This is a genomic window from Natrialba sp. PRR66 (genome assembly GCF_034808065.1).
Taxonomy (GTDB): domain Archaea; phylum Halobacteriota; class Halobacteria; order Halobacteriales; family Natrialbaceae; genus Natrialba; species Natrialba aegyptia.
This window is the reverse complement of the sequence record NZ_JAXHGN010000002.1, coordinates 1-225,401: the sequence shown is the minus strand read 5'-3', so window position 1 is coordinate 225,401 and position 225,401 is coordinate 1. Positions and strand designations below refer to the sequence as shown.

Below are 225,401 nucleotides of genomic sequence, written 5' to 3'. Positions count from 1 at the left end.
GCCAAGGGCCGCAAAGACCCAGACAAGGACGTGTGCGCCGGCAACGGGAACGAGCGTCCGCCGACGGAGGTAAACGACGGTAAGAACAGCGGCAACCAGTGCGGTCTGAAGGAGGCTCCCAAGTGGCCAATTCAGAGCGTGTGCGACCGTGAACGCGATCCACGTGATCCCGCCGGCGACAAGCGAACTCTCCGTGTACGCAAGCAGTCGCTCGATAGGGTATCCTCGGTACAGAATCTCCTCGACGATCCCGACTGTCACAGACTGAGCGAGCGCCATGCCGATCCCGACACCAGCACCCATCGTGCCAGCACCCTCACTCACCGGGAGGCCCACCGCCTCGATGAGCGGTGGCGTCACGATGTATACGAACAGAATGCTGACGCTCGTCACGAGGATATATCCGAGATCGACGAGGGCTGGTCACCGAAATCCGAGGTCGGGCAACGAGAGGTCCTCGCCGCCCACGGCGATCCCGATAACGGTGAGAGCCAGCACCCAGTAGATTCCGATCGTAACGACCGGCGTGATCTCTGTATTAGTCACTCGTAGCAGGATAACAACTAGCGGTAATCCAAAGAGGGCGAGGGCCAGATTCCCGATTGTGAGCGGCGGGAGGCGAGTCACGGCGACCACAGACCGGTATCTGTTTTCCTCCATATTCGAATATTGACAACACGGTTGATTAAATTTTTGATATATTGAGGATCTACCGTTGTACCGTTGTACCGTTGTACTGAACACGAGTTCACGGCCCGCTTGCAACCGAAGTTCGGTCTCAATGCCGGTACCGATACCGCAGGCGCGCATCCTTTTTACGGTCGAGCCGAAAGCAGCCAGCTATGGACGCTACCGGTCTGGTTCGACGCTACTACGACGCGCTCGACGCCCACGACTACGACGAACTCGAGGCGGTGCTCGCTCCCGAGTTCACCCAGCGCCGCCCGGATCGGCGCTTCGAGAGCCGGGCGGCGTTCATCGCGTTCATGCGCGAGGAGCGGCCGAATCCGGATACGACGCACGAACTGGAGTTAGTGTTTGCAGGTCAGAAAGCACGGGACGGTGAACCGAACACGGGAGACGACAGTGTTGCAGTCGCGGTTCGCGGACGCGTATGTGACGAGTCTGGAGAACTGTTCGAGTTCGCGGATTTCTTCACGGTCGACCGCGAGGCGGAGCGACTGGTGCGTCTGGAGACGTACTCCCGGTAGTTGCAGTATCGGTCTGTCCGTCGTCTGCTGTCCGGTATTCTTGTCCCTCGTCGATATGTGGTGGCCGCCGTTCGTCAGTCGTCGACAGTGCTCGTGTCCGTCAGGCGAACACAGCTCTAAGCGCGCTCGGCACCGAGGCCGACCGCGCTGACGGCGACCGATGCGAGGAGAAAGAGGCCGGCGACCCGTCCAGCCTCGACGAGTGTAACATCCGACGCGAGCAGGGGAGCAGTGATCACCGAACCCATGAAGATGAACGGCAGCGCGAACCTGCGCACCGCGGGGTGATCGTCGAGGAACGGTCGAACCGGGTGAACGCGGTCGGACCACGCCTGTGGGGTCATGTCTCTTCAGCCTACATTCCGGTACAAATATTTTATTTTTCGCACATACTGGCACTCAGTATGGTAACGGAGATCGTCTTCAGCTACACGACGCTGGTCGCGCTGGTGTCTCTCGTCGCCATCGGACTCGCGTCCTACATCGGGGCGAGCGCTGTGATCACGCGCCACCTCGACTCGCACCAGTCGAGTGCCGGCGAGTCGTAGCGTCGAGCATCGTCAGAGCCCCGCCGAACAGCTCGGACACAACCAACCCGCTCGCTCTCGGTGCGAGCAGTCACTCCCCACTCGCATCACGCCGAACAGTTGTTCGGACCGAGTTCGAGTTCGACTCTATCCTCGGGAGCCAGGTCGAGTTCGCCGCGGTTGCGGTCGATGATCTCCTCGTAGTTCGAGGGCTCCTCGCCGGCGTCGGCCATCCGCTCGACGAACGCCTCCTCGTCCATCGCGAGCAGATCGATGCCGGTCCGGGCGTCGCGGACGGTCGTCGCGATCGGGTCGCCGGGCGCGCCGTGTTCGAACTCACCCTCCGGCGTGACCGTGACGTGGCCCGGCAGGACGACGATACTCTCGGGTTCCGCGAGGATCGTTCGATGGAGGGTTTCGTAGAGCATCCGTGCACCTTCCTCGCCCTCGTCTTGATTGAACTCGAGTTCGGTTCGCCCCGTCGAGTCGACGTGTAACGTGTCGGCGGTCAACAGCGCGGCGTCGTCGACGAGGAGGTTGATCATCTCGCTCGTGTGGCCGGGCGCGGCGAGGGCCTTGAGTTCCCGCTCGCCGACGGGAAGCACCTCGTTGCGCTCGAGTCCCGTGAAGTCAAACGCGACATCGCGTTCGTCGGCTTGCGCGCCAAGATAGTAGGGTACGTCGAGGCTGTCCGCGAGGTCGCGGCCGCCCGAAACGTGGTCCGCGTGGACGTGCGTGTCGATCACGCCGACGATGGAGAGGTCGGCCTCTTCGGCTGCGACCTCGAACTCGTCGACGTCCGCGGTTGGATCGACAACCACGGCCTCGCCGGTCTCCGCACACCCGACGAGGTAGCCGAGACAGCCCTTCGCGCGGCGCTGCAGTTGGACGATCGTCAATTCGCGCTCGTCGAGTCCGAATTCGAGTTCAGCGCCGAGGTCGACGTGATCGTAGACGCCGCTCCAGCCCTTCATACCGCCGTCGACCGTCTGGACGTCGTATTCGTCGGTGGCCGACTCGAGTTCGGTCGCGAAGTTCCCCGAGGAGAGCCCCTTCGCGCAGATGGTGATCACCCGCTCGGCGTCGCCGACCGTTTCCTCGAACTCCGAGAGCCGGCCGTCGAGTGCTTCGTCGAGCCCGAACGGGAAGTTGATCGCGCCGGGGGCGTGCCAGGCCTCGTAGCTGTCCTCGGGTCGCGTATCGACGAGGGTGAACTCGGCACCTTCGTCCTGGAGTTCTGCGAGCCGGTCGGCGGAGAGTGTGGTGACCATGGCTCGGTTTACGGTCGCGAGTGACGTAAGTTTCGCCGCGCAGTTGCCACGACACCGGGATCCGACCGAGCGGATCCGGTCGATGACATTGTCCGTGCGGGCAAGAAGCCGAAAAAGAGGCTCCGTGCTGTCGATAGGTTCATTTAACTGATACTGGTTCGAAGGCGGAGTATGTCCCTTTCCGATGCCGTCGGTGCAGTCGTGTCGGTGTTCCGGCGTCGTCCGTCGGATCTCCTCCCGCTGTACCTGCTCGGGGCCGCGGCTCCGGCCGTCGTCCGCGTCGTCCCGATGGCCGCACTCCTGATCGGGGTGCTCTACCTCGCGGGAACCAGCCGACTCGACTCGCTGTTGACTAGCCTGCAGGAGATGAACCTCGGACCGCCGCCGAGCGACCCGGAATCCGCGGCGTTCGAGGCCTGGGCGAGCCAGTTCGAGCCGCTCGTCGACCTCCTCGTGACGCCGGCGACGGTCGCTCTCCTCATCGCGGCTGTTTTCGTGAGTCTGCTCGTCGTGGCGCTGTTGTACGCCATTACCTCGGCGGCACAGCTCGGAGCCTGTTACGGTCGCGTTCGCGACGAACGCGGACTCATCGCCGGTATCGCCGGCGCGCGCCGCTACTGGCTGCGCATTCTCGGGCTGTTCATCCTCGAGTTCATCCTGTGGATGGTCGTGGCGCTCGCCGTCGGAATCGGAACCGTCGTCGCGACGGGCGCGGTTGCGGCGGCGACGGATGCGACGGCGCTTGGCATTCCCGTCGTCCTCCTGGGCGGGCTGGTCATGATCGCGCTGTTCGCACTCGTCCGAGCGCTGTTCGCGTTCGCGCCGGTCGCCGTCGTCGTCGACGACGCGGGCGTTTTCGGCTCGCTTTCGAAGACGGCGGGATTCATCCGGTCGGAACCGATCGGCGCGCTGTTCTACTACGCCCTCGCCGTCGGCTCGCTCCTCGCGCTGTCGGCCGTTTCGGGTGTCCTGTTTCTCGTCGATGTGGTCACGTTCCCCTCGCTGCTGACGATGCTCGTCCTGCTACCGGCGTTCGACTTGCTGAAGACCGCACTCTACGTCGGCTATCGGGGCCGGCTCACGCCGCCGGCCGCGCCGGAGCGCTCCGTACTGTCCCAGTTTCGGGCCGGTCTGGGCCGCGGCTGGCACGAGATGACCGCGTACGTTCGCCACACGCCGCTGCTCCAACTCACGGTCGTCGCACTCGCCGTCGCGAGCTTCTGGGTCGGCTGGCGGGCCGGTGCCCCCCTCGCCGATCTCGGCGTCGAAACCTCGATCGCCGCCCGTCTCCAGGGCCACTTCCCGCCGGCCGCGGCCCTCGAGTTCTTCGCCAACAACTGGCTGGTCGCGATCACGACCGCCTTCGGCGGCCTCGCGCTGGTGCTCCCGGCGATCGCCTCGCTCGTGTTCAACGGCGTCTACATGGGATTCTACGCCCAGACCGAGGCCGAACTCGCCGATCTCGTTGCGTTCGTCCTCCCGCACGGCATCTTCGAGATTCCGGCGATCTTCATCGCCTCCGCGGTCGGCATCTCGCTCGGACTGACCGGCTGGCGCGCGTTCCGCGGGCGGACCGGCCGCGTCGCGTTCGCCGACGAACTCGAGCGAGCGTTCTGGGTGCTCATCGGCGTGGGACTCCTCCTCGCGATTGCGGCCGTGATCGAGGGCTTCGTGAGTCCGTACTACTACGACGTGCTCCTGTAGGCTCGGCTCTCGATCCCCGGACTACCGGCTCTCGGCTCTCGGTCCAACCGAGCGTTCTCACCGCTACACGGCCGTTTTCGAGGGAACTACTATGTGACACGAGCACAATAGGTTCACCCATGGTCCTCGCACTCGGAGCCCTGGTCGAAACCCGATCCGACCTCATCACGACGCTCGGCGTCCTCGTCGCCCTCGTCGCCGTCGTCGGCACGCAAGTCCTCGGCTGGGAGTGGGGTTCGACCGAACTCGTGCCGACGGTGCTCGGCGTCGCTGCGGCGGTGGTCGCGATCTCGTACGCCGTGTATCGTCGCTCGCGCTAAGTCTGTCGGGAACGGCGAGGCGGCGAACGGGCCGCTGTCGCTCTCAATCAGGCGCGATTTGGCCGGTACGCGTCGAACTCCTCGCCGAACACGAGGAAATACGCGGTGCCGATCAGTCCGATAACCGTCGCGATGGTGAACGCGAGCACCGGGTCGCCGGTGAGGACCGCGTCGCCGGTCAGCGGGTTATCGAAACCATCCCAGAGGAGTCCGCCGAGCGCGGCGCTCGGAATGACGATCAGATTCCGCAACAGGTAGTATGCACCGGTTACCCGGCCGCCGGCACCCGTTTCGGCCGGACCGACGATGAGCGCTTTGTGGGCGGGCAGTCCGGCAAAGCGAAGCCCCGAGAACGCAAAGAGAACCGCGAGAACGGCGGCGTCTGGCGGCGCGCTGATGAGCAATACCGGAAAGACGGCGTACACCGCGAAGCCGAGCGCGACGACCGGCTTGAGTCCGACTCGTTCGGCCGCCTTGGCCGCCGGCACCATCACCAGCAACGCGACGAGCATCTCGATCCCGAGCAGGATGCCGAAGTACGACTGCGGCGAGAGTTCGAGCGTCCCGGCCGCAGGCAGCGAGAGCGTGAGCCCGACCTCGCGAAATCGGGTGACGACGATGACGAAGAAGACGTAGACCATGCCGTTGGCGAAGCGGACGAGCGTATCCCCGATCAGCAGCGGCCGGAGTTCGGCGGGCATTTCTCGCAGATCGGTGATGAGTTGGGAGACGCCCTCGAATTTCTCGCCGAAACCGTCCTCGTCGGCCTCGTAGAGGAGGTGCTGGACGATCGTGCCGAGGACGCCGAAGACGACGGCGACGACGAGGATGAACTGGAACGCGAGTCGTACCTCGCCGTCGGTCGAGCCGAACGGAAAGAACAGCGCGGCGGCGAGCAGCGGGCCGACGAGGAAGGCCGTTCGGCGGAACGTCTCGGTGCTCGCGAAGCCGGCCGCGAGTCGCGAGGGTGTGACGGCCTGTTTGACGATCGCGAAGGAAGCTCCGAGGCCGAAGGATTTCCAGGCCTGCGAGAAGATCAGCCCGACGAAGACGGCGAGGATTCCGAGCGAGGTCGGCCCGACGGCGACATCCATTACCAGCGGCGCGGCGAGCCAGATCGCAAAACCGAGCGTCGAGCAGAGCCCGAACGCGGTGAGGGCGTACCGCGAGCCGATCCGGTCCGAAATCGCGCCGCCGGGATAGGGGTAGACGGCGCTGATGATATTGCCGAACGTCCCGAACAGGCCGACGACGAACGCGGTCCCGCCGAGGGCGTACATGTACTCGCCCATGTACCGACTCGTCATCTGAAAGCCGAGACTGAACGCGAACATCGCGATCGAGAGCACGAGCACGTCCCGTTCGAGCGCGAAGAACTGTCGAAAGGCGTCGAACGGGTCGGCCTCGTCCGTCTCGGAACGATCCTGTTCGAGACTCATACCCGGACGTGTCCGATGCAATGACTTCTGTGTTTACATCATATTAGTGTCACGATAGCCCACGACATCCCGGGGTGACTATCGAACGGTCGGTCTCGCGGGCGGTTCCGACCGATCATTTCGCGCTCGACCCGCGAACCGGACGGAAATTCGATGTCAAAGGACAGTATAAAGACGAACCGGTCCGTCGTCGGGAATATGACGACGACGCTCGGAACGGCGAGTGCAGGCCCCGGTGAGATCGACACGGGCCGTCTCGAGGTGGGTGAAACTCGTGATGGCAGCCCGTTCGGTCTCCCTGTCGCCGTCATCAACGGCGAGCAACCGGGACAGACGCTCTACATGCAGGCGGTGAGTGACGGCGACGAACTCAACGGCGTCGGGGTGCTCCAGCGGGTCGTCCCCCAGCTCGATCCGACGACGCTGTCCGGGACGATCCTGATCGTCGGCATCGTCAACTACCACGCGTTCCAGATCGCCGAACACCGGAACCCGATCGACGACACGAAGATGAACCGGGCCTACCCCGGCACCGAAACCGGCACCTCGAGCGAACGCATCGCCGCCGCCACCTTCGATATCGCGACCCAGGCCGACCTCATTCTCGACCTTCACCAGGGCTCGACCAGTCGCATGCTCGACGAGGTCCGCGTCCGCTGTGGAAAACGCCACCGCCTCCACGACGACTGTCTCGAACTCGCGAAAGCCTTCGGCTGCGGCTACGTCCTGGACCAGAAAGGCCCGGACGGCCAACTCGCCCGCGCCGCTCCCGACGACGGGATTCCGACCATCGACCCCGAACTCGGCGGCTGCGTCGGCTGGGACGAAACGAGCATTCAGAAGGGCGTCGAGGGCGTCTTCAACGTCCTCTCCTACTACGACTTCATCGACGGCACGACCGAACTCGAGCGCCAGACCCGCGCCAATGGCTTCGAACAGTACGGCTCGCCGAACGGCGGCCTCGTCAGCTTCGAGAAAGACCTCGGCGAGCAAGTCACATCTGGCGACGTGCTCTTCGAGATCACAACCCCCTTCGGCGAACCCAAGGCGACCGTTACCGCCGACAGCGACGGCATCCTCTGGCGAACTCGTCGCCTTCCGCAGGTCGCGACCGGCGAATACGTCTGCTCCGTCGGAACCGACATCGACTCCTACTGAAACCGCTCCAAACACGATCTCCGATACTGATACCGACTGATACTACACTATACTACCACCGCCACGAACACTACTAATCCACTACTAACACACTACTACCAACCCACTACCCCACCACTGACACAGACTATGCCAACCGACCTCATCTGCCCCGCATGCGAGACGACGTATCAAGCCGGTCCGAACGAACCCTGGCGCTGTCAGTGCGGTCGCGCACTCGAGTTCAGCGAGCGTCCCCACCCCGAAGGCGACCCGCTTTCGCTGTCCCAACTCGACACGAGCGACGGCCTCTGGACGTTCTTCGAGTTCATTCCGATCGAACCGCACGTGACCTTCCACGAGGGCTTTACGCCGCTGGTCGACGCCGACGAGTGGAACGCCCAGTTCAAACTCGAGTACGTCTTTCCGACCGGGTCGTTCAAGGACCGCGGCGCGACGACGACGCTTTCGCGCGCAGTTGAACTCGGCGTCGACAAAATCGTCGAAGACTCGTCGGGAAACGCCGGGGCTGCGATCGCGACCTACGCGGCGCGAGCCGGCATCGAGGCGGATATCTACGTGCCGGCGGGGGTCAAGCAGTCGAAGCTGATGACGATTCAGCGGGCCGACGCCCGCCCCGTCCGCGTCGAGGGGAGCAGGCAGGACGTGACCGATGCCTGTATCGACGCGGTCGAATCCGGCGACGGCTGGTATGCGAGCCACGCCTGGAACCCGGCCTTTTACGCGGGCACGATGACTTTCGCGTTCGAGGTTGCGGCCCAGCGCGAGTGGACCGTGCCCGACGCGGTCGTCCTCCCGGTCGGTCACGGGACGCTCCTGCTCGGGGCCTACCGGGGCTTTTCGTTGCTGAACGAAGCCGGTATCGTCGACGAGATGCCCCGATTGCTCGGCGCGCAGGCGGCGGGCCACGCCCCCATCGTCGAGGCGCTCGGCGGCGATCCGGCCGGCGAGGACGACGAGGGAGCGGGCGACACCGACATCGCCGACGGCATCCAGATCGAACTCCCGGCGCGCAAGAACCAGATTATCGAGGCGATCACGGAAACGGGGGGCGAGGTCATCGCGCTCGGCGACGATCCGATCGAGGCCGCGCTCGACCGCCTCCATCGCAACGGCTTCTACGTCGAACCGACGAGCGCCGTCGCCCCCGCCGCCCTCCAGCAGTACCGCGAGGACGGCACGCTCGCGCCGGACGACGACGTCGTCGTTCCGCTGACCGGCAGCGGGTTGAAGACGCTTTGAGCGGCCCCTGCAGCGTGGCGTTTTCGGGTCCAGACCCGTTGGTGAAATCGTTTCTGCCGCCCCAGACCAGGGTCAGGGTCTTCGTTTCCGCCAGCAGCGCTCTTTGCGAGTGCCGTTTCGCTCTTCGACCGCACCACCGGCGCGACCGCCCGCCAGAGACACGACGGAGAGACACGACGAGTGCAGATCATCGGATTAATGTCGCCAACCGACCTGGATCGGACGATGAGTATTCCGTCGTTCGCCATCGGCATCGCCGGCGGCACGGGTGCCGGCAAGACCACCGTCTCGCGGACGGTCGCCGAAACCGTCGGCGAGGCAGTCACCCGAATCCCGCTCGACAACTACTACGAGGACCTTTCCCACCTCGACTACGAGGAGCGCGCGGACGTCAACTACGACCACCCGAACGCCTTCGAGTGGGAACTGCTTCGGGACCAACTGAACTCGTTGCTCATGGGCCAGCCCATCGAGATGCCCCAGTACGACTTCGAGCGCCACATCCGGTTGGACGAGTTCGTCCACGTCGAGCCCACCGACGTGATCGTTCTCGAAGGCATCCTCTCGCTGCACGACGATGTCATCCTCGAGATGCTCGACCTCTGTGTCTACGTGATGACCGACGCGGACGTGCGTATCCTTCGACGCATCGAGCGCGACGTGGTCGAGCGCGACCGCGATCTGGAGGGCGTCATCGACCAGTACCTGGGGACGGTCAAACCGATGCACGAGCAGTTCGTGGAACCGACGAAGAAAGACGCGGACGTGATCATCCCTGAGGGCGCGAATCGGATGGCCGTCGACCTGCTGATCGAGAAAGTACAGGCCGAACTGAGCGGCGAGCGTGTCGGACCCGAGGACGAACCGGGTCGCGACGAGGCTGGTGAACTCGAGATGCCCCTGTCGGTTGCCGACTCGTCGGAGTAGAGTTCTATCGGCTGCCGTCTTCAGTTTCCGTTCTCTCGCTCTCGTTTCGCCGTTCCTCACGCAATCGCCGATCTGTGCGCCGATTCGATCCGACCATGACAACGACGAGTATCGAGGACTCAATTACGTGCTGTCCGTCGAATTTGCTACAGCAGTCGCTGAAGCGAACACCAGTTTGCCCTATCGCACAATCGTCGAACTCGGGCGGTCCGAACCGGCGACGAAACCCGACATTCCTTTACTTGCCCCCTGAATACGGGCGGGTATGTTCCTTGCCCTACGCGAAGAGGTCGAGGGCGCACTCGAGGCCGCGCTCGCCGAACTCGAGTTCCCCACGGACGACCTCGGGATCGAAGAACCGCCGGAAGACGTCGAGAGCGTGCTCGCTTCGAGCGTCGCGTTCCGACTCGCCGGCGAGGCCGGCGCGGCCCCGCCGCAGGTCGCCGCCCAACTCGCCGCGGAGATCGACACCGACGAACTGACCTACGTCGCCGCAGTGCAGACCCAGGGGCCGTACCTGAACTTCCTGCCGAGCGACGCCTACCTCGCCGAAACTCTCGAGACCGCGACCGAGGCCGAGTACGGTCACCTCGCGGACCGCGAGGAGTCCGTCGTCGTCGAGCACACGAGCGCCAACCCGACCGGCCCCGTCCACGTCGGGCGCGCGCGAAACCCGATCATCGGCGACGCCGTCGCCAACCTGCTTGATGCCGCCGGCTACGATGTCGACCGCCACTACTACGTCAACGACGCCGGCCGCCAGATCGCGACGTTCACCTGGGCCTACGAAACGTTCGACGAAGACGACTTCGATACCGAACCCGAACGCGACCGCATCGAGTACGACCTCGTGCGCTACTACCGCGTCGGGAACGCGTTCCTCGAAGACGGCCCCGAGGACGAAGTCGAAGCAGCGGAAGCCGAAATCGAGGCCATCATGCAGGGCCTCGAGGAAGGCGACGAAGAGGCCTACGACCGCGTCAGCGAGGTCGTCGATCAGGTCCTTGGCGGCATGACAGACTGTCTCGAACGCCTACCCGCCGAGTTCGACGAGTTCGTCAAGGAGACGCGGTTCATGCGCAACGGCGACACCGACGAACTCGTCGACCGCCTGCAGGAACTGGACGAAGCGGTCTACGAGGACGACGCCTGGCAGCTTGAACTCGACGAGCACGGCATCGACAAGAATCTCGTCTTCCTGCGCTCCGATGGCACCACCCTCTACACGACCCGCGACCTCGCCCATCACGAGTGGAAGTTCGACAACTACGATCGCGCCGTGACCGTCCTCGGCGAGGACCACAAGCTGCAGGCCGACCAACTCCGACAGACCCTCGAACTGCTTGGCAACGATACCGACCAGCTGGAGAACGTCATCTTCTCGTGGGTCAATCTCCCCGGCGGACTCGGGATGTCTACCCGCGAGGGTACCGGCGTCGACTTGGACGACCTGCTCGACGAGGCGATCGACCGCGCCCGCCAGGAAGTCGAGGACCGCCTCGACGACCGCATTCGCGACGACGAACTGACCGCTGACGATGTCGAGCGAATCGCCCACCAGGTCGGAATCGGTGCCGTGCGCTACGACATCGTCTCGAAGCAGGCAACGAAGGCGATCACCTTCGAATGGGACCAAGCACTCGATTTCGAGGCCCAATCCGCACCCTACGTCCAGTACGTCCACGCCCGCTGCTGTGGGATCCTGGCGGAAGCCGGCTTCGACCCCGCGGAACCGCTCGCCGCCTCCGGCCAGCCCGCTGAACTCGATCTCGATGCGCTCGATGCCGACCTACTCGACACGCCCGCAGAACGGGCGCTGCTCGAGACGATTGCGCGCTTCCCGGCCGTCATCGACGAGGCAGCAGCGGACCTCGAACCCCACCAGATCGCGACCTACACGCGCGAGTTCGCCGATCGGTTCAACGCCTTCTATCGGGAGTGCCCGGTGCTCGCGGACGATGTCGATCCCGCGGTTCGCGAGACGCGGCTGGCGCTCGTCGCGGCGTCGAAGCACACGATGGCGAACGCGCTGTCGATCCTGGGCGTCGCTGCGCCGCGGTCGATGTAGCGCGGCGTCATAGTTTCAGTTCCGCGTTGTGGGTCGCACTCGGTCGTGTCAGCCGCGCCGGTCAGCATCGCTCACGGTCGAGCCGAGTCGAGTTGCGGTGTGGGAGGTCTCTCGTCGCCCCACATGCACGTCCGACAGAATAGCGCGGGTGTCCGCGGTCAGTCCGCCGACGCGCGGATCTTGTCGGCCAGTTCTTCGCGCGAAATCTCGTCTTCGAGGTAGTCGAAGACCCACTGGACATCGACGTACAGCCCGACAACTCGACTGCCCTCGTATTCGAGGATCCACTCGACGGTATCGATCTCGTCTTTGAACCTTTCGGGGTCGACGATCGCGGTCACGAGGTCTTCGGCCACGCTCTCGATTTCCGCGTAGAGTTCTTCGGTCTCGGTGACCTGCGTGCTCACGAGGATGTCGACCGTCCCGCCACTTCGGTTGATCTCCATGACAGACAGCTTGTCGCTGCTGAGATCGAACCCGTCCTTGTCGAAGCCGGGGACATCGTCGGAACTCGAGTCCGAGTCCGGATCGGAATCCGACGATCCGTTGCCGCCAGTTCCGGAACCGCCGTCGTCGGAACTGCCGTCGTCGTTCGGTTCGTCTGTTTCGCTACTCGAACAGCCTGCGAGTACGGTTGCGAGTGCGGCGCCACTTCCGAGGAGGATCTTTCGTCGCTCCATGGACGAGCCATCGAGAACGGGTAGAATTAGTAATTAGCTCGTACCGTTTCTCTGAGTGAAGAATCGATTGTGTGGGGATTTGGATTCGGAGATCGATGGATAGAGCCGTGTATCTGTCCGGACAGGGGCGAATTCCGGCGTTCACGAAACCGAATCAGTCAGTTCCAAACACAGTCGTAAAACGACAACAGTCCTGTCGCGGCTGTAGTCATCGAAACCAACAGAACGACGGTGTTGGGTGCGATTTCGGGGGGTCAGGCAGTGCCTACCGACCGAGATCACCGGGATGGCTGTGTCGACGGGAGCGGCGCGTGATGAGCGACGTGCTTCGGCCGTTCGTTAGTGGTCCGATTCAGCTTCTGTGATCGCACTCGAGACGTCATCGGTAGCGGATGTCTCGTCGGCGCTTTCGGGGCTGTTCCCGTCCTCGGTTTCTGATCCAGCCGCGTCTTCAGCGGTGGTTGTGTCGGTATTGTCGTTGTCGTCGGTGTTGTCGTCGGCGTCGGGATCGTCTGCAGTGCCGTCGAGTTCGATGCCGGCGAGTTCAGCGGCGAGGTGTCGGTAGGCCGTTGCGGCGGGACCGTTCGGTTCGTAGGCGACGAGGGGGGTGCCGGCGTAGACACTCTCGCGGGCGGCGCTGTCCTCGGGGATGGTTTCGAGCAGCTGGAGGTCGAGCCGGTCGGCGAGGTCGGGGTGGGAGATGTCGCTGCCCGGGTGGGTGCGAGTGAGGACGAGTCCGGCGACGGTGCCGCCGGCGCGGGCGGTGAGTTCGATTGTTTTCCGAGAGTCCTGAATAGCGGCGGGTTCGGGCGTGGAGACGAGCACGACGGCGTCTGCGAGCCCGAGCGGGAGAACGGTTTCGTGGCTGATGCCAGCGCCGACATCGAGGAGGACGTAGTCGTACGTCGACCGGAGTTCGGAGACGACTTCGCGCAAGCCCTCCGGAGAAGTCTCTGCGTACTCGTCCAAGCCGATGCCGCTCGGGACGGCGACGATGTTCTCCGCCAGTCGATAGGTTGCGTCCTCGACTGATGCGTTGCCGGCCAGTACGTCGTGGAGTGTCGTCGAGTCGGGTGTGAGGCTGACGAATCCGGCCAGATTCGCCATGCCGAGGTCGACGTCGACGATGGCGACGCGCTTGCCCGCCTGTGCGAGCGCGGTTCCCAGATTAACCGTCGTCGTCGTTTTCCCGACACCGCCTTTCCCGCTCGCGATGGAATATACCGTCTCGTGAGACATATTCGATTACTGTCCGGACAGTGGAACGGGAACACCTTAAATCGTCACCACAGCGGACCGCCCGTGACTCCCGTCGAATTCACAGCGATCCGTCTCGGCCACCGTCGAATTCACAGCGCCCCATCACGACCCGCCAGCGAATCAGCTCGTATAGCGCGTGTCTCCCGATACTGTCCCGCATACGGCCGGGTGCGTGTCAAAGAATACTTACCCGCAGCTCCGCTTTGTATGGACAATGAGCCAGGAGGGAGAACTGGAGCAATCCGACCGGAAGAAATACGAGTTCCGGAAGGTCATCGAAGATCTCAAGGATTACGATGGCTCCGGAACACAACTCGTCACGATATATATCCCCGACGATAGACAGATCAGTGACGTCGTTCAGCACGTCACACAGGAACACAGCGAGGCGGCAAACATCAAGTCCAAGCAGACTCGAACGGCCGTCCAGGACGCGCTGACGAGCATCAAGGACCGCCTTCGGTACTTCGATACGTTCCCGCCGGAAAACGGCGTCGTCTTGTTCTCCGGGGCGGTCGACTCCGGTGGCGGGCAGACCGAGATGGTCACTCGCGTCCTCGAGAGTCCGCCACAACCGATCGAGTCGTTCCGCTATCACTGCGACTCTGATTTCCTCACGGAGCCGCTAGAGGAGATGCTCGCGGACAAGGGTCTCTACGGCCTGATCGTCTTAGACCGGCGCGAGGCGAACGTCGGCTGGCTGCGCGGCAAGCGCGTCGAACCGGTCAAGTCCGCCTCCTCGCTCGTCCCCGGCAAGCAGCGAAAGGGTGGCCAGTCAGCCCAGCGATTCGCCCGCCTGCGCCTCGAAGCGATCGACAACTTCTATCAGGAAGTCGCCGGGATGGCAAACGACCTGTTCGTTCCCAAGCGCCACGAACTCGACGGCATCCTCGTCGGCGGACCCTCACCGACGAAAGACGAGTTCTTGGACGGCGATTACCTCCACCACGAGATCCAGGACAACGTGATCGGCAAGTTCGACGTGGCCTACACCGACGAGTCGGGGCTGTACGACCTCGTCGACAACGCGGAGGACGCGCTGGCCGACGCCGAGGTGATGAAGGACAAAAAGCAGATGGAGGAGTTCTTCGAGGAACTCAACGCGGGCGACCTCGCTACCTACGGGTTCGACCAGACCCGGCAGAATCTGATGATGGGGGCGGTCGACCGGCTGCTGATCAGCGAGGATCTGCGAAAGGACGTCATCACCTACGAGTGCGGGGAGTGTGGTAACACCGACCGCGAGGTGATCGACCGGCGCAAGGCCACCCCCGAGCACACCTGCAGCGAGTGCGGAACCGATATCGAGGCGACCGAAGAGGACCGCGAAGACGCGATCGACCACCTTATCGAAATCGCCGAGCAGCGCGGCACCGAGACCAAGTTCATCTCGACCGACTTCGAGAAGGGCGAGCAGTTGTACAACGCGTTCGGCGGCTTCGCCGGCATACTCCGATACTCGACCGGCGTGTAAATCTCTCCTTTCTCCCTCACCTCGTCCTTCCGTTTGCGACTGCGTTTGTCTCTTCGGTCGCCTCCGGAGACGAACCCTCGTGGACGAACCTTTGTGGACGAACCGGCACACGTTTGTCGCACTGGCAACGTTCGTAACGGCCAGTACGCTCTTGGCTCCCGAGCGGGAGAACGCAAACGTCGTTTTCGATGCACCAGTCGAACCCGACCGACGATGTCGTTCGGACGGTCATTCGCCGAACGGAGTTACTCGCGGCGCTTACCGACCAGCCACAGTACAAACGCGACCTCGTCGAAGCGCTCGCGTGCTCCCGTTCAACGATCGACCGTGCGATTCGTGAACTCGAGTCCCTCGAGTTCATCGCGCGGACGGAGGTGGGGTATCAGTTGACGGCGGGGGGACGACTGGCACTGTCGGAGTATCGACGGGTGGAGCAGGCGTTTACGGCGATCGAAGAGAGCGGGAGTCTACTGCGACACGTGCCGGCAGAAGCACCGCTGTCGACGACGTTGTTGGACGATGCACGGACGTACGAGGTGAAGCCACATGCGCCGATCGAACCGCTTCAGGAACTCGTTTCGCGCTTCGAGACGGCGACTCGGGTTCGAGGGTTTGCTGCGGCGGAGCGGATTCCGGCGACGCGGATGCGCTTGTACGAGCGAACTGTCGAAGAGGACCTCACTGTTGAGGCGATTTTCACCGAGGATCTCGCGGAGTTTCTTTTCGCGGAGTATCCAGAGCAGGTGCGCAGTTCTGCGACGGAGGGGGCGTTCGACATGTACGCGATCGAGTCGATACCGTACGAATTGACGCTTATCGAGCAATCGGATGCGCAGTACGTGTTCGTCTTCGTGTTGAACGAACGGACGGAGATACAGGGGGTGATCAGCAACGATACGCGGGCGGCGTTCGAGTGGGGGGAGTCCGTCTTTCGGGAGGTGCGTTCGGCTGCGAGATCGGTGTCACCGCCGGAGTAACGGCGGCCGACTGATGGCGGTCAGTAGTCGACAGCACACGCTTACAGCGTCCCGCGAAGTCGAACGGCGTCGTCGGTGATCTCCTCGATGCTTCCCTCGTCAAGCGGGTGGGCGCTCTCGGTTATATCGCCCCAGCCGAGTTTCGACTTGATCGTTTTCGTGATCGTTGGTTCGGGATCGACGTAGCCGCGCCCGTCCTCGACGGCGACGATCCGACCGACTTCCGTCCCGTCGATATTCAACACACGTTTTCCCTTGTCGGCGGCCGTGAGCGTGTGAGCGTCCTGAGTCATAGCAGTGAGCAGTGGAGTGCCGGGTTGGGTGTCAGTAGCTATACGGCAAGTGCTAGCGCACTGTCGCCCCGGCGTTCGCAGCCCATCACCACGGAGGAAAACGAGGACAATAAATCGCACAAACCGTCATGCTGGCCCACTGAACCGTTATACTGCAACGCGACAGTAAGGTGTAGTTACTGGACAAGGGTCGGCATGTACCCACCTCCTACGCTCGCTTGCCATCGAGCGAATCGTTCGGTTGCAACGGTAACCAGGTCCTTCTATCGTCGGTGTGAACACAACGGAAGCGTTATGACGCTAGTCCCGTATTACTATTCGATCGATGGACGAGTCCCCGTTTCGCCCCGAATCGGTCGACGACCCGCGGATCACCGGGCGATTCTGCCAGCGCATCTCCGGGCCGGCCGGCGACTGCTACCTCCTCGGCGTCGTTCACGACCACCCCGCGAGTATCAACCGCGTCATGCGCGTTGCCGACGCGGTCGATCCCGCCGTGCTCGCACTCGAACTTCCACCGGCAGCCCTCCCGCTGTACCGCGTCTACGCCCGCGACGGCGACTCGAGCGACTCGGGCGACTCGAGTACGTCCGCGACGCATACCTCGCCCGCGACGGATACCGACCCCGATCGCTCGACCGACACGCCGCATACGACGCACCCGACGTACACCCCACCAGCACACGGCGGCGAAATGAGCGCCGCAATCTCCGCCACCGACGCTGAACTCGTCGGAATCGACGCCCCGAACTGGTCGTTCTTGCGGCGACTCGTGACGCGTCTCGTCGCTGACCGCGTCTCGGCTGGAACGGCGCGTCGCCTCCTTTCGAGCCTCGGCGGGGCGACGCGAGATGCACTGCGCTGTCGCGTCGCAGCAACGCTGACACACGCCACCTCGATGACGATCACGCGAGGCGACCCGATCGAGTACGACTGCGACTTCGATGACCCACCGGAAGCGCAGGCTGCTCACGAGCGCGCTCACGTCGCGAGCGTCCAGGCACTCCTCGGAAGCGTCCAGACGGACGATAGCGCGCTCGCCTACCGAGACGAGACCCGCGAGCGCTGTATGATCGACCGACTGACGGAAATCCGCGCGGAGAACGACGGCACTGTCCTCGCTATCGTCGGTATCGACCACCTCGAAACGGTGGCTACTGCGCTCTCGGCCGGCGAGACGGCGACTACCGGGACGAGCGACCACACCGACTCGTCAACGACATCACCGTAATCACGCTCGCTTCTGACCGTAATCACGCTCGCTTCTGACCGTAATCACGCTCATCTCTAACCGAGTCCGGCATCTCGACGACAGTCCGTGTCCGCAACGTCCACGCGTTACCGCCGTAACGTCGTCACACAGTTCCAGCAGTACGTATACGTCTGATCGGCTACGTTCTGTGCCCCGCAGTGGGGACACCGCATCGTCTCCCCGTCGAGTTCGCGATCCGTGTTGCGAGCCGATGGGTCACCGGCATCACTGGCATCCCCGGATTCGTCAGTGTTCCCGGGATACCGATCGGCGTGGCGCGAGGCGTGTGAGGGGCCGCGATTGGGGTCGGCGAGCGAGGGTGATCTCGCCTCGTCACCGTCTGCACGGCGCACGTAGACGTAGTACAATAGCAGATGGAGAAGGGCAAACACGATCACGTATCCGATGAGCCAGCCCCAGCGTTCCATCACTATGACATAGGTTCTCAAGGCACTTGGATATTCCCCGATTCACCAGTAGCTGACGGTCCTGTCGAACGGACGGTCCCGGTTCGGTACCGGTCACGAGTCAGTTCTGGGGCCGCAGGTCGCGGCGGAACTCGTCGAAGACCTCGAGTTCGTCGGGGACCGAGTAGGGAAGGTGGCGCTCGTCCTGACGGTTGACGCCGGCCTCGTCGATGGGGGTGGCGGTCGACTCCCAACCGGGTTTGATTTTGACGCTCGTCGCGGGCATGCCAACGGCGATGTGGTGGGCGGGCACGTCGTGTTGGACGACGCCACGTGCGCCGACGATGGCGTTTTCACCGACTTTGTTGCCGGCACGGACCATCGAGTCATAGGTGAGACGCACGTCGTCTTCGACGATCGTGTGGTAGTTTCGGACCTCGGTCTGGTCGACGACATCGTGATCGTGGCTGTAGATGTGAACGCCGTCGGAGATCGAGACGCGGTCGCCGATGGTCAACTTCCCGCGGTCGTCCAGATGGACGTCGTCGTGAACGATCGTATTGTCGCCGATGGTGATGTTGTGGCCGTAGGTAAACGAGATACCCTTGAAGAACCGGCAGTTCTCCCCACACTCTTCGAAGAGGTGGTCCGCGAGCATCCGTCGAAACCGCAGCGCGAACTCGACGTTGTCCGCGATCGGCAGGCTATCAAACTGCCGCCAGAGCCACTGGAGGTGCTTCGACCGCCGAAACAGGTCTTCGTCTTTCTCGGCGTAGTACTCGCTCTCCAGGGTCGTGTTACAGGGATCGTAACTCTGGAGTCGAACCCGTTCTGCCGCCGAAACCGATTCGCCTGCTTGCCAGCGATCGTAGGCCTCGCGATCACCGGACAGATCGATCAGTACGTCCTCGACGACCGAACACGTGCTCTCGTCGCTTGCAAGCCGTCGGTCGACCTCGTCGATGAACTCGCGCATGCCCGCCTCCGCCTCGTCGGGGAGCGAGACGTACCGCTTTGTCATACACCGGGATATTGTCCGCGGAGTTGATAGGGGTTCGGTTGTGCCGCCGAATCTGCCGAGACTGCTTCGCTACTGGTACTTTCCATTGGATATCGTATCTCGGAGATCGCCGGTTCGGTTCCACGAAACGCGACTACTCGTCGGTACCGTGCCACTCCGCAAACAGTAGCGCCGGGAGCGAGATCGTCCCGATCAGCAGCAACGCTGTGACGACGACCGTTCCCAGCGTGACTCGATGCGGACTGATCTCGAACTGGGTCAGCGCAAGCGGCAGGAGCACGACGACGGCGAGGACGACGCCGAGCAGCCATCGCCCGGTTGTCGTCCGACAGATACCGACCATACGCAAACGTCTCAGTGACGATACAAGAGCGATTCGACTCATCGCTCAGATAGCGCAGACGGTTCGATCAGTTGTTCGCCGTCACGCCGAGTCACCCCAGAACCCACCAGCACGGCAGCAACCCCGAACGAGTTCGGAGTCCGCACTCGCCCGTTCCGTACCCCATAAGGTTCCTCGCTACGAAGGCCCGAACATGCAGCACAGTGAACTCGGTAACTCCGGTGTCGAGGTGAGCGAAGTCGGGTTCGGCGCGTGGACCGTCGGCACCGACTGGTGGGGCGACCGCTCCGAGGAGGAGGCTATCGAGATGCTCCGGTACGCCGTCGATCAGGGCATCACCTACTTCGATACGGGCGACGTCTACGGCCACGGCCGCAGCGAGGAACTGGTCGGGCAGGCGCTGTCCGACGTCCGCGACGACGTGACGATCGCGACCAAAGTCGGCTACGACTTCTACAACAATCCCCAGGCCGGACACGGCGAGATTCCCAAGCAGATGACTCCCGAGTACCTCCGAGACGCCGTCGAGCAGAGCCTCGACCGCCTCGGACTGAACTCGATCGACGTCCTCCAACTCCACAACGCCAACGTCGACGAGATCACGCCCGACGTGCTCGAACTGCTCGACGAACTCGAAGAAGAGGGGAAGATCGACGCCACGGGACTGGCGCTTGGCCCCTCGATCGGCTGGCTCGCCGAGGGTGACTTCGCCATCGAAAACGAGTTCGACTCCGTCCAGTTGGTGTGGAACGTGCTCGAACAGGAGGTCGGCACTCACTTCCTCGAGACGGTCGAGCGTACCGGCTCCCAGACGAGTCTCATCCCGCGAGTCCCACACTCCTCCGGCATCCTCAACGAGCAGGTCACGCCCGAAACCGAACTCGGCGAGGGCGATCACCGCGGCTTCCGTCCCGACGAGTGGTACGAAACCGGCTGGGAGAAACTCGAGAAACTGCGCTTCCTCGAACGCGCGGAGCCCCACTCCGCGAGCGAAGCGAGCGACGGAAGCGACCGCGAGCGGACGATGGGCCAGGCATCGATCGCGTGGCTCCTCTCACACGACGCCGTTGCGACCGTCACGCCGACGTTCCGGACGACCGATGATATCGACGAATGGGCGGCGGCGAGTGACGTTCCGAAACTCACCGCCGAGGAACTGGACCGCGTCGCTGAACTCTACGAGAACGACTTCGGAATCGACCGCGACGACGGGATGGACTCCCTCCGTACATCGGTCGACGGTGCTGACATCGAGTCGGCCGGACTGGACAAGCTTGCGGCTGACTGACGTGCGATAGCGGTTGTGGCTGCGTACTGGTTTGACCGGCCAGCGCTTGGATTTTGCTGGGATTCCGGCTTGGTATCGATTCATTTATCGTCACGCGCACATCCATGGGTGGTTGTGACTATCGAGGCGAGGTCGATCCGATGAACGTGCTGCGACTGGGAGAGCGTATCGGCGAGTTCACGAGCACGTACTTCGTCGTCTGGATCCTGCTCGGGTCGGCCGTTGCGCTGTACTCGCCGGCGACGGTCACGCCGCTCGGTGACCACATCGCCCTGTTCCTCGGCGTCATCATGCTCGGGATGGGGCTCACGCTGACGCCGGCGGACTTCCGGCGAATCCTCGATCGACCACGGGACGTTCTTATCGGTGCACTGACCCAGTGGGTCTGCATGCCGGTGTTCGCGTATCTGCTCGTTACGCTCCTCGATCTCCCGTGGGAACTCGGCATCGGACTCCTCCTGCTCGGGGCCGCACCGGGTGGGACGGCCTCGAACGTGATGACCTACCTCGGTCGGGGCGACGTTGCCCTCTCGGTGACGATCACGTCGGTGACGACGCTCGCCGCTCCGCTCGTCATGCCGGCGTGGATCGTGGTGCTCGCAGGCGAAGAGATCACGGTCACCTTCAGCGCGATGGCCGAAGAGATCCTGCTGATCGTCCTGATTCCGGTCGTCGCCGGACTGGCCCTCCGAGTGCTTCTTGATAGGTATGCGCCGACGGTAGCGAAGGCAGGGCTCTCTATCTTCCCGGCGATCAGCGTGCTGACGATCGTCCTCATCGTCGCGGCAATCGTCGGTCTCAACGTCGATGAGATCTACAGCGCGAGCGCCGTCGTCTTCCTCGCCGTCATCGTCCACAACGCACTCGGCCTCGGGGCCGGTTACGGCGTCGGACATCTGACCGGAATGAGCGAGGAGCGAGCGCGGACCTGCGCGTTCGAGGTCGGGCTGCAAAACAGCGGCCTGGCAGTCGCGCTGGCCGTGGCGTTTTTCGATCCCGTTACCGCCCTCATTCCGGCGCTGTTCAGCGTCTGGCACAACGTCACCGGTCCGGCACTGGCAACGGCGTTCGCGCGTACTGATGGAACGTCAGTTCCGACAGCTGATGGAGCGTCAACAGCGGATTGATACTGTGGCAATGAATTCCAAAAAATAGCACATGCACCCAATTATGGGACCAGTACTAGGGATCCTCCACAACCCTATGCGCGAATTTCCTTAACCTCACTTAATCCCCTTAGAGATATGCTTTTCACGCCGGGCGTTGTGAGACGCGGTAGCATGGCAGACCCCACGTACGTACAGAAGGCGTGCGCCTACATTACTCGCGGATCCGGCGAGTTATTGGTGTTCGAGGGACCGGAACACGACGGCCTTCAGATCCCGAAAGGGACACTCGAACCGGGTGAAACCCCACGAGAAGCACTGTTCAGGGAAGTTATCGAGGAGAGCGGCCTCGGAACGCTCAACGCAACCCGACACCTCTCGACCGATGTCTGGACTCGACGACACTCCCCGCCGAAGTGGTACGTCCGCCACTTCTTCCATGCAACCGTCTACGAACCGCGCGATCGATGGACCCACACCGTCACCGACGGCGGTGACGAACACGGCGCCGAGTTCGAACTCTACTGGATTCACCCGTCGACCGCCCGCGAGTTCGCACTCGATCTCGACGATTACGTGGAGTTGCTCCCACTGCCCGACCGGGCCGGCGACCGCAACGCTGAACTCGCGGCGGCCTCGGATTGACGCGCCTCGCTCGTTGCTATGGGCCCTGTGCTAAACACTACGTCGAAAGCGCCCGCTTGACGGCTGCCGCGACGGTTTTGGCCTTCTCTTCGAGTTCGGGAGAGACGTGACCGTCGTCGACCGCGGCCTCGAGTTCGGCTTCATCGACGATGTCAACGGTGCCGTCAGGGGTACGGATCACGTCGACGTAGAGGTCGACGTACCGGACCGTTTCGGGGAAGAGTTCGACCGGTGTGCAGACGTTGACGTAGGTGCCTTTCGTCGAGCCGTCGGCCGCCGTGTAGGTCGTCGGATACCACCAGCGGCCCTCGCGGAACTTCGTGACGGCGGTGTCGCCCGCTTCCTTCGGCGTGCCGAGGGCGTCGTAGGTGCCGCCGCCGCTCATCGTGCGCTCGAGCGTGAGTTTTCCCTCGGGGTCCCAGTCGGTCACGTCGCCGTACCCGAGCGAGATGCGCCTCCCGTCGGGTTTGCCGTGGCCGATTTCGAGCCGGTCGCCAGAGACGGGACCGAACTGGCGAGCGACGGCGTCGAAGGGGAACGCGCCGTCCGCGGCTGTGTCCAAGTCACCCGCGACCGAGCCACAGATCGCTTCCGCGAAGTCCACGGCTGAACTCGCCGCCCTGTCGGCGGCCTTGGTCCGGTGGTGGCCCGGCATCGTCGTTTCGATGGCGCGGCGGGCGTCGTCCAGGGCGAACCGGGATTGCCGGCCGAACCAGAGCCACGCGGTCGTTCGAGGGGCGGCGAGCAGTCCTGGTTCGCCGGGTTCGGCCGGTGCGTCGGCGAGTTCAGTTTCGAGGGCGCGGGCGCGTTCGACGAGGCGTTCGAGGCCGGCTTCCATCGCTTCGAGATCCGCGTCGGCGGCGGCGTGATGCCAGCGGAGTCCCCAGCCGTCCGGAACGTCCGCGGAGAGCAGGTCGGTCATGCCGACGAGTTCGTCGGCGCGCTCGCCACGAAGTGCGGCTGAAACGCCGGTTCGATCCCGCGAGATGGTTCCGAGGCCGCTGCGAACGGCGAGGGTCGGGGTGACCCGCGGCTCGTCGTCGGCCCACGGCGGAGCGGGTTCCGTGACCTGCACCCGGTATCGGTTTCCGGTGTCGACGTAGCCATCGACGTCGTCGTAATTCAGGTAGCCGCGGCGACCGTCGCCGAGGTCGACGACGGCACCGCTGCCGCCAGCGGCGTCGATCACTTCGGCGTCGAAGACAGCGCCGCGGGGAACGGTCGCAGTCCACCGGAAGGTATCGATCCCGACTGTGAGCGTGTCAGCAACGGGGTCGACGGCATCGCCGTCGCCCGACACCGACAGCCCCTGTCTGTCTCGAGTCGTCTCGATCGCCACGTCCGCCGGCGCGGCGTCGAACGACTGTGCGAAGCGCTCGCGGATCGGCTCGGATGCCTGGACGACCCTGCACTCGTTCTCGGAGTCGTTTCCACCCGCGTCCTCGAGCAGATGCGTTACTGCCGTGGTGTAGATGCCGCGAACGCGAACCGCCGTCTCGGTCATCGAAGGCGAGCCCCCGCCGTCGCGTCGGTCACAATACGGGCAACCGCAGTCGTGGTAGCGGTGGATGGCACAGTTGCGATCACGACGATCACCGCAGCGTCTCGCGGTCCGCCGCGAACCGAACGCGGTCGTTGATCGTCGGCCCGAGCGTCAACTCGACGTACTCGCTCTCCGCGTCGAGTACACGCCCATCCTCGACGTAGACGCCCCACGTATCGAACCGGAGCCAGCCGCGCATCTCGGCTGCATGCGTCGTGATGTCGATGAACTCGACCGTATGTTCGGGGTAGTCAGAGGCCGAGTGAGCCATGTCTATGTCGGAGTAGACGGTGTCGTGCTCGTCGAAAAACGCTTCCAGTGTCCCCGCATCCTCCTCGACGGCCTCGACGACGGCGTCGGACGCCGCCCGGAGGTCGTCGGTGTCGAGACCGACTGCCCGCAGTGCCTGCTGCGTTCGCTGGTCGAAGTGCATACCGGCCCGTTCGGACGGCAGGCCTTTGTGGATTCCGAGTCCGTCTCGTGTGACAGACTACTGAAGGTTTCACTCAGTCGGCGGGCAGTAGCTGTCGATCGTCAGTCGTCGGCAGGAGCCGACTCCGGCGTGTCGGCGGTGTCCGACCGAGACCGATCGGCAGTGGCAGGGTCCGTCCGCTCGCGACCGACGGTGGCTGTCGTGTCGTCGTCATCGCGTTCCCCGTCCGGATCCGGCGGGGCAGTGTAGTGGATGCCGCGGCGTGCATTGTACATGGTATCGGTCATGGCCGATGAACCAGCATAAACATCGCCCTTATACGAACATGAGACTCAATATCATACTAGGATCTCTGACGCCGAACGCTTACCGGACCGGCCGTTGTATCCCCGTTCATGCAACGGAGGCGTGACCCAGTCGAACGAGCAGCCGACGAGTCGGAGGATCTGTACGATATCTCGACGTGGGAGCCGCGGTCAGTCACCGACCGGCTCGCTTACTCGGTCTACAACGGGCTTAACTACGGCCTCCGCGCGATCGTCCTCATCGTCGCCACTGCGATCACCCTGTTCGTCCTCGTCCAACCGGCCGTTCTCGTCAGCGAAGACCCGTCGATAGCCGTCTTCTTCGGCCTCTCGATCATCCCCGCAGCCATCCTCGCGGCGTTCATCTGGTACTCGGATATCACGACCAACGAACCGCTCGGCGTCCTTGTCGCCACGTTCGTCCTCGCCGTCCTCTTTACCGCGTTCGCCGCTCTCGTGAACTCGACCGTCGGGCTTTGGGTCCGGGCGATTCCGGGAATCGGAACGATCCTCTTTTTCTACCTGATCGTCGGTCCGGTCGAAGAAACCGTCAAACTCCTCGCCGTCCGCGTCTTCGCCTATCGCCGGGACACCTTCGACGCCGTCATCGTCGGCGCGGTCTACGGCGCGGTCGCCGGTCTCGGCTTCGCGGCGATCGAAAACGCGACCTACATCGCCAGCACGGTCGCCGAAATTCAGGCCCAACCCCAGACCGGACTCGGCCCGACCGCCGCGGCGACCAGCATCACGGCCCTCCGCGCACTCGTCGGTCCCGGACACGTCATCTACTCCGCCATCGCCGGCTACTACCTCGGTCTCGCGAAATTCAACCCCAAATACGCCGGGCCACTCGTCGTCAAGGGTCTCCTTATCGCGGCGTTCATCCACGCCACCTACAACGTCACCGTCGGCATCGTGCCCGACCTCATCGCCGCCGTCCTCCCCGTCGGCTTCGGCCTGGCGTTTCTCGGCTACGTCATCGCGTACAACCTCGGTGCCGGCTACTTCCTCTACCGGAAACTCTCCCGCTACCGCCGGCACTATCGGGACGTCAGGGACGACATGGCACCTGCGCCGCGGTCCGAACTGACCGAGTTCGAGCCACCACAGCGATAGTCCCGCCGCCCCTCGACGCGACAACCGTTCTTTTACACCGCGGCCCGATGACTCGCGCATGAGCGAAGACACGGTCCGGACGGCATTCCCCGAACTCGATACTATCGAAGACGACGACCTGCGGGCCCGGGTCGTCGATGCCTGGACGACAGCTATCGCGGAAAACGAGATCGACGACCTCACCACAATCCCCTGGCTGCCACCGACACAGCGCGAACTGGGTCTCCGGAACGAGTTCCTGGTCGACCACGTGCGAGACGTGACCGCCTGCGCCGTCGCGCTCGCAGAGACCCTCCTGGAGCGGCGAGCACTTCCCCTCTCGCTGGATACGGTCATCGCGGGCGCACTCGTCCACGACGTGAGCAAACTCGCCGAGTTCAACGGCATGGACGAGACGGCCGTCTACGGCCTCCTCGGACACCCCTACTACGGCGTCCACGTCGTCACTCGGGCGGACTTGCCGATCGAACTCGCCCACATCGTCCTCGCGCACACGAGTCGAACCGCGGTCGAACCGGCGACGATCGAAGCCGAGCTCGTCAGGCGGGCCGACGAGGTCGCGGCGGCCGCCATCCGCTCTCGAGCGACTGACGACCTCCGAACCGTCTGAGAGAACAGACCGGCGCGACGCAACCCGCCACCGCATCACCACACGCCAGCAACGTCACTCGAATCGCGACTCGAGCAACCGCTCGACGTACTTCGCGAGCACATCGACCTCCAGGTGTACCGGGTCGCCGACCGCCTTCTCCGACAGCGTCGTGAACTCGTAGGTCGTCGGAATGATCGCGACCGTCACCCGCGCACGGCCGTCCTCGTCGCGCTCCAAGTCGGCGACGGTCAGGCTGATTCCGTCGAGCGTGATCGATCCCTTCTCGACGACGTACCGGCCGTAGCCCTCGGGAAGTTCGAACTCGAAGAACCAGTCACCGCCCGGGTCGTCAGCGGTCGGTTCGTCCGAAGCGCGTGGTGCTTCGCTTTCCGCTACTGATTCGATCTCCGAAATCGTCGCGACCGCATCGACGTGACCCTGCACGACGTGGCCGTCGAACCGCCCGTCCGCCGGCATCGCTCGCTCCAGATTAACCGCGTCACCCTCCGCGAGTTCACCGAGATAGGATCGATCGACGGTCTCGGTCGCGAGAAAGACCTCGAACCACGCGCCCGCCTCGTAGCGTTCGACCGTGAGACAGACGCCACTGACGCTGATACTCTGTCCGTGTTCGAGGCCGGTAGCGACCTCGTCGGCGGCGATCCGAAGCCGGAGCCCGTCGGCAGTTTGCTCCCGTCCGACGATCGTCCCGGTCTCTTCGACGATTCCCGTGAACATACTCGAAGGTACCAGTCGACTCCTAAATCCGTTCCGATAGCGTCATCCATCCCACTTCTGTGATAGGGCGCAGTCGTCGACCTTTTGATGACACCCACCGTAGTTCGGCGCAATGGCCGGCATTCTCGATACGATCAAGCTCGCGGGCGTCCTCGTCCTGGCGATTCCCGCCGCACTCGCCGGACTCGAGTTCGCCCTCGTCCGCGGCGACCCGACTACGGGCGTGATCTTGCTCGGGTTGGCCGCCGGACTCGTGGTCGTCGAACGATGGATAACGATGCCGTCAGACATTCCTGAACTCGTTGCCAGCCGCGTCGTCGGATCGGTTGTTACAGATCCGGAGTCGACAGACGATGAGAGCGAAACGGAGACGACTGATACCGCGAACGGGCGCTAGTCGGACGGTTCGTTGCCGATTCCGGATCGATCGACCCGCCGAGTGCTTACGAGTTCGGTTCTCGAACGGCGTTCGGATCGAGCGATCGTGACGGTGCGGCGAGCCAGTCGGTGGGGGTGGATTCGCTGTGTTCGCTGTATTCGCCGTGTTCGTCGGCATCGTCAGCCACCTCGGATACCTCACCGACCGCGAGTAGATCCGCGATCCGGAGCCAGGCTCCGTCCGCGACGTGAACCGCCGATTCGAGCCGGACGACGTGGCCGGGTTCGATATCGTCGCCGACGGCTCGCGGGAACTCGGTCGGTTCGAGCCCGACGCCGGAGACGCGGGTCGTGACCGCGTCGGCCTCTTCGAAGCCGAACGCGCGGACCTCGGCCTCGAGATCGGCTTCGACAGCACCGACAGGTTCGGTAGCTGCGGTCAGCATGGCTCGCGCCGAGCGAAACGACTGCGTGACGCCGACGTGTGCCCTGCGCTCGCGGCCCCCGTCGCTGTCGACGACGAACGTGCGGACGAGCCCACCGTGGTACCCGGACGGGCCGCGGGGTGCGGCCTCGATGACGATGAGGTCGTCGGAGGTAAACGCGGTTTCACCGTCCGTGGCAGTTGTGGACGTGTGATCCCGTTCGAGAGAGACGACCGTATTGCCGGCGGGGAACGCGCCCGCTGCGACGATGGCCTCGTCGACCGCCGTTCGAAGCCGATTGGCGGTCAGTGGGCTGTCGTCGGCGACGAGTTCACCGTCGCGTACCGTCGCCGCCGCGAGCAGGGTTGCTGCTCGGCGGATGCCGGCGCTTGCGGCAGCCTGCGCGGCCGCAATTTCCTGGCGGTCGGCCGATGTCTTCTTCGCACGGGCGTGCTCGAGAGCCGCCGTTGAGGCGAGTGCGAGCCCGGCGTTCTCGAGGTAGAGCGCGGCATCGTGTGGAATCGAGGGTGGCGTCAGCACCGTCGCAGAGCCGAGGCGCTCCGCCAGCGTCGTGGCGAGTTCGGAAGCGGGATGTGGCGACGAGTCGTCGGTCGGTGCCCGAGTGCGGACGAGCCACCGGTCGGCCGATTCGGCGGCGGACCCGCTCTCTGCCGGCCGAACGAAGGCGACTGCAACGAGCGTCGACGGTTCCGGGGCGGACGGTGACTGGAGTCTCGGTTTCGATTGTGATTTCGAGTCCGAGACGAACTCGGGCTCGGCTTTAACGCCGACTCCACTGTGCGCCACACAGTAGCGAATCGCCGGTTCTCGAAGTGCTCCGACGTGGACGAACGCCGCGGCCTCGCGGCGCTCGACGGCGTCGCTGAGGAGTGCCCCGCTCCCGTCGTTCGGATCGAATTCGTCCACGGTCACGGTGTGGACTTACGGCGCTTCGGCTTCGAGTTCGTCCTCGCTCGTCGCGTCTGCATCGGCCGGTTGCTGGGCCGTTTCGATCAGCTCCTCGAGCGGCGTCTCGGTGAGCCGGTTGTGGAGCAACACGTCGATCGGCAGCGTCGGCGCGCCGTCGACCAGGTTTTCGAGGATGACGAGCCGTTCGCGGGCGCGGGACATGCCGACGTAGAAGACGCGACGTTCGTTGTCCGTCAGGACGGGGACGGGCGAGGTCGTCTTGGTGAACTCCTCGCAGCCGGGGACGTCCGTGGGGTCGTCGACGGTTGCGACCATCTGTTCGACGACCTTCTCGGTGAGGTCGGTGCCGACGATGACGTGATCCGCCTCACGGCCCTTCGCGGAGTGGATCGTGCCGACGCGGACGCGGTCGGTGTCCATGCCGGTGTACTCCCCGATACCGAAGTACGAGCGGATGCTCTTCTTCTGGAAGTTCGTCACCTTGCGCACCATGTCGCCGGCCGAGGAGGGGCCGGGCATGAACGGCGCGTGGTCCTCGATGACTTTGGCGGGGATCATGAGTTCCTGCAAGTCGTCGATCCCTGCCTCTTCCTGGCGCTCGTCGATCGTATCGAACAGCTCGTCGCGCTCGTTGGTCCCGAAAGCCGACTCCTGAAGCATATCCGCCAGGCGACGCGCCTGCAGGCCCGTTACGTCGTCGCCCGCGTCGATCGCCTCCACGGCGCGAACGTACTGGGTGAGCCGATCGGTCCACATCCGCTGGTCCGTCAGCGAGGTAAACGGCACTCCCTCGGTGATGAACTCGTCGATGAACTGGAACATCTGGTAGCGCGCCCGAAAGAGGATCATGATCGTCCCGGCGTCCGCGGCGAGGGTGCGCCGGACCATTCGGACCACGTCGAGCATCGATGCGTTCCGTCGCGCCTCGACTGCGCCGCCTTCCTTGCGCGGCTTGAGGTCTTTGTCTTGCCGGTGATCGATGTGGCGAATCTCCTGGTTGACCGCGTTGAGCACGTTCGACGGCAGCCGGTAGGAGTTCGGCAAAATCACGTCGTCGTCGACCGATTCTTCGAGCAAGAGTGCGGGGTCTGCGCCCTGCCAGGAGTAGACGACCTGGTCGTCGTCGCCGGCGATCAGGACCTGTTCCATGTGGGATTTCCACTCGTCGTACACGTCGTACTGGAGCGTGGTGATGTCCTGAAATTCGTCGATAACGAGGTAGTCGACGCTCGGGAGCAGCGATCGCTGTCGGACCCGCTCCAGCATGTCCGCAAAGCCGATCTTGCCCTGCTCACCTTTGTACGAGCGCCAGGCGCGAATCGCTTCCGGAACGTCGATTCGGTCGTCGTCGCTCGGCCAGGTCGGCGTGTACTTGTTACCCTCCTGTGCGTTCGGGTCGATCTCCGGCGGCAGTCGGACCTCCTCGTCGTCCCACTGGAACGGCACGTCGTACCAGTCGGAGACGTCCCGTCGCGTTCGCTGGAGCCACTGGCTCGTCGCGATAACCTTGTTTCCGATCGTCGTCGACCGGGCGGTTCGGCGACCGGCACCGCTGTACTCGTCCTCGAACTCGAGGCCGTAGTCCTCGCAGAACTCCTCTTTGTCCGACTCGCCGATAACGTCGCTCCGAGAGAGATCGAGAAGATCGTAGGCCTTGGCGTGCATCGTACAGACGTTGCCCTGCAGTGCACGCGGACTCTCGCCGAGTCGGTCGGCCAATCGTTCGCGAACCTCCTGTGCTGCTGCTCGCGTATAGGAAACGACGAGGATGTCCCGAAACGTCACACCGTCCTGCTCTAGAATATCTTCGACGTGGTCGAGAAGCGCCGTCGTCTTCCCGCTTCCCGGACCACCGAACAACCGGGTCACCTTCGTCTCCGTGGTAGCCATTATCCCTGTTCAGGGGCGCGACACCCATAAGTGACGTGGGTTTTCCCCGAGCGCTAGATGGCCTGTACACGCTTCTCACGGCCGGACACCGGACGACAATCGCCAGCACCCAGATAGACTGCTGTCAAACAGTTCCGGCGCAGCCGCGACCCGTCCTGCAGTTACGCAAAGAAATCGGCACAACAGACCGCCTCACCGCCGATACTGACAGAACGGATCGCAGATCGTTCCGTAGTGCTGTACCAGTAGCGATGGCAGCGACAGTCCCACGGTTAGTATCGAGCCGCCGTCTCGAAGCTGCTCCCAGAGTCTTCTATAGCGTCAGCACCGATACCCACAGCCACAACTCACGTATTCCGTGATGAGCGAGCGGTTCGAACGTCCGCTCCGTCGCGAATCTTATCCTCACACTCCGGACAGACGCGGGGCTCATCGACGTTACGAGGCGTAAAAACGCGGGCGTACGCATCCGTCACGAACGACCCGCAGTTCTGGCATTCCGGCATAGGTCCTCTTCGGTGACCTATTGGTGATCTATCCATTATAATTGTATCGTCACCGACTGGCGGAAATTACCGGCGTCGGCCGTCGTCAGCCAGCCCTATACCGATGGCTCCCACCCACAGACTGTACACGAACTCGCAGAAAGATCGTGCAGCCCGCTACACTCGGGGCACTGTTTCTTGTTATACTCGCGTTCCCAGCCGACTTCATCGACAGCGTGCCCGCGGTCAGTAAGGAACTGGTCGAAAACGTCACCGGCATCATCGGGTGCGGATGCCATAAGTGTGTGAACGACAGGCACAGTCTTAAATTGTGGGGTCACTGAAGACGCTGCCGATATCTTGGGGCTATAACCCACACAGACATAGATGCACATGCACACACTTCTGCTCGAACCACTTCCGGAACCGCACCGACGGACACCACTACGAGAACGAGACAGCGACACCGCACTCTCACTCTGTCCGACCCGCGAACTTTTCCACCTCTCGCCCGAACACTCGATCATGAGCGACCTGCGTCTGGATGCCACCCAACTCGATCGCTACTCGCGACACGTGATCATGGACGAAATCGGTCCCGAGGGCCAACAGCGCCTCCTCGAAGGCAGTATCCTCGTCGTCGGTGCAGGCGGCCTCGGTGCCCCGGCGATCCAGTACCTCGCAGCCGCAGGCGTCGGCCGCCTCGGCATCGTCGACGACGACGTCGTCGAACGGTCGAACCTCCAGCGACAGATCGTCCACCGCGACGACGATGTCGGCTGCCCGAAAGTCGACAGCGCCGCCGACTACGTCGCCGCGCTCAACCCCGACATCGACATCGAAACCCACGAAACGCGTCTGACCGCGACAAACGTGGCTGAACTCGTCGCCAACTACGATCTCGTCCTCGACGCGAGCGATAACTTCGCGACGCGCTATCTGCTTAACGACCACTGCGTCCTCACCGAAACACCGCTCTGTCACGGTGCGATCTACCGGTTCGAAGGACAAGTAACGACGTTCACGAACGAGCGCAGCGGCGACGACGATCCGCCGTGTTACCGGTGTATCTTCCCCGAGGCACCCGAACCCGGAACCGTTCCCGACTGTGCGACCACCGGCGTCCTCGGGGTACTCCCCGGCACCGTCGGCTGCATCCAGGCGACCGAAGCCGTCAAGTACCTGCTCGGGAAGGGAGACCTCCTCGAAGGCCGTCTCCTCCTCTACGATGCGATGGACATGACCTTCGAGACCGTCGACGTACTATCGAATCCGTCCTGTCCCGTCTGCGGCGACGATCCAGAGATCGAATCCGTCGAAGACGTCTCCTACGACGGAACCTGTACGATCTCGGCCGACTAAGCGCTCGCTCGCCGAACGCTCGCAGCCGCCGTTGTGATTTCTTACCGGTTATTCGCCCGAGACGGCCACAGCATCACGCACTTCTTCGAGACCGACGAGGGCGATACAGGAGACGAACGCAGTCGTCCCGAGTTTGCCGCCCGCACCGGCGACCGCTGGCGTCACCGCGAGATAGACGAGTCCGCACAGCCCGCCGGCAACCCCAACGTGACCCGCCGTCGTCAGCCGCTCCGTACTCGACATCCCGACGAAAGAGGCACAGAACGCGACGGTCGCAAGCGTCGTCCCGAGTTCAGCGAGCGCGAGCGGGAACGCGATTCCGGCGACGGTGCCCACGAGCGCGGAGCCGACGACGGCCCCCAGTTCGAGGCGGAGACCCAGGAGGACGGTCGCGACGGCGGCGACAGCCGCGACCGGAACGACGATCGGAACGAGATCCCACGCGGGCGCGCTCGTCGCGCCGTATTCGAGACCCAGACACGCGACTGTTATGATGCAGCCGAATAGGGCGATCGTCCCGAGTTTGCCGCCGAAGCCCCCGAAGGACTCGGCCGTCGCCACGAACGCGAGGCCGGCGAGCAGGCCGGCGACCGCGACGAACTCGGGGCCGGGAAACACCGCCGGCGAGGCCATGCCGACGAACGACCCGCAGTAGAGCGGGACCGCGACCCGCGGGAGGGCGAGGCCGGCAGCCAGTCCGACCGCCGCGGATGCAAGCACCGGCCCGAGTTCAGCACCGACGCTCGCACCGTAGGTGACGAGAGCGCCGACGGTGACCGCGATCGCGTCGCGGCCGTCCGCTCGGTCGAAGCCGGCGGCATCGAGAGCGAACTCGTCGACGACGCGGTTGCGTTCCGCGGCGGCCGCGGCAGTTCCGGTGAGGGTGAGTGCAATCCCCGTTTGTACGCCGAGGCTTCCCGCAGAGAAAGCAGGGAGAGCAGAGAGACCGGCGACGGCGCTGATGAGCAACGCGGCGGGTGTCAGCAAAAGCGCGACGTAGCCTGCGAACTGGACCGGCCGATACACAGACGCGAAAGCGGGCGCGGGCACGGACTCTGACACACCCCCACTCCCAGGAGGGCGACCGAGTACGTTACGATCCGTGACGCTTAACCGAACAACAACTAGCTGCGTAACAACCCCCCGTCGACCGGCACTGCAGCCCCGGTAACGAAACTCGCGCGCGAACTCGCGAGGAACGCGACCACGTCGCCGAGTTCAGTTGGGTCGCCGAGTCGCTCCATCGGTACGTCGCGGTCGAGTGCAGTGGTGTCTCCCTCGGTGTCGGTATCGGTATCAGTATCAGTGCCGGCGTCCGCATCGACCTCGGCCTCAACCTCGGTATCACCCCCACCGCTGACGGCACCACCGGGGACGCCCTCACGAGACGTTTCGAACCGCCCCGGCAGAACCGCGTTCGCACGGATCTCCGGCGCGAACTCGCGAGCGAGCGTCTTCACGAGACCGAGAACGGCCCGTCGGACCGAGTTCGACAGTACCAGTCCATCGCCGACCTCGCGAACGGTGTGTGCGGTGAGACAGGTGATCGAACTGTTCGCCCCATCGAGCAGGTGCGAATGCGCCGCTTCGACCGTCCAGACGACGCTCATCACGAGCAGGTCGTAGGCCCGGTACCAGTCCTGTTCGTCCGTTTCGAGAAACGACGTCCGCGGCGGCCAGCCGGCATCGGTGACGAGGTGGTCTAGCGAGCCGAACTCGTCGGCGGTCCGACTCACGAGTCGCGAGATCGCGTCGGGGTCCGTGAGGTCGGCGTCGAGTGCGAGGACGTCGCCGGCCCCGGTGGCATCGAGTTCATCGCGTGCTTCCGCAAGACGATCCGCGTCTGGGCCACAGATGGTGACGTTCGCACCCTCCCCGACCAGTGACCGGGCGCTCGCGAAGCCGAGATCGCTGGCGGCAGTGACCATTGCCGTGTCATCGGCCAAATCGAGGTCCATAGCCAAGCGACGACGCGGAGAACCAAATTGATCGGGGGCTGTTGGCGTCGAATCTCGCGTTTCCGTTCCCGCCGTTCGTCCTCATTCCCCCCATTCGCCTCATTCCCGCCGTTCAGCCCCGCTCGTCGCGGCACTTACTCGCCGTCCTGGTGGCGAACGCGGACCATCCCCTCCGAGGTCACACCGATGATCAGCGGCGTCGAAATCTGTCGTCCGGTGACTGCCGGCCCCGCCGCGTCACTGACGACCTTCATCAGATCCGGTGCGGTGTGATCGACTTTGACGCCAGCGTCGTCGCAGGCGTCGTAGACTCGGTTCGGGACATCGTACAGGTCGGTACCGGCCGGAACGCGAACGCGTACCGGCGCGCGAAGCGCCTCCGCAAAGGCGACCGTCTCGCGGGCTTTTTCGACGTTCTCGCGGGCGCTCGCCTCGATCGAAGAGACGTTCGCCCGCGAGGTCCCGAGTGCGGCCGCAATATCGGCCTGGGAAGTCCCCCGCTCGCGCAACGCGAGCACCTGGGCCTGCCGATCGGTCAGCACGCTCGTCTCGGCCTCGAAACCGATCTCCGCGAGCAACTCGTCGACCTCGTCGATCATGGATATCGTGACCGCCTCCGTGCACCGGCACCACTACCGGCGGGACGGCTCTTCTCGTCCTGAACTCGCGTGCTCATATGGCGTATTCGAACTAAACGGAGGCGGGATCAAAGCTTTCCCGGTCGCTCCCTCAGACTGACGCTCTCGGGAACGAACCGGTCGCCAACGGATCGCAAAATCGAGTTCATCGACCGCATGACTGTCCAATTGTGGGTTGTGTGCGGATGGTCCGGATGGCCGTCGACGATGATGGGGAATCGGTGTCCCGTGTTCCGTGTCCGGTGACCGACGGTCGACTGTCCACTCGAAACGTGTGGTCCCGGACTCGACAGGCCGATCAGGAGCCCCAGAAGTTCTCGCGGCTGCCGAGGCGTTCACGAGTCTGGCTGCTGTCGGTGTCAGTGTCGGTGTCGGTCTCAGTCTCAGTACCACCGTCGTCATTCTCGTCCGCTGTGTCGTCCGAATCCGCGTCTGCGGTCGTTTCGTCGATGTCGGGTTCGTCCCCGTCCGATTCGTCGAGTTCACCGTCCATCGGAAGCAGTTCCAACTCCTCTGCACGCGCGTGATTGCTGTGTACCCGCGTAATCTCCACGCGAGCGCGTGCCTCCGGGAGCACGCCGTCGACCATGACGATGAACCCGTCCTCGGTTCGCCCGACGCCGGCACCGCTTTCGTGCATGTCGACGACATCGATGACGACTTCCTCGCCGGCTTTGACCGGCTGTGTCTTCAGGTCCTCGATCGGCTGGCTGTAGTGGTTACACCACTCTTTCCCGCCACGGTCACCGTAGTGTTGACAGCCCATTCCCGAGATCCGTTCGGAGAAACTCGGACAGTCGTCGGCCAGTGGACAGTCTGCCATACGGTGTACTACCGGTGGCGGCGTTAAACCGTTTCCGTCTTGTGTGCGCGCGGTGGCCGTCGAGCCGCCGATCCTCGGTGCTCGTGTGTCCGCTGGCCGATGCCGGTCGCACGGATTCGCCTCTCGGCCACGAACGCGGACGGGACGGACCGAGATCGACGTGTCAAGTGAACGCCGACTCCAATACTGTGCGTTTCGAAAACGTTTACGGGGGTGACGTGCGAGTGATAAACGATGAAGATCCTCGTTACGGTCAAGGAAGTTGCGACCGTCGAAGACGAGTTCGAAATCGAGGGAACGGAGATTGCGGACCAGTACCTCGGTGCCGACCTCAACGAGTGGGACGATTACGCCGTCGAAGAGGCCGTGCAGCTCCAGGAAGCTGGCGTCGCCGACGAAGTCGTGACGGTAACCATCGGCCCCGAAGACTGCGAACAGACCATCCGCCAAGCACTCGCCAAGGGTGCGGATCGCGCGGTTCGCGTCTGGGACGATTCCCTCGACGGTGTCGACCTGCTCGATGTCGGTGCCAAGACCGAAATCCTGCGCGCCGTCGTCGAAGAAGAGGACCCCGATCTCGTGCTAACCGGCGTCCAGGCCGGCGACGACAGTTTCGGTGCGACGGGCGTCTCCCTCGCCGCGGACATCGGCTACGAGTGGGGCGCTGTCGTCAACCACCTCGAACACGAGTTCGACGGCGACGCCGCCTCGGTCCGACGAGAACTCGAGGGGGGTGTCGAGGAACTTACCGAAATCGAACTGCCTGCCGTCTTGACGATTCAGACGGGGATCAACGAACCACGCTACGCGAGTCTGCGCGGTATTCGCCAGGCTCAGCGCAAGGAACTCGACGTGCAGACGCTCGCCGATCTCGGCGTCGACGAGAGCGCTGTCGAGTCCGCCCTCGAACTCACCGATATGTACGAACCCGAGAGCGAGAGCGACGTCACAATCTGGGAGGGCAGCGCCGACGAGACGGCCGCGGAGTTAGGTGAACTGCTCCGCGACAAGGGGGTGGCCCCATGACGGACGTCCTCGCAGTCACTGACCACCGCCGCGGCGAACTGCGTGACTCCAGCTACGAACTCATTACCGCCGGGCGCGAACTCGCCGACGAGACCGGCGGCGACCTCCATCTGGCCGTCATCAGCGGCACCGTCGACGAGTTCGCCGAGAAGGTAAACCGTGAGGGCGTCGACGCAATCCACACCGTTTCCCACGGCGAGGAGTTCAACCACGACGTCTACACGCAGGCGATCACGCAACTCTACGACGAACTCGCACCGCAGTACGTTCTCACGCCCAACAGCGTCAACGGCCTCGACTACGCGCCCGCCGTCGCAAACCGACTCGGACTGCCGGTCGTCACCGACACGGTCGACCTCGAGACCAGCGGCGAGACGCTGACCGCGACCCGCGAGATGTACGGGGGCAAGGTCGAGACGACGAACGAACTCGACGGCGAGGCCGTCGTCACGATCCGCGAGGCAGAGTGGCCCGCTGCGGAAGGAACCGGCGATGCGTCCGTCGAAGCGTTCGACGCCGATATCGACGAGGACGCGGTCGGCTCCACCGTCAACGGCTTCGAGGAAGTCGGCGGCGGCGACGTCGACATCAGCGAGGCGGACGTGCTCGTCTCCGTCGGCCGCGGGATCGAGGAAGAGGAGAACCTCGACATCATCCGCGATCTCGCGGACGCACTCGGCGCGACGGTCTCCTCGTCGCGCCCGATCGTCGACAACGGCTGGCTGCCGAAGAACCGGCAGGTCGGCCAGTCCGGGAAAGTCGTCACGCCCGATGTCTACATCGCGATCGGTATTTCCGGTGCGGTCCAGCACGTCGCTGGCATGAAAGGTTCCGATACGATCGTCGCGATCAACACGGACCCCAACGCGCCGATCATGGACATCGCCGACTACGCGATCCACGACGACCTCTTCGACGTTGTCCCGGCGCTGACCGAGGAATTCCAGTAACGAACTCTCCTCACTGCGGCTTTGTGGCGGTTAGTAGTCATAAACGAGGATTATAGAGGGGAATTTCTGCAGGAGGCTGTCTATAGAATATCAGTTCCGCACCGCTGGTTCCGTCTCTCGAACAGCCACGTGTATAGTTAACACCGACCAATAATTAATCATTTGAAGAGAGTGTCAGATATATTTATACAGTTTTCGGTGACTGTACAGCACAATTATAAACCAGTAATCTGATAGCACGGATATGACGTTCCGACCGAATCGCCGGGAACTCTTGGTGGGGGCCGGTACCGCATCACTTGGCGGGCTTGCCGGATGCCTTTCTGACGTTCCCGTGCTTGGCACGGATGAACAAGCCGACGACAGTGTCGGTGGTACAGACAGAACACTCAAACTCGGGATACTGAGCCCGCTCAGCGGCGGCCTCGAGGGGATCGGTGCAGCGACTCGAGATGCTGCGTTGTTACCGATCGAACGATTTGAGGATGAAACGGACTTATCGATAGACTATCAGGTCGGCGACACGGAGACCTCGCCCAGCGCGGGCGTCCAAAGCGCGAACGACCTCGTCAATGCGGGCTACCCGATGGTCAATGGGCCGCTGGCCTCCGACGTGACGCTGCAGGCGACCCAACAGGTACTGATTCCGTACCGGGTCGTCAACTGCTCGGCCGGCGCGACCTCGCCGACGATCACCTCGGTGAACGACGCCGGACTGAGCTTTCGCACCGCGCTGTCGGACTCGTTGCAGGCCGTCGCGCTCGCCGAACAGGCTGTTGCGGACTTCGGTGCCGAAAGCGCGGCGTCCCTGTACGTCGACAACGACTACGGCTGGCAGCTCACACAGTCGTTCTCGCAGGCGTTCGAATCCGAACAGGACGGCACGGTCACTGCTAAAGTGGCCGTCACGGAGGGTGCAGACTCCTACGACGATGCGCTCGATACCGCATTGGCGGACGACCCCGACCTCCTGGTCGTTATCGGCTACCCCGATACCGGGGCGCAGCTGTTCGACGACCTGGCCGACCGCGGTGCGCGCGACGATGTCGACGTCCTCGTCACCGAAGGGATGCAAGAGAGCACGCTCCACGAACGCACCGAGCACTCGCTCGACGGAATCCGCGGGACGGCCCCGCTCGCAAGCGGACCGGGCTACGACGAGTTCAGCGAGCAGTACGTCGACGCCTACGACGAGGAACCAGGGCTTTTTACGGCCCACTCCTACGACGCGTCGGCGGTCCTGTTGCTCGCGAACGCCTACGCCGGGCAAAACGACGGGACGGCGATCAGAAACGCGATGCGGTCCGTGACGTATACGCCGGGGGAGACGATCACGCCGGCGTCGCTCGCCGAGGGACTCGAACGCGCAGCGCAGGGTGAGAACGTCGCTTACGAGGGCGCCTCGAGTTCGGTTACGTTCGACGAGAACGGCGACGTGATGGGAGCGAACTTCTCGTACTGGGAGTTCGACGAACAGGCAGATGGCGGTATTACGGAACTCGAGCGGGTGAGCGCCTGATGTCGACGCTTTCGAAACTGGTGCCGTCGTTCATCAGACGACGCTACCTGTTCAAGTTCGTAATTTCGATCCTGGCGGTCGTGCTCGTGATCGGTGCCATCGGCGCGGTCAGCTACGCCCAGATCGACCAGACGGTGCGGGACGATTCGAGCGACCAGCTCCAGTCGACGGCCGAGTTGCAGGCCGACGCGATCGGCGACTGGATCGAAACCATGAACGTCCAGACGCGGACCGCGTCCGCAACGCCGGCCGTCCAGGACGGCGACGTGCAGGCGATCCAGGGCGCGATCGTCGAAGAACAGGCGCGGATGGGCGTCGACGTGCGGGCGATCCACTACGTCGATACCAGCGAGGGTGAAGTCCTCACGAGTACGGACGCCCAACTTCGCGGCACCGAACTCGACGCCGTCGAGGACCCGTGGTCCGAGACCGATTTCCAAGATGAACTCACGCTCGACGAGGACGTCTGGAACTCGGAGCAGGCCTACGAATCCGCGGCCCTGAACGATCAGGTGATGGCCTTCGCGAGCCCGGTCCCCGAGCGGGACGACCACGTGATGGTCGTTATCGGAACGCTCGAGTACCGCGTCGATCAGCTTCAGCAGGACGGGGCAGCCGGATCGACGGCGATCGTCGACCAGCGCGGTGACGCCGTGCTCCAGACCGGTTCGAGCGAGTTCACGAATCAGACCGACGAGGACGCGATTGAAGGCGCTCTCGGCGGTCGGTCGAGCCAGATCGAAGACGAGGATGTCGTTCAGGCGTACGTCCCCGTCGGGGACACCGAGTGGGTCGCGGTCACGACCGTTCCCACGGAGCAGGCCTACGGCGTCGCGAGCGACGTCGGCACGAACGTCATCGTGATGGTCCTCGTGAGCCTGGTTGCGCTCGGACTCGTCGGCGTCGTGCTCGGACGACAGACCGTCGTCCCGCTCACCGAACTTCGCGACCGGGCGGCGGCGATGGAAGGCGGCGATCTCGAGGTCGACCTCGAAACGTCCCGTATCGACGAGATCGGGCGTCTCTACGACGGCTTCGACAGCATGCGCACGTCGCTGCGAGACCAGATTCAGGAGGCCGAATCCGCCCGCGCGGACGCCGAGAAAGCACGCGCCGAGACCGAGGCGATGAACCACCACCTCGAATCGAAGGCCGACGAGTACCGCGACGTGATGGAACTGTGCGCCGAAGGCGATCTCACGCAGCGACTCGATCCCGAAAGCGATAACGAGGCGATGACTGACATCGCCGTCGCGTTCAACGAAATGGTCGACGAACTCGAGGAGACGACGGCACACGTCAAGTCCTTCGCGGACGAGGTGGCCGCGGCGAGCGAGGAAGTCACGGCGAGCGCCGAGGAGGTTCGCTCCGCGTCCGGGCAGGTCAGTCACTCCATTCAGGAGATTTCCGACGGCGCGGACCGACAGAACAAGAACCTGCAGGCGGTCTCCGACGAGATGAGCGGCCTCTCGGCGACCACCGAACAGATCGCCGCCTCGTCAAACCAGGTTGCCGACATCGCCGAACAGACGGCCGAAACAGGCCGATACGGTCGCGAAGCGGCCCGCGAGGCGATCGAAGGCATGCACGAAATCGAAGCCGAATCGACCGAGACCGTCGAGGCCATCGAGGACCTCACCGCCGAGATGGAACAGATCGACGAACTGATCGAGTTCATCACGGAGGTCGCCCGCGAGACGAACATGCTCGCGCTGAACGCGAACATCGAGGCTTCCCGGAGCGGCAGCGGGGACAAGAAAGGCGAAGGGTTCGCCGTCGTCGCCGCCGAGGTCAAGGAACTGGCCGCCGACACGAAGGAGACGGCCGAGGACATCGAGACGCGTCTCGAGCGGATCAACGACCGCACCGAACGGACGGCGACGGAGGTCGAGAAGACGGCGGACAAGATCTCCTCGCACGTCGACGCGGTCGAGAACGCCGCGGAGGCGCTCGACGAGATCGCCGACTATGCACAGGAGACCAACGACGGCGTCCAAGAGATTTCCGCGACGACCGAACAGCAGGCCGCCTCGACCCAGGAGGTCGTCGCCATGGTCTCGACAGCGACCGACATCTCCGAATCGACGGCGACCGAATCCCAGCGCGTCGCCGCCGCTGCTGAGGAACAGACTTCCGCCCTCTCGGAAGTCACGAAAAGCGCCGGCTCGCTCGCCAACCAGGCCTCACACCTGAACGAGATGCTCGACCGCTTCGACACCGATTCCGCGGTCGAGTCAGCGGGCGTCTCGCCCGGCGAACTCGTCGACGGCGACTACGAGCCAACGCTCGAGTTCGACGAGACCGATCTCGAAACCGACGCCGGTACCGACGACGCGTCGGCTGAACTCGCGGCGACCGGTGCGACCGGTGGCTCGGGCACGATCCTGGACGAATCGACGAGCGACGACACGGCCGATACCGAGGCGGCGAGTGGGGCGAAACCTGACTCAGAATCCGACTCAGATGCTAACTCCGAAACTGAGTCCGCGTCTGAATCCGATTCCGACTCGAACGACGTCGAAACCGAATCCAGCGACGATGCCGATACTGAGACGGATACAGACGACGAGACAGCCGAAACGGACGACGAACCCGTCGATCCGTTCACCTACGACGAAGTCGACGATGGGAGCAACTGACGGCTCGAACCGCGCGAACGGGGCGAACTAAGACACGCACTCACGAACCGTCGACCGAACCGTCACGTACTTTTTCCCACCTTCCCAAACGCTGCCAATGGAACTTCTGGAGCGCAGACGGGCGCTAATCGAGGAACGTCTCCACGACGTGGTCGAGGGTATCGACCCCGAGGCGCTCTCCGAGGAAGTGCGCCACGTCACGCTCTCCGGAGGCAAACGCGTCCGGCCGATGGTCACCATTCTCGCCTGCGAGACCGTCGGCGGCACCGCCGAGGACGCAGTCGAGTTCGGCGTCGGCATCGAACTCGTCCACACCGCCTCCCTCGTCGTCGACGACATCATCGATCGCTCGGAACTGCGCCGCGGCACCGAAAGCGCCTGGGCCGCCTTCGGCCACGGCCCCGCGATCATCACCAGCGACGGCCTCCTCGGCGAAGCCTTCGACCTCTTCGCCGCCGATCCCGACGCGATGCGCGCCGTCAGCGATGCCATGGTCGAACTCGGCGTCGGCGAAGCGACCGAACTCTCCGCCCAGCCCGCCTCCGAAGCGGAGTACATGACGCTCGCGAGACGAAAGACCGGCGCGCTCTTCCGAGCCGCGGCTGAACTCGGGGCGATCGCCGCCGATTCGGAGCCGGAGACGGTCGAGGCGCTCGGCGAGTACGCCGAACGAGTCGGCGTCGCCTTCCAGATCAGAGACGACGTGCTGGACGCGGTTGCCGATGCCGAGGAGTTAGGAAAGCCGACCGGCCACGATGCCGCCATGGAGCGCCCATCGGTCATCCAGGTAACCGACCTCTCTCCCGAGGAGGCAAATGCCCGTGCGCAATCGGAAGCCGACCGAGCGTTAGCCGCCCTGGATCGAGTCGAGGCCGCCGATCCGGATGCCAGCGCGTATCTGCAACAGTTGGCAGAGTTCGTCGTCGAACGGGAGCGATAGCGGTCGATATGAACGCGAGTGGGGATGGAGGTGGGAGAGGATGGGATGCAACCGCAACGTGCACCCGGTGTGACGACGGTGGATTATCGATGGGTATCGAGAATCGTCGAGGATTAGGGAGGGTTGTCCGTCGCATGTCGCTCCTCCGATTCCGCCTCAGCTTCCGACTCCGTATTCGTCGCCGATCTTGCGTTCAGGTGTGCGTTTGCGTTTGAACTCGGCTCCGGCCCCGGACCCGGACCAAGATCCGAGTCCGACCGGGAGCCCGCACCAGTTTCGGTTCCTCTCTCCGATCCCGCGTTCGAGTCGGCAAATTTCGACTCCGCGACTGCAAAGAGCAGGGTGCTTCCGATACCAAGGAGCGTGCCGGCTGTCAGCGCCGTTGCGAGATACGTGATCGTAACGATACCGAGGAAAAAGGCGCTCACGGCGTGGAGGACGATCGCAATCGAGAGCACGTAGAACGGTGCGTTGAGGTAGCGCCACTCGAAGGTCCCCGCGATGTACTCGTCGGTGATTTGGCCGAGACTCGTCGTAATCCCGGCCGCTGCGAGCCACTGGATCGACCCGTAGACGAGCGCGGCGACCATTACCGGCGCGCTCACGCGGCCAGTGGTCTCACGCTGCACTCGTTCCAAGGTGTTCAGTCCGTTCATCCCACCGAGGGTGAACAGCGCGGCGGCGACGACGTACGCGAGCAGTGTCGTCCGACCGGCGTACAGCGAGCGGCGAGCGCGTTCGACCGCCGCGTCGAGTCGCTCGCCGAGACCCAACCCGCGCGAGATGAGATAGAGACCGAGGAGTGCCGACGTCGTTCCAAGCACCAAGCCGGGCATCTCGAGCGCGCTCCCGAGCAGTGCGAGCGGGTAGATGAGGAGGAGAATTCCGAGCGGGATCAACACCGTTCCCCGCGTTTCGGGATCGTCGAGCACCTGCTTGATGGTGTAGTACATCGACTCCAGATTCTGAGCTTGCCTAACCACGACCCGACGGACGCCGTCGATCGGCACTCGCGAGCGGATGATCGGGATCACGGATTCGTCCTGTGCGCCGTCGGTGACGACGAGCGTGGTGACGTCTTCCGCGGTCGAGAGGCTTGCAAGCACGGTATCGACCTCGTCACCGACCTCTCGGTTGGCCTTGACATCGCCCTCGTCGTTCCCGGTGACGACGGCGACCTCGACGCTCTCGTCGCGCTCGTCTAAGTCGTCGTAGATGTGCAACCCCTGGAAGATGACGTTGACATCCGAGTCCTCCGGATCTGCGGTCGCGAGCGCGACGGCTGCCTCTTCGACGGGCTCGCGGCCGATAACCGGCGTCGAAAAGCCCGTCTTGCGACCGAGGTCATCGTCGAGATCAACACACAGGACCAGCAGCATCGATCGGATGTTTGTCGGCGCAGTATATGCCTTTTCTGGGCTGGCCGAGCGTACAGGGATGCCACGATGGCCCAAACAGGCCACGGTCCGATCCGTGCAGTTTTTGAACGCGGCCCGACAACCTGGTATACTGAATGATATCGAAGGGCTGTGAGCAGTGCGCGAAGGGTGGCAAGATGGTGCTGTTCGTCTACGGCTACTGCGATCAGCGCGACTGCTTTTACTGCCCACTCGGCGAGAACCGCAAGAACGTCACCGACGTCTACGCGAACGAGCGACTCGTCGAGTCGGACGAGGACGTCCTCGAGCAAGCCCACCGAATGGACGCGCTCGGAACCTCGATTACGGGCGGCGAACCCCAGGAAGCGCTCGATCGGACCTGCCACTACCTCGAATTGCTCACGGACGAGTTCGGCGAGGAACACCACACCCACCTCTATACGGGCATCCCCGGCGGCCGCGAGAACATGCGCCGCCTCTCCGAGGCCGGCTTAGACGAGATTCGCTTCCACCCGCCGTACGAGCAGTGGGGCGACCTCCACGGAACCGAGTGGGAAGAGATCCTCTACATCGCTCGCGACGAAGGCCTCACCCCGGCCTTCGAAATTCCCGGTATCCGCGCCGAAACGGAGTTCCTCGACTTTCTCGACGAGGGTGCTGCCGACTTTTGCAACGTCAACGAGTTCGAGATGTCCCAGGGGAACTACCGCCGGATGCAAGAGCAAGGCTTCGAACTCAAAGAGGGCCACATGAGTGCCGTCGACGGCTCCCGGGAGGACATTCTCGACGTGATGGGCGACCACGAGCGCGTCTACTTCTGTACCTCGGTGTTCAAGGACGCCGCCCAGCACCGCCGCCGACTCAAGCGCATGGCCCGAAACGTCTGCCGCGAGTTCGACGACGTGACCGACGACGGGACGCTGGTCTACGGCAAGACCTACGCCGAACCGGAGCGCTTCGCTGAACTCGGGGTGCCGGAGGAGTTCTACACCGTCAAATCGGAGCACGTGGAGGTCGCCTGGTGGCTGTTAGAGGAGATGATCGAGGAGGGAGACCTGGAAGGCGGTGAAATCGTCGAGCAGTATCCGAGTTACGACGGACAGGTCGTCGAACGAACGCCGCTGGCCTGACCGCGACCGAGACGACAGCAAACTGTTGTGCCCTTTTGTGCGTGTGAAATACCAGTAGCGACCGGCATAGAGTGGTGTCCGTCGGCAGCCCTGTGAGTCCGTCGGCCGGGGTTGAAATCGGGTCCAACGGACAACGGACCGACCGTTCCACAGCGGCCAACACTTCGGAATCGGCCGGTTCGAGTCGGAACGACTCCGACAATCGGCAATCGAGCCAGTGTCGCTTATCCACGTCGTAATAATGGGCCGTCGGCGTGACCGATCGGTTACGATGCAGTTCAGGAAACTCGCCGTCGTTGCGGTCGCACTACTCGTGGTCCTCTCAGGGTGTAGCGCCTTCGGTGGATCACAGCCGGACGCGTCGAACGAGTCGACGGCAGATGACACTGAGAACGGTGCAGATGCAGATGGGGGCACAGGTGACAACGGAACCGAGAATACCACCGACACGACTCACTCGAACGGGAGCGCGGATACAGGGTCCGAAACGGGCGACAATAGTGGTGATACAGCCGACGACGGCAATGAAGCCGACGACGACGAAGACGAAACGGCCACCGAGGACTGGTCGGCCCCTCAAGAGCCGAACCGGCCACTGGAGGACAAAAGTGAGGATCGTATCGAGAGCGTCGAGTTCGTCGACACGGAACCCGCAGCAGACGGGGAGGGCTACTCGAACTTCAACCTCGAAGTCGTCGCCAATACCAGCATGGAGAACGTGGACCCGCCGGAACACGGCGACGTGATCGGCGAGCCGTACTTCTTCGTCAAGATCAACGAGGGTCCGGGTGAGCGAAAACTCATCGAACGAACCGGTCAGGTCCAGATGGAGGACAACGGCACGTACCACATCGACGTACGACCGGCCGGAATCGAGGAGTTCGCTGACAGAGACCTGTCTCTCGAAGTCTTCTTGATGGACGAGGACAAGGACTGGGACGACATCTACGACGCCGTCGGCACGAGCATTCAGTTCAACCCGGAGACGGAAACCGAGACAGAGGGTGAGACCGAGACGACAACTGACTCAGCGTCGAACGACCAGTAATCCGCCGTAACTGAAGAGCGATTCCGTCCAGATCAGTCGACCTCTGTCGGGTCCACTTCCGGCAGCGTAATCAGGTTCTCGCGCCCGATCCGCAACTTCTCGATCTGATCGTCCTCATCCATCTGTGAGAGTAACTGCGAAACCTTGGCGTTCGACCACCCCGTCTCCGAAACGATCGCAGCCTGCTTCATCCGCCCACCGTTCCTGGTGAGCATCCGTTGCACCCGCTCTTCGTCGCTCAGCAACTCCGGATCAATATCCTCGTTTACCGGCTCGCTGAACTCGAACTGCGCCCCCTGACCTTCCGACGGCGCATCTGCAGCCGGTTCCCGTGGGGGCTCGGTGCTCTCAGTGCCACCCCGGACAGCGTTTGAATCGGCTGTGACACCCGGTTGTTCGCCATCAGGACCCCCATCCCGTTCAAACGAAAGTATCGCTTCGAGCGACGAACGAACCTCGTCCCACGTCTTTCCGCTCCGGGACGCCACCGCCCAACCCAGGACAATGATCGCGATAATACCCACCAATGCAATTACCGCCAGTACCGGTCCATCGGTAATCAGACCCCAAATGCCGGTACTCGGCTGGGCACCGCGGAGGAAGACAATTTCGAGTTCGTTCTCACTGAACTCGTGGGGACCGTTCCAAGTGAGCTGCGTTGGTGTATCGAGGCCGTAGTTGTCCGGCGATTCGATGACGAGCCGCTGGCCGCTAGAGAGCGTCGATATTACGTAGTCGTTCGAATCCGTCTGCAGCGCATCGCCGAAGTAGATACGATCTCCCTCGATTGTTGCAAAGTTCGTCCAGGTGAAGGTGTAGGAGATGACACCGACTTTAGCGCTCTCGTAGGCAGTGTCCGTATCGTCTGTCTCGATGGCATCCTCGTACGGTTTCACGTCGTACTCGTTCCAGCCTGCATCGGTGATCGACATGTCTTGGTTAGTCGAGTCACTGGCTTCGCTCGCCTGTTGACGGAACTCTTGGATCGGAAAGTCGGTGTCTGCATCTCGTTGGCCATCGGTGACCGCCGTTGCATAATCAGTGAAGGCGTCGACTTCATCCTCCTCTTCCAAGATGACGCGATGTTCTATGGACCAGTGTGTGTCGCCGTTATCAGTAACGTTGATGCGTATGATCTGGTCGAGTTGTTCGCCATAGCTCGCATACGCAAAGCGTTTCTCCGTGTTTCCATAGCTATCGGCTAGCGTGGCGGCTTCGGTCGTAGATGCAGTAGGTGACTGCTCAACTGTTGTCTGTGGCTGACCGGTTCCAGCAGAAGGAGTGCCAGCGTGGGCTGACGACGCCGCAGCCACCGAACCGAATGAGGCGGTGGCAAGGAGAGCAATGAGGGCAAGTGTTCCGGCGGTGGACAACCGCATATCTATCAACTGGTGGTTTCCCGGGGGAAAAAACGCTTTCCATCGACAATTAAAGCGTTATCACGACTTGCAAACGGTATCTTCGTCCAACAGCAGTTCGTAGTTTGATGGTTGCATACTATAGAATTCTCACGTGAAACGTCTTCTTCTGTACTATCAGCCGTCTAAAGTCACATGAAAGGTCACTCATAAGACATGGATTCCGATGACGAACTGACCGCTTCACACCGGCAACGAGAACGAAACGTCTCCGGTCACCCGACCGATGATATTTTTGTATTGTATTGGGTACCGGTGATTTCGCAAGTGCGACTCGTTTTTATATCATGAATTCATAACCCCACACAATGAACAACGCGGCTCCTGCTCTCCTCGCGTTGCTTCTCGTCTGTTCGCTGCCTGCGATGACCGTCGTCGCAGCGTCACCCGAACAGGAAGCGAGTACTGACAGTAGCGCGAACCAGCACTATCGTCTGCAAGAAGAGACTCAAACAACGCCGGTAGTAATCGAGAATACGACGAACCAACTTCCGCTATCGGGCGGTATACAAGGATCACACGCGGAAACGGGAGCGGACCTCGGTACCTCACTCGCAAGCAGCAGCATTCAAATGCAGGTCGACTACGAACAGTATGCGCTCGTCGACCAAGAGTTCGCCCAGGCAACTAACGACGAGCAGGTAGCGATGATCCAGGCGGCATACAACCGCACCCAGGAACGAATCGAATCACTTGACGAACGTGAACGCACCGCTGTCAGAGCCCATGCAGACGGCGATTTAAGCGATACAGAATTAATTCAGGTCTATTTAGAGACCTACCACGAGGCAGTTGCGCTTTCTGACTTGCTCACAGACCTAAAGGTCCGGGCCGACCAGGTATCTGATTACTCACTTCCCGCTCAGCAGCCACGTACTGACCAAAAGACCCTCGATTTCTATACATCGACGATACGGACGAATATCGCCGATGCATCACAATCAATTAGGTCCGGTAACACGTATGAATACCGAATCCAGACGTCACAGGACGGATATAGACTCTCGACACTAAGCGGTGATTCGTATCTCATCGAGACGGCACGCTTCGACAACCGCGATACTACTGAACAAAATCAGTACCGGTCTCAAGATGAGGCACAAGAACGCCTCAAAGAACTCTACCCCTGGACGCTCAGCCATCGGGGCTCTCATACGCAGGACAATAGCGTAGAGAATTTCTATTGGCTTTCTCTCGATCATCCACACGGTGAACTCAGTACGTATCTTGATGGCGGGACGGGTGATATTTACCAAGAGATACAAGTAGTCTCAGCCGACTCCTTGCCGACAGTAGAATCCAAGACGAAGTCCTGGAACTCGAGTTTCGAGGTGACGCTGAACAAGACGCCAGCGCATGGTCCAGTCGAATTAACGGCCACCGATGTAGATACGGGTGAGCCAATACAGGCAACGATTATGATTGACGGCGTCGAGATCGGTGAAACCGATGAGAACGGACAACTCGAATATCTGCCACCCACCGAAGCGTATGATCTCGCCATCAACGGTGAATCGAGCCGTGTGAGTACGGGGATCCCGTGGTAGTTGTGGCGAGACTCGGTTCGTGATAACGGAGCGTTGATCCGATACTTTATATCAGAAACCGAATCCAGTCTGGCACGTGAGTATCGGTCCCGCTGTGTCAGCAGCATCAGTACGGGATGGTGCAAGCGCTGACCGTTCGCGTACCCGTGCAATTAGCCCCGTTATTGGGGTCGTCTTACTCCTTGCCGTTACTATCTGTCTTGTTGCAGTTGTCACCGCCGGTATCGCGACGTGGTCGATCGATACGCCGGCGCCAACTGCGGCATTCGAACTCCAGGCCGACGGTGACGATTCGACGATCACCCTCGAACACATCGCTGGCGATTCAGTCACCGTCGACCAACTCTCACTGACGGTCCGTATTGACGACACTGAACTCAAAAAACAGCCACCAATCCCGTTCGTCGGAGCGGAGGGATTTCGTGGAACGCCGGACGGACCGTTCAACGCTCAAGCGGATTCAACGTGGCAAACCGGTGAGCAAACCACCATTACACTCGCTGGGAACAATACGCCATCACTGGAGAGTGGCGACACAGTGGCCGTCACACTCATGTTTGATGACCAACTGCTAGCAGAAGTAGAAACGACCGCAACGTAAGACCGGTCTGACTGCGGGCGATTGGTCTCAAGTATCAAACAACTTCTCGGGACACGCGTTATTTCGGCGCGCGTCCAATCGTTGTAATCGCAACGTCCGGATTGTACGACGGTCCGAGGAACGCGTGTTTCACGTTTTCAAAGCCGGCTCGTTTGAACATCCGGTCGGCCTCGTACTCGTCGTAAAACAGCATGATCGAATCGGCCAGTCGCTGTGCCAGTATGTTATCAGGATAGTTTGGCCCGACAATGAGCACCTGGCCGCCGGGTTTGAGCACGCGGCGAATTTCCCTGAGCGCGAGGATCGGATTCGGCCAGTACTCGATCGATCCGGAGGACCAGACGACATCAAACGTGTCGCTCGCGAACGGGAGGCGTTCGGCGTCGCCACGGTGGAAGTGGATCGGGGGTGCGCGTTTCCCGAACTTCGCGTAGGCCTGTTCGAGCTGATGGTTGCTTTGATCGAGCGCATACACTTCCTCGACGTGGTCGAGAAGGCCTTCGGTCGCGAAACCGGTTCCACAGCCGAGGTCGAGTACCGTCATCTCCGCGTCGAACTCGAGCAAGGAAAGCGCGTCCTCACGCATCTCCTCGTTCCAGATGAACGGATTCACCTGATCGTAGACCGTCGAGAGGTACTTATAGAACAGCCGTGCCCTGGCTTTGTTCTCGAGGATTCCCATTGAGAGTTCGGTTTTCGTCCGATCGGGATATGTCTGCTGTTCCGTCTCGCGGTGTCTGATCAGTGGACCGGCTGGTGTTCGTCGAAATGCTCGTACGTGACACAGAGATCGAATTTCGAGGCCAGTGAATCCGAGACGCTTTCGCAACTACCATATACGCGCTGTCGCAAACGTTCCCTTGCTTAGAGTATGCCGAGGCCACAGGTTCTCGAACGAATTACGTCGGCGGAGGAAGAGGCCGACGAGATCGTCGCATTGGCAGAAAACGACCGCGACGAGCGAATTACCGAGGCCCGGGAACGTGCCGAGGAGATTCGCACGGAAGCGGAACAAGAGGCGCAAGATCTCAAAGAACGCCGTCTGGAGGAGGCGCGTGACGAGATCGACGCAGAGTGTGAACGCGTCCTCGAAGAGGGCGAACAGGAGCGCGAGGCGCTCGCCGAGCGTGCCCAAGACCGGGTCGACGAAGTAACAGACCACGTCGTCTCCCTGTTCCAGGAGGACGTCCATGCTCAGACCTGAGCGGATGAGCAAGGTCTCGGTGACCGGTGCAAAGGGCGTCATGCCCACGGTCATCGAGACGATTCACGAACTGAATCTGGTCCATCTCTCGGACTACGACGGGTCCTGGGAGGGCTTCGACAACGGCAACCCCATCGAGGGTGCCGACGACGCCTCCGAAAAACTCGTCACCGTCCGAGCACTCGAGAGCACGCTGGACCTTGCGGACGCGGAGACCCCCGCTCCTCAGGGCACGCTTGCGGACAACTGGGAACAGCGACTTGAGGAAGTGCGCACCCGAGTCAACGAACTCGACGACCAGCGCACAGAGGTCCGCGAAGAACTACGCCAGGTCGAAGACCGAATCGACCGCGTATCCCCCTTCGCCGAACTCGGAATCGATCTCGACTTGCTCTCGGGATACGAAACGGTTGACGTCCTCGTTGGCGAGGGTTCACCCGGCGAAATCGAAGCCGAACTCGATGCCGCCGAGGACATCCGCGCCTACGAAACGTTCATCAGCGGCGATGTCATCGCGATCGTCGCCGCACCGACCGACGCCGTCGAGGCGGCTGTCGACGAAAGCGAAAGCGAAACCGGAAGCGAAGACGACGGCAACGTTATCGACGATGCCCTCGTCGGTATCGAGTTCACTCGCTACGACGTTCCAGATACCGACCAGAGCCCGTCGAGCTACGTCGCCGAACTCGAAGAGCGAAAAGCCGACCTCGAGTCGCGTCTCACCGAGATCGACGATGAACTCGAGCGCATCGAACGCGAGGACGGTCAGTTCCTGCTTCAACTCGAAGAGGAACTGACGATCGAGGTCCAGCGCGCGGAAGCCCCGCTGCAGTTTGCGACCAGCAACCGAGCGTTCATCGCGGAAGGCTGGGTGCCATCCGACGAGTTCGATCGGCTCACCACGGCGCTGCGGAACGCCGTCGGTGACAGCCTCGAGATCGAAGAACTCGAACGTGCGAGCTATGACCGTCACGGTGCACACTCGCACACGGAAGAGATCCAGAAAGGGACGCCGGAGGGTGACGCGGATGCGCCGGCACAGGCTGACGCAGACGCCACTGCCGACGACGAGGCCGCCGACGGCGAGAAACAGACGGCCGTCACGGACGGCGGATCGGCGGTTACGATGGGCGATGAGCCCCCGACGATCCAGGAAAATCCCTCCGCGGCCAAACCGTTCGAGGTGCTGGTTCAGGCGGTCAATCGTCCGAAGTACAGTGAACTCGATCCGACGATATTCCTGTTCCTGACGTTCCCGGCGTTCTTCGGGTTCATGATCGGGGACGTGGGATACGGGCTCCTGTACGTGGCCATCGGTGCGTACATGGCCACCCAGTTCGACAGTAAGGGGATTACGAGTCTCGGCGGCGTCGCCATCTGGGCGGGGCTGTTCACGATCCTGTTCGGGTTCATCTACGGCGAGATCTTCGGATTACACGTGCTCGGCGAGGTGCTCTGGCACGACACGCTGCACGTCGACTTGCTCCCGCTGAACAAGGGACTCGAGCCGGCGGCCGCCGACTTCGCGCTCGGCTGGATGGTCGTGAGCGTGATCGCCGGCATCGTCCACCTGAACATCGGGTACATCCTCGACTTCTACGAGAATCTGAGCCACGGCGTCAAAGACGCCGTCATGCACAGCGGCTCGTGGCTCCTGATGCTAAACGGGATCTGGATCTGGATCTTCTCGGCGCAGGCCAGGGGATCGAAACCGGACTTCCTGTTCAACACGTTCGCGAGCGACGGCCCGTTCCCGATCGGATTCACCGGGTTCCCGGAGTGGGGACTCGTGACGATTCCGCTGGGAGTCACCGACTTCCTGCTTACGGCACCGTTGCTCGTCTTCCTGATCGGCTTCGGTATGCTCCTCGTCACTGACACCGTCGAGGCAGTCGAGGCGCTCGATGTCATCGTCAACGTGTTCTCCTACACGCGGATGGGCGCAGTGTTGCTCGCGAAGGCCGGCATGGCGTTCGTGGTCAACCTGCTGTTCTTCGGTGCGTATCGGGATCCAGATGGCGCGTTCCACTTCCTTCGAACTCACGAACCGAGCTACGTCGCCGAACACTACGGCGACGGTGCCGAGGTCATCTTCAACGGCCTCATGCACTCGGGGACCGCAGCGCTTGTCGGCGGGCTCGTCATTCTCGTCGTCGGTCACCTCGTCGTGCTAGCGCTTGGCGTAACAAGCGCCGGCTTACAGGCTGTACGCCTCGAGTACGTCGAGTTCTTTAACAAGTTTTATGAAGGCGGTGGAGCGAACTACGAACCGTTCGGACACGATCGAAACGAGACTGAGGACCACTAACAATAATGATTGAAAACGCAGCAGACTTCGCAAATATCGTCCTGCAGAATGGTACCGTCGAAGAAAGTCCGTTCCTGACCGACGCCGGGGCCGCCGCACTGGCCGTCGGTCTCGCCGCGCTCGCATCGGGATACGCCGAGCGCGGGATCGGCGCAGCTGCAGTTGGCGCGCTCGCGGAAGACGACGACCTGTTCGTGCCGGGACTGATCATGACAGTCCTGCCGGAGACGCTCGTGATCCTGGCGCTGGTCGTCGTCTTCATCGTCGGCGCGTAACCACACCCCTTCTCTCACCAATGAGTTTGGACACAGTTGTCGAAGACATTCGAGAAGAGGCTCACGCGCGTGCGGAGGACATCCGTGAAACTGCCGAGACACGCGCTGAGGAGATCGAATCGGCAGCCGAGGCCGACGCCGAAGAGATCGTCGCCGAGGCCGAAGCCGAGGCCGACCGCGAGATTGAGCAGCTTCGCGAACAGCGACTCTCCAGTGCAAAGCTGGAGGCGAAACAAAAGCGCCTGGAGGCCCGCCGTGACGTTCTCGGCGATGTCCGCGAGGAAGTCGAAACCGAACTCGCCTCCCTCGAGGGAGACACCCGCGAAGAACTCACCCGCGATCTCCTCGACGCTGCGAGTTCGGAGTTCGACGAGGACGACGATGTCAGCGTCTACGGTCGAAGCGACGACCAGGAACTGATCGAGTCGATCCTCACGGACTACGACGGCTACGAGTTCGCCGGCGAGTACGACTGTCTCGGCGGCGTCGTTGTCGAGAGCGAACAGTCCCGCGTTCGAGTCAACAACACGTTCGACTCGGTGCTCGAGGACGTCTGGGAAGACAACCTCCGGGAGATCAGCACCCAACTCTTCGATCAATGAGCACGGTCGTTACCACTCGCATGGCTCGTGAGCCACTCCCTGCAAACACTCACCACACGTGGTGGTTCGCGTGAGTGTCGGTGCCTCGAATCCGGAATACGTGAACGCTCGCGTTCGGTCCCGCCGAGCCTCGCTGTTCGCAGACGAAGACTATCGGAAGCTGATCCGGATGGGGCCAAGCGAAATCGCGCGGTTCATGGAGGAAACGGAGTACGAACGCGAGATCAACGCGCTCGGAACGCGTTTTTCGGGGGTCGATCTGATCGAGTACGCCCTCAACCAGAATCTCGCCAAGCACTTCGACGATCTGCTGGAGTGGTCGGACGGACGACTGTACGACCTCATCTCCCGGTACCTCCGGAAATTTGACGTCTGGAACCTCAAAACGATCATCCGCGGTATCTACACCGACACCGATTCCGAGGAGATCGAGACGGACCTCATCCGTGCCGGTGAGCTCGACGACCGAACGCTCGACCGCCTTCTCGAAGTCGATACGATCGAGGACGCGATCGAGATTCTGTCGGGAACGCTCTTCTACGAGCCGCTTTCGGGAGCGTACGCGGAGTTCGAGGAAACCGACACCCTCGTCGCACTCGAGAACGCGTTAGATCGCGAGTTCTACGAGCACTTACTCGAGGACGTTGGACAATCGCCGGGACAGCTCCAACCCCAAACGCTGCCTCAGGAGGGGCCGATGGGGCGCTACGTCGAGTTCCTGCAGGCCGAGATCGACTTCCGAAACGCGCGGAACGCGTTGCGGCTCGCCCGCAGCGGTTCGGATCTCGACCCGGCGGCCTACTACATCGACGGCGGCGTCCTGTTCGACGAGTCCGATTTGAACCGACTCGTCGCAGACTACGATGAACTCGTCGACCATATCGCAGAGAACAAGCGGTACGGCGATCGGTTGACGGGCGCGCTGGATCGACTGCGCGATGCTGACAGCCTTATCCAGTTCGAGCACGCACTAGACGCTGCGTTGCTCGAGTACGCCGATACGCTCTCGAGCATCTACCCGGTCTCGATTTCGGCCGTGCTGTCGTACATCCTCGCGAAAGAACGCGAGGTCGAGAATATCCGTGCGATTGCGCGGGGTCGGGAAGTCGGGCTGACGGAGAGCGAGATCGAAGAGGAACTGGTGATTCTATGAGTCAGGAAATCGCAGTCGTCGGCAGTCCGGAGTTTACGACCGGGTTCCGACTCGCAGGCGTCCGTCGATTCGAGAACGTCCCGGACGACGAGAAGGACGCTGTACTCGATGACGCCGTCACGACGGTGCTCGACGACGACGAGGTCGGGATTGTCGTGATGCACGATGACGATCTCGAGTTCCTCTCGCGCAACGTCCGTCAGAACGTCGAAACGAGCGTCGAACCGGTCGTCGTCACGATCGGCAGCGGAACCGGTGGTGGCGGGCTACGCGACCAGATCAAGCGAGCGATCGGGATCGACCTAATGGACGAGAGCGAGGGCGAAACCGAGGAGTCAGCACAGGCGAACGCAGACAGTGAGTAAACTATGAGCCAGGCAACAGACACCGAAGCCGTCGAGCAAGACGGTGTAATCGAAAGCGTGAGCGGTCCGGTCGTGACCGCCACGGACCTCGACGCCCGGATGAACGACGTCGTCTACGTCGGCGACGAAGGGCTGATGGGCGAGGTCATCGAGATTGAAGGGAACCTGACCACGATTCAGGTCTACGAGGAAACCTCCGGCGTCGGCCCGGGAGAACCCGTCGAGAACACGGGCGAACCCCTGAGTGTCGACCTCGGCCCGGGCATGATGGACTCCATCTACGACGGCGTCCAGCGCCCGCTTGACGTCCTCGAAGACAAGATGGGGACCGCGTTCTTGGACCGCGGGGTCGACGCACCCGGCATCGACTTGGAGAAGGAGTGGGAGTTCACTCCGGAAGTCGACGAAGGTGATGCGGTCGAACCCGGCGATGTCGTCGGGACCGTTCCGGAAACCGTCACCATCGAGCACAAGGTGATGGTGCCGCCGGACTACGAGGGCGGCGAAATCACGACGATCAAGAGCGGCGAGTTCAACGTCGAAGAGACGGTCGCTGAACTCGACAGCGGCGAGGAGATCCAGATGCACCAGGAGTGGCCGGTCCGACAGGCCCGACCCGCCGGTGACAAGGAAACGCCGACCGAGCCGCTCGTGACTGGACAGCGCGTTCAGGACGGTCTGTTCCCGCTTGCGAAGGGTGGAACGGCGGCGATTCCCGGTCCGTTCGGGTCCGGAAAGACCGTCACCCAGCAGCAACTCGCCAAGTGGTCCGACGCGGACATCGTCGTCTACATCGGCTGTGGCGAGCGCGGCAACGAGATGACCGAAGTCATCGAGGACTTCCCGGAGCTGCCGGACCCACAGACTGGGAACCCGCTGATGGCCCGGACCTGCCTCATCGCAAATACGTCGAACATGCCCGTCGCGGCGCGTGAGTCCTGTATCTACACGGGGATCACGATCGCTGAGTACTACCGCGATATGGGCTACGACGTGGCGCTGATGGCCGACTCCACCTCGCGGTGGGCAGAGGCCATGCGTGAAATCTCGAGCCGACTCGAGGAGATGCCCGGCGAAGAAGGGTATCCTGCCTACCTGGCCGCGTCGCTGTCGGAGTTCTACGAGCGCGCCGGCAAGTTCGAACTCATCAACGGCGGCGAGGGATCGATTTCGGTCGTCGGGGCTGTCTCGCCGCCAGGCGGGGACTTCTCCGAACCGGTCACCCAGAACACGCTGCGTATCGTCAAGACCTTCTGGGCGCTCGACGCAGACCTCGCGGAACGACGACACTTCCCGTCGATCGACTGGAACGAGTCTTACTCGCTGTACAAGGACCAGCTCGATCCCTGGTGGGAGAGCAACGTCGCCGGCGACTGGTCTGAAGTCCGTCAGTGGGCGGTTGACGTGTTAGACGAGGAGGACGAACTCCAGGAGATCGTTCAGCTCGTCGGCAAAGACGCACTGCCGGAGGACCAGCAGCTCACGCTCGAAGTCGCTCGCTACCTGCGTGAGGCCTGGCTCCAGCAGAACGCGCTCCACGACGTCGACACCTACTGCGAACCTGAAAAGACCTACCGGATGCTCCGGGCGATCAAGACGTTCAACGACGAGGCCTTCGAGGCGCTCGACGCGAGCGTTCCGGTCGAGGAGATCCAGAACGTCGACGCCGCCCCGCGGCTCAACCGAATGGGGACCGCCGAGGAGTGGAACGAGTTCATCGACGAGATCGAGAGCGACCTCGAGGAACAACTGCGAGCTCTGTACTAACGATGAAAGAATACCAGACTATCACGGAGATCAGCGGTCCGCTGGTGTTCGCCGAGGTCGACGAGCCCGTCGGGTACGACGAAATCGTCGAGATCGAGACACCACAGGGAGAGACCCTGCGCGGACAGGTACTGGAATCGAGTGAGGGAATCGTCTCGATCCAGGTGTTCGAGGGGACTGGCGGCATCGACCGCAACGCCTCCGTTCGCTTCCTGGGCGAGACGATGAAGATGCCCGTCACCGAGGATCTACTCGGGCGGGTCCTGGACGGGTCCGGGAACCCCATCGACGGAGGGCCGGAGATCATTCCCGACCAGCGCCAGGATATCGTCGGCGAGGCGATCAATCCCTTCTCCCGGGAGTACCCAGAAGAGTTCATCCAGACCGGCGTGTCCGCCATCGACGGCATGAACACGCTGGTTCGCGGACAGAAGCTGCCGATCTTCTCCGGTTCCGGACTGCCGCACAACGAACTCGCGCTGCAGATTGCGCGACAGGCGACCGTGCCGGAAGAGAGTGACGAAGAGGGCGACGAGGACGGCTCCGAGTTCGCTGTCATCTTCGGTGCAATGGGTATCACCGCCGAGGAGGCGAACGAGTTCATGGACGACTTCGAGCGCACGGGTGCGCTCGAGCGCTCGGTCGTCTTCATGAACCTCGCGGACGACCCAGCCGTCGAGCGGCAGGTCACGCCGCGACTCGCACTGACGACGGCGGAGTATCTCGCCTTCGAGAAGGACTATCACGTGCTGGTCATCCTGACAGACATGACCAACTACTGTGAGGCGCTGCGCGAGATCGGTGCCGCACGCGAGGAGGTTCCGGGTCGGCGTGGCTACCCCGGATACATGTACACCGACCTGGCACAGCTCTACGAGCGTGCGGGTCGGATCGAGGGCAAGGACGGATCGGTCACGCAGATTCCAATCCTGACGATGCCCGGTGACGACGACACGCACCCGATTCCGGACCTGACCGGCTACATTACGGAGGGTCAGATCGTGATGGACCGGAACCTGAACAGTCAGGGTATCGAGCCGCCGGTCAACGTCCTGCCGTCGCTGTCCCGACTGATGGACGACGGGATCGGCGAGGGGCTTACTCGCGAGGACCACGGCGACGTCTCCGACCAGATGTACGCCGCATACGCGGAAGGTGAGGACCTGCGCGACCTCGTGAACATCGTCGGTCGCGAAGCGCTGTCCGAGCGGGACAACAAGTTCCTCGACTTCGCTGACCGCTTCGAGGCGGAGTTCGTCCAGCAAGGGTACGATACCAACCGATCCATCGAGGAGACGCTCGAACTCGGCTGGGATCTGCTCTCTGACCTGCCGAAAACGGAACTCAACCGGATCGACGAAGAACTCATCGAAGAGCACTACCGCGAAGACGAGCAGGAAGCCGCCGAAGTCGAGGCCTAAGCGCCTTCAGTCGCTGTTTGCGTTCTTTCGTTCGGTTTGCTATAGGTATCTGGCTCGATAACACACGGCCCCGCGAGCCACAGTGGCGGCTAAGTACCACCTGAAACGGTTTATGCACTCACACGACAATTGCGTGAGCAGGTGCGCACTGACTTGCAGTGGCCCTAGGGTACCGATCCGTGAGCCCAGTACTGCCTCAACCACAACAACCATAATTATTGTTGATCCTGGTTGAGGTGTATGCACAAACCACTGCTCGTGACGGATTTTCTCGACCGGGCACGGCGGCACTACGGGGACGAGGAGGCCGTCGTCGCGACAACGGGGGAACAGTTCACCTACGCTGAACTCGGAGCGCGTGCGGATCGGTTCGCGTCGATGCTCCAGGACCGCGGCGTCGAGAAGGGAGATCGCGTTGCGGTGCTCGATCCGAACACGCACTACCAGCTCGAGGCGGCCTACGGGACGATGCAACTCGGAGCGGTCCATACGCCACTTAACTATCGGTTGACGCCGGAGGACTACGCGTACATTCTCGAAGACGCGGGCGTGGACGTGATCTACGCCGACTACGAGTTCGCCGACAAGGTTGAGGCCATTCGTGAGGAGGTGCCAACGGAGACGTTCATTACGAACGACGTCGACGCCATCGGGGCAGAGGCTAGCGATACCGGGGCCTCCGAGCCGGACGGATCGGACGGATCAGACGCAACCGACGAGGTGTGGGAGTCGTTTGACGATCTACTCGCGGACGCGACCGCCGAGTATGACCGCCCGACGATGGCAGAGGACGACATCATCACGATCAATTACACCTCGGGAACGACCGGCGACCCGAAGGGCGTCTGTCGAACCCACCGAACCGAGACGCTCCATGCGTACCTGATCTCCATCCATCAGGACATCACGGACGACGACACGTACCTCTGGACGCTGCCGATGTTTCACGTCAACGGCTGGGGTCACATTTATGCCGTGACGGGAATGGGGGCGAAACACGTCTGTACGCGCGGGGTCGATGCTGAGTGGATTCTCGAGACGATCCGCGAGGAGGACGTTTCCTACCTGTGTGGCGCACCGACGGTGCTGAACATGCTGATCGACCATTACGAGGACGCGTCCTCGCCCCCGGAAACGAGCGGGGAGAGCGACGTGCGAATTGCAACGGCCGGGAGCGCGCCGCCGGAGGCGACCATCCGTACCGTCGAAGACGAGTTCGGCTGGCAACTGAAACACGTCTACGGTGCGACCGAGACCGGGCCGCTAATTACGACTTCGGATGCCCGGCGACACCTTGATGCCGATAGCGACGGCCGGTTTGCCATCAAAAAGCGCCAGGGACTCGGCTTTCTCGGGACCGAGGTCCGCGTCGTTGACGAAGACGGCAACGACGTCCCCCGCGACAAAACGACTATCGGCGAGGTCGTCGTCCGCGGGAATCAGGTCATGGAAGAGTACTGGAACAAGCCTGAGGTGACTGCGGAGGCCTTTTCCGAGCGCCTTGAGGGATACTTCCACACGGGCGATCTCGCAACTATCGACGAACGCGGCATGATCGCGATTCAGGACCGCAAGAAAGACATCATCATCTCCGGCGGCGAGAACATTTCGAGTATCGAACTCGAGGACACGCTGTTCGACCATCCCCAGGTTGCCGACGTTGCGGTGATCCCGTCACCGAGCGACCAGTGGGGAGAGACGCCGAAGGCATTCGTCGTGCCCACCAGCGGGGACGTGAACGACCCCGGCGTATCGGCGGACGAACTGGTCGAGTTCACCCGCGAGAATCTCGCGGGGTACAAGGCGGTCCAGCGGATCGAGTTCGTCACGCAGTTGCCGACGACGGCGACGGGGAAGGTACAGAAGTACGAACTGCGCGAACGGGAGTGGGAGGACGAAGAGGGGATGGTCGGGCAGGGATAGCAACCAAGTGTGTCGTCGGCCGGATGTTACTCGCGGTCGAATTCCCAGCCGGTTTGTGATTCGGCCGACGGCTCCGTTTTGGAATCCTGTTTTGTCTCGCCGCCGGTAGCAGCACTCTCCCGAGTGGTCTCCCACGTCGGACGGTCGGTGTCAGTCTCGTGTTCCCGATCGAGTCCGCCCTGTTTCTTTGCTGCCTGCTCGGCCTGATCTCGGTCCATAACGGTCGGATTCGACGTTTCGCTCTCGACCAGGAGGTACATGCCAGCCATGAACGCGAACCCGATACAGAGGACGATAATGATTGTGACAGCCATGGGCGATCTTCCATTCTCTGTTCTCACGTAGAACACAAAACATTTGCTGACGCTCTTCGTAGGCTGTCGTATGATCGATTCCGGTGACGGACCCGAACACGGCGACGGAAGCGAGACTGACAGCGGCTGTCCCAAGTGCGGCCACACGGAAACCGAAGTCGACGATATCTCGACAACAGGAACCGGGTTCTCGAAGTTCTTCGACATTCAGAACCGCCGCTTTCGCGTGGTTTCCTGTACGAACTGCGGCTACGCTGAACTCTATAAAGGCGGAAAGACGAGCGACCTGGCCGACCTCTTTCTTGGATAAGCTGGATAGCAGACCGGAGAACAGAACCCGTTCGCGAGTGCTACTGTCCGGACGACCGAACCAACTGTAAACAGTTATCCGACTGGGGGCGCAATCTCGCCACAAGATGGCCAACGATGTCAAGCCCACCCGCAAGAACTTGATGGCGATCGAGGATCGCATCGAGCTTTCCGAACGCGGGCACGGGACACTCGAGAAGAAACGGGACGGGCTGATCATGGAGTTCATGGACATCCTGGACAAGGCCCAGGACGTCCGCGGGGATCTGGCCAACGACTACGAACAAGCCCAGCGAAAGATCAACATGGCGCGGGCGATGGACGGCGACGTTGCCGTTCGCGGTGCCGCTGCTGCACTGCAGGAACACCCCGAGATCACGACCGAATCGAAGAACATCATGGGCGTCGTCGTCCCGCAGATCGAGTCCTCGCGCGTCTCGAAGGACCTTGGCGAGCGCGGCTACGGGATCATGGGGACGTCGGCCCGCATCGACGAGGCCGCCGAAGCCTACGAAGACCTCCTCGAGAGCATCATCCTCGCCGCGGAAGTCGAGACGGCGATGAAGAAGATGCTTCGGGAAATCGAGACGACCAAGCGCCGCGTCAACGCACTCGAGTTCAAAGTTCTCCCCGACCTCTACGAAAATCAGGAGTACATCGAACAGAAACTCGAAGAGCAAGAGCGCGAGGAAACCTTCCGACTGAAGAAGATCAAGGAAAAGAAAGAACAGGAAGAAAAGGAAGCGGCAGCCGAGGACGAATCCGACGATTCCGAAGCCGAGGGCGTCGAGAAAGAGGATATGGAACCGCCGGCGACGGGTGGCGTTCCCGGGAACGACGACTAACTCGGCATGGCCTGTCCGGTGTGTGGTTCGCCGACGGTCGCGTTTGCTGTTCCGGCTGACTACCGATTTGCTTGCTCGTCAGCCGACTCTTCTGTGACGACTCAGTCGACGGGTGCTGACGCTGCTAGTGCTGATACCAACACCGACACCGACGACACTACTGAACTCGTGGCCGAATTCTGCACGCACTGTCTGCGACTCGAGTGTCCCGCTGACGGTACTGGTACGGGCGACGCCGACACTGACACCGGCACCGAACCCGGGTTCGCCGCCGTCAGCGAGGCGTTTCCCACGCGTCGAGCACAGGCGATCCCGCTCGCGCTCGCGATCGGACTCGCGAGTTCACTGGCGACGAATCGGTCGGCGATCGAGACGCTTCTCGAAGATGTCGAACGCGCCGGGACGGACCCCCTACTGGTACTGGATCGATTACAGCGCGATCCGTCGGTGGAGCCGGCGATCGATCTCAAGCGCCGACAGCACCAACTCGAGCAGTTGCTGTACTGAGAAGCAATGGAGATTCCAGTTCGGAGACCGTTACTTCGCCGTCGGCGTCACCGCATCGCTGACCGCCCGTTTCACCTGCAGTGCCGCGCTTGCAGCCAGGCCGCGAGCGACCTCGTCACGCTCGTCTGCCGTGATGATCTCCTCGGAGATATCCTCCATCTCCGGCGTAAACCCAGCACTAACAGCGTGACCGACGGGCGGCCGAACGGCAACCGTTACCTGCGGGCCGGTCGCACCTGTCGAGACATCGGCGTCGACGACGTACTCGTTCGGGAGGAACTCGCGAGTTCGGGCGGCGATCCGCGAGACGTCGCGATGAAGGACCCGCTTTTGTGAACTCGAGAGATCGGGGATGTCCGCCGCAGCGCGCTGACCAGCAGCTGTTTCCCCCGGAAGCCCTGCATACGGCGTATTTCCGTTCATGAGAAGCCTGTCTGCTATCAGGGGCCGGCGGGTCAAAAGGGTTCGCCTTCGGACACTCTTTGATGTGGTGGGTGTGGTGGGGTACTGGTGATGCGATAGTGAGACGGACTGCTACCGGCAGCGAGACTGGTGTAGTAGTGGTAATGAGAACGGTAGTGGTAGTGATAGTAGTAACGCCGGCGACAGTGTCAGTAGTCGCAGTGACGGGAGTGGTTCTCAACAGATCGGCTCACTCTCACCGTAGACGGCGAGGACGAGCGACGTGATGTAGACGCCCGGTTCGGCCTGGCTGTGTTCGACGGCGACGCGTGGCTCGCCGAACGACCACTCACGGAGGTCCTGACCGGCGGCTAAACCCTTTCGAACGCGGTTCTCGACGTCCTCTGGATCGGTTTCGCCGGCGACTTCGTAGAACAGACCGGGACCGGAGTCGTCGGCACGGGACCAGGCGAGTGCGGCGCTGACCTGACCGGGACCGGCAGTGGTTGCACAGGCCTCGACGACGGTGAGCCGTTCTCCGGCGGGGCCGAGCTCCGGTGCGGTTCCGACGTCTTCGACGGGAACGTCGGCGGGAATCACGGAGGAGACGGAGACGAGATTGTAGTTTTCGACCCCGGCAGCCGCGAGTGCAGCGTCGTAGGCAGCCATCGCTGTCGGGGCTTCCCCGGTGCCCTGAACGATTCGAATCGTACTCATGCTATCGTAGAATCAGCGACGAGCGGCGTAAGGACTTGCGATCCAGCGTCGATGCCGGTGTTACTGGTAGAAGTAGCCCGCAGAGGAGATAACGTCGCTCGAATCGTCCGTCTCGATCTTATCGAAGGCGTCGACGAAGTCCTCGTGGTGGACCTCATCGCGGTCGTGTCGGATAGCAAACATTCCGGCCTCGGTGGCGAGGCTTTCGATTTCGGCACCGGAGTAGCCCCCAGTCTCGTCGGCCAGATCGGCGAAGTCGACCCCGTCAGCGACGTTCATGCCGCGCGTGTGAATCTTGAGAATCTGCTCGCGGCCGTCGCGGTCCGGTTCCGGCACTTCGATCAGGCGGTCGAAGCGGCCGGGACGAAGGATCGCCCGATCGAGCATATCGAAGCGGTTGGTTGCGGCGATGATGCGGATTTCCCCGCGGGCCTCGAAGCCGTCCATCTCGGAGAGGAGTTGCATCATAGTCCGCTGGACTTCCGCGTCACCGGAGGTCTTGGATTCGGTTCGCGTGGTCGCAACCGCGTCGATTTCGTCGATGAAGATGATTGCCGGTTGGCGCTCGCGAGCGAGTTCGAAGAGGTCGCGGACGAGCCGCGAGCCCTCGCCGATGAACTTTCGCACGAGTTCGGAGCCGGCCATCTTGATGAAGGTGGCGTCGGTCTGGTTGGCGACGGCCTTGGCGAGCATGGTCTTCCCGGTGCCCGGCGGGCCGTGGAGCAGGACGCCGCTCGGCGGGTCGATACCGACTTCCTCGAAGCGTTCGGGTTGGGTCAGGGGCTGTTCGACGGCTTCCCGGACTTCCCGAATCTGGTCGTCGATGCCGCCGATGTCCTCGTAGCTGACGGCGGGGCGGTCGGTGATCTCCATCGCCTGTGCGCGCGCGTCGGTCTCGGTATCGAGGATCGACTGGATGGAAAAGGAATCGTTGACGGCGACGCGGTCGCCGGCTTCGACACGCTCTGCGATGCGCGGGGAGACCTCGGTGAGCACCTCCTGGTTGTTGCCGTGTTGCTTGACGATGACCTCGCCGTCGCCGACGACATCCTCGACGCTCGCGATGTACAGCGACGAACTCTTGAGCGTCTCGTTTTCGCGTTCGACGCGGTCGACGCGCTCGCGAAGGTCCTCGCGGCGCTCGTCGGTGTCTTCGAGTTGCTCTTCGAGTTGTGCGTTGACATCAACGAGTTCCGTGTAGTGTCCACGAAGCGCCTCGAGCCGCTCGTCGTCGGGGAGATCGGGGTCGATATCGCGGTGAGGTCGTTCGGGGAGAGACGGGCTTCGAGACATCTTGACGTGCACGGATAAGTCCCCGACGATAAATGTGCCTTTGGGTCGCGGACGGTTTTCGAACGCCGCGGCCGCCTACTCACGGTTTGGTAATACCCGAACGAGCTACACGAGCGTGATAACCTGTGGTTCGGATGGCCGACGACGGACCGTTACTCGAGCAGCGCTTCGAGTTCGTCGAGTCGGTCGCCGTAGGTCGAGAGCGCGCGATCGATCGGGTCGGCACTGCTCATGTCGACGCCGGCGACCCGCAGGAGGTCGAGCGGATACTCGCGCGAGCCCTGCCGGAGGAACTCGCGGTAGGACGCGGCGGCGTCGCGATCCGGTTCGCCGCCGGCTCCGTCGGGGAGGATCCCGTCGACGATGGCTAGCGCGGCCGAGATGCCGGTCGCGTACTGGTAGACGTAGAACGCGCGGTAGAAGTGCGGGATGCGCATCCACTCGCGGGCGATGCGGTCGTCGACGACCGCGGGCTCGTAGTACTCGCCTTTGAGTCCGCCGTAGAGTTCGTCCAGTCGGTCCGGGGTGAGCGGTTCGCCCGCCTCCTCGAGTCGGTGGGTTTCGTGTTCGAACTCCGCGAAGAGGGTCTGCCGGTAGAGCGTCGAGCGGACGCGCTCTAAGAACTCGTTCAGGACGTGCGTTCTGAACTCGGGGTCGTCGACGGTCTCGAGGAGGTGGTTCGTGAGTAAGGCCTCGTTGACGGTGCTTGCGACCTCGGCGACGAAGATTTCGTAGCCCGAGTAGACGAACGGCTGTTCGTCCTTCGTGAGCTGGGAGTGCATCGAGTGGCCGAGTTCGTGGGCCAGCGTGTACATCGAGGAGATGTCGTCCTGGTAGTTCATCAGGATGAAGGGCTGGGTGTCGTAGGTGCCGCTGGAGTAGGCACCCGACTGCTTGCCCTCGTTTTCGTAGACGTCGACCCAGCGCGAGTTCAGTCCCTCGTCGACGCGGGACTGGTACGGGTCGCCGAGCGGTTCGAGCGCGTCGACGACGTACTCGGCGGCCTGATCGTACTCGACAGTTGGCCCCTCGTCGCCGGTCAGCGGCATGTAGAGGTCCCACATCTGGAGGTCGTCGACGCCGAGGGCTCGGCGCTTGAGTTCGGCGTGGCGGTGGAGTTTGTCGAGGTTGTCGTTGACGCTCTCGACGAGCGTATCGTAGACCTCGACAGGAACGTTGGGGCCGTCGAGTGCGGCCTCGCGCGCCGTGTCGTAGTTGCGCGCTCGTGCGGTCTTGACGTCCGCCTTGACGCTGTTTTTGTAGGTCGTGGCCACGGTGTTTCGCATCGACTGCCACTCGTCGAAGTAGTTCTCGTACACGCGCCGGCGGAACTCGCGGTCGGGTCGCTTGAGCAGGTTCGTGAAGTTGCTCTGGGTGATCTCGACTTGCTGGCCGTCGGCGTCTTCGGCCGCCGGGAAGGTCATGTCCGCGTTCGAGAGCATATTGTAGACGTCGCTGGTCGCGCCCGTGACCTCGCTCAGATCCGCGAGCAGTTCCTCGACTTCCGCCGAGCGGGTGTGGGGTTTCATCCGAAGCACGTCGTCGACGTAGTGGTCGTAGGTCGCCAGCTCCGGTTCCGCTTCGACCAGTTCGTCGAACGCGTCGCGGGTCAGCTCCTGGAGTTCGGGATCGATAAAGGAGGCCGCGGACTGGGCGTCGGCCGCAAGCGACTGCGCGCGCGCCGCGAGCGCCTGGTACTGCTGATCGGTCGTATCCTCGTCGCGGCGCATGCGGGCGTAAGCCGCGACTGTCGACACCTCGCGCATGATCGAATCGCGCAGTTCGAGGACGGACAGCAACGTCTCGGCGTCGTCGGTCACCTGCCCCTCGTAGTGCTGTAACTCCTCGACGCGCTCGGCGACCGTCTCGTAGGCTTCCTCCCAGTCGTCGTCGCTCGCGTACACGCTCTCTAGGTCCCAGGTGTACTCCTGGTCGATCTCGGACCGCTCTGGAACGGAACTCATAGCCGCGGTTTCGGAACGAAGGTGGTAAAGGGTATCGAACCCCGTATCTGACGACACCGATTCGGCGGTCCCTGCGGCCGCACGTGCGCTTTTGTGCGTTCGAGTGAATGTCCCGGTATGGACGACCGCGACCCGCAATCGCCCGACGAGAGACCGGCCGGTCGGAAACCGACCACCCTGCTCGAATCGGCAGCGATCGAACGGGCGATCGGCCGCGCCTGGACCGACGACCGCCCCTGGAACCTGCTGACGAACCTGACCGAACTCCCGAACCGAACGGGCGGCTCGCCCGGCGAACGCCGCGCCGCCGAGTTCGTCCGCGACGCGCTCGCCGACGCCGGACTCGAGGACGTGCGACTCGACGAGTTCGGGATGCGATACTGGAAGCGGGGGTCCTCGTCGCTCGCGGTCGACACCGAGGGGCCGTCGGGCGAACGAGCGTTCGAGACGGTCGCGCTCCCGTACTCGCCGGCGGGTGAACTCGCGGGACCGCTGGTCGACGTTGGCTACGGCACGCCGGCCGAGATCGAGGCGGCGGATCTGGAAGGTGCGATCGCGGTCGCGAGCACGACGACGCCCGGTTCGCAGCGGTTCGTCCACCGGATGGAGAAGTACGGGCACGCGGTCGAGGCGGGGGCGGCGGGGTTCGTCTTCGCGAATCACGTCCCCGGCCAACTGCCGCCGACGGGAGCCCTGCGGTTCGACGGCGAAGCGGAGATTCCCGCGGTCGGCGTCAGCGCCGAGACCGGCGACTGGCTCGGCGAGTACGCGGGTCGGAATCGGGACGCTCGCCTTCGTGTCGACGCCGAGACGACCGCCGGCACGAGTCAGAACGTCCGCGGGACCCTCGGTCCCGCCACCGACGAGACGGTGCTCGTCCTCGCCCACTACGACGCTCACGACACCGGCGAGGGGGCACTCGATAACGGCTGCGGCATCGCTACCGTCGTCGGCGCAACGGCGATGCTCGCCGCCGTCGCGGACGAACTCGACTGTCAGGTCCGAATCGCCGGCGTCGGCTGCGAGGAGATCGGGCTTCTCGGCGCGGAAGCGCTTGCGGACGACCTGCATCCGACACCGGCGTCGATCCGCGCCGTCGTCAACGTCGACGGTGCCGGTCGGTTCCGCGACCTGCAGGCGTTTTCGCACGGCTCGGGTGAACTCGAGGACCTCGCGGACGCGGTCGCGACCGACGCCGGCCAGCCGATCGTCCACGAACCGGACCCGCACCCGTTCAGCGACCACTGGCCGTTCCTGCGGGCCGGCGTGCCCGCGCTCCAACTCCACAGCGAACCGCCCGCGGGCGGCGAGCGCGGCCGCGGTTGGGGGCACACGGCGGCCGACACCCGCGACAAGGTCGACCCGCGAACGCTGCGCGAACACGCCATCCTGACGGCGTTGCTGGTGCGCGAGTTGACGGCGACGGAGATCGCGCGGATCGACGAGACTGAACTCCGCGAGCGCCTCGAGGCGCAGGCGTACGAACCGGGGATGCGCGCGGCCTCGATCTGGCCGACTGGGTGGGAGTGAGCGGCCACCGGTCACCGCCGACGACGGACGAATCGTTACCCGCGGAGTTCGACGTCGACGGCGGTCCGGACGGCGCGCGCAACGCCTAACATCGCGAGAAAACAGCCGACGAAGACGATCGCGACGAACAGGAGGACCCCGAGTGCAATCGCTGGCGGGTTCGGATAGGAAAGCAGCGGCGCGACGACGGCCTGCGACCCGAGGACGACGATCACGATCCCGGCCGCAACGCGAATCGACGCCCGCCAGTACGCACCGTACTCCTCCGGAGAGAGTTCCATAATCCGACGTGTGAACCGCGGCATAAAAAGGGTCCGTCGTCTCGGCGGTCCCGGCGGCCTCGCCGGCCCCGCGTCCACCGCGGCGTGATACCTCCGGATTACTGGAGGCCGTCCGCGACGGTTCGCGCCACTCGCGAGCCGGTGCGTCGCTCGATCCGTCTCGTCTCGAACACCGCCCGCGCGCTCTCGGCCGCCTGCGAATCCACCTCGAATTCGAGTTCAGGATAGCGCACGTCGGTCAGGACGAGCGGTTCCGGCGGTGCCGGGGCGATGCCCTCGTGCCCGGGCAACGGTTCGGGGCCGAGCACGCGCTCGATCTTCTCAAGCGGTGCGTCGCCGGTGCCGACCGCCCGTGCTAGCGAGACGAGTCGGCGAACGAGTTCGCGAGAGAACCCGCCAGCCGTGACGGTGACGACGATGAACTCGGCGTCCCGCGTTGCGGTGAGCGTCGGGGATCGCTCCGTGTTGTGGTCGTCCGGCGTGAGGTTGTGGAAGTCGTGATCGCCGGAGAGGGCGTGACAGGCGCGCTGGAATCGGTCGTCGTCGACGGCGCGGTCGGGGTCGCCGGTGCTGTCGGCGGTGCCCGGCCGCCGTGGTGCCTCGTCCGCGGGCGGCGCGTACAACTGGTAGGTGTACTCGCGGCGGCGCGCGTGGTGGGTCGCGTGGAACTCGTCGGGAGCGTCGGCGGCCGCCCAAGCGCGGATGTCCGCGGGGAGATCGCTGTTCAACGCCCGCGGGGTGAGCCAGTCGGGCGCGTCGAACGCGACCGTCTGGGCGAGCGCGGAAACGCCCGCGTCGGTTCGCCCGGCGGCGGCGTAGCCGGTCGGTTTGTCGGCGTCGGTGGCGAGGACGGAAAGCGATTCCAGTGCGGCAAAGAGTTCGCCCTCGACGGTGGCCACGTCGGGCTGGCGCTGGAAGCCGTGATAGGCGGTGCCGTCGTAGGCGAGTCGAAACGCGCGCATCGCTGGTAGGTCGAGTGAGCCACTCGAGCGGGTTAGCGTCGTCGACTGCGAGGCGTCGACGACCGGAATACAGTTCAACCAATCTGAATTTTGAACGCGTATGCGCCGTCCATCATCGTCCTCTCGGAGAGCCGAGACCTGCTCGCCGCCGGGGATCGGGGGCTCGAACGCCGTTCGTCGACCACCGACGAGGAACGGCGCTGGGAACTCGCGAACGGGTACGCCCGATATCTGCTCGCGAGAGGGATGCTCGACCGGATTCCAGAGGCGGTCACCCTCCTCGCCGACAGAAGCGTGACCGAGTGAACATCCTGAACTCGTCTCCGGCGGCAGGCGACCGGCGTTTTATCCCTGCCCAGTGCCGACCTCTCCAGTATGTCCCGACCAGTGTTGCTCGATACCGACCCCGGCTGCGACGACGCCGTCGCGATTCTGGCGGCGCTCGCTCGCGACGACCTCGATGTCGTCGGCCTCTCGACCGCCCACGGGAACGCCGCCGTCGACGACACGACGGCCAACGCCCGCGCGATCCTCGAACTCGTCGACCGAACCGACATCCCCGTCGCGAAGGGCGCAACGCGTCCGCTGACCGTCGACCTCCAGACCTCGACTGACATCCACGGCCCCGGCGGCATCCTCGGCGATCTGCCCGAACCAACGGCCGCGACCGCCCCCATCGACACGCACGCCGCCCAGTTCATCGTCGAGCAAGCGCGCGAGCACGCTGGCGAGCTCACCCTCGCCGCGATCGCGCCGCTGACGAACGTCGCCCTCGCGCTCGCGCTCGAACCCGACCTCCCCGACCTGCTCGACGAACTCGTCGTCATGGGCGGCGCTGCGTTCAGCCAGGGGAACGTGACTCCGCTCGCCGAGGCCAACTTCCACACCGACCCCCACGCCGCGGCCCGCGTCGTGCAAGACCTCTCGCCGACGATCGTCGGCCTCGACGTGACCAGAACCGCCACGCTCCCGCCGCACCTGCTCGACTCGCTCCCGCGGGACGACCCGATCGGCCGCTCGATCCGGGAGTGGCTCACTTACTACGACGAGGACCGGTTGGCGAAGTACGGCATCGAATCGGCCGCCATCCACGACGCGCTCGTTATCGCCGCCATCGCCGACCCCGCCGTGCTCGAGACGAACGCCTACCACCTCGAGGTTGCCACCGACAGCGACCTCGCCCGCGGCGCACTGGTCTGTGACGGCCAGGGCCTCACCGACGCACCGCCGAACGGCTCGGTCGCGACCGACGCCGACTACGATCGCTTTCGCGATCTCGTCGTGAACTCGCTCGAGCAGTACCTCCATCCCGCACCGACGGCCGAGTAGAGAACCGGTTCGTGGATTGGAACAGAACGAGTGCAATGTAATGCTATCGGCGGGTCGTGAGTATGCCAGCGCTGCTGTGTTATTGTGACCGGTCATCGACGGCAGCGTCACTGGCATATCCGCGGCGTCGAAATACTGGAACCGGTCGAACGACGCCGAAATAGAGCCGGTTGACGGCGATTCCAGCCGCAAGACCGAGGAGCAGCCACGGGATGGCTTCGAATACGAGCGCGTCGGTGATCGTCAGCCAGACGAGGACGACGATGGCCAGGATGCCGACGGCGCTCAGCAGCCACTGTCCTGCCCGCCTTCGGTCCGCGGCGGCGCTAAGCACGCCCGTGACGAGGGCGGCGGCGACGCCGACAGGCCACCAGTCGAACTCGAACGCGACCACGCCACCTAGCAGCAGACAGACAACGAGATTCGAGAGGGCGAGCATCAGATCGAAGGAGACCACGCGTTTTGCGGGCTCAGGATCCGTCTCCATACGCTATCAGTGCGTTGCTCGTAGTTAAAATACAGTAAAGAGACATGATAGCGTCTCGTTAGCACCGAAACGGCCGTTCCGACCGCCGAACGATGGGTTTTCCATGCGAGCGGACGAACGCAATCCCGGCTATCTTGGACTCGTCGAGTTCGTATCGGTCGACGTCTGCTGAATCGCGGTCCACCCGATAGACCGTCCCGTCGTCGGTCATCGCATCGAGCGCCTCGCGAACTCGAGAGTCGGTGAGATCGCACGCGTCGGCGAGTTCGGTGACGGTCTTCGGCTCGGGGTCGGATTTCAGTTCTCCGGCGACGAGGTAGGCGTGGCTCAGCACGAGCATCCCTCGGTTGTGCTCATGTCTTCGTCCGCAGTCGCGGACGGCGTGTGGTCGGTGGCGGCCGAGTTGCGGGCATTGAGGAGGAACCAAACGCCGATGAGGGCGGTCAGGGCGGGGAACCAGGCGGGCAGCACGGCGGTACCGGTTTTCGCATGGATGCCAAAAATAGGGCTTTTCAACCCCTCGTGTGTATTAGTACCATGGAAGTGAGTGGCACGAAGACACCAATAGACGATATAGCGTACCTCGCACGATCCGAACACCGTGCGCCAACGCTTATCGCGCTCACGGTTCGTCCCCGAAGCCGGTCCGAACTCTGGGAGATGACCGGCGTTTCGGAGTCCACGATCAGACGGACGCTCAGCGAGTTCGAAGATCGCGATTGGGTTTACAGGGATGGATATCAGTACGCGGTGACACAACTGGGTGCCTTCGTTGCGTCAGCGATGGCGGATGTGATCGACCGAGTCGAAACCGAACAGAAGCTACGTAACGTTTGGCGCTTGCTTCCGGGTGAAGAAAGCGGTTTCACCATCGACATGTGCTCGGATGCAACCGTAACGGTCGCTGACCCCGAGGACCCATCCCGGCCGATCACCCGTTTCTGTTCGCTAATCGAGGAGACGGATCGATTGCGGTTTACCGGCCTCGACGTTGCCATGCTCGATTCGTGTAAGAACGAACTCTGCCGGAGAGTTATCGATGGGATGGAAACAGAGCTCATCAACCCGCCGAGGGTGGCCGATTACATTCGCTCGGACTGCCCGGATCTGTTCTCGGAGGCATTAGAGAGCGGCAATCTCGATGTCCGATTGCACGATGGGCTACCGCCGTTTGGAGTCAGCATATGCGACGACCGAATCGCAATAACCGGGTACGACACCGAGGGGGTTACGGTTCGAGTTCTGGTCGACACCGACGCAACAGACGCGCGCGAATGGGCGGAATCAACCTTCGCTTCCCACCGACGAAAGACGCCAACACTCCCTCTCGAAAACGATCTTTGATACGGACTGCTGTAAGTCGTTTCCGGCGCAACCGCAGGACGGGCGCGGTTGCACCGGTAAATCGTTACAGCAGACCGTATGAGGCGGTGATCGGACCGGTTGGTGTTCTTTTCCCTTGCTCCACGGGGCCCACCAGCCGGATGAGAGGCGAGATCAGCGGGCCCCTGGAGGACAGTAGGAGGCCGTTCGTAGCGGAACCAAGAGGTAGCTGTGACGGGTCCCACCGTGTTTCCGGTCACCTCGTTTGCAATGGCGACGTGGTTTTTCAGCACCTGATCGATCGGCAACGACTGCAGAACTCGCAGACTCCACATGAAATGTTACCTGCTACGCAGACGGCATGAGGTAGCTATCTAACCTTGTGGTACGTTACCATGAATGCCGCAAGGCAACTGAGACACAATGGCAGACGCGTACAAACTCGACTGTGAATCGGAAGCGGTCGATTGCCGCTTTATCATCCAGTCGGAGAACGAACTCGAAGCAGTCGAACTGGCCAAGAACCACATGCAGGAGGACCACGGACGGGACTACTCGGACGACGAACTCCGAGAGGAGCATCTCCAGGTGGTCTGATCCATGACATCAGAACGAGAGGTTACCCACGGCGTCGACACCGAGGAGTTCGCTGCGTTCGCGGAACACGCTGCCGAGAATCCCGAGGAAGTCCGGCTCGGGCTACGCGCCCGGTCGACCTACGAGGGAACCTGTGCCCACAGTCTGGCGACGATAGACTCGTACGATCTCGGCGGCGAGACGATCGAGCGCGACACCCGCGCGTACACGATCCCGTACGGGGGGTGGAGGGAAGTGCTAGAGGCCGGCGGCTGGGCCGAGGCGACGGATCGAATGGAGCCGATCGAGGTTGCGCTCTCCGCACTTGCCTCGTGCATCAACGTCGGCATTACCATCAACGCCGTCGCAACCGGCGTCGACATCGATCACCTCGAGACGCGCGTTCGCACCGACTTTGACCCCGGCGTCCTCTTCAGTGTGGAGGATCTCGGGAACGCCGACACGGTGTTCGAAAACTTGATCGCCGAGATCGAGATCGAGAGCCCTGACCTCGACAAGGATGAGGTCGACGAGTGGGCTCGGCGGGCGCCAGTCTACACGCTCATCTCACTCGAACAGGATGTCAACCTCACGGTGAATACGCCTGCTGAGGTGGGTGCCGACGACTGAGGTGGAGACAAATGGCAAACTCACTCGATGTCGACAAACTGGAACAAGCGGTGAAATCAGTCTACGAGGATGTCGCGGAGGACTCCGACGAAGAGTATCACTTCGAGATGGGGCGAGAGCTGGCGGAACGTCTCGGGTATCCGCCGGCGCACCTCGATCAAATTCCCGTGGCGGCGATGGAATCGTTCGCCGGCGTTGGATACTACTTCGATCTCGCTGCTATCGAGGACGGAGACGACGTCCTCGATCTCGGCAGTGGATCGGGCACGGACGCGTTCGTCGCAGCGCTTCACACGGGGAACGCCGGAAGCGTGACCGGCTTAGACATGACGGACCAGCAACTCGAGAAGGCTCGCACGTTGCGCGACGATGCGGGAATGGAGCACGTCTCGTTCGAGCACGGCTACATCGAGGACGTTCCCTTCGACGATGGGACCTTCGATGTCGTCATCTCGAACGGGGTCATCAACCTCTCACCGGACAAGCCACAGGTGTTCGAGGAAGCCCATCGGGTGCTCGCCCCCGGCGGTCGGCTTGCCATCTCCGATATCATTAGCGAGGAGCTACTGCCGGAGAGCATCAAAAACGACGAAGACCTCTGGGCGGCCTGCATCGGCGGGGCTGAGCAGATCGACCGGTATACGACGTCCATCGAAGCGGCTGGCTTCTCGGTGACGGACGTCCGAGAAAACACGCAGTACGAATTCGTCTCGGAGCGGGCGGCGAACGCGTGCCAGAAGTACGGCGTCAAGAGCATCTCACTCGGGGCGACCAAATAATCACCATGACGACGAATCACCCGGTCGCGGACGAACAGGAAGAACAGGTCCAGATTGAGTCGCAACTCCGGAACGGAGCGCTGTTGATGGCACTCGCCGGAATCGCGTTCATCGGTTACGGCGTCGTGTTTCTCGTGATGAATTTCGTGGGAGATGGCTTCGAACTCGGCGTCAGTACGCTGGATGGGATGACGAGCGCTGAACTCGATCCGACGGTGGCATACTACATCAGTCACCTCCACGTCGCCACTGCCGCGTTCATAATCTCGACGGGCATCGCCATCACGGGCCTCTCGTGGTACGGCGTGCGCCAGCGACTCACCTGGGCGTGGACGACTGCGATCGTCACAGCCGTCGTCGGCCTGGCGCTTGCGTTACCGATGCATTGGACGGGAAATGCGTTCTCCCACGATTGGGTGACGCATCTCGGACCGATCTACCTCGCGACGATCGTGTTCATTGTCGGGGTTGTGTTGTCGTACCGAGGAGTTCACACCGCGTAGCTGATCTGACCGATCCATGTTTTGGCTTATCGGTTCACCAGCGTTCGTCGTACTGCATACGGGCCATAGCGTGACCCTTGTAGAGTACCTGTTCCGGGTCTTCGTGTCCCTGCTAGCCTTCGGTGGTATCGGCGTCACCATTTTTTGGGGCGTCCGAACGATCGGAGCCGTCCATTCGAAGGTCAGCAGGCGCGGAGAAATCAACGAGAATGAGCCGTAAATCGCAGTTTAGTTGACCGGCACGGGACGCCATCGTCACGGTCGACTCACCGCCGACAAGTCCTGCTCCCGAGGTCCGGCGGACGGCCCTGCTGGCCTGCCCGGTTGTCTTCGTGTTCGTGCCGTACGCACTCGCCCGCCGCACCTTCGTCTGGGTGGGGCCCGACGCTACTACTGGCAGTCGAAGTTCGACGTGGAAACTATTGATACTGCCGGACAAAAGTCAGTGAACACTCGATCGCGTCTCACGGATCGTCGCTTGTGGCGACGACCGTTCGAGTGCGATCGACGTGTGAATAGTTTTGTCCGGCAGTATGAGTAACGCAGAGTGGGGATACCTGTTACACCGGCCGATACAGAATGGACCGTCTCGTGCTGAATACGCGCGGTGTATCGTTCCATGGCGTCAGGGAAACAGATCATAGTTTATAGATCGCGGCGTTCCACCCTTCCCCTGACGGCTGAAGCTCGAATCCACAGAAACTCTCCCCTTCTGACGACCCGTATAACACCAGCCGAGACGCGGGAAATCTCGCAAGACGGTCGGGCCGAGAAGGTGCACATCGGGCCATCACGATATCGTGAAACACCTGCAAGTTCCGGGCTGGTGACCTTCCCCATGTGAAGCGGAGATACGCTATCCATGGCGGAGCAAACCCAGCGTGAGTCGAACTCGGGTGAATTGGAGTCACATTCTACGGTTCGGAACGTCGTTCTCGTCGTTCTCGATACGGCGCGGGCACGGCGAGTCGCCGGAGACTGGAATCGGACCGATGAGAACGAATGGGACGAGGATAACAGGGCTGCAGCCACCGACGATCGGACGACTCCGGAACTGCATCGGCTCGCCGAAACGGGAACGACGTTCGAGAACGCGTTCGCGACGGCACCGTGGACGCTTCCCTCCCACGCCTCGATGTTTACCGGGCTTTACGCCTCCGAGCACGGCACTCACGGCGACCATACGTATCTCGATTCAGATCTGCGAACGCTCCCCGAGGCGTTCGACGACGCAGGCTTCGAAACGATCGGCGTCTCGAACAATACGTGGATCACCGAAGAGTTCGGCTTCGACCGCGGCTTTGACGACCTGCGCAAGGGGTGGCAGTACATCCAGTCCGAAACCGACATGGGGACCGTCGTCCGCGGCGAGGACCTCCACGAAAAGCTTCGGGCGACCCGTAATCGCCTCTTCGACGGCAACCCGGTCGTCAATGCGGCGAACATCCTCTACAGCGAACTCTTCCAGCCGGCGGGCGACGACGGGGCGTCCCGCTCGGCGGACTGGGTCGAAAACTGGCTCGCCACCCGCGACGACGACCGGCCGTTCTTCCTGTTCTGTAACTTCATCGAACCCCACGTCGAGTACAACCCGCCGCGCGAGTTCGCGGAGCGGTTTCTCCCCGCGGATGCGACCTACGAAGAGGCGACCGCGATCCGACAGGACCCGCGCGCCTACGACTGCGAGGACTACGAGATCACCGACCGCGAGTTCACGCTGCTTCGCGGCCTGTATCGCGCGTCGCTGGCGTACGCCGACGCGCAGGTCGGCCGGCTTCGGGAGGCGCTCGAGACGAACGACGAGTGGGAGGACACGCTCGTCGTCGTCTGCGGCGACCACGGCGAACACGTCGGGGATCACGGATTCTTCGGTCACCAGTATAACCTCTACGACACCCTGCTCAACGTCCCGCTCGTCTGTCACGGCGGCCCCTTCGTCGGTGGCGACCGCCGCAGTGAACTCGTGCAACTGCTCGACGTGCCGTTGACGGTGCTCGAAGCCGCTGGCGTCGACGACCCCGAACTACGCGAGCAAGCGACGGGCTACTCGCTGTATCCCGGCTCGACGCCGGACGCGCCCTCGCCCGGAGCGACATCGGCAGCGACGACCGCCGCGACCGGGACGCCGAAACCGGACGCGACGGCACCCGCGGCGGCACCGAACTCGCGAGACGCCGTCTTCGCCGAGTACGTCGCTCCGCAGCCCTCGATCGATCGGCTCGAGGCGCGGTTCGACGACGTTCCGGACCGCGTCCGCGAGTTCGACCGGCGGCTCCGGGCGATTCGGACGAGCGAGTACAAGTACGTCCGCGGCGACGACGGCTTCGAGCGGCTCCACCACGTCGAAACCGATCCGCACGAACGGACGGACATTTCGGACGCGGAACCGGAGACGGTTCGGCGACTCCGCCAGCGCCTCGAGGACGAGTTCGAGCCGCTCGGAGAGTCGGTTTCGACGGGCGAGGTGGCGATGCGAGAGGGAACGAAGGAACGACTCGCGGATCTCGGCTACCTGTAGCGTGGCCCCGCAAATCGAGCGCGAGTCGGCCGCGAACACCGATCGATCGAACCAGCAGACGGCGAACGACATGTCAGCTACTGAGCCACATTCGGGGTCGGAGCCCGACGCCGACGGATTCGTCGACTTCGTTCGTGCCTACACCAAGACGTGGGTCCACGCGCTCGCCGCTGCGGCGCTGACCGCCTTCGGAACGCTGACGGTCGTCAACCGCTGGTTCGCCGCGCTTGCACTCGCCGCCTATCTCGTCCCGCTCGTCGTCCTCTACGCCCGCTGGCGCAGGACGGGCGGTGAACTCGGAATGGGGCCAGGTGTTGCTAATCAGTCCGCAAGCCGTTCCGAGGCGCAGTCGAGGGACGAGCAGCAGCCCCCGAGCCAGGAGGACGAGCCGGCCGCTGTGTCAGCGTCGGTGAACGAGAATGTGAGTGATGCTGCGACTGCTCCCGATATCGATGAAACTGCGAGTGACAGTACACCTCACAAACCGGCGGTAGACGCCGGTACAGCGCCGGACGAAGAGCAATCGACAGCAGATGCTCCCCATTTCCGACCGGACCGAGACGACGAGTGGACCACCGCCGACGCGCCCACCGATGCACCGCTCTCCGATGTAACCATCACTGACGCCGGGCACAGCTATGCCGTCGGCGGCGGTGGCGTCGTCCTTGCCAGTTTGGATGCCGGCGACTGGCACACCGTCCTCGAAGACGGCCCCGCCGCCGCCGGCAACGATCTTGCCAGTGTCGCCGCAACCGACGACGGCGACGCCGTCTGGATCGCCGGCGACAGCGGGACCGTCGCCCGGATCGATACCGCCACCGACCGCCACACCGACTACACGGCTCCGACCGGAATCACCGACAACTGGCTCGGAATCGCCGTCGGCGGCGACGCCGGAACCGAGACGATCCTGCTCAGCAACGGCTCCGGGGAACTGCTCTGCGGGCGCTACCGACGCGATCCGACCGGTGCGGACGACACCGCAGCAAGCGGGTCCGGTGAACTCGCGTGGGACGAGCCGCTCACCCCCGGCAGCGGCTCCAGTCTGAGCGGCGTCGACCTCGCCGACGACGCGGTGGGTTACTGCTGTGACACCAACAACGGCGTCTTCGAGACGACCGACGGCGGCACGTCGTTCTCCCGAATCGGCCTCGACGATGCGGCTGGGACGTTCACGGACATCGTCGCGGCTACCCCAAGTAGCCAATCATCGGTCCTGGTCAGCGCCGACGACGGCGTCATCCACCGATACGACGGCGCGACCTGGACCCCCGAGCGCGTCACGGATACCGCAGTGACCGGCCTCACAGTCGGCGGCGAGCGACTGCTCGCCTGCACCGACGACGGAGCGGTGTTCGAACGGCAACTGAACTCGACCGAGTTCAGTTCTGCGACCGGGATAGCTGACTCGCTGCAGGCGGTTGCGGTCGGGCCGCCGCGAGCGGTCGCCGTCGGTAGCGACGGTGCGATCGTAGAGCGCCAGCGCTGAACGGGTCTCGAGATCACGGAAGGCCCGGCATACGCCCGAGTACGGGCTGCTTTCTCCCGGTGGCTGACGGCGCTGTACCGGTTCAGCGGTGGGTTCCGCTGTATCGCCTCGTGTCTCCGTGCGGGAGCGGCGACTCCTTGCGAGTGGCGTAGCGACGACATAACATTTCCACCCGAGGTCGACGGCCCACTATGAGATCGAACGCCCCGGGTGAGTGCCAGTCGGTCGTCGTACCAGGGATTACCGCGCCGAGTTCAGTTGCGTGTGTTCGATCGCTCGCTCGGCGCGGGATTCGGACGATCGTCGTCTCGAGCGACGAGCGGACGCCGGCCGCGAAATCGCGGTACTGCGACGAGGCGGTCGTCGTGCCGTCTCCCTACGAGGATCTACTCGCCTATCGGGACGCGCTGCAGGCGCTTGCGATGCGGCCGGACGTGCGGACGATAATTCCGGTCAGAGAGCCCGACGTGTACGTCCTCTCGAAGTACCGCGACGAGTTCAGCGAGCATATCGGAACGCCCTGGCCCGAGATGGATACGCTCGCCAGGGCGCAGGACCGGGTTGAACTCTTCGAGGCGGCGGCGAACGCGGGTGTCGGCGCGCCGGAGACGGTGTTATGTACGGAGCTTCCGGAATCGGGCGAGTGGATCGTCAAGCCGCGGTACTCGGTACTGGGCGACGAGTATCTCGACCGGTACGGCCCGGAGACGTGTATCGCGCCGCCGTCGACGCGGTATCTGGAAACGGAGAGCGACGGGACGGCACCCGGCACGGTGGCGGCCGCGGCTGCGACTGCCGGCGCGACGGCGACGACGAGTACGACCGGGACGACCCGGACGGCTATCGACGTGAACGAAAGCGTCGAGGACGGTTCGTCGAACGCGGATGCGGCCGTCGACTCGACCGGCGAGCGCGTTTCGACGACGAGCAGTACCGTTACGGCGTCGTCCACGGCTACCGAGAGCACGGCCAGTTCCAGTTCTAGTACCAGTACGACCGAGACGAGCGCGAGCGCCACTACCAACACGAACGCCGGTACGAGTACGAATACGAATACGAACACGAACACGAACGCGAACAGCGGAACCGCCGACGCACCCTCCCTCGAAACGCTCCGAACCGAGATGGGACACACGCCGATCCGCCAGGAATACGTCCCAACGACGGACGAGTACGGCTTCTTCGCCCTCTATGACCGCGGCGAGCCGGTCGCCACGTTCCAGCACCGCCAACGCCGGGGCTACAGCTACGCCGGCGGTCCGAGTTCCTACCGCGAATCGGTCTGGATTCCCGAACTCGAACGCGCGGGACGTGCCCTGCTTGATCACCTCGAGTGGCACGGCCTCGCGATGGTCGAGTTCCTTCGCGACGAGGAGACGGGCGAGTTCAAGCTGATGGAGGTGAACCCGCGGTTCTGGTCGTCGCTGCCGTTTTCGGTCCAGACGGGGGCCGACTTTCCCTACTACTACTGGCTGCTCGCGGGCGACGAGCGCGAGCGGATCGACCACGACTACGAGGTCGGGATCGGCGGCCACCTCGTCCGCGGCGAATTGTTACACCTCTACTCGATCCTGACGGCCGACGTGCCGCTGGTCGAGAAACCGCCGTTCCGGACGGCGTTGTGGGACATCTGCCGGTCGATGGCAACCGAGCGACGGTGTGACTATCTCAGTCGTGACGACCCGCGGCCGTTCGTTCGGGATCTCGCGAACGCGGCGACCGAGTTCGATCCGCGGTAGCGATCGCGCGGCCGGTTCCGGGTCGATCAGACGCCGAGAGCGAGCGTCGATCGAGAGCGGAGAGACACCGTTATTTGGCTCGCCGCGCGAGATCCGTTGTGGACGACGATGTCGAACGGTCGACGGCCGGCACCAGCCCCGACCGCTGTCGACTCTGCGGGACGGCACTGACGACCACCGAGAGCGACAGCGACGAGCAACCGGCTCGAAGCGACACTGACGAACGATCGACCCAGCGTCGGAGTGACGCCGCAACCGCGACCGCCTTCTGTTCGACCGGCTGTCGGCAGATCGACGAGACGCTCGATGAGCCAACCCCTGGCGACGAAGCCAGTCAGCCCGCCGCCGGCTCGACTCCCAGCATCGAGACCGCAGACGACTCCGCGGCCACGTCCGCCGACGCCGCAGCACCCGACCGAACCTTCCTCCGCGTCGACGGCATGTACGCCGCCACCTGCGAACGCTACCTGGAATCGGTCGCGAAATCCCAGGACGGCGTCACCGACGCCGCCGCGAGCTACGTCACCGAAACCATCCGCATCGATCACGACCCCGCCCGCAGCTCCGCCGCCGAACTCGAGGCGGCACTGACGACGACCGGCTACACAGCCTACCGCCGTGAAGAGGCCTCGAGCGACGACGAGACCGGCGGCACCCGACGCTCGCGCGAGATGTCTGGGCTGCGAAAGCGACGGACCGACGATATGCTCGAAGTTCGGTACGTCATCGGCATCGTCTTCGGATCGTTCCTGCTCATCCCCTACGCCGCGCTCCTGTATCCGACGTACCTCGCCTCGGTCTTCGACTGGCGAGTCCTCGCCCTCTACGACGAGGCGTTTACCGGATTCGGCGGCCTGCTCTTTTTGCCGCTGTTTTTCACCGTCACCGGTGCCGTCCTCTATCTCACCGGCATGCCGCTCTTACGGGGTGCCTACGTCAGCCTCAAACACCGCCAGCCGAGCACCCAACTGCTCGCGTCGCTCACCGTCGTGAGCGCCTTCTGCTACGGCACTATCGCCTTCGTCTCCGGTCGCAACGACCTCTACTACGACCTGACGATCATCGTCGCCGCCATCGTCATGGCCGCGCTCTTCTACGAAGCGACGGTCAAGCGCCAGGCCATGGACCGGCTCACCGAACTCACGATCTCGCAGGTCGACACGGCCCGCGTGTTCGACAGCGCCGGTTCGGAGACCGGCTCCGACCCCGCCGACCCCACCGCCGCTGCGACGACGGCCGCCGACCCCGATGCATCGACGCAGCACACCCGGACCGTCCCCGTCACCGACCTCTCCGCCGGCGACCGAGTCCTCGTCCGGGCCGGCGAACGCATCCCTGTCGACGGCGAACTCGTCGCGAGTTCGTGTACGGTCGACGAAGCGGTCGTCACCGGCGAGTCGCTCCCGATCTCGAAAACCCCCGGCGACGCGGTCGTCGGCGGCTCCGTCGTCACCGGCGACGCCGCGATCGTCGCCGTCGGCGACCGAACCGACAGCAGCATCGACAGGCTCACTCGAACCGTCTGGAACCTCCAGAGCGCAGCCCACGGCATCCAGCGGCGCGCCGACGAACTCGCGGCGATCTTCCTCCCGATCGTGCTCGGCGCTGGGGCACTCGTGGGCGGCTGGAGCGTCTTTCAGGGGAACGGACTCGCGTCAACAACGACGGTACTGGCCGTGCTCCTGACGATCATGGTGGCGAGTCCGTGGGCGCTCGGCCTCGCAACGCCGTACTCGATCGCGTCGAGTATCCGCGAGGCCATGGACCACGGTATCGTCGTCTTCGACGAAACCGTCTTCGAGCGGTTGCGAGAGATCGACACCGTCGTCTTCGATAAAACCGGGACGCTGACGACGGGCGAGATGACGGTACTCGAGGCCGAGGGGCCACCGGCCCTGCTTCGGGCTGCTGGCCGACTCGAACGACACGCATCCCACCCGGCCGCCGCGGCGATTACGGCGGCGTTTGCGTCGAATGGAGGCCCCCGTTCCTCGGGTTCCCCGGACGCCCCGAACGCGGTCGACGACTCGGCATCCGACGGCGGCACGGTCGACGATTCGACGCGTTCACGAGACGAGAGAGAGTCCACCGACCGTCCCGATCCCACCGACTCCGCCGGCGACGAGTTCGTCCGCGAGTTCACCGACCACGGCAACGGCGTCTCGGGCGTCGTCGACGGCGACCGACTCCTCGTCGGCCACCCCGACCTGTTCGATGACCGCGACTGGGAGCTCGATCCTGAACTCGCAGAGCGCGCGAGCGACGCACGCGAGGCGGGGAATCTCCCGGTCGTGATCGGTCGGAACGGCCGCGCCGAGGGCCTCGTCGTCGTGGGTGACGAACCCCGGGACGACTGGGAAGAAACCGTCACGGCCCTCTCCGAGAGCGGCGTCTCGGTCGTCGTGCTCACCGGCGACGAGGGCCGCTCCGTTGATGCGTTCGCCCGCCATCCGCGGGTTGACCACGTCTTCACCGGCGTCCCGCCGGACGGCAAAACCGAAGCCATTCGCCGGCTCCGGACCGACGGCCGCGTCGCGATGGTCGGCGACGGAACGAACGACGCTCCGGCGCTCGCCGCGGCGGACCTGGGGCTCTCGCTCGGCGGCGGCACGGCACTTGCCTCCGACGCGGCCGACCTCGCCATCGTCGACGACGACCTCACCGGCGTCGAGCGCGCGTTCGCACTCGCGCGGGCCGCCCGCCGCCGCGTCGTCCAGAACCTGGCGCTCGCACTCAGCTACAACGCCATCGTCGTTCCGCTCGCCCTGGCCGGCCTCCTGAATCCGCTGTTTACCGCCGTTGCCGTCGGCGTTTCCGCCGGCCTGATCGTGCTGAACTCGTCGCGGTCGCTGCTTCCGGCGTAGGACGGCTTCCGAACTCGGTGGACTCGGACACGAGATGCGGACGAACGGCCAGCACTGGCCAATTACTCGAGTTCGACCGGCGCGCCGCAGGCGGGACAGACGAGTTCGGCCTCGTCGTCGTCGCCGATTCGCAGGTGGTCGTGGTCGCAGTCGGGACAGGTGACGTTCCGATCCTCGAGTACGGGAATGCGCGTGACCCGCACGTCCTCGCTGTCCCGGGGCGCGCCGAGCGCGATCGCGACGACGCGGTCGTCCGAGTCGTTCCGACCGGACTGGAACTCGCCGGGGGCGAACCGGACGGCCTCGAACTCACCGACGACGAGTTCGTGTTCATCGCCGGCCGTATTCTCGGAGTCCGCATCGGCGGCGCGGTCGCGTTCGATCTCGAACGTCGCTTCGCCGGCGAGCACGACGAAGACCTCCTCCTGATCCATATGCGTGTGCACCGAGCCGCTGAATCGTTCGCCGGGGTCGAGAACGTAGCGCGTGATCGCGAGATGCTCGGTCCCGAGCGGGACCGCGAGTTCGCGTCGATCCGTGTGATAGTCGGTCGAGCGCGGATCGATATCGTCGATCGAGACGTGCTCCATACCGGGCTGTTCACGAGCGCTCGCCATGAACTCGGGGGCGGTCCGGCGAGTCGGTAGCGGCGTCGGGTCCGACTCCGATTTTCGTCGGGTCCCGGAGACGCCCCGCCACCTCTTTGCTCGTCGGCGGATTCAGATCCCCACATGTTCCACGGCGAGGAGTTCTGGCTCGTCCGGCTACTGTTCCAGCGGGGGCTCGCCCTGTTGTATCTGCTCGCCTTTCTCGTGGCCGCCTTCCAGTTCCGCCCGCTGGCCGGCGAGGACGGCCTCCTGCCGATCGAGTGGTACGCCGAGGGCGCGTCGTTCCGCGAACGGCCGAGCCTCTTCTATTTCGTCCCGACCGATCGGGCGATCGGCTTCGCAGCCTGGAGCGGCGTCGGCCTCGCTGCGCTGGCGCTGCTCGCAGTACCCTACTGGGTGCCCGATAGCTACGCCACGCCCGCGTCAATGGCCCTGTGGACCGCGATGTGGCTGCTCTACCTCTCCTTCGTCAACGCCGGCCAGACGTTCTACGGCTACGGCTGGGAGTCGATGCTGCTCGAAACCGGCTTTCTTGCCATCTTCCTCGGTGCCGGCTCCGTCGCGCCGCCGTTTCTCATCATCCTGTTGCTCCAGTGGGTACTCTTCCGAAACATGTTCGGCGCGGGGCTGATCAAACTCCGCGGCGACGACTGCTGGCGGGACCTCTCCTGTATGGACTCCCACTACGAGACCCAGCCGATTCCAAACCCCGTCAGCTGGTTCGCCCACCACCTCTCGAAACGAGTTCACCGCGTGGAGACGTTCGGCAATCACGTCGTCGAACTCGCGGTGCCGTTTCTCTACTTTGCACCGCAGCCCGCTTCGGCGCTGGCCGGGCTCGCCACGATCGGCTTTCAGGGGTGGTTGATGGTCACCGGGAATTTCGCCTGGCTGAACGCGATCACGATCGTCCTGGCGATTCCGACGTTCAGCGACGGCGTGCTCGCGGCCGTCCTCCCGCTTTCCGCGCCGGCGGCTGCCGCGACACCGCTGTACCTCCAGGCGCTCGCCGTCGTCGTCGCGCTCGTCGTGGTCGCGATGAGCATCCGTCCCGTCGAGAACATGCTCTCGGAAAGTCAGACGATGAACACCGCCTTCGATCCGCTACACCTGGTCAACACCTACGGGGCGTTCGGCTCCATCACGCAGACGCGCTACGAAATCGTCATCGAGGGGACGACCGACGAGGCGGTTACCGACGACACGGTGTGGCGCGAGTACCGGTTCAAGGGGAAGCCGACAGATCCCGAGCGCCGGCCGCCCCAGATCGCGCCGTACCACCTGCGCCTGGACTGGCAGCTCTGGTTCGCCGCGATGGCCCCGACGCCGCGTCGCCACCCCTGGTTCCTGCGATTCCTCGGCAAACTCCTCGAGGGCGACGCGGAGACGCTGTCGCTACTCGCCGCGGATCCGTTTGCCGACTCCGAGGGGCCGGCCCACGTCCGTGCAGTCCGGTATCGCTACCGGTACACAACACCCGAAGAACGCGCCGAAACCGGCCGGTGGTGGCACCGCGAGCGCGTCGGCTCGTACGTCCACCCCGTCTCGCTGACTGACGTGCGACGGCGAGCGCCCGGCTGGTCGGCGGACTAACGGCGTCCCGAACCAGGCTCAAACGGACTGCTGTAAGTCATTTCCGGCGAAATCGCAGGGCGGGCGCGGTTGCGCCGGTAAATCGTTACAGCAGGCCGTATCACGCGTCGCTCCCCTCGGCGTCAGGAGTCCCGTCTCGCTGGCGGGGTCTTCGAGACGATTTTGCCGAAGAGGTCGCGGTTGTTCGCCACCACCTGGTAGCCGCGTTCGCGCAGCCGGTCGTACTCCTCGAAGTGCCGGAGGAACTGGACGAACTCGCGCGCCGGACCGTCGATATCGGAGCGAAGGAAAGCCTGCTCGATCGAGGCACCACATGAGTAGACGCCCTCTTCGGTAAGCAGGTGCGAGCAGTCCTCGTAGCTCTCGGGGAGTTCGGCCCGCAGTTCCGGCGTCAGGTCGCTGAACCCGACGAGCCGGATCGATGACCGTTCCGAGAGGTGGTCCGCCCACCAGGTACAGAACCCGCAGTCGTCGTCGTAGACAAGCGTCGGTCGCTTCATACCCGGACGAATGTTCCGTATCCACTAACGTTTACCGCGGCGTCGGTTCGAAGTCGACCGCCTTCGACTCGCCGGGACGCGTCGGTCGAGTTCACCTCGCGTGGACCCCAACATCCATTCCCCTTACCCGCGAATATCGGCCCGAGAGAGCGATGGAACGGTTCGTCACCCTCATCGTCGCCGGCGGGCTCTGTCTCCTCGCCGGCCTCTGGCTCGCCGAACTCGTCGCGGTCGGCTCTCCGCCCTGGATCGCCGGCGCGGCGCTTGCGCTCTGTGGCACCGTCGCCATCCTCGCTGGAATCCGGCGCGAACTCACCGTCTCGCCGTTCGCATGAGTCCGAACTGTCGGCGAGCGCGGTGTGACGGTGACAGTGCACCACCCCATCGTAGCGGTCGACAGCGCTCGGCGGGACTCGCGGCACGGACCGCCAGAACACTCTTTGTGGCCCCCTCCGATGCAGCCTCATGAGCAGCGCGGCTCGCCCGCTCTCGGAACCGCAAGTCCTCGCCCACGCCAAGCAACGGCTCTTTCCCGCGGCGAGCGACCGGTCCTACGTCGTGGCCGACACCCAGTTCGCACGCGAGGAGTGGCTCCCCGGTCAGCCCATCGATCCCGCCGTCCGCGACCGACTCGCCCCGTTTAACCACGTCGAAATCGGCGGCGGCTTCCCTGACCTCGTCGGCGTGCACGAACTCGGCGAACTCGATCCGGAACTGCTGGCCGTCGACCGCCTCGGTGACGACCCGCCGCTGCTCGCCATCGAAGCCAAGGGGTACGCGAGCGGCGGCGTCGACACCCAACGTGGCATCGTCCAGGCCTACGACCGACTCCACGAGGCCAACGCGGCGTACCTCGCCGCCCCGGTAGAGGCGATCACGGACACCGACCGAACGCTCGCGCGCGAGCTGAACGTCGGCGTCCTCGGCGTCGACACCACGGGAGCGGTCGACGTGCTCGAATCCCCGCGCCTCGTCGGGAACCGGACTGCGACCGAGGCCTCGGCGCTACGATTTCAGGCCAGCGCCCAGGGCGTCGCGGAGAACTCCTTCGGGCTGAACCACCCGAAGAACTACCTCGGCTACCCACTCGCCCACTACGCCGACGGCGACACCGCGAGCCTCCTCTCCGAGTTCAACGTCGTCGGAGCGGTCCGAGACGCCAGGCGCGGGGCCGCGTTCCTCGGGCTGATCGAGGACCGCGAACGGGTCGCGCTGACCGCCCTCGGCGAGGAGGTGATCCGCTTCGGGAAAGCCCACTGTGGCTCCGTCGAGGCGGCGCTCGAGACGTTCGCCGACTGGTATCGCTCGCGAAAGCGGTTCGTCGACCTCGCGCCGGCCTGGGGACAGTTGGCCCGCCGCGTTCTCTTCGAATACCCCGCAACGGAACTGCTCGTCAACGAACTCCAGACGATGCACGACGACTGGATTCCCGAGCCGTCGCTGGTCGACCTCGTGATCCACCTCCACGAACTCCACCCGACGTTCGCCGTCGAGTTGTTCGTTCGCGGCGACGAGGCGGTTCGCCGGCGGGTGCTGACCGCCGAGGGCGACCTCCAGCGCGCTGAACTCGAAGATGGCGACATCTACCACTCGCCGACGGTGTTCCAGTTGAAGACGATGCTCTACCACGTCGGCATTCTCACGGCGAACGGGACGGAACCGCACCGACTCGACCCGACCGCTGATATCTGGGCGCTTCGCGAGCCCGTTTGAGCGCTCGTGCGCTCGGATCGGTCCGTACGATCGAGCGGGCACCGAAGCGACAATTGATGCTATCCATAGCTGTTGCGAAGCCGTACTAAACACGGAGAACACATGTAACAATAGTTTCTTGTTCAGAGCATGGAGATAACTCGTCACTTCACGGCCACCGTGTACGTGGTGAACGACGGGGCGACAGCACTGCACGAACACGAGCACGTCGGAAAAACGATCCCGCCGACGGGCCACGTCGACCGGGATGAACTCCCCCACAAAGCCGGCCTTCGAGAAGTTCGGGAGGAAACCGGACTCGATCCGACGCTCCCCGACGACACGCGATCAGTCGATACCCCCGGCGGTCGGGTGCTCCCGCAGCCCCGCCACCAGATGCTATACGATATAAACGTCCACGACGGGACCGTTGGCCATCAGCATATCGACCACGTCTACTACGCTACGGTCCCGGATCGCGACCTCTGTCCCGGACCCGGTGAAGTCGGAGCGGATGCATGGCGATGGTATCGGATACCGGAACTTCGAGCGAGCGAACTCCCGGCGAACGTCGTTCAATTCGGCGTCGAAGCTATTCGAACGGCTACCGATTCGGCTGAGCGGGAGTGAACTCGTCGCTTCCGGATCCCCTTTACTCGGTTCTACCATTAGAACCGTCTCATACGGGCGCTCGTCGGAGGGCTGGCTGCGATACACGAGATGCCAGGACACACGAGTTTCCGGGAGACGTACCGTTATGCCACGCGCCCCACGTCCGTTACGTATGAGCGAACCGACGGGCGAAGCGGCCGACGCGAACGTCTCGGTCCACGAGGGCATCACCTACGCCGACCGCGAGGCCGGCGAGATGGAACTCGACCTGTACCTCCCTGACGAAGAGCGCCCGCCGCTGGTCGTCTACATCCACGGGGGCGGGTGGATCGCCGAAACCCGCGACAACGTCCCCGATCCGGCGCGCTACGCGGCCGAGTGGGGCTGTGCAATCGCCAGCGTGAGTTACCGTCTGGCCGAGGTTCCGGACGACGCCGGGCCGGAGATACAGGGGATGTACGATCCGACCAACCCGACTCCACGAGCGACGTTCCCCGCACACTTCGTCGACGTAAAGGCCGCGATCCGGTGGCTTCGAGCCAATGCTGCGGAATACGGCTACGACGCGGAGCGCATTGCGGCGTGGGGGTCCTCGGCGGGCGGCCACCTGGCCCTGCTCGCGGGCGTCGTCGAGGACGTGATGGATCTGGGAGAGACGTTCGCCGGAGAACTGAAAAAATCCGTCGCACCCGACACCTCGGGGGCTGTACAGGCAGTCGTCAGCTGGTACGGTCTCACCGACTTCACGCTCGCGGCGGACAACGCACCCGGCATTCCCTCGCTGCTACTGGGCGGCCCCGCGTCCGATCTCCCGAAGCGGTTCGAGCAGGCGAGCCCCCTCACCCACGTCTCCGCGGACAGTCCACCGACGCTCCTGATGCACGGGCGAGCGGACGAGGTCGTGGCCGTCGAACACAGCCGGCGATTCTTCGATGCGTTGGACGAAGCAGGTGTGAACGCCGTCTTCTACGAGTTACACGACCGCAACCACGTCTGGGCAGAGCGCATCGAGGACATCGAATCCGAACGGGTGGCGATGGACCTCCTCACGACCGAGCCGACACCCAGCCAATCGGTGTACAGCGCAACTCACGTTGACGAGGGCGAGACGCCGGAGCCGCTTCTCGATACCGCGCTGCCGGCTGGCCCGGCAGCGATCGAACAGTTCCTCGCCCGCACTATCAAATGACGAATGACGAACAGACACGCCCCGCACCTACCGATTCACTGGAGCGACTACAAGCCGGGTCGACCACGGTTCACATCTCTCCGCCGTCGCTGCCGCTCACGAGGAGAGTTCACAGCAAAACGACGGGCGCGGAGGGATTTGAACCCCCGACATCTTGGTCCGGAACCAAGAACTCTGTCCACTGAGCTACGCGCCCTCACGCTTCCCTACTACAACCGCCGCCAAAACGGTTCCCTTTTCGATTCTTCCATCGCTGTCACCGGTCGTGGCTGACCGTCACACCACCTGCAGAATTAAATCGTGGATTCCGTATTGAAAACGTCGCTCGTCCCCTCGGCGACCGTCCCGGGCTCCGCCAGCGAAATCTCGACCGTCTCTTCGGGCTGGGAATCGGCTCGTACAGTGACGTTCCGACCGTGATAGTTGAACTCGAGGCTCGTAAATCCACTACTCGATTCACAGAGCGAATCGAGCATATCTGGGTCGATAACGTTATAAAGCGGCTCGAGTTCAACCGGATCTGTCCCGGATTCGCGAGCGATGAGGTCGACGATAGCCATGCTTGGTCGTTGATCCGTCACCGTGACTTCCATCGAACGTGCACACTGCGAGTTCATAACTGATGCTGTGGGTGCCGGTGATAAAGAAGGTGACCCAATATTTCAGGCGGCGGAGTCAGGAGAGAACGATTGTTCAGAATACCCGACCGAATATCGCCATATAAGCGGCTAAAACCGACGATAATCGAACACGCACAACATGAACTGATGCTGTACAGATAAGATAGACGACACGTATTATCTCAGGAGCGGCTATTACGGAGTGATTTTGAACGGTGGTTCTGAATAGTGAGTAGTAATGGGGCACGGCAGTCAGTGGCTGAACTCGGTGCGGACTGTAGCACCGACTGCAACGAGTGACACGCCGATCGCAGAGCCGTCGTGCGACCGGGTGTGCAGTGACTTGCAGCGGCTACTGGAGTCAGTCGCGCCGGGGGACCTCGTGTCGGCCGAAGCCGTACCGGAGGCGGTTGGCGAGTCGTCGCGAGAAGCGGCCGTCGTCCGCGCGTGAGCCGAACCGTTCGGAGAGTGCGGTATAGATGAGCGGTAGTGGGACCTCCTGTTCGAGGGCTTCCTGAACGGTCCAGGTGCCGGTGGAGCCGCCTTCGATGCGGTCTGCGACGGTTCCGAGGTCGGTGCCTTCCTCGCGGAACGCTTCCTCGCAAAGTTCGAGGAGCCACGAGCGGATCACCGCACCGTTGTTCCAGACGGAGGCGACGGATTCGAGATCGAGGTCGTACCGGCCCTCGTGGAGGAGTTCGAAGCCTTCGCCGTAGGCTTGCATGAGCGCGTACTCGACGCCGTTGTGGATCATCTTGACGTAGTGGCCGGAGCCTGCGGGGCCCATGCGCCCGTGGCCGTCGGGACCGGTTGCGACGGCGTCGAAGACGGGTTCGAGTTCGTCGTAGGCCCAGGTCGGGCCGCCGATCATGAGCGAGAAGCCGAGCTCAGCGCCGGCGGGGCCGCCGGAGGTGCCACAGTCGAGGTAGGCGGCGGAACAGGCGTCGGCTCGTCGGACGGAGTCTTCGAAGTAGGAGTTACCGCCGTCGACGACGATGTCCGTCTCGTCGAGGTGCGGATCGAGTTCGTCGAGCGTTGCGTCGACCGGTTCGCCGGCGGGGACCATGAGCCAGATGCGTTTGTCGGTGCCGAGGCGGTCCGTGAGATCCGAGATAGAATCGGCCGGTTCGGCCCCGGCGTCGGCGGCCGTTGCGACGGCTTCGGGATCGAGGTCGAAGGCGACGATGTCGTGGCCCGCCGCGAGGGCACGTTCGACGACGATCTGTCCCATACGTCCGAGTCCGATGACGCCCAGTTGCATAGCGGACCGTCCGCGACGGAGTGAAGTAGGGGTTGTGGTTTTCGTGGCTTCGGAGGATAGTGAGCGCTGTGAGTGAGTCCGCTCGTGGCAGCAGACTCACAACCGGAGTTCACCGTGCCGAGAATTACGCGCCCGTGATTGCGTCAGGGCCACTCAGGCCGTACTGGTCGGTGCCCCCGCAGACCGTACTGCTACTGCAGTGGCTCCTGAAGATGCGCCCAGCCAATGGCGTCCAAGACGATGAATCGATCGTCGTAGTGGACGTAGACGCCGTTGTATTCGTGTTCCGTTCCCTCGTGGTACGGCAGCGAACTGCGAATCGTATCGACGACGGACCAGGCACCGTCGCGTTCCAGCGTGACGTGTTCCCACTCCTCGCGTGCACGGCGTCGGATCGCACGGTTGATCGCCCGCCGTGCGCCGGGGATTTCGTCGAGTTGGCGCGACGAGGCGTCGACGATGGTGGCATTAGCAGGAACCTCGTCCGGGTCGATGATTCGAGCGCCGAGGTTGGCCTTCGAGCGAGCCGTCGAGTTCTTCGAACGGTTCGAACTGAGCACGTAGCCGGCGAGGGCTGCCGTGCCGACGGCGAGCAGCGAGAGTGCGATTCCTTTGGCACCACTCCTCGCGACGGTTGTGTTCGCGTTCGCGCCCCCGTTTCCAGTTCTGTTCCCAGTCCCCCTGAGCATGGGAGTATCTTACAGTAACCGACTAAGTATCTTTCGCAAGAATGGTAGTTCCACGATCGGTTCCCGAGCCGACGAGTTCGCAAACGCCTACAAAGAGAGGGTTGCCGCCAGGTTCGTCGTGATCGCCCCGCCAACGACGAGCAACGCGATTCCGACGAGCGCAGCCGCCCGATACAGTCCCAATGCATCGGCCGCGGGTTCGCGAAGCTTCTTTCCGTTGAGACCGCTCTCGAGTCGCTTCGAGCCGATTTCGACGAGGGTGGCAAGCAACAGCCAGAGCGCGACCATCAGCAGCACCAGGTGTCCCCTGGTCGAGCCGAACAGACTCTCGGACGTGTACCGCGCCTGTGCGAGATGACCGCCCGTCAGCAACAGGACGAGCGCGCTGACGCGCGAAATCGTCGTCAACTTGCCAGCGATCGCCTCGAGCGGCTTCGTCGTATTGAACTCGCCGTCGCGAGCGAGCGGCAACACGACGAACGCGACGTAGAAGACGCTGCCGGCCCAGAGTGCCCCAAAGACGAGATGGAGGGTCTGCGTAACGAACGTCTCGACCATAGTACTCTCTCGGAGACTGGAGGTATCAGGGTTCCGACTTGCGGCGGGCCGACTGCTTGCCACTGACGCCAGCTACTCGAGCCACTCCCAGTCAGCGGTCCACCGGATCAATCGCCGTCGAAGAAGCGCATAGGCTACCGAGACGCCGAGACCGCCGAGCACGACGGTCTTGATCCAACCGCCGAAGACCACGAGGGCCGGCAGTGCGAGGACGAACGCGAGAACGGCATCCTCCGGTGCACCGTCGTATCGGATCCACCGCTTCGGACGGAGCCATCGACCGCGAACGTGGTCGTAGACGGCGCGTTCGGTGCGGTTTCGCCAGGGGTCCATCTCTGGTCCGCCGCCAAAAACGTCGCTCGCGGCGTGGAGCCAGGCTGCGGCGACGAACGCGGCGATGGTCACCGTCGCCGCTGTCGGCGTGTAGAACGCGAGTCCGACCGCCAGAACGACCCCGACGAGTCCGACGATCGGGAAGTGAAACGTCCGGCGGTGGGCGAGCGGCAGATCGAAGTCGGGTGCGAGACCGCCGGCGAGCGCACCGAGTGCGAGCGGCACAGCGAACTCGGGCGCGAGGTATGCGAGAGGGGACACAACGGTGAGACCGGCGAACGCGTGCGTCGTCGCCATCATCGAGTGAGATCACCGGCCATACCGGTGGTTCGACGGACGGCACCAAAAGTGGACCGTCCGGCGATCATCAGCTGCTTTCGCCGATGTTCTCGCCCTGGTAACTGCCGTCGTAGGTGTCCTCGTGATTCGCCTCGGCGAACACGAGCTGGGCGATCCGCGCGTCGCGTTCGATCTCGACGTCGTGGTGGACCTGCAAGAGCCCCTCGCCGCGACCCTCGTAGCCGGCGTCCCAGACCGCCGTATTGAGCATGCAGGAGTTTCGCATCAGCGACGAGCGGGGATAGACGAATCCGATGTGCCCGTCCGGAATCGCGATTTGCTCGTTGTAGCGCGCGACGTACGCGCCCTCGGGCAGATAGTACGTGTCGGGCGCTTTCTGCTCGAGTTCTTCGAGCGGGCGGGCGGCTCGGTCGCCGATCTGCTTGCCGTCCCGGCCGATCCGGCCAGGTTCGAGCTGGTCGAAGACGACGTCGAGGGTGAGGTCGACGCCGTTGGGTTGGACCTGTTCGGGGGTCGTCGGCGAGACGTGGTCTGCAACGAAGGTACCGGAGCGAAACATGATCGTATAGCCGAGAGATAGCGGTATCGGGAAAAACGTGTCCTTTCGAGCCGACCGACAGGTGACGCGGTTCGAGAGTACCGGTGATGCAGTTCGAGACTGTGTTTCACACGATATCAGGAATTGAGCACGCACGAGTTCCGCGCGCGTGGAACGATTACTGCCGATCTCACCTCCTCCGCGCAGCACTGTCTACGTCTGTAGTTGTAGCGCAATAATTGCTCGAAAACTGCGCGCATGGGCGTATCTAACACGGTCGATCCTCAAGGAAACACGCTGGATTTATCAGGACGGACGGCCGAGATTCGGATGCTATGGGACAGACTCTCACCGAAAAGATTCTCGACGACCATCTCGTCGAGGGCGATCTCGAGACCGGCGAGGAAATCGGTATCGAGATCGATCAGGTACTTACTCAGGACACGACCGGAACGATGGTCTGGCTCCAGTTCGAAGCGATGGGACTGGACGAGGTCCAGACCGAAATCGCAGCCCAGTACTGCGACCACCAGACCTACCAGTTCGACTTTAAGAACACTGACGACCACCGTTTCCTGCGTTCTGCAGCCGGTAAATATGGCGCTTATTTCTCTCGCCCCGGCAACGGTATCTGTCACAACGTTCACCGCGAAAACTTCGCCGCACCCGGCAAGACGCTACTCGGCTCCGACAGCCACACGCCGACCCCCGGCGGCCTCGGCGAACTCGCCATCGGTGCCGGCGGCATCGACGTGACCGTCGCAATGGGCGGCGCACCGTACTACATCGAAATGCCCGAGATCGTCAATGTCCGTCTCGAGGGCGAACTCCCCGAGTGGGCCACGGCAAAGGACGTCATCCTCGAGATGCTCCGTCGCCTCTCCGTGAAAGGCGGCGTCGGCAAGATCCTCGAGTACACCGGCCCCGGCGTCGAGACGCTCACCGCACCCGAGCGGATGACGATCACGAACATGGGCACTGAACTCGGCGCGACCACGTCGATTTTCCCGACCGACCACCAGACCGAGGACTACCTCGAACGCGTCGGTCGCGGCGACGAGTTCACCGAGATCCAGCCCGACGAGGACGCCGAGTACGACGACGAGATCGTCGTCGACCTCTCGGACCTCGAGCCGCTGATCGCCCAGCCGTCGATGCCGGACAAGGTCGTCCCGGTCCGCGAAGTCGCCGGCCAGGACGTCTCCCAGGTCATCGTCGGATCCTGTACGAACGGCGGCTACGAGGACATCCTCCCCGTCGCCAAGATGCTCGAGGGTCGCGAAACCTCGATGGAGACCGAGACGATCGTCGCCCCCGGCTCCAAGCAGGCCTCCGAGATGCTCGCCCGCCAGGGCTGGGTCGCGGAGATGATGGCCGCCGGCGTCAACTTCTCCGAGGCGACCTGTGGTGCCTGTATCGGGATCGGCCACGTGCCCGCCTCCGATTCCATCTCGCTGCGGACCTTCAACCGCAACTTCGAGGGCCGCTCGGGTATCGAAGACGACAACGTCTTCCTCTGTTCGCCGGAGGTCGCCGCCGCCGCGGCGATCAAGGGCGAAATCGTCGACCCGCGCGACCTCGCCGAGGAAGAGGAGGGCCTCGAGGCCCCCGGCGTCGAACTCCCCGACGAATACGACGGCTCCAAGACGGACCTCATCACGCCCGACGAGGCCGTCGACGACGAACTCGTCAAGGGTCCGAACATCGGCGACGTGCCGCTGAAGGACCAGCTCAGCGCCGACGTCGAGGGTGAAGCGCTGCTCAAGATGGAGGACAACATCACGACCGACCACATCATCCCTGCAACGCAGGACATCCTGATGTACCGGTCGAACGTTCCCAAGCTCTCCGAGTTCACGCTCTCGCGCGTCGACGATACGTTCGCAGAGCGTGCGCTCGACGCCGACGGCGGCTTCCTCGTCGCCGGAGAGAACTACGGCCAGGGCTCCTCGCGCGAGCACGCCGCCCTCTGTCCGATGTACCTCGGCATCGAGGGCGTCCTCGCACAGAGTTTCGCACGGATCCACCGCGCGAACCTCTTTAACTTCGGGATCGTCCCGCTCCAGATCGACGAGGACACCTACGAGAACATCGACCAGGGCGACGATGTCGAAATCGTCGACGACGTCTACGACGCCGTCACGAGCGGTCAGGAAGAGTTCACCGTCCGCATCAACGGCGAGGACGAGTACACGGCGGTCCTCGACGCCTCCGAGCGCGAACGCGACATTCTCGCGGCCGGCGGCAAGCTCGCCTGGACGAAAGAACAGGCCGAGGGCGCAAGCGGCGCGGCTCCGGCTGACGACTGATCTGATCAGTCGATTTGCGGATGTTTTTTTGCGCGCAGTATTCGTGACCCGCCGAAGTATCTGTCTCGAAGGGTGAGTGCGCCCAAGTAGTCTGTTCGGACCTCGGTTTACCGCTTCGTGTACGAGTGAATCTAAGACATAAAGAGGCGAGTCGCTAACTAGGTACTATGGACGATCCTTCGCGTGATTTCCTCACCGAATTGCTCGAGACGCCCTCCCCATCGGGCTATGAAACCCGCGGCCAGCAGGTCTGGATCGACTACGTCGACCAGTTTGCTGACGACGTTCGAACGGACGCTTACGGAAATGCCATCGCAGTGCACGAGGGAGCGCCCGATGCATCCGGCGCACCCGAAATCGTACTCACCGGCCACGCTGACGAAATCGGCTTCATCGTCAAATCGATCGACGGCGACGGCTTTGTCAGACTGGGGCGAATCGGCGGCTCTGACCCCTCCGTTTCGAAGGGCCAACACGTCACGATCCACGCCGCCGACGGTCCCGTCGAGGGCGTGATCGGGCAGCACGCGATCCACCTCCGCGAGGACGAGTCAGAGACCGACATCGAGGATCTCTGGATCGACATCGGAGCCGAAAGCGAGGACGAGGCGCGCGACCGCCTCGAAATCGGGGACCCGATCACCGTCTCCTCGACGGTCTCGTGGCTTTCCGAGACGCGTCTCGCCGGCCGCGGCCTCGACAATCGGGTCGGGACGTGGGCCGCGGCTGAGGGGTTCCGGCAGGCTGTCGAAACCGGCACGGATGCGACCGTCTACGCCGTCTCCACCGTCCAGGAGGAAGTCGGGGGCAACGGCGCACGGATGGTCGGATTCGACCTCGAACCCGACGCCGTCGTCGTCGTCGATGTCGGTCACGCCGTCGATTACCCCTCCGCGCCGAGCGAGAAGACGAGCCAGATGGAACTGGGCGGCGGGCCGGCACTCGGTCGCGGCAGCACGAACCACCCTGCCGTGTTCGACGCGCTGCGCTCGGTCGCCGACGAGCGCGAACTCGAGGTACAGATCGAGGCGCTCGGGGTCGGGACCGGGACGGACGCTGACGGCTTCTTCACCGCGGCGGGGGCGATTCCGTCGCAGGTGGTCAGCGTGCCGAACCGCTACATGCACACGCCCGTCGAAGTGATCGACACCGACGACCTCGAGGAAATTGCGACGCTGCTGGGTGTGTTTGCGAGCCGGGCCGACGAGTTCACGCCGTTCGCGGTCGATATCTGATCTGCACCCGGATCGGCGGTCGAACCGATGAGTACCACCGGCGACCTCGCGGATCGAAGCCGTCATCCGCCCGTGACCGATAGCTCGAGCGAATGCCGACTGGACACGAAAACGAGGGGTACCGACGGTTGTTCGAGACGGACGGACTCACGTTCGGCGTTGGATTCCCGCTTACCGGCACGAACCGCTCGACGCCCGACCCCGAGGCGGAGATTCGGCTCGCGAAACGCGCCGAGGCGGTCGGCTTCGACGGCCTCTGGGCGCGCGACGTGCCGACGTACTGGCCGAAATTCGGCGATGCCGGTCAGACGTTCGACCCCTGGCCGTGGCTCTCGCACGTCGCTGCCCACACCGACGAGATCGCGCTCGGCACCTCGAGTATCGTCCTCCCGCTTCGACACCCGATCCACGTCGCGAAATCCGCCGCGACGGTCGACCGACTTTCGGACGGCCGGCTCGTCCTCGGGGTCGCCTCCGGCGACCGCGATCCGGAGTACCCCGCCTTCGGCGTCGACCGCGACGAGCGCGGCGCGCTGTTTCGCGACCACGTCGAAACCCTTCGCACGCTGTGGCGCGACGAGTTCCCCGAGCGCGAGGGACGGTGGGGCAGCCTCGACGGTGCACTCGATGTCGTGCCGAAACCGATGGCGGAGACGATTCCGCTGCTCCCGACCGGGAACGCCCGCCAATCGCGCGAGTGGATCGCCGAGCGCGGCGACGGCTGGCTGTTCTATCACCTCCCCGAGCGCACGCTGACGGACTACCTCGATGCGTGGCGGGAGGCCGCCGGTGAAAAGCCGTTCGCGATGGCCGTCCGCGCTGAACTCGCGGACGATCCGACGGCCGAACCAGAGCAGTTACACCTGGGCTACCGGGCGGGCACCGAGTGGTTTCAGGACTACTTCCGACGGCTCGCCGAACTCGGCGTCGACCACGTTATCGTCTCCATCGAGAACGACGATCCGGAGCGGGGAATAGAGCGGTTTGCAGCGGCGATTATCGACGCGGACTGAGCGAGACGCCTGCTCTATTTGCCGGCAGGTCTCCATCACTGCTCGCTCGATTCGTCGTATTCGAGTTCAACGTCGGGCGACGAGGTGCCGATCCGGAGGTGGTGCTGGTTGGCGTAGTGGCGATGAGCGAGCGCGAAGCCACCGAGGGTGATGACGACGAACGCGGACCAGGCGGCAGCGGGGAGTAGCGAAAACGGGACGATATCGAGTAGCGTTCCGCCGAGAACCACGGTGACGAGTGCTGTCAGCCCGAGGTAGTAATCACTCCAGGAGAGGTTGCGTCCGCGGACGGTGTCCATATAAATTTTGACGTCGTCGAGCACCGGCGTCGGTTCGACGGTTCCTCGGTCGCGGTCGAACTCGAGGACGCCGGCGTTGTCCATCTTCGGCAGGTGGGACTGCTGGAGTGCCGTGTAGACGCGTTTGCGGTCGCTACTCGAAACCTCGTCGAAAGCGAGGTCATCCTCGCTGGCGGCAATCGACTGTGAGAGCGTCCCGATATCGATCCGTTCGTCCCGGTAGATGAGCGTCTGAAGGATGTGCCGTCGACGGCGGTTTGCCAGTAAGTCGAAGAGTTCGTCTTCGGTAAGTTCACCGTGCGCTGACTCCGATTGTGAGACCTGTCTCTCCATCACGAGTGCTACTCCGACCCCCGCATCAGTTAGAGAGTCTACATTTCCCTAGATAAAACTATCTATCGGGAAGAGGGTCTGCAATTTTTTCATGAAGGTCGGAGGCGACTGCGATGGATCAGGAACGCTGTGCTTGCATCGTGTCGTCGAATATCGGAACGGAGTGGTCGTCCCCGTCCATCGAAGCGACCGTTGTGTTCTCGATGGTTTCGAGGTCGTACCGAACGAGAACAACCGGTCGCGACGGGCTCGGTTCCGCACCACGCGACGGTTCGGAGTGGGAACACCCGATCGAGTCGTGTCATCTCGATACTAAGACTGCAGCAGCCGTGGGAATCGCCGGCGTAACCGGTCGGTTCGGAGTCGTCCGTCACGCACGAGTCAGGTGGCTGAAATCGCGGATTAGTCTCAGAGAACGGAAGTCAACGCCAGCAATACTGGGTACCGATGACGGAAGTCTCGCATTTCGACTCGTCGATACCACGGTCAACGGTTGTATTACAATGATCCCACAGCCGTTCGGCGTTCTCGTAGCGCTAACGCACGGAGTGGGCCAACGGTGTGGCACCCCCATCACCGATCACGCAGGCGTCTCGATCCTCGATCGGCCCACCCGTGCGTTCAGCAGCAACGACAATCGATATACTCACTGCTATGCACGAAGACGGACGGAAGTCAACGACGGAAACGGGAACCGGCTCCGATCAAATTTCGCTCTACGTCTACGAGTTCGAGACCGACGAACTCGTGGATGCGATTTACGACGCCGAGTCGATCGTGATCCCTGACGTGGGCGATCGCGTCTCGTTCGTCGAGGCCCGCGCGGACGGGGACCTCGAGACGGAGTCGGTCAGCTACCGGGAGAAGTCCGAAGCGGCGACGTACGTTGTCAGACAGCGGGAGATCACCTACATCTCGGTGGACTACGATATCGACGGCCTGCAACAGAGCGACGCGCTCGTTTCCGAGGTCAAACTGTGGGTGAGCAGCGATGCCGAAGACCGAGGGCCGGGTCGGTCAACCCGGTGAGTAGCGGTCGCAAGCGCTTCGCAAGCGCTCCGCAAGCGCGACTGACCCAGTGCGCCGAGGGTATCAGAACCGATCCAGCCCGAACATACCGATCTCGTGGTCCGTCTCGCCCTCGAGCGCCAGATCGGCCATGATCTCGCCGACGACGCTGGCGAACTTGAATCCGTGACCCGAGAAGCCGGCCGCGACCGACACCTGCGGATGCGCAGGGAGGGTATCGATCACGAAGTGGTCGTCCGGCGTATTCGTGAACAAGCAGGTCTTCAACCGCATCGTCGGCCCCGCGCCGTCCGGGAAGTACTCTTCGGCGAACTCGCGCAACAGTCGCTCGTCGGCTTGCGTCGGTTCGCGCTCGAAGGCGTCGGGATCGACGGTCTCCTCGCGGTGATTGTACCGGCCGAACTTGAACCCGGGAACCCCGTGAACCGGAAAGCCGTAGAACCGCCCCTCGGGAACCTGCAGGTTCCAGACGGGGAACGCCCCGGGGTCGAAGGCGGCGGGCTCCTCGGGTTGGAGCCAGGCGAGCACCTGGCGCTCGGGGACGGCGAGCCCGTCGAGTTCGTCGATGAACTCGGCGGCCCACGCGCCCGCGGTGACGACGAGTTCGTCGGCCTCGTAGGCGCGGTGGTCGGTTTCGACGCGGACGCCGTCGTCGCCGGTCGGCCGCCAATCGACGACGCGTTCGCGGGCGCGGACGGTCGCGCCGTGTCGGTGGGCGCGGTCGACGTATGCGACGATACACTCCTCGGGGACGAGAAAGCCGCCGTCGGGCTGGGAGACGGCCTCGTACGTCTCCGGGAGCTGGTAGCCCGGATAACGGTCGACAAGTTCCGAACTCGAGAGGACCTCGTGATCGAGGTCGTGGTCCTCGCAGGAGCGCTTCGAGCCCTCGACGAGCGGGTCGCCGCGCGGACCGGCGTCGATGGTGCCGGTGCGGTACAACAGCTGGCGGTCGTGGTCGCTCTCGAGTTCGGTCCACAGTTCGTCGGCGCGACGGAGCAGCGGGACGTAGGCCGGGTGTTCGTAGTAGGCGAGACGGAAGATGCGAGTGATACCGTGTGAGGACCCGTAGCCGTGGGGAACGTCGTAGCGTTCGAGGCCGAGAACGTCGACGCCGCGTGCGGCGAGGTGGGCAACCGTCGCGCTTCCCATGCCACCGACGCCGAGCACGATAACGTCGTACCGGTCTGTCATGCGCGGTGATACGACGAGGGTGTCGAAAACACTTCCTCACCGTCTCACCAGTTACCGGGAGTCTCGTGCTCGCTCGCGGAGGTGGTGCTGTTGGCGGCGTTCGCTGACGTGATCGAGGCCGTCGGCCAGTTCGTCACGAACGGCCGTTTCGAACGTGTCGACGTCGGTGAGAAACTCCCCGGAGAACTCTTCGACGAGTTCGTACGACCACTGGTCGTTGATCGCGCCGGCGGGGAGGTGCTCGTCGCGAAGTTGGTTGGCCCACTCGTCGTGGCCGGCGTTTCGAAGTTCGGCTTCGGCGTCCCGCATGCGGTCCATCGCGTGCCCGAGTTGGTGGTGGAACTCGAGGAGTGCGCCGTAGGAGCGATGGAGATTCTCGATGCCGAGTTGGAGATCGTGGAGGGCGTCGAGTTCGTCGTCGGTGAGGTCGAGTTCGAACGCGGGATGAGTGGCGTTCTGAGAGGTGTCTGTGGTCTCGTCCGAGGCAGTGTTCGTGTCCGCGGCTGTGTCGGTGGTGTCAGTTTCGGACGCAGAATCACGCGCGTCGTTCGGTGTCGGCATAGCTAGCCGCCCCACGAATAGAACCAAGAGCGTTGTGGGCGCAAGTGAGGAGAACACCGGTGTACCGTTTGAGAACGGCGGCTGCACTGATTCTCGTGTGATTGCGGACGAGGCTGATCGTCTACGCCGTGAACTCGTACAACTCGTCGCCGACGTGGTGTAGCGAGTCGACGACTTTCCCCTCGTTACCGGCCATCTCCGTGCCCTCGACGCGCGCCCGGCCGACGGCCAGCACCTTGCCGTGAGTCTCCTCTGCGATGACGACCAGATCGTCCGGTGAGATGTCCTCGGTGGCTTCCGTGATTCCCGGACGCATTACGTCGGCACCGTCGCTAACGAACGAGATTGCACCGGTATCGACCGTCACGAGTCGTCGCTCGGGTTCGTAGGCGTTCGCGCCGCGAACCGTCAGGAACGCCTCCTCGTCGAAGAAGGCAACTCGGGGCTCGCCGTCGATCAGGATGACCTCGCGATCCGCATCCTCGAACTCGACGCGCTCGTAGGCGTCGCCGTCGAGGGAGACGCCCAGTTTGTCGGACAGATCCGTTTCGAGTTCGGAAACGTCGTCGCTGCGAAGGTGGTGACGGGATTTAACTTGCATACCCGACCTACCTGCTATACCCATTTAACGGAATAGGTTTAGCGCGGTGATTCGCCGTCTCCGCCCGGGATAGTGGTGGTGCACATATCGTCGGCCATCCTCTCGCAGTTATCGTCGAACTCCCGGAGGGACTCGGGATCGCTATCGTCCGGCCGCACCGCCAGCCCATCCATCGGCGAACAGGGATAGGGACAGAGACAGAGCCAACTCCCCCGAGACGTGCCCGGAGATATCGGGGAAACCACTATCCACCCGTGGCTGGTAGTACGTCGGACTGCGTTCGATGGCCAGCGAATACGTCTTCATCAGCGACCTCCACATGGGCGGCGACGAACAGCTCACGGCGCTCGATTTCGAGGCGGAACTGCTCGACTTTCTCGCCGAACTCGAGGAGCGTGGCGGCGACGTCGAACTGATCATCAACGGCGACGCCTTCGGACTCTGGGAGTACGCCGAAGTGACGGGGACGGCGAAGCTCGACAGGGTGATCGAGGACCACCCGCGCGTCTTCGAGCAGTTCCGCGCGACCGGCGAAGCGATCGACATTACCCTCATCCCGGGCAATCACGACTACGACCTCGCCTGTTACACCTCGTACATCGACCGCCTCGCGGCGTATAACATCGTGCTCGAACCGGTGGTTTCGATCACGCGCGAGGTCGATGTCGACGGGGGTGACGAGGACGAAACGCCGCGAATTTGGATCGAACACGGCCAGCAACACGACGCGAACAACCGGATGCCGGACTGGGGAAATCCCAACGCGCTCCCCGTCGGATACTTCGTGGTCCAGCGGATCGTCGCCGCCGCCGGTCGTTACTCCGGGCGAGCCAAGGGCGACTGGCTTCGCGACATCCAGTCGGTCGCGCCGATGGAGGAGATTCCGCGCTGGCTCCTCTCGAACTACTTCTATCGGGAGATGAGCCCGTATCTTCGAGCCGTCGTCATCCCACTGTTGCTGTTTTTCAACATCACGCTCCTCTACCTGTTCGGGACCGTCCTCGAGGTAATGGGTATCCTTCCGTCGGCGTTTTTCACCGATAATCCCGTCATCCATGCACTCGGTATCGGCGCGGTCGTTCTCGAGTTCATCATCGCAATCAACATCGTCATTATCGCGATTCTCCTGTTGCTCGCGATTCCGCTGTGGCTATTCAGACGGGATCTCAGAAAGACGCTGGATCGCTTCGGGGTTATGCTATCGGGCGTCCGCGTAGGGCAGGGGGACGAACCGTTTTTGCGTGCGGCAAGGGACGTTCTCGAGGCCAATTCTGATGTCGCCGTCTTCGTCTACGGGCACACGCATCGGGCGTCGCTCACTCGGTGGGGTGACCGACTGGTCATCAACACCGGAACCTGGCTGAAAAAGCTCCAGCACGTCGAGACCTGGTTTTCGCGGCTGCCGGGCATCTACTACCCCTCCTTTCGTTTGAACTACTTCCGGATCTTCCCCGAGGGAGACCGGATCGTCGTCGAGTACGAGGAAATCGAGACGGACCAGTCGCTGGATCCCACCCGCTTTCAGCGACTGGTCGCGCGCCGTCCGCCGGCGGCAGAACCGATTCCGGCGCGAACGGTGATCGACCCGAACGGGACGCTTGAGACACCCGATGGCGCGTTCGAACGCGATTCCGACACTGGCGCTGACGCTGACCCCGGTTCCGGAAAGCCATTCGCGACCGTCGACGGAAGCGACGGCGACCGTGCAGACGCCACCGATCGGACGAGCGAGGAACGCGACTAACCCGGTTCATCGAGCGGGGGTCCCGTCCCGCTCCGATCGGTGGGTGGGTGCGGCCGGTCACGGCGGCGGGGATGGCTATTCAGCACCTCGCGTCGAGGGGTACTGGTATGGTCAGGGTACTCGGCGGCGAAGGAACGGACCGAATGGAGGGGATGAGCGACGGCGTCTTCGCGATCGTTCTCACGCTCCTGGTGTTGCAGTTCGAGGTTCCAGACGTTCCTGCGTCGAGGCTTCCGGCGGCAGTCGGCGACCAAGAGACGTTGCTGGTCAGTTATCTCCTGAGTTTCGCCGTCGTCGGTCTCTACTGGATTATCCACCACAACCTCTTTCAGTCGATTACCGGTCACGACCGCGTGCTGCTGTGGCTGAATCTCCTGTTCTTGCTCTCGATTTCGTTTCTCCCGTACCCGACCGAGATCATCGGAAGCTACGGGACGCAGTTCGCCTGGACGGTGTACGCCATCAATTTCGTCCTGGTCGGCGTGCTCATGACGAGCGTCTGGGCCTACGCCGCCCGCGCCGGATTTACGGACAGCCGGATCAACGAACAGGATGCGCGGCTGATCACGATCCGTGGGCTCATTTCGCCGGCCGTGTTCCTGTTCTCGATCGTCGTCGCGACGCAAAGCCTCTCGCTGGCGTTTTTCACGCCGCTTTTGATCATCCCGCTACAGTGGGTGTGGGTCCGGTACTACCAGCGACGAACGGGCGCGTCAAACGTCTTCCAGGACGCCGAATAGTCCCGAGCGAGACCGATTGACTGACCGAACACTCCCGCCCGAGCGAACGTGTGACAATTGCTAAGTAACCACATAGTCTTCGTACACCTATGTGGCCATGGTCCTCTCGCTCCCGTACCGCGACGGTCACGTGTCTCGCCTGCGGCGATAGCGTCTCACGGTCGACCGCCCGCGAGTACGACAAATACGGCGACCGGTGGGACCGCACGGACAAAGCGTTCGAACACCTCTGTCCCGACTGCCACACCGACCTCTGTCACCACCCGCGCGATGAACTCGAGGGACTTCTCGTCGAACTCCGCGCCGGCGAGGAGGAGACGGAGACGTTTCTCGAAGGATATCTCGCCGCTGTCGAGGACCGCTATGGCCGCGTCGAAGAGGAATCCTGACGCCATGTTTCGGCGTCGGAGCAGCCACTGTCCTCAGCCGAATCGGTCGAGTCCCGACTGGCGGCGGCGCTTTCCGGCGGGATTCCGCCGCCAGGCCGTCCGCCGATCGCGTTCGGCCTCGAGTGCAACGTCGGAAGCCGGTCCGGAATCGTAGCCGGGGCAGGACGGTCCGCACTCCGAGTTCGCGTCGACGAGTCGGTCGCGCCACTCGCAGTACGGTAGCGTCGCGCCGTTCGCGTCGGTCGGCGTGCAGGCCTCGCAGGCTGGAAAGTCGTACGTCCGCCAGCCCTTGCCGTAGGCTCGTTCGGCGAGTCGGCGGCGCGCCCGGGCCTTCGCGGTCGCTGTCACGGGTTCGATTGCCGCGTGACCGGGCTCGAACGCGAGCGGTTCGATACCCGGCTCGTCGGTCGGGAGCGGCGTCGGTTCGCGAACGACCTCGAGTTCGATCTCTGATGAGGCCGTCCCGTCGCGGTGAACGCGCCAGACGCCGACTTCGTCGGGAATCCGATTCAGGTGCGCTCGCGTGACGTAACTTTCCGTCGCCAGCACGACCGTATCGACCAGCGCGAGGCTCACGTCGGTGCGCAACTGCGCCTCGAGATCGCCGGGTCGGCCGAGATCGGGCTTGTTCTCGATGCCGACGATGCGGTCGTACCAGTCGGGATAGCGCGCGACCTGTCGGACGAACTCGCGGCCGTTGCGGCGTTCGCGCTCGAAAAAGCCGATCTCGCAGGCCCGGTCGACCGCCCGACGCGCGCGATCCGGGTGGCAATCGAAGGCGCGTTTCCAGTAGCGGGTGCGACCGGGGCCGACGGCGGACTCGATAGCGGCGTCGGGAATCTCCTCGCTCGTGATCGCCGTGCGGTCGTCGAACTCCGGCCCGGGTTCGACGCAGACCACGTCGAGAATCCGACCGCCGGGGTCGGCGACGCTCCCGCCGAGTTGCCGAGCCACGAGCGCATCGGTACCCGCGATCGGCTGCTCGCGGGACTGCTCTAGGTGCGCACAGAGCGCGAGTTCAAACGCGAACTCGGTCACGAGGGATCACTCGTACTGTGGGTGGCGAGCGAGAAAAGGAGTCGGATTCGCGGTTGGTACGGTCGTTCGCCGGGTCGAGTAGCGTGTCGCGACCTTATGCCGATCGCGTAACGAATCGGTGTCGCACCCGCCTGAGGACGAGGAGGCTTGCGACGAACGGGCCGACACCGCCGAGGAACACGGCGAAGAGGACCAGAACCGGGTGGTCGCCGATGACGGTGACGATCGTGAACGCGATGAGCGCCGATGCGACGAGCAGGACCGACAGGCCGACGGCGATACCGGCGGCCGTGAGCAGACCGTACCCGGGAAGCGGATCGATCGGACGAGGGGCGATCGGTGCGTGCATCATCTCTCGTCTCGACCGAGGCGTCGCTCGCCGATAAGTGTAGTCTGAAAAACATTTCAGTACGGTCGCTAACTGAAATTCGTTTCAGACGGACTGCTGTAAGTCATTTCCGGCGCAACCGCAGGACGATCCGCGGTTGTGCCGGGAAATCGTTACAGCAGACCGTATCAGTCGTCGACGGTGTGTGTCTCGAGAACGTCGAGATCGCCGTTCATCGTCACCCGCAACTCGTCGCCCGCGAGCGGCATCCGAACCTCGAGTTCGAGCGGGTCGCGCGAGACGAGCCGAGTGAACTCGTCGGAAACGCACCACGGGAGCGTCCAGTAGGGCCGCTCGTCGAGCGAGACGCCGCGCTCGCGGTGGAACGAGACGACCTCGGAGTGGTCGAGCAGCCGGAGGCCGGCGGCCGAGCACAGCGTGTGCGCACACTGTCGACACTCGTGGTCGACGCGGAGGCTGACGCCGAGACAGCAGTCGTCGTCCTCGACGATGTGCGTCTCCATGCGCCCACTGCACTCCGGACAGACGCCGTCGGCGGCCAGACAGTGAAGGTGTCGAACGCGCTGGTCGAACGCGTCGGCGATTTCCCCTCGGGTTCGGTCGGTCAGCCCGCCGGGCGGGAACGCGTACTCGCCGTGCCCGTGCCCGCAGTCGACGCACATGATCGCGAGCCGTTCGTCCTCGTAGCTTGCGGCCAGCGAACTCCCGCAGGCGACGCACTGGCCCGCCACGGGAAACGGTTCGATCGACGGGTGTTCGTTGAACGACCCCGCGATCACCGAGCGGACGACCTTCTCGCCGGCATGTTTAAACGCGTAGCCCTCCGCTTGCTGGGTGACGAAGTGTCCCGTGAGCTTTTGCAGGTGATAGTTGAACTGTGCGGAGTCACGCATGCCGACCTCGCGCCGCAGGGTCGAGAACGACACCGGCGACTCGTCGGCGGCCCACAAGGCTTCGAGAATCGACAGTCGAACGTCGTTGGCGATCAGTGCGAACGCTTCCGCGGGATCGAGACAGTCCGTACATTCGAGGACGCTCTCGCGTTCGCCCGCTGTCTCCGGCTTGCTCATAGCCCCTCGTATGCGGGCAGTAGCCAAAGTAGTTCGCTCAACACTGTTTTTGTAACTATCCCAATATCTAATGGGAGGAGTGTGCGGAGGCGGACGCCAGTCGAAACGAGTCCGAGACAGTGACACTCACGAACGTGACCGTCGACCCGGTGAAGACGCCCTCAGAACAGTAGGTTTATCAATCGCACGGGGGAAGCCCTATCTAAGATTACTCATCGTCTTATGGCAGGAACTCAACAACCGGAGGTGAACATCGGGCTCGTCGGCCACGTCGACCACGGCAAGACGACGCTGGTACAAGCCCTGAGCGGCTCGTGGACGGACCAGCACAGCGAGGAGATGAAGCGCGGAATCTCCATCCGCCTCGGCTACGCGGATGCGACGTTCCGCGAGTGCCCCGACCGGGACGAACCCGAACGGTACACCGTCGAGGAGGAGTGTCCGGACGGCTCCGAGAGCGAGCCGCTTCGAACCGTCTCGTTCGTCGACGCCCCGGGTCACGAAACCCTGATGGCGACGATGCTCTCCGGCGCATCGCTGATGGACGGGGCCGTGCTGGTCGTCAGCGCCAACGAACCCGTGCCACAGCCACAGACCGAAGAGCACCTGATGGCGCTCGACATCATCGGCATCGAAAACATCGTCATCGCCCAGAACAAGATCGACCTCGTCGACTCCGATCAGGCCCGCCGGAACTACGAACAGATCCAGGAGTTCGTCGAGGGCACCGTCGCCGAGGACGCCCCCGTCGTCCCCGTATCGGCCGGCCAGGAGGTCAACATGGACCTGCTGATCCAGGCAGTCGAGGAGGAAATTCCGACGCCGGAACGCGACCCCGACGCCGACGCCCGAATGCACGTCGCCCGCAGCTTCGACATCAACAAACCCGGGACGACCGCAAGCGACCTCGCCGGCGGCGTCCTCGGCGGCAGCCTCGTCGAAGGTGAACTCGAATCCGATCAGGAGATCGAAATCCGCCCCGGTCGCGAGGTCGAAGAAGGCGGCCAGACCGAGTACGTCCCGATCGAAACGACGATTCGCTCGCTGCAAGCCGGCGGCGAAACCGTCGACAGCGCCACACCTGGCGGCCTGCTCGGAGTCGGCACGGGACTCGACCCCGCACTGACGAAAGGCGACGCCCTGGCCGGTCGCATGGCCGGCCCACCGGGCTCGCTGCCGCCGACCTGGCAGCAGTTCACGATGGATGTCGACCTCCTAGAGCGCGTCGTCGGCACCGACGGCGGCGAAGTGGAGGAGATCAGCACCGGCGAACCGCTGATGATGACCGTCGGGACGGCAACGACCGTCGGCGCGGTAACGAGCGCCCGCGAGGGCGAGTGCGAGGTCAACCTCAAACGCCCCGTCACCGCCGAACCCGGCGCGAAAATAGCGATCAACCGCCGTATCGGCGCTCGCTGGCGGCTGATCGGCCTCGGAACGCTCCAGGAGTAATACCGATAGCGAACCACTACACGACACGATCACGATGAGCACCCGGGTCGCCCTCGATACGAGCGCGCTGATGATGCCAGTCGAACTCGACGTCAGACTGTTCGACGAACTCGAGCGGCTCCTCGATTCGTTCGAACCGACGACGCCGCAGGCGGTCATCGAAGAACTTCGCCGGCTCTCCGAGAAGGGCGGCCGCGAAGGCACCGCCGCGAACGTCGGTCACGATCTGGCGACCGAACGCTGTCTCGTCGTCGACACCGAGGCATCCTACGCCGACGACGCGCTGGTTGAACTCGCCCGCGAGGGCGCTATCGACTACGTCGTCACGAACGATCGGCCACTACGCGATCGGGTACTCGAAGCGAAGAGACCGGTAATTGCATTACGCGGGAGAAACAAGTTAGCGATCACTCAACCATAGATGTACAAACGGGTTAGATTGAAGGATACGGTGGAGGTACCGCCGGAGGAGCTCGGCGACGTGTCGCCGACGCTCGTCAAGCGACTGCTACAGGACAAACTCGAGGGACGAATGGACGAGGAAGTCGGCAGCATCGTCTCCGTCACCGAGGTGCGCGATATCGGTGAAGGGACCGTGCTTCCGAACCGCCCGGGCGTCTACTACGAGGCCGATTTCGACGCCGTCACGTTCGACCCACAGATGCAGGAAGTCGTCGACGGAACCGTCGTCGAAGTCGTCGAGTTCGGCGCGTTCGTCGGGATCGGTCCCGTCGACGGCCTGCTTCACGTCTCCCAGATCAGCGACGAGTATCTGGCCTTCGACGCCGAGAACCAACAGCTCGCCTCGAACGAATCGAACCGCACGCTCGGTGTCGACGACGCGATTCGCGCCCGCATCGTCACCAAAAGCATCGACGAGCGCAACCCACGCGACTCGAAAATCGGGCTGACGGCAAAACAGCCCGGCCTCGGCAAGCACGGCTGGCTCGAGGAAGACCACGAAAAGCGCGAAGCGACCGCAGGTGAGTAACAATGGCATCCGACCGTCTCGTCTGTCGCGAGTGTCACCGGGTCAACGATCCGGACAGCGAGACCTGTGACGCCTGTAACTCCTCGTCACTGACGGAGGACTGGGCCGGCTACGTCGTCATCGCCCACCCCGAAGACAGCGAGATTGCAAGCGAAATGCAGGTCACCGAGCCCGGCGCGTACGCGCTCAAGGTTCGGTAATCGCCACAGCCGCCGTGACACCCGACGATAGCAGTTCGACCGACGCCAGCAAACGCGACTACGAGGAGCTACTGGTGCTGCCCACGGAACTTCGCCACGAGCTCAAAGAGCCGATGGGCCCGATCGAAACCGACGCCGACCGCCTTCTCGAAACCGTCGACGGCCCACTCATCACCGTCGGGGACGTCGTCACCTACCACCTTCTCGCGGCCGGCCGCGTTCCCGACGTTGCGTTCGTCGACGAACGAACGAAACGCGACGCCGTCGACGCAGAGATCCGTGAGACCGTCGCAACCGAGCCGACCCACGAAGTCATCAATCCGCCGGCTGAACTCTCTGGCGACGTGATTCGCGCGCTACGGGAGGGACTCGCGTCCGACGAGCCCGCGACGGTGCTGGTCGACGGCGAGGAGGATCTCGTTGCCGTCCCCGCAATTGCCGCCGCGCCCGAGGGTGCAAGCGTCGTCTACGGCCAGCCCGACGAGGGGATGGTCCACGTGACGGTGACCGCCGAGCATCGCGCGGAGATGCGCGATCTGCTCGAGCGCTTCGACGGCGATGTCGAGCGGCTCTGGGAGTTGCTCGAAATTCGATCGTAGAATCGTAGAATCGTAGAATCGACCGCACGAACTCTCCTTTGGGCTTCGAATTGCGATTCGCGATAGCGGTTCGCAGCGATCCAGAAAACGTATTACCTGACGGACGTGTTCCCCACTATGAGAAGGGCGATCAGTGCCGCGCTCGGGATCGGGCTGGCAATCGGCGGGTCGTTATACGTCATGTTCGATTCGAACTTGTTCCTGATCGCCGCCGTCGTCGCACTATACACCGGGTGGGGCTACTTCGCCGTGCGGTATCGCCGAGTACTGATGCACGAGTTCCCGCAGTTCGATCAATCGAGGGATCGACTCGGGTACGCAATCGGTCTGTTCGGTCTGAGCATCGGGCCTATCGCGTTCAGCCAGCAGTTCACTGCGGGCGACCTCAGCATCCAATTGTTCGTCGGCTACATCGGTGTCGTCGGCTTTTTGCACACCGCAAGCGCCGCGGCCGCCGAGGGCGAGAGCGAATCACAGTAAGACCGCAAACGGAGATCAACTATGCGACGATCGTGTGCTCGAGTACGCCGATCCCCGCTATTTCGAGTGCAACGGTATCGCCGTCTTCGAGCCACCGCCCGAGTTCAAGTCCGCAGCCTTCGCCGACGGTGCCGCTGCCGATGACGTCTCCGGGGAAGAGCGTCTCGGACGCGGAAACGTGTTCGACGATGTCGGCGAAGGAGTGGTACATCTCGTCGACGGTGCCGTCGAACCACACCTCGCCGTCGACGCGAGCGGTCATCGAGGCCTCGAGCACGTCGATGTCTGCTGCGGGAACGAGGTAGGGACTGAGCCCGTTTGCGAAGTCCTTGCCTTTCGCCGGTCCGAGTCGTCCGTTCATCTCCTCGCCCTGGATATCGCGGGCGCTGAAGTCGTTGAAGATCGTGTAGCCGGCGATGCATTCCTCGGCGAACACTTTCTAGTTGAGCCAGTTTGAGAAGATGAGAAGTTCTTGTTGCAAGTGTCACCATCATCTGCCTGCTTGGCGTAGATCGGTCGCATCAGGCGATCTGGCAGTGGAAAGAACGGCTAGCCGGCAGCGCTCCAGACCGCCGACGGCTTCGCCGTCGCGGTTGACGAAACCGCTGTCCAGATCACCGGTAACTGGTGCTGGGTGTATGCCGCGATCAATATTGAAATTGCTACTGGATATAGAGTTGTCGCTCTTGTGTAGTACATTGTTGAGGTAGAGCCATCTTGTGATTCTATAGTGAACTGAGCGAGACTAGCATCCGGTCGTTGGGCGATCAGACGGTCAGTCTCTATTCCAACTCCGCTATGGAGAACTTCAACAATCTCCTACAGAAGAGCGTATGAGGATTACGGGCAATCATACCAAGGTTCGATCGTATCATCTTGAAGCGTGAGTCCGATATCCTTGATACCACAATCAAATGCCGGTCCCATCTCGGGATCATAGTTCCATGTTTTTGATATACCATTCTTTGTAAAGGCCATAATCTCTGAAGGTTCCTCTTCAATAGCTTTTTCTGAAGAAAAAGTACCAGGCTCAAGTATGAATGTGTGTCTAAATATAATATCATTGTCCCCACTAACTATAACTGACACATATTCGCGGTCGTCTGTAGAATTATCCACACCCACTTCAGCTATCTCTGATTTCTTCTTTGACTGGCTTAGTGGTATATAATTCGAGCAACCCGATATCGACATAGCCATTGCGACGCTCGAAGTTGTGAGTAGTTTTCTTCGTCTCATAATTCTTGCAAACTCAGGCTGTTTTTTAGACATTAGTTAACTAATCATCGTATTGAATCCCCTATAAACCTATTGTTAGCATTGATAGTTAGAAAAGCAAATATCAACCAAGACTGTCTAGTAGCGTTCCGAGTCTACTCTGCCTCGGCGATTGTTTTGGAAAATCGAACGCGACGCGAGTTCAGGGATAGAGATACACTAAGCGGTCCACGTTTGGACGCTGCTAGACTTGGTAGACTATGGAAGAACACATAACAATACGTGACTAATTCACAGGGAAGTTCGAGAGACGGAAGGGCGGCGACCCCTCCTGTGGAGGGGTTCTCACCAGCTAGTGCAGCCGTTCGACAGGCTATTTACCGACAGCCGTGAACGTGACGGACATGTACGATTTCGTCGTGGTGGGCGTCGGCCCCGCCGGCGCGCGGTTCGCCCGGCGGGCCGCCGAGAAGGGCTTTGACGTACTCGCGCTCGAACAGGGAACGATCGGGGTGCCACTCGCCTGTTCCGGACACGTCAGCACCGACATCTGGGACTTTACCGGTCCCGGTGCACGCGAAGAACTCTTCCAGAACGAAATCTACGGCGCGCGATTCCACGTCGGCGGTCCACACAGCGACGCCTACCCCTTCTACATGCGAGACGTCGCCTCGAACGTCATCGACCGCGTCGGCCTCGACCGCCACCTCGCCGAACTCGCACGCGAGGCCGGCGCGGACATCCGCGAGGAACACACTGTCACCGGCGTTCGCGAGCACCGCGACCGCGTCGAAATCGTCGCCAGCGGCCCAGACGGCACCGTCACCCACGAAGCCAAGATGGTCGCCGGCTGCGACGGCCCCCGCTCGCGTGTGCGAGGTGAACTCGGGCTTCCGGAACCCGACGAGTTCCTCCACGGCGTGCTCGCCTTTTCCGACGAGGCGGACGAGCAGGATTTCGTCGACGTGCACCTCACGCCGCCGACGTTTTTCGCCTGGCGGATTCCGCGAGGTGAGGCCGGCGTCGAGTACGGGCTGGCAGCGCCGCCGGGCGTGCAGGTGACGAAGCATTTCGAGGAACTGATCGACGGGTACGAGATCGACGTGTCACACCGCTGTTCGGGGGCGATTCCGATCGGGCCGGCGGATCGCGTGACGAGTCGGCGGGGCTTTCTCATCGGCGATGCGGCCGCACAGACGAAGCCGTTCACCGGCGGCGGCATCCTTTACGGCATGACGAGCGCAGACCACGCCGCCCGCGAGATCGATCCCGATCGGCCGACGACGCTTCCGGCCTACGAGCGCGCCTGGCGCGAGGACTTAGAACGCGAACAGCGATTGGGTCACTGGATTCGTCGGGCGTACTCGTTTCCAGAACCCGTCCAGCACGTCGGCCTCGGGGCGCTCTCGGGCGAAATCGGCGTCCACATGGATCGGCCGACCTCGCTGGCCTCGGTCGAGCACCTGAAGGCGTTGCTTTCCTGGCGCTGAGTACGATCAGTACCGGGTCGTATCGTCGTCATTGCCGTAATCATCGTAATCGTCGTAATCGTCGTAACCATCGTAATCGTCGTAACCATCGTAATCGGCATCGGTGCCGTACGTCGCGCCGTCTCGTCCGCGGCGCTTGCGACGACTGCGACGGCCGCCACGCTGTGTCGAACCGTCATCGATCACCGCCATCGCGAGCGTTCCGATACCGATACTTGAGATCACGAACGCGACGATTTCGCCGAGAAGAGGAACGAATCCGGTGATCGCGGCGACGACAATCGCGACGGCTAACGCCGATGACCACCGCTCAGAGACGAGTCGGCCGACGGCGAGATAGCCGAGTTCACCGCCGACGAGCGCCACGATAGCAAAGACCAGCGCCAGCGGAACGGCGAGGAGAATCCCGATCACCGTAATCGCCAACAGGAGAACCGCACCGAGAAAGCCGATCAGGGTAAGGAGACCGTAGCCGAACGCGGCTCCCGGCCGATCGAGGGCGGTATCGGTCAACCTCCGGGTCCGATCGGGAGCGAATGCGATCAACAGTCCACCGATGACGAGCGTGGTGAGCGCACTCCCGATGGCGCTGGTGAACAACGACCCGATCACGGCATCCGTGCCGACGCGAGTGCCGTTCGGATCGGGCTGAGCGAGGACCGGTACTGCCGAAACCAGCAGCAGCGATATCGCCGTGAGTGTGAAACCGGCGGCCGCGCGAGAGGAGACAGAGGGCGAACGCATACCGAAATACTGCGATGTTCGGATAATAAGTCTTCCCGTTCTGTCATGTCCTCGCCTCTGAACGACGGCTCCCGCGGGACACCAAACGACAGACCGAAGGACGCGGTCCCGAAACGGACACGCGATGACGGGGCGAGTGACCGGCGTCGTGGCGTTCGTCGCGAATCTCTTCGAGCGTCTCGGTATCATCGACGCCGAGCGATTCCGCCCGACGATGGAACTAGCGTGGCCGCGGATTATCACCGGCTTCGCGATCATGTCGAAGCAGACGGCCGACCTGGCCATGGTCGGTACCGCCGTCGGCACCGCCGGCACTGCAGGGCTGGCGTACGCGCTCGCCTACTGGGAACTCGTGACGATGCTCGGTCTCGGTCTCGCGGGCGGCACCGTCTCGCTCGTTTCGCAGAACTACGGCGGCGAGGCGACCGACCGCGCGTCGCTCGTCGTCACCCAGAGCGTCCTGCTCGCCGTCGTTTTTGCCCTTCCGGTCGTAGCCGTCTTCCTCGCGTTCCCGAACGCGTTGATCGAACTCCTCGGCTCGAAAGCGGCACCGATCGATCACGGGCGCACCTACCTCGTGTTCGTCGCGCCGGCGGCGCTGTTCGAACTCTGCAACCTCATCGCCAGTCGCACCTACACCGGCGTCGGCGACACGTTCACCGAAATGGTCGCCCGCGCCGGCGGCGCGGTGCTCAACGTCCTCCTGAGCGGCCTGCTGATCTTCGGCTTCGGACTGGGCGTCGCCGGCGCGGCGATCGGGACGACGCTTTCGACCGGGTTCGTCACGGTTGTCCTCGCGTGGGGGATGACCGGCCGCTCGTACGGCTGGCTCGGCATGGCGCCGAGTCCCGTCCCCATCACCGCAGACGGACCGTGGATCGATCGCGAACTCATCCGCGAACTGATCGAGATTTCGCTGCCCGAAATCGGCCGCCGGCTCGCGGCCGGTGCCGTCGTCTTCCCGCTGCTGTGGATCGCCGCTACCTTCGGGCCGGTCATCGTCACGGCCCTCGAAGTCGGTCGGCGCGTCCGCGGTCTGATCAACAGCGTCAACTGGGGACTCTCGCTCGCGGCGAGTTCACTTGTCGGCCAGCACCTCGGGTCAAGCGAGGAGGGGGAAGCGGCCGCCTACGGGACGGCAATTATTCGGCTCTCGGTCGTCCTCTACGCCGGGATCGCGGCGCTGGTGATCGTGCTCTCGGAGCCGATCGCGGTCCCCTTCGTCTCCGAGTCGAGCGAGGTGCCGGCGGCAGCGGCGTTCGTCGCCGTCGGCGCGGTGAGTTCGATCGGGTTCGGACTCGACGGCGCGGCAGCGGGCGTCCTCCTCGGGGCCGGCGATACGCGCCTGCCGTTTCTCGCCTCGCTGGCGGGGCGATATCTGTTCGCGATACCGGCCGCGTTGCTGGGCCCGGTCACGCCGCTCGGCATCGCGGCGCTGTACCTCGCGCTCCTGCTCGAGACGTACGTGCCGGGCGGGATCAACTACTGGCTGGTCAGGCGCGGCCGGTGGAAGGCCGTGAGCCGCCGCTACCGACCGTCGACGACCGGGTCCGAAACCGAGGTCGAGGTCGGGACTGGAGCGGAGGACGAAGCCAAGAAAGAGACCGAAGACTGAACTCGGTCCGTCCGGCGGTCACTGCACACGTCGCCTCACGTCTCGTCACGGCAGGCCATCGGACCGTTGTCAGTCGTCGTTCCGCTCCGAGAGCGCCTCGTTCCCCACGAACAGGGTCTCCGGATCGAAGGTTGCCTTCAGATCTCCGAGACGCGCGGCGTTCTCCCCGTAGAGCAGCGCCCCAGGATCCTCGTTCATCCCCGGGAAGTTTCCGTACCGGCCCGCGCCGACCGACAGCGCCTGCACGTCGGCGATGGCCTCGCGCGCCCACGTCACGTTCGCGTCGTCGTCCGCGGGGTCCTCCCAGTTCGCCTCGACGGCGAACATGTACGGCTTGTCCCGGTGCCAAAACGCGGTCGCGTCCTGGGGAATCTCGCCGACCGCACCGTCTAAGTGCCAGAGGTCGACCGTCGAGAGCTCGGACGGCGCGGATTCGTTGTACCGGACCATGACATCGACGAGTTCGTCGGTAACCTCCGTCACGTAGATCGACTTCCAGTAGTACCGAAGCCCATCGGGGTAGTCCTCATCGAGCATCGACTGCAGATCGGTAAACGCCATCGGCCCGCTGAAGTCGACGATCGGGGTGAGCCCCGTTCGGAGCGGCTCAAAAATGGACTCGGCGTCCATGAGGTCGCCGCGGAACGACCCGAGGAACGCGACCGCGGTCTCGCCCCACGCCGACTCGGGAAACTCCTCGAGTTCGGGAACGTGTGCAGCGACCGCGAGAGCGCCTGCGGTCCGCGGGGCGGTCTCGGTCCACTCCCGGAACCGATCGACCGCCCGGTGTGCCTCGTCGCCGCGGAACCAGGCGAAGAACGCGTACACCTCGGGACCGACCTCGTGGAGGCTGAACTCGAACGACGTAACGACGCCGAACGCGCCGCCACCGCCGCGAACGCCCCAGAACAGGTCTTCGTTCCGGGCCGCACTCGCCGTGCGAACTCGTCCATCCGCGGTGACGATATCCACGCTGACCAGGTTGTCGAGCGCCAGCCCATACTGGCGGCTGAGATGACCGTAGCCGCCGTTGAGCGTCAGCCCCGCCACGCCGGTCTTCGAAACGGCACCGAGCGGTGTCGCGAGACCGAACAGCTGGGTTTCGCGGTCGACATCGGCGAGCGTCGCGCCGCCTTCGACGCGGACCGTCCCCGCCTCGCGGTCGACGCGAACGCCGTTCATCGCCGAGAGATCGACGACGAGCCCGCCGTCGACGACGGCCGTGCCGGAAACGTTGTGGCCACCGCCGCGAACCCCGACGCTGAACTCGTGCTCGCGGGCGAAGTTCACCGCCGCAACGACGTCGGCGACGCCCGAACAGCGGACGATGATCGCGGGATACTTGTCGATCATGCCGTTCCAGAGCCGGCGAGCGTCGTCGTACGGTGGATCCGACGGAAGCACGATCTCGCCCGAAAATTCCTCTTTGAACGACCGAACGGCATCGCTCGGGAGGCGAGCGAGTGATCTCTCACCAGGTGTATCGGTAGCAGTTGCCATGTGACGGCGTACGCTCCCGGCGAAGATAACTGAGTCGCTATTCCCACGCATACCCGACTGTCTCGGGCTCTGACGGCCGATTTGGTAGGTATCGATCCGACAGTTCGCCAGTTTATGCGGTGCCGACGACACCGCAGGTAATTGAACTCGGATCAACCAGTTCCACGCCGTCGACGGCATCGGTCGGCAGCAACAGGACGGTGTCCTCAGGCAACGACTCCTCGACGCGAACCGGATGGCCGAGCGCGTCCTCGAGTTCAGCGACGGAGAGATCAGCCTCAGCGACGGACGAGTCAGCCTCGGTAGCGTCGGTTGGGAGGACGAAGACGAGTTCGGCCGGTCGGTCGTGGTCGGTTTCGGCCATTTCGAGCAGTGCGGACAGCGCGTCGGCATCGAGCGATTCGAGCGAACGGATGGTCACGCGCTCGGTGTCGGAACCGGGTGCGTCGGCCGACTGCGTGCGAACGCGGTCCGCGAGTTCCGCGAAATCGGTGTCGTCGAAGTCGGAGTCGGTCATAGTCGACCGTGCACTCTCGCCGCCCTTGAGCGTGGGCCCGGCCAGTTCCGGTGCGGGTTCCGGTTCTGGTTCTCGTTTGGGGTCCGAGTCCGAGTCCGGGTCCGATTGTAACTCCGCTTCCAGGCCCGACCCGCCACCGACGCCACCGAACCGCGATTACGGATACACCGGCAAGCGGGCGGAGTCGTCCGACCCGTCGACGAACGGCAGTTCGGTCCGCACTGCCGGCACCTCCTCGCCATCGACGCGGACGGTGACCGCATCGGCTTCGAGACCGAACTCGACGAGCGCGAGCGCGATCGGTGACTCGAGAATCGGGCTGACGCCCGCCCGCGTAATCTCGCCGATGGAGGCATCGCCGTCGAAGACGGCCGCGCCGGCTTCGGGGACGAGTTCAGTTACCGCCTCGCCGCCGTGTTCGAGCGTTAGCCCGACCAGCCGCCGGCTGGGCTGGCCCTGGTTTTCGACGCGCGAGACGACTTCCTGGCCGACGTAACAGCCCTTTTCGAAGTCGAGGGCGGTGCGCAGGCCGAGCACGTTCGGTATCGTCCCCTCGAGTTCAGTTTCGAACAGCGGGGTGCCGGCCTCGAGACAGAGGCTGTCCCAGGTTCGATAGCCGAACGGGGCGGCGTTCATGCCCTGGTTCAACAGCGTGTCGTAGACCGCCTCGGCGTCGGCGGCGGCGCAGACGACCTCGTAACTCTCCTCGCCCGTTAGCGCGTCCGTTCGGATGACGGTGACGCCCTCATCGCCCATCGTGCCGCGGACGAACGAAAAGCGCTCGTCGGGCGAGGCGGCACCGTTTAAGACGCTCGCGACTTTCTCGGTCGCCTTCGGGCCGTGGATGCCGAAGATTGCGAACTCGTCGGTCGCGACGTCGATCTCGACGTCCTGAATGAAGACCTTCTCGGACCAGTCGGCGGCGAGGTCCGCGGCGGTTCCGGGCGGCGTAAAGAGCAGGAGTCGTTCGCCGGCGTTGTAGACGTAGAGTTCGATCTCGATGCCGCCCTGCGGGTCGAGGACGAGCGCGTAACAGCCCCGGCCGTCGGTTTCGGGAACGCGGTTCGAGACGACGTTGTCGACGTACTCGCGGCGGTCGTCGCCGGTGACGACGATGACGTCGGAGGCGAGTTCGAGCAGTCCGACGCCGTTGCGAACCGCTCGATGGGTTCGTGCCGGGCGTCCGAAGTCCTCGACAATCGTCCGGCCGCCCCGCTCGCCGAACGTCGCCCCGTGATCCTCGTGAACGGACGAAATAAGGCTCATACGTTCGGACAGGGGCCAGGTCCCCACAGGCGTTTCGATTCGAATGGCCGAACGGGGCGGTTCGGCTCAGAACGGAAAGCGGTCCCGGAGCCAGTCGCCGATGGATTGGTTGTCGTCCTCCGTCGTCGGCTCGTCGGGAACGACGCGCTCGTCCGGTTTGATCAGCGTCTCGCTCCCGGTCGTTTCGACGACGATCAGGTCGTCGTCTTTCAACGTCGCGAGGGCGTCCTCCAGGTCGTCGATTTCGACTTCGACGGCGGCCCGGAGTTCGAGGACGGACATCCCGTCGTCGGTGCGGTCGACGAGCGCATCGAGGACCGCAACCTCCGTCCGCTCCCGGTCTCGGTACTCCGGCTTTGCTCTCATCGGTGTCCGTTGCTAGCTTCGACGACCTGGGATTTGACGTTTGTTGTTACCGCCGACGGCGACGACGAGTACGGGTTTCTGAGCGTGTCTATTCGAGAGCAGTCTCAAGAGCCATCAGCCCCGTAACATGACACGAAACGGGACGGTTCAGGCGGTACGTTTTTTATGGCCAGGCTCGGTACGATGGGACAATGGTCCTGCGATGTTCGCTGCTCGGGCACGACTACGGCGAGTCCGAAGTCGACCGCGAGCGCGAAGAACGGGGCAGTGAGGTCGTCGTCACCGTCCAGGAGTACGAGGAGTGTGTTCGCTGCGGTGACAGACACGTCATCAGTGAGAACACCGAAGTGACGAGTCTCTCGGCAGCGCGGGCGGCCGAGCCCGACGCTCGGAGCGAGCCGAACGAGACTGCGGCGACGGACCGAGAACTGCCTTCCGAGAGTGATACCGACACTGGCACAGCCACGAAGACCGAGCCGCCCGCATCGACGGCTCCCCAGCAGGAACGCGCTGAGCGGGACGGATCCGTCCACGACCAGGGATCCAATCCGGCGTCTGACTCGATTACCGATGACGCGACGATTATCGACGCCGATACTGACGCCGACGCCGATCCGGATCCCGATGCGACTACGGGCAGCGAGACGGAGTCCGAGCCAGCGATCGACGCGAATACAGACGGTGACAGCGTCGACCGTCCCGACGGCGAGGATACCGACGGTACTCGAGACATCCCGACCGACGAGAACGGCGAGCCGATCACCGACGACGGCGAGATTCTCGAAGACGACGACCCCGAACCCGAACGCAACCGGGACAGGGAACACGGCGAGTGGCCCGACTCCGAGGACGTCGGCCCGCCCGTCGATGACGACCCCAACCGCGGCGAGTGGCCCGATACGGACGACTACGAGACGAACTCGACCGAGGACGATGCCGTCGTCCTCGAACACGATTCGACCGCCTACGAAGACCAGTCGGCAGTTGACGCCAGAACGGTAACGGCAGATCCCGCCGGCAGCGACGCACAGTTCAGCGCCGGCGAGACGGACTCGGGCATCGGTGCGAATACCGTCACCGGCGAGGCCAGTACCGGTCGGTCCGGTGAGGCCCCCACGAGCGGTCCGAGTTCAAGCGCCGACCCCGGTACTGACACCGGCACCGGCACCGGTATCGAACGCGTCAGCGACGCCCCCGCACCCGGCGACTCGAGTCCCCCGACAGAGGACGTTCCCACCGAGTTCTACTGCCCGCGCTGTGACTTCGTCACCACGGGCGACCGCGGCTCGCTTCGCACCGGCGACATCTGTCCGGAGTGTCGAAAAGGATACCTCGGCGAGCGGGCACAGCATAGCGAGTGACGGACTGTCTGGCGAGTGACTGTTCGATCGCTCAGCGCTGACGGGTGCAGCCAGATCGGTTTCACCGCCCTTCCTTTTTCCGACCGCAATCGTCCTCGCAGAACCTGTTGAACACCGACAACATCGAGTATGAAAAGAGGTAAACACTCCCCCGTGTATCTCCAATCCATGAAGGAGTACAAGATGCGTCGCGGTGAATATCTCGAAGAGCGAATTCCTGACATGGAGTCGACAGTCGAGGACTACTTCGGCCCGATCACGGAGACCCAGGAGTTCAAGGGCAGCGACCTCTACGTCATCGGCGAACCCGACAACCCCGTCTTCGAGAAAATCGTCGCCGGCACCGTCGAATACTCCGGGAAGAAGGACAAACTCGGCGTCGAGTTCCACGAACGCGATCCGACCGAACTCGAACCGGACGAACTCGAAGCCGCCGGCGAGGCCGTCGATGCGAAAAACGACTTCCTGCTCGAGGCAACCGGCCGCGACGCAAAGGCCCGCCGCGATTCGCTAAAGCGGTCGGTCGAAGACGATCCGGACCACGATTTCTAAGCGTTCTCACGCGGTTTGTTCGCGGCCTGGACAGTCGGTCGTCGTCGGTTCGAGACGTTCAGCAAGCGACTCGGGATTGAGACAACTCTCTAGCGGAGAGAATACGGAACGCTTCCAGAACCTGGAACGCAGAACTCACCACCCAGAATATAGAACCCGGTACCCAGAAGAACCGACGTTCCGAAACGGCTATTGGCCACACGTCGAATACGCCACCAATGGATCTCGCTGCGTTCGGACTCGCGACACTGACCGCACACGTCGGGTTTGCAGTATTCGTAACGGCCCACGCGTTCCTGACGGATCGCCCGGCGGGCAACTGGCCCTACATCACGCTCGGCCTCGGCATCGCCGGGGTCGCAGGCTACTTCTTCTACGACCGGTCGCCGACAGCGAACTCGAACTGAACTCGTCACGACTCCCGCTGGACGCGCCGCGGTCCGCGCGTCTCAATCCGTTTTAATCCGTTGTCACACCGCGCGTTTCACCGCCATCACCACCGGGATCGCCATCAGCCCAGACGCCCTCGCTGAACTCGATCGAGTTCGTCCACTTGCCGACGACGGAGGAGACGGCGAGGTCGCCGGTGACGTTGTTCATAGTTGCGATCCGTCCCAGGATCGGGTCGACGCCGGCGACGAAACCGACGATCTCCAGGGGAAGTCCGACTGCGTTCAGGATGACGGTGAGCATGATCAGCCCCGCGCCCGGAATGCCGGCAGTCCCGATGCTAATGACGATCACCGTAAAGAGGATCATGACCTGCTCACCGAGGCCCAGCGAGACGCCGACCAGGTTCGCCGCGAAGACCGCCGTGACAGCCTGTCGAATCGCCGCGCCGTCCATGTTGATCGTCGCGCCGAGCGGGAGCCCGAACCCGTAGACCGATTCGTCGATCCGCAGGTTCTCCTCGGCGTCCGTGATCGTCACCGGCAACGTTCCGCTCGAGGAGCGGATCGTAAACGCCGTCACCATCGCGTCCTTCGCGCCGGCGAGAAACGCGAGCGGCGACTGACCCAGAACGCCCACGGTCAACAGGCCGAGATAGGTGACGGTCATGTGCACCGCGACGCCGACCGCGATGACCGCGACGAGTGATGCCAACTGGAGGAGCGCGTCGGACCCGCCCGAGCCGATCGCCGAGGCCATCAGCGCGAAGACGCCGATCACGCCGTACTCCATCACGCCCCAGACGATCTTGAACAGCGCCTGTGTGCCGGCCTCGACGAACGCGAAGAAGCCGTCTACCGCACCGCTTACCGCCTCGTCGGTCGTTTCCGCCCGCACCATCGTCAGCGCGAGTCCGAAGACGACGACGAAGAAGATCGTCGCCAGGATCTCACCGTTGGCCATCGCCGACAGCGGGTTGTCGGGGACGATGCCGAGTACCACCTCCGTCACCGTCGGCGGGTCGGCCGAGTCCGCCTCACCGCCGGTGAACTCGACCGCGTGACCGGGATCGAACAGGTTCGCGACTGCGAGCCCGATGACGGCCGCAATCGTCGTCGTCACGATATACATCCCGACGGTCAACCCGCCGACTTTCCCGAGTTTCGACGGTGTCAGTTTGCGCATCCCGCCCAGCAGCGTAAAGACGATGATCGGGATGATCAGCATCTCGAGCAACTGCAAGAAGAGTTCACCGAGCGGCTCGAGAAGCGTCGCCCGCTCGCCGAAGCCCACTCCGACGAGCGACCCCAGAACGAACGCGACCGCGATTCGATAGATGATCGGTATCGACCGATACGAGCGCCAGATACGTCGTCCGAGCGACGAGTTCGTCTCGCTCATTGACCGGTGTTAGAACGGCGTCGATCAACCGATGTCGGTTCCGGAGAGACTGACCGTCGCCTGTGATGGGCGGCGTGAGGGCGACGACCGGAATCGTGCCGGGTGTGAAGCCTGAAACGGGTAATCAGGCCAAAAAGACGTGTCGCGGACGGTCAGCGAGAACGTCACGACCGAACTCGACGGCGTCCGCGAAGGCGTCGCTGCGGAAGAAGGTCATCGCGTCTTCGCGGGAGTCCCAGCGGCTGGCGATGAACATGTCGTTTTCATCTTCGCGGTTTTCGAGCAGGTCGGTCTTGCGGTGGCCGTCCATGTCGGCCAGGATCGAGGCGGCGTCGTCGAACGTGCCGACGAAGTCCGACCGGTGGTCCGGTTTCACGGTGTAGAACATCCCCATGGTCCCCCAGGAGTCGTCCTCGTCGTCGCCGGCCTGGCGAACGATATCGGGGAGGTCGGCGAGGAAGCCGGCGGCGGTGTTTGCGGCGCGGTCGGTCTCCCAGAGGCTGACGACCGCGGTTTCGGCGTCGGAGTCGCCCCCCTGAGACTCGTAGACCGCCGTCTTCACGTGCGTATCGTAGTGATCGAAGTTTTTCCGCAGCCCCTCGACTTCCTCGAACAGCTCGTCGGAGTCGGCCGCGGAGTAGAGCACGACAGCGTGGACGTCTTCGCCGTGGGGCTGACCCGCGTAGACGCCGAGTTCATCCAGTTCGCTGCGGACGCTCTCGTCGTCGCTGTCGCCGCTCTCATCGTCGTGAGGGCTGTCGGCATCGTGGCCGTGGTGGTGGCCGCCCGAGTCGCCACCGTGCTCGTGATGGTCGTGGCTATGACTGTGCTCGTGGTGGTCGTGGCTATGACCGTGCTCGTGAGACCCGTGTGAATGCCCGCCGTGTGGGTCCGTCGACTCCTGCGGGACCGGCTCCCCCGCGAGGAACGCCCCCAGATTCGCCGGCGGGAACCGCCGCGCCGAGAGGAACCGACCGAACTCCGCGAAGTGTGAACTCGACGGGTCGAAACGCATCTCGGTGAGCAGTTCCTTCACGTCGGTCGGATCGTCCGCGAACAGCGTCACGCCCCACTCGAAGTCGTCCAGGCCGACACTGCCCGAGATGATCTGGGTCACGCGACCGGCATAGTCCCGGCCGATGTCGCCGTGAGCCGAGAGGTGCTCGGCACGCTCGTCGAACGGCAGGTCGTACCAGTTATCTTCCGGCCCGCGGCGCTTGTCCATCGGATAGAAACTGACGAACTCGCTGTCCGGAATCTCCGGCTTGAGCCGGGACTCGATGTACCGTTTCGTCCCCGTATCCTCGATTTCGCCGTCCTCCTCGAAGTACTCCTGGGACATGTACCCCGAGACCTCGGTCACCGAGAGGTACGAATCCGCGCGCTCGGTGAACTCGGCGAGTGCGGTTTGCTCGAACCGTCGCTCGAGGGAATCCAGGGCAGCGAGCGTCGGCCGCAGGTGCAAGATCAGGAGGTCGGCCTTGTGGCCGAGCACGGAGAACACCGCAGAATCGCCCTCTTCGGCGTCCGCGAGTTCAGTTGCGGCCGAGAGGTAGTCGACTCCCTCCGCGAGCGCTCGCGAGCGGCGGTGCTCTGGGGCGTCGCGCCAGCCGTCCCAGTCGATCGAACGGAAGTCGTGTAAGACGTACCAGCCTTCGTCGGTCTGTGGCGGTTGCCGTCGGTCCATACGCGCGGGTTGGGACGGCGAGGCCAAGAAGGACCGGGTTTCGGGCGAGCACGCGCGTGACCGAAACCCTTTACGTACGTCCGTTTAAATCACGTCCCGTATGCGGAAAAGTGGACCGCCGAAGGGACTTATCGCCTATCTCGTCCTCGAACTGCTCGAGGAGAAACCCCGGTACGGCTACGAAATTCTGAAGGAAATCCGCGAGATCAGTGGCGGCCACTGGGAACCGTCCTACGGTTCCGTGTATCCGATCCTTTATAAGTTCGAAGAGAAAGGCTGGGCCGAACGCCTCGAACGCGAGGACGAACCCGACCGCAAGTACTTCGAACTCACCGACGCCGGCGCGAGTGAACTCGAAGAGCGCCGCGAGAGCAGCACGGAGAAGGCGCGGGACTTCGCGGACGTTATTCTCGGTTTTTTCCATGTCTACGCCGCGTTCTCGACGGATGAGCGCTTCGAGATCCCCGAGAAAGAGGGAGAGTGGCAGTTCAACGAGACGTTCAGTCGGTGGGTCGTCGAACAGGTCGTTCGCCACCACGAACACTACTTCGATACCGAATTCGAGCGCCTCGATTCGACGCCCGACGAGTTCTACGAGCGCCACGGGATCGATATCGACGAGTAACTGGGTACCGGTACCTAATTCCGACTGACTGTTCTTCCGGGTTCGATTGTCGTTTTGAGGTCGATTTGTGTCCGAATCCGAACTGAGTCCGGCCCAAATCCGCCCAAATCCGGATCTGGGTCTGATTAGCCGGAGAACATTCCCGGTGCGAACACCATCGCGAGGAAACTCACGAGCATCGTGAGTCCGACGGAGGTCGTGACGACTCGGACCATCCCGCGGGTTGCATCGATCGGGAGTCGGGAGATGATCGCTTCCGTGCTGGTCCGGAGGATGTGGCCGCCGTCGAGCGGGAACGCCGGGATGCAGTTGAAGAAGCCGAGTTGGACGTTGATCCAGCCGGTCCAGAACAGCAGATTGGCGAGCATAAAGACGGTGCCATCGCCGAGAGCGTCGAGTGCGCCCTGCACCTCGTAGAAGTTTTCGATGCCGCCGGTGAAACCGGCGAAGTTGAACGGCAAGATGCCGATGACGCCGATCAGCGGTAACAGGAGCGCAAGACCGACCTTCCCGATGAACGTGTCGGTCACAGCGCCGTAACTGCTCTCGCCGCCGCTCCCGAGGACGGCGAGGTACTCGTCGGCCGGGTACAGTTGGGCCCCGAGCGTATCGTTCAGTTCGAACCCGCTGATGCCGGCCGTGCCGATGATACCGAGATACGGGTGATCGGTCTGCTGTGGGTGTTCGCCGAGCGTGACAGTCGTCTCCTGACGGTCACTGCCCGCGTACGTGACGAGCGAGAGTTCATCGCCGGGGTCGCGATCGGAGAGTTGGGCGGTGAGATCGCTGTAGTCGTAGACGCGTTCGCCGTCGACGGCGGTGATAACGACGGATTCGTCTGCCATCCCGGTTGCGCCCGCAAGAGGCTCGTCTTCGAGGACGGTAACGAGCGGTCCGATCGGAGTCTCGTAGTCAGTCCTCTCGTCAGAATCTTCGGCTTCGACGGTGAGCGTCGCTGTTTCGTCGTCGCCGACGGCGTCGCGGAACTCGTCTTCGGTTGCGACCCCCTCGCCGTTGACGGCGACGACGGAATCGCCGGTCGAGACGGCTGCGGGGCCGTTGTCGACCGCCGCGGTGACGAGCAGCGAATGATCGGCCGTAACCGTTCGCTCGCCGTTGAGTTCGACAGAGACCTCTCCGTCGCTTCCCTCGAGATGCGTCGAGAGGTCGGCGTTGTCCGCGACCGGCTCGCCGTTGATCGCGGTGATTCGATCGTTCGGTTCGATGCCGGCGTCTTCGGCCGGCGAGTTCGGCGCGACGCCGCCGACGGCAGCGCCCGGGGCGACGGCGATCGAGCCGACGACCGGGCCGAACAGGAGGGCGAACGCGAGGATCGTGATCGCGAAGTTGTTCGTCACGCCGGCGGCGAACATTCGCGTCTGTCCGCCGCGGGAGGCGTCCTTGCTGCTCTCCTGATCTGGCTCGACGAACGCGCCGACCGGGAGAACGGCGAGCATCGCGACGCCCATCGACTCGATGTCGATGTCTTCGACGCGACAGAGCAGCCCGTGTCCGCCCTCGTGGACGACGAGGCCGACGAGCAGGCCGACGACGATTCCCGGCGTGGCGGACAGCGGAAGGAAGTCGTTGACGCCGGGAATAACGAGCACGTTGCGCGGCTGCTGGACGCTCCCCGTCGGCTGGGGCGAACTCACCGCCGCGATCCCCGCGAACAGCAAGAAGCCGAACATTGCCACCATAACGACGACGGCGATACCGATACCGAGGTTCGCCCAGGCCCGCCAGAATCGCTTCGGGCCCGCGAGCCAATCCAGGACGGCGCGGCCGCGTTTCGTGTGGAGGGTGAGGATCGGCCCCTGCGTGCCGACGAACTCGGGGAGGTACCCCGACCTCTGGAGCGCAATGATCCCGACCCAGTAGAGCAAGAGTCCCACGACGACCCACGTGAGAACCTCCGACCCGAAGAGTTCGGGAACCGAGACAACCGCTGGCGTACCGAGATCCATCGACAGTAATTCAGCGCGGTGCTCTCAAAGGGCTTTTGTCTGGCATCGCGTCGCGAATTCGAACCGCTGCCGTCTCCGGAAGACGAAGCGTGAGACGGGACGAGAAGCGAGAGCAGAACGGGATCGCGAGTGAGAACGGAGCAATGAGAACGAGCGAGCGCAACGCGTGAACCGCGACTACCGCTCCCGGCGAAGCCGCTCGACGACGAACTCCCGATCCACCTTCGCCAGAAACGGCCCGAGCTGTGGCCCCTGCTCCTCGTCGAAAAAGAGCCGATACCCCGCGCCGAAGAACTCGCCGACGTCCACGTCGTGGCGCTTTGCCGTCTCGTAGATCTCCCCCTGAATCTCCTCGGCACCGTGGCCCTCCTCGATGAACTCCGCGAGTTCGGCGAGCGCCTCCTCGGTCGCCGCGTCGAACTCGTGATCGGGGATGGCAGTGCGCTTGAGTTCGTAGTCGAACTCGTTTTCGGTGCGGCGCGCCCAGTTGCGCGCCCGTTCGACGCGAGCCAGCGCGTCCTCGACGGCCCACTCGGGGGCGTCGTCGGGGATGTGGCCCTCGCGGCGGGCGATTTCCTCGCGCAGGTCCGGGTCGTCGGTCATGCCGAGTACCGCGGCGAAGGTGTAGGGAAGCCGGATACGCTCCTCGCGCGGGTCCTCGACCACGAACGGGTAGACTCGCTCTGCGAACGCCTGCTCGTCCTCGGTCGCCTCCGCTACCTCGTCGAAGTAGATCGCTTCGAAGCGATCGAACTCGTCGACGAGTTGGTCGAGGCGTTCGATGCTGAAGTCTCGCGCCCGCGAGGGGTCCTTTGCAAAGAAGTACCGGAGAACCTCGGGTTCGAGCAGTTCGAGCACGTCCGAGACCAGAATCACGTTCCCCTCGGAGGAGGAGAACGGCTCGCCGTCGAGGGTGAACCACTCATAGACCATCGGGACGGGCGGTTCGATTTCGAGGACGTTGCGCGCCACGTCGTCGCCGCTTGGCCAGGAGCCCTCGGCGTGGTCCTTCCCGAAGGGTTCGAAGTCGACGCCCAACACCTGCCACTGGGCGGGCCACTCGAAGCGCCAGGGCATCTTGCCCTCCCGAAGCGTGGCGGTTCCCTCGTGGCCGCAGCCGTCGATAGTGCTGTCGCCGGCGTCAAGGTCGGTACACCGGTAGTCGACTGTTGGCGTCCCATCCCCGTTGACATCGACGTTCGTCACCGTTTCCGTGATCTTGCCGCAGTTCTCGCAGATGGGGTTGAAGGGGACGTAGTCCTCGTCGACCTTGTCCTGGTACTCGGCGAGAACCTCTCGGGCGCGGTCCCGGTTTTCGAGCACGTGGCGGGTCACCTCGTCGAACTCGCCGTCCTCGTACAGGTCGGTCGTCGAGACCATGTCGATTGGCACGTCGACGGCGTCCGCGCTGTCCTGAATGATCTGCGAGAAGTGATCGCCGTAGGAGTCACAGCAGCCGAACGGGTCGGGGATATCGGTGTAGGGGTGGCCGAGATTGCGTCCGAGCGCGCCGGCGTCGACCTCGCCGAGATCGACGAGTTCGCCGTCGAGAGTACAGAGCGTGCGCGGGAGTTTCCGAAGCGGGTCGCGGTCGTCCGCGGTGAAGACCTGTCGGACCTCGTAGCCGCGGTCGCGCAGGACCTCGGCGACGAAGTAGCCGCGCATGATCTCGTTGACGTTCCCGAGGTGTGGAACGCCGGAGGGGGAGATGCCGCCTTTGATGACGATCTCCGCGTCCTCCTCGTCGGCGTCTCGGTCGGCTACACGTTCCTCGACGCGGTCTGCGACCGTATCGGCCCAGAAAGCGTGGCGAGTCTCGTCGCCCTCCTGCTGGAGCGTGTACGGACTCCGTCCGGCGTCGTCGTCACTCATCTTCGTCCTGCGCCCAGTAGGTCGGTTCTTCGCCGGCACCGTCCGGGATCACGTCGGTGCCGTCGTGTTCGCCGTAGCGGACCGCCTTTGCGATCCGGTCCGGATCGGTGCCGTCGAGGACGATCGTGCGCATGCCAGAGCGCTCGATGATCTTCGCCGCAAGCAGGTCGACGGGCGCGGACGCGCCGGCGTTCATCTCGAGGCCCGCGATAACGTCGACGAGTTCGTCCGCGCTGAGGTCGTCGTACTTGGTCGCGTCGTCGTCCTCGTTGGGATCGGCGCTGTAGACGCCGGGGACGCTCGTGGCGTAGACGAGCAGGTCGGCGTCGATGTATTCGGCGAGGGCGGCACCGACGGCGTCGGTAGTCTGTGCGGGTGCGACCCCGCCCATCACCGAAACGTCGCCGCGCCGGAGCGCCTCGCCGGCCTCGTCGTAGTTCTCCGCGGGCGCGGTGACAGCGTCCTCGCCGAGCGCGGCGATGAGCAGGCGCGCGTTGAGCCGGGTTACGTCGATGCCCAGCTGATCGAGTTCGATTTCGTTTGCCCCGAGATCGCGTGCGGCCCCGATGTACTCGCGTGCGACGCCGCCGCCCCCGACGACGGCACCGACGCGACAACCGTCCGCGACGAGGTCTTCGACGACGGCGGCGTGTTCGGCCACCCGATCAGCCCCGGGTTTGGGGACGAGCACGCTGCCGCCGATAGAGACGACCACTTTCATGCTAACCCGGTGTAACCGGGTTGCTATCTTAAGAGTTGCCAACTGCAGACCGACTGTGAGAGACCACCAGTCGACCGGAAACGGCGGCGACAGCTACAAAGCCTAACCGACCGATAGCGTACACAACGACGATGTACGTACTCGGAATCCTCGACGGCGGGGGCGGCGACGAGACGGTCGATCGGGTCGTCGACGGCGCTATCGATCAACTCGCGCAGGCGGGTCGCGTCGGCGTCATCCGCTACGACGCGACGATCGCGGACGGGACACACGGTGCGCTCACGACGGGCGGCGACGTGACCGTCGATCTCGGGGCCGACGGCGATTGGACCGCGAGCGGAACCGGCCTTTCCGTTCAGCAGGCTCTCGACCGACTCGCGCCCGACTGCGACTACGCCGTCGTCGTCGGCGTCTCCTCGCTCCGATACCCCGCCGTCGTCGTCAGCGACGACCCGACCGCGCGCGAGCACGAGCACACTCCCGCCGACACCCTCGCCACGATCGCCAGCGCCACCGAACTCGGCGATATCGACCTCCGCGAGCGCCTCGAAGCGACCGATCCCCACCGAACCCTCGGCTCGCTCGTCGAGCGCGTCAAGCGCTCCTCCCACGCACCGCGCGCCGGCGCAATCGCGACCTTCACCGGGCGCGTCCGGCAGAAAGACGCCGAGGACGACACCCCCACGCAGTACCTCGAGTTCGAGAAGTACGAGGGCGTCGCGGACGAACGAATGGCCGCGCTCGAACGCGAACTCGAGGCGCGCGACGGCGTCTTCGCCGTCGAACTCTACCACCGAACCGGCGTCGTCGAGGACGGCGAGGACATCGTCTTCGTCGTCGTGCTCGCGGGCCACCGCGAAGAAGCGTTCCGGACCGTTGAGGACGGGATTAACCGGCTGAAAGACGAAGTCCCCCTGTTCAAAAAGGAGGTGACGCTCGAGGACGAGTTCTGGGTTCACGAGCGATCGTAACCGCTTTAGTCGTTCAGCCACACATAGATTCGTAGAGAACGTTTCACCAACCAAGGAAGTCATCCGAAACGGATTAGATAGAATATAATCCCTTAGATCCGGTTTTAAAACGTCTCGGGAAATCTGAGGAACTCGTAAAACAGAACGTAAATCGAAGTGAAACGTCCGAAAGGTGCGGTCACGCTAAACGCAACCGAAATGCTGCTAACCATCCATCCTTTATAACATATTCCTGGTTAGAGTGGGTAGTGTCGATGAGCACGACAGCCCAACCCTCCACGGAAAGCAAAGAACACCGCCTGAAACGCTACCTTCGCGAACGTGCAGAAGACGGCGAACTCTACTTCAAAGGGAAGTTCATCGCCGACGACGTCGGGATGTCCCCGAAGGAGATCGGCGCGCTGATGGTCAAGCTCTCGGAGTCGGCGACCGACCTCGAGATCGAAAAGTGGTCCTACACCAGTGCGACCACGTGGCGCGTCGAACCCGCCTGATCCCTCCAGTCACACCCGCTTGCCGCCGCGCAGTTGTCCGCCCCCATCCGCTTCGATGGCGGTCTCGATACTCGAAGCCGGTATCGAAACTCCGAATCGGGACGATAGCAATTCCTGACTAACTGCAGTCGATTTATACGAACCGACAACGAACCTCCGGTGATGGACGACCGTGCTTCGTCCGGAATTGGCCCAGCACGCCGAGCGACAGCGACAGATGAGACGGTTACGGGCGGGCCTCCGATCGAGCGTATCGAGTCCGTATTCGCGGTTTACGAGGTGCGAACCGACGGCGACTCGGTCGTCTACTACGGCGACCCGCTAGTTCAGCCGGAGCAATTGCTTCGGGAAGTGTGGCCTGTCTTTCGAGAGTACGGCTACGAACCGCAGTTCGAGACGCGCCACGGGGAGCACGTCGTCGTTGCCGAACCGTCGAGCATCGGTATCGACGGGATTCCGTGGACGAACATCCTGCTGCTCGGTGCGACCGTCCTCTCGACGCTGTTTGCAGGCGCGATGTGGTATCACATCGACCCGATCGCGAACCCCGCCGAGATGTGGAAGGCCTGGCCCTTCTCGCTCGCCATTCTCGGCGTGCTCGGCGTTCACGAGATGGGTCACTACGTGATGAGTCGCTACCACCAGGTCGACGCCACGCTCCCGTACTTCATCCCGGTGCCGACGCTCATCGGGACGATGGGCGCTGTGATCAAGATGAAAGGCCGGATGCCGGACCGCAAAGCGCTCTTCGATATCGGCGTCGCCGGCCCGCTCGCCGGACTGGTTGCAACCGTCGTCGTCACCGTCGTCGGCCTTCACCTCCCGCCGGTCGTGGCCGGAGACGCCCTCGTCCAGGACCCGGACGCGATTCAGATTCAACTCGGCTATCCCCCGTTACTCGAGTTCCTCGCCGCGATCACCGATCAGCCGCTGTACCGCGACGATCCGGCGACGGCGGTGAATCCGGTCGTCATCGGCGGCTGGGTCGGCATGTTCGTCACGTTTCTCAACCTGATCCCGGTCGGCCAACTCGACGGCGGCCACATTCTCCGGGCGATGGCCGGCAGGTTCCAGGAAACGATCGCGGCACTCGTTCCCGGCGTCCTCTTCGGACTCGCCGCGTACCTCTACTACTGGGGGGATTACAGCGGAAACGCGGTGGCTATCTGGGCGTTCTGGGGGCTGTTCACCGCCGTCCTCGCCTCGGTCGGCCCAGCCCAGCCCGTGCGAGACGACGCGCTCGACACCGGCCGGTTTCTCCTCGGACTCGTCACCTTCGGCCTCGGCATCCTCTGTTTCATGCCGGTGCCGGTCGCCGTCGGGTAACGAGTTCAGTTAGTCCACGGCCGTTCGCACGCTCACTTACCCGTGCGTGAATCCCCGATCCTCGAGTTCGGTTCCGTCCATCGTGATACCGTCCTCGCGGGCAGTGACGGTTCCGAGCACCGAAACGGGGACTGTGGTCGCCTCGCGGACGGCGTCGAGTTCGGATTCCGGCACCGTCGCGACGAGTTCGAAATCCTCGCCGAAGGTGGTTGCGCGCTCGAGCGCGTCTTCGTCCGTGTCGGTCACTGCACGGACCGACTCGTCGATCGGGACGCGATCCGACTCGATCGCAAAACCGCAGTCGCTCGCCTCACCGAGTTGGTGAAGCGAGCGCGCGAGGCCGTCGCTCGAGTCCATCATCGCCGTCGCGCGGGCCGCAAGCGCCCGGCCGGCCGCGATCCGCGGCTCGAACCGAAACAGGTCGTTCGCCCGCGCTGTGTCGCCGCGCTCGAAGAACTCGAGTGCGGCCGCGCTGCGGCCGAGTGTCCCGGTCACGCAGACGAGTTCGTCCGTCCCCGGATTCGCACCGTCGCGCGTAACGGGGTCGTCCGTGAGGCGGCCGATCGCCGTCGTCGCCACGGTGAACTCGTCGTGACCGTCGAGGTCGCCACCGACGTACTCGGCACCGACGCGGTCGCACACGTCGCTCGCGCCGCGTACGAACGCGAGCAGGTCCGCGCGAGTGAACTCGGGGACGGCGTAGGCGGCGACGGCGGCCGTCGCCTCAGCACCCATCGCTGCAACGTCCGAGAGGGAGGCCCCGACGGCACGCCAGCCGGCCGTATACTGCGTCGTGCCGTCCGGAAAGTCCGTCCGCTCGTGTAGCATGTCCGTCGTCACTACGAGGTCGTCGACGATCGCAGCGTCGTCACCGGCGGCGTCGAGTTCACCCGAGAGCAGCGCCAGGGCGGCCCGTTCGTCCATACCCCCCTGTTTCGACTCGAGCGCGAAAAACGGTCCGGGATGCCCGGGACGACGCGGAGCGGATACGATGGTCTTAAATGCCGCGGAAGGGAACCCAACGGCAATGGCTACGATGTACGACGTTCCGGCGGACGACCTCATCGAGGCGCTCGCCGCGGACTTCGAGGACCGACTCGACGAACCGGAGTGGAGCGAATTCACGAAAAGCGGCGTCGACCGCGAACTGCCGCCGGAACAGGAAGACTTCTGGGCGACCCGCGCCGCAAGCCTCCTGCGCAAGGTCGCAGACCGCGGTCCAGTCGGTGTCGAGCGACTCGCAACCGAGTACGGCGGCGGCAAGGGCGGTTCCAACCGCTACCAGGTCGCTCCCGACAAGCGCGCCGACGGCTCGCGCAACATGATCCGCACCATCCTCCAGCAGCTCGAAGAGGAGGATCTCGTCGAAACCGCCGAGGGCGAAGGTCGCCGCATCACCGCCGAGGGCCAGAGCCTGCTCGACGAAACCGCCGGCGACGTTCTCGAAGATCTCGACCGTCCGGAACTCGAGCGCTACGCCTGAACCGGTTTCTCTGAACTCGTCTTTCAGGGCGCGTTTTCGCCGATCGCGAACGGACAGTAGCGGTAGTCAGCGGATGATCCGTCGCGGTACCGGAAGGCGACTGCTCGCGAGTGGGAGACGGACCGATGTGCGGACTCGTCTCGATGTCGTCCGAAATCATTTTCCTCCGTGCGAAACAACTGTCCGTATAGCTATGAGTGGCTCACCTGACGAGGAGAAACTCGAGGAGCTTCGACAGAAGAAAATGGAACAGCTCCAGGATCGTGCCGAGTCCCAGCAGGGCGGCGAGGAGCAGGAAGCGGCCCGCCAGCAGGCCGAAGCCCAGAAGAAGGCGGTCCTGCGCCAGCACCTGACCGACGACGCCCGCAAGCGACTCAACACGGTCAAGATGAGCAAGCCCCAGTTCGGCGAACAGGTCGAACGACAGGTCGTCAGTCTCGCCCGTAGCGGCCGCATTCAGGGCAAGATCGACGACGAGAAGATGAAACAGCTTCTCAAGGAACTCAAGCCCGACTCCAAGAGCTTCGACATTCAGCGCCGGTAGCGCAGGCATGGATCTCGGATTGCTCTACAGCGGGGGCAAGGACTCGACGCTCGCCGCGCTTCTCCTCGACGAGTTCTACGACGTGACCCTCACGACGGTACACTTCGGTATTAGCGACGACTGGAAACACGCCCGCGAGACCGCCCGCGCGACGGGATTCGCGTTCGAACGCCTCGAACTCGATCCCGACGTGGCCCACGAGGCGGTCGAGCGCATCCGCGAAGACGGCTTTCCGCGAAACGGGATCCAACACGTCCACCAGCAGGCGCTCGAAGCGCTTGCGGCCGACTCCTTCGACGCCATCGCCGACGGGACGAGGCGAGACGACCGCGTGCCGACGATCTCGCGCGCGCAGGCACAAAGTCTCGAGGATCGTCACGACGTCGACTACATCGCCCCGCTGTCGGGCTTTGGGCGTACCGCCGTGGACCGACTCGTGGAGGCGCGGCTCGACGTGACCGTCGGCCCGAGCGAGGAGATCGATCGGGCGGATTACGAGGCCGAACTGCGGGCGATTATCGCCGAGGAGGACGGCCCGGCGGCCGTGGCTGAACTCTTTCCGGATCACGATCAGACGTACGTGACGGGCGTTCGGTAGCGCTCCGGCGCTCTCGATCCGTTCTCGTTTCCGTCGCTTCCGATTCCTCTCCCTGTGCGGTAGATATAAGTCACTACCAATCAACAATTAGAACGGAAGCCACCAAATGGACATGAAATGTCCCGGATGGTGATGACATCCGAGACGTGGCTTCCAAACCCAGGAGGGTTTACAAGCCATGTTTGCGTACATTCTCACGGGATATAAACATCCCGCACGCCTGATGCATCGACGGGTTCGACCAGTAGCGAGTCTCTCCTACGATGGGACGGGACCAGCGAGGTGCCAGTCGGTATGACCGATCAGACAGATTCCGAGCACGGAGCCGACGCCGACGGCACCGATGCAGGCACCGCGCAGGACGCGACCACTACCGACACAGCGGACGAACCGACGAACTCGAGCCTTCCTCGATGTCCCCGCTGTGACAGACCCATCGCACAAACCACCATGATCGGCCCGGGCGAAGCCGTCGCCGGCCCCTGTGGCTGTCGCGTCGCTCCACCGGTCCCGGATCGATCCGACTCGGACTAAGCCACCGCGAGACGAGTTCAGCAATCTGAACTCGGGTCGCGGCGGCCAGCCGAGTTGGCGGTGGGCTCGAGGCGGCGACACCACCACACCACCATCGAAACCACCTCGTCCGCCGGCTGAACTCGGTCCGTAATCGCGACGGAAGCGGTGTTATCAAGACTTCGGGACCGCTTGAAATGAACGGATACAACAGCTAACTCTCTCGTCTCACGGCCCGTAGACAGAGGAAGACCGGCTGCTTTGACTCCTTCTCAAATCGCTCTGGCCGTTGCTCTTTGAAGGCGTCCGTGGGCTGCGGTTCAGTTATCGCATCCACCCGAAAGCCGGTCTCGAGTAGTGGACTGAGTACGTCCGAAAATGGACGCCGGTAGTACGGAACAGGAGGTTCCCACTCCTTCGTTCTCTGCTCAACCTCGAAGTAATTCATATCACCGTCAATATTGTATTCGTCGAGCGGGTGAATCACTGAAAATACGAAGAACCCACCCGGTTTGAGAAGGCGGGCGAATTCGGTGAACGGCTGGTGCCAGTTCTGTACGTAGTCGAGTGCGAGACCGCTCACAATACCGTCAAACTCATCTGCTGTTGCAAAATCAAGTGGGGCACCAAGATCTGCTTGATGAAACTCTGCTCGCCCGCCACACCGTTCAGTAGCACGAGTAAGCATCTCTGTGCTCACATCGATGGCCACGACCTCGCCTCCCTGGTCGAGTAACCATTCTGTGTATCGCCCGTTTCCACACCCTGCATCGAGAATCTGTTTCCCATCCACGTCCGGTATAAGAGCCGTTGTTCCCGGAAACTCCAAATGGGCATTATACGCGGAGTTTTCCACGTCCTGTGCGTATGTATCCGCCAATTTGTCGTAGGCATCTTTCGCTATCGGCCCCTCTTCTGTAGTCATGTTCGGCTCCTTACTGGTGTTCGATAATATACTGATGGGTTACGGTACAATATCCGGAACGAGGCTGGTTTTACGCCGGATTCAGCCTATTGCAGGCGATTTCTATCCACTGTGCCATCCGGGTCGTCACGCAGCTACGATGAGTTTCGGGGCGGAATCAGACCAACAAACCAGTATATAAATCAACCTGATAAATACACTATAAAATATAACAATTTGGTTGATGGGATGACACGAGACACTCCCGACGACGAGAACCGGACTTCGACGAACATGAACCGGCGGACGGCACTCGGCGCACTCGGCGCGAGTCTCCTCGCGACCGGAACCGGATTCGGAATCGGCGGCGCGGGCGCAACGGATGGGTCCGCCCGCGAACTGGGCGAGTTCCGCGTCACAGGAACGATCGTAACGCGCGCCACGATCAGGCCAACGGCGGTCACGATCACGAAGCGAAAGACGAGTTCAGAACTGAAAGAACGGTACGGAAAGTCGGAGGTCGTCGAAGAGCGAACGATCGAGCGACCGGATCCCGAGGCGGACGACCTTCCGGAGAAGGCCAAACGCGAGGAACGGCGAGACTGGGACGCGCTGTATGCGACCGGAGACGAGTGGGAGACGCTGTTCGAAACGCAACAGGAAACGCTCATGTTCACCGACGACGGGGTGTCGGCGGACGCGTCCTATCCGTCGTACGTACCGAAGTACTACCACGCCCAGGACAGCGGCGGCTACGAACTCAAGGGGCCGGTCAACCTGCTGTCGAACTCGACCGCGAATGCGAACGATCTGGCCGTCGAAATCGACAGCGAGGGCGGGATTCTGTGGAACACCTGGCCCGTCGAATACGGTCGCCACATGTACATCGACGGGGAATGGATCGAAAACGAAGCGTCCGTCGCGTCGGGTCCGTTCGGCGTCCTCGGCCGAACGCACGGCCGAATCTGGACGGGGCCGTACAGTAACTACGGGATCGTTGGGGCGCATATCGACGATTCGGCACCCCACGAAGCAACGTCGTATCTCGATGCGGAGCAGGAGATCACCGGGATGATGAACGGGAATTCGGATTACTACGATGCCGACAACGGGGAGCATCCGAGCACGGGCAACAGCCTGCTCGATCACAACGGCGACGTCTCGCTGATCTGACGGGCCGAAGCCCACACGCTCTATTTCGGTTGCGCGAAGCTCTGGAAGAGTGGACAAAATGCTCTTGACGGTGAACTCGACATGAAACTGAAACGTGGATGCGGATCACAGCCGATTCTCCGGCACCGTTATCGCCTCCAGGGGAACGATAGTCCATGCTCGAATTCAGACCCGTTGTGATCGAGCAGTTCGTCGAGGCGATCGCGCCTCGCGCGACGATCTTGCTTCCGTTCGCCCTGCTGTGGGTCCTCCTGGGAGTGTATCTGGTACTCCTCGAGTTCGCCGAAGAGTCGGCGCTCCTCACGGTTGTCGAGGGAGTGCTCGGGATCGTGATGGCACCGATCGACGCGCTCGTGCATCGAACGGGCGAGTTTTTCCGCGAAAGCGCTGTCGGGGCGGCAGTCGGGTACGGACTCCTGATCGGCTACTTCTATGCCATTGCGACCGTCATCGGGCTCGCGATCGAAGCGCTCGCGGGACGCTGAGAGCGACGTTCCCAAACGAAAGGATAGAAGTCCGCCCTCGGTGAACCACCAGTCATGTACGACCGGATCAAGGGCTTTCGTGACTTCTATCCGGGCGAGATGGCCGCCAGACGGGCGACCATCGACACCCTGGAGGACACCGCCCGCGGCTACGGCTTCCGCGAGATCGGGACGCCGGCGCTCGAACGAGCCGAGATGTGGACCGACAAGAGCGGGGATGACATCGTCGAGGAACTGTACTCCTTCGAGGATCAGGGCGGCCGGCATGTCACCCTGACGCCCGAACTGACCCCAACCGTCGCCCGGATGGTCGTCGCCAAGCAACAGGAACTCTCGAAGCCGATCAAGTGGTTCTCGACCCGGCCGTTCTGGCGCTACGAACAGGTCCAGCAGGGCCGCCAGCGCGAGTTCTACCAGACGAACGTCGACATCTTCGGCTCCTCGGAGCCCGAAGCTGACGCCGAGATCCTGGCCTGGGCTGCCGACGCGCTAACGAACCTTGGGCTCACCGACGAGCACTTCGAGTTCAGAATCTCCCACCGGGACATCCTGGGCGGCGTGCTCGAGACCTACGATGCGGACGTGGATATCGACGACGCGATCCGCGCGGTCGACAAGTCGGACAAGCTTTCGACGGCGGAGTACCACGATCTGCTGATCGGGGCGGGGCTGACGGCTGATCAGGCGGTCGAGTTCGACGACCTCGTCGCCGGTGGCGATCTCGAGGCGGTTAGAGCGTTCGCGGACACCGATCGCGTCGACGCTGCGGTCGACAACCTCCAGCACGTCCTTGAGGCGGCCGACGATTTCGGCGCGCGCGAGTACTGTACGATCTCGCTCGAGACGGCCCGCGGACTGGATTACTACACGGGCGTCGTCTTCGAGTGCTTCGACTCCGCGGGCGAGGTCTCGCGGTCGATCTTCGGCGGCGGCCGCTACGACGACCTGATCGAGAGCTTCGGCGGGCAGCCGACGCCCGCGGTCGGCGTCGCACCCGGTCACGCGACGCTGGCGCTGTTGTGCCAGCGCGCCGGCGTCTGGCCCGACGAGGAGGTGACGACTGACTACTACGTCCTCCAGATCGGCGACACCCGACCGGAGGCGGCCCGGATCACCCGCGACCTCCGCGAGCGCGGCCACGTCGTCGAGACGGACGTCGCCGGGCGCTCCTTCGGCTCGCAGTTGAACTACGCGGACTCCATCAACGCCGAGACGGTCGTCATCGCCGGCGAACAGGACCTCGCAAACGACGAGGTGACGATCAAAGATATGAACTCGGGCGACCAGATGCAGGTCCCCGTCGAGGCGTTCCCGGGCGAGTACGAGCGTCCGACGTTCGCGGACTTCGACTCGTAACGTCTCGAACATCGAAAAGCGCGACCGAATCGCCGCCGCGCGGTCCGTCTCGGTCGGTTCCGATCGGCCGGACGTTAGTTTTTCTCGAGTTCAACAGCCGGTTCGGCCTTGGGTTCCGTCTCGCTCTCGGCCTCAGTTCCGGTTTCGATTGCAGTTCCCCGCTCGCGGTCACTTGCAGTCGCGCCGTTGAGTGCATGGGCGGGAATCGGCTCGACGAGATCGGCCCGCTTGATCGGCGAGTGACCGGTTTCGACGTGGTGGTCGATCATCGCCTGGTCGAGTTCAGTCGTGGCGTCGTCATCGGCCCGGTAACTCCACTCACATTCCCCACAGGATGCCGTTGGCACGCGTGACGCATCGAACCGGGGCGTAATGAGTATGCGGGTTTACTGAGAGCGTGTTTATATCTGGCGAGCAGGTCTCGAGCGGGACGGTGAGAAAGTGAGAACAGAGCGCGAAACAAGCGATGAACGGGACTCGAAGCAGATCCAGGTCCCATCGTTAACTGCAGCGCCGACGTAGCGGGAACGATGGCCGATGCTGACACCAGACCGAACGTCCTGCTCGTCCTCACCGACCAGGAGCGCTACGACTGCAGCGCCCGCGACGGGACGGTCGCCGACACCGTCGAGACCGATACGATAGATCACCTCTCGGCGACCGGCATGCGCTTCGAGCACGCGTTCACGCCGATCAGTATCTGCTCGAGCGCCCGCGCGTCGCTGCTGACCGGCCAGTTCCCCCACGGCCACGGCATGCTGAACAACTGCCACGAGGACGACGCGCTCCAGCCGAATCTTCCGCCCAACATTCCGACCTTCGCCGCGGAACTCGACGCCGCCGGCTACGACTGTACGTACACCGGCAAGTGGCACGTCGGGCGCGATCAGACCCCCGACGACTTCGGCTTTTCCTATCTCGGCGGCAGCGACAAACACCACGACAACATCGACGACGCGTTCCGCGAGTACCGCGCCGAACGCGGGACGCCGATCGGCGAAGCCGAACTCGAAGACGTGATCTACACCGGCGACGAGCCGCGAGACGACGGCGATGGGACGTTCGTCGCGGCGAAGACGTCGATCGACGTCGAGGAAACCCGGGCCTGGTTCCTGGCCGAGCGGACGATCGACGCCATCGAGGCACACGCGGACGGCGACCGCGATAGCCCCTTCTTCCACCGGGCGGACTTCTACGGCCCGCACCATCCCTACGTCGTCCCCGAGCCCTACGCCTCGATGTACGACCCCGACGAGATCGAGCCGCCCGAAAGCTACGCGGAGACCTACGCGGGCAAGCCCCAGGTGCAGGAAAACTACCTCGACTACCGCGGCGTCAGCGGCTTCGACTGGGACCGCTGGGCCGAAGCGATCGCGAAGTACTGGGGCTTCGTCACGCTGATTGACGACCAGTTCGGGCGGATCCTCGATGAACTCGACGAACGGGGGCTGACCGAGGAGACCGTCGTCGTCCACGCCTCGGATCACGGCGATTTCATCGGCGGCCACCGCCAGTTCAACAAGGGGCCGCTGATGTACGACGATACGTACCACATTCCGTTGCAGGTGCGCTGGCCCGGCGTCACCCGATCCGGAACGGTCTGTGACGCGCCCGTTCACTTGCACGATCTGGCGGCGACGTTCCTCGATATCGGCGACGTGTCGATTCCCGAGACGTTCGATTCGCGGAGCCTCGTTCCCCTGCTCGAAAACGGCGGCGATCCCGACGCCCTCGCGACGGAGTGGCCGAACTCGACGTTCGCGCAGTACCACGGCGACGAGTTCGGTCTCTACACGCAGCGGATGGTTCGCACGGACCGCTACAAGTACGTCTACAACGGACCCGGTGTCGACGAACTGTACGATCTCGAGGCCGATCCAGCGGAGTTGCAGAATTTGATTGACCACCCCGACTACGCGGATGAACGGCGGGAACTCCGAACGCGGTTGATCGAGTGGATGGAGGAGACGGAGGACCCGAATCGCGAGTGGGTTCCCAGCGTGCTCCGGGCGGCGGAGTAGGCGGTCGTTCACTGTGAGAGCATCGCACGAACGGAGACGGGACACCGAGTTTATACCGCAACCGCGGGTATGCTTCTGTATGAACGACACCGCCGGCAACGGGAGGGAGATGCGATGACGGACGGAGCGGACGCGAGTGCAGATCCGAACGGTGACGATGAGCGAACCGAGCGGGCGGCCGAGTACGAGGCGATGGCCGACGCGCTCGAAGACCTGGTGGTCGAGTTGCGCGACGAGCCGATCAAAGAGTCCCGGCTCGAGGGACTGTTCGACGAGGCGACGACGAGCGATCCGCGCATCTGGAACACTGTGACGGCGTTCATCGACGTCGAGGACGGCAAGGCGGTCGTGACGGACGAGTCGAAATTAGCGCAGGGGAGTTGGGCACCGGAGATCGTCGAGGGCTGCGATACGATGGTGACGATCGACGTTCAGCGCGGGTTGATGCCGGACGACTTCACGTACGCCGTCGGCAAGAAATTGAGCGAGCAGATCGAGGAGTTCAGAGCGAAGGCGGCGGAGGCGCGGGCGGACGACGAGACGGATCGTAACAACTGAAACGGTGTCCACGCTGATCGCACAGCAGTCGTGCGATGAGGTGTCGATGGAGAGACGCGACCGCGAGACCACTCGAAGGCTCCCGCTTTTCACTCCGTGTGGAGCCGGTCGCGTTCGAAGTGACCGCCGTCGGCAACCTCGCCATCGTCGGCCGCCGTCTCGGCTGCTGTGTTGCCGCCGGCATCCGCCCGCCAGCGCCACGATCCGACCGCGAACGGGTCGAGCGAGACGATCAGGTACGACCGGTCCGCCCAGGTCGCCGCGTCGATATCCGTCTCGCTCGGACGCGGCGGGCCGCGCGGATGTGAGTGGTAGAACCCGACGATCTCCTCGCCGCGAGCCTCGAGTCGCTCGAAGCACTCGAGTTGTTCCTCGGGATCGATCCGGTATCGCGTGCGCGGCGTCTCGGCGACGTTCGTCGCGGGATACTGCGACCGGACGCGGCTCCGCTCTGGATCGAACACTCCGCCGAGAATCCCGCAAATCTCCTCGGGATCGCCCTCGCGAGCGCGGTCGCAGATCGTCCGGCGAACCGATTCGGGGATGACGAGCGTCGGGCCGCATTCGTCGCCACCGGAGCGCGAACCGGCGGTGTCGGCTGCAGCGTCGGAAGTCGGATCGCGGGTCACGACTCCATCCGCGCGTCGAGTTCAGCTGCAGCCGTCGAGCGGTGTTCCAGTTCGGCGAGGGGAATCGTGAACTCGTCGCCCGCGGGTGGTTCGTCGCTGCCGTCGAACAGGTCGGGCTGAACGATGGGCGCGAGCGCTTCGAGCGTGTCGACGAGTCGCGGACCGGGGCGGTTGAGGTAGTGGTTGCCGTCCATCGCCCAGACGCGGCCCTCGCGGACGGCGGTCAGGTCCGCCCAGCCGTCGCGCTCGGTCAGGTCGGACAGGTTTGCGGCCGTCTGGTCGAGGTCGAAGCCGCAGGGCGCGACGACGATGCATTCGGGGTCGTAGTTGCGGATCTCGTCCCACTCGCGCGGCCGGGAGCGCTCGCCGGGGTCGGCCAGGCCGTACTCGCCGCCGGCCCACGAGACGAGTTCGGCCGTCCAGTGGCCGGCGACCATGACGGGGTCGGTCCAGTCGAAGACGGCGACCCGCGGGCGTTCCTCGTCGGTCAGGTCGACGGTGTGCTCCCTGAGGCGGGCGATCCTGGCTTCGAGTTCCGCGCGGAGGGATCGTGCGCGCTCCTCGCGGTTCGTCGCGCGGCCGATGCGCGTGATGTCCGAGAGCACGTCCGCGACGCTGTGAGGATCGGTCGTCAGGAGCTCCGGATCGGCGGGAATCTCCTCGATGGCGTCCTCGACGACGACCTCGTCGACGGCGCAGACATCGCACATCCCCTGCGTGACGACGAGGTCGGGATCGAGTTCGGCCAGCGTCTCGGTGTCGATATCGTAGACGCCGCCGGTGGCTGCGTCGAGCACCTGCCGGTCGATTTCGTCGCTCGAGGCGTCTGCGTCGATCCGCGAGTGGGTGATCGACGGGCGCGATTCGACCCGGGGTGGATAGTCACATTCGTGTGAGACACCGACGGGTTCGAGACCGAGTGCGGCGACGATCTCGGTCGCCGAGGGGAGCGTCGTGACGACGTTCATAATCGGACGTACACGGCGAGTGAACAAAAACGACGGGCCGGGATGAGCAGTCGGCGATCAGCGATCAGCGATCAGCGGTTAGCGGTTAACGACCGGCGATCACCGTTCCGAGCCGGTATCGAAGCGCTCGGGGTCGTCAGCGGCATCGACATCGGTATCGGAATCAGACTCGGCGTCGGTACCGGTACCGGCATCGGCATCGGCATCGGACTCCCGTTCGCGCGTCGCGTCCGTCGACCGGCCGCTGTCACCGTCACTATCCCTGTCGCCGCCCTCGGCGTCGATATCGAACTCGTCGGTCGCGAGTTCGTCGCCGTCGGCGACGATGTGTCCGTCCCGGATTTCGATCGTCACGCCGTCCCGGGTCGATTCGTTTCCGAGGAGGGCATCCGTCGCGGACTCGACCTCCTGGTTGACCGACCAGGCAAAGCGGAGGACCGACTCGAGTTCGGTGCCGGCCTGGCGGGCTCGGGGGCCGGTCGTGAGTTCGCCGAGGCTCACCGCACTTTCGGGGTGGAGGTACTGGATTGGGTGGTCGTTGGGAACCTCGTGAAGGTCGACGTCGAACGACCAGAGGTACGGCAGGATCTGGACGGCGTAACCGCTCGGTTTCGGCGCGCGGCGGCCGGCGGTTGACATGAACGTCGCGAGGGCGGTCGTTCCCGCGTCAGTGTCGTAGTAGACGCCGGGAACGCCCGGAATGGAGAGTCGCATACTCGATTCTGGGGATCGCGACGGGAGAGTCTAGACCTGGCAGTGCCAGCCCGCTTTTATAGGGCGGGGACCGACGGCGGCCCGTCGTCGCCGGTCGCCGCTGCGATCTCGGCTCCCGCGTCTCCCGCGCCACCCCGCCCGCTATTATCCGTCGTGTTCTAGTAGCGAACGTATGGCCGAAACACCTGCATCGTCCCGCGAATGCCACCGACGCGGGTGCGACGAACCGGCGGCGTTCGTCGTCCGCGAGCGGTATCAAGAAGAGACCGGCAAGGGTGCCGTGGAGGCGGAGGCGGTTCTCTGCCGCGCGCACACCGCCGAGGAGCACCCGACGAATCTCGACGGCGTCTACGCGGAGTACGTCTTTCGGGTCGACCCGCTTCCGGAGGCCGTCTCCGACGACGCGTCGTCGAATCGATCGAACGAGTGACTACCGACTAGTCACTAATCACTAATCACACCGGGCCAACCGAATCGAACCGCGGCCGATCGGCTCAGTACTCGTCGAGGTCGTACAACGCGCCGTACTTCGATTTCACGTGCGCGAGGAAGGGGTCCGCCCCGAGTTCGTCGCCGGTGGCCCGCTCGATCAGGTCGGGCGTCGTGTAGCGCTTGCCGTGCCGGTGGATGTTCTCGCGAAGCCAGCCGTTGAGGCCACCGAACTCGCCCTCGCGGATCTGCTCGGTGAACTCGCCCTGGTCGTCCTCGGCGGCGGCGTAGAGCTGGGCCGCCAGCACGGAGCCGAGCGAGTACGTCGGGAAGTACCCGAACGAGCCGTGGGACCAGTGGATGTCCTGCAGACAGCCCTCCGCGTCGGTGTCGGGGCGCACGCCCAGGTACTCCTCGTACTTGTCGTTCCAGGCGTCGGGAACCTCCGAGACGTCGAGGTCGCCCGCGATCAGGTCACGTTCGATCTCGAAGCGGATCACGATGTGGAGGTGGTAGGTGAGTTCGTCCGCTTCGGTGCGGATGAGGTTGTCGTCGTACACCTGATTCGCGGCCTCGTAGGCCGCCTCGGGGGAGACCGATTCGAGTTCGGGGAAGCGCTCGCGGGCGATCGGCAGGAAGTACTCCCAGAAGGCCTGCGAGCGGCCGACGTGGTTCTCCCAGAGCCGGGACTGGGACTCGTGTACGGAGAGGTCACGCGCCTCGCCGAGCGGCGTGCCGTAGCCCTCGTCGGGCAGGCCGAGCGTGTAATTCGCGTGGCCGAACTCGTGGATGGTCGAGGTGATCGACCCGAGCAGGTCGTCCGGGTCAAACCGGGTCGTCACGCGGGCGTCGAACTGCGTCCCCGTGGAGAAGGGATGCGGTGCCGTGTCCAGTCGGCCCCGATCCCAGTCGTAGCCGAGCGAATCGAGGGCGTCGCGGGCGAGGGCTTCCTGATCGTCGTCGTCGAACGTCCCCGCGAAGGCGTCCGTTTCGAGGTCGGCGTCGCTGTCCTGGACGGCGTCGATCAACGGCACGAGTTCATCGCGCAGTCGCTCGAGCACTCGCTCTGCGGTCTCGAGGTCGATGTAGGGCTCGTAGTCGGCGAAGAGGACGGCGTAGGGATCTTCGTCCGGGTCGATGTGGTTCGCGTACTCGCGCTGTAACTCGACCAGTTTCTCGAGGGTGGGCGCGAACTCCTCGAAGTCGTCGTTCTCTCTGGCGCGTTTCCAGACGGGATGGGCGTTCGCGGTCGTCTCGGAGATTTCCGCGACGAGTTCCTGCGGGACGCTCGTCTCGCGGTCGTAGCGCCGGCGGACTTCGCGGACGACAGCGGTTTGCTCTTCGTCGAGTTCGCTCGACTCGAGTTCGTCGAGCAGGTCGCCGGTCTCGTCGGCGGTGAGGAGTTCGTGGCTGACGGAGGAGAGCGTCGAGAGTTGTTTCGCGCGGGCCGGCGTGCCCTCGTCGGGCATCACGACCTCCTGGTCCCACTGCAGGACGCCGGCGGCGTTCGAGACGTTGGCGATGCGTTCGACGCGCGATTCGAATGCGTCGTAGGTGTCAGTCCCCTCGCTCTCGCTTCGGGCCTGATCGGTTGCCATGGGCGTTCGGTACGCAAGGGCGAAGTATCAACCTCGTGGTTCCGGGTATTCCGGGTGGTTTCACTTGGGGTTCTTCACATTCGCCAGGTGGAGGCGCATCAATTGTCGTCGTAAGTCGAGTTCACCGACTGATCACGTGTTCGAACTGCCGCCCGACGGTAGTGTATCGGCTACGCTGAACTCGGTAGTCGGGTCTGTGATAATATTGTCCGTCAAATAGGTGCTGGCACTCGCTCGCTCGGATTTCGTGTGAGAGAGAGACTGCCGCGTGTTGTCACAGGGGCAGCGTCAAAAGATTACGCCCCCTGGCTTCGCACGCTGAATTCCAGTTGAAGCACATGAAATAGGGTTATGCGGATTCTTTCTCAAGAGGCGTTGCAAACTCGGAATGAAGATTGCCATCATCGTTGAAGTTGGCGAACAGCGTACCTTTCGGCATCATAGTTATTTGAACAAAATTATACAGGTCAGCACAAGAGGCAACAGTGTTCACTGAAAACATAATGGCCGCTGTTGCTGAAATGAATCCGCTTGTAAACCACATGGCTGCAGCACAGAAAGGAGTGAGGACAGCAAAGGGACCTAGCAACATCAGCATATTCTCTCTTCGTCTAATTCTTTCTGTATAGGCGACGATACTGGGATTCTTTAGGCCCAGATGGCTACTCCATTGAAACTTTGGATTCAATCCTTGAATTGCACTGATTGTGTAGTGGACTCCCTCATGAAGTGTGACGATGATAGCTCCGGAGATGAATATCCAGCTAAGGATTATAAGGACAGTTGAGAAGACGTAAAGAAGTGGGATTTGGATTAGATTAGTGGTGTCCCCAAGTGTGATAATCAAAGTAGAGAAGATGGACGCGCCCTCAATCAGCGACGGGCGAACGAGCATAAAAACTGGCAGAATCAGCACAAGTCCGATAATCATGATCCAGCGGTCATTAACAACGTAGGGGTCGGGGTCGGCATATCCCGTTGGTATCCAATTCTTCGTCATCAATAGCAGATATGATATTCTGCAACTAATGCTTGTGGCTAAGGCTGTAGTGAAAAATCCAATGATAGAGGTGACACTACTGGCCTTCCAGAAGACTTAATTCTCTTTTCATTTCTGAACCTCTTTGTGTAATCAAGATGTTCGGTGAAGCAGGAGATCCGCATCATAGACAGCCAAATTGTCCTGCTTCAACACCTCCGATTTATTGATATCTCTGCCGCACCTAGTGGTTTAACGCAACCATCAAAACCTAATTCCCGAATGTATACACGGGATTTGTAGATTGTGTACGCTTCACCAGAACGTAAGAGATATTATAATATAATGATTTTCGAAGCACAGGAATGCAAATCAAATCTCAAGTTATTTCATTATCCAAGTTTTTATTTAAAATTATACTACTATTATTACTTACAATATCCTATGCAATAATACTTGGACTTATATTTGCATTATTCCTTCCAATAATAGGAGTGAAGACTACTCCCTCAGCATTTTTCAAACCTCGACTAATGCATTTCACGATTGGTTTCTGTATAATTCTGATGTCTGCAATAGCCACATATTTTGGTAATACTGTATATAGATGGTTGTCTAGTGTATTGTTTGAGTCCATATATGAGAGAATAAGTCACGTCTCTGAGGATAATCAGGGATTTGAAAGTAGAAAAAATTATTGGAGTTTTAAGGGTTTGAAAAGAGAATATATTAGTCAAGGAGAACAGTACATACCGACATTCATTGGGCTATTTGGGTTGAGTATTGGTTACTCAATCATGCTGTTTGGATGGACTGACGAAATAGCAATTCAAACTCGGATGTTCAACTTAGTTATTGGAACTGCTTTAATTGGTGCTGGAACAGTTACTTCACATATGTGTAATGTCATGCCAATTCAACAAAAGGCACAGGTTAGGGCTCAGAGTATTTGGTCGAGTCAAGTTGGTTTCGGACTCTTATTTGTGGGTGCTCTATTACATACCGGATATGTATTTGGGATTGGTTTATCAGAACTTACAGCGATTATTGTAGGTCTAGTTGTGATGTTACCAGCCTGGTACTCTGCTGAACAAATAGTGGATCATATTTTCAATTAGCAATACTGGACCTCTCTACCTCTACGGATCGGCATCACGAAAATCGATTTCCTGAATCAACACACGAGTTCAGAGTAACCGAGAGGTTGCTGAGTAGCAGATAAGGAAGTCACCGCCAATCTTGGCGATGTTGTATTGCGCGTCCTTGCTTCCCGAGGATGTGTTCGAACTGAATCTGAGGATAGACGGCACCCACGTGCCCGAGTTCAGCCAACCAAGACGATCTGAGTTACTGTGATCACACTGGTGAGAAACCGAGTAGCCACTGGGAATTCCACCACTTAGCAGTAGATATAAGTCACCCTACAACAACGTAGTGAACGGAAGCCAAGAAAACCCGTTAGAGGGAGTGGGCGTTTATTGAAATGCCCCGGGTGCTGGAACCACCCGAGACTTGGCTTCCCAACCCGTGAAGGGATTGGTCGCCATGCTTGCGTACATTCTACCGGGACATAAACATCCCGCACGACCGACGTATCGCCAGTTAGATGTCTCGCCACGCTCGCTCACCCACCCACTAGCGCAGCCGACGGCCGGAGGCGACGATGGGCGATGATCTCGCGGACCCGCCCGACGAACCGACCACCGCCTCACTACCGGATTGTCCGCTCTGCGGTCAGCCGGTCACGACGGTGACGATCCACGGCCCCGCGACGGGCATCGCAGCCCCCTGTGGCTGTCGCGCACCGCCTGAAGTCCTGCTCGTCGATCCCGACGCTGCCCGGGACGCCCGGGGCGGGAACGCGAACGCGAACCCGAACACGGAACCCAACGCCGACACCGAACGCAACCCCACCGACCCGGACGACGGGTAACGCCGCGACGGAGTTCCATCGCCGACCGAGTTCAGAAATCGCTCGTCGGCGAGGGCGGTATTCGGAAACGCTGCATCGAACTATCGACTCCGATGAGTGTAATCGCGACCGAGAACTCGCGCGCCGATCAACTGCCCTACCGACGGACGAGCACCCTCGACGGCGGTGAGTCAGGTGGAAATTGCAAGCCCGGGACTATTCGCCCTTGCTGACCGTTCTACGAGTATGGTTCTGGCATCAGCTATCGTCTTCGTCGTGAGCCTGCTGATCGGCGCGCTGGGAATCTACGTCGGCGCGCGGGTCATTGTCGGCGCACAGAGCTTCGATCACGCCATCGTCACCGCGCTGTTCGGCGCGATCGTCTGGGCGGTCGTCGGCTTTTTCGTCGGGTGGATCCCGCTCGTTGGGCCGTTGCTCGCACTGCTCGCGTACATCGCGGTGATCAACTTCCGGTATCCCGCCGACTGGACCGCCGCGGCGATGATCGGCCTCGTCGCATGGGTCACCGTCCTGATCGTGCTGTACGTCCTCGCCGCAGTGGGGATTACCGGGTTCGAGGCGGTCGGCGTCCCCGGCGTCTGAGACGGTCCGCAACGAGTTCCCGGCGCAGTCCCAAACCAGCCTGCGGGTGCCCGGAGCTGACGCCCACCAAGCGGTCCGAACCGACGCACCGAACTCGGGCCGTCACTGGGGCCACTGTGCTGCGATCCGGCGGTAGGTCTCGTAACACCGCTCGAGGACCGCGATCGACACGCTCTCGTCGTCCGTGTGCGCCTCGCCGGGTTCGGCGGGGCCGTAGATGACGCACTCCGACCCGGCCTCGGAGAGCCACCCCGCGTCGGTCGCGTGGGGTTTCGTCACGAGTTCAGGAGCGCCGGACTGGGCGGCGTCGGCGGCCGATTGCACGGCGTCGGCGAAGGCCGCGTCGTCACACCGCATCGGCGGGAGATCCTGCTCGATGGTCCACTCGACGCCTGGGAGATCCGCGATGTCCGCGAGCGGCGCGCGCTCGCCCGGCACCGTCCGCTCGTCGATGGTGAACTCGCAGCGGTCGGGAACGACGTTCATCGCCGTGCCGCCCTCGATTTCGGTGACGACGACGGTTCCCTCGAGCGTCTCGCCCGCGACGGAGACGGTCGGCGGCGCGAGGTCGCGAATCGTCTCGATGGCGTCGGTCGCCCGGTAGATCGCGTTCTCGCCGGCCTCGACCTCGCTCGCGTGGGCCGCGCTGCCGTGGGCGGTGATCGTACTGCCGCGTCGGCCCTTGTGCGCGACAGCGACGTCCGTCACGTCCGACCCGGAGTAGTTCGTCGACCCCTCGCCGACGACGGCGAACTCGGGTGCGAACCCCTCGTCGATGGCGTGTCGCGCGCCGGTGCCGCCGACCTCCTCGCCGACGAAGCTCGCGAAGACGAGTTCGCCACCGGGGTCGGCGTCGCCGGTCTCCGTTCCGGCCTCGGAGGTGCGACGCATCTCGTTGTCACGGAAGGCGAGCATGGCGGCCGCGAGCGCGCCCTTCATGTCTGCCGCGCCGCGACCGTAGAGTCGGCCGTCGCGTTCCTCGACGACGTACGCGCCGTCGTCGTCGGTCTGGGACTCGGCGGGCGCGACGACGTCGTGGTGCCCGACGAGCGCGAGGGTCTCGGCGCTCCGGTCGCCGGTTTCTCCGTCGGGGGTCGCCGCGTTTCCGGTCGTCGAGCCGGATACGGTCGCAGTCTCGCTCTCGCCTTCGTCGTCGTCCTCGTCCTCACCTTCACTCTCGCCTTCAGTCCCGTCCGTTCCGGCTCGAGCGAAAACGTTTCCGACCGAATCGCGGCGAACGTCGGCGTCCGTCTCGCGGCGGAGCCACGACTCGATGAACTCGCCCGCCTCGGTCTCGTCCTCGTGGCTCGGGATCGAGACGAGTTCGCGGGTGAGCGTGACGATGCTCTCGGTTGGTGGCATGGGATGGGATACGGCGGCGAGCGTGTTGATTGCACCGGCTGTAACACCGGCCGAAACCGTCGCCCGATCTGGCCTGGACACGGATGCCGTCGCGAGGACACCCTTTATTGCCGTCGGGAAACCAACGTCCCGTATGAACGTCGTGCCGGATACGAGCGTGGTCATCGACGGCCGCGTTTCGGCGACGATTGACGATGGGCAGTTCGAGGGAGCGACGATCTCGGTACCGGAAGCGGTCGTCGCGGAACTCGAGGCGCAGGCGAACGACGGCATCGAGACCGGCTGGGACGGCCTGGAGGAACTCCAGCGCCTGGCCGATCTCGCCGACGACGGCGTCATCGAACTCGAGTACGTCGGCGAGCGGCCGAACGCCATCGAGCGCGGCCATGCCTCCGAGGGCGAGATCGACGCGCTCATTCGCGACGTAGCCGAGGACCTCGACGCGACCTTCCTGACGAGCGACATCGTCCAGGCCGAGGTCGCCGAGGCGAAGGGGCTCGATGTCCAACACGTCGCCCCGGAAACCCGCGAAGTCGACGTGGGCACGCTCACCGTCGAGAACTACTTCGACGAGTCGACGATGAGCGTCCACCTGAAAACGAACACGGTCCCGATGGCAAAGCGGGGCGAACTCGGCGAGATGCGCTACGAGGAGATCGCCGACGAACCACTTGATGAGGCCACGATGGACGAGTACGCCCGCGAGGTCGTCGACGGCGCGAAGGAGTCCCCCGAGGGCTTCATCGAACTCTCGGAACCGGGCATGAAGATCGTCCAGTTTCGGGACTACCGGATCGCCATCGGCCGCCCGCCGTTTGCGGACGGCATCGAGATCACCGCCGTCCGGCCGATCGCCCAGACGGACATCGAAGACTACGAGAACGCCGAAGAGTTGAAGGATCGCCTGCTAGAGCGCCAGCGCGGCGTCCTCATCTCCGGTGCCCCCGGAGCCGGGAAGTCGACCTTCGCCCAGGCCGTCGCCCGGTTCATCTCGAACCACGACTACGCGGTCAAGACGATGGAAAAGCCCCGCGACCTCCAGGTCGGCCCCGAGATCACCCAGTACACTGAACTCGGCGGCGAGATGGCCAAAACCGCGGACGCCCTGTTGATGGTCCGACCCGACTACACCATCTACGACGAGGTCCGTAAGACCGACGACTTCGAGGTCTTCGCGGACATGCGCCTGGCCGGCGTCGGTATGATCGGCGTCGTCCACGCGACCCGACCGATCGACGCCCTCCAGCGCCTCGTCGGCCGCGTCGAACTCGGGATGATCCCCCAGGTCGTCGACACCGTCGTCTACATCGAGGCCGGCGAGGTCGAGACCGTCTACGACGTGCGCACGGAGGTCAAGGTCCCAGCCGGACTCACCGAGGAGGACCTGGCTCGCCCCGTGATCCAGGTTACGAACTTCGAGACCGGCGACCCCGAGTACGAAATCTACACCTTCAACCGCCAGGTCGTCACCGTCCCGCTCAAAGACGAGGAGGGCGGTCCCGGCAGCGAGTCCGGCGTCGACCGCATCGCGAAGCAGGAGATCGAACGCGAGATCCGCTCGGTCGCCCGCGGCTACGTCGACGTCCTCCTCAAGGGTCAGGACAGAGCCGTCGTCTACGTCGAGGAGGACGACATCTCGACGGTCATCGGCAAGGGCGGCGGCCGGATCACGGATATCGAAAACCGACTCGGGATCGACATCGACGTGCGGACCCACGACGAGAATCCGAACTACGGGGCCGGTGCCAGTGCAAACGGCAGCGGTGGCGGTGCCGGTGCCGGTACCGGTACCGGAAGCGGCGGCCAGGCCGCAGGCCAGATGGTCACCCCCGAGATCACCTCCCGACACATCGTCATCCCCGTCGACGGCAACCACGGCGAAACCGTCGAAGTCCAGGCCGGCGGCGACTATCTCTTCACCGCGACGGTGAGCCGCGGCGGCGAAATCCAGGTCTCGCGCGGCAGCGCTATCGCGGACGAACTCGAGCAGGCGATCGACCGGAAAGACCCGATCACAGTCGTTCCCTCGTAGTATATTGTACCGCGAGCGAGTGACTCCGAGCGAGCGGCTCTTTTGTAGCGTAGATTTTTTGGAGGAGCGGTGAGCGAGTGAAACGAGCGAACCCGACGAGAAAAAAGGTACGCGTGTGAGATCCAGGTCTCGCGCGGCAGCGCTATCGCGGACGAACTCGAGCAGGCGATCGACCGGAAAGACCCGATCACAGTCGTTCCCTCGTAGTGTACCGTACCGCGAGCGAGTGACTCCGAGCGAGCGGCTCTTTTGTAGCGTAGATGTTGTAACTGGGCTCGTCCGAAGAGACGCCCCTGTGTCTTCGAGTTCGGATGGCGGGTGTCCGTAAGTACGGCGACCGACGCGGTCACTCTCTCCGACGGCGTAATCGAGCGAAACTCACCGCAGTGCGGTCGGAGCGCGGTCGAGTACCGGGTACGACACCACCTGTCGCTGGCAGCAAAATGTGACGTAGACAGATATCGTATACCTTGGGATATATGTGTGGATTTTTATGCTGTTATTGGCTGTCGCTAGTCATGGCAGTATCTGGCTTGATGCTCGGAGTTATCGGCTACAGTGCTATATTCCTCATTCTTTTTCTTGTCATACGAAAGCAGCTCTACGTAATCCCGACACTAATTATCGTTCCAACGGCTGCTGCCTTGCTCGCTGGGTTCTCGCCGAACGAACTCGCGACGTTCGCGGAGGAAGGGTTGCAAGGGATCGTCGCCATTACGGCGATGTTCGCGTTCGCCGTCTGGTACTTTAGTATCATGCGAGATAGCGGGCTCTTCGACCCGTTCATCTCGCGCATCGTAAGTAGCATCATCGATAAACCGGCGTTGCTCACGATCGGAACCGTCGGCCTCGCGATGGTCACCCACCTGGACGGGGCCGGCGCAACGACGATGCTGATCACGATTCCGGCGATGCTCCCGCTGTACGATGCGCTCGACATCGACCGGAAAATCCTCGCCGCGCTCGTCGCGCTGACCGCCGGGACGATGAACATGGTCCCGTGGGGCGGGCAGGTCGTTCGCGGCGTCGCGGCGATCGATCCGGCGACGATTTCGAACGTGTTCAACCCGATGATCCCCGCACAGGCCGCAGGCATGCTCTCCGTCTTCGGCATCAGCGCCTACTACGGCCGGCGGATTCGGGAGAATCTGGACGCGGTAACCGCGTTCGACGGCGTCGACGAAGAGTCGCTAATCGACGACGCAGTGGACGGCCGCGAGGTTTCGGTTGATTGGAAGTGGTGGTTCAATTTCGCCCTCACGATCGCCGTCCTCGGCGTTCTTATCGCAGGAATCACGTCGCCGGAAGTCTCGTTCATGATCGGCGTCGTTATCGCACTGCTCGTGAACGTGCCGGAGTACGAGAAGCAAAAGGAGGTGCTCGAATCCTACGCCCCCGATGTGATGACCTACGTCGGCATCCTCTTCGCCGCCGGCGTCCTCATCGGCGTCCTCGAAGAGAGCGGGATGATCACGGAAATGGCCAATATACTGGTCTATCTCATTCCGGACGTACTCGGCTCGCAACTGCCGCTCATCGTTGCGGTCGTCTCGCTGCCCGCACGGTTGCTGTTCAGCCCGGACGCCTTCTACTTCGGCGTGCTTCCCGTCTTCGCCGAAACGAGCGCCGCGTACGGACACGACCCCGTCGCGGTCGTCCGCGCCTCGCTCGTCGGCCAAACCGTCGGCTTCCCCGTCTCACCGTTCACGGGAGCCACGTACCTCCTCATCGGACTGGCCGGCGTCGAACTCGGAGAGCACATCAAGTTCACGCTGCCGTTGATGGTCATCCCGTCGTCGATCATCCTCGTGGTCGCGCTACTGTTGGGCGCGATTCCGCTGTAAGACGACTACCGGTTACCGACTCCCAACTCACGGCTAACGGCTCACGGCCTACGGCTCACGGCTAACGGCTCACGAGAAGAGCGTGTATCGCCGCCCCGGTTTCTTGTGCAGACCGTACATGCGCCCGTCGGAGATCGCGACGAGGCGGTCACCGACGAGTTCAAGTGTAGCGCCGCAGCCGAGTTCCGCGAGCGGCGGGACACCCCACCAGGGCTCGCCGTCGGCGGTGACGGCGGTGAGACCGCAGGAATCGAGTTCGGGGCCGGTCCCCCAGCCGTAGATGCCGTCGGCGTCGGCGACCGGCGCGTCCCGAAACGAGTAGCCCTCGCGTCGCCACTCGCGAGTTCCGGACGCGATGTCGATAGCCTCGATCACGTCGGTCCCAACGTGATAGACGCGGTCGGCGGCAGGGACGGCGATCGGCGTTCCATCGGCGGGATCGCCCGCGAGTTCGATCGTGACCGGTTGCTCGCCGGTCGGCGCGACGGTCCGCAGTTCGGGAGCCAGGCTCTCGGCAGGATCCGTGAGTCCGAGCACGGCTGCCGATCCGACGGCGGTGAGCCAGCCGACCCGCATCGGCGGGGAGATCGTCACCCGAACGTCGCCGTCGGGTGCGAGTCCGAACAGTCTCGGGGTGTGGCCACCGCCGCGGTCGCCGGAACTGAGCGCCCAGAGGCCGTCCGCCGCGACGACGACGGTATCGAGCTCGCGGCCGTCGAACGTCTCGTTCGTGAACTCGAACCGGATGTCGCCGCTGTCGATATCGAAGCCGGCGAGTCCGTCCCGGTGAACCCCGACGAGCAGCGACGAATCGACGCCGGGAGCGGCCGTGTGTAACGCGAGCGCTGGCCCGTCCCATGCCGTTTCCCAGCGCGTTGCGAGGTCGGTTGCTTCGGAGCGGGCGGCGGCGTCCGCGTCGCCGCTGTCGTCGACCTCGTTTCGTTCGAGCGCGACGACGCGGCCGTCTTCGAGGTGGAGATACGCGCGGCCGGCCGCGAACGCCGGCTCGCCGGTGTAACGGGCATCGGTACTCCCGCTCCAGGACCGCTCGCCGCTCGAATCGCGAACCGTGAGAAACGCATCGTCGAGCTCGACGTAGCCGTCGATGGTGAAGGTCCGTCCGCTTCGGTTTCGAACGCGGGCGACGAACTCGCCGTCGGCGAGCCAGCGCTCGTCGTCGGTCGACAAACCGGCCGCCGCCGCGAACGAGTCGCCGGAACCGACCGACCGTTCCCAGTCGAGTTCACCGCCGCCGGGCTGGTAGCCACAGCCGGCGACGGCGGTCGCCAGTCCGGCGGCGGTCGTCCCAAGCAGTCGTCTGCGGGTGACCGGCGGCATGGTTATCGGTCCTCCTCGAGCTCGGAATCGGTTGGGCGGGGGTTGGTTGCGGATGCGCTTTCAGACCCAGACCCAGTGCCAGTGCCAGTCCCAATCTCAGTTTCAGTCCTGGCCCCAATCTCAGTTTCAATCTCGATCCCCGTTTCGGGGCCGGCCCCGTCGCGCTCACGGGCGAACTCGCGCAGGCGCTCGATTCGCTTCGCAGTCGGCGGGTGCGTCTCCGGGAAGATATCCGTGCTGAGGAGTTCTTTGGAACCGAACGCGCGATCCTCGAGCGGAGCGAGATACAGCGCCTCTGTGCCCCCGTCGAGTTTTCGAAGGTCGTCGTCCGGCTGGGTCGGCATCTCCGAATCGAGTGTTTCGAGGGCGCTCGCGAGTGCAGCCGGCGAGCCGGTGATCGCCGCGGCAGCGCGGTCGGCGACGTACTCCCGTTCGCGAGAGAGAACGCGGTAGAAGAGCACGCTCGCGAGCCAGAACATCGCCGAGACGGTCAGCGTCAGGACTGCACAGACGGTGATGACGACGAGTACAACGAGGAGGCCGCGACCGTCGCTGTTGCCGCTCGATCGGTTCGAATGTGTGCCGGAGCCGAGCACGCGATAGAAGCCATAGAGGACGTAGAACGCGGCGACGGCGAGGTAGTACGTGATCGTCGGCAACAACCACGCGACGGTCATCAGGTTGGCGTCTCTGTTCGACAGGTGGGCGAGTTCGTGGGCCAGCACCGCCTCGCGTTCGTCGTCGGTCAGGAGTTCGAGCAGCCCGGTCGTGACGACGATGTGGGCGTGGTGACCGCGCGTATCGTCGCGGCTGTCGCTTCGACCATCGCTACCACCACCGCCGCCGGCGACGGCGAACGCGTTCGGCACGCTGCTGTCGATAACCGCGAGACCCGGTTTCGCAACGTCGACCTGGGAGGCCAGCCGGGTCACTGTGGCGTGGAGATCCGGATACGAGTCGCGATCGACGGCGCGTGCATCGACCGAGTTCAGAACGACCTGCGGTCCGAGACGATACTGCACGGCGAGGCCGCCGAGGACGACGATCGTCAGGAGAACGGGGGAGATGTAGAACTCGCCGTGATACGGCCGCTCGTTCGCCCATTCGAGCAGCGAGATACCGACGGTGTTTGCGAGAAAGAGGAAGGTGTAGACGAACGCGAACGGAAGACAGACGACGAGCGCGAGGGCGATGAGCATTCGAAGGCGAAACCCGCGCTGAATAGCCGGAGCCGCCGTCGGCGTCGACATTTGATCACCGTGTGTAGTGATTGAGTATAATTGTGTTCATTTCGCTATGATAACGCGGAGCGTGACGTGTCTCCCGTCCGCAGAGTGGCCTGGCTTCGAAACCGTGACGGCAGTTCAACGGTGCCGGATGGCGATAGTCGCCGGTAAGTAACTGACACACGTGGAAGGACTACTAGCTGTTTAAGGGGTAGCCATATACATGAGACGAATGTTTGGATATACTGTGAAAACAATGGTGTTGATGAACTATGTGTGCTGAAAGCAGCACAAACGCCCCCACCGGGACGGAAGTACCGCCCGAATCGTTCATTATGGATCGAGGCCGGCTCGAAACGGTTCGGTTGCGGATCGTTCAGTCGATTCAAACGCTCGTCGACGATGCAAGCGCCGACGGGGCCGTCGTCGCCATGAGCGGCGGCATCGACTCGACCGTCACGGCTGCCCTGGCCGTCGAGGCGCTGGGTGCTGACAACGTCCTCGGGCTCGCCCTCCCCTGTCACAAAGCCGAACGTGCAGACGCCCGCGACGCCCGGACCATCGCTGACGGGCTCGGCATGGAGTTCACCGAGATTCAACTCCGGCCACTTCTCGACGCGTTCAAAGAAACCGTCACGAGCGAACTCGAATCACGGATCGACGACGGTGACCGCCCGCACGAGCGAAATTGTGAACTCGGGAACGTGATCGCACGCCTCCGGATGTGCTGTGCCTACTACGCGGCGAACCGCGAACACCGGCTCGTGCTCGGGACCGCGAATCGCTCGGAACTCCTCCTCGGCTACTTCACCAAATACGGAGACGGCGCAGCCGACGCCTACCCGATCGGCGACCTCTACAAAACCGAAGTCCGCGCACTCGCAGAGCGGATCGGAATCCCACGACGGATCATCAGCAAGCCCCCGACCGCGGGCTTCTGGGCCGACCAGACCGACGCCGGTGAACTCGGTGCCTCCTACGAAACGATCGACCCACTGCTGCGACGACTCGTCGACGACGACCGCTCGGTCACCGATGCCGCAGCCGAACTCGACCTCGACGGAGAAACTGCGCGAGCGATCGCGTGGCTCTCCGCGGAAACCGAGCACAAACGAACCCTGCCACCGACGCCGGGACTCGACCACCTCCGAACCCCGCTGTAACACCGGTGTGCAGCCGATCCGAATTGCCGGTATGCAGCCGCTCTAAATCGGGTCAACAACCCGTCTTCTGCACTCGACGGTGTTCGCCAATTCCCGGCCTCACTGGTCAGTTTCGGACCGATACAGGGTTGGGTTCCGCCACCAGAACAGCCCCCACGCGAGCATGAACCCGGTAACCATCGCCAGGATATCCTGCAGAAACTGCTGGAAACCGAAGTCGGCGACGGCAACGATCGCAATCGCCGACCCAATCGCCGCACCGGAGAGGAGAAAGACGACATCGCCGACGATATGTGCCCGTGACTGCTCCCAGTACTGCTGGCGCTCCTCGTCGTACCAGACACCGACGTAGATCAATACCGGTGCCATCGCCGTGATGACGGTGATAACCCGATACTCCTCGGGAAATCCGGCCCGGCCGAGCACAAGAAGGTTGAACAGATTCGCGGTTATCGCCGCCACGAACAGTCCGACCAGTAACCACCCCCAGCGCGGTAGGGTTTCCTTATCCATAGCGCGAGTCATCACTCAGTCGAAATAATCCTGCCGTTCTCACCGATCCGCCAACCGACCGGCCGATCGAATAGCCAGCGGTGAACTCGCGGAAACAGTATTAATGCAGTACCCCGTCTTCGGGGGGTCATTCGAGGCGCTTTCGGGCGAGTGGTCGAGACATCTTCGCGGTTCGTCCCGACGAAACCTGTCTATGTTCGGCCGCTCCCGATGAACGCGGTCGTCTCAGCCCGTCGACATCGCGTGTTACTCCGCACAGCAGGCGTCTTTCTTCGGCGACTCATCGACGCCATTGCCATCGGCAGCAACGGGTTCTGTCAGTCGGTAGAGGCTTTGACGAGCGTCCGCGAAATAGATGTCCTCATCAACGGTCCCGATCTCCTCGAGCCGTTCCAGTGCATATCGGACCGTCCGAGCCGAGAGCATCGACTCCTCGACGATTTGCTTCTGGGTGAGCGGCCCGTCGTACTCGAGAACCTTGAAAACGAGTTTGGCGCTCGGAGGCAAGTCTTCGATTTCCTCCAGATCGGTATCTACCATATTACGAATCGAAAGCTCCCAGCAGTATAAAAGTTGAGCCTCTCCCGAGTGGACTCTCTTTTAAAATACACTATAATATCCAACTCAAAATGCGCTGAAAGGCGTTCTATACCCCAGTATCATTATTTGACCGGCTGGTCAGCAACGGCGCTGGGTTCGAACTCTCTCGTAAACTGAAACAGGTTACGCACCGATCGTACGACGGCTGTGCCACCGGGTGGCGCTGTCGCTCAGTGACTACTCTAGCAGCAACCGTTCTCCACTCAACGGCTCCTCGTTTTCGAACCGAAAACCGCGTCATCGATCGGTCGTGAGAGTGGTCGCTTCTTAACTATTTCCTGCGCGTATACACTACATTTTAAGTATAAGTAATAAATAGAGTCAGCCAATGAAAGGTGTGGCAGCTCATTCAGCAAACGGGGACGGGGACCGCGGGGTCACACCGGTACTCGGTGTGATCTTGCTTTTCGCGATGGTGTTTATCGGGGCGGGTCTTGTGTTGATGGTCGGCTCAGGCGCACTCGATGCGATATCGGGGGAGACTCACGCTGAGAAAACGGAGCAAGAACTCAAACAGTTCGATAGCGATCTCTCCTCAGCCGGGTTGCAAAACGATACCAAAGAAACGGTCTATCTGGGCGGTGATAGCGAACTGGTTATGGACGGCAAATTGACAGTTAATATCTCCGATGGATACGCGAGTAATGAGACCTCAATCGATCTCAAGACGATCGTCTCGACCGACGAAGCCGGAAACGAGTTCGCCTATCAGGCGGGCGGTGTCTGGCGCATCGACAATAATCGTGCCCAGGCGGTTGCGGATCCGAATATCAGATATTACACCGAGATGGCCGACGGCGAACAGGTCGGTCGACTCGACCTCTCACCGACAACAGTCGAGGGAGCCGTCGGCTCCGGTGAACACACCGTCGAATCGGGTACCACACAGGAGTTCGATCTTCGCGGCGATGAACTCGAGTACGTGAACTACGTCACGGTCGAAGTATCGGATAGCGCGTACCACAACGGTTGGTACGACTTTCTGAAAGACGAGTTCAACGCGACCGACGAGGCGAACGTTCCCGGACACAACTGCAAGCCGGCGACGCAGGTCACGACGAATATTATCTGCCACGAGGAAGACCAGCAAACGGTTACGGTCGTCGCCGGCGTCGACGGCGAGACGCCGCTCGCGAATCTCGTCGATATCGAGCCGACAGTTTATGGCGGACTGTACGTTTCAGGGTCGGACAAGACGGTCGATTCGCCGCTGACGGTGACCGCATACGACGATCATCAGTCAACCCAAAACGTCACGAACGATCTTCTCCTCGCGGATTACGAGAACTACGACCTCCAGAACCAGGTGAATATCGACGGGATTCCCGTCGTCAACGGTGAACTCGGATCGAAAGGGAATCCGACGATCTCACAGATCGGCTACGGCGTGTCCGTGGATCCCGGTCCACAGGGACGGCCGTTCGAAGAGGACAACGCCTACTGGCTCGATGCACACGAACAGGCGCTTGCCACTGAACTTTCATCTTCCTATACGAGCATCGACTCGATCAACGACGAGATAGACACGCTACTCGACGAGTATCTGCGCAGCGACTCCACAGCCGGTGGAAGCGTTACCGCAGGAATCTACGAAGGTCTCGAAAACGACGGCAACAGTATCAGTACGCTCGATTCGAGCGACGGCAACATCCACGTTGGTGTCGAGGACGATCTCGAACTCTCGGGCGTCGACGTCTACGGCGATAATCAAACGAGTTTCTACGTCGATGGAAACGTCGATGTCTCCAACGTCGAGATCCACCCGGACGACCGGGCGTCCTCACTGTGGATTTACGCGACGAACGACTCGACGGTCACGGTCGACGGCGACTTCCAGGGCGTCATCTACGCGCCGGGTGCGAACGTACAGATCGACGGCGGAACGACCATCGACGGGGCGATCGTCGCCGGCAACGATATTGGCATTGAGGATAACGTCAACATCAACTTCGACCGGTCGCTGCGGACGGACACGCCGTTTTCGGACGGCGACGAGGATCTCCTCTTCGAGTACGGCGAATCCAGACCGCCGATCGACGCGACGTTCATCCTCGACAGTTCCGGGTCGATGGGGCCACACAACACCCATCGGAACACATACTCTCCGGTAGAGAGCGTTCGCGTGAGCGATGACGACTGGGAACCGCTTCCTGGGTCGCTCGACGAACCGTTCCGAAATACGGACCAGTTAACCGTTGAGGTCAGAAACACGACCAGCGGCGAAACGAAACAACTGGAGTATCACGACTACGCGAACCCAGGTAATTGGAATGAGGTCCGCGTTCTCGGGGAACGATGTTCCTGGTGGGGAGGGTGCACCGATGAAGCGACGCTCGGGATGTATAACCACGTAGGGAACGACGCGTACAGAGAACGAGTCAACGCAACGACGAATTTCATCGATCTGATGAACGAATCGGAGGGCGATCGGGCCGGCGTCTACGAGTTCGATACTAACGGGAACACCCTTCACCATCTGGACGGCGACCTCGACGCAGCCAGGGAGAACGTCGTCGGAAACGCCTATGGCGGGACGAATATGGGATCCGGTCTCGAGAAGGCACTTGACGACTACGATAGCAGAGGGAAGGATGGCCAAGAGCGGATTTCGATTCTCTTGAGTGACGGGAAAAACAGTGGCAACGGTGATTCGGTCATGGACACCCAAGTTGATCGAGCGAAAAATGACAATGTTACGCTGTACACGGTCGGACTCCACGGTGACGCAGGAGATTCGATTCCCGAAGGAAAACTCACCGACTGGGCCGAAGAAACCGGCGGCGAGTACTACAGCGCCGAGGACCCCGGCGAACTCTACGACCTCTTCGAGAAAATCGCAAAGGAAGAGATCGAGATCGACTCGGAGGTCCAGGTCGAAATCTCGGTCACCCACGAGCGGACGACGACGAGCGGCTACGCGGTCAACGTCGCCGAGCAGACGGTCGAAATCGACTCGTAACCGCACGGACGGATCGCCTCCGAGTACGCGATTCTATGAGGCGGTGAACCCGAACCCCTTTTCACCACCGACGACAGAGTCACACCCATGTCGACCGAATCGATTAGCGACCGACGGGAGCATATTCGCTCCATCAGCGTCACCGCGCTGGCCGCGCTACTCGGCGTCGGTGCCGCACTCGCCTCCGTGGCGCTTACCGGAGACCTCCCGGTAGACACCGCCGCCAGCGATACGCGAGCGCTGTTTCTCGTCCTCGGTGCGATCGTCGCCCAGTTCGTTCTCTTCAACTTCACGAACATCTACGCCGACGACGAGTTCGGGATGAAACACCACCTGTTCATCACGTTCATGACCTTCGCAATGTGGTTCGTGACGTGGGGCATCCTGCTTACCGCGGAGTCGACGGCATAACCATGGCCGACGATAGCATCGCCGTCGTAGACCTAGATCGGTGTCAACCCGACCGCTGTAGCTACGAGTGCAAGAACTACTGCCCACCGAACCGAACGGGCAAAGAGTGCATTACGCTCCGCGGCGAGGAAACCGCGGAGGGACAGCCCGAACAAGTCCGCATCTCCGAGGAGATCTGTCTCGGCGAGAGTTGCGGAATCTGCGTCGAGAAGTGTCCCTTCGACGCCATCGAGATCATCAACCTGCCCCAGGAACTGGAGGACGAACCCGCCCACCGCTACGGCGAGAACGCCTTCTCGCTGTACGGCCTGCCCGCACCGCAGGAAGGCCAGGTCACCGGTATCCTCGGGCCGAACGGCATCGGGAAAACGACCGCCGTTCGTATCCTCGCCGGCGAACTCGAACCTAACCTCGGACGCTACGAGGAGTCGCCGGACTGGGACGATGTCTTGGAGGCGTACCGTGGCACCGAACTCCAGGACTACATCGCGGACATCCGCGATGGCGAGATCACCGTCGCCCGAAAACCCCAATACGTCGACCAGATTCCGAACCAGTTCGACGGCAACACCCGCCAACTGCTGGAGCGGACGGACGAACGAGATGCTCTCGACGGCCTCGTCGAACGCCTGTCGATCGGTCCCGTCATGGACCAGGCGATCGAGGATCTCTCCGGCGGCGAACTCCAACGGGTCGCACTCGCCGCGACGCTCGCCCGCGATACGGACTTTTACTTCCTGGACGAGATCACGCCCTACCTCGACATCGGCCAGCGCGTCACCGCGGCTAGACTGATCCGTGAACTCGCCGAAGAAGCGGGGAAGTCGATGCTCGTCGTCGAGCACGACCTCGCGATTCTCGACCTGCTCGCGGACACGCTGCACGTCGCCTACGGTGAACCCGGTGCCTATGGTGTCATCACATCGCCGAAATCAGTCCGCAACGGGATCAACGAATACCTCGCGGGCTATCTCGACAACGAGAACATGCGAATTCGCCAGAATCCGATCGAGTTCGAGGAGCACGCGCCCCGAACCGCGACCCACGGCGACGTACTCGTCGACTATCCCGACCTCACCAAGAGCTACGGTGACGGCGAGTTCAGTCTCGAAGTCGAGGGTGGCGAGATTCACCGGAACGAAGTGCTCGGTATCGTCGGCCCGAACGGGATCGGGAAGTCGACGTTCGCGAAGTTGCTGACGGGGAATCTCGAGCCCGATACCGGCGACGCCGACCTGAATCTGGACATCTCTTACAAACCCCAGTACGTGACGATCGACCAGCCGATGCGAGTTGATGCCTTCCTCTCGTCGATCACGGATCAGTTCGGCTCATCCTACTGGAACACGGAAATCGCCCAGCCGCTCCAGTTAGAGCGGATCATGGAGCAGAATCTCTCGGATCTGTCGGGCGGTGAGCGCCAGCGGGTGGCCATCGCAGCCTGCCTGTCCGAGTCTGCGGATCTCTACTTGCTCGACGAGCCCTCGGCGCACTTGGACGTCGAACAACGCGTGCAGGCGACGAGTGCGATCCGACGCTACGCCGAACAGCAGGACTCGACCGTGATGGTCATCGACCACGACACCTACATGATCGACCTGCTGGCGGACCGGCTGATGGTCTTCGACGGCGAACCCGCAGCGCACGGTCACGCCGGCCAGCCACAGCCGATGCGCGACGGCATGAACGAGTTCCTCGCGAATCTCGAGGTTACGTTCCGGCGGGACGAACGGACCTCGCGGCCGCGGATCAACAAGCCGGACTCGCAGTTAGACCGCGAGCAAAAGCGCGAAGGAGAGTATTACTACGCGCCCTGATCGTCGTATCGGCCATCACACCGTCACGCCGACGAAAGACGACGGAGTCGTCGGAGTCGTCGATCGTGGAGGAGAGTCGCCGAGATTGTGCGGTACTTAGTTCGCTTTCTCGCGCAACTCCTCGAGCGTCTCGAAGACGAGTTCTCGGAACCGGTCACCGCGGGTCGTACGTGTCGACGGGTCGCCTCGCCGCTGGAGATGGAGCGATTCGATGAACTCGAGCAACAGGAGCAGACGATACGCTGGCTTTCGTTGCTCGAGAGCAGCGGGGACTGAGCGGACGGATTCGTATCCGGCCCGGAACGCTCGCGTCACGGAGTCGTCGACATCGTTGCGGGCTTCGAAGTACGGAACCACCGTTCGCCAGTAATCGTACTCGCCGGGCGCGACGAGCGCGTGTTCGAAATCGATCGCCACAGGTCCGTCACCGGTTCGAGCGAGGTGTTCAGGGTGGATATCGCCGTGACAGAGCACGGGCTCCCCGGCTCCGTCGAAAGCGTTGTCATGCGTTTCGAAGAACTGATCGACGGCGTCGACGACGGTCCCGTATCCAATCGGTTCGAGAAACGACCGGTGGAAGGAAAGACGCGCACGGACGGCTTCGATCCAGTCGGCGTGCGCCTCGAGTTCGATGCCGGAGTCGCCGTCACGGGGCCGGCCGAACCCGTCGAACGCACCCGCCGTCTCGGTATGCAACGTTCCGAGCCAGCGACCAGCAGCGGCCGCCCACTCGGAATCGATCGTCTCGAGTGGGGCGGGTGAGCGCTCGAGTTCATCGCACCAGGCAGTCACGTAGTGGTCGGAGCCGACGGCGAGCACCGCGGGAACGGAAACGCCCGTCTGCGTTGCGACGAACTCGTGAACGCGGCCCTCGGCGGCGGCGTGACCGCGCGGGTGGGCGTCAACTTTCACCGCCGCTTGACGGCCGTCCAGATACACCTCGTAAACGCGGTAGGGCGGTACGTCGTGGAGTCGGCGACCGACTACTACGTCGTCGGCGTACGATTCGAGCGTCGAAACGAGTTGCTGTGTCATTAGTTCGGTCCCGCTAACGGGGGGTTGCCGACCGGAGACAGCGCTACAGCGCCGCCGCTCCGGTCGACAGAAGATAGCTATGAGTTACGGTACCGTAATAAAAGCGTATCGGACACGAGTTCACCGCGACGCAGCACCGTTGCCGACGCTGTTACTCCGTGTGGCTCGTTCGGAAAAGGACAACGAGGCCGGTCAGAACAACCAGCAATCCGAGCAACACGGCGGCGACGACCGAAATCGAGACGACGAGTTCACCCGTGGCACCGACGACGGCACCGGCGGCGGCGATGATGGTTCCGGTGAGGATCAGCCCCGTTCCGACGGGGTCAGCGGTCGTATCCGGTGGTTCGGTGGGCGACGTGTCCGGGCGGTCGAGCGGGTCCACGAGTTGCCACTCGGGTTCGGTGGCCGTCTCGATTCGGTAGCGGCCGCCCGAAAGCGACGAGAGGATGGCATCGCTTGCGGCCTGCAGTGAAGTCGCCCACCAGTCGGGTTCGGTTCCGGGTTCATTGGGCGGCGTTTCGGGTCCCGCATCCGTTCGGACCAGGTAGACGGGTTCGCCGATAATGTGGTCGATCGAGGCCGCGTCGTAGCCGATGTCCGCGACGAGTCGCGCGAGGAGGAATTCCTCGGACCACGGGATCGGTTTCTCGAGCGCGAACGAACGCGTCTCTCCGTGGGGCAGTGAAACGGTAAGTGCGACCGTGGTGGCGTCGAGTGGGGTCACGTCGGTAATTCGTCCCTCGACGTATCCCTCGGGGGTCGTCATCACGTCGATACGCCCGAGCTCGTCCGCGAGGTCGGTTTCGGACGCGGATTCATCGGGAGAACGAGACTCACGCTCAGTTCGCCGCTTGTCGGAGTCATCCGCAGAGACATCCGTCTCGCCGCGTGTGACTTCGATCTCGATTTCGCCGTTCCCGTCGGTCCCGCCATGATTTGGGGCGGCGTTCGAACGCGAGTTCGGCGTCGGGTCCTCGTCTGTCACAGTTCACCTCGGGTCGGCTCCGCTTTCGACCGACAGTACTCACGGGAGTCGACCCGGTCGTCTCGACCTACGGGCGCCGGCAAGGTAAGTCGTTTCCCGGCCTTCATCGACCCCTCGCAGCCGCTCAGGGTACAGGGCTCGCGCGGATCACGGCGAACAACCCATCACCGTGGCCCTCACGCAACGGTGTCGCCTCGGGATCGATCGTCGCGGGATCCTCGAAGACAGTCTGTGCTCGGTCTTCGATCACGAATCCTGCCCGTTCGAGTTCACGGCAGGCCGCGTCGCCAGTCAAGAACTCGGCGTCGGCGTAGAAGGGACTCTCGTCTTTGTGTTCTTGATACACCTGGCCGACTGCACTCGAACGGTCGAGGACGGCAACGACAAGCGTGCCATCGTCCGCGAGGACGCGACGGGCCTCCGAAAGCGTCGTTTCGAGGTCGTCAACGAAGCAGAGGACGGTAACGAACAGCGTGAGATCGAGTGTCCCCGCAGCGAACGGCAGCGATTCAGCGACGCCGCGAACGGGATCGACCCCGCGTTCCCGCGTTCGCTCAAGCGCGTTTCGAGCGGGATCGAGTCCGAGAGAAAGCCCGAGCGGGGCCGCGAAGCGACCGGTACCGACGCCGATTTCGAGGGCGCGGTCGTGGCGGCTATCGAACGTCTCCGGAAGCACTCGTTCGAGCGCCGCCTGTTCGGCGCGGTAGGCCCCATCGTGTGTCTCGAACCAGTCGTCGTATTCCTCGGAAAGCGTCTCGAAGGGCTGAGCGGTAACCATACGAAACCGATGTCAGTCGGTCAATGAAAATGTATGGGTGAGAGAGACGGCTTCGTCGATCCATCGAGCAGAAGAAATGCCGCAGAGACGGGGAGTATCATCTAATAAGCAATACCCATAACTATTCCCCACACCATTTATGTTCGTACACTATAATGTAATCCAGTATGAGCGATGAGATCGTGACGGTCGTCTGCCAGCACGCAGATGCCCTCATGTCGCTGCGGGAGTCACCGAAATATAAACGGGAGTTAGCGGAGGAACTCGACGTGTCGAAGAGTACGGTGTACAACATCCACAGACGGCTCAGTGAGCACGGGTTAGTGATGAAAGCGGATGGAAAGTACACGCTCACGGAACGGGGAGTCATAGCCATTACGGCCTACAAGGGGTACAAAGAACAGACGGAATTGATCGAACAGATGCCTCCCAATCGGCCGTTCGAGGCGGAAGTCGGATGAGTTGTGACCGAGAGCGACACCTCGCACACCGCACCGATCGACTTGTACGAACGCGTGTGAAACGCAGCGAGCGGGGCGCTAAACGCGCTTCGTGATGATAGTTCCCATCAATCGTCCGGAACGATAGTCTCAGTCCCAGCCTTCTCGACGGATTGAACGCCGAGAGTTCAGTCTTGTTCGCGACGGGGCCGGTATCGAACGACGCCATCAGGTAAGTGCGTCGCGAGCACGCTTCGAAAACGAACTCGCTGAGACGGATCGCGAGTAGGGAGACCGAACATGTCCGCTCCTATAATGATAAATAAATCAACTGGTTTAATTCTTGTTATCGTAAACAGATAGGACGGTATTTTATATACATAGAGATAGTTGAAGCCTAAAAATCTGGGAAAATATTTTATTCTTTGATGATGGATCACGTATTGATGTCCCAAGATGACATCACACAGACGAGTCGACGAGCATTGCTTCGCAAATCATCGGTTGCGACCGTCGCCGGTCTCGGAGCGGTTTCCGCCACGTCCGCGAGCGCGTCAGCGACTTCGTTCGGCCTCTCGGAACTGAAGGCGGAAGGGGTCGTCCTCGAATCCCGGGACGTTTCAGTCCCGACCGACGTCCGGAGCGGAAAGCGCTTACTACGCAGGTTGGCGGCGGATGGACTGCTCGAGGAGGCGTCGCTGGACGTATTGCCGAATCAGCAGTTCGACGAAAACGGACAGATCCATCGGACGTACACCGATGGAAACAAGCAGATCGCATTTACGACGTCCACCACCCGTGGGCGACTACAGGTTAGCTTCGGCGAGGAGGCGATCCCGTCGGCCGCTCTCTTCCCGAAAGACAGTGGTGCTGTCGTGCTATATACAGCACCCGATGGAGAGGAATACCGGCGTTTCGAATCCGATCTGACCGTCTCCGAAAGCGACAGCGAAGCGTCAGCCGACAGTTGTTCCGGCGACAACTGCGACGGTTGCGCCTGCGAAGAGGACTGGTGTTTCGTCGGGCGGTACAAGAAAAAGTGTAACACCTGCGACGACGGCGAGTGTATCATCACGGACAGTTGCGGCTGCTGATCGAACACTGACCATTTCCTTTTTCTCTGGTCGTCCAAGCGGCAATTTGGTTGCCTTGCTGACCATAGTGGCAGCATGAACGAAACCGATACCGGAGAGACAACGGTTACTCGAGATCGACTCGATCGAAGAACCAAACGCCGAGAGCGACGGGCGCGATCGCCCAGCAGAGCAGGACGGCGAGTCCGAATAGATTCGGCCCGTGAGCGGCGGTCGTCTGGCCGCCCACCAGCGCGATTTCGAGGAAATCTCGAATGTAGTAGCGGGCAGCGTCGAAGGCTTCGAGCGGGCTGAGACGGGCCACGTACAGAAACCACGTTGGCTCGTCGGCGTACGTGAGCCGTCCCGTCAGATTGATCGACTGCGTCGTCCCCGTGACGAGTTCAATAAACCGGACGCAGGCGGGAAGGACGATCTGTCCCCAGAGTGGTCCGAACAGCGCGTAGAGACCGACGACGACTGCGACCGCGCGCGTTTTCGACGAGACGATACTCGACACGCCGACCGCCATCCCGATCCACGCAAGTCCGTAGAGGACGAGCAGTATCACGGCGCTGAGCAACGGAACGACCGGGATTTCGTCGACACGGACGAAGACGAGCACTGCAAGGACACCGAGCGAGGCGACAAGCGCGGTTACCAGCACGCTCACGCGACTCAGATACTTGCCGATGATCAGTTCCCGACGTGTGCTCGGGAGTCCGAGGAGAAAGCGAATGCGACCGGATTCGCGTTCGCCGATTACGGCCTCGTAACCGAGGACGATCGCGACGAGTGGAACCCAGAGACCGAACGAGTCGATAGCGGTTAACAGCGGTGTGTCTACCTGCTCGACTAATTCGGTACTGAGACTGAGCCAGGAGATGGCGACGAGGGCAGTCATGAGCCCCGTCGTACCCCAGAGTGTCCGGGAGTGGATCGCATCTGCGATGTCGGTTCGAGCGATCGCAGTGACCGAGTTCATCGCGGCTCACCGTCGGACGGGGAGGCGGTATAGGCTGCAAACAGTTCTTCCAGGGAGGAATCCTCGACATCGATGTCCGTCACCGTTGCACCGGCGTCCTCGACGCGACCGATAGCGGCGGATTTGACGCCGGAGTCGGTACAGGTGATAGAAATCGTTCCACCGCGACCGGTACTGGCGGCATCGACAGCGACGGTGTCGACGCGATCCAGTTCGGCGAGGCGCTGGGAAACCGATTCGGGAACCGTATCGACGGAAAGGATGAGCGTCGAGTTCGGATCGAGAGTTTCTCGGAGGCCGTCGACGGTGTCGACGGTCAGGAGGGTGCCGTCGTTCATAATGGCGACGCGGTCGCAGACGGCTTCGACCTGGTCGAGGACGTGACTCGAGAGGAAGACGGTCGTCCCGTGGTCGGCTTCCTCGCGGACGATCTCTCGAAGCGTTCTGATGCCGTTCGGATCGAGGCCGGAGGAGGGCTCGTCGAGGATTAACAGATCGGGGTCGTCGACGAGCGCGATACCGAGGGCGAGGCGCTGGCGCATGCCCTTCGAGTAGGTTCCGACGGCGGTGTCTTCGTCACCGGTTAGGCCGACACGATCGAGGATGTCGACCGGGTCGTCGTCGCTCTCGTACATGTCGATAGCCAGTTCGACGTGGCGGCGACCCGAAAGGCGATCGTAGAAGGCGTATCCCTCCGGAAGCACGCCGGTACGCCGGCGAACGACGCGGGGCTGTTCCTGCGGGTCGACGCCAAGAATGGAGATAGTGCCGGCCGTCGGCCGCACGAAGTCGAGAAGCATATTGATCGTCGTCGACTTGCCTGCCCCGTTCGGGCCGAGAAAGCCGAACACCTCGCCGCTCTCGACGGTAAGATCGATATCTCGAACGGCGTGAGTCTCGTCGAACCGTTTCGAAACTCCGTTCGTTTCGATTGCTGCCATGAGTTGGCTGCAGTAATGTGGGGCGGAGTATTTAATCAAACGGTTCCAATGACAGTAAGAAGATTCGTTGTTGCCGGCTGTCGCTCCCAAGTTCGCGAAGCGGGCAATACAACGGTCAGCGAGAGCGGAGAAAACGGGTCAGCGAACGAAGCGTTGGCAACTGCCACAAAGGTTCTCTTCTTTGATATCGACTTCGCGGACGGTCGGCGAGAAGTTCATCACGCAGCGGTTGTTGTCGCAGTGTTCGAGCCCGTAGGTGTGGCCGATTTCGTGGACGATTTCCTTGCGGACGCGGTTTTCGAAGATTTCGCCCGCGCTCTTGTTCGAAAAGCCGCCGTCGCTCGAGGTTTGCAGTCGATAGGTCGAGACGACGCTACCGCTGCCGTCGAGATAGGCGAGTCCAAAGACGTAGTTCCGGCGGCGGTAGAAGAGGTCGTGTGGCGTGACAGCAATGTTTTTCCCCCCGCGACCGACGCGTTCTGCGAGTTGGATGAACGCCTCTGCGGAATACTGATCGCGACCGGAGTCGTACGCCCCGCCCGGCACTGGCTGGGAATCGGTGACCGAAACGTCGCAGTCGTAGACCGATCGTAACGCCGAGGACGCTGCCCGTTTGACCGCTGCGGGGACGTTGCCGACCGGCACGATGTCGACGAGCATGACAAACGCTATGGTCGCTTCGCTCATAAACGTCCCGCCATGGGCCACACTCGGCGAAATCTACCGACGATGATAACTGTCCTTGCAGCATACGATCGACTCGTCGAGGTGGGGATTGGCCGACGAACCGAGCTGGCGGCGACGCTAGCAGAACGTGGCCACGCCGTCACAGCGACAGATGTCTATCAGCGAGACGTTCCCGAACGAGTTCAGTTCGTCCGAGACGATATCGTCGATCCCGAGCCGTCGGTCTACACCGACGCGGACGCGATCTACGCTCGGAACCTGCCGCCCGAGCTTCACCGCCCGGCTCGCGACGCCGCCCGCACTGCGGACGCAGCGTTTCTCTTTACAACGCTCGGCGGCGACCAACCGGCGATTCCCGTCGAGCGACAGACGATCCAGGCTGGAACGCTGTACGTGAGCACGCACCCCGAGTCGAGCCGAGACGCATGAATTAACAGCACCGGGGACGTTGCTCCGAACCGACGCGTGCTCCCCAATACTGTCCTGTCTCTCCTCGCAATACTGCTCGTCACCGTCGTTCTCGCGGCCGTCATCGCCGGCTTCGGCACACTGCTGTGGTTCGCCCTCGAACTCGCGACCGCCCCCGGCGTCGTCGTCCACGAGTTCGCCCACGCGATAACCTGCCGGGCCGTCGGCGTCCGCGTTCACGAGGTCGTCTACTTTCGCCTCGGCGACCCCGCCGGCTACGTCCGCCACGAACAACCGGACCGGTACCGCGACGCATTCCTCATCGGCGTCGCGCCGTTTCTCGTCAACACCGTCGTGGCGCTTGTCGCCTGTCTCGCCTTCGCCGAACTCGCGACGGGGACCGGTGTCGTGTCGCCGACGGGCGGCGGATTCCCCGCGGTTGATCCGGCGGGCGTCTCCCGGGAGATGCTGATCGGCATGGCCGCCCTCGGCTGGCTCGGACTCGCAGTCGGGATGCAGGCGTTTCCGAGCACCGGCGATGCGAACACGCTCTGGGCGCACGCACGAGCCACGTGGCGGCGGTCGCCGCTCGTCCTGCTCGGGGTTCCGGTCATCCTCGTGATCTACGTCGCGAACGTGCTCTCGTGGCTGTGGGCGGACGTACTCTACGCGATCGCGTTGTTGCTCGTCGCGTTCGCCGTCGTCGGGATCCCGCTCCTCTAAGATACGACGAGACTGATTCCGACGAACCAACCGTTTATTTGGAGTTATTTACTGAACTCAGTCAGTTCTCGGTTGAGTTTCTCTTTTTCTTCGTAGAAGAGTGCATGGCCACTCTCCTCGAAGCGAACGAGTTCCGTGTTTTCGATTTCGTCGTGGAGCTTCGCTGCCGTCAGTTCGAACGGACAGGCCTGATCGTGGACACCGTGACAGATGAGCGTCGGAACAGAGATGTCCGCGAGATCGGAGCGAAGATCCATCTCGCCGACCGCTTCGATCGAATCGGCCATGGCCTGCGGCGACGATTCCATGCTCATGTTCTGGAGCCACTCTTTCAGTTCGGGACTCGGTGCGGAGTGAAACATTGAATCGGCGAAGTCACTGCTCACCTTCGCCCGGTCCTCATAGCATCCCTCGGCAAGGTCCATGAACGCGGCTTCATCGACGCCTTCCGAAAAGTCGGGTTTCTTGGCCAGAACGGGGCTTGCAGCACCAAGCAGCGCCAATTTTGCCACATGTGCTTCGTTATGGCGGCTCATATATCGGGTGACGACTCCGCCACCCATCGAAAAGCCCGCGAGTGTGACATCATCGACATCGAGTTCATCGAGGACTGTTTTGAGATCGTCAGCGAACATGTCGAAGTCGTAGTCACTCCACGGCTTACTTGACTGTCCATAGCCACGGAGATCGATACCGAGACACCGGATGCCATCCCTCGGGAGTTGGATGTACTGATAGTCGAACATCCTGTGGCTCAGTGGCCACCCATGAATAAACACGAGCGGAGTACCTGATCCCCAGTCCTGCACGAACAGTTCTACACCCTCTTCAATTTCTATTCGGGTCATATTGACATGGTCTGCTCCACCATGCGAGTAGATAAACACCTTAGGCATATTTCTGACCGATCGAACATAGTTACATGACGTACAGGACATATGTACATATTTCTGACTGCTTCTGGGACAGAGAATCGAACCTCGTACTAGTTGTATGGTCACCAAATAGAGGTGTTCGTTTGGCAATACGTTTAAACCGCGCCCGGAATGACCTGGCGTCCTGGATTATTCCACTTCCACTTAGAGACGTATGCTGCAGAAAATCATCTTCATCTGAATAGAGTGCATAACTTGAATCGTGAGTGAAAGAGCTGTAGAGCTACTCACCGGCCAATTCACTGTCGCTGAGGTGTAACCAATCCATGAGAAGAGTCGTATAACTGCCTCACTACCAGTCGATTGATACCCGATCGCACGACGGGTACGCAATCGGTGTGTGAATCGTTGCAGTTGTTACGATAGATGCGCCGGCCGAATCCGACCGCCTTTATTCCTGCCGGCCCGTTCGAGCGCGTATGACCGAGCACGCAACCGCGACCGACACGGCCACCCTCGCCGCAGACGCCGTCGTTCTCGACATCGACGGCGTGCTCGTCGACGTGGCCGACTCCTACCGGCGCGCGATCGTCGAATCCGTCGAGTTCGTCTACGATCGGACGATCCGCAAGGCGGACATCCAGCAGTTCAAAGATGCCGGCGGGTTCAACAACGACTGGGAACTCACGCACGCCGCCGCGCTCTACGTTCTCGCGACGAGCGAGGGCTACGACGCGTCGATCGACGAGTTCACCGACGCCATCGCCGGCGAGGGCGGCGGCCTCGAAGCGGCCGAAAGCGTCGTCCGCGACGGCCTCGGCGCGCGCGCAACCCAGCGCGTGACGAACCGTTGGGATCGCGAGCGGCTTCGCGACGTCTTCCAGCAACTGTATCTCGGCACCGAACTCTACCGCGCGCTCGAGGGCGGCGATCCCGACCCCGAACTCGCCGACGAGGCCGGGTTCATCCACGACGAGCCGGTACTGCTATCTGCGGAGACCCGTGACTGGCTCGCCGACGCGTACGACGGTGCAGTCGGCGTGCTGACCGGGCGACCGGAAGCCGAAGCTGAACTCGCGCTCGATCGGGTTGGTCTGGCGGACGAGGTTTCCGTTGAGCACCGGTTTACGATGGACGACTGGGAGGAGGGCAAGCCGCACCCACTGGCGTTGACGACGCTGGCCGATCGGTTCGACGCCGAACGCGTGGTCTTCGCCGGCGATACGCTCGACGATATCAGAACGGCGACGAACGCGAACGAGGCGGACGCCGATCGGGAGTACCACGGCGTCGGCGTCCTGACGGGCGGTCTCACCGGCGAGGACGGGCGACGGAAGTACGAAGCGGAGAACGCGTCGGCCGTCCTCGAATCGGTGAACGACCTGCCGGCGCTACTCGGGGCGTAACCGCCGGCTGCGCGAGCGAGCCAGCACGTTCGCACGTCCGTTTTTTAGCTGTCGTCGGTGTAGCCCGCGCCAGTCCTATGACCGGTTCTGACCACGACCCCGACCCCAACCCCGATTCCGACTCCGATCCCGACCGATTTTCCTGCGATCCCAACCTGCCCGGCGAACCGACCGCTCTCTGGCTCGCGGAGCCGCCCGAAGCGAAACCGGGCCGCGACTCGAGGCGTGGCGGTAGCGAGCGGCCGCTCACGGCCGACCGAACGGTCGACGTGGCGGTCATCGGTGCTGGAATCGCCGGTCTTTCGACGGCGCTCGAACTGCGCGAGCGGGGGAAGACGGTCGCCGTGCTCGAACGAGACCGCGTCTCGGCAGGGATCACGGGTAAATCGACGGCGAAGCTGACGAGCCAGCACGGGGCGATCTACGACCACCTGCGCCGCGAGTTCAGCCGGCGGGCGGCAAAGCAGTACGCGACGGTGCAGGAGGACGCGATCGACGCGGTCGAGCGACGGATCGACGAGTTTGGGATCGACTGCGGGTTCGAGCGCCAATCGTCGTACCTGTACGGAGACAGTCGGGACAAACTCGAACGCGAGGCCGACGCCGCACAAGATGCGGGGCTCCCGGCGACGCTCGTCACGTCGGTGCCGCCGTTCGAGCGAGCGCAGGCCGCGGTGCGGTTCGACGAGCAGGCGTGGTTTCACCCGCGCCGGTATCTGCTCGGGATCGCGGACGTGCTCCGCGAAGATGACGGAGCCAGGGTCTTCGAACGGACCCGCGTCACAGCCGTCGAACCGGGGACGCCGTGTCGGGTCCGGACCGAAGCGGCGTCGGTGACTGCCGAGCGGGTCGTCCTCGCAACCGGATTTCCGATCCTCGACCGCGCGGGGTACTTCGCGCGGATGCACCCGAAACGGTCCTACGTGCTCGCGCTTCGACTCGATGGGGATCCGCCGGACGGGATGTACTACCGGACCGGCGACAACTACCGCTCGGTGCGGACCTATCGCGGCGACGATGAACTCTTGCTGGTCGGCGGGGAGAACCACAAGACCGGCCAGGGCGGCTCGACCGTCGACCGCTACCGGCGACTCCTCGAGTGGGCCCGCGAGCGGTTTCCCGTCGAATCCGTGGCGTACCGCTGGTCGAACCAGGACTACAAGCCGGTCGATCGAGTGCCGTTCGTCGGTCGCGCCGGTGCCGGCACGCCGAACGTCTTCGTCGCGACCGGATTTCGCGGCTGGGGCATGACCAACGGCGTCGCCGCCGGCCGGCTGCTCGCCGCCCTCATCGACGGGCAGAAGCCGCCGGAGCGGAAGCTGTTCGATCCGCTGCGGTTCACGCCGAAGCCCTCGGCCGGGAAGGCCGTCACCGAGAACGTCGACGCGATGAGCGAACTCGCGACCGACTGGCTCCGGACGATGCTCGCGTCCGGATCGCTCGAACTCGATCCCGGCGAGGGAACGGTGATCCGCCGCGAAGGGACGCCCGTCGCCTGCGCGCGAGACGCCGACGGCGAACTTCACGCGACCTCGGCCGTCTGTACGCACATGTACTGTCTCGTCGAGTGGAACGACGGCGAATGTAGCTGGGATTGCCCCTGCCACGGCTCGCGGTTCGCCCCGGACGGGGACCTGCTGGAGGGGCCGGCGACCGAAGGGCTGTCGAACGCAGCCGACGAACTCGAACGGGAATGAGCCCACCGAGGCCGGGTATGAACATCCTGGCCGTCAAACGACCGACCACGATGACCGACACCACGCTCGACGACATCGCGCGGCAACTCGACCGCGCAACCGAACTCGAGGACGAGGAGGCGATCGCTGTTCTCCGGACGGCTCGCGAGGACCTGCAGGCACTCGGCAACGACCCCGATACCGACGAGGACCGGCGCACCGAACTTGTAACCCGCATCGAACAGCGGCTCCGGGAAGTCGAAAACCGGGACGCCTACGACAGCGGCCTCGGTGCCGCGATGAATCCGGACGAGGACGAGGCCCCGTAGGCCGCCAGTACGGTTGGATTCAGGACGATAGTCCACCACTGAGATCGCTAACACGACGTTGAGACCGCAACGATCACCGCGGTTTTTCCCCCGATCGCCGCGAGTTCAGTCGATGACTGGACCGACGCGACGCAGACTGTTGCGGACGGCCTCGGGCGTCGTACTCGCACCGGCGCTCGCGGGCACGCGGCGGGGCGACGGGTCGGGATCGGGCGGGTCGGTGGGAACTGGTGAGCGGGGAGGGCGGAGACGACCACAACCACGACCCCGAGCGCGGGAGCAGGCGCAGGCACAAACGCAGGACGTACTCCGCGTCTCGATCACCGAAACGAACGCGCCGCTGCCCGCCGGCGAGTACCTGCGGGTGACGACCGCGCTCGAAAACACCGGGACGGACGCGATTCGGACCGAGGCCTCGCTGCTCGTCGGCGACGACGAAACGCGCGTCTCGCGCCGCGGGCTGACGATCGAGGCCGGCCGGACCAGAACGATCCGGCAAGGGTTCTACACCTATCCCGTGCCCCGAAACGACGAGTTCGAGATTCAGGTCGCAGCGGGTGGGCAGTCGTCGGCCCGCCGCGTCGGCGTCACCGCCGCCTCGTCGGTGCCAGCCGCGCGGCCGAACGGTGAACTCGCGGTGCAGCCGGGGACGGCGGTGCTGTTCGAGGCCGAAGCCGTCGATCCGGGGTCCGCACAGCGGACCGTCTGGTGGGTCGACGGGGAACGGGTCGGCGGCGGCGTCGGCGGACCCTGGGTGTCGACCTACTACGCCGAACGCGGGGCGCACTACCGGTGGCACGAGTTCGAATCGAGCGGAACGCACGACGTGACGGCGGCCGTACTGCCGGGCACGGCACCGATCGCGGAGCCGGGTCGGGAGACGTACGCGGCCCGCTGGCGCGTGGACGTAACCGACGGCGGGGCTGCACCGCCGACCGTCGAGGGTGTGCGACCGCGCGAGCAGGTCGTGTCGATCTCCCCGGCGACGCCGACCGAGTTCGAACTCGTGGCCACCGATCCGGACGGGAGCCTCGACAGCGTCGTCTGGTGGCTCACCCAGTCCGATGTCATCCTCGACGTGACCGAACTCGAGGGGGCACGCGACACCGCGACGATCTCGCTGTCGTCGGGCTGTCACACCTGCACCGTCCTCCCGTGGGTGATCTGCACCGACGGTACCGTCACCGCACTCGACTCTCGCTGGGAACTCGACGCGCGAAGCGGGGGCAACGACGGCGACGGCGACGGCGACGGCAACGGCAACGGCAACGGAGACAGCGAAAACGGCGACATTGCCGTCTCGATCCAGGAAACGAACTCGCCGGTCGACGCGGGCGAGTTCCTCGCCGTCACCGCAACCGTCCGGAACGGCGGCTCCGAAACGCGAACGACGACCGTTGAACTCGTCGTCGGCCACGATCCGACGGTCGTCGAGAGTCGGTCGGTAACGCTCTCGGGCGGCGAGCGCCGGCAGTTACAGCTCGGCTACGAAACCGATCCGACCACGCAGAACGAGCAGTTCCCCGTCCGCGTCGTCAGCGACGCCGATGCCGTCGAGGCGACGGTTCGCGTGCTCGCCTGAGAGCGCGCGGATGGCCGCCGTACCGAAACCGGACTGACAGCCCCTCGACGACGGGACAGCGAATCGAGTAGCGAACCGCTTCCGGCGAGATACACCGCCCTCCGACCCTTTATTCGAGTGCCCCCACGAGTGAGACGCATGCGAATCGCACTCCTCGGCGGAACCGGCGACATCGGCGAAGGTCTCACGCTCCGCTTCGCTCGCGATACGGACCACGAACTCCTCGTCGGCTCCCGCGACCCCGAAAAGGCCCGCGACGCCGTCGACGACTACAAAGCCGAACTCGACTCACACGCCGTCGACGATCCCGACATCAACGGCTTCGGCAACGAGATGGCCGCGGATCGCGCCGACGTTGCCATCCTCAGCGTCCCACCCTACTACGCCGGTGATACCGTCGACGCCATCGACGGCGTCCTCGATGCCGACACCGTCCTCGTCACCCCCGCCGTCGGCATGAAAGGCGACGAAGACGGCATGCACTACCACCCGCCAGGTGCCGGCAGCGTCACTGAACTCGTCGCCCAGCGCGCACCCGACGAGGTCCCCGTCGTCGGCGCGTTCCACAACCTCGCTGCCGGCAAGCTCGCAGATCTCTCCGCGGAGTTCGACCTCGATACGCTCCTCGTCGGGGACGACGACAGCGCAAAGGAGACCGTTCGGGCGCTCGCGAACGAGATTGACGGGCTGCGCGCACTCGATGCGGGGCCGCTCGCGAACGCCGCGGAGGTCGAAAGCGTGACGCCGCTGGTCATCAACATCGCGAAACACAACGACGAACTGCACGACGTTGGCGTCAAGTGGGTCTGATACGGTCTCCTGTACCGATTTCCAGCGCACTCGCAGGACGAGTCGCGACTGGGCCGGAATCGACTGACAGCGGTCCATACGAGACACTCACAGTAGTCCGTGGCGCGTTTCACTCGTGTCGAAGTGGTTGCAAGAAGAAATATGGAGCGCGATAGAGCCGCTGCTACCGGAGCGAAACCGAAGAACTGCAGAAACTGCGCTTACGCGCCCGCAGATTCGAGGGCGTCCTCGAGATCCCCGCGCTGGGTGACACCGACGAAACGCTCGACGATACCGTCGTCGTTCTCGATGATGAGCGTCGGCAGCGATCGTACCTGGTATTCGTTGGCAACGTCTTGCTGTTCGTCTACGTTTACCTTCTCGACATCGAACCGGCCGTCCCAGTCGTCTTCGAGTTCTTCGAGGATGGGGTCCTGTGTCTTGCAGGGACCACACCAGTCCGCGTAGAAGTCCTTGAGCGTGACAGTCATACGGTTCAGCGCTAGTTGCCGCGCGCGGCGCATAAGGGTTTCCCAGTCGTAGTCGCTTGCCGGCTCTCCGTACTGTGACGGGTGACTTTGCCACCGGGCGGCATTGCTGTCAGGTTGCAGGACAGCGGTACGCGATGACCGTGCGGCACAGAACGAACCGGTGGACTGACCGTCGGCCGGGCCACTCCAAGAGTCGAAAGGTTTAGTTCCGGGAACCCGTACAGGCGAGTATGGATAAAGGACAGAACACCGGCGGGCTAATGTCCAGTGCCGGACTCGTCCGCTACTTCGACTCCGAGGACTCGAACGCAATTCTCATCGACCCGAAGACGGTTATCGCGACGGGCGTCATGATCGGCGTCCTCATCCAGCTTCTGACGCTCGTCTCGTAAGTCCCGTAAGTCTCGGAAGCGCTGCCGTTTCTCTCGCGACACCCTCGGCCAGCGGCCGAATCGGCGCGTCGCGTCCTTTTTGAGCCCGGTGTTCGTAGGCCCGGCTATGACACTGCGCGCCGGCGTCGTCGCCGTTCAGGGCGACGTTGCAGAACACGCAGCCGCGATCGAACGCGCGGCCGCGGCTCACGACAGAACGATCGATGTCGAGGAGATCCGTACCGCTGGAGCCGTCCCCGACTGCGACGTGCTCGCGCTACCCGGCGGCGAGTCGACGACCATCTCCAGACTGCTCCACGACGAGGGTATCGCCGCCGAAATCGAAGCTCACGTCGCCGCGGGCAAACCCCTGTTTGCCACCTGCGCCGGACTGATCGTCGCCGCAAGCGACGCCGGTGACGACCGCGTCGATGAACTCGGGCTGATCGACGTAACCGTCGAGCGAAACGCCTTCGGCCGCCAGGCGGACAGTTTCGAGGCCCCGCTCGACGTGCAGGGGCTCGCGGACGACGCGCCGTTCCCGGCAGTATTCATCCGTGCACCCGCGATCGACGATGCGAGTTCAGCAGCGGTCGACGTGCTGGCGACGTGGGATGGCCGGCCGGTTGCGGTTCGAGATGGGCCGGTCGTGGGCACCGCCTTCCATCCGGAGCTGACGAGGGACAGCCGGATTCACGGCCTGGCGTTCTTCGAGAACGACGACGCCGTTCTCCCGTCCGCGGCCGCCGAGTAACGGCGGGAGATCGGCTCGGACGGACCGCGAGGATGCAGCGCCGCTGTCGGCTCGCCCGGATACACTGTCGGGCGGCACGCGCGGCGGTCGCCCCGTCGGGTGAGCGGCGGAACGCTGTATGCATTCGCAACCGGACATGTTTTTCCTCCCGGAGACCCAATGAGAGGGATATGCAGGCAGCTATCGACGCAGTCCGTGTCGCTGGGACGCCACAGGGCCCGGTCCCAGTCGTCGTCCTCGATATCGACGGTGAGGACGACGTCGTCCCCATCTTCATTGGATTCACCGAGGCGACCAGTATCGCCCGCGGTCTCGAGGCCGAGGACATCGGCCGACCGCTGACGCACGATCTCTTGCTCGACGTGATCGAAGAACTCGGGAGTCGGATCGACCGCGTCGTCGTCACCGAGATCGAAGACCGTGACGACGGCCAGGGCGGCACCTATCTCGCGGATCTCTACGTCGAGACGCCGCGCGGCGAGACCGTCATCGACGCCCGGCCGAGCGACTCCCTCGCGCTCGCCGCCCGGACCAACGCCTCGATCGAAGTCAGCGACGCCGTCTTCGAGGACAGCCGTGACGACAGTGAGAAGTTCGACCAACTCGAAGACATCCGCAACGTCTCCGGTGATCTATAAATGGAGGATACACTCGACGAGCTGTTCGCCGTCATCGAGGATCGCAAGGAAACCCTGCCCGACGACTCCTATACCGCCTCACTTTTCACCCACGAGAAGGGCGAAAACGCCGTCCTCGAAAAACTCGGGGAAGAAACAACCGAACTCGTTCTCGCCGCGAAAGACGACCAGGAGGACGAAATCGCCGCCGAAGCCGCCGACATCGTCTACCACTTGCTCGTTTTGCTTTCGATGAAGGACATGTCCCTCGACGAGCTGGAAGCTGAACTCGAGGCGCGGCGCTAGCGGGAGTCGGAAGTCGGTGGACGGTTAAGGAAACGCCTGCAGTCGCCCGTCACACGTTCATGCCATTCGACGATGACGAGTTCAGGTGATGGCACTCGACAAACTCGAGCACGCAGACGAGCAGATGCAGGAGTGTATCGACAACTGTCTCGACGCCGCGCAGGTCTGTGAGTGGTGTGCCGACGCCTGCGCCGACGAGGGCGAGGAGATGGCTCGGTGTATCAGGCTCTGTCGAGACGTCGCCGACATCGCGTCGCTTCACGCCCGCTGGATGGCGCGGAACTCGGGCTACCACGCTGAACTCGGGGAAATCTGCGCTGACCTCTGCGAGGAGTGTGCCGAAGAGTGCGAGCAACACGATAACGAGCACTGCCAGGCGTGTGCAGAAATTCTGCCGAAGTGCGCCGAGAGTTGTCGGGAGATGGCGTCGGCGTAGGCGGGCGATCGGGCGGCCAACTTAGCGGCGACGACCACGAGCACGCCCGGACGATTGGGCGGCCAACTTAGCGGCGACGGCCACGAGCGCGCCCGGACGATTTGGATCGGGGATTGAACAGCCCGCCGACCGCGCCGGCGAGCGCGCTCTCGAGCGCCAGGATGAACGAGACGAGCAGCGCGGCGAGGAGAATACCGATGCCGGCGACGCCCGAGAGGAGGCCGCCGATGGGCCCGGCAGCCCATCCCGTCAAGGCGACGAGGAGGGCAAGAAGGACGCCGACGACGATACCGCCGAACGCACCCGCTAACAGCCCGTGCCAGAACCCGCGTCCGAGGCCGCCGCCCGCGAGATACCCCGCGACGAAGCCGCCGACCAGCCCCGCAACGAACTGGCCGATGCCGGGGATCGCGAGCCCGACGATGCTGAGGACCGTTGCGACGAGAAAGCCGATAATAACGGCACGCCAGTCTGTCATCGTAGCCGTCCGTTCGCGCCGTGTGCGCATAAGCCCTCGCCGCGTAACGAACGACCTTTTAAGACCGCGCGTCCTACCTGTGAGCATGATTTTCGAAGACCTTCCGACGACGCCCACGTCGGAAGAGTTGATCGACAAGGCATTTTCGCGGGCAGCACGGGCCGGCAAGGCCAAAGGCGGCCTTGAAGCCCAGCAGTCCATGCTCCAGACCGCGGCGAACATCATCTCCGATAACCTCGAAAACGTCGTCACGGCCTGGCCTGACTTCGAGTACGACGCCCACCCGTTCTACTACGAACTCGCCGACGCCATCGTGGACGTGGACGCGCTCCGCCAGAGTCTCTCGGAAGTGATGTGGGCCAGCCGGAAGGCCCGCGAGATTCACGAGGAGTACCAGCCGCGGCTGCGAAAGACCGACGTCGACACGGCTCGCAAGCACCGCAAACAAGCCTTCGCACGGCTCGCGGACATCGTCGAACAGGTCGACGACCACCTGCTGCGGATCAACGAGGCGCGAAACGACCTGCGGGATCTGCCCGAAATCAATCCGGACGAACCGACGATCGTCGTCGCCGGCTACCCGAACGTCGGCAAGTCCTCGTTCGTCAACGACGTCACGAGCGCCCGCGGCGAGACCGCCTCGTACCCGTTTACGACGAAGGGGATCGGCCTCGGCCACTTCGAAGGGGCGGACTTGTCCGCCGACTCAGAGCGGACCGATCGGTCCGCGATGCGCGATCACATCCGCTACCAGATCGTCGATACGCCCGGCCTGCTCGATCGACCGCCGGCGGAGCGAAACGAGATCGAATCCCAGGCCGTCAGCGCCATCGAGCACCTCGCCGACTGCATGCTCGTCATGCTCGATCCGAGCGCCGAATGCGGCTACCCGCTCGACTCGCAACTCGAACTCCGGGATTCGATCGCCGCCCAGTTCGAGACCGTCCCCGTATTGACGATCGCGAACAAGACGGACCGGGCCGACGTCTGGGACGACAGCCGGACCGACGAGATGAACGCGGATTACACGATGAGCGTCGAAACCGGCGAGAACGTCGACACAGTGCTCGAGGCCGCCGTTGAGGCGGTCGACTACGAACCCACGTTACCGTTCGAAGAGGAGCAATGAGCGTCGGCCGCACCAACCACTGGAAAGTGTCGGCTACTGCGGGCGGAGCGAACGCCGAGTAACGCGACCGAGTGTCGAGTACCGAATCGATCGAACCGGGAACACATGAAAGGACCAGGACTGTTCGACATGCTCCAACTCGCGGCCGGGTTCTCGATGGCCGGCCCGATGTTCGTCGTCGGCTTCGAGTTCATCCGTACCGATCGGGTCGTCGTCGGCGGAATCTTTCTCGTTCTCGGGGTGTTGACGCTTTACTTTCCGACGTACGTTATCAACAGAATTGGCGGCCCGCGGGCGTGGATTCGGCGGCGGTTCGAGCGACGGCGCTGGCTCGGTGGCGGCGGTGGTGAGAGCGGCGGTGTCGGCGACGGTGATAGAGACACTGACAGCACCGGACACGACGGATCGAGTTCGGACAACCGGGCAGGCGGCCACGAGCAAACGACCGAGTCGGGAGAGGGCGGTCGGCTCGAACGGTTGTTCGGTCGGTGAGCGGAGAGGTCCCCACGACGATCACCGTTCGACCAGCCCGATATAGCGGATTTCGACGCCGACCTGTTCGGAGGTGTGGCGGTTTATCCGCTCGGCCAGCGTGTCGGCGATGCCGGGTTCCGGGTCGCCCGGCGGGCCGCCGATCCGAATGATGACGCGTTCGGGGCCGACGAACGGGTACTCGTCGTCGGTGATGACGCTCACGCCGAGGAGTTGGTACTCCTCGAACGCTGGCTCCTCGAGGACGAGTTCAGCTTCAGTCTGGGCGTTCTCTTCGAACGTGGCCAGCGTGTACGACGAGTAGGTGATCCCGCCGAGGAAGACGGCGAAGACGAGGACGATGACGCCGAGCGCGATGACGCGTTTGCGAACTCGTTGTTCGGTTTCGGTCAGGGAGAACAGGCTTTCGGGGCGATAGCCGACGTACCAGAGCGTCAGGAGGCCGGCGAGGTTCACGGAGAGGACGTTGACGAGGACGAGTGCCGTCGAGCCGATGGCAGCGGACGGTTGGCCCCAGGCGATGGCGACGCCGGCGGCAGCGGCGGGCGGAATGAGCGCTGCCGCGATCATCACGCCGACGAGTGCCACGGAGATGCCGGTAGCGATGCTGACGATGCCGGCGACGCCGGCACCGAGGGCAACCGCGAGAGAGAGGAGATCCGGTGTCAGCCGCTCGGAAATTTCGTCGACGGAGCCGATATCGAGTCCGGGGGGAACGACGTTCGTCGTCCGGACGAGCCAGGCGAAGACGGCCGCGGCGGCGATGGCGAGGACGATACCGACGAGTTGGTAGAGGACGCTCTCGGTGAACAGTTCTTCGTCGTCGATCACGGAGCCGACGCTCGCGCCGAGTGCGGGGCCGATCAACGGTGCGATAACCATGGAGCCGACGACGACGGCGGACGAATCGAGCAGGAGACCGGCGGTCGCGACGACGGCGCTGACGATCGTCATCGTCGCGTAGACGCCGAAGGTCGGGGTCAGCGAGTCGGCTTCCGCCAGGAGTTCCTGTCGGGAGATACGGTCGGATTCGACGTCGCCCTGTTCGTACTCGTCACGAAGCGCCTCGAACCGGCGCGAGATAACCGTTTCAGCGTCGACGACGACGGTGTAGGCGTCCTCGTCGATGCCGGCCTCCTGGAGGGCGTCGAGAACGGGTTCGACCGCCGGCGTGGGAAGCGGAAAGTAGACGACGGCGGTGTACTCCCGGCCGCTGTTCTCGTCGGTGACGACGTAATCGATCTCCCGTTCGTCGAGCGTCTCGAGGATCGTCTGTCGCTCTCCTGTCGGAACCGTCAACTGGACGAGGCGCACGTGCGATCCTGAGTATGTCTGCAGGCATAACTTCAGGGATTGCGTACACGAACTTCCTCCCTGTAGCCGAGTTCAGGTTGCAGGGACCGAGTCAGGACGGTGGATCGACGGGACTGGAACAGCCGAGCCGTCACGGTGCTTATAAAGCCGCGAGCGGTCTACGGGTGGGTATGTTCGATACGCGTCCCGACCGCGAGGCCGAAGTCGCCCTGGTCGGTCGCTCGAACGTGGGCAAGTCGACGCTCATGCGCGAGTTGACCGGTCACAGCTTCGATACCGGCGGTAACCCCGGCGTGACCCGCAGCCCCAACCACTACGACTGGGCCGCAGAAGACTTCGTCATCAGCGATCTTCCCGGCTTCGGCTTCATGAGTGGCGTCGACGAGGAGCACCGCGAGCAGATCAAGACGAACATCGTCCAGTACATAGAGGAACACGCGGACGACATCCTCGTCGCAATTCTGGTCGTCGACGGCAAGAGCGTCATCGACATCATCGATCGCCACTCCGGCCCCGACGAAATCCCCTACGACGTCGAGATGTTCCACTTCCTGCGCGACCTCGGGATTCCGACCGTCGTCGCCGTCAACAAGATGGACAAAGTCGACGACCGCGACGAGCGACTGAACGAACTCTGCGATCGACTCGGTCTGTTGCCACCCTGGAAACAGTGGCAAGAGACCATCGCGCCGATTACCGCAAAGAAGGGCCAAATTAGCTCGCTGAACGACGCCGTCCGCGAGCACTTACACGACCAGAAGCGGGATGACCTGTTCAAGTTTTTCTAACAAACTTTTGCGCTGCGGGTGCGCCAAAAGCGCACCCTCGGCAAAACTTTGATGAAAAGCACTCCTCCCGCCGTTCCGAGCGCACGGCGCTCTCCACAGCAGTCGTCGGCCCGCTCGTTCGCTTCGCTCACTCGCGGTTGTGACGAGTGAACAGCAACTCTTTGTCCGGATCGAAGATTTCTCACGCCGCTCGATTCGCGCACTCGTTCGTTCGGCGGACAAGTAACAAGTTCCGTTAGACGACCCGGTTGACGAACGGCTCGTCGTCCGCGAGTCGCTCGACGTTCTCGAAGACGAGTTCGGCGACGTCGCGGAAGTAGTCCACCGTGAAGGCACCGCAGTGGGGCGTGACGATCACCTCGTCCATCCCCCACAGCGGCGAGTTCTCGGGGAGCGGTTCGGTTTCGAAAACGTCGAGCGCCGCGCCGGCGATCGAGTTCGATTCGAGCGCGTCGATCAGCGCGTCCTCGTCGACGACGGGGCCGCGGCCGACGTTGACGAGGTACGCGTCCTCGCGCATGGCGTCGAACGCGTCGGCGTCGACCAGGTGGTGGGTGTCGTCGGTCAACGGGAGCGTGACGATGACGAACTCGGCGTCGGCGATGGCGTCGCGCCGGTCGTCGGTCGCGTAGACCTCCTCGAACCCGGGGACGGGGTCGGCCGACCGTCGAACGCCGGTCACGCGCATATCGAGCGCGCCGAGGACATCGGCGACGCCGCTACCGAGCGTGCCGGTGCCGAGGACGCACGCCGTCTTGCCGGAGAGCGTGACCGCCTCGTCCCACTCGGGTTGCTCCCAGCGCCGGTCCTGCTGAGCGGCGACGTAGGTGTGCAGGCGGCGCGCGAACGAGAGAAGATAGCCCGCGACGGTCTCGCCGATGGACCGACCGTGGATGCCGGTGCTGTTGGTGAGGACGACATCGTTCGCCCTGAACTCGTCGAAGGGAAAGCGGTCGACGCCGGCCTGGATCGAGTGCACCCAGTCGAGGTCGAGGAACGCCTCGCGGTGGTCGAGGGTGACGACGGCATCACAGTCGGAGATTTGGTCGTCGCCGATGACGTTGACGGTCGCGGAAGTGGAAAGGTCGGCGAGTTCGGTCGCGAGTTCAGCGGGCGGAAAGACGGCGCTGACCGAGGTGTGAACGCCGAGGTGGTCGAGGTCGATGCTGGGGGCGGCGTCGGCGTTCGTGTCGGTGTTCGCGCTCGAGTTCGAGTCCGGGTCCGGGTCCGGGTCCGATTCGCGAGTTGGCATACGCGGTGGTACGAACGAGTCGACGTTCAAGCTTTGCACGGTGCCGGCGCTCTCGACTGGTATTCCGAAAGGCGGCTCGGGAAAAACCCTCGTCACAAGGGGCTCGGTGGGGGTAACACTTCGTCACGGCCGCCGAGAGGCGGTACTCGGCGGATGACTTTCCGTCTGTCGGTCCCGTGTGGCAGTCTCACCTGCACTCGTTCGAAGGGAGCAGTTGGAACGTTTTCATAACCGCGTTCAATTCGACTCCCCAATCGAGGAAATCGACTGCACTCTGCCAGATCAAACTCTTCTTCCCCGTGATGAGCGGTAGATATAAGTTCCTACCAGTTAACAATTAGAACGGAAGCCGCTAAACGGACGTAAAATGTCCCGGGTCTAGGACACCCGAGACGTGGCTTCCAAGCGGTATGCTTGCAGCCATGTTTGCGTACATTCTCACGGGATATAAACATCCCGCACGATTGACGCGTTGGACCGCACAAAGAGCCGCCTGCGTCCGATTTACCCCCTCCGAGTACAGGATGGTGGACGCGGTATGACCGACGAGTTCACAGCGGACGAGTTCGCGCCGGATCGATCGGGCGACTCGACTGGTTCGAAGGCTGATTCGAAGACGAATCCGAAAGCAGACGCGGAGACCGCCGCGAGTGATGACGGTGATACATTCCCGCGCTGTCCGCGCTGTAACACGCCCATCGTCCGACGGACCATGATCGGGCCGGGCGAAGCCATCGCCGGTCCCTGCGGCTGTCGCGTCGCCCCCGTCGTCGAGACGAAATCCGAACCCGACTCGAAGTAAGACCGCGAGACGAGTTCGTCCGAACTGAACTCGGATCGCGGCGGCCAGCCGAGTTGACGGTGGGATGCGAGACGACCACCACAACCACCATCACCATCGGAACCACGACACCGCTCCCACTGCCCAACTCGGCCCGTAAACGCGTTCCTCGGAGATCTACTCGAACCCCGAAACGACACGGTGAGCACTCGTCTCCCGAAACTCGGGTGAAGAACTCGTCCGAACGCAGTTCCGAGAGCGGTCAGAATCAAGGTCGGGACGCGGCAACCACCTCAGCCCGACACCGACGACTCGTGCTCGCGCCAGCCCGCGAGTTCAGTGAACTCGTCGGCGACCGCCTCGATGTCGCCGGGGTCGAGTACGCCCCGCTCCGTGGCGAACGCGGCGACGAACTCGGCGGGCGTCACGTCGAACGTCGGATTCAGAACGTCGAGGTCGCAGTCGCCGTCGTAGACGGCGTTCCGGGAGCCGGATTCCAGGTTCACGTCTTCGCGAGTCGAGACCTTATCAGCGGCGGCGACGACCGTGACGGGCACGTCCGCCCGCGCGGCGGCGATAGCGAGCGTTCGCGTGCCGGTCTTGTTCACCGCGGCACCGTCGGGACGGATCGTATCCGCGCCGACGAGTACCCGGTCGACGGCTTCGGTCGCGAGCACGTGGGCGACCGCGGCGTCGGTGTGGACCGCAATCGGACAATCCAGTTCGGCAGCCAGGCGTTCGGCCGCGTCGATCCCCTCCCGAGCGGGCCGGGATTCGGCGACGAACACCCGCGACGGCGACCCCTTGCGCAGCGCATCGAGGACGGTTCCCGACCGTGAGAGGGTCATCACGGTGCCCTCGGTGAACTTGCTCGCGGCCGCCGCGGCCTCCTCGTCGGCGGCCGTCGCGCGGTCGATACCGGCGACGGCGGCGGCGAGGACGGCGGGTGCGCCGACGCTGGCGGCGGTCGTATCGCTATCAGTACCAGTCGTCCCGCTCGCGTCCGCCATCACCCTGTTGACCCGATTTCGGAGGACGGCCATCGACGGCCGAGCCTCGAGCAGCCGGCCCGCCAGCGCCGCGAGTTCGTCCCACTCGTCTTCAGTGCGGACGGCCCCCGCCTCGTCACTGTCCGCGGCGTAGCTCTCATCCCCACCGTCGTCCCGCTCGGCGACCAGCAACCCCGCCCGATCCCGCAGAACTTCGAGCGCGCGGATCGAAAGGGCCGCAGCGCCGTGCTCGTCGTCCGCCGCGATCGATCGGACCGTCGGGGCCACGCGCTCGTAGGCCGTCCACAGCGCCGGCACCGTCTCACGGTCGTCGGCCGGATCGACGATCACCGTCGGCGGGAGCCACCTGAACTCGTCGTGTTCCTCGCTCGGGTCGATCTCGCGGTGGTCCACGTCGAAGAGATACGGGTGGACGGTCCACTCGCGGTCGAGATCCGGATCGGTGACCGTCACCGGGCGACCGGCGCGGACGAGTTCACAATCGTCGTCGCCGAGGCCGGTTTCCTCGCGGATTTCGGTGCGAACCTGGCTGTCGGGATCGCCCTCGGCGAAGCCGGAGACGCCGCCCCACTGGCCCGAATAGGTGCCGACGGCGTCGCTGCGACGCAAGCAGAGGATCTCACCGCGGTTGCGGAGGAAGGCGGTGACGACATCGGCCTGGGTCGGCTCCGTCGCCGGGTCGGTGTCGTCGGTTGCATCCGAAGCGTCGTTCATATCCGATTCCATGGTGGCAACGGGGGAATCGCTTTCGGGATCGGGGTTCGAGCGGGGTGGGAATGCAACCGCTGCGCGGATGACGTGAGCTATACACGTCTCGAGTTCGACGAGTCAGTATGACACAGCGCGTAACGGTATCGCTTGACGAGGAGTCAGCGGCCGCCCTCGAGACGCTGGTGACCGAGACGGGTGCCGGGCAGAGCGAGGTCGTCCGCCGCGCGCTCGCCTTTTACGCGGCGAACTTCGAGGCGGCGAATCAACAGCCAAGCGATAATTTAGAGCAGTACTACCGGATGCTGGCGTCGGGGGAGCACGTGTTGCTCGACGTCGATTTCCTCCATGCCTTTCTCGAGTTCTGTTACGACGGCGGCGACCCGGACCCGGCGTTCGTCGAGGCGGCCGACCGCGTTTCGGAGTACCATGCCCACGAATACGCGGACCGCTTTGAGACGGTCGGCGAGGTTCTCGAATGGCTCTCGTTTTGCGGCTTTCTCGAAGTACGCCGCGAGGACGACGATTATCACCTCGTCTTTCCGTCGGAGGCGATCCGCTGGTTCATGACGCGCTTCATCGAGCGCAGCACCGCCGAACTCCCGACCGAGATCGAGATCGAACAGGGCGTCTCGAAGGTAATCATCACCGAGCGCGTCGACTGACCGCCCGGTCTCGGCGAAACTCCGGCGTTCATCTCGCCCTGAAGTCAGGGACGCCGAACGTGAACGGCGAGTATTCGCCTGCCGAGTATAGTAACAACTGAAACGGTTTACACACTGATCGTACAGCTGTCGCACGATCAGGTGTGCACTGACTTTCAGTGGCTACTATAGCTTCGGCCAGAACGGGAGTTCACCGACAAGCTCCGTAGGGGGAGAAAGTGACACGAGTTCATACGAACGCTCATCGGCGACCGAACTCGGGGCGCGTGTATGATCGATTCTTAACAACGTTTTTGACTCGTTCGGAGAGCGATATGTGTGTACAGATACCATGGGCATTCTGGAGCGATTGAAAGCGGTTGGACCGGGCGCACTCGTCGCGGCCGCGTTCGTCGGACCGGGAACGGTGACGACGGCGAGCGTGATCGGTGCCGAGTATGCGTACGTGCTCGTCTGGACGATCGCGTTTTCGATTCTGGCGACGATGGTCTTACAGGAGATGAGCGCGCGGCTCGGCCTGATCACCGCGGAGGGACTGGGCGAAGCGTTTCGAAACGAGTTCTCGAATCCGATTGCGAAGGGCGCGACTGTCGCGCTCGTCGTGAGCGCGATCGGAATCGGGACGGCGGCCTTTCAGACCGGCAACATCGTCGGGGGCGCTGCCGGCCTCGCGACGATAACCGGCGTGAGCGAGAGCGTCTGGGGCCCCCTTATCGGGTTCGTGGCCGCCGGCTTGCTGTGGTCGGGAAACTACAAACTGATCGAACGGGTCTTCATCGGCCTCGTGATCGTCATGGGCCTCGCGTTCGTCATTAACGCGATTATCGTCCGCCCCGATCTGGGGTTGCTCTCGCACGGACTCGTGCCGACAATCCCCGACGGGTCGGCCTACCTGATCGCCGGACTCATCGGGACGACCGTCGTCGGCTACAACCTCTTCTTGCACGCGAGCACCGTCCAGGAGCGCTGGGACGGCGCGGCCGATCTCGCCGAGTGCCGGACCGACACGATCCTGATGGTCGCCATCGGCGGGCTCATCACGACGTCGATCGTCGTCACGGCCGCCGCGGTGTTTCCCAGCGGGACCGAGATCGACGACGTCGGGGCGATGGCAACGCAGCTCGAGCCGGTCTTCGGCGGCTACGCGCTGACCTTCTTCGCGATCGGGCTCTTCGCGGCCGGATTCACGAGTTCGATGAGCGCGCCGCTGGCCGGGGCGTACGCGACGGCCGGCGCGCTCGGCTGGGAGCGCGATCTGACGGCGACCCGGTTCCGAGCGGTCTGGATGACGATTCTGGGGACGGGCATCGTCTTCTCGGCGCTGGATTACAACCCGATCACCGTGATCGTCTTCGCGCAAGTCGCTAACGGACTGCTGTTGCCGATCCTCGCCGTCTTCCTCACCTACGCGATGAACAACGAGGGGCTGCTCGGCGAGCACACCAACAGCCGGCTCCAGAACGCACTCGGCGGGTTCGTCACGCTCGTCGTGATCGGGATCGGGCTGCAGACGCTGTACGACGTGCTCCTCGCCTGACTATGCACCCACAGCGACATCACGACCACCATCTGAACTCGTCTCACCACGACGCACGGACACGCAGAACAGTTTCCTATTCGACGACATGAGCGATTCACATACCTCTGACACGAACACGGACGTATCGATGACACACAGCGACTCGGCGGCTCGGAACGCGGGGACCGACGACGGTACCGACGCCGTTCGAATCGGCGTCGACGTCGGCGGCACCTTCACCGACGTGGCCCTCTCCGTGGACGATAGCCTCGTCACCGCGAAGGTGCCGACGACGGACGAGCAACACGTCGGTGTCCTCGAGGGCATTCGAAAGGCCTGCGCCGAGGCGGACATCGACCCGGACGACATCGACGAGTTCGGTCACGCGATGACCGTCTCGGTCAACGCCCTCTTGGAGCGCGGGGGCGCGAAGACGGCGCTCGTCACCACGTCGGGATTCCGGGACGTGCTCGAGATCGGCCGGCAGGACCGGCCCGCGCTGTACGACCTCGATGCCGAGAAACCGGCACCGCTCGTTCCGCGCGAGTTGCGCTTCGAGATCGACGAGCGAACGACGGTCGACGGAATCGAACGGGCGGTCGACCCCGACGAGGTGCGCGAACTCGCGGCGACGCTGCGCGACCGGGAGGTCGAATCCGTCGCCGTCTGTCTGTTGCACGCCTACGCCGACCCCGCGAACGAGCGAGTGGTCGCCGAAACCCTGCGAGACGAACTCGACGTGCCGGTCTCGGCCTCCCACGAGGTGCTCGCCGAGTTCCGCGAGTTCGAGCGCACGTCGACCACCGCGGTCGACGCCTACGTCCGGCCGGCGATCGACCGCTACGTCGGGCGGCTGGTCGACGAGGCCGCGGAGGCGGGGATTCCGGCCCCGCGGATCATGCAGGCAAACGGCGGCATCGCGGACCCCGAGACCGTCCGCGAACACGCCGTCACGACGGCGCTCTCCGGACCCGCCGCGGGCGTCGTGGGTGCTGCGGCGACGGTCGGTGACGGAGAGGCCGACGCTACGAGCGCGGACGCCGACGAACCCGGCGGCGACGCGATCGAGGGACTCGTCACCTTCGACATGGGCGGCACCTCGAGCGACGTGAGCCTCGTCCGCGACGGTCGAGCGGAGCGGACGACCGACGCCGAGATCGACGGCCTCCCGATCCGAACGCCGATGGTCGACGTGAACACCGTCGGTGCCGGCGGCGGCTCGATCGCGTGGGTCGACGGCGGCGGGGCACTTCGAGTCGGCCCCCAGTCCTCGGGCGCACAGCCCGGCCCCGCCTGCTACGGCCGCGGTGGGACGCGGCCGACCGTCACCGACGCCAACGTCGTCCTCGGCTACATCGGCCCCGACACCGCCCTCGGCGGCGAGCTCACGCTCGACGTTGACGCGGCCCGCGACGCCCTCGCGCAACTGGCCGACGAAGCCGGACTGCCCGACGCGCTCGCGGCCGCCCGCGGCGTCTACCGCGTGGCCAACGCGACGATGACCCGAACGATCCGCAGCGTCACCGTCGAACGCGGCCACGACCCGCGCGAGTTCGCGCTCGTCGCCTTCGGCGGCGCGGGGCCGCTGCACGCCGTCGCGCTCGCCGACTCGCTCGACGTCGACCGCGTCGTCATCCCGCGACCGGGCGGGGTCCTCTCGGCGTTCGGCCTCCTCGCCGCCGACGAGAGCTACGACGCCGTCCGCACCGTCGGCGTCGATCTCGAGACGGCCGATCCGGAGGCGACCGAAGCCGTTTCCGACGAACTCGTCGCGGACGTGCTCGCGGAGACATCGGACCCCGATTCGGCGCGCGTCGAGCGTGCGGCGGACTGTCGGTACGCCGGCCAGAGCTTCGAACTCGCCGTTCCCATGGCGGACGGGTTCGACGCAGCAGCGATCGCAGAGCGGTTCCACGAGGCCCACGAGCGCGCCTATGGCTACGAGTTGGACGAACGGATCGAAGTCGTCAACCTCCGCGCGACGGCGACCGTCCCCGGAGCCGATCCGACCGTCCGCCACGCGGGGAGCGGCGACGCCCACGTCGGCACGCGGATGGCCCACTTCCCCGGCTTCGGCCTCGAAACGGAATCGGAACCCGAGCCCCGGGAGGCGACCGTCTACGACCGCGACCGCCTTGCACCGAACGCGACGGTCGCCGGCCCGGCGATTCTCGAACAGGACGAAAGCACTGCCGTCGTCCCGCCGGGGTGGACGGGACGCTGTCTGGCGGACGGAACACTCGTCGTGACCCGCACGGAGGTGACCGAAGAATGACGACCGACGACACTGAACTCGACAACACCGAGAGTGACAACGCCGAAACCGACGGCACCGACCGACCGAACGCCACAACCCCCGAACCCGGCAGCGATATCGACCCGGTGACGCTCGAAGTGCTTCGCAACCAGCTCGAGAGCATCGCCGAGGAGATGGGCCAGACCCTGATCCGCGGCGCGTACTCGCCGAACATCAAGGAGCGACGGGACTGCTCGACGGCCCTGTTCGACGCCGACGGGCGGATGATCGCCCAGGCCGAACACATCCCGGTCCACCTCGGCGCGATGCCCGCCGCCGTCGACGCCGTCCTCGAGTTCGATCCGCGACCCGGCGACGTGTTCGTGCTCAACGACCCCTTCCGGGGCGGGACGCACCTGCCGGACGTGACGATGGTCTCACCCCTCGCCGCGGGCGGCGACATCGTCGGCTACGCCGTCTCCCGCGCCCACCACGCCGACGTGGGTGGCATGACGCCCGGAAGCATGCCCGCCGGCGCGGAGGAGATCTACCAGGAAGGGCTGCGACTCCCGCCGACGCGACTCGTCGAGGCCGGCGAGGTGCGCGAGGACATTCGGTCGCTCATCCTCGCGAACGTCCGCAACCCCCGCGAGCGACGCGCCGACCTGCGCGCCCAACTCGCCGCGAACGAGCGCGCCCAAGAGCGACTCGCCGCACTGTTCGACCGACACGGCCGCGACACCGCTCTGGCGGGATTCGACGCCGTCATCGACTACTCGCGCGAGCGCATCGAAGGCGAACTCGAAACCCTTCCCGACGGGACCTACGAGGCGACCGACGTGCTCGAGGGCGACGGGGTGACCGACGACGACATCGAACTCGCGGTGACGGTGACGGTCGACGGCGCGACGATCGACGTCGACTTCGACGGAACCGACGACCAGCTCGCGGGGAATCTCAACGCGCCGCTCGCGGTCGCGAAGAGCGCGGTGTACTTCGTCGTCCGGTGTCTCACCGATCCCGAGATTCCGCCGAACCACGGCTGTTACGAGCCGGTGAGCGTCCGCGCTCCCGAAGGGACGCTCCTGAATCCGGAGCCCCCCGCGGCGGTCGTCGGGGGGAACGTCGAGACCAGCCAGCGGGTGACGGACGTGGTCTTTACCGCGCTCGCGAGCGCCGCGCCGGACCGCGTCCCCGCACAGGGCCAGGGCACGATGAACAACCTGACCATCGGCGCGCGGGACGGCTCGTTCGCCTACTACGAAACCATCGCCGGCGGCTTCGGGGCGCGCGCCGATCGCGACGGCATGGACGGCGTCCAGGTCGGCATGACGAACACGCTCAACACGCCCGTCGAATCGATCGAAACGGAGTACCCGCTCCGCGTCGACCGCTACGGGCTGCGCGAAGACAGCGGCGGCCGCGGCGAGTTCCGCGGCGGCTGTGGACTCGAGCGCACCGTCACCGTCGAGCGAGACGCGACGGTATCGCTTTTGACCGAGCGCCGACGCCACGCGCCCGCCGGCGTCGCGGGCGGCGAGAGCGGCGCGACGGGCGAAAACCTGATCGACGGCGAGGCAGTGCCCGCAAAGACGACGGTCGATGTCGAGGCGGGAACGACCGTCACCGTCCGGACGCCGGGCGGCGGCGGCCACGGCGAGCCGGCAGCGCGAGACACCACGGCGCTCGAAGCCGAAAGCGACGCGAACTCGCGAGGTGACGATGCCGACCAATGAAGCTGACGACGGCGGGAACCAACGCGGTCGAATCGGCCTGATCGTCCCCTCGTCGAACACGACAGCCGAACCGGAGTTCCGCGCGGCGCTTCCGGCCCCCGTGAGCGTCCACGGTGCGCGGATGTCCCTCGAGTCGGTGACCGTCGACGAACTCGACGCGATGAGCGACGACGCGACCCGCGCGGCCGAACTGCTCGGTCACGCCGCCGTCGACGCGATCGCCTACGCCTGCACGACCGGCAGCCTGTTGCACGGGCCCGGTTTCGACGCCGAACTCGAGGCGACCATCCGGGAGGCGGCGGGCGTTCCGGCGGTCGCGACGGCACGATCCGTCGTCCGCGCGCTCGAGTTCATCGACGCGACGCGAATCGCCGTCGTCACGCCGTACACTGCCGACCTGGACGAGAAAGAACGGGAGTTTCTCGAGCAGCGCGGCTTCGATGTCGCGACGATCGACGGGCGCGGCCTCGAGCGAAACACGGCCATCGGCGCACTGGACGAGACCGAGGCGTTTCAACAGGTGGTCGACCACGTCGGGCAGTACGATTCGAGCGGCCTCGATGCGATCTTCGTCTCGTGTACCAACTACCGTTCGCTCGCCGCCGTCGACGATCTCGAGTCGGAACTCGGGGTCCCGGTCGTCACGAGCAACGGAGCGACGCTCTGGGATCTCGCGCGGGTTGCCGATTTCGAGAGCGAGAGCGAACACGCAAACGAAAACGAGAACGAGCGCGCGAGTACGAGCGCGAGCGAGGCTGAAACCGGGAGCGAGAACCGACTCACGATCGACGGGCCGGGAGCGCTCTTCGAACGCGATCGATAAGCGACGAGCGGGTGACGCGACGACAACCGCTGGTTCGATTCTCCGGTGACGGTGCGTTTTTGGCGGTACTCGCCCACCCACCGGTATGGAACTCACACCAGTGGCGGGCCTGCCCGAGATCCGCCCCGGCGACGACATCGCCGACCTCGTCGCGGATCGGGCGGGGGACACCCTCGCCGAGGGCGACGTGCTCACCGTCGCCAGTACAATCGTCTCCAAGGCCGAGGGACGAACGGCCGACCTCGACGACTACCCGGTCAGCGGCCGCGCGCAGGAACTCGCCGACCGCATCGGCGATCTCACCGGCGAGGAGAAAGACCCCCGATTCGCACAGGCCGTTCTCGAGGAGAGCACGGAACTGCTGATCGACGCCCCCTTCCTGCTCACCGAAACGCGATTCGGTCACATCTGCGTGAACGCGGGCATCGACCGCTCGAACGTACCCGATCACGACCTGTTGCTCCTGCCGAAACGACCGACCGAGAGCGCCGAACGAATCCGGTCCGGACTCGCCGATCGGGGCTACGAGAACGTCGCCGTCGTCGTCACCGACACCTGCGGCCGCCCCTTCCGCCACGGCCAGCGCGGCGTCGCCATCGGCTGGGACGGCCTCCCCGCCAGCCGCGACTGGCGCGGTGAACGCGACCGCGACGGCCGCGAACTCGGCGTCACCGTCCAGTCCGTCGTCGACGAACTCGCCGCCGCCGCGAACCTCGTCACCGGCGAAGGGGCCGGCGGCACCCCCGCCGTCGTCGTCAGCGACTGGACCTTCGGCGACCTCGACGGCAGCGACGAACTCTTCCGCTCGGTCGAAGACGACCTCATCAGACAAGCGCTTCGCGGGTGGGAGTGGAGGGCCGACGAATGAGCACGAACGCCGATACCGAGCCGACCGTCGGCATCGAACTCACGCCCGAACACCCCATCGAGCGCATCGCCGAACTCGCGGCCCTCGCCGAGAACGAGGGATTCGATATCGCGTTCGCGAGCAGCCACTACTTCAACCGCGACCCGTTCGTGACGCTCTCGCGCATGGCCGAGGCCACGGACAGCATTCGACTCGGCCCGGGCGTCGTCAATCCCTACGAGACCCACCCGGTCAAACTCGCCGCCCAGACGGCGACGATCGACGAGTTCAGCGACGGCCGTGCCGTCTTCGGGATCGGTGCGGGTGACCGGTCGTCGCTCGCGAACCTCGGCATCGAACACGAGCGGCCGCTTCGGCGCGTCCTCGAAACGTTCGATGTCGCGCGCGATCTCTGGGCGGGCGAGACTGTCAGCCATGATGGGACTTTCGCGGCCAGCGACGCGTCGCTCAATCTCGAGCCGCCGTCGGGTCGGATTCCGGTCTACGTCGGCGCACAGGGGCCGCACATGCTCCGGATGAGCGCCAAGCACGCCGACGGCGTGCTGGTCAACGCCGCCCATCCGCGCGATCTCGAGTGGGCGGCCGGCCAACTCGAGCACGGACTGGACGAGCGGCCCGCCGACCGCGGCGCGTTCGAGGCGCTCGCGTTCGCGAGCGTGAGCGTCGCGGCGGACGAAGCGGCGGCGCGGGAGGCCGCACGTCCCCCGGTCGCCTTCATCGTCGGCGGGGCGGCCGACCCGGTGCTCGACCGACACGACATCGACCGCGAGGCCGCGAGTTCGGTCGGCGACGCGCTCTCGAAGGGGGATCTCACCGACGCGTTCGACCGCGTCACGCCGGCGATGATCGACGCGTTCTGCGTCGCCGGGACGACGGCGCAGGTCGCGGATCGGTTCGACGCGATGCTCGACCACGTCGACGGGATCGTCGTCGGCTCGCCACTCGGTCCTGAACTCGAGGATGCGATCGAGCGCGCGAGCGAAGCGATTGCGCGCGTACGCACCTCTCGTCAATAAACGTACTCGCGTTGCGAAGAGAAACGAAGAAGACGAAGAAGACGAACTCAGTTACCGGTTACGAGACTGCCGAGCGCACCGAGGGTCAGGACGCCGAAGACGCCGAGCGAGAAGACGATGAGGAGCGTTCCGACGAGGATGAGCAGCGGTGCGGCCCCCTCGCCCGTCGCGACGTTACTGAAGTATTCGTTCATCTCAATCACGTTGTCAACGATGACGTTCAGCACTACGGCGGTTTCCATGCGTGGGGATTGTCACCGGTGGTACTTGGCCGTGCCGGTCCCGCTCCGAGACCGTTCCGAGCGATCGGCAGGGGCGTTGTACGTGCCGCGATGTGAGTGTGCCCGACCCCGCTCAAAAGCCGATGATCACGAAGACGATGAGGTAGGCGACGATCCCGAAGACGGCGATCCCGCCCATCCAGACTGCGACGATGATCGCCGCCTGGCGGCCCGTTATCTCATCGCCTTCCAGAGCGGCACCGAGTGCAGCGAGTGACTCGCGGAGATCCATTGGTTGGATTTCCACCAAATAGGTGAAAAAACTTTCTCCAATGACGACCTACTAATAACCGCCATCCGCAGTAAAACGGTTTTGTAGAGAGCGATCCGGACGACGACTTCGAACGCGTCGGGGAAAACCACCGGTAGCTAACCGATTGCCGATCGTAGTCCCAGCTATGACGGACGACAAGACTCTTTCAGACTATCAGACAGCAGCGACCGAGGAACGCGCAGACGAGCCGTCCGAACACGAACCCGCCCCGTCGGCAACGGCGACAGAGACGGAGACAGAGACAGAGACCGACTCCACAGCCAACTCGAATACCGATCCGGGCTCGGCCTCGAGTTCAGGTTCGGAGACACTGAACTCGTCGCTAGCGACGTACGCGTGGAGTCCGCCCGCGGATGCGGCAGTGTGCAGCGAGTGCGGCGAAGCGAGCACCCGCCGCTGGCGCGACGACGGGACGTTCGTCTGCCCCGCGTGCAAAACCTGGTAAGTACCGACTGACTGCGGGTAACGGACTGTTTTCGGACGAATTCGGTGGCAATCTCCCGAACATTTATATCTCCGTCGTGAGTTTGTTGAACTGCAATGGCGAAAGGTACGGTTGCATTCTTCAACGACACCGGCGGTTACGGATTCATCGAGACCGAGGACGCGGACGAGGACGTGTTCTTCCACATGGAGGACGTTGGCGGTCCTGATCTGGAAGAGGGTCAGGAACTCGAGTTCGAAATCGAGGAGGCTGAGAAGGGCCCGCGCGCGACGAGCGTCGAGCGCCTCTAGATCGGCGATCCGAAGGCAGTATCGTTCTCCGACCGTTCGTTTTTCAGTGACAACCCGACGAACAGCGATGCGTCTGTTTCTTGTCTTGGGGCCGATGTGCCCGGTGAGACCACTCGCAAGGTAAAACACTCACTTGTCTCGACACAAAGCATATAGTTCCAACACGCGGAGGTCGCACAAGCACGATGAGTCTGCAGGTGCCGCGCGTCCGAATCTCCTCGCGAGTTCGCCCTCACCTCGACCGATGACTGACGCTGACCCGACATCCGAGACGGTGCTCGAGACGCCTCCGGCCGACGAGACGGCCGTTGAGCCACTGGCGCTCTCGACGGTGGAAACGATCGGGACCGACATCGCGGAGAACGTTTCGCGCGTCATCGTCGGTCACGAGGACGTGATCGATCACGTCATTACGGCCTTGCTCGGCCGCGGACACGTCCTGCTCGATGACGTTCCCGGGGTCGGCAAGACGATGCTCGCCCGATCGATTGCGACCTCGGTGGACTGCACCTTCAGACGAGTTCAGTTTACGCCTGATCTTCTTCCGACGGACGTGACCGGCGTGAACGTCTTCAACCAACAGACCCGCGAGTTCGAGTTCCAGCCCGGCCCCATCTTCGGCAATATCGTCCTCGGCGACGAGATCAATCGCGCGCCGCCGAAAACCCAGTCGGCACTGCTCGAGGCGATGGAAGAAGAACAGGTCACCGCCGACGGCGAGACGCGCGGGCTTCCCTCGCCGTTTACCGTCATCGCGACGCAAAACGCCATCGAGCCCAACCGGACCTACGACCTGCCCTTCGCCGAACTCGACCGATTCATGAAGAAACTCCACCTCGGCTATCCGAGTCCCGAGGACGAAGCCGAACTGTTGGGTCGAACCGTCGGTACGCATCCGATCGACGAACTCGAGTCCGTCACCGACCGGGAAACGCTCGTTCGGGCGCGGGAGGCGGTATCGCAGGTGCAGGTTGCGGAACCGATTAGGAAGTACGTAACGCGGCTCGTCGGCTATACGCGCGAGAACGCACACGTCGGCGTCAGTCCGCGAGGAGCGATTTCGCTCCTCCGGGCATCGCAGGCGCGGGCGGTCGTCGACGGCCGCGAGTTCGTCACGCCCGACGACGTACAGGTGGAGGCACCCGTCGTATTGAGTCATCGCGTAAAGACGAACGACCGCGCCCGCGACGGCGGTGATATCGTCGCGGACGCGCTCGAACGGGTCCCGGTCGAGGAACGAGACGGATGACGCGGGAGAGACGGGTGACACGGCCGCGAGCGAACCGAGTGCGAGCACGATCGAATCGGCGGTAACCGAAACGGACGTATGCACGTAACACTCACACGCCGCGGCTGGGCCGTCCTCGCCATCATCTGTCTCTCGGTCGCGATGGGGTGGCAGTACGGCCCGCGGTCGCTAAACGCCGTCGTCGCGCCGCTGCTCGTTATCCTGCTGGCCGGTTTCGTCGTGACGCTCCGTCTCGACCGTCCCACGGTCAGACGGCTACCGATAGACGACGGGTTCGTCGGCGAGACCCGCGAAGCCGCGTTCGCCGTGGAGACGACCGGCGACGTGGCGGCGACCGTCCGTGACGAAATCGGAACGGGACTCGCTCTCGAAACGGATGAGGCGAGAACGCATGCACCCGAATCGGAATCGATGCCCACGCACACCCCGGCGACGGAAACGATCCTCGACGGCGAGACGCGAGTGACCTACGACGTGGCGCTTGCGTCCCGCGGCGACAGAACGGTCGGACCAGCGACGATCACGATACGCGATGTCTTCGGGCTCGTCACGCGTCGGTTCGAGTTCAGCGAGACGAGTTCGGTGACGGTCTACCCGCGGGTGTACGAATTACAGGGCGCGTTGGACAAGCGATTGCACGAGTTCGCCGACGCGACGGCCCGGCGCAACCGCGAGGAGTTCGATCACCTCCGGGAGTATCGCCGCGGTGATTCGTTGCGCGACGTCCACTGGAAGGCCGCGGCCAAACAGCCCGAAGACGACCTCGTCGTCACGGAGTACGCCGCCGATGCGGGCCTCGAGACGGTGACCGTCGCCGCCGAGTGCGCGACGGGGCTGGAAGACGAACTCGCGACGGCGGTTGCGAGCATCGTGACGGCGCTTCGTGAGACGAGTATTCGGGTCGGCCTCGTCGTGGACGGAACGGTCGTTCAGCCGAGTTCCGACGCCGGACACTACTACGAGCTGCTCGCCGTCCTCGCCGCCCTCGAGACGGGGTCGGGAACGGAGGCGCTCACGGATCGCGACCGGGCCGATGCGGAGATTCGCGTTACAGCGCGAACGGGGACGGTTTCGGTCGCCATCGGCGAGGGCGAGGCCGAACACGAAATCCCCTTCGAGCGGTTGCGAGGCACGAGCGAGCGCGCGCGGCCGGGACCGGCCGCTGACGGCGGCGACCGCAGGAACGCTGGACAGCGGGCTACAGGGACAGGAGATGGTGACGGTGCGGGGGGAACGGGGACGGGGACGCAGCGATCGGGGGTGCTCACATGAGCACGGACGCCGAGTCTCGTCGCACGGAGCGGACGATCTCTCTCGGCGGAACGGGGACGGGTCGAAACGAAACCGGACGAACGGTCGGCCCCGGTGCGTTCCGCACGCTCGCACTCGGCTGCGTCCTGGTGTTGCTCGCGTCGATCGTCTCCGTTCTACAGGACGTGACGCGGGTCGTCGGCGGAACGGACTCGCTGTTCGTCCTCGTCGGCACGATGTTGCTCGCCGCAACGCTGCTCGCTCGCTTGATCCGCCCGCGGACCGCCACAATCGCCGCGGTGACGGCAGCCAGCCTCGGATTCGCGTACTATCTCGAGGCCAGCGGCGTCGGCGTCGGCGTCGTCCTCTCGGCAACCGAATCGCTGCTCGCCGACGTTGTCACACTCGTTACCGGCCTCTCGCTGCTTCGCACGGTCGAAGCCAGCGCCCTGACGCTCGGCCTCGTTCCCGCACCCGTCTTCCTCTCGTGGTACCTCGCGCTCCGGGGTCGGTATGCCCTGAGCGTGCTCCCCGGCGGCTTCGCGCTTTGCTTTCTCGTCCTGACCGGCGACGCCGACCTCACGATCACCCTGGTCGGCACCCTCGCCGCACTGGGTACCGTCGGCTTCGGCGAACTCGAGCGCCGCGGCGGCTCGATCGCCCAGGCGGACCTGCTTGCCGTCCTCTTCGCACTGATCATCGTCCTCTCGCTGTCCGTCACGTTCGTCCCCGGAAACGCAACCGGCCCGGTTACGCTCGATCGCGGCGGCCCGAGTTCACTCGAGGGCGCTATCGATTCCGCCGGCCAGCGCTCCGGCTTTACCGGCCAGGTCGACCTCTCACCCGAGGTCCGGTTCACCGTCGAGTCCGAGCAGGCCTCCTACTGGCGTACCGGCGTCTACGATCGCTTTACCGGCGACGAGTGGGTCCGAAGCGGACAGTTGCAGTCGCTCAACGGACCGATAACCTCCCCGCCCGGCGAGTATGACGTGGCCAGGCAGGTCGTCACCGCCGAAACCGAACTCGGCGTCATGCCGGTCGCCCCCCAGCCGCTGTCCGTCAGCGAGGGAGCCGCACAGTACGCCGAAGTAACCCGACACGGCCAGGTTCACCCCTCGACGACGCTGATCAAGGACGACAGCTACGTCGTCGAGAGCGCGATCATCGACAGCGATCCCGCTTCGCTCAAGCAAGCGGGGACAGACTATCCCGACGAGATCGAAGAGTACTACCTGCAACTGCCGGAAGGCACCTCGTCGGAATTCGACGACCGGACCGCCACGGTGACCGAAGATGCCGACAACCCGTACGAAACGGCAGCGACGATCGAATCGTATCTCCGCTCGTCGAAGGGTTACTCACTCGACATCGAGCAGCCGAACGGGAACGTCGCCGAGGAGTTCCTCCTGGAGATGGACGAGGGCTACTGCATCTACTTCGCGACCACGATGACGCAAATGCTTCGCGCGGAGGACATCCCCGCTCGATACGTCACGGGCTACACGAGCGGCCAGCAAGTCGACGACAATACCCACGTCGTCCGCGGTCTCGACGCGCACGCCTGGGTCGAAGTCTACTTCCCCGACCACGGCTGGGTCTCGTTCGATCCCACTCCGGGCGGCGAGCGCGACGACGTACACATGGATCGCCTACAGGAGGCCCGCGAGAACGGCAACGAAAACGTCGATACGGATGCCAGCGAGGGCGTTCCGATCCGCAACGACAGCGAGGATGACCCCGGTAACGAGCCATCGCCCGACCCGACCGAACCCAGTCCGCCCGACAACGGAACCGATCCAACCGATCCGACCGACCCGAACAACTCCAGCGACCCCAACGGAACGAATTCCACCGATCCCACCCGTCCCGATCCAGGCACGCCGGCCGCACAGGACAGCGACGGCGAGGACGACGATACCAACCCGCTCGCGATCACGATCCCGCGCGAGTTCCTCGCGTTCACCGCCGTCGCTCTCGTCGGGCTGGCCGCTGCCATCCACCGCACCGGCGGCCGCGAACTCTACTTCCGCACGATCGGACTGTACTGGCAGCGCCGCCACGACGACCCCGCCCGGGACACCGAACGCGCCTACCGCCGCCTCGAACGCCTGTTCGAACGCGAGTTCAGGCCGCGCCGTCCCGGCGAATCACCGCGGGCGTATGTGAGTGCCCTGGGAGCGCAGGCAGCGACTACGTTACCGTCGGACGGGTCAGCAGAGTCAGGGTCACAGTCACAGCCCCGATCGCAGGGAGATCCACAGTCACGTTCAGATGTCCATTCGGATTCACAGACACACTCGCACACCCACTCACAGTCACCACACACACCCGACCCAACCGATCCACGGGTCGAACACGTCCTCGCGTGCTACGAGCAGGCCATCTACGGCACCGGCGTCACCACCGACGACGCCGCGACCGCCATCGAGTTCGTCGATGAACTCGCACGCGAGCGGTTACCGTTCGTGAGCCCGAGTTCGGACACGGCCCCCGACGCGGACCGCCCGTAGTCCGAATCGCGCCGACAGTCGGTTCGAATCGGCCCATCAGCTCATCGGATCATCGATCGGTGGATCACTGAAAAAGAACCACGCGACAGCATGTAGGTCCCGATAGTGTTTAATATGGCCATTTCGTAGCAAGGAACGTAATGTCGGAAGTCTGCTCGACGTGCGGGCTGCCCGAGGAACTCTGCGTCTGCGAGGACGTGGCCAAGGGACAACAGCAACTCACCATCCGCATTGACGAGCGCAGATACGGTAAGGAGGTAACGATCGTCGAAGGATTCGATCCGAAGGACGTCGACCTAGACAGTCTCTCGTCGGATCTCAAGTCCAAGTTTGCCTGCGGAGGGACCGTCGAGGACGGTCACATCGAACTCCAGGGCAACCACACCGGACGCATCGAGGAGTTCCTTCGGGACCGCGGCTTCAACGTCGCCTAACTGATGCCCGCGATGCTCTGAGACGACTTCCGAACTCGCGACCCGCTGTATCGGGCCGTCAACTTCACTGTCGGTTTTGTTTCGCGTCTCCGGAGTGCCAACGGTCTGCATACCGTTGTCACCAACTAAAACGTCTCTCACCGTCAAAACGCGCCATCAACGGTACCGTACGGGCGAATCGCCGAGAAGGATGGCGACGCACGTCCGCCTCGACGGGCGTGTCGAGCGGGGGGACGGACAGCACCGCTAGAACGGGGATTCGGCGTTCGTACTGGCCGGCTCGTCGGCCCCATCGGAGTTCCGGTCGCCGGCGGCGAGGCCGTACTTGAGCCCGTATTTTTCGAGGCCGCCAGCCATACTCTCGATTCGCGCATCCGCCGTTCCCTCGTACGATCCGAGGAGTTGAGCCGCCTGCACGCTCGCCTTCCCGTGCGGACAGACGGTGACGATCCGATCCGCGTCCTCGAGTTCGTCGACGCGCCCGGTCAGTTCCTGAAAGGGGATGTTTTCGCTGCCGGGGATACGGCTGTGGGCGAAACTGCGTTCGTCGCGGATATCGACGACGCGAACGACGGTATCGGCGTCCGCATCCGCGTTCGCTCCGTTCGTCCCGTTCGCACTGGTATCATCGGTAGCCGTGTTCAGGAGATCTTTGACCTCGTCCGGAGAGATTTCGCCATCCATCACTCCCGCGTTGGAACGCCGGAAGAATAAGGCCACGGGTCGGGTGCGTCGCCTGCGGCGTCGCGGCGGTGCGGAGGCACAAGCAAGGGAGAAGACGGGGCCACCGCCACAATCACCCCAGGTCGAGCATCCCGTCTTCCGCCGCGAGTAACAACGCCGTCAGCGTCGCATCGTTGGCCGGTCGCTCGCGCGCCCGGTCGAGCGCCTCCGCAACGGGAACCGTCGTGATCTCGAGGAACTCGTTGCTGTCGAGTTCACGTTCGCCGGGCACCAGTCCGTCGGCGTAGACGATCCCGCGGTCGTGTCGGAGGACGCCCGTCGCGACGGCGTACTCCTGCAGGAGGACCGTACTCGACGGGCGAAATCCGGTTTCCTCCTCGAGTTCACGCGTCGCGGCTTCCGTGTAGGATTCGCCGTCCTCGACGATACCGGCGGGGAGTTCGAGGTAGGTTTCGTGGACGGGTGGACGATACTGTTCGACGAACAGCAGATGGTCGTCGGTTGCATCGATGCCAGTATCGGTGTCGGCGGTACTGTCGACGCTGGCATCGTCGCGCGTGGCCGCGGGTTCGGCGTCAGACCCGTCCGGAAGCACGCGGCCGTCGACGCGCGCGACGACGACGACCGACGGCGGGAGGTCGGCCCAGTAGTAGCGTTTTTCCGTGCCGTCCGGTTGTTCGAGCAGATCGTAGCCGCCGTCGTACCACGGCGTCTCGTACTCGATCACTTCCTCGAGAACGCTCCACTCGTCGGCAGTCATCGTCGGAGTGTGGACGCTCGAAGACGTAATAGGTACTGTTCGAACGAGACAACGACCGAACGTATTTGTCGAAAGCGCGCGCTTGGTCGGACGTGCTCGACGACGAGTTCAGCGATGTGGCCCGCGAGGAGCAAACGCTCTCCCTCTCCGGAACGGCCTTCGAATCGTTCCGCGAGTGGGGCGTCAACGGAACGGCGCTCACCGCCGCCGCACGCGTTCGTGATAGCGACGGCCGGATCGCACTCGTCAAAAATCGCTGGGCCGACGGCTGGGTACTCCCCGGCGGCGCGGTCGAACCCGGCGAACGACTGCGTGACGCCGCTCGGCGAGAAATTCGCGAAGAAACGGGACTGCGTGCGACGATACACGATCCGCTGGTCGTCTTGGAGCAGACGTACCGTTCGAGTGCCACCGGCGACTCCTTTCGAGCAGCATACGTCATCTTTGTGGCCAGCGCCAACGGACCGATCGCAGACGCGGAATCACTCGGCGTCTCTCCCGACGAAATCAGGGCCGCACGATGGTTCGACACGCTCCCCGACAACCTCCACGACGGCGCGTTGCTTCGGCCGTACCTGTGACTGTGACTCGACCATGACAGCAACGCCGACACACAGCTATAGTAGCCACTGAAAGTCAGTGCACACCTGATCGCCTGATGGCCGTGCGATCAGCGTGTAAACCGTTTCAGTTGTTACTATAGTCGGCGGCCTCGAAGTAGTCGCGATACAACCGCCCGAACGCCTGTCGGCGCACCGTTCCGACGGCCGCCTCCTCCTCGTTCTGGAAGGTCGCGGCGACCGCCTCGTCGGCCGGCCCGGCGTGCCAGACGACGTTCTCGACGTTCTCGTTCCCGACCACCGTCACCTCGCCGTCGTAGCCGTCGCGCCACTCGCTGAACTCGTCGCTGGTGCCGACCGAGATTTCGAGGAGACTTGCAAACAGGGCGTCGCGGGCGGTTTCGACGACGGCGCTGGTGACGCGCTCGTCGTACTCCTCGCGATCGAACGACATGGCCTTTGCGACCTCGCGGACGACCGTCTGCGCCGCTGGGCCGAGTTCGTCGTAGCGTTCGCGTGCCTCCTCGATCGACGCCGGCGTAACCGTCCCAACAGTGTGCATGTCTCGGTATGCGCGGGGCGGCCAGTTACCAATTGCGTGTTCGCGGGAGCCGTTAGTCGTCGGTCGCTTCGTCGTCCGGGTCCGCTGCGTCCGCGTCGTCGGTCGCATCGGCGAGCATTTGCTGGGTCATTTCCTGTGCTTCCTGCAGCGCACGTTCGGCCTCGGCCGTCATCGAGCCACGGGTTGGCTGACGGCGCTGTCCGGCGAGGTCGGATTCGATTCCGGTCGGACGGCCGGGTGTATGGTCGTGGACGTGGCCGTGATCGTGGTCGTCGTGACCACCCGTTCCTGCGCTCTCGAACTCGGGGGTGTCGATCTCGGGTGCGTGCTCGCGGACGATTTCCCCTAACTCCGACGGAGAGCGATCGGCCCAGTCCGGGGCGTGTTCCTCGAGCCATGCCTTGTGATCCGGACGGTCGAGCGATGCGGTGATCGCGAGGTGGTTCGCGAGGTGCTCCGCGTCGGCCTGTTCGGCGTCACAGACCGGGCAGGCGTATCCCATAGGCGTCGTACGCACGCGGGCGGTAAAACGTCCTCGTCCTTTCCCTCGCTGGCATCGGTGCCGTCGGGATAAGACGGCGGTCCGTGAGAGCCGCTTATCACTCGAGCTGTCGGACCATCACGATCGCGTCCTCGTCGTTGCCGTAGTAGCCGGGAATCCGCCGGATCGGTTCGAACCCGAACTGGCGGTAGAGTCGTTTCGCGCGGTCGTTCGAGCGTCGTACTTCGAGTTTGATCGAGTCTGCGCCGTGAGCTGTGAGGACGGCAACAGATCGCGAGAGAAGTGCGGAACCGACGCCCATTTCGCGGCGGTCCGGATGGACGGCGATGTCCTTGACGTGGCCGAGCTGGCGGCCGAACGAGGGTGACACGTCGGCGACGACGTAGCCCGCGACATCGCCGTTCGTGACGGCGACGAGAAAGCCGGGGTCGCCGAGAAAGCGGTCGAAGGCCTCGTACGGCCAGGGTTGGGGGAACGACTCGTTTTCGATGCGGACGACGGCCAGGAGGTCCGCCCGTTCGGCGGGACGGATCGCGAGTTCACCGTCGTTTCGGTCGCTGTGATCGTCACCCTCTGGGGCCCGTACTGTCACGGGGCAACGTACGATGCCAGGTGGTAAAAACGGATGGTTCGATCGAGCGTTCAGAGACGTTCGAGCCGGTTGATGTCAGCGTCCGACCAGTCGTAGAAGTGTCGATCGGTTTGGGTGACGACATCGACGCATTCGTTATACTGGGCGCGGGCCCGGTCGGCGAGCGGGTCGTTGGGGTGGTCCTCGATCCACTCGCGGAGTTCGGCGAGCGCTTCCGGCGAGTAGGTGTCCATCCGATCCTGCTGTTCGAGGATGTCGACTTTGCGGCTTTCTTGGCGGAGCGTACGGGTAAGCGCCCAGAGGGAGACGCCCCAGAACGCGAGTAGCGTGAACGCGAGCATGCCGAGAACCTCTGCGGAGAGCGCCATTAGTCGTCACCTCCGGTGACGCCGGCCGTATCAGTCGTATCGCGGCGGCCCTCGACGAGGGACATGATCGCGTAGCCGATGAGTGGGAAGAGCACGAGGACGAGCATCCCGGCGATCATCTCGGGTTCGCGGAAGTTCTCCCAGGCGAAGTACGCCATGATGAACAGCATGACGGCGGGGATGACGTACTTGATGACGGGATTCCACCACGTGCCGATGTGGATACCGGCGTTTCGGTTGACCGTGAGTACGCGCAGTCGTTCGGGGCCGAGAACCCAGCCGATGATGCCGATGATGGCAAGGGTTGCAAGGGGGAGCCCCCAGTTCCCGAAGACGAAATCGAGGAAGTCGAGGACTTCGGTGGAGTAGGCGCTCGGGAGCCCGAGGAGCCAGATACCGCCACAGACGGCGAGGACGGTTTGCGTCCGGCTGAGTCGTGTTTCCTCGCTGACGGTCGTCACGCTTACTTCGGTGATGAGCAGGCCGGAGGTAAACGTCGCGAGGAAGAACCCGGCGAAAAAGAGGATCGCGACCAGTCCGCCGAGCGGAATCTCCGGGAAGACCTGCACCAGGGAGACGAACGCGAGACCGGTTCCGGCGTCGGGTTCGACGCCGACGGCGAAGACGACGGGGAAGATGGCAAGCGTCGCGAGGATGGCGATGCTCGATTCGCCGATCGCCGTAAAGACCCCGCCACCCAGCGGAACATCGTCGTACTCCCGGAGATAACTGCCGACGGTCAGGGCGATCCCCCACCCGAGTCCGGTCGAGAACAGCGCCTGTCCGAGCGCGGCGATCCAGGTCTCACTCGCGATCAGGTACTCCCACTGCACGCCGAACGTGAATGCGATCCCCTCGCTGGCCCCCGGCAGTGTGAGCCCGCGGATCGCCATAATGACGAGCGAGATCACGAGCGCCGGCACCGCGTAGACGACGATCCGCTCGACGCCGCGTCGGATACCGAGCGCGAGAATGGCTGCGATCGAGCCCATCACGACCGTGTGAAGGGCGATCATCAGCGCCGGGTTCGCGAAGAAACTGTCCATGAACGCCTGCGCCTCGAACCCGGGTGCCGTGAAGGTAAACAACAGGGAATGAACCGCGTAGTACAGCGTCCAGCCGATCAACGGCGAGTAGTACGACATCAGGGCGATGTTGACGAGCAAGACGACGACGCCGAACCCGACCATTCCACCTCGACCGACGACATCCCGAAATGCGCCGATGACGCCCTTGTTCGTGTATCGCCCGAGCGCAACCTCCGCCATCAACCCGGGAACCGCGAGTAAAAACAGGAGGGTGAGAAACGCCAGTACAAACGCACCACCTCCGTTATCCCCCATCACGTAGGGAAACCGCCAAATGTTTCCTGCACCAACCATGCCACCGATCATCGCCATGAGGAACCCGAATCGGGTTCCCCACTCGTCACGAGCCGTTTTCGGGGATGTGTCTGACATTATCTACCACTATCTGTGTCAACGGACTGGACCATCGTATAAGTATCTCATGCGTTTACGAGACAGTCGCCGAGAAAAGACAGTGGGAGTCGCTGATAGCGGTGCTTACTCCGCCGGAATGGCGTCCATCTCGTACGTCTCGGTCAACTCCTTCAGTTCGTCGAGTGCACCCTGTTCCTCTCGAAGGTTCTCCTCGAGAAGATCCGCTGCCTCGTCCATTCCAATCTGATCCGCAAGCGGGATCAAATTGCCGTAGGCCGCAATCTCGTAGTGCTCCGTCTTCTCCGCCGCCGCCATGTTGTGATAATCCAGTACCTCCTGGGACGGCTCCATCGACGTGAACTCTTCGTACTCCTCGATCAACCCCTCGATACCCTCACACTCTTCTTTCTCCGGCGGTTCGCCGAACATGTCGAAGACCGCTTCGAGACGGTCGATATGCCCCTGGGTCTCCTCGCGGTGTTCCGCAAACGCCTCCGCAATCTCCTCGCGCTCGGTGTTCGACTCGAGTTCATCGAGCGCGTCGAGGAGTTGGTGTTCCGCGTGATAGATGTCTTCGAGGCCGTGCTCGAACAGGTCTTGGATAGTGTCGACGCTCATGGGACGATCACGCGATGTTTTGCCGGGCGAGCGAAAAAGCGAGACGCCTGCCGTCGCAGGCGGTCCGAGCCCGATAAGCGGCTACTCCGCGGCGTCCTCGACCCGATCCGCGTACTTCTCGAGTTCGCTCGCGAGTTCGCGGGCCTGGTCCGGCGTCAACTCGAGTTCGGTCATGTGCTTGGGGAAATGTTGGTCGGTCGCGTTGTCGAGTTCGACCTGGAAGCGCACGCAGTCCGGCTCCTCGCGGTCCGTCGTGGCGTTGGCGACGGCGACGGAATCGAACTCGAACTCGTGGCCCGTCGCCGTAGCTTCGACGTAGTCGAGCGTCGTGTACGCGTTGACTCGCATCAGTCGGTCGGACATGGCTAGGGTCTCGGGGTATGGCTACTTAGGGGCTTCCAACGCCGGTAAAAGAGCACCACGGTAAATTCAGTAGACGCGGGGGTAGGGCTACTTAGGGACTTCCAACGGGTGACCTGTCTGTGTGGTCGATACGGCCACGGCCACGGACACCGACCGCATCGAGCGACTGGGATTATCACGCCGGTCAATGCGACTGACCCAGCCGCGCTGGGATCGAGGCGACGGTGGAGACGGACACGGCTCGACCCGCCGGCGAGCAGACCGGGTCTCGTGGTATTTCATCCACGAAGCGTCCGAGTTCCACGAACCGACGCTGACGAGACAGGCCTCACGTTCGAGCAGAGCGTTCAGCGAGCGGCTCGCGACGCGAGCGGATGAGAACAGCGACGCAACGGGCGCGAGCCGCGCGGTGTTTACCGCGATCGCGAACGACGGCACAGCGCGAACTCGGAACCGGTCCAGGCCTACCAGGGACGAACAGTCGTTCGACGCCGAGAACGAAAAGTGGCGACCGGCGGGTCGTGGCTACCCGCCGCGGCTACTGATATCGAAGACGGGGGTTAGCGGATTAGTCGTCCGACGGAATCGGCGTCCCGTCCGCCCGTGCGGGTGCAGGGCCTTCATCCAGCCCGTCATCTTCCGCGTACGGATACCAGGTCTGCTTGGTGTTGTGCATGTACGGATCCTCGTAGCTCGTCTCCTCGGGTTCGACGAGTTCGGCTAACTCCTCGTCGTCGCGGTCGGCGACGAACTCGCGGAAGCTCTCGCCGTCCGTTCGGCGGTCGGCGAAGTTCTCGAGCAGGTTTTCGATCGCACCCGGCACTTCGTCGGCCGGGACGCGGTCTGCGACCCAGGAGGCGAACTGCGGGTTCTCGCCGAGGCCGCCGCCGAGGCCGATGTCGAGCGCCTCGACGGGTTCGCCGTCCTTGCGGGTCTTCATCCCGCGCAGGGAGACATCGGCGATCTGGGGCTGGGCGCAGGAGGCGGTACAGCCCGAGAGGTGGACGTGGAAGTCCTCGACGCCCGCCGGCAGGTCGACGTTCTCGACCAGCCAGCGCGAGAACCGAACCTGCCGGTTCTTCGTCTCGACGATCGAAAGCGAACAGAACTCGGTGCCGGTACAGGCGATCGAGCCCCGCCGGAACGGGTGCGGATCGGGGCTGTACTCGTCGAAGACCTCGTTATCGAGCAAGGCGTCGACCTCCTCGTCCGGCACGTCCGTCAGGATGATGTTCTGGCGCTGCGTGAGTCGGACCTCGCCGGACGCGTGCTCCTCGGCGGCGTCGGCGATTTCGTAGGCGTCGTCGATTCCGAGTCGGCCGACGAGGACGTTCAGGCCGATGTAGTTGTTGCCGTCGACCTGTTCGTGGACGCCGACGTGGTCGTGCTTGCCGTCCGCGTCGCCGGCGTTGTAGCTGTAGGAGTGCCGAAGGTCCTCGCCCGCCGTCTCGAGTTCGAAATCGATGTACTCGTCCTGGAGCGTCTCCCGAACCTTCTCGGGACCCCACTCGTCGACGAGGAACTTGATGCGAGCGTTGTAGCGGTTATCGCGGTCGCCGTGATCCCGGAAGAGCTTGGAGAGGCCACCCGCGACCTCGACCGCCTGCTCCGGCGTTGCGAAAACGTCGATATTCTTCGCAAAGCGAGGTTCGTTACGTGCCAGTCCGCCACCGACGCGGACGTTGTAGCCCGTCACCGTCTCGCCGTCTATCTCCTTCTCGGCGGGCTCGAACGCCAGGTCGTTGATGTCGCCCTGCCCACAACCCTCGTCACAGCCGGTCACGGAAACCTTCCACTTGCGGGGCAGGTTCGAGTGTGCTTCGTTCTGCTTGAACGTATCGTGGAGTTCGTATGCCAGCTCGTTAGCATCGACGTGCTCGTGTTTGTCCTTTCCGGCGACCGGACAGCCGACGATGTTCCGCCAGGAGTCACCGCAAGCCTGCACCGTCGACAGTCCGGCGTCCTCGAGTTCGTCGAAGATTTCGGGAACGTCCTCGATTCGAATCCAGTGCAGCTGGATTGCCTGTCGCGTCGTCACGTCGAGCCAGCCGTTACCGAACTCGGGATTCGCGACCGGACCGCGGGCGTACTCGTCCGCAATCTCGACGATCCGGCGGAACTGACCCGGCTCGAGCACGCCGCTTGGCGGCCCGATCCGCATCATGAAGTACGACTCCTGACCGGCGCGCTGGTGGTACAGTCCGTACCACTTGAAGCGCTCGAACCAGGCGTCGCGCTCGTCTTCCGGAATAGACTCCCAGCCTTCCTCGGCGAATCGCTCGATGTGGTCTCGAATGTCTGTGCCGTAGACCTCGTCCTTCCACTCTTCGACATCAGTAGGCATTTGCTCAGTATATAGACCACGAGTCTTATACGCCCGTGTGTCGCGTCAGACCCGGCCGCCTCTAGCCGGTTGCGGAGTTTTTTGCCACCACATACTGACGCGATCCGGTCCGCCCCGACCACAACAACTGGGGGATTCGCCGTCCAGCCACGACAGCCGACCTCGGAGCTGAATTACTCCACTGACTCGAAACTCGAACAAGCTGCCCCGTCTACAGCCCCCGTAATCGTCGAGTGGACACCAGCCGGCTCGTACGGCTTGAACTCGCCGTCAACGATTCGACCAACCGGCAACGAATCGATACTGTCCCGCGTTCCACACTCGATACACATCCCCACCGCATCCGCGAGTACTCGATGATCCGAAACGTGAACGGCAGAAAATGCCTCGAGAAGAACGTGGGGTGTCTCACACGAACAGAACTCGCGCGTCGGAAGGGCCCAGATATCACTCACACCGACCTCACGGGAGTCGTTGACGCTGATCCAGGCCCCATCGTCGAGCGTCCGCAGTGCAATCGCCATCGGTATCTATGGACACTCTGTGCTGGACCCACCTCTGTCCGTCGATGGCTGCAACGTTTTGCCTCGCCGATGACACGCTAGATCGACCGAACCGACCGACGACGACGACCTCCACGCCACTCGCCCGAACCGAGATGACGGCAACCATCTCCGCTATAACCGAGTACAGGTATCCATTGCACACGAGGCGTCACTTATGCGCTTTCCAACCAAATGGGCAGTCATGACTGACACGGCTGAACAAAGCCAACGACCCAGCCACAATCCGAACTCGGACACACCAGACCAGGACCGAGAACGCGATGACGCCCACCTCGACGACATCGAAGAAGGCGCTGGCTGTACCGAAATCTGGGAACACCTCGCCGAGCAGCGCGACGACGAGGAGTGACGAAACCCCTGCCCTGAACTCGTCCCTGCGCCACGACCCTGAAAGCCTCGATCTGTCTTCTCTACCTGCTGTGAAACGCCACCTATTGTTATTGGATGACAACACCCATGATAATATACTCCCCCGTTTCCCTACCCACAGTTGGTACTCGCACAACAGAGAACAGACGATAGACAACGGACAACGGACAACAAACAATAGATAATAGACATAGACACATACACATACTCGCCACTCTAGTACTCTCCCACCGCTTCACAGGGAGCGACACTTTTCCCCCTCTGTTCCATAGACCAGTGCAGACCCATGACCGACAACCGGCCCGAAGAAAATTCACGCGGGCGCAATCGCGGTCCCGATGGACGGCCAATTCCAACCGACCGCGAATCACCCGTCGGCGCACCCGTCATCCGTGGCGACGAATCCGTCACCGGAACACGCGCCCGCAAAGCCGTCCAGTTCGATCCAACCGATCCCGACAGCCTTGACGCCGCCGCCGACACCGTCTCGCAGTTCGCAACCGGCACCACCGAAGACGACCACCTCTACATGCTCCGCGGTGCCGCCGCGTGTGCCGCACTCGTCCGCGGCGAGGGCTCCTACAAAGCCGCCGCCGAACGCGCCGGCCCCGACGTGACCGTCTCGTTCATCCGCAAATGGGCCCGCGTCCACGACCTCCCCCGATCCGTCCGCAAACAAGTCGCCCTCGGCCAAATCGCTCCCACCGCCGCCAAACACATCGCCCGCGTCGGCGGCGAAGCCCGCCTCCTCCTCGCCTGGGCCGCAATCGACGGCGACCTCACCGTCCGCGACATCCGCACCGTCGCCAGCACGATCAACGACGGCACCCCCGCGAATCAAGCCCTGACCAACCATGGCGTCCACCTCGGCCAACTCGAACTCTCGCTCTCTCCCGACACCTATCGCGATCTTCGCCGCCGCGCCTCCCTCGACGATACTACCCCAGGTGAACTCGTCACCGATGCACTCGAACAGTACTTCGAATGAACTAGCAGATGGCGAATCGACCGCTGACAACGCAGGACACAGTTCTGCAGGGACTATATGACAAAGTATAGGCCATTACCACCGGCCAGTCGGCAGCGAAGAAAGAAACGTTTAACCACCACTCGCCGATAGTGAAACCACGGGGCCGGTAGCTCAGTCTGGCAGAGCGTCTGGCTTTTAACCAGACGGTCGCGTGTTCAAATCGCGCCCGGCCCGCTTCTTACCCTACTCACAGCTGCGAGCGTGAACATCGAAACCAGCGCAGTTTTCGATGCAGTCCGATCGCAGTAATGCAGGGAGCAGAACATCCTCGCGTCGGTTACAATAGTACCCTGTCTCGTTCGATCACCAACAAATCTACTCGCCAAGAGAGTGTTGCTAACTAATCTGTTGTACAATCCCTGCAGTGGCTCTATATGGATCGCTCACGAATGGCATCTATGGGCAGTTCGGAATCCGCGACACCCACATCACCAACTGCAAAATCAGTTGCCCCGATCGTCGTCCGAACGGCCGGTGCAACCGCAGTTGTCGGCCTCCTCCTTCTGGCCTCGTCCATCGTCGTCACCATTACCGGACTCCTCAACCTCCACAACGTCCTTCTCGGGGCAGTTATTGCAACCCTCGGTTCCGTCAACGCACTGCTATCAGACACCTATCAGTCACCAAATATCGCTCTCACACTCCTCCTCGCTCTCCTCGGCCTCTGGGTCATCGTCTCTCCGTTCGTGCTCGAGAACACACGAACGCTTGTCACCGTCATCAACGTCGGTGGTGGCCTCGCCGTTGTTCTCCTCGCCGGCACACAACTCTACGGTATGTTCGCGTTGTCAGAATAATCACCCCATCCTGATCCTAGCTAAATCAGCGGAACCACGTTCTCGTGCAGTTCACCAGAATGCGCTCCATTCTGAGGACGGTGTTCTTGCACCAACTCACCGAGAAACACGATATCGACGAGATAGAGCCCCCTTCGTTGATGCTGGCAGATATCCGATTTCGTTCGCTACGAATTGAGCGATCAGCTCAACTTAGCAACCGAAACCACGCTAAAAAATAGTTTCAAATATCCTGTTGAATAGCTTTTCTATAACTCCTCAGAGAGAGAGAAAACTGTAGCGTCGGCAAGTTCGTTTAGCAGCTGGAGATAGCGTACTTATCTGCATCAGTGACAAGAATGAAAAATGATTCCTGAGATGTTATTCTTCGACTTCTCGTTTTAGGTGGGAGTTGCCTTGATAGCACCCAATAGATTATTTTTGCTGAATGTAGTTTCATTATGTTCCCAACCACTCTGTTCAAGCAACGATGCATACTCACCAGGCGTCCGTTCACGACCGGTCGTCCAGACAATCATCTGAATATCATAAAGTGCCCCAAAATGTGATGAATTCGATTCGGGGAGCACGTGTTCAAGAAGCACTAATTGCGCATCATCGGGAGCATGTTCCCGGATTGTTGTGAGGATTTGAATGGCTTGAGTATCGCTCCAGTCGTGAATTATGTGTTTGAGAAAATAGACATCAGCACTAGGCACTGCTTCGAACATATCCCCTGCAACATATGAGCAGCGGTCCGCCACTCCAAACTCTGTTGCTAAGTGCTGTGCCTCTTGTTCGACGATTTCTGGTTGTTCGAATACAGTACCAGTAAGAGATTGACGTGCAGAAAGAAAATCACATAGCAAGTAGCCGTATCCACCGGCGATGTCACAGATATGAGATTGCTCAGTGATTTCGACATCGTTTAGCAATTCTTGTATTTCAGTTCCTTGAAGTCGAGAATAACTTTCCATTGCATCGTTAAACAAGGACGCAACTTCCGGGTTTGAATCCAAGTAATCGAATAATGGCTCCCCAAATTCACGAACATACGTATTCTGCTCTCCGTCCTCAATTAAGGACGGAAGCTGTGACCAAAGCGAATAATTCACCTGGCTGACTTCAAGAAGGAAATAATCCTTAAATGTGTGAGGATGATCCTCAGTGAGAAGTTCTCCCGAAGACGTCAATGAAAACGTTCCACCAGCTTCATTTACTACACCCAAGTAAGAAAGAGCTCTAAGAAACCGATATCCGTGATTTGGATCGATATCTAGTGTCGTGATAATCTCCTCAACAGGTTTGGGTTCTGTATCAACAACCTCGAACACGCCCAGTTTTATCCCAGTTCCAAGGATTTGCCCTTTCATTTGCCCGAACAACAAATCTCGTAAGTGAGATTTTGCAGGATCCATGATGTATCGTCAACCAACTACAAAGAGGACCATATAACTGATGGCAATATCTATCAACATCAATCGTATTCCAACTTTAGGATATTCAATCTAAGTGACTATATAATAGTTGATGGAGGTTCCCTCTCGCGTACAATCAATAGAATGCCGGCCAGAGAACGTGCGGGCGATCGCCCTGCTCGCGATCGCCTTGGTCGACTTCGCAGACCTGATCGAACATTACGATCCTGATCTCGCACTCAGGGCACGGCTGCTCTTGAACTCCTTGCCAAACATACCACCTCGCTCATGCAGGCTATCGACGAACTTCTACTGTCTGGATACTGACTCTGGATCCCTCAACTATAGCCTCTTTTCCAGTCGATATTATCAAACCAGCCATTATCTTTACAGTGAGATGCACGAATTCTTGTAGTAGCAGGGGACGTCGCTCCACTATGTCGACTCATGTCTGGGAGGCAGTTCCCTGCTTTCCACAACCACCATCACTACCAACGTTTTCATGGTGGCCATTCGCTGCTGATCCATCCACAAAACTACTGAGCGGCCCCTAGACAGTTTCTTAGAGATGTCTATTTGGTGTACAGAAGATAAGCAGACGTGTAGTGTAGCTTCTAAACACCATCTTCTAAGCAAGTATCGGTAACCATAGCCACTATCTTCACATAAAATTGGCCGGTCGAAGACATGGCAGGGGAATCCACATTCTCGTTACCAATCGGACGCTTCTGGAACCAGTTCCTTAGACCCAATACTGTTCTATAAACACTATTGCTATTACGTATGTTGTTAGTATAGTTACTAAATAATATATCCATAGATAGAAACTATTATGATGCGTACTGTGGGGTACTAAAACGTATCTTGAGGCTATCATAAATATGGAAGATACGGAACAACTGCAATCAGGAGCGAATACCCAGCACTCGACTCGACGAGGGTTTCTCATGAAGACCAGTGCTGTCGCTCTCTCAGCTAGTGCTATTGCATCGGAAAGTGCTGCGGCTCACGAGATCGAGCAGTACACAATCAGAGACGGAACGCCAGAACAAACGACGGTCTATGTCACTGAGGAAAATAGATCTGGTCCGACGGTGTTCGTCATCGGTGGCCAACACGGCGACGAACCAAGCGGCTGGATGGCAGCTAACGAAATCGTTCAGTGGCAACTCGATACCGGAAAACTCGTTGTCATCCCTGAGGCCGACCAGACTGCAATCCAGAGTCGGACATATACCGGTGACAACGGAAATCTCAACCGTGCGTGGACAATCGGATCCGATCCAACCAGACCGCTCGCCCGAGAAATTTGGGATGTCGTAGAAGAACACAACCCTGATGTCTTCTTTGATCTCCACAGTTCGTTCGGTATCTATGGCTCCGATTGGGGCCCTGACGGCGTTGGACAGGCTATCCATCCGACGCCGCACGACTACGCACCGCAGTTAGCCTCCTACGCCGCGACGTATATTAACCGCAACTTCATTCCGGATAACTACCGAGACGAATACGACTTCCAGCGGGGCCCCTTTTCTGCAGGAGGAATCCCGACGCTCACCGGTAAGGTTGCAGCCGATCTCGAGAAACCGGGCTTCACCGTCGAATCGACACGCTACGAGGTGCCGCTCGATCGCCGAGTCATCTGGACTCGCCGTGTCGTGACTGACGTGCTTCGTCATCGCGACGTCATCTAATTTGGCCGGCAAAGCGCTCAAAGAAGCAGGAATCTCCATTTATCCTCACGAAGCGAACAGTGTATATCCGATTCCAGAGTAGTGATGAACAAAATGTCCTCGAGATGTTGAGGCGCTGGATCGCGGTGACGGTCTCGACTCATATTTCGAGGTCGTCTATCACGATCCGAAAGACTTGCACCGGATCGTCCGACGAGGAACCTCGGACTGCACAGGACGATTGCGAAGCACGAACGGAGAGTATCCGCGAGACTGCTCGTCTCGTTGATCGGAGTGTCCGGCAGGTCGCACGAACCTATATGAACTCGAGAATCTGCACCTAATCGAGTTCGCCGAAGTGGACGATCGAGGAAGCCCAGAGTTTGGGATGACTCGATCGAAGTAGATTTTCTGCTAACCGATCCAGATCCAGATCCAGAAGTTGCCAGAGCGTAAGCCCAGAAAGGCCTTTCAGACACTCACTCAACACTGGTCTTTGTATACGATATCGCAGCCAACACCAGTGATGTCACTTAAGCGTGATTCTGACTTCATGATCCCGATCGCCTTGGTCGGCTTCGCGGACCTAGTCGAACACTACGGTCCCGATCTCGCACTCCAGGCACGACTGTTCTCTGATGAACTCCGCGCCAGTCATAACACCCCGCTCATGCAGGCAGTCGATGAACTCGTCTTCTCGACGAACAGTGATTTTGAGTCGTTCAACTAGTATCCTATTTCCAGTCGATATTATCAAATCGGCCGTTCTTTACGGCGAGGTGGGCGAATTATTGCAGTAGCAGGAGACGTAGCTCCATTATGTCGATTCATGTCTGGGAGGCAGTTCCCTGCTCTCCATAACCACAATTATCACCATCGTTCCCATGACGGCCATTCGTTCCTGATCCATCCACAAAACTACTGATCGGCACCCAGACGGTTTTCTTAGGGGGTATCATTGTTATCAGAAATTGAGATAACTGGCACTGTCTAGTTCAGAACCTCCTCAGCTGGAATATTTCCGTCGAGCGTTTGATGCGGTCTGTGATGGTTGTAGTAATGCATGAACTGTTCGACAGTGCCAGTCTCTTCGTCAGCTCAGGGCGCCCGGAGATGTATGCTTCCCGTCGATTGAGTCGCCAGAGTGCTCGCGACGACTGGTCATGTCGCGACACCTCGATTAGGCGTTGCTATCGCGGAATGCGATTAATTGGTATCTGTATTGGAAAAGTCGGAAAAGTTCAATATGACCCCACCGTGTTGGGGTTGGCCCCTACAAACCGGTTGGGTTGTAAGTATCTAATATAAGCCAAGGGCCGGATTTGAACCGGCGGTGGGCGGCTCTGCAGGCCGCTGCGTTCGGCCGGACTCTGCCACCTTGGCGCGAGTGAGTGTTATTACTGCGTTCGTTTAAGTATAGCGGTACGGGATAAGCAGGGATCCAAGGTACTTCGCATTGGAGAAATACAAACTGCCCCACACAGCCGCTGCTGTGTGGGGCAGTTAGTCTGAATATATGAGTGGAGGCGGCGAATCGAATTTCCCAGAGGATCTCTCACTCCAGTACTCGCCGATACGCAGGCGGGCTTATCAACCGTGTTCGGGATGGGTACGGGAGGTCCCCCGCCGCTGTGGCCGCCCTAACGCCGATCAACGGAATCGAACCGCTGTCAAACCATAATCGGTCGGATGACCAGTATGTGCGTGTAGTCCAGTGTGCGTCCGGACCCGTTCACGAGTCCGATCCAGATGCAGTATGAATGTGTGGCTTGGCCGATTAGTGCTCGCGGGCTCAA

Annotated in this window: 233 protein-coding genes, 3 tRNA genes, 1 rRNA gene and 3 pseudogenes (1 of these 240 running past the window's edge); 136 read left to right on the top strand and 104 right to left on the bottom strand. The window is 63.1% G+C overall.

The genetic code is table 11. The annotated features are described in order from the left end of the window. Nucleotides 1-393, bottom strand: the 5' portion of a protein-coding gene (locus SM755_RS07235) for a CPBP family intramembrane glutamic endopeptidase (protein WP_323172078.1). Its footprint begins 15 nt before the window's first position; only the first 393 of its 408 coding nucleotides appear in the window; the start codon lies at nt 391-393; its stop codon lies off the left edge, out of view. 30 nt (nt 394-423) lie between these two features. Beyond that, nucleotides 424-660, bottom strand: coding sequence for a hypothetical protein (locus SM755_RS07230; RefSeq protein ID WP_323172077.1), 237 nt, complete (start codon nt 658-660; stop codon nt 424-426). A gap of 182 nt (nt 661-842) precedes the next feature. Here SM755_RS07230 and SM755_RS07225 point away from each other — a divergent pair, with 182 nt between their 5' ends. Then, a complete protein-coding gene (locus SM755_RS07225; RefSeq protein WP_323172076.1) occupies nt 843-1,211 on the top strand; it encodes a nuclear transport factor 2 family protein in 369 nt (122 codons plus the stop codon). A 116-nt stretch (nt 1,212-1,327) separates the two neighbouring features. On the opposite strand, the gene SM755_RS07220 is transcribed toward SM755_RS07225, so the two are convergent. Continuing rightward, a complete protein-coding gene (locus SM755_RS07220; RefSeq protein WP_323172075.1) occupies nt 1,328-1,555 on the bottom strand; it encodes a hypothetical protein in 228 nt (75 codons plus the stop codon). A 60-nt stretch (nt 1,556-1,615) separates the two neighbouring features. Here SM755_RS07220 and SM755_RS07215 point away from each other — a divergent pair, with 60 nt between their 5' ends. Continuing rightward, nucleotides 1,616-1,759 (top strand): hypothetical protein, encoded by a 144-nt coding sequence (locus SM755_RS07215; RefSeq protein WP_323172074.1) that lies wholly within the window; start codon nt 1,616-1,618, stop codon nt 1,757-1,759. Nucleotides 1,760-1,845: 86 nt separating this feature from the next. On the opposite strand, the gene SM755_RS07210 is transcribed toward SM755_RS07215, so the two are convergent. Further along, nucleotides 1,846-3,009 carry a rhodanese-like domain-containing protein gene (locus tag SM755_RS07210; protein ID WP_323172073.1) on the bottom strand — a complete coding sequence of 388 codons (1,164 nt, stop codon included), beginning with the start codon at nt 3,007-3,009 and terminating at the stop codon, nt 1,846-1,848. Between the two features lie 171 nt (nt 3,010-3,180). On the opposite strand from SM755_RS07210, the gene SM755_RS07205 reads away from it, so the two are divergent. Next, the gene (locus SM755_RS07205) at nt 3,181-4,713 is read left to right on the top strand and encodes a stage II sporulation protein M (protein ID WP_323172072.1); all 1,533 of its coding nucleotides are present in this window, start codon (nt 3,181-3,183) and stop codon (nt 4,711-4,713) included. A gap of 119 nt (nt 4,714-4,832) precedes the next feature. Next, nucleotides 4,833-5,033, top strand: a complete 201-nt coding sequence (locus SM755_RS07200) for a multidrug transporter (protein WP_323172071.1) — start codon at nt 4,833-4,835, stop codon at nt 5,031-5,033. 47 nt (nt 5,034-5,080) lie between these two features. On the opposite strand, the gene SM755_RS07195 is transcribed toward SM755_RS07200, so the two are convergent. Beyond that, the gene (locus tag SM755_RS07195) at nt 5,081-6,472 is read right to left on the bottom strand and encodes an MFS transporter (protein ID WP_323172070.1); all 1,392 of its coding nucleotides are present in this window, start codon (nt 6,470-6,472) and stop codon (nt 5,081-5,083) included. Between the two features lie 198 nt (nt 6,473-6,670). Here SM755_RS07195 and SM755_RS07190 point away from each other — a divergent pair, with 198 nt between their 5' ends. The 4 genes from SM755_RS07190 (at nt 6,671) to argS (ending at nt 11,867) form a co-directional block, all read left to right on the top strand. Then, nucleotides 6,671-7,630 carry a succinylglutamate desuccinylase/aspartoacylase family protein gene (locus SM755_RS07190; protein ID WP_323172592.1) on the top strand — a complete coding sequence of 320 codons (960 nt, stop codon included), beginning with the start codon at nt 6,671-6,673 and terminating at the stop codon, nt 7,628-7,630. 129 nt (nt 7,631-7,759) lie between these two features. Beyond that, nucleotides 7,760-8,872: a threonine synthase gene (locus SM755_RS07185; protein ID WP_323172069.1), complete on the top strand. Its 1,113-nt coding sequence runs from the start codon at nt 7,760-7,762 to the stop codon at nt 8,870-8,872. Nucleotides 8,873-9,097: 225 nt separating this feature from the next. After that, nucleotides 9,098-9,799: a uridine kinase gene (gene udk / locus SM755_RS07180; RefSeq protein WP_323172068.1), complete on the top strand. Its 702-nt coding sequence runs from the start codon at nt 9,098-9,100 to the stop codon at nt 9,797-9,799. 265 nt (nt 9,800-10,064) lie between these two features. After that, nucleotides 10,065-11,867, top strand: coding sequence for an arginine--tRNA ligase (gene argS, locus SM755_RS07175; protein ID WP_323172067.1), 1,803 nt, complete (start codon nt 10,065-10,067; stop codon nt 11,865-11,867). A gap of 158 nt (nt 11,868-12,025) precedes the next feature. Here argS and SM755_RS07170 read toward each other — a convergent pair whose 3' ends face one another. Continuing rightward, nucleotides 12,026-12,547 carry a hypothetical protein gene (locus SM755_RS07170; protein WP_323172066.1) on the bottom strand — a complete coding sequence of 174 codons (522 nt, stop codon included), beginning with the start codon at nt 12,545-12,547 and terminating at the stop codon, nt 12,026-12,028. A 339-nt stretch (nt 12,548-12,886) separates the two neighbouring features. Beyond that, nucleotides 12,887-13,786: a MinD/ParA family protein gene (locus SM755_RS07165; protein WP_323172065.1), complete on the bottom strand. Its 900-nt coding sequence runs from the start codon at nt 13,784-13,786 to the stop codon at nt 12,887-12,889. Nucleotides 13,787-14,021: 235 nt separating this feature from the next. On the opposite strand from SM755_RS07165, the gene prf1 reads away from it, so the two are divergent. Together prf1 and SM755_RS07155 are read left to right on the top strand one after the other, a co-directional pair. Further along, nucleotides 14,022-15,281 carry a peptide chain release factor aRF-1 gene (gene prf1 / locus SM755_RS07160; protein WP_323172064.1) on the top strand — a complete coding sequence of 420 codons (1,260 nt, stop codon included), beginning with the start codon at nt 14,022-14,024 and terminating at the stop codon, nt 15,279-15,281. Nucleotides 15,282-15,469: 188 nt separating this feature from the next. Then, nucleotides 15,470-16,258, top strand: coding sequence for a transcriptional regulator (locus SM755_RS07155; RefSeq protein ID WP_323172063.1), 789 nt, complete (start codon nt 15,470-15,472; stop codon nt 16,256-16,258). Between the two features lie 41 nt (nt 16,259-16,299). On the opposite strand, the gene SM755_RS07150 is transcribed toward SM755_RS07155, so the two are convergent. Beyond that, nucleotides 16,300-16,551 carry a hypothetical protein gene (locus SM755_RS07150; protein ID WP_006665699.1) on the bottom strand — a complete coding sequence of 84 codons (252 nt, stop codon included), beginning with the start codon at nt 16,549-16,551 and terminating at the stop codon, nt 16,300-16,302. A 325-nt stretch (nt 16,552-16,876) separates the two neighbouring features. On the opposite strand from SM755_RS07150, the gene SM755_RS07145 reads away from it, so the two are divergent. Further along, on the top strand, nt 16,877-17,782 hold the full coding sequence (locus SM755_RS07145) for a hypothetical protein (RefSeq protein WP_323172062.1): 906 nt from the start codon (nt 16,877-16,879) through the stop codon (nt 17,780-17,782). Nucleotides 17,783-17,889: 107 nt separating this feature from the next. Here the strand turns inward: SM755_RS07145 and SM755_RS07140 are convergent, their stop codons facing one another. The 3 genes from SM755_RS07140 to SM755_RS07130 form a co-directional block, all read right to left on the bottom strand. Beyond that, nucleotides 17,890-18,231 (bottom strand): hypothetical protein, encoded by a 342-nt coding sequence (locus tag SM755_RS07140; protein WP_323172061.1) that lies wholly within the window; start codon nt 18,229-18,231, stop codon nt 17,890-17,892. 100 nt (nt 18,232-18,331) lie between these two features. Beyond that, the gene (locus SM755_RS07135) at nt 18,332-19,231 is read right to left on the bottom strand and encodes an acyltransferase (protein WP_006665697.1); all 900 of its coding nucleotides are present in this window, start codon (nt 19,229-19,231) and stop codon (nt 18,332-18,334) included. A gap of 133 nt (nt 19,232-19,364) precedes the next feature. Then, nucleotides 19,365-19,574: a hypothetical protein gene (locus tag SM755_RS07130; protein ID WP_323172060.1), complete on the bottom strand. Its 210-nt coding sequence runs from the start codon at nt 19,572-19,574 to the stop codon at nt 19,365-19,367. A gap of 193 nt (nt 19,575-19,767) precedes the next feature. On the opposite strand from SM755_RS07130, the gene SM755_RS07125 reads away from it, so the two are divergent. The 3 genes from SM755_RS07125 to SM755_RS07115 all read left to right on the top strand — a co-directional run bounded on the left by SM755_RS07125 (nt 19,768) and on the right by SM755_RS07115 (nt 22,613). Continuing rightward, nucleotides 19,768-20,862, top strand: a complete 1,095-nt coding sequence (locus SM755_RS07125; RefSeq protein ID WP_323172059.1) for an aldo/keto reductase — start codon at nt 19,768-19,770, stop codon at nt 20,860-20,862. A 140-nt stretch (nt 20,863-21,002) separates the two neighbouring features. After that, a complete protein-coding gene (locus SM755_RS07120) occupies nt 21,003-21,989 on the top strand; it encodes a bile acid:sodium symporter family protein (protein ID WP_006665694.1) in 987 nt (328 codons plus the stop codon). 153 nt (nt 21,990-22,142) lie between these two features. Then, complete coding sequence (locus SM755_RS07115; RefSeq protein ID WP_323172058.1) at nt 22,143-22,613, top strand: NUDIX domain-containing protein; 471 nt, start codon at nt 22,143-22,145, stop codon at nt 22,611-22,613. A 37-nt stretch (nt 22,614-22,650) separates the two neighbouring features. Here SM755_RS07115 and SM755_RS07110 read toward each other — a convergent pair whose 3' ends face one another. The 3 genes from SM755_RS07110 to SM755_RS07100 all read right to left on the bottom strand — a co-directional run bounded on the left by SM755_RS07110 (nt 22,651) and on the right by SM755_RS07100 (nt 24,876). Further along, on the bottom strand, nt 22,651-24,117 hold the full coding sequence (locus SM755_RS07110) for a DUF402 domain-containing protein (RefSeq protein ID WP_323172057.1): 1,467 nt from the start codon (nt 24,115-24,117) through the stop codon (nt 22,651-22,653). A gap of 88 nt (nt 24,118-24,205) precedes the next feature. Next, a complete protein-coding gene (locus SM755_RS07105) occupies nt 24,206-24,589 on the bottom strand; it encodes a hypothetical protein (RefSeq protein ID WP_323172056.1) in 384 nt (127 codons plus the stop codon). Nucleotides 24,590-24,690: 101 nt separating this feature from the next. Further along, nucleotides 24,691-24,876: a hypothetical protein gene (locus tag SM755_RS07100; RefSeq protein ID WP_323172055.1), complete on the bottom strand. Its 186-nt coding sequence runs from the start codon at nt 24,874-24,876 to the stop codon at nt 24,691-24,693. Nucleotides 24,877-24,984: 108 nt separating this feature from the next. On the opposite strand from SM755_RS07100, the gene SM755_RS07095 reads away from it, so the two are divergent. Together SM755_RS07095 and SM755_RS07090 are read left to right on the top strand one after the other, a co-directional pair. Further along, the gene (locus SM755_RS07095) at nt 24,985-26,010 is read left to right on the top strand and encodes a PrsW family intramembrane metalloprotease (RefSeq protein ID WP_323172054.1); all 1,026 of its coding nucleotides are present in this window, start codon (nt 24,985-24,987) and stop codon (nt 26,008-26,010) included. 58 nt (nt 26,011-26,068) lie between these two features. Continuing rightward, the gene (locus SM755_RS07090; protein WP_323172053.1) at nt 26,069-26,620 is read left to right on the top strand and encodes an HD domain-containing protein; all 552 of its coding nucleotides are present in this window, start codon (nt 26,069-26,071) and stop codon (nt 26,618-26,620) included. 54 nt (nt 26,621-26,674) lie between these two features. Here SM755_RS07090 and SM755_RS07085 read toward each other — a convergent pair whose 3' ends face one another. Further along, nucleotides 26,675-27,340: a riboflavin synthase gene (locus tag SM755_RS07085; RefSeq protein WP_323172052.1), complete on the bottom strand. Its 666-nt coding sequence runs from the start codon at nt 27,338-27,340 to the stop codon at nt 26,675-26,677. 112 nt (nt 27,341-27,452) lie between these two features. On the opposite strand from SM755_RS07085, the gene SM755_RS07080 reads away from it, so the two are divergent. Then, complete coding sequence (locus tag SM755_RS07080) at nt 27,453-27,737, top strand: hypothetical protein (RefSeq protein WP_323172051.1); 285 nt, start codon at nt 27,453-27,455, stop codon at nt 27,735-27,737. A gap of 46 nt (nt 27,738-27,783) precedes the next feature. On the opposite strand, the gene SM755_RS07075 is transcribed toward SM755_RS07080, so the two are convergent. The 3 genes from SM755_RS07075 to SM755_RS07065 form a co-directional block, all read right to left on the bottom strand. Continuing rightward, on the bottom strand, nt 27,784-29,076 hold the full coding sequence (locus SM755_RS07075) for a M24 family metallopeptidase (protein WP_323172050.1): 1,293 nt from the start codon (nt 29,074-29,076) through the stop codon (nt 27,784-27,786). 9 nt (nt 29,077-29,085) lie between these two features. Next, nucleotides 29,086-30,963, bottom strand: coding sequence for an ATP-dependent helicase (locus SM755_RS07070; RefSeq protein WP_323172049.1), 1,878 nt, complete (start codon nt 30,961-30,963; stop codon nt 29,086-29,088). A gap of 601 nt (nt 30,964-31,564) precedes the next feature. Further along, nucleotides 31,565-31,747, bottom strand: a complete 183-nt coding sequence (locus SM755_RS07065; protein ID WP_083867296.1) for an HVO_0416 family zinc finger protein — start codon at nt 31,745-31,747, stop codon at nt 31,565-31,567. Between the two features lie 226 nt (nt 31,748-31,973). On the opposite strand from SM755_RS07065, the gene SM755_RS07060 reads away from it, so the two are divergent. After that, nucleotides 31,974-32,810, top strand: coding sequence for a molybdopterin-synthase adenylyltransferase MoeB (locus tag SM755_RS07060; RefSeq protein ID WP_323172048.1), 837 nt, complete (start codon nt 31,974-31,976; stop codon nt 32,808-32,810). Between the two features lie 48 nt (nt 32,811-32,858). Here the strand turns inward: SM755_RS07060 and SM755_RS07055 are convergent, their stop codons facing one another. The 4 genes from SM755_RS07055 to SM755_RS07040 form a co-directional block, all read right to left on the bottom strand. After that, on the bottom strand, nt 32,859-33,836 hold the full coding sequence (locus tag SM755_RS07055) for a hypothetical protein (protein WP_323172591.1): 978 nt from the start codon (nt 33,834-33,836) through the stop codon (nt 32,859-32,861). Between the two features lie 98 nt (nt 33,837-33,934). After that, the gene (locus tag SM755_RS07050; protein WP_323172047.1) at nt 33,935-34,768 is read right to left on the bottom strand and encodes an SDR family oxidoreductase; all 834 of its coding nucleotides are present in this window, start codon (nt 34,766-34,768) and stop codon (nt 33,935-33,937) included. Nucleotides 34,769-34,902: 134 nt separating this feature from the next. Continuing rightward, nucleotides 34,903-35,367: a Tfx family DNA-binding protein gene (locus SM755_RS07045; RefSeq protein WP_006665680.1), complete on the bottom strand. Its 465-nt coding sequence runs from the start codon at nt 35,365-35,367 to the stop codon at nt 34,903-34,905. Nucleotides 35,368-35,704: 337 nt separating this feature from the next. After that, nucleotides 35,705-36,229, bottom strand: coding sequence for a TRAM domain-containing protein (locus SM755_RS07040; protein ID WP_323172046.1), 525 nt, complete (start codon nt 36,227-36,229; stop codon nt 35,705-35,707). A 234-nt stretch (nt 36,230-36,463) separates the two neighbouring features. Between SM755_RS07040 and SM755_RS07035 the strand changes: the two genes are divergently transcribed. The 5 genes from SM755_RS07035 (at nt 36,464) to SM755_RS07015 (ending at nt 43,303) form a co-directional block, all read left to right on the top strand. Further along, nucleotides 36,464-37,255, top strand: coding sequence for an electron transfer flavoprotein subunit beta/FixA family protein (locus SM755_RS07035; RefSeq protein WP_323172045.1), 792 nt, complete (start codon nt 36,464-36,466; stop codon nt 37,253-37,255). Then, on the top strand, nt 37,252-38,205 hold the full coding sequence (locus SM755_RS07030; protein ID WP_323172044.1) for an electron transfer flavoprotein subunit alpha/FixB family protein: 954 nt from the start codon (nt 37,252-37,254) through the stop codon (nt 38,203-38,205). Before SM755_RS07035 ends, SM755_RS07030 begins: the two co-directional genes overlap by 4 nt. 244 nt (nt 38,206-38,449) lie before the next feature. Beyond that, the gene (locus tag SM755_RS07025) at nt 38,450-39,724 is read left to right on the top strand and encodes an ABC transporter substrate-binding protein (protein ID WP_323172043.1); all 1,275 of its coding nucleotides are present in this window, start codon (nt 38,450-38,452) and stop codon (nt 39,722-39,724) included. Continuing rightward, on the top strand, nt 39,724-42,363 hold the full coding sequence (locus SM755_RS07020) for a methyl-accepting chemotaxis protein (RefSeq protein ID WP_323172042.1): 2,640 nt from the start codon (nt 39,724-39,726) through the stop codon (nt 42,361-42,363). The genes SM755_RS07025 and SM755_RS07020 overlap by 1 nt, the downstream gene beginning before the upstream one ends. A 97-nt stretch (nt 42,364-42,460) precedes the next feature. Further along, a complete protein-coding gene (locus SM755_RS07015; RefSeq protein ID WP_323172041.1) occupies nt 42,461-43,303 on the top strand; it encodes a polyprenyl synthetase family protein in 843 nt (280 codons plus the stop codon). Between the two features lie 113 nt (nt 43,304-43,416). Here SM755_RS07015 and SM755_RS07010 read toward each other — a convergent pair whose 3' ends face one another. Then, nucleotides 43,417-44,682, bottom strand: coding sequence for a DUF373 family protein (locus SM755_RS07010; RefSeq protein WP_323172040.1), 1,266 nt, complete (start codon nt 44,680-44,682; stop codon nt 43,417-43,419). Between the two features lie 134 nt (nt 44,683-44,816). On the opposite strand from SM755_RS07010, the gene SM755_RS07005 reads away from it, so the two are divergent. Beyond that, a complete protein-coding gene (locus tag SM755_RS07005; protein ID WP_323172039.1) occupies nt 44,817-45,812 on the top strand; it encodes a radical SAM protein in 996 nt (331 codons plus the stop codon). Between the two features lie 271 nt (nt 45,813-46,083). Next, nucleotides 46,084-46,860 (top strand): hypothetical protein, encoded by a 777-nt coding sequence (locus SM755_RS07000; protein ID WP_323172038.1) that lies wholly within the window; start codon nt 46,084-46,086, stop codon nt 46,858-46,860. A 32-nt stretch (nt 46,861-46,892) separates the two neighbouring features. On the opposite strand, the gene SM755_RS06995 is transcribed toward SM755_RS07000, so the two are convergent. Next, complete coding sequence (locus SM755_RS06995) at nt 46,893-47,933, bottom strand: hypothetical protein (RefSeq protein WP_323172037.1); 1,041 nt, start codon at nt 47,931-47,933, stop codon at nt 46,893-46,895. Nucleotides 47,934-48,586: 653 nt separating this feature from the next. Between SM755_RS06995 and SM755_RS06990 the strand changes: the two genes are divergently transcribed. Both SM755_RS06990 and SM755_RS06985 read left to right on the top strand, forming a co-directional pair. Beyond that, nucleotides 48,587-49,825 carry a hypothetical protein gene (locus SM755_RS06990; RefSeq protein ID WP_323172036.1) on the top strand — a complete coding sequence of 413 codons (1,239 nt, stop codon included), beginning with the start codon at nt 48,587-48,589 and terminating at the stop codon, nt 49,823-49,825. A gap of 76 nt (nt 49,826-49,901) precedes the next feature. Further along, nucleotides 49,902-50,426 carry a type IV pilin N-terminal domain-containing protein gene (locus SM755_RS06985; protein WP_323172035.1) on the top strand — a complete coding sequence of 175 codons (525 nt, stop codon included), beginning with the start codon at nt 49,902-49,904 and terminating at the stop codon, nt 50,424-50,426. A 58-nt stretch (nt 50,427-50,484) separates the two neighbouring features. Here the strand turns inward: SM755_RS06985 and SM755_RS06980 are convergent, their stop codons facing one another. Continuing rightward, nucleotides 50,485-51,108, bottom strand: a complete 624-nt coding sequence (locus tag SM755_RS06980; protein WP_323172034.1) for a methyltransferase domain-containing protein — start codon at nt 51,106-51,108, stop codon at nt 50,485-50,487. Between the two features lie 189 nt (nt 51,109-51,297). Here SM755_RS06980 and ahaH point away from each other — a divergent pair, with 189 nt between their 5' ends. The 9 genes from ahaH to SM755_RS06935 all read left to right on the top strand — a co-directional run bounded on the left by ahaH (nt 51,298) and on the right by SM755_RS06935 (nt 61,444). Next, nucleotides 51,298-51,630, top strand: a complete 333-nt coding sequence (gene ahaH / locus SM755_RS06975) for an ATP synthase archaeal subunit H (RefSeq protein ID WP_006825142.1) — start codon at nt 51,298-51,300, stop codon at nt 51,628-51,630. A 4-nt stretch (nt 51,631-51,634) separates the two neighbouring features. Further along, nucleotides 51,635-53,938, top strand: a complete 2,304-nt coding sequence (locus tag SM755_RS06970; protein WP_323172590.1) for a V-type ATP synthase subunit I — start codon at nt 51,635-51,637, stop codon at nt 53,936-53,938. Between the two features lie 5 nt (nt 53,939-53,943). After that, nucleotides 53,944-54,213: a hypothetical protein gene (locus SM755_RS06965; protein ID WP_006107801.1), complete on the top strand. Its 270-nt coding sequence runs from the start codon at nt 53,944-53,946 to the stop codon at nt 54,211-54,213. A 20-nt stretch (nt 54,214-54,233) separates the two neighbouring features. Further along, complete coding sequence (locus SM755_RS06960) at nt 54,234-54,815, top strand: V-type ATP synthase subunit E (protein WP_323172033.1); 582 nt, start codon at nt 54,234-54,236, stop codon at nt 54,813-54,815. A gap of 70 nt (nt 54,816-54,885) precedes the next feature. After that, nucleotides 54,886-55,968, top strand: a complete 1,083-nt coding sequence (locus SM755_RS06955) for a V-type ATP synthase subunit C (protein ID WP_323172032.1) — start codon at nt 54,886-54,888, stop codon at nt 55,966-55,968. After that, entirely contained in the window at nt 55,965-56,333 is a 369-nt protein-coding gene (locus SM755_RS06950) for a V-type ATP synthase subunit F (RefSeq protein ID WP_323172031.1), read from the top strand. The genes SM755_RS06955 and SM755_RS06950 overlap by 4 nt, the downstream gene beginning before the upstream one ends. Before the next feature lie 3 nt (nt 56,334-56,336). Then, nucleotides 56,337-58,100: an ATP synthase subunit A gene (locus tag SM755_RS06945; protein ID WP_323172030.1), complete on the top strand. Its 1,764-nt coding sequence runs from the start codon at nt 56,337-56,339 to the stop codon at nt 58,098-58,100. A gap of 2 nt (nt 58,101-58,102) precedes the next feature. Then, nucleotides 58,103-59,521, top strand: coding sequence for an ATP synthase subunit B (locus SM755_RS06940; protein WP_323172029.1), 1,419 nt, complete (start codon nt 58,103-58,105; stop codon nt 59,519-59,521). Nucleotides 59,522-59,761: 240 nt separating this feature from the next. After that, the gene (locus tag SM755_RS06935) at nt 59,762-61,444 is read left to right on the top strand and encodes a long-chain-fatty-acid--CoA ligase (RefSeq protein WP_323172028.1); all 1,683 of its coding nucleotides are present in this window, start codon (nt 59,762-59,764) and stop codon (nt 61,442-61,444) included. Nucleotides 61,445-61,470: 26 nt separating this feature from the next. On the opposite strand, the gene SM755_RS06930 is transcribed toward SM755_RS06935, so the two are convergent. Next, complete coding sequence (locus SM755_RS06930; protein ID WP_323172027.1) at nt 61,471-61,758, bottom strand: hypothetical protein; 288 nt, start codon at nt 61,756-61,758, stop codon at nt 61,471-61,473. 70 nt (nt 61,759-61,828) lie between these two features. On the opposite strand from SM755_RS06930, the gene SM755_RS06925 reads away from it, so the two are divergent. The 3 genes from SM755_RS06925 to SM755_RS06915 all read left to right on the top strand — a co-directional run bounded on the left by SM755_RS06925 (nt 61,829) and on the right by SM755_RS06915 (nt 63,419). After that, the gene (locus SM755_RS06925; RefSeq protein ID WP_323172026.1) at nt 61,829-62,068 is read left to right on the top strand and encodes a zinc ribbon domain-containing protein; all 240 of its coding nucleotides are present in this window, start codon (nt 61,829-61,831) and stop codon (nt 62,066-62,068) included. A gap of 106 nt (nt 62,069-62,174) precedes the next feature. After that, nucleotides 62,175-62,912, top strand: coding sequence for a V-type ATP synthase subunit D (locus SM755_RS06920; protein ID WP_323172025.1), 738 nt, complete (start codon nt 62,175-62,177; stop codon nt 62,910-62,912). Between the two features lie 6 nt (nt 62,913-62,918). Further along, nucleotides 62,919-63,419 (top strand): DUF6276 family protein, encoded by a 501-nt coding sequence (locus tag SM755_RS06915; protein ID WP_323172024.1) that lies wholly within the window; start codon nt 62,919-62,921, stop codon nt 63,417-63,419. A 30-nt stretch (nt 63,420-63,449) separates the two neighbouring features. Here SM755_RS06915 and SM755_RS06910 read toward each other — a convergent pair whose 3' ends face one another. The 4 genes from SM755_RS06910 to pepF form a co-directional block, all read right to left on the bottom strand. Then, entirely contained in the window at nt 63,450-63,842 is a 393-nt protein-coding gene (locus SM755_RS06910; RefSeq protein WP_006665656.1) for a DUF5811 family protein, read from the bottom strand. 216 nt (nt 63,843-64,058) lie between these two features. Then, the gene (locus tag SM755_RS06905; RefSeq protein WP_323172023.1) at nt 64,059-64,538 is read right to left on the bottom strand and encodes a pyruvoyl-dependent arginine decarboxylase; all 480 of its coding nucleotides are present in this window, start codon (nt 64,536-64,538) and stop codon (nt 64,059-64,061) included. Nucleotides 64,539-64,598: 60 nt separating this feature from the next. Continuing rightward, nucleotides 64,599-65,831, bottom strand: a complete 1,233-nt coding sequence (locus SM755_RS06900; RefSeq protein ID WP_323172022.1) for a proteasome-activating nucleotidase — start codon at nt 65,829-65,831, stop codon at nt 64,599-64,601. Between the two features lie 152 nt (nt 65,832-65,983). After that, complete coding sequence (gene pepF, locus SM755_RS06895) at nt 65,984-67,795, bottom strand: oligoendopeptidase F (protein ID WP_323172021.1); 1,812 nt, start codon at nt 67,793-67,795, stop codon at nt 65,984-65,986. Between the two features lie 117 nt (nt 67,796-67,912). Here pepF and SM755_RS06890 point away from each other — a divergent pair, with 117 nt between their 5' ends. Next, nucleotides 67,913-69,325 carry a M28 family metallopeptidase gene (locus SM755_RS06890; RefSeq protein ID WP_323172020.1) on the top strand — a complete coding sequence of 471 codons (1,413 nt, stop codon included), beginning with the start codon at nt 67,913-67,915 and terminating at the stop codon, nt 69,323-69,325. Between the two features lie 35 nt (nt 69,326-69,360). Here the strand turns inward: SM755_RS06890 and SM755_RS06885 are convergent, their stop codons facing one another. Then, complete coding sequence (locus tag SM755_RS06885) at nt 69,361-69,606, bottom strand: hypothetical protein (protein WP_049903574.1); 246 nt, start codon at nt 69,604-69,606, stop codon at nt 69,361-69,363. A 98-nt stretch (nt 69,607-69,704) separates the two neighbouring features. Then, the gene (gene truA / locus SM755_RS06880; protein ID WP_323172019.1) at nt 69,705-70,568 is read right to left on the bottom strand and encodes a tRNA pseudouridine(38-40) synthase TruA; all 864 of its coding nucleotides are present in this window, start codon (nt 70,566-70,568) and stop codon (nt 69,705-69,707) included. 90 nt (nt 70,569-70,658) lie between these two features. On the opposite strand from truA, the gene SM755_RS06875 reads away from it, so the two are divergent. Next, nucleotides 70,659-70,874 (top strand): hypothetical protein, encoded by a 216-nt coding sequence (locus SM755_RS06875; protein ID WP_323172018.1) that lies wholly within the window; start codon nt 70,659-70,661, stop codon nt 70,872-70,874. A gap of 69 nt (nt 70,875-70,943) precedes the next feature. Further along, nucleotides 70,944-71,897: a nucleoside hydrolase gene (locus SM755_RS06870; RefSeq protein ID WP_323172017.1), complete on the top strand. Its 954-nt coding sequence runs from the start codon at nt 70,944-70,946 to the stop codon at nt 71,895-71,897. Nucleotides 71,898-71,976: 79 nt separating this feature from the next. Here the strand turns inward: SM755_RS06870 and SM755_RS06865 are convergent, their stop codons facing one another. Both SM755_RS06865 and SM755_RS06860 read right to left on the bottom strand, forming a co-directional pair. Then, complete coding sequence (locus tag SM755_RS06865) at nt 71,977-72,384, bottom strand: hypothetical protein (RefSeq protein WP_323172016.1); 408 nt, start codon at nt 72,382-72,384, stop codon at nt 71,977-71,979. A 58-nt stretch (nt 72,385-72,442) separates the two neighbouring features. Further along, nucleotides 72,443-72,724, bottom strand: a complete 282-nt coding sequence (locus tag SM755_RS06860) for a hypothetical protein (RefSeq protein WP_323172015.1) — start codon at nt 72,722-72,724, stop codon at nt 72,443-72,445. Nucleotides 72,725-72,921: 197 nt separating this feature from the next. Here SM755_RS06860 and SM755_RS06855 point away from each other — a divergent pair, with 197 nt between their 5' ends. The 9 genes from SM755_RS06855 (at nt 72,922) to SM755_RS06815 (ending at nt 84,805) form a co-directional block, all read left to right on the top strand. Beyond that, complete coding sequence (locus tag SM755_RS06855; RefSeq protein WP_323172014.1) at nt 72,922-73,728, top strand: MarR family transcriptional regulator; 807 nt, start codon at nt 72,922-72,924, stop codon at nt 73,726-73,728. A gap of 402 nt (nt 73,729-74,130) precedes the next feature. After that, nucleotides 74,131-74,304 (top strand): DUF1059 domain-containing protein, encoded by a 174-nt coding sequence (locus SM755_RS06850; RefSeq protein ID WP_323172013.1) that lies wholly within the window; start codon nt 74,131-74,133, stop codon nt 74,302-74,304. 3 nt (nt 74,305-74,307) lie between these two features. After that, a complete protein-coding gene (locus SM755_RS06845; protein ID WP_323172012.1) occupies nt 74,308-74,913 on the top strand; it encodes an OsmC family protein in 606 nt (201 codons plus the stop codon). Nucleotides 74,914-74,924: 11 nt separating this feature from the next. Then, the gene (locus SM755_RS06840) at nt 74,925-75,692 is read left to right on the top strand and encodes a methyltransferase domain-containing protein (RefSeq protein ID WP_006665642.1); all 768 of its coding nucleotides are present in this window, start codon (nt 74,925-74,927) and stop codon (nt 75,690-75,692) included. Nucleotides 75,693-75,697: 5 nt separating this feature from the next. Beyond that, on the top strand, nt 75,698-76,195 hold the full coding sequence (locus tag SM755_RS06835; protein ID WP_323172011.1) for a hypothetical protein: 498 nt from the start codon (nt 75,698-75,700) through the stop codon (nt 76,193-76,195). Nucleotides 76,196-77,057: 862 nt separating this feature from the next. Continuing rightward, nucleotides 77,058-78,713 (top strand): sulfatase, encoded by a 1,656-nt coding sequence (locus tag SM755_RS06830; protein ID WP_323172010.1) that lies wholly within the window; start codon nt 77,058-77,060, stop codon nt 78,711-78,713. A 70-nt stretch (nt 78,714-78,783) separates the two neighbouring features. Continuing rightward, on the top strand, nt 78,784-80,202 hold the full coding sequence (locus SM755_RS06825) for a hypothetical protein (RefSeq protein ID WP_323172589.1): 1,419 nt from the start codon (nt 78,784-78,786) through the stop codon (nt 80,200-80,202). A gap of 191 nt (nt 80,203-80,393) precedes the next feature. Then, entirely contained in the window at nt 80,394-81,941 is a 1,548-nt protein-coding gene (locus tag SM755_RS06820) for a carboxylate--amine ligase (protein WP_323172009.1), read from the top strand. 98 nt (nt 81,942-82,039) lie between these two features. Continuing rightward, complete coding sequence (locus tag SM755_RS06815; RefSeq protein WP_323172008.1) at nt 82,040-84,805, top strand: cation-translocating P-type ATPase; 2,766 nt, start codon at nt 82,040-82,042, stop codon at nt 84,803-84,805. A gap of 62 nt (nt 84,806-84,867) precedes the next feature. Here the strand turns inward: SM755_RS06815 and SM755_RS06810 are convergent, their stop codons facing one another. Beyond that, nucleotides 84,868-85,395 (bottom strand): cupin, encoded by a 528-nt coding sequence (locus SM755_RS06810; RefSeq protein WP_323172007.1) that lies wholly within the window; start codon nt 85,393-85,395, stop codon nt 84,868-84,870. Nucleotides 85,396-85,536: 141 nt separating this feature from the next. Here SM755_RS06810 and SM755_RS06805 point away from each other — a divergent pair, with 141 nt between their 5' ends. Further along, nucleotides 85,537-87,006, top strand: a complete 1,470-nt coding sequence (locus tag SM755_RS06805) for a lipase maturation factor family protein (protein ID WP_323172006.1) — start codon at nt 85,537-85,539, stop codon at nt 87,004-87,006. A 122-nt stretch (nt 87,007-87,128) separates the two neighbouring features. Here the strand turns inward: SM755_RS06805 and SM755_RS06800 are convergent, their stop codons facing one another. After that, nucleotides 87,129-87,506: a DCC1-like thiol-disulfide oxidoreductase family protein gene (locus SM755_RS06800; RefSeq protein WP_323172005.1), complete on the bottom strand. Its 378-nt coding sequence runs from the start codon at nt 87,504-87,506 to the stop codon at nt 87,129-87,131. Nucleotides 87,507-87,658: 152 nt separating this feature from the next. Here SM755_RS06800 and SM755_RS06795 point away from each other — a divergent pair, with 152 nt between their 5' ends. From SM755_RS06795 to SM755_RS06780, 4 genes are all read left to right on the top strand, one after another. Further along, nucleotides 87,659-87,841: a hypothetical protein gene (locus SM755_RS06795; protein ID WP_006665632.1), complete on the top strand. Its 183-nt coding sequence runs from the start codon at nt 87,659-87,661 to the stop codon at nt 87,839-87,841. Between the two features lie 130 nt (nt 87,842-87,971). Further along, complete coding sequence (locus SM755_RS06790) at nt 87,972-89,219, top strand: hypothetical protein (protein ID WP_323172004.1); 1,248 nt, start codon at nt 87,972-87,974, stop codon at nt 89,217-89,219. Between the two features lie 129 nt (nt 89,220-89,348). Then, on the top strand, nt 89,349-89,828 hold the full coding sequence (locus tag SM755_RS06785; protein WP_323172003.1) for an NUDIX domain-containing protein: 480 nt from the start codon (nt 89,349-89,351) through the stop codon (nt 89,826-89,828). 154 nt (nt 89,829-89,982) lie between these two features. Next, a complete protein-coding gene (locus SM755_RS06780; RefSeq protein WP_323172002.1) occupies nt 89,983-90,999 on the top strand; it encodes an alpha/beta hydrolase in 1,017 nt (338 codons plus the stop codon). A 123-nt stretch (nt 91,000-91,122) separates the two neighbouring features. Here the strand turns inward: SM755_RS06780 and SM755_RS06775 are convergent. The 7 genes from SM755_RS06775 to SM755_RS06745 form a co-directional block, all read right to left on the bottom strand. Next, nucleotides 91,123-91,195 (bottom strand) — tRNA-Arg (locus SM755_RS06775). A gap of 97 nt (nt 91,196-91,292) precedes the next feature. Then, complete coding sequence (locus SM755_RS06770; protein WP_323172001.1) at nt 91,293-91,616, bottom strand: HalOD1 output domain-containing protein; 324 nt, start codon at nt 91,614-91,616, stop codon at nt 91,293-91,295. 364 nt (nt 91,617-91,980) lie between these two features. Further along, entirely contained in the window at nt 91,981-92,880 is a 900-nt protein-coding gene (gnd, locus tag SM755_RS06765; protein WP_323172000.1) for a phosphogluconate dehydrogenase (NAD(+)-dependent, decarboxylating), read from the bottom strand. A gap of 191 nt (nt 92,881-93,071) precedes the next feature. Continuing rightward, nucleotides 93,072-93,569 carry a hypothetical protein gene (locus tag SM755_RS06760; RefSeq protein WP_323171999.1) on the bottom strand — a complete coding sequence of 166 codons (498 nt, stop codon included), beginning with the start codon at nt 93,567-93,569 and terminating at the stop codon, nt 93,072-93,074. Nucleotides 93,570-93,656: 87 nt separating this feature from the next. Continuing rightward, entirely contained in the window at nt 93,657-94,127 is a 471-nt protein-coding gene (locus tag SM755_RS06755; RefSeq protein WP_006665625.1) for a hypothetical protein, read from the bottom strand. 72 nt (nt 94,128-94,199) lie between these two features. Then, complete coding sequence (locus SM755_RS06750; RefSeq protein ID WP_323171998.1) at nt 94,200-94,760, bottom strand: metal-dependent hydrolase; 561 nt, start codon at nt 94,758-94,760, stop codon at nt 94,200-94,202. A 67-nt stretch (nt 94,761-94,827) separates the two neighbouring features. Continuing rightward, nucleotides 94,828-95,319, bottom strand: a complete 492-nt coding sequence (locus SM755_RS06745) for a deoxyuridine 5'-triphosphate nucleotidohydrolase (RefSeq protein ID WP_323171997.1) — start codon at nt 95,317-95,319, stop codon at nt 94,828-94,830. Between the two features lie 314 nt (nt 95,320-95,633). Here SM755_RS06745 and SM755_RS06740 point away from each other — a divergent pair, with 314 nt between their 5' ends. From SM755_RS06740 to SM755_RS06730, 3 genes are all read left to right on the top strand, one after another. Further along, nucleotides 95,634-97,607, top strand: a complete 1,974-nt coding sequence (locus SM755_RS06740) for an aconitate hydratase (RefSeq protein ID WP_323171996.1) — start codon at nt 95,634-95,636, stop codon at nt 97,605-97,607. A 167-nt stretch (nt 97,608-97,774) separates the two neighbouring features. Then, nucleotides 97,775-98,842, top strand: a complete 1,068-nt coding sequence (locus SM755_RS06735) for a M20/M25/M40 family metallo-hydrolase (RefSeq protein WP_323171995.1) — start codon at nt 97,775-97,777, stop codon at nt 98,840-98,842. Between the two features lie 92 nt (nt 98,843-98,934). Further along, a complete protein-coding gene (locus SM755_RS06730; RefSeq protein ID WP_323171994.1) occupies nt 98,935-99,855 on the top strand; it encodes a TIGR03571 family LLM class oxidoreductase in 921 nt (306 codons plus the stop codon). A 35-nt stretch (nt 99,856-99,890) separates the two neighbouring features. Here the strand turns inward: SM755_RS06730 and SM755_RS06725 are convergent, their stop codons facing one another. Next, a complete protein-coding gene (locus SM755_RS06725) occupies nt 99,891-100,487 on the bottom strand; it encodes a DUF308 domain-containing protein (RefSeq protein WP_323171993.1) in 597 nt (198 codons plus the stop codon). A 654-nt stretch (nt 100,488-101,141) separates the two neighbouring features. Here SM755_RS06725 and SM755_RS06720 point away from each other — a divergent pair. Then, on the top strand, nt 101,142-101,516 hold the full coding sequence (locus tag SM755_RS06720) for a hypothetical protein (RefSeq protein WP_323171992.1): 375 nt from the start codon (nt 101,142-101,144) through the stop codon (nt 101,514-101,516). A 63-nt stretch (nt 101,517-101,579) separates the two neighbouring features. Here SM755_RS06720 and solA read toward each other — a convergent pair whose 3' ends face one another. From solA to SM755_RS06705, 3 genes are all read right to left on the bottom strand, one after another. Continuing rightward, nucleotides 101,580-102,710: an N-methyl-L-tryptophan oxidase gene (gene solA, locus SM755_RS06715; protein ID WP_323171991.1), complete on the bottom strand. Its 1,131-nt coding sequence runs from the start codon at nt 102,708-102,710 to the stop codon at nt 101,580-101,582. Nucleotides 102,711-102,761: 51 nt separating this feature from the next. Further along, the gene (locus SM755_RS06710) at nt 102,762-103,271 is read right to left on the bottom strand and encodes a hypothetical protein (protein WP_323171990.1); all 510 of its coding nucleotides are present in this window, start codon (nt 103,269-103,271) and stop codon (nt 102,762-102,764) included. A gap of 121 nt (nt 103,272-103,392) precedes the next feature. Continuing rightward, a complete protein-coding gene (locus tag SM755_RS06705; protein WP_323171989.1) occupies nt 103,393-103,872 on the bottom strand; it encodes an RNA-binding protein in 480 nt (159 codons plus the stop codon). A 283-nt stretch (nt 103,873-104,155) separates the two neighbouring features. Between SM755_RS06705 and SM755_RS06700 the strand changes: the two genes are divergently transcribed. From SM755_RS06700 to SM755_RS06690, 3 genes are all read left to right on the top strand, one after another. Continuing rightward, nucleotides 104,156-105,616, top strand: a complete 1,461-nt coding sequence (locus tag SM755_RS06700; RefSeq protein ID WP_323171988.1) for a metallophosphoesterase — start codon at nt 104,156-104,158, stop codon at nt 105,614-105,616. 107 nt (nt 105,617-105,723) lie between these two features. Then, nucleotides 105,724-106,356 carry a TMEM175 family protein gene (locus tag SM755_RS06695; RefSeq protein WP_006665613.1) on the top strand — a complete coding sequence of 211 codons (633 nt, stop codon included), beginning with the start codon at nt 105,724-105,726 and terminating at the stop codon, nt 106,354-106,356. A gap of 89 nt (nt 106,357-106,445) precedes the next feature. Beyond that, nucleotides 106,446-106,745, top strand: coding sequence for a hypothetical protein (locus SM755_RS06690; RefSeq protein ID WP_323171987.1), 300 nt, complete (start codon nt 106,446-106,448; stop codon nt 106,743-106,745). Between the two features lie 33 nt (nt 106,746-106,778). Here SM755_RS06690 and SM755_RS06685 read toward each other — a convergent pair whose 3' ends face one another. From SM755_RS06685 to SM755_RS06675, 3 genes are all read right to left on the bottom strand, one after another. Further along, nucleotides 106,779-107,783, bottom strand: coding sequence for a DUF5787 family protein (locus SM755_RS06685; protein WP_323171986.1), 1,005 nt, complete (start codon nt 107,781-107,783; stop codon nt 106,779-106,781). Between the two features lie 94 nt (nt 107,784-107,877). Then, nucleotides 107,878-108,135, bottom strand: a complete 258-nt coding sequence (locus tag SM755_RS06680) for a hypothetical protein (protein ID WP_323171985.1) — start codon at nt 108,133-108,135, stop codon at nt 107,878-107,880. A gap of 164 nt (nt 108,136-108,299) precedes the next feature. Further along, complete coding sequence (locus tag SM755_RS06675) at nt 108,300-109,202, bottom strand: helix-turn-helix domain-containing protein (protein WP_323171984.1); 903 nt, start codon at nt 109,200-109,202, stop codon at nt 108,300-108,302. A gap of 222 nt (nt 109,203-109,424) precedes the next feature. Here SM755_RS06675 and SM755_RS06670 point away from each other — a divergent pair, with 222 nt between their 5' ends. The 6 genes from SM755_RS06670 to SM755_RS06645 all read left to right on the top strand — a co-directional run bounded on the left by SM755_RS06670 (nt 109,425) and on the right by SM755_RS06645 (nt 112,924). After that, nucleotides 109,425-110,654: a translation initiation factor IF-2 subunit gamma gene (locus tag SM755_RS06670; protein ID WP_323171983.1), complete on the top strand. Its 1,230-nt coding sequence runs from the start codon at nt 109,425-109,427 to the stop codon at nt 110,652-110,654. 34 nt (nt 110,655-110,688) lie between these two features. Then, a complete protein-coding gene (locus SM755_RS06665) occupies nt 110,689-111,075 on the top strand; it encodes a DUF188 domain-containing protein (RefSeq protein WP_323171982.1) in 387 nt (128 codons plus the stop codon). Beyond that, complete coding sequence (locus SM755_RS06660) at nt 111,076-111,645, top strand: DNA-directed RNA polymerase (protein ID WP_006107702.1); 570 nt, start codon at nt 111,076-111,078, stop codon at nt 111,643-111,645. A gap of 2 nt (nt 111,646-111,647) precedes the next feature. After that, on the top strand, nt 111,648-111,845 hold the full coding sequence (gene spt4 / locus SM755_RS06655; RefSeq protein ID WP_006107700.1) for a transcription elongation factor subunit Spt4: 198 nt from the start codon (nt 111,648-111,650) through the stop codon (nt 111,843-111,845). A gap of 14 nt (nt 111,846-111,859) precedes the next feature. Beyond that, nucleotides 111,860-112,444 (top strand): GTP-dependent dephospho-CoA kinase family protein, encoded by a 585-nt coding sequence (locus SM755_RS06650; protein WP_323171981.1) that lies wholly within the window; start codon nt 111,860-111,862, stop codon nt 112,442-112,444. A 117-nt stretch (nt 112,445-112,561) separates the two neighbouring features. Continuing rightward, a complete protein-coding gene (locus tag SM755_RS06645; RefSeq protein ID WP_323171980.1) occupies nt 112,562-112,924 on the top strand; it encodes a hypothetical protein in 363 nt (120 codons plus the stop codon). A gap of 19 nt (nt 112,925-112,943) precedes the next feature. Here SM755_RS06645 and SM755_RS06640 read toward each other — a convergent pair. Then, nucleotides 112,944-113,354 (bottom strand): annotated as a pseudogene (locus SM755_RS06640) (fumarylacetoacetate hydrolase family protein); the annotation flags it as partial. Between the two features lie 59 nt (nt 113,355-113,413). Here SM755_RS06640 and SM755_RS06635 point away from each other — a divergent pair. Beyond that, nucleotides 113,414-113,582, top strand: a pseudogene (locus SM755_RS06635) (DDE-type integrase/transposase/recombinase); the annotation flags it as partial. A gap of 182 nt (nt 113,583-113,764) precedes the next feature. Here SM755_RS06635 and SM755_RS06630 read toward each other — a convergent pair. Beyond that, a complete protein-coding gene (locus SM755_RS06630) occupies nt 113,765-114,196 on the bottom strand; it encodes a hypothetical protein (protein ID WP_323171979.1) in 432 nt (143 codons plus the stop codon). A 350-nt stretch (nt 114,197-114,546) separates the two neighbouring features. On the opposite strand from SM755_RS06630, the gene SM755_RS06625 reads away from it, so the two are divergent. After that, the gene (locus SM755_RS06625) at nt 114,547-115,632 is read left to right on the top strand and encodes a geranylgeranyl reductase family protein (protein WP_323171978.1); all 1,086 of its coding nucleotides are present in this window, start codon (nt 114,547-114,549) and stop codon (nt 115,630-115,632) included. A 6-nt stretch (nt 115,633-115,638) separates the two neighbouring features. On the opposite strand, the gene SM755_RS06620 is transcribed toward SM755_RS06625, so the two are convergent. Next, nucleotides 115,639-116,376, bottom strand: coding sequence for a hypothetical protein (locus SM755_RS06620; RefSeq protein WP_323171977.1), 738 nt, complete (start codon nt 116,374-116,376; stop codon nt 115,639-115,641). Between the two features lie 124 nt (nt 116,377-116,500). Between SM755_RS06620 and SM755_RS06615 the strand changes: the two genes are divergently transcribed. Continuing rightward, a complete protein-coding gene (locus SM755_RS06615) occupies nt 116,501-117,991 on the top strand; it encodes an MATE family efflux transporter (protein ID WP_323171976.1) in 1,491 nt (496 codons plus the stop codon). 69 nt (nt 117,992-118,060) lie between these two features. On the opposite strand, the gene SM755_RS06610 is transcribed toward SM755_RS06615, so the two are convergent. From SM755_RS06610 to SM755_RS06595, 4 genes are all read right to left on the bottom strand, one after another. After that, nucleotides 118,061-119,491 (bottom strand): FAD-binding oxidoreductase, encoded by a 1,431-nt coding sequence (locus SM755_RS06610; protein ID WP_323171975.1) that lies wholly within the window; start codon nt 119,489-119,491, stop codon nt 118,061-118,063. Between the two features lie 112 nt (nt 119,492-119,603). After that, nucleotides 119,604-120,008, bottom strand: coding sequence for a hypothetical protein (locus SM755_RS06605; RefSeq protein ID WP_323171974.1), 405 nt, complete (start codon nt 120,006-120,008; stop codon nt 119,604-119,606). 156 nt (nt 120,009-120,164) lie between these two features. After that, nucleotides 120,165-121,274: an aminomethyltransferase family protein gene (locus SM755_RS06600; protein ID WP_323171973.1), complete on the bottom strand. Its 1,110-nt coding sequence runs from the start codon at nt 121,272-121,274 to the stop codon at nt 120,165-120,167. 66 nt (nt 121,275-121,340) lie between these two features. Beyond that, complete coding sequence (locus tag SM755_RS06595; protein WP_323171972.1) at nt 121,341-121,640, bottom strand: DUF6432 family protein; 300 nt, start codon at nt 121,638-121,640, stop codon at nt 121,341-121,343. Between the two features lie 191 nt (nt 121,641-121,831). Between SM755_RS06595 and SM755_RS06590 the strand changes: the two genes are divergently transcribed. The 3 genes from SM755_RS06590 to SM755_RS06580 all read left to right on the top strand — a co-directional run bounded on the left by SM755_RS06590 (nt 121,832) and on the right by SM755_RS06580 (nt 123,960). Beyond that, on the top strand, nt 121,832-123,001 hold the full coding sequence (locus SM755_RS06590) for a hypothetical protein (protein ID WP_323171971.1): 1,170 nt from the start codon (nt 121,832-121,834) through the stop codon (nt 122,999-123,001). 168 nt (nt 123,002-123,169) lie between these two features. Next, nucleotides 123,170-123,553, top strand: coding sequence for a DUF5611 family protein (locus SM755_RS06585; protein ID WP_006665596.1), 384 nt, complete (start codon nt 123,170-123,172; stop codon nt 123,551-123,553). A gap of 218 nt (nt 123,554-123,771) precedes the next feature. Further along, nucleotides 123,772-123,960: a hypothetical protein gene (locus SM755_RS06580; RefSeq protein WP_006665595.1), complete on the top strand. Its 189-nt coding sequence runs from the start codon at nt 123,772-123,774 to the stop codon at nt 123,958-123,960. Between the two features lie 52 nt (nt 123,961-124,012). On the opposite strand, the gene SM755_RS06575 is transcribed toward SM755_RS06580, so the two are convergent. Both SM755_RS06575 and SM755_RS06570 read right to left on the bottom strand, forming a co-directional pair. Continuing rightward, nucleotides 124,013-125,344, bottom strand: a complete 1,332-nt coding sequence (locus SM755_RS06575; protein WP_323171970.1) for a dicarboxylate/amino acid:cation symporter — start codon at nt 125,342-125,344, stop codon at nt 124,013-124,015. A 124-nt stretch (nt 125,345-125,468) separates the two neighbouring features. After that, nucleotides 125,469-127,031, bottom strand: a complete 1,563-nt coding sequence (locus tag SM755_RS06570) for a heme-binding protein (RefSeq protein WP_323171969.1) — start codon at nt 127,029-127,031, stop codon at nt 125,469-125,471. A gap of 100 nt (nt 127,032-127,131) precedes the next feature. Here SM755_RS06570 and SM755_RS06565 point away from each other — a divergent pair, with 100 nt between their 5' ends. Further along, nucleotides 127,132-127,656 carry a PadR family transcriptional regulator gene (locus tag SM755_RS06565; protein ID WP_006107671.1) on the top strand — a complete coding sequence of 175 codons (525 nt, stop codon included), beginning with the start codon at nt 127,132-127,134 and terminating at the stop codon, nt 127,654-127,656. A gap of 125 nt (nt 127,657-127,781) precedes the next feature. On the opposite strand, the gene SM755_RS06560 is transcribed toward SM755_RS06565, so the two are convergent. From SM755_RS06560 to pyrH, 3 genes are all read right to left on the bottom strand, one after another. Beyond that, complete coding sequence (locus tag SM755_RS06560) at nt 127,782-129,623, bottom strand: site-2 protease family protein (RefSeq protein WP_323171968.1); 1,842 nt, start codon at nt 129,621-129,623, stop codon at nt 127,782-127,784. A 177-nt stretch (nt 129,624-129,800) separates the two neighbouring features. Next, a complete protein-coding gene (gene lysS / locus SM755_RS06555) occupies nt 129,801-131,495 on the bottom strand; it encodes a lysine--tRNA ligase (protein ID WP_323171967.1) in 1,695 nt (564 codons plus the stop codon). Next, entirely contained in the window at nt 131,488-132,216 is a 729-nt protein-coding gene (pyrH, locus tag SM755_RS06550) for a UMP kinase (RefSeq protein WP_006665589.1), read from the bottom strand. Before pyrH ends, lysS begins: the two co-directional genes overlap by 8 nt. 131 nt (nt 132,217-132,347) lie before the next feature. Here pyrH and SM755_RS06545 point away from each other — a divergent pair, with 131 nt between their 5' ends. From SM755_RS06545 to SM755_RS06535, 3 genes are all read left to right on the top strand, one after another. Next, complete coding sequence (locus SM755_RS06545; protein ID WP_323171966.1) at nt 132,348-133,187, top strand: molybdopterin synthase; 840 nt, start codon at nt 132,348-132,350, stop codon at nt 133,185-133,187. 254 nt (nt 133,188-133,441) lie between these two features. Then, the gene (locus SM755_RS06540) at nt 133,442-133,681 is read left to right on the top strand and encodes a hypothetical protein (protein ID WP_006107664.1); all 240 of its coding nucleotides are present in this window, start codon (nt 133,442-133,444) and stop codon (nt 133,679-133,681) included. Between the two features lie 162 nt (nt 133,682-133,843). Next, complete coding sequence (locus SM755_RS06535) at nt 133,844-135,007, top strand: site-2 protease family protein (RefSeq protein WP_323171965.1); 1,164 nt, start codon at nt 133,844-133,846, stop codon at nt 135,005-135,007. Between the two features lie 36 nt (nt 135,008-135,043). Here the strand turns inward: SM755_RS06535 and thiL are convergent, their stop codons facing one another. Next, nucleotides 135,044-135,931: a thiamine-phosphate kinase gene (gene thiL, locus SM755_RS06530; protein WP_323171964.1), complete on the bottom strand. Its 888-nt coding sequence runs from the start codon at nt 135,929-135,931 to the stop codon at nt 135,044-135,046. A gap of 103 nt (nt 135,932-136,034) precedes the next feature. On the opposite strand from thiL, the gene SM755_RS06525 reads away from it, so the two are divergent. From SM755_RS06525 to SM755_RS06510, 4 genes are all read left to right on the top strand, one after another. Further along, a complete protein-coding gene (locus SM755_RS06525; RefSeq protein ID WP_323171963.1) occupies nt 136,035-136,490 on the top strand; it encodes a 30S ribosomal protein S19e in 456 nt (151 codons plus the stop codon). A 193-nt stretch (nt 136,491-136,683) separates the two neighbouring features. Next, complete coding sequence (locus tag SM755_RS06520) at nt 136,684-137,034, top strand: DNA-binding protein (protein ID WP_006107651.1); 351 nt, start codon at nt 136,684-136,686, stop codon at nt 137,032-137,034. Nucleotides 137,035-137,041: 7 nt separating this feature from the next. Further along, the gene (locus SM755_RS06515; RefSeq protein ID WP_323171962.1) at nt 137,042-137,632 is read left to right on the top strand and encodes an asparagine synthase-related protein; all 591 of its coding nucleotides are present in this window, start codon (nt 137,042-137,044) and stop codon (nt 137,630-137,632) included. A 294-nt stretch (nt 137,633-137,926) separates the two neighbouring features. Continuing rightward, entirely contained in the window at nt 137,927-138,166 is a 240-nt protein-coding gene (locus SM755_RS06510) for a hypothetical protein (RefSeq protein WP_323171961.1), read from the top strand. A gap of 193 nt (nt 138,167-138,359) precedes the next feature. On the opposite strand, the gene SM755_RS06505 is transcribed toward SM755_RS06510, so the two are convergent. Continuing rightward, nucleotides 138,360-139,070: a class I SAM-dependent methyltransferase gene (locus SM755_RS06505; protein ID WP_323171960.1), complete on the bottom strand. Its 711-nt coding sequence runs from the start codon at nt 139,068-139,070 to the stop codon at nt 138,360-138,362. 228 nt (nt 139,071-139,298) lie between these two features. On the opposite strand from SM755_RS06505, the gene SM755_RS06500 reads away from it, so the two are divergent. From SM755_RS06500 to hisS, 3 genes are all read left to right on the top strand, one after another. After that, entirely contained in the window at nt 139,299-140,222 is a 924-nt protein-coding gene (locus tag SM755_RS06500; protein ID WP_323171959.1) for a hypothetical protein, read from the top strand. A 155-nt stretch (nt 140,223-140,377) separates the two neighbouring features. Further along, nucleotides 140,378-140,707 carry a hypothetical protein gene (locus tag SM755_RS06495; RefSeq protein ID WP_323171958.1) on the top strand — a complete coding sequence of 110 codons (330 nt, stop codon included), beginning with the start codon at nt 140,378-140,380 and terminating at the stop codon, nt 140,705-140,707. A gap of 54 nt (nt 140,708-140,761) precedes the next feature. After that, nucleotides 140,762-142,063, top strand: coding sequence for a histidine--tRNA ligase (hisS, locus tag SM755_RS06490; protein ID WP_323171957.1), 1,302 nt, complete (start codon nt 140,762-140,764; stop codon nt 142,061-142,063). A 74-nt stretch (nt 142,064-142,137) separates the two neighbouring features. Here hisS and SM755_RS06485 read toward each other — a convergent pair whose 3' ends face one another. Beyond that, the gene (locus SM755_RS06485; RefSeq protein WP_323171956.1) at nt 142,138-142,410 is read right to left on the bottom strand and encodes a hypothetical protein; all 273 of its coding nucleotides are present in this window, start codon (nt 142,408-142,410) and stop codon (nt 142,138-142,140) included. Between the two features lie 183 nt (nt 142,411-142,593). On the opposite strand from SM755_RS06485, the gene SM755_RS06480 reads away from it, so the two are divergent. Together SM755_RS06480 and SM755_RS06475 are read left to right on the top strand one after the other, a co-directional pair. Continuing rightward, a complete protein-coding gene (locus tag SM755_RS06480) occupies nt 142,594-144,084 on the top strand; it encodes a sulfatase-like hydrolase/transferase (RefSeq protein WP_323171955.1) in 1,491 nt (496 codons plus the stop codon). Between the two features lie 114 nt (nt 144,085-144,198). Continuing rightward, nucleotides 144,199-144,642 (top strand): hypothetical protein, encoded by a 444-nt coding sequence (locus tag SM755_RS06475; RefSeq protein ID WP_323171954.1) that lies wholly within the window; start codon nt 144,199-144,201, stop codon nt 144,640-144,642. A gap of 89 nt (nt 144,643-144,731) precedes the next feature. Here SM755_RS06475 and SM755_RS06470 read toward each other — a convergent pair whose 3' ends face one another. The 3 genes from SM755_RS06470 to SM755_RS06460 form a co-directional block, all read right to left on the bottom strand. Then, nucleotides 144,732-145,271, bottom strand: a complete 540-nt coding sequence (locus SM755_RS06470) for a desampylase (RefSeq protein WP_323171953.1) — start codon at nt 145,269-145,271, stop codon at nt 144,732-144,734. Further along, a complete protein-coding gene (locus tag SM755_RS06465; RefSeq protein ID WP_323171952.1) occupies nt 145,268-146,239 on the bottom strand; it encodes a cobalamin-binding protein in 972 nt (323 codons plus the stop codon). Before SM755_RS06465 ends, SM755_RS06470 begins: the two co-directional genes overlap by 4 nt. A gap of 99 nt (nt 146,240-146,338) precedes the next feature. Then, nucleotides 146,339-146,953, bottom strand: coding sequence for a hypothetical protein (locus SM755_RS06460; RefSeq protein ID WP_323171951.1), 615 nt, complete (start codon nt 146,951-146,953; stop codon nt 146,339-146,341). A gap of 172 nt (nt 146,954-147,125) precedes the next feature. Here SM755_RS06460 and SM755_RS06455 point away from each other — a divergent pair, with 172 nt between their 5' ends. Continuing rightward, nucleotides 147,126-147,383 carry a hypothetical protein gene (locus SM755_RS06455; protein ID WP_323171950.1) on the top strand — a complete coding sequence of 86 codons (258 nt, stop codon included), beginning with the start codon at nt 147,126-147,128 and terminating at the stop codon, nt 147,381-147,383. A gap of 64 nt (nt 147,384-147,447) precedes the next feature. Here the strand turns inward: SM755_RS06455 and SM755_RS06450 are convergent, their stop codons facing one another. Together SM755_RS06450 and SM755_RS06445 are read right to left on the bottom strand one after the other, a co-directional pair. Beyond that, a complete protein-coding gene (locus SM755_RS06450) occupies nt 147,448-148,980 on the bottom strand; it encodes a carboxypeptidase M32 (RefSeq protein WP_323171949.1) in 1,533 nt (510 codons plus the stop codon). Nucleotides 148,981-149,329: 349 nt separating this feature from the next. Then, entirely contained in the window at nt 149,330-149,980 is a 651-nt protein-coding gene (locus SM755_RS06445) for a DUF3267 domain-containing protein (RefSeq protein WP_323171948.1), read from the bottom strand. A gap of 545 nt (nt 149,981-150,525) precedes the next feature. Here SM755_RS06445 and SM755_RS06440 point away from each other — a divergent pair. The 3 genes from SM755_RS06440 (at nt 150,526) to SM755_RS06430 (ending at nt 152,474) form a co-directional block, all read left to right on the top strand. After that, a complete protein-coding gene (locus SM755_RS06440; RefSeq protein WP_323171947.1) occupies nt 150,526-151,077 on the top strand; it encodes a hypothetical protein in 552 nt (183 codons plus the stop codon). Nucleotides 151,078-151,622: 545 nt separating this feature from the next. After that, nucleotides 151,623-151,892 carry a hypothetical protein gene (locus SM755_RS06435; protein ID WP_323171946.1) on the top strand — a complete coding sequence of 90 codons (270 nt, stop codon included), beginning with the start codon at nt 151,623-151,625 and terminating at the stop codon, nt 151,890-151,892. A 225-nt stretch (nt 151,893-152,117) separates the two neighbouring features. After that, nucleotides 152,118-152,474 (top strand): hypothetical protein, encoded by a 357-nt coding sequence (locus SM755_RS06430; protein ID WP_006827188.1) that lies wholly within the window; start codon nt 152,118-152,120, stop codon nt 152,472-152,474. Nucleotides 152,475-152,576: 102 nt separating this feature from the next. Here SM755_RS06430 and SM755_RS06425 read toward each other — a convergent pair whose 3' ends face one another. Then, complete coding sequence (locus tag SM755_RS06425) at nt 152,577-153,836, bottom strand: M20/M25/M40 family metallo-hydrolase (RefSeq protein ID WP_323171945.1); 1,260 nt, start codon at nt 153,834-153,836, stop codon at nt 152,577-152,579. 133 nt (nt 153,837-153,969) lie between these two features. On the opposite strand from SM755_RS06425, the gene SM755_RS06420 reads away from it, so the two are divergent. Further along, nucleotides 153,970-155,868 carry a PINc/VapC family ATPase gene (locus SM755_RS06420; RefSeq protein WP_323171944.1) on the top strand — a complete coding sequence of 633 codons (1,899 nt, stop codon included), beginning with the start codon at nt 153,970-153,972 and terminating at the stop codon, nt 155,866-155,868. 479 nt (nt 155,869-156,347) lie between these two features. Next, complete coding sequence (locus tag SM755_RS06415) at nt 156,348-157,712, top strand: citrate:proton symporter (protein WP_323171943.1); 1,365 nt, start codon at nt 156,348-156,350, stop codon at nt 157,710-157,712. A gap of 69 nt (nt 157,713-157,781) precedes the next feature. On the opposite strand, the gene SM755_RS06410 is transcribed toward SM755_RS06415, so the two are convergent. Both SM755_RS06410 and SM755_RS06405 read right to left on the bottom strand, forming a co-directional pair. Then, nucleotides 157,782-159,050 carry a hypothetical protein gene (locus SM755_RS06410; protein ID WP_323171942.1) on the bottom strand — a complete coding sequence of 423 codons (1,269 nt, stop codon included), beginning with the start codon at nt 159,048-159,050 and terminating at the stop codon, nt 157,782-157,784. 2 nt (nt 159,051-159,052) lie between these two features. After that, a complete protein-coding gene (locus SM755_RS06405) occupies nt 159,053-160,300 on the bottom strand; it encodes a M48 family metalloprotease (RefSeq protein ID WP_323171941.1) in 1,248 nt (415 codons plus the stop codon). A 248-nt stretch (nt 160,301-160,548) separates the two neighbouring features. Here SM755_RS06405 and SM755_RS06400 point away from each other — a divergent pair, with 248 nt between their 5' ends. Continuing rightward, nucleotides 160,549-161,439, top strand: coding sequence for an NAD+ synthase (locus tag SM755_RS06400; RefSeq protein WP_323171940.1), 891 nt, complete (start codon nt 160,549-160,551; stop codon nt 161,437-161,439). A 99-nt stretch (nt 161,440-161,538) separates the two neighbouring features. Here SM755_RS06400 and SM755_RS06395 read toward each other — a convergent pair whose 3' ends face one another. Continuing rightward, nucleotides 161,539-161,952 carry a hypothetical protein gene (locus SM755_RS06395; protein WP_323171939.1) on the bottom strand — a complete coding sequence of 138 codons (414 nt, stop codon included), beginning with the start codon at nt 161,950-161,952 and terminating at the stop codon, nt 161,539-161,541. A 246-nt stretch (nt 161,953-162,198) separates the two neighbouring features. Further along, on the bottom strand, nt 162,199-162,492 hold the full coding sequence (locus tag SM755_RS06390) for a helix-turn-helix domain-containing protein (protein WP_006107623.1): 294 nt from the start codon (nt 162,490-162,492) through the stop codon (nt 162,199-162,201). A 502-nt stretch (nt 162,493-162,994) separates the two neighbouring features. Between SM755_RS06390 and SM755_RS06385 the strand changes: the two genes are divergently transcribed. The 3 genes from SM755_RS06385 to SM755_RS06375 all read left to right on the top strand — a co-directional run bounded on the left by SM755_RS06385 (nt 162,995) and on the right by SM755_RS06375 (nt 167,739). Further along, nucleotides 162,995-165,511 (top strand): vWA domain-containing protein, encoded by a 2,517-nt coding sequence (locus SM755_RS06385; RefSeq protein ID WP_323172588.1) that lies wholly within the window; start codon nt 162,995-162,997, stop codon nt 165,509-165,511. An 87-nt stretch (nt 165,512-165,598) separates the two neighbouring features. Next, on the top strand, nt 165,599-165,922 hold the full coding sequence (locus SM755_RS06380; RefSeq protein WP_323171938.1) for a hypothetical protein: 324 nt from the start codon (nt 165,599-165,601) through the stop codon (nt 165,920-165,922). 2 nt (nt 165,923-165,924) lie between these two features. Further along, nucleotides 165,925-167,739, top strand: coding sequence for a ribosome biogenesis/translation initiation ATPase RLI (locus SM755_RS06375; RefSeq protein ID WP_006663635.1), 1,815 nt, complete (start codon nt 165,925-165,927; stop codon nt 167,737-167,739). 96 nt (nt 167,740-167,835) lie between these two features. Here SM755_RS06375 and SM755_RS06370 read toward each other — a convergent pair whose 3' ends face one another. The 3 genes from SM755_RS06370 to SM755_RS06360 form a co-directional block, all read right to left on the bottom strand. After that, nucleotides 167,836-168,774 carry a phosphotransferase family protein gene (locus SM755_RS06370; RefSeq protein WP_006663634.1) on the bottom strand — a complete coding sequence of 313 codons (939 nt, stop codon included), beginning with the start codon at nt 168,772-168,774 and terminating at the stop codon, nt 167,836-167,838. A 151-nt stretch (nt 168,775-168,925) separates the two neighbouring features. Next, nucleotides 168,926-169,762 (bottom strand): hypothetical protein, encoded by an 837-nt coding sequence (locus SM755_RS06365; protein ID WP_323171937.1) that lies wholly within the window; start codon nt 169,760-169,762, stop codon nt 168,926-168,928. A gap of 124 nt (nt 169,763-169,886) precedes the next feature. After that, entirely contained in the window at nt 169,887-170,540 is a 654-nt protein-coding gene (locus SM755_RS06360) for a class I SAM-dependent methyltransferase (protein WP_006663632.1), read from the bottom strand. Nucleotides 170,541-170,707: 167 nt separating this feature from the next. On the opposite strand from SM755_RS06360, the gene SM755_RS06355 reads away from it, so the two are divergent. Together SM755_RS06355 and SM755_RS06350 are read left to right on the top strand one after the other, a co-directional pair. Beyond that, nucleotides 170,708-171,001: a helix-turn-helix domain-containing protein gene (locus SM755_RS06355; RefSeq protein WP_006663631.1), complete on the top strand. Its 294-nt coding sequence runs from the start codon at nt 170,708-170,710 to the stop codon at nt 170,999-171,001. Nucleotides 171,002-171,426: 425 nt separating this feature from the next. Continuing rightward, nucleotides 171,427-172,074 (top strand): hypothetical protein, encoded by a 648-nt coding sequence (locus tag SM755_RS06350; protein ID WP_323171936.1) that lies wholly within the window; start codon nt 171,427-171,429, stop codon nt 172,072-172,074. Nucleotides 172,075-172,180: 106 nt separating this feature from the next. Here the strand turns inward: SM755_RS06350 and SM755_RS06345 are convergent, their stop codons facing one another. From SM755_RS06345 to SM755_RS06335, 3 genes are all read right to left on the bottom strand, one after another. Further along, nucleotides 172,181-173,038 (bottom strand): ABC transporter permease subunit, encoded by an 858-nt coding sequence (locus SM755_RS06345; RefSeq protein WP_323171935.1) that lies wholly within the window; start codon nt 173,036-173,038, stop codon nt 172,181-172,183. Further along, nucleotides 173,035-173,979, bottom strand: coding sequence for an ABC transporter ATP-binding protein (locus SM755_RS06340; RefSeq protein WP_323171934.1), 945 nt, complete (start codon nt 173,977-173,979; stop codon nt 173,035-173,037). The genes SM755_RS06345 and SM755_RS06340 overlap by 4 nt, the downstream gene beginning before the upstream one ends. Nucleotides 173,980-174,117: 138 nt before the next feature. Further along, nucleotides 174,118-174,639, bottom strand: a complete 522-nt coding sequence (locus SM755_RS06335; protein WP_006107613.1) for an archaemetzincin family Zn-dependent metalloprotease — start codon at nt 174,637-174,639, stop codon at nt 174,118-174,120. 39 nt (nt 174,640-174,678) lie between these two features. Between SM755_RS06335 and SM755_RS06330 the strand changes: the two genes are divergently transcribed. Together SM755_RS06330 and SM755_RS06325 are read left to right on the top strand one after the other, a co-directional pair. Next, the gene (locus SM755_RS06330) at nt 174,679-175,095 is read left to right on the top strand and encodes a UPF0146 family protein (protein WP_323171933.1); all 417 of its coding nucleotides are present in this window, start codon (nt 174,679-174,681) and stop codon (nt 175,093-175,095) included. A gap of 36 nt (nt 175,096-175,131) precedes the next feature. Then, the gene (locus SM755_RS06325) at nt 175,132-175,797 is read left to right on the top strand and encodes a DUF3267 domain-containing protein (protein ID WP_323171932.1); all 666 of its coding nucleotides are present in this window, start codon (nt 175,132-175,134) and stop codon (nt 175,795-175,797) included. A gap of 44 nt (nt 175,798-175,841) precedes the next feature. Here the strand turns inward: SM755_RS06325 and SM755_RS06320 are convergent, their stop codons facing one another. Continuing rightward, nucleotides 175,842-176,645 carry an alpha/beta hydrolase gene (locus tag SM755_RS06320; RefSeq protein WP_323171931.1) on the bottom strand — a complete coding sequence of 268 codons (804 nt, stop codon included), beginning with the start codon at nt 176,643-176,645 and terminating at the stop codon, nt 175,842-175,844. A gap of 506 nt (nt 176,646-177,151) precedes the next feature. Between SM755_RS06320 and SM755_RS06315 the strand changes: the two genes are divergently transcribed. The 5 genes from SM755_RS06315 to npdG all read left to right on the top strand — a co-directional run bounded on the left by SM755_RS06315 (nt 177,152) and on the right by npdG (nt 182,475). Further along, nucleotides 177,152-178,078 (top strand): TIGR01548 family HAD-type hydrolase, encoded by a 927-nt coding sequence (locus SM755_RS06315; RefSeq protein ID WP_323171930.1) that lies wholly within the window; start codon nt 177,152-177,154, stop codon nt 178,076-178,078. A gap of 77 nt (nt 178,079-178,155) precedes the next feature. Beyond that, the gene (locus SM755_RS06310) at nt 178,156-179,775 is read left to right on the top strand and encodes an FAD-dependent oxidoreductase (protein WP_323171929.1); all 1,620 of its coding nucleotides are present in this window, start codon (nt 178,156-178,158) and stop codon (nt 179,773-179,775) included. A 17-nt stretch (nt 179,776-179,792) separates the two neighbouring features. Next, a complete protein-coding gene (locus tag SM755_RS06305; RefSeq protein ID WP_006663623.1) occupies nt 179,793-180,083 on the top strand; it encodes a hypothetical protein in 291 nt (96 codons plus the stop codon). Nucleotides 180,084-180,195: 112 nt separating this feature from the next. After that, entirely contained in the window at nt 180,196-181,665 is a 1,470-nt protein-coding gene (locus tag SM755_RS06300) for a hypothetical protein (protein WP_323171928.1), read from the top strand. Nucleotides 181,666-181,803: 138 nt separating this feature from the next. Then, nucleotides 181,804-182,475: an NADPH-dependent F420 reductase gene (gene npdG / locus SM755_RS06295; protein WP_323171927.1), complete on the top strand. Its 672-nt coding sequence runs from the start codon at nt 181,804-181,806 to the stop codon at nt 182,473-182,475. Nucleotides 182,476-182,675: 200 nt separating this feature from the next. Here the strand turns inward: npdG and SM755_RS06290 are convergent, their stop codons facing one another. Continuing rightward, on the bottom strand, nt 182,676-182,978 hold the full coding sequence (locus SM755_RS06290; RefSeq protein WP_275040257.1) for a co-chaperone YbbN: 303 nt from the start codon (nt 182,976-182,978) through the stop codon (nt 182,676-182,678). Between the two features lie 197 nt (nt 182,979-183,175). Here SM755_RS06290 and SM755_RS06285 point away from each other — a divergent pair, with 197 nt between their 5' ends. The 5 genes from SM755_RS06285 (at nt 183,176) to SM755_RS06265 (ending at nt 185,429) form a co-directional block, all read left to right on the top strand. Then, nucleotides 183,176-183,337 carry a preprotein translocase subunit Sec61beta gene (locus SM755_RS06285; protein WP_006107604.1) on the top strand — a complete coding sequence of 54 codons (162 nt, stop codon included), beginning with the start codon at nt 183,176-183,178 and terminating at the stop codon, nt 183,335-183,337. 106 nt (nt 183,338-183,443) lie between these two features. Further along, the gene (pdxT, locus tag SM755_RS06280) at nt 183,444-184,070 is read left to right on the top strand and encodes a pyridoxal 5'-phosphate synthase glutaminase subunit PdxT (protein ID WP_323171926.1); all 627 of its coding nucleotides are present in this window, start codon (nt 183,444-183,446) and stop codon (nt 184,068-184,070) included. Between the two features lie 170 nt (nt 184,071-184,240). Then, complete coding sequence (locus SM755_RS06275) at nt 184,241-184,708, top strand: bifunctional nuclease family protein (RefSeq protein WP_006107602.1); 468 nt, start codon at nt 184,241-184,243, stop codon at nt 184,706-184,708. Next, nucleotides 184,709-184,993 (top strand): phosphoribosyl-ATP diphosphatase, encoded by a 285-nt coding sequence (gene hisE / locus SM755_RS06270; protein ID WP_323171925.1) that lies wholly within the window; start codon nt 184,709-184,711, stop codon nt 184,991-184,993. A gap of 88 nt (nt 184,994-185,081) precedes the next feature. Then, nucleotides 185,082-185,429, top strand: coding sequence for a four-helix bundle copper-binding protein (locus SM755_RS06265; protein ID WP_323171924.1), 348 nt, complete (start codon nt 185,082-185,084; stop codon nt 185,427-185,429). 67 nt (nt 185,430-185,496) lie between these two features. On the opposite strand, the gene SM755_RS06260 is transcribed toward SM755_RS06265, so the two are convergent. Beyond that, complete coding sequence (locus SM755_RS06260; protein ID WP_323171923.1) at nt 185,497-185,907, bottom strand: DUF5518 domain-containing protein; 411 nt, start codon at nt 185,905-185,907, stop codon at nt 185,497-185,499. A gap of 85 nt (nt 185,908-185,992) precedes the next feature. Between SM755_RS06260 and SM755_RS06255 the strand changes: the two genes are divergently transcribed. Continuing rightward, entirely contained in the window at nt 185,993-187,036 is a 1,044-nt protein-coding gene (locus tag SM755_RS06255; RefSeq protein WP_323171922.1) for a GTPase, read from the top strand. A 105-nt stretch (nt 187,037-187,141) separates the two neighbouring features. Then, entirely contained in the window at nt 187,142-187,528 is a 387-nt protein-coding gene (locus SM755_RS06250) for a hypothetical protein (protein WP_323171921.1), read from the top strand. A gap of 21 nt (nt 187,529-187,549) precedes the next feature. On the opposite strand, the gene SM755_RS06245 is transcribed toward SM755_RS06250, so the two are convergent. Then, a complete protein-coding gene (locus SM755_RS06245; protein ID WP_323171920.1) occupies nt 187,550-188,842 on the bottom strand; it encodes a TIGR00341 family protein in 1,293 nt (430 codons plus the stop codon). A 170-nt stretch (nt 188,843-189,012) separates the two neighbouring features. Here SM755_RS06245 and engB point away from each other — a divergent pair, with 170 nt between their 5' ends. After that, the gene (gene engB, locus SM755_RS06240) at nt 189,013-189,630 is read left to right on the top strand and encodes a GTP-binding protein EngB (RefSeq protein WP_323171919.1); all 618 of its coding nucleotides are present in this window, start codon (nt 189,013-189,015) and stop codon (nt 189,628-189,630) included. Nucleotides 189,631-189,865: 235 nt separating this feature from the next. Here engB and ddh read toward each other — a convergent pair whose 3' ends face one another. After that, the gene (gene ddh, locus SM755_RS06235; protein ID WP_323171918.1) at nt 189,866-190,882 is read right to left on the bottom strand and encodes a D-2-hydroxyacid dehydrogenase; all 1,017 of its coding nucleotides are present in this window, start codon (nt 190,880-190,882) and stop codon (nt 189,866-189,868) included. A 538-nt stretch (nt 190,883-191,420) separates the two neighbouring features. Here ddh and SM755_RS06230 point away from each other — a divergent pair. Further along, nucleotides 191,421-191,684, top strand: coding sequence for a hypothetical protein (locus SM755_RS06230; protein ID WP_323171917.1), 264 nt, complete (start codon nt 191,421-191,423; stop codon nt 191,682-191,684). 272 nt (nt 191,685-191,956) lie between these two features. Here the strand turns inward: SM755_RS06230 and SM755_RS06225 are convergent, their stop codons facing one another. Continuing rightward, entirely contained in the window at nt 191,957-193,399 is a 1,443-nt protein-coding gene (locus tag SM755_RS06225) for an NUDIX domain-containing protein (RefSeq protein WP_323171916.1), read from the bottom strand. Between the two features lie 107 nt (nt 193,400-193,506). On the opposite strand from SM755_RS06225, the gene SM755_RS06220 reads away from it, so the two are divergent. From SM755_RS06220 to SM755_RS06190, 7 genes are all read left to right on the top strand, one after another. After that, complete coding sequence (locus SM755_RS06220; protein WP_323171915.1) at nt 193,507-194,046, top strand: ribbon-helix-helix protein, CopG family; 540 nt, start codon at nt 193,507-193,509, stop codon at nt 194,044-194,046. Between the two features lie 331 nt (nt 194,047-194,377). After that, a complete protein-coding gene (locus tag SM755_RS06215; protein WP_323172587.1) occupies nt 194,378-195,583 on the top strand; it encodes an Nramp family divalent metal transporter in 1,206 nt (401 codons plus the stop codon). Between the two features lie 88 nt (nt 195,584-195,671). After that, nucleotides 195,672-197,840 (top strand): hydantoinase/oxoprolinase family protein, encoded by a 2,169-nt coding sequence (locus SM755_RS06210; RefSeq protein ID WP_323171914.1) that lies wholly within the window; start codon nt 195,672-195,674, stop codon nt 197,838-197,840. Then, nucleotides 197,837-199,537, top strand: coding sequence for a hydantoinase B/oxoprolinase family protein (locus SM755_RS06205; RefSeq protein ID WP_323171913.1), 1,701 nt, complete (start codon nt 197,837-197,839; stop codon nt 199,535-199,537). Before SM755_RS06210 ends, SM755_RS06205 begins: the two co-directional genes overlap by 4 nt. Next, nucleotides 199,524-200,360, top strand: coding sequence for an aspartate/glutamate racemase family protein (locus SM755_RS06200; protein ID WP_323171912.1), 837 nt, complete (start codon nt 199,524-199,526; stop codon nt 200,358-200,360). The genes SM755_RS06205 and SM755_RS06200 overlap by 14 nt, the downstream gene beginning before the upstream one ends. 85 nt (nt 200,361-200,445) lie before the next feature. Further along, nucleotides 200,446-201,228, top strand: a complete 783-nt coding sequence (locus SM755_RS06195; protein ID WP_323171911.1) for a coenzyme F420-0:L-glutamate ligase — start codon at nt 200,446-200,448, stop codon at nt 201,226-201,228. Next, entirely contained in the window at nt 201,225-202,244 is a 1,020-nt protein-coding gene (locus SM755_RS06190) for a 5,10-methylenetetrahydromethanopterin reductase (protein WP_323171910.1), read from the top strand. Before SM755_RS06195 ends, SM755_RS06190 begins: the two co-directional genes overlap by 4 nt. A 47-nt stretch (nt 202,245-202,291) precedes the next feature. Here SM755_RS06190 and SM755_RS06185 read toward each other — a convergent pair whose 3' ends face one another. Both SM755_RS06185 and SM755_RS06180 read right to left on the bottom strand, forming a co-directional pair. After that, complete coding sequence (locus SM755_RS06185) at nt 202,292-202,486, bottom strand: hypothetical protein (RefSeq protein WP_006663601.1); 195 nt, start codon at nt 202,484-202,486, stop codon at nt 202,292-202,294. A 112-nt stretch (nt 202,487-202,598) separates the two neighbouring features. Beyond that, nucleotides 202,599-202,757, bottom strand: coding sequence for a hypothetical protein (locus tag SM755_RS06180; protein ID WP_323171909.1), 159 nt, complete (start codon nt 202,755-202,757; stop codon nt 202,599-202,601). A gap of 166 nt (nt 202,758-202,923) precedes the next feature. On the opposite strand from SM755_RS06180, the gene SM755_RS06175 reads away from it, so the two are divergent. The 6 genes from SM755_RS06175 to yciH all read left to right on the top strand — a co-directional run bounded on the left by SM755_RS06175 (nt 202,924) and on the right by yciH (nt 208,978). Continuing rightward, the gene (locus tag SM755_RS06175; protein WP_323171908.1) at nt 202,924-203,244 is read left to right on the top strand and encodes a hypothetical protein; all 321 of its coding nucleotides are present in this window, start codon (nt 202,924-202,926) and stop codon (nt 203,242-203,244) included. Nucleotides 203,245-203,339: 95 nt separating this feature from the next. Then, nucleotides 203,340-203,534 (top strand): cold-shock protein, encoded by a 195-nt coding sequence (locus SM755_RS06170; RefSeq protein WP_006107579.1) that lies wholly within the window; start codon nt 203,340-203,342, stop codon nt 203,532-203,534. A 244-nt stretch (nt 203,535-203,778) separates the two neighbouring features. Beyond that, nucleotides 203,779-204,783, top strand: a complete 1,005-nt coding sequence (locus tag SM755_RS06165; protein ID WP_323171907.1) for a MoxR family ATPase — start codon at nt 203,779-203,781, stop codon at nt 204,781-204,783. Nucleotides 204,784-204,861: 78 nt separating this feature from the next. Continuing rightward, nucleotides 204,862-206,055: a DUF58 domain-containing protein gene (locus tag SM755_RS06160; RefSeq protein ID WP_323171906.1), complete on the top strand. Its 1,194-nt coding sequence runs from the start codon at nt 204,862-204,864 to the stop codon at nt 206,053-206,055. Beyond that, nucleotides 206,052-208,544 carry a transglutaminaseTgpA domain-containing protein gene (locus SM755_RS06155; RefSeq protein WP_323171905.1) on the top strand — a complete coding sequence of 831 codons (2,493 nt, stop codon included), beginning with the start codon at nt 206,052-206,054 and terminating at the stop codon, nt 208,542-208,544. The genes SM755_RS06160 and SM755_RS06155 overlap by 4 nt, the downstream gene beginning before the upstream one ends. 140 nt (nt 208,545-208,684) lie before the next feature. Continuing rightward, complete coding sequence (gene yciH, locus SM755_RS06150) at nt 208,685-208,978, top strand: stress response translation initiation inhibitor YciH (RefSeq protein WP_006107575.1); 294 nt, start codon at nt 208,685-208,687, stop codon at nt 208,976-208,978. 246 nt (nt 208,979-209,224) lie between these two features. Here the strand turns inward: yciH and SM755_RS06145 are convergent, their stop codons facing one another. Then, nucleotides 209,225-209,662, bottom strand: coding sequence for a rhodanese-like domain-containing protein (locus SM755_RS06145; RefSeq protein ID WP_323171904.1), 438 nt, complete (start codon nt 209,660-209,662; stop codon nt 209,225-209,227). A gap of 112 nt (nt 209,663-209,774) precedes the next feature. After that, nucleotides 209,775-210,422, bottom strand: a complete 648-nt coding sequence (locus SM755_RS06140; protein ID WP_323171903.1) for an NUDIX hydrolase — start codon at nt 210,420-210,422, stop codon at nt 209,775-209,777. A 92-nt stretch (nt 210,423-210,514) separates the two neighbouring features. Between SM755_RS06140 and SM755_RS06135 the strand changes: the two genes are divergently transcribed. Beyond that, nucleotides 210,515-211,003 (top strand): NUDIX hydrolase, encoded by a 489-nt coding sequence (locus SM755_RS06135; protein ID WP_323171902.1) that lies wholly within the window; start codon nt 210,515-210,517, stop codon nt 211,001-211,003. 106 nt (nt 211,004-211,109) lie between these two features. Here SM755_RS06135 and SM755_RS06130 read toward each other — a convergent pair whose 3' ends face one another. The 9 genes from SM755_RS06130 to SM755_RS06090 all read right to left on the bottom strand — a co-directional run bounded on the left by SM755_RS06130 (nt 211,110) and on the right by SM755_RS06090 (nt 218,297). Next, nucleotides 211,110-211,544, bottom strand: a complete 435-nt coding sequence (locus tag SM755_RS06130; RefSeq protein WP_006663593.1) for a DUF5809 family protein — start codon at nt 211,542-211,544, stop codon at nt 211,110-211,112. Nucleotides 211,545-211,596: 52 nt separating this feature from the next. Next, nucleotides 211,597-212,046, bottom strand: a complete 450-nt coding sequence (locus SM755_RS06125; protein ID WP_323171901.1) for a DUF5810 domain-containing protein — start codon at nt 212,044-212,046, stop codon at nt 211,597-211,599. A 97-nt stretch (nt 212,047-212,143) separates the two neighbouring features. Beyond that, complete coding sequence (rimI, locus tag SM755_RS06120) at nt 212,144-212,638, bottom strand: ribosomal protein S18-alanine N-acetyltransferase (RefSeq protein WP_323171900.1); 495 nt, start codon at nt 212,636-212,638, stop codon at nt 212,144-212,146. 50 nt (nt 212,639-212,688) lie between these two features. Further along, nucleotides 212,689-213,006, bottom strand: coding sequence for a hypothetical protein (locus tag SM755_RS06115; RefSeq protein ID WP_006663590.1), 318 nt, complete (start codon nt 213,004-213,006; stop codon nt 212,689-212,691). After that, nucleotides 213,006-214,466, bottom strand: coding sequence for a sodium-dependent transporter (locus SM755_RS06110; protein WP_323171899.1), 1,461 nt, complete (start codon nt 214,464-214,466; stop codon nt 213,006-213,008). Before SM755_RS06110 ends, SM755_RS06115 begins: the two co-directional genes overlap by 1 nt. 105 nt (nt 214,467-214,571) lie before the next feature. Beyond that, nucleotides 214,572-215,066 carry a ferritin-like domain-containing protein gene (locus tag SM755_RS06105; protein WP_323171898.1) on the bottom strand — a complete coding sequence of 165 codons (495 nt, stop codon included), beginning with the start codon at nt 215,064-215,066 and terminating at the stop codon, nt 214,572-214,574. Nucleotides 215,067-215,147: 81 nt separating this feature from the next. After that, a complete protein-coding gene (locus tag SM755_RS06100; RefSeq protein ID WP_323171897.1) occupies nt 215,148-215,429 on the bottom strand; it encodes a DUF6360 family protein in 282 nt (93 codons plus the stop codon). Between the two features lie 568 nt (nt 215,430-215,997). Continuing rightward, complete coding sequence (locus tag SM755_RS06095) at nt 215,998-217,773, bottom strand: ferredoxin--nitrite reductase (RefSeq protein WP_323171896.1); 1,776 nt, start codon at nt 217,771-217,773, stop codon at nt 215,998-216,000. A gap of 173 nt (nt 217,774-217,946) precedes the next feature. Continuing rightward, nucleotides 217,947-218,297 carry a hypothetical protein gene (locus SM755_RS06090; RefSeq protein ID WP_323171895.1) on the bottom strand — a complete coding sequence of 117 codons (351 nt, stop codon included), beginning with the start codon at nt 218,295-218,297 and terminating at the stop codon, nt 217,947-217,949. A gap of 223 nt (nt 218,298-218,520) precedes the next feature. Here SM755_RS06090 and SM755_RS06085 point away from each other — a divergent pair, with 223 nt between their 5' ends. The 4 genes from SM755_RS06085 (at nt 218,521) to SM755_RS06070 (ending at nt 220,535) form a co-directional block, all read left to right on the top strand. Further along, nucleotides 218,521-218,688 (top strand): hypothetical protein, encoded by a 168-nt coding sequence (locus tag SM755_RS06085; RefSeq protein ID WP_006663584.1) that lies wholly within the window; start codon nt 218,521-218,523, stop codon nt 218,686-218,688. A 306-nt stretch (nt 218,689-218,994) separates the two neighbouring features. After that, on the top strand, nt 218,995-219,696 hold the full coding sequence (locus SM755_RS06080) for a hypothetical protein (protein ID WP_323171894.1): 702 nt from the start codon (nt 218,995-218,997) through the stop codon (nt 219,694-219,696). 142 nt (nt 219,697-219,838) lie between these two features. Continuing rightward, nucleotides 219,839-219,912, top strand: a tRNA-Lys gene (locus SM755_RS06075). A gap of 200 nt (nt 219,913-220,112) precedes the next feature. After that, entirely contained in the window at nt 220,113-220,535 is a 423-nt protein-coding gene (locus SM755_RS06070; RefSeq protein ID WP_323171893.1) for a hypothetical protein, read from the top strand. A 380-nt stretch (nt 220,536-220,915) separates the two neighbouring features. On the opposite strand, the gene SM755_RS06065 is transcribed toward SM755_RS06070, so the two are convergent. Next, complete coding sequence (locus SM755_RS06065) at nt 220,916-221,932, bottom strand: methyltransferase (protein ID WP_323171892.1); 1,017 nt, start codon at nt 221,930-221,932, stop codon at nt 220,916-220,918. Nucleotides 221,933-222,879: 947 nt separating this feature from the next. Between SM755_RS06065 and SM755_RS06060 the strand changes: the two genes are divergently transcribed. Further along, complete coding sequence (locus tag SM755_RS06060; protein ID WP_323171891.1) at nt 222,880-223,626, top strand: M99 family carboxypeptidase catalytic domain-containing protein; 747 nt, start codon at nt 222,880-222,882, stop codon at nt 223,624-223,626. Between the two features lie 505 nt (nt 223,627-224,131). Continuing rightward, complete coding sequence (locus SM755_RS06055; protein WP_323171890.1) at nt 224,132-224,335, top strand: hypothetical protein; 204 nt, start codon at nt 224,132-224,134, stop codon at nt 224,333-224,335. Between the two features lie 260 nt (nt 224,336-224,595). On the opposite strand, the pseudogene SM755_RS06050 reads toward SM755_RS06055, so the two are convergent. The 3 genes and pseudogenes from SM755_RS06050 to rrf all read right to left on the bottom strand — a co-directional run. After that, nucleotides 224,596-224,713: pseudogene (locus tag SM755_RS06050) on the bottom strand (IS6 family transposase); the annotation flags it as partial. Between the two features lie 199 nt (nt 224,714-224,912). Beyond that, nucleotides 224,913-224,988: transfer RNA gene (locus tag SM755_RS06045), tRNA-Cys, on the bottom strand. 138 nt (nt 224,989-225,126) lie between these two features. Beyond that, nucleotides 225,127-225,248, bottom strand: a 5S ribosomal RNA gene (rrf, locus tag SM755_RS06040). Between the last annotated feature and the right edge of the window lie 153 nt (nt 225,249-225,401).

Coding starts and splice junctions, on each gene's coding strand:
- SM755_RS06850 (WP_323172013.1), top strand. CDS start 74,131: ATGGCAGACGCGTACAAACTCGACTGTGAATCGGAAGCGGTCGATTGC.
- SM755_RS07115 (WP_323172058.1), top strand. CDS start 22,143: ATGGCAGACCCCACGTACGTACAGAAGGCGTGCGCCTACATTACTCGC.
- SM755_RS06625 (WP_323171978.1), top strand. CDS start 114,547: ATGTACGATTTCGTCGTGGTGGGCGTCGGCCCCGCCGGCGCGCGGTTC.
- SM755_RS06720 (WP_323171992.1), top strand. CDS start 101,142: ATGCACGAAGACGGACGGAAGTCAACGACGGAAACGGGAACCGGCTCC.
- SM755_RS06840 (WP_006665642.1), top strand. CDS start 74,925: ATGGCAAACTCACTCGATGTCGACAAACTGGAACAAGCGGTGAAATCA.
- SM755_RS06115 (WP_006663590.1), bottom strand. CDS start 213,006: ATGGCGCTCTCCGCAGAGGTTCTCGGCATGCTCGCGTTCACGCTACTC.
- SM755_RS06990 (WP_323172036.1), top strand. CDS start 48,587: ATGAACAACGCGGCTCCTGCTCTCCTCGCGTTGCTTCTCGTCTGTTCG.
- thiL (WP_323171964.1), bottom strand. CDS start 135,931: ATGGACGAACGGGCCGCCCTGGCGCTGCTCTCGGGTGAACTCGACGCC.
- SM755_RS06665 (WP_323171982.1), top strand. CDS start 110,689: ATGAGCACCCGGGTCGCCCTCGATACGAGCGCGCTGATGATGCCAGTC.
- SM755_RS07100 (WP_323172055.1), bottom strand. CDS start 24,876: ATGACCGATACCATGTACAATGCACGCCGCGGCATCCACTACACTGCC.
- SM755_RS06375 (WP_006663635.1), top strand. CDS start 165,925: ATGGCCGACGATAGCATCGCCGTCGTAGACCTAGATCGGTGTCAACCC.
- engB (WP_323171919.1), top strand. CDS start 189,013: ATGTTCGATACGCGTCCCGACCGCGAGGCCGAAGTCGCCCTGGTCGGT.
- SM755_RS06705 (WP_323171989.1), bottom strand. CDS start 103,872: ATGCAAGTTAAATCCCGTCACCACCTTCGCAGCGACGACGTTTCCGAA.
- SM755_RS06335 (WP_006107613.1), bottom strand. CDS start 174,639: ATGCTCGTCGACATCGTGCCGGTCGGCAACGTCCCCGCAGCGGTCAAA.
- pepF (WP_323172021.1), bottom strand. CDS start 67,795: ATGAGTTCCGTTCCAGAGCGGTCCGAGATCGACCAGGAGTACACCTGG.
- SM755_RS06495 (WP_323171958.1), top strand. CDS start 140,378: ATGCTCGAATTCAGACCCGTTGTGATCGAGCAGTTCGTCGAGGCGATC.
- lysS (WP_323171967.1), bottom strand. CDS start 131,495: ATGAGTGACGACGACGCCGGACGGAGTCCGTACACGCTCCAGCAGGAG.
- SM755_RS06760 (WP_323171999.1), bottom strand. CDS start 93,569: ATGCTCAGGGGGACTGGGAACAGAACTGGAAACGGGGGCGCGAACGCG.
- SM755_RS07040 (WP_323172046.1), bottom strand. CDS start 36,229: ATGGCAGACTGTCCACTGGCCGACGACTGTCCGAGTTTCTCCGAACGG.
- SM755_RS07015 (WP_323172041.1), top strand. CDS start 42,461: ATGGAACTTCTGGAGCGCAGACGGGCGCTAATCGAGGAACGTCTCCAC.
- SM755_RS06085 (WP_006663584.1), top strand. CDS start 218,521: ATGACTGACACGGCTGAACAAAGCCAACGACCCAGCCACAATCCGAAC.
- SM755_RS07020 (WP_323172042.1), top strand. CDS start 39,724: ATGTCGACGCTTTCGAAACTGGTGCCGTCGTTCATCAGACGACGCTAC.
- SM755_RS06930 (WP_323172027.1), bottom strand. CDS start 61,758: ATGGCTGTCACAATCATTATCGTCCTCTGTATCGGGTTCGCGTTCATG.
- SM755_RS06415 (WP_323171943.1), top strand. CDS start 156,348: ATGTGTGGATTTTTATGCTGTTATTGGCTGTCGCTAGTCATGGCAGTA.
- SM755_RS06920 (WP_323172025.1), top strand. CDS start 62,175: ATGGCCAACGATGTCAAGCCCACCCGCAAGAACTTGATGGCGATCGAG.
- SM755_RS06430 (WP_006827188.1), top strand. CDS start 152,118: ATGGTTCTGGCATCAGCTATCGTCTTCGTCGTGAGCCTGCTGATCGGC.
- SM755_RS06390 (WP_006107623.1), bottom strand. CDS start 162,492: ATGGTAGATACCGATCTGGAGGAAATCGAAGACTTGCCTCCGAGCGCC.
- SM755_RS06265 (WP_323171924.1), top strand. CDS start 185,082: ATGGCACTCGACAAACTCGAGCACGCAGACGAGCAGATGCAGGAGTGT.
- SM755_RS06405 (WP_323171941.1), bottom strand. CDS start 160,300: ATGTCGACGCCGACGGCGGCTCCGGCTATTCAGCGCGGGTTTCGCCTT.
- SM755_RS06885 (WP_049903574.1), bottom strand. CDS start 69,606: ATGGAACTCTCTCCGGAGGAGTACGGTGCGTACTGGCGGGCGTCGATT.
- SM755_RS06060 (WP_323171891.1), top strand. CDS start 222,880: ATGAAGACCAGTGCTGTCGCTCTCTCAGCTAGTGCTATTGCATCGGAA.
- SM755_RS06800 (WP_323172005.1), bottom strand. CDS start 87,506: ATGAAGCGACCGACGCTTGTCTACGACGACGACTGCGGGTTCTGTACC.
- SM755_RS07060 (WP_323172048.1), top strand. CDS start 31,974: ATGAGCGACCTGCGTCTGGATGCCACCCAACTCGATCGCTACTCGCGA.
- SM755_RS06385 (WP_323172588.1), top strand. CDS start 162,995: ATGGTCGGCTCAGGCGCACTCGATGCGATATCGGGGGAGACTCACGCT.
- SM755_RS06870 (WP_323172017.1), top strand. CDS start 70,944: ATGTCCCGACCAGTGTTGCTCGATACCGACCCCGGCTGCGACGACGCC.
- SM755_RS06960 (WP_323172033.1), top strand. CDS start 54,234: ATGAGTTTGGACACAGTTGTCGAAGACATTCGAGAAGAGGCTCACGCG.
- SM755_RS06400 (WP_323171940.1), top strand. CDS start 160,549: ATGTGTGCTGAAAGCAGCACAAACGCCCCCACCGGGACGGAAGTACCG.
- spt4 (WP_006107700.1), top strand. CDS start 111,648: ATGGCATCCGACCGTCTCGTCTGTCGCGAGTGTCACCGGGTCAACGAT.
- SM755_RS06750 (WP_323171998.1), bottom strand. CDS start 94,760: ATGATGGCGACGACGCACGCGTTCGCCGGTCTCACCGTTGTGTCCCCT.
- SM755_RS06300 (WP_323171928.1), top strand. CDS start 180,196: ATGACTGGACCGACGCGACGCAGACTGTTGCGGACGGCCTCGGGCGTC.
- SM755_RS06745 (WP_323171997.1), bottom strand. CDS start 95,319: ATGTTTCGCTCCGGTACCTTCGTTGCAGACCACGTCTCGCCGACGACC.
- SM755_RS06210 (WP_323171914.1), top strand. CDS start 195,672: ATGAGCGATTCACATACCTCTGACACGAACACGGACGTATCGATGACA.
- SM755_RS06740 (WP_323171996.1), top strand. CDS start 95,634: ATGGGACAGACTCTCACCGAAAAGATTCTCGACGACCATCTCGTCGAG.
- SM755_RS07070 (WP_323172049.1), bottom strand. CDS start 30,963: ATGGCTACCACGGAGACGAAGGTGACCCGGTTGTTCGGTGGTCCGGGA.
- SM755_RS07130 (WP_323172060.1), bottom strand. CDS start 19,574: ATGGTCGGTATCTGTCGGACGACAACCGGGCGATGGCTGCTCGGCGTC.
- SM755_RS06900 (WP_323172022.1), bottom strand. CDS start 65,831: ATGTCTCGAAGCCCGTCTCTCCCCGAACGACCTCACCGCGATATCGAC.
- npdG (WP_323171927.1), top strand. CDS start 181,804: ATGCGAATCGCACTCCTCGGCGGAACCGGCGACATCGGCGAAGGTCTC.
- SM755_RS06810 (WP_323172007.1), bottom strand. CDS start 85,395: ATGGAGCACGTCTCGATCGACGATATCGATCCGCGCTCGACCGACTAT.
- SM755_RS06410 (WP_323171942.1), bottom strand. CDS start 159,050: ATGCCGCCGGTCACCCGCAGACGACTGCTTGGGACGACCGCCGCCGGA.
- SM755_RS06600 (WP_323171973.1), bottom strand. CDS start 121,274: ATGAGCCTTATTTCGTCCGTTCACGAGGATCACGGGGCGACGTTCGGC.
- SM755_RS06255 (WP_323171922.1), top strand. CDS start 185,993: ATGATTTTCGAAGACCTTCCGACGACGCCCACGTCGGAAGAGTTGATC.
- SM755_RS06540 (WP_006107664.1), top strand. CDS start 133,442: ATGAGCACGACAGCCCAACCCTCCACGGAAAGCAAAGAACACCGCCTG.
- SM755_RS06770 (WP_323172001.1), bottom strand. CDS start 91,616: ATGAACTCGCAGTGTGCACGTTCGATGGAAGTCACGGTGACGGATCAA.
- SM755_RS07165 (WP_323172065.1), bottom strand. CDS start 13,786: ATGTCTCACGAGACGGTATATTCCATCGCGAGCGGGAAAGGCGGTGTC.
- SM755_RS06890 (WP_323172020.1), top strand. CDS start 67,913: ATGGACGACCGCGACCCGCAATCGCCCGACGAGAGACCGGCCGGTCGG.
- SM755_RS07000 (WP_323172038.1), top strand. CDS start 46,084: ATGCAGTTCAGGAAACTCGCCGTCGTTGCGGTCGCACTACTCGTGGTC.
- SM755_RS07150 (WP_006665699.1), bottom strand. CDS start 16,551: ATGACTCAGGACGCTCACACGCTCACGGCCGCCGACAAGGGAAAACGT.
- SM755_RS06200 (WP_323171912.1), top strand. CDS start 199,524: ATGCCGACCAATGAAGCTGACGACGGCGGGAACCAACGCGGTCGAATC.
- SM755_RS07080 (WP_323172051.1), top strand. CDS start 27,453: ATGGCCGGCATTCTCGATACGATCAAGCTCGCGGGCGTCCTCGTCCTG.
- SM755_RS06310 (WP_323171929.1), top strand. CDS start 178,156: ATGACCGGTTCTGACCACGACCCCGACCCCAACCCCGATTCCGACTCC.
- SM755_RS06460 (WP_323171951.1), bottom strand. CDS start 146,953: ATGCGACTCTCCATTCCGGGCGTTCCCGGCGTCTACTACGACACTGAC.
- SM755_RS06915 (WP_323172024.1), top strand. CDS start 62,919: ATGGCCTGTCCGGTGTGTGGTTCGCCGACGGTCGCGTTTGCTGTTCCG.
- SM755_RS06165 (WP_323171907.1), top strand. CDS start 203,779: ATGACTGACGCTGACCCGACATCCGAGACGGTGCTCGAGACGCCTCCG.
- SM755_RS06865 (WP_323172016.1), bottom strand. CDS start 72,384: ATGGAGACGGATCCTGAGCCCGCAAAACGCGTGGTCTCCTTCGATCTG.
- SM755_RS06515 (WP_323171962.1), top strand. CDS start 137,042: ATGGATCTCGGATTGCTCTACAGCGGGGGCAAGGACTCGACGCTCGCC.
- SM755_RS06585 (WP_006665596.1), top strand. CDS start 123,170: ATGAAGGAGTACAAGATGCGTCGCGGTGAATATCTCGAAGAGCGAATT.
- SM755_RS07230 (WP_323172077.1), bottom strand. CDS start 660: ATGGAGGAAAACAGATACCGGTCTGTGGTCGCCGTGACTCGCCTCCCG.
- SM755_RS06055 (WP_323171890.1), top strand. CDS start 224,132: ATGTCACTTAAGCGTGATTCTGACTTCATGATCCCGATCGCCTTGGTC.
- SM755_RS06190 (WP_323171910.1), top strand. CDS start 201,225: ATGAGCACGAACGCCGATACCGAGCCGACCGTCGGCATCGAACTCACG.
- SM755_RS06350 (WP_323171936.1), top strand. CDS start 171,427: ATGTCCCAAGATGACATCACACAGACGAGTCGACGAGCATTGCTTCGC.
- udk (WP_323172068.1), top strand. CDS start 9,098: ATGAGTATTCCGTCGTTCGCCATCGGCATCGCCGGCGGCACGGGTGCC.
- SM755_RS06130 (WP_006663593.1), bottom strand. CDS start 211,544: ATGCACACTGTTGGGACGGTTACGCCGGCGTCGATCGAGGAGGCACGC.
- SM755_RS06860 (WP_323172015.1), bottom strand. CDS start 72,724: ATGCTCGTGCTGAGCCACGCCTACCTCGTCGCCGGAGAACTGAAATCC.
- SM755_RS06950 (WP_323172031.1), top strand. CDS start 55,965: ATGAGTCAGGAAATCGCAGTCGTCGGCAGTCCGGAGTTTACGACCGGG.
- ddh (WP_323171918.1), bottom strand. CDS start 190,882: ATGCCAACTCGCGAATCGGACCCGGACCCGGACCCGGACTCGAACTCG.
- SM755_RS06315 (WP_323171930.1), top strand. CDS start 177,152: ATGACCGAGCACGCAACCGCGACCGACACGGCCACCCTCGCCGCAGAC.
- SM755_RS06825 (WP_323172589.1), top strand. CDS start 78,784: ATGTCAGCTACTGAGCCACATTCGGGGTCGGAGCCCGACGCCGACGGA.
- SM755_RS06785 (WP_323172003.1), top strand. CDS start 89,349: ATGGAGATAACTCGTCACTTCACGGCCACCGTGTACGTGGTGAACGAC.
- SM755_RS06645 (WP_323171980.1), top strand. CDS start 112,562: ATGAGAAGGGCGATCAGTGCCGCGCTCGGGATCGGGCTGGCAATCGGC.
- SM755_RS07145 (WP_323172062.1), top strand. CDS start 16,877: ATGGACGAGTCCCCGTTTCGCCCCGAATCGGTCGACGACCCGCGGATC.
- SM755_RS06940 (WP_323172029.1), top strand. CDS start 58,103: ATGAAAGAATACCAGACTATCACGGAGATCAGCGGTCCGCTGGTGTTC.
- SM755_RS06525 (WP_323171963.1), top strand. CDS start 136,035: ATGGCTACGATGTACGACGTTCCGGCGGACGACCTCATCGAGGCGCTC.
- SM755_RS07140 (WP_323172061.1), bottom strand. CDS start 18,231: ATGGAACGCTGGGGCTGGCTCATCGGATACGTGATCGTGTTTGCCCTT.
- SM755_RS06925 (WP_323172026.1), top strand. CDS start 61,829: ATGATCGATTCCGGTGACGGACCCGAACACGGCGACGGAAGCGAGACT.
- SM755_RS06570 (WP_323171969.1), bottom strand. CDS start 127,031: ATGGACCGACGGCAACCGCCACAGACCGACGAAGGCTGGTACGTCTTA.
- SM755_RS06360 (WP_006663632.1), bottom strand. CDS start 170,540: ATGGTTACCGCTCAGCCCTTCGAGACGCTTTCCGAGGAATACGACGAC.
- ahaH (WP_006825142.1), top strand. CDS start 51,298: ATGCCGAGGCCACAGGTTCTCGAACGAATTACGTCGGCGGAGGAAGAG.
- SM755_RS07030 (WP_323172044.1), top strand. CDS start 37,252: ATGACGGACGTCCTCGCAGTCACTGACCACCGCCGCGGCGAACTGCGT.
- SM755_RS06575 (WP_323171970.1), bottom strand. CDS start 125,344: ATGAGCGAGACGAACTCGTCGCTCGGACGACGTATCTGGCGCTCGTAT.
- SM755_RS06780 (WP_323172002.1), top strand. CDS start 89,983: ATGAGCGAACCGACGGGCGAAGCGGCCGACGCGAACGTCTCGGTCCAC.
- SM755_RS06395 (WP_323171939.1), bottom strand. CDS start 161,952: ATGGATAAGGAAACCCTACCGCGCTGGGGGTGGTTACTGGTCGGACTG.
- SM755_RS06970 (WP_323172590.1), top strand. CDS start 51,635: ATGAGCAAGGTCTCGGTGACCGGTGCAAAGGGCGTCATGCCCACGGTC.
- SM755_RS06140 (WP_323171903.1), bottom strand. CDS start 210,422: ATGACTGCCGACGAGTGGAGCGTTCTCGAGGAAGTGATCGAGTACGAG.
- SM755_RS07135 (WP_006665697.1), bottom strand. CDS start 19,231: ATGACAAAGCGGTACGTCTCGCTCCCCGACGAGGCGGAGGCGGGCATG.
- SM755_RS06320 (WP_323171931.1), bottom strand. CDS start 176,645: ATGACCCGAATAGAAATTGAAGAGGGTGTAGAACTGTTCGTGCAGGAC.
- SM755_RS06595 (WP_323171972.1), bottom strand. CDS start 121,640: ATGAGAGCAAAGCCGGAGTACCGAGACCGGGAGCGGACGGAGGTTGCG.
- SM755_RS06610 (WP_323171975.1), bottom strand. CDS start 119,491: ATGGCAACTGCTACCGATACACCTGGTGAGAGATCACTCGCTCGCCTC.
- SM755_RS07010 (WP_323172040.1), bottom strand. CDS start 44,682: ATGCTGCTGGTCCTGTGTGTTGATCTCGACGATGACCTCGGTCGCAAG.
- SM755_RS06795 (WP_006665632.1), top strand. CDS start 87,659: ATGGAACGGTTCGTCACCCTCATCGTCGCCGGCGGGCTCTGTCTCCTC.
- SM755_RS06290 (WP_275040257.1), bottom strand. CDS start 182,978: ATGCGCCGCGCGCGGCAACTAGCGCTGAACCGTATGACTGTCACGCTC.
- SM755_RS07220 (WP_323172075.1), bottom strand. CDS start 1,555: ATGACCCCACAGGCGTGGTCCGACCGCGTTCACCCGGTTCGACCGTTC.
- SM755_RS06260 (WP_323171923.1), bottom strand. CDS start 185,907: ATGACAGACTGGCGTGCCGTTATTATCGGCTTTCTCGTCGCAACGGTC.
- SM755_RS06155 (WP_323171905.1), top strand. CDS start 206,052: ATGAGCACGGACGCCGAGTCTCGTCGCACGGAGCGGACGATCTCTCTC.
- SM755_RS07190 (WP_323172592.1), top strand. CDS start 6,671: ATGACGACGACGCTCGGAACGGCGAGTGCAGGCCCCGGTGAGATCGAC.
- SM755_RS07065 (WP_083867296.1), bottom strand. CDS start 31,747: ATGGCATCCGCACCCGATGATGCCGGTGACGTTTTCGACCAGTTCCTT.
- SM755_RS06580 (WP_006665595.1), top strand. CDS start 123,772: ATGGATCTCGCTGCGTTCGGACTCGCGACACTGACCGCACACGTCGGG.
- SM755_RS07205 (WP_323172072.1), top strand. CDS start 3,181: ATGTCCCTTTCCGATGCCGTCGGTGCAGTCGTGTCGGTGTTCCGGCGT.
- SM755_RS06605 (WP_323171974.1), bottom strand. CDS start 120,008: ATGACCGACTCCGACTTCGACGACACCGATTTCGCGGAACTCGCGGAC.
- SM755_RS06935 (WP_323172028.1), top strand. CDS start 59,762: ATGCACAAACCACTGCTCGTGACGGATTTTCTCGACCGGGCACGGCGG.
- SM755_RS07210 (WP_323172073.1), bottom strand. CDS start 3,009: ATGGTCACCACACTCTCCGCCGACCGGCTCGCAGAACTCCAGGACGAA.
- SM755_RS06425 (WP_323171945.1), bottom strand. CDS start 153,836: ATGCCACCAACCGAGAGCATCGTCACGCTCACCCGCGAACTCGTCTCG.
- SM755_RS06710 (WP_323171990.1), bottom strand. CDS start 103,271: ATGCCGACACCGAACGACGCGCGTGATTCTGCGTCCGAAACTGACACC.
- SM755_RS06065 (WP_323171892.1), bottom strand. CDS start 221,932: ATGGATCCTGCAAAATCTCACTTACGAGATTTGTTGTTCGGGCAAATG.
- SM755_RS07105 (WP_323172056.1), bottom strand. CDS start 24,589: ATGCACTTCGACCAGCGAACGCAGCAGGCACTGCGGGCAGTCGGTCTC.
- SM755_RS06420 (WP_323171944.1), top strand. CDS start 153,970: ATGAACGTCGTGCCGGATACGAGCGTGGTCATCGACGGCCGCGTTTCG.
- SM755_RS06220 (WP_323171915.1), top strand. CDS start 193,507: ATGACACAGCGCGTAACGGTATCGCTTGACGAGGAGTCAGCGGCCGCC.
- SM755_RS06145 (WP_323171904.1), bottom strand. CDS start 209,662: ATGGATGGCGAAATCTCTCCGGACGAGGTCAAAGATCTCCTGAACACG.
- SM755_RS06185 (WP_006663601.1), bottom strand. CDS start 202,486: ATGGAAACCGCCGTAGTGCTGAACGTCATCGTTGACAACGTGATTGAG.
- prf1 (WP_323172064.1), top strand. CDS start 14,022: ATGAGCCAGGAGGGAGAACTGGAGCAATCCGACCGGAAGAAATACGAG.
- SM755_RS06105 (WP_323171898.1), bottom strand. CDS start 215,066: ATGAGCGTCGACACTATCCAAGACCTGTTCGAGCACGGCCTCGAAGAC.
- SM755_RS06215 (WP_323172587.1), top strand. CDS start 194,378: ATGGGCATTCTGGAGCGATTGAAAGCGGTTGGACCGGGCGCACTCGTC.
- SM755_RS06510 (WP_323171961.1), top strand. CDS start 137,927: ATGACCGATCAGACAGATTCCGAGCACGGAGCCGACGCCGACGGCACC.
- SM755_RS06545 (WP_323171966.1), top strand. CDS start 132,348: ATGTACGTACTCGGAATCCTCGACGGCGGGGGCGGCGACGAGACGGTC.
- SM755_RS07215 (WP_323172074.1), top strand. CDS start 1,616: ATGGTAACGGAGATCGTCTTCAGCTACACGACGCTGGTCGCGCTGGTG.
- SM755_RS06445 (WP_323171948.1), bottom strand. CDS start 149,980: ATGACGAAGAATTGGATACCAACGGGATATGCCGACCCCGACCCCTAC.
- SM755_RS06480 (WP_323171955.1), top strand. CDS start 142,594: ATGGCCGATGCTGACACCAGACCGAACGTCCTGCTCGTCCTCACCGAC.
- SM755_RS06455 (WP_323171950.1), top strand. CDS start 147,126: ATGGCCGAAACACCTGCATCGTCCCGCGAATGCCACCGACGCGGGTGC.
- SM755_RS06630 (WP_323171979.1), bottom strand. CDS start 114,196: ATGTCTAAAAAACAGCCTGAGTTTGCAAGAATTATGAGACGAAGAAAA.
- SM755_RS06180 (WP_323171909.1), bottom strand. CDS start 202,757: ATGGATCTCCGCGAGTCACTCGCTGCACTCGGTGCCGCTCTGGAAGGC.
- SM755_RS06125 (WP_323171901.1), bottom strand. CDS start 212,046: ATGGGATACGCCTGCCCGGTCTGTGACGCCGAACAGGCCGACGCGGAG.
- SM755_RS06090 (WP_323171895.1), bottom strand. CDS start 218,297: ATGGCGATTGCACTGCGGACGCTCGACGATGGGGCCTGGATCAGCGTC.
- SM755_RS06305 (WP_006663623.1), top strand. CDS start 179,793: ATGAACATCCTGGCCGTCAAACGACCGACCACGATGACCGACACCACG.
- SM755_RS06805 (WP_323172006.1), top strand. CDS start 85,537: ATGTTCCACGGCGAGGAGTTCTGGCTCGTCCGGCTACTGTTCCAGCGG.
- SM755_RS06910 (WP_006665656.1), bottom strand. CDS start 63,842: ATGAACGGAAATACGCCGTATGCAGGGCTTCCGGGGGAAACAGCTGCT.
- SM755_RS06100 (WP_323171897.1), bottom strand. CDS start 215,429: ATGTCCGACCGACTGATGCGAGTCAACGCGTACACGACGCTCGACTAC.
- SM755_RS06080 (WP_323171894.1), top strand. CDS start 218,995: ATGACCGACAACCGGCCCGAAGAAAATTCACGCGGGCGCAATCGCGGT.
- SM755_RS06500 (WP_323171959.1), top strand. CDS start 139,299: ATGACACGAGACACTCCCGACGACGAGAACCGGACTTCGACGAACATG.
- SM755_RS07025 (WP_323172043.1), top strand. CDS start 38,450: ATGACGTTCCGACCGAATCGCCGGGAACTCTTGGTGGGGGCCGGTACC.
- yciH (WP_006107575.1), top strand. CDS start 208,685: ATGTCGGAAGTCTGCTCGACGTGCGGGCTGCCCGAGGAACTCTGCGTC.
- SM755_RS06370 (WP_006663634.1), bottom strand. CDS start 168,774: ATGACACAGCAACTCGTTTCGACGCTCGAATCGTACGCCGACGACGTA.
- SM755_RS06835 (WP_323172011.1), top strand. CDS start 75,698: ATGACGACGAATCACCCGGTCGCGGACGAACAGGAAGAACAGGTCCAG.
- argS (WP_323172067.1), top strand. CDS start 10,065: ATGTTCCTTGCCCTACGCGAAGAGGTCGAGGGCGCACTCGAGGCCGCG.
- SM755_RS07085 (WP_323172052.1), bottom strand. CDS start 27,340: ATGTTCACGGGAATCGTCGAAGAGACCGGGACGATCGTCGGACGGGAG.
- solA (WP_323171991.1), bottom strand. CDS start 102,710: ATGACAGACCGGTACGACGTTATCGTGCTCGGCGTCGGTGGCATGGGA.
- SM755_RS06110 (WP_323171899.1), bottom strand. CDS start 214,466: ATGTCAGACACATCCCCGAAAACGGCTCGTGACGAGTGGGGAACCCGA.
- SM755_RS07110 (WP_323172057.1), bottom strand. CDS start 24,117: ATGACCGAGACGGCGGTTCGCGTTCGCGGCATCTACACCACGGCAGTA.
- SM755_RS06535 (WP_323171965.1), top strand. CDS start 133,844: ATGGACGACCGTGCTTCGTCCGGAATTGGCCCAGCACGCCGAGCGACA.
- pdxT (WP_323171926.1), top strand. CDS start 183,444: ATGACACTGCGCGCCGGCGTCGTCGCCGTTCAGGGCGACGTTGCAGAA.
- SM755_RS06250 (WP_323171921.1), top strand. CDS start 187,142: ATGAAAGGACCAGGACTGTTCGACATGCTCCAACTCGCGGCCGGGTTC.
- SM755_RS06700 (WP_323171988.1), top strand. CDS start 104,156: ATGGCCAGCGAATACGTCTTCATCAGCGACCTCCACATGGGCGGCGAC.
- hisS (WP_323171957.1), top strand. CDS start 140,762: ATGTACGACCGGATCAAGGGCTTTCGTGACTTCTATCCGGGCGAGATG.
- SM755_RS06660 (WP_006107702.1), top strand. CDS start 111,076: ATGTACAAACGGGTTAGATTGAAGGATACGGTGGAGGTACCGCCGGAG.
- SM755_RS06095 (WP_323171896.1), bottom strand. CDS start 217,773: ATGCCTACTGATGTCGAAGAGTGGAAGGACGAGGTCTACGGCACAGAC.
- SM755_RS06855 (WP_323172014.1), top strand. CDS start 72,922: ATGGAAGTGAGTGGCACGAAGACACCAATAGACGATATAGCGTACCTC.
- SM755_RS07200 (WP_323172071.1), top strand. CDS start 4,833: ATGGTCCTCGCACTCGGAGCCCTGGTCGAAACCCGATCCGACCTCATC.
- SM755_RS07170 (WP_323172066.1), bottom strand. CDS start 12,547: ATGGAGCGACGAAAGATCCTCCTCGGAAGTGGCGCCGCACTCGCAACC.
- SM755_RS06450 (WP_323171949.1), bottom strand. CDS start 148,980: ATGGCAACCGATCAGGCCCGAAGCGAGAGCGAGGGGACTGACACCTAC.
- SM755_RS06285 (WP_006107604.1), top strand. CDS start 183,176: ATGGATAAAGGACAGAACACCGGCGGGCTAATGTCCAGTGCCGGACTC.
- SM755_RS06725 (WP_323171993.1), bottom strand. CDS start 100,487: ATGGAGAGACAGGTCTCACAATCGGAGTCAGCGCACGGTGAACTTACC.
- SM755_RS06820 (WP_323172009.1), top strand. CDS start 80,394: ATGAGATCGAACGCCCCGGGTGAGTGCCAGTCGGTCGTCGTACCAGGG.
- SM755_RS06690 (WP_323171987.1), top strand. CDS start 106,446: ATGTGGCCATGGTCCTCTCGCTCCCGTACCGCGACGGTCACGTGTCTC.
- pyrH (WP_006665589.1), bottom strand. CDS start 132,216: ATGAAAGTGGTCGTCTCTATCGGCGGCAGCGTGCTCGTCCCCAAACCC.
- SM755_RS07035 (WP_323172045.1), top strand. CDS start 36,464: ATGAAGATCCTCGTTACGGTCAAGGAAGTTGCGACCGTCGAAGACGAG.
- SM755_RS06440 (WP_323171947.1), top strand. CDS start 150,526: ATGTCTGCAATAGCCACATATTTTGGTAATACTGTATATAGATGGTTG.
- hisE (WP_323171925.1), top strand. CDS start 184,709: ATGGAGGATACACTCGACGAGCTGTTCGCCGTCATCGAGGATCGCAAG.
- SM755_RS06070 (WP_323171893.1), top strand. CDS start 220,113: ATGGATCGCTCACGAATGGCATCTATGGGCAGTTCGGAATCCGCGACA.
- SM755_RS06160 (WP_323171906.1), top strand. CDS start 204,862: ATGCACGTAACACTCACACGCCGCGGCTGGGCCGTCCTCGCCATCATC.
- SM755_RS06945 (WP_323172030.1), top strand. CDS start 56,337: ATGAGCCAGGCAACAGACACCGAAGCCGTCGAGCAAGACGGTGTAATC.
- SM755_RS06695 (WP_006665613.1), top strand. CDS start 105,724: ATGGTCAGGGTACTCGGCGGCGAAGGAACGGACCGAATGGAGGGGATG.
- SM755_RS06560 (WP_323171968.1), bottom strand. CDS start 129,623: ATGGATCTCGGTACGCCAGCGGTTGTCTCGGTTCCCGAACTCTTCGGG.
- SM755_RS06905 (WP_323172023.1), bottom strand. CDS start 64,538: ATGAGTACGATTCGAATCGTTCAGGGCACCGGGGAAGCCCCGACAGCG.
- SM755_RS06615 (WP_323171976.1), top strand. CDS start 116,501: ATGACGGGGCGAGTGACCGGCGTCGTGGCGTTCGTCGCGAATCTCTTC.
- SM755_RS07120 (WP_006665694.1), top strand. CDS start 21,003: ATGAACGTGCTGCGACTGGGAGAGCGTATCGGCGAGTTCACGAGCACG.
- SM755_RS06830 (WP_323172010.1), top strand. CDS start 77,058: ATGGCGGAGCAAACCCAGCGTGAGTCGAACTCGGGTGAATTGGAGTCA.
- SM755_RS06230 (WP_323171917.1), top strand. CDS start 191,421: ATGACCGACGAGTTCACAGCGGACGAGTTCGCGCCGGATCGATCGGGC.
- SM755_RS07125 (WP_323172059.1), top strand. CDS start 19,768: ATGCAGCACAGTGAACTCGGTAACTCCGGTGTCGAGGTGAGCGAAGTC.
- SM755_RS06735 (WP_323171995.1), top strand. CDS start 97,775: ATGGACGATCCTTCGCGTGATTTCCTCACCGAATTGCTCGAGACGCCC.
- truA (WP_323172019.1), bottom strand. CDS start 70,568: ATGCGCGCGTTTCGACTCGCCTACGACGGCACCGCCTATCACGGCTTC.
- SM755_RS06675 (WP_323171984.1), bottom strand. CDS start 109,202: ATGAGCAAGCCGGAGACAGCGGGCGAACGCGAGAGCGTCCTCGAATGT.
- SM755_RS07045 (WP_006665680.1), bottom strand. CDS start 35,367: ATGATCGACGAGGTCGACGAGTTGCTCGCGGAGATCGGTTTCGAGGCC.
- gnd (WP_323172000.1), bottom strand. CDS start 92,880: ATGCAACTGGGCGTCATCGGACTCGGACGTATGGGACAGATCGTCGTC.
- SM755_RS07005 (WP_323172039.1), top strand. CDS start 44,817: ATGATATCGAAGGGCTGTGAGCAGTGCGCGAAGGGTGGCAAGATGGTG.
- SM755_RS07225 (WP_323172076.1), top strand. CDS start 843: ATGGACGCTACCGGTCTGGTTCGACGCTACTACGACGCGCTCGACGCC.
- SM755_RS06175 (WP_323171908.1), top strand. CDS start 202,924: ATGACGGACGACAAGACTCTTTCAGACTATCAGACAGCAGCGACCGAG.
- SM755_RS06980 (WP_323172034.1), bottom strand. CDS start 51,108: ATGGGAATCCTCGAGAACAAAGCCAGGGCACGGCTGTTCTATAAGTAC.
- SM755_RS06790 (WP_323172004.1), top strand. CDS start 87,972: ATGAGCAGCGCGGCTCGCCCGCTCTCGGAACCGCAAGTCCTCGCCCAC.
- SM755_RS06330 (WP_323171933.1), top strand. CDS start 174,679: ATGGGCCACACTCGGCGAAATCTACCGACGATGATAACTGTCCTTGCA.
- SM755_RS07095 (WP_323172054.1), top strand. CDS start 24,985: ATGCAACGGAGGCGTGACCCAGTCGAACGAGCAGCCGACGAGTCGGAG.
- SM755_RS06680 (WP_323171985.1), bottom strand. CDS start 108,135: ATGATGCACGCACCGATCGCCCCTCGTCCGATCGATCCGCTTCCCGGG.
- SM755_RS06345 (WP_323171935.1), bottom strand. CDS start 173,038: ATGAACTCGGTCACTGCGATCGCTCGAACCGACATCGCAGATGCGATC.
- SM755_RS06620 (WP_323171977.1), bottom strand. CDS start 116,376: ATGCGTTCGCCCTCTGTCTCCTCTCGCGCGGCCGCCGGTTTCACACTC.
- SM755_RS06730 (WP_323171994.1), top strand. CDS start 98,935: ATGCCGACTGGACACGAAAACGAGGGGTACCGACGGTTGTTCGAGACG.
- SM755_RS07090 (WP_323172053.1), top strand. CDS start 26,069: ATGAGCGAAGACACGGTCCGGACGGCATTCCCCGAACTCGATACTATC.
- SM755_RS06195 (WP_323171911.1), top strand. CDS start 200,446: ATGGAACTCACACCAGTGGCGGGCCTGCCCGAGATCCGCCCCGGCGAC.
- SM755_RS06755 (WP_006665625.1), bottom strand. CDS start 94,127: ATGGTCGAGACGTTCGTTACGCAGACCCTCCATCTCGTCTTTGGGGCA.
- SM755_RS07050 (WP_323172047.1), bottom strand. CDS start 34,768: ATGGACCTCGATTTGGCCGATGACACGGCAATGGTCACTGCCGCCAGC.
- SM755_RS06565 (WP_006107671.1), top strand. CDS start 127,132: ATGCGGAAAAGTGGACCGCCGAAGGGACTTATCGCCTATCTCGTCCTC.
- SM755_RS06845 (WP_323172012.1), top strand. CDS start 74,308: ATGACATCAGAACGAGAGGTTACCCACGGCGTCGACACCGAGGAGTTC.
- SM755_RS07185 (WP_323172069.1), top strand. CDS start 7,760: ATGCCAACCGACCTCATCTGCCCCGCATGCGAGACGACGTATCAAGCC.
- SM755_RS06590 (WP_323171971.1), top strand. CDS start 121,832: ATGGTCCTGCGATGTTCGCTGCTCGGGCACGACTACGGCGAGTCCGAA.
- SM755_RS06475 (WP_323171954.1), top strand. CDS start 144,199: ATGACGGACGGAGCGGACGCGAGTGCAGATCCGAACGGTGACGATGAG.
- SM755_RS06520 (WP_006107651.1), top strand. CDS start 136,684: ATGAGTGGCTCACCTGACGAGGAGAAACTCGAGGAGCTTCGACAGAAG.
- SM755_RS06380 (WP_323171938.1), top strand. CDS start 165,599: ATGTCGACCGAATCGATTAGCGACCGACGGGAGCATATTCGCTCCATC.
- SM755_RS07155 (WP_323172063.1), top strand. CDS start 15,470: ATGCACCAGTCGAACCCGACCGACGATGTCGTTCGGACGGTCATTCGC.
- SM755_RS06340 (WP_323171934.1), bottom strand. CDS start 173,979: ATGGCAGCAATCGAAACGAACGGAGTTTCGAAACGGTTCGACGAGACT.
- SM755_RS06170 (WP_006107579.1), top strand. CDS start 203,340: ATGGCGAAAGGTACGGTTGCATTCTTCAACGACACCGGCGGTTACGGA.
- SM755_RS06275 (WP_006107602.1), top strand. CDS start 184,241: ATGCAGGCAGCTATCGACGCAGTCCGTGTCGCTGGGACGCCACAGGGC.
- SM755_RS06465 (WP_323171952.1), bottom strand. CDS start 146,239: ATGAACGTCGTCACGACGCTCCCCTCGGCGACCGAGATCGTCGCCGCA.
- SM755_RS06205 (WP_323171913.1), top strand. CDS start 197,837: ATGACGACCGACGACACTGAACTCGACAACACCGAGAGTGACAACGCC.
- SM755_RS06505 (WP_323171960.1), bottom strand. CDS start 139,070: ATGACTACAGAAGAGGGGCCGATAGCGAAAGATGCCTACGACAAATTG.
- SM755_RS06435 (WP_323171946.1), top strand. CDS start 151,623: ATGGGCGATGATCTCGCGGACCCGCCCGACGAACCGACCACCGCCTCA.
- SM755_RS06670 (WP_323171983.1), top strand. CDS start 109,425: ATGGCAGGAACTCAACAACCGGAGGTGAACATCGGGCTCGTCGGCCAC.
- SM755_RS07195 (WP_323172070.1), bottom strand. CDS start 6,472: ATGAGTCTCGAACAGGATCGTTCCGAGACGGACGAGGCCGACCCGTTC.
- SM755_RS06965 (WP_006107801.1), top strand. CDS start 53,944: ATGATTGAAAACGCAGCAGACTTCGCAAATATCGTCCTGCAGAATGGT.
- SM755_RS06225 (WP_323171916.1), bottom strand. CDS start 193,399: ATGGAATCGGATATGAACGACGCTTCGGATGCAACCGACGACACCGAC.
- SM755_RS06355 (WP_006663631.1), top strand. CDS start 170,708: ATGAGCGATGAGATCGTGACGGTCGTCTGCCAGCACGCAGATGCCCTC.